General features: G+C 46.6%; 247 protein-coding genes, 1 tRNA gene, 1 pseudogene and 1 other annotated feature (1 of these 250 running past the window's edge). Of the genes and pseudogenes, 45 read left to right on the top strand and 204 right to left on the bottom strand.

The window, feature by feature from the left end:
* Together JOD02_RS01540 and JOD02_RS01535 are read left to right on the top strand one after the other, a co-directional pair.
* Positions 1–979 carry the 3' portion of a bifunctional heptose 7-phosphate kinase/heptose 1-phosphate adenyltransferase gene (locus JOD02_RS01540; RefSeq protein WP_204486311.1) on the top strand. 59 nt of this gene lie to the left of the window's left edge, so the window shows 979 of its 1038 coding nt (coding positions 60–1038); the start codon falls outside the window, past its left edge; it ends in the stop codon at positions 977–979.
* The gene (locus JOD02_RS01535) at positions 976–1788 is read left to right on the top strand and encodes an HAD hydrolase-like protein (RefSeq protein WP_204486309.1); all 813 of its coding nucleotides are present in this window, start codon (positions 976–978) and stop codon (positions 1786–1788) included. The genes JOD02_RS01540 and JOD02_RS01535 overlap by 4 nt, the downstream gene beginning before the upstream one ends.
* A 50-nt stretch (positions 1789–1838) precedes the next feature.
* Here JOD02_RS01535 and JOD02_RS01530 read toward each other — a convergent pair whose 3' ends face one another.
* The 3 genes from JOD02_RS01530 to JOD02_RS01520 all read right to left on the bottom strand — a co-directional run bounded on the left by JOD02_RS01530 (position 1839) and on the right by JOD02_RS01520 (position 3736).
* A complete protein-coding gene (locus tag JOD02_RS01530; protein ID WP_204486307.1) occupies positions 1839–2063 on the bottom strand; it encodes a peptidoglycan-binding domain-containing protein in 225 nt (74 codons plus the stop codon).
* Between the two features lie 139 nt (positions 2064–2202).
* Entirely contained in the window at positions 2203–3348 is a 1146-nt protein-coding gene (spoIIP, locus tag JOD02_RS01525) for a stage II sporulation protein P (protein WP_204486305.1), read from the bottom strand.
* 136 nt (positions 3349–3484) lie between these two features.
* Positions 3485–3736, bottom strand: coding sequence for a hypothetical protein (locus tag JOD02_RS01520; protein ID WP_204486303.1), 252 nt, complete (start codon positions 3734–3736; stop codon positions 3485–3487).
* Positions 3737–4065: 329 nt separating this feature from the next.
* On the opposite strand from JOD02_RS01520, the gene JOD02_RS01515 reads away from it, so the two are divergent.
* The 6 genes from JOD02_RS01515 to JOD02_RS01490 all read left to right on the top strand — a co-directional run bounded on the left by JOD02_RS01515 (position 4066) and on the right by JOD02_RS01490 (position 10591).
* Positions 4066–4410: a cupin domain-containing protein gene (locus JOD02_RS01515; protein WP_204486301.1), complete on the top strand. Its 345-nt coding sequence runs from the start codon at positions 4066–4068 to the stop codon at positions 4408–4410.
* Positions 4411–4516: 106 nt separating this feature from the next.
* A complete protein-coding gene (locus JOD02_RS01510) occupies positions 4517–5137 on the top strand; it encodes a hypothetical protein (RefSeq protein ID WP_204486299.1) in 621 nt (206 codons plus the stop codon).
* Between the two features lie 78 nt (positions 5138–5215).
* Positions 5216–6541: a DUF1015 domain-containing protein gene (locus JOD02_RS01505; RefSeq protein ID WP_204486297.1), complete on the top strand. Its 1326-nt coding sequence runs from the start codon at positions 5216–5218 to the stop codon at positions 6539–6541.
* Positions 6542–6730: 189 nt separating this feature from the next.
* Positions 6731–8332 carry a spore germination protein gene (locus JOD02_RS01500; RefSeq protein ID WP_243426257.1) on the top strand — a complete coding sequence of 534 codons (1602 nt, stop codon included), beginning with the start codon at positions 6731–6733 and terminating at the stop codon, positions 8330–8332.
* Entirely contained in the window at positions 8329–9435 is a 1107-nt protein-coding gene (locus tag JOD02_RS01495; protein ID WP_204486295.1) for a GerAB/ArcD/ProY family transporter, read from the top strand. Before JOD02_RS01500 ends, JOD02_RS01495 begins: the two co-directional genes overlap by 4 nt.
* Positions 9422–10591, top strand: a complete 1170-nt coding sequence (locus JOD02_RS01490) for a Ger(x)C family spore germination protein (RefSeq protein ID WP_204486293.1) — start codon at positions 9422–9424, stop codon at positions 10589–10591. The genes JOD02_RS01495 and JOD02_RS01490 overlap by 14 nt, the downstream gene beginning before the upstream one ends.
* Positions 10592–10597: 6 nt before the next feature.
* Here the strand turns inward: JOD02_RS01490 and JOD02_RS01485 are convergent, their stop codons facing one another.
* Both JOD02_RS01485 and JOD02_RS01480 read right to left on the bottom strand, forming a co-directional pair.
* Positions 10598–10801, bottom strand: coding sequence for a hypothetical protein (locus tag JOD02_RS01485; protein ID WP_204486291.1), 204 nt, complete (start codon positions 10799–10801; stop codon positions 10598–10600).
* Positions 10802–10940: 139 nt separating this feature from the next.
* Entirely contained in the window at positions 10941–12506 is a 1566-nt protein-coding gene (locus JOD02_RS01480) for a class I adenylate-forming enzyme family protein (protein WP_204486289.1), read from the bottom strand.
* 276 nt (positions 12507–12782) lie between these two features.
* Between JOD02_RS01480 and JOD02_RS01475 the strand changes: the two genes are divergently transcribed.
* The 23 genes and pseudogenes from JOD02_RS01475 to JOD02_RS11835 form a co-directional block, all read left to right on the top strand.
* On the top strand, positions 12783–13085 hold the full coding sequence (locus JOD02_RS01475; RefSeq protein ID WP_204486288.1) for a carboxymuconolactone decarboxylase family protein: 303 nt from the start codon (positions 12783–12785) through the stop codon (positions 13083–13085).
* 27 nt (positions 13086–13112) lie between these two features.
* The gene (locus tag JOD02_RS01470; RefSeq protein ID WP_204486286.1) at positions 13113–13478 is read left to right on the top strand and encodes a dUTPase; all 366 of its coding nucleotides are present in this window, start codon (positions 13113–13115) and stop codon (positions 13476–13478) included.
* A 134-nt stretch (positions 13479–13612) separates the two neighbouring features.
* Complete coding sequence (gene dpsA, locus JOD02_RS01465; protein ID WP_204486284.1) at positions 13613–14509, top strand: dipicolinate synthase subunit DpsA; 897 nt, start codon at positions 13613–13615, stop codon at positions 14507–14509.
* A gap of 2 nt (positions 14510–14511) precedes the next feature.
* Positions 14512–15102: a dipicolinate synthase subunit B gene (locus JOD02_RS01460; protein ID WP_204486283.1), complete on the top strand. Its 591-nt coding sequence runs from the start codon at positions 14512–14514 to the stop codon at positions 15100–15102.
* 33 nt (positions 15103–15135) lie between these two features.
* On the top strand, positions 15136–16356 hold the full coding sequence (gene dapG / locus JOD02_RS01455) for an aspartate kinase (protein ID WP_204486281.1): 1221 nt from the start codon (positions 15136–15138) through the stop codon (positions 16354–16356).
* Between the two features lie 103 nt (positions 16357–16459).
* Entirely contained in the window at positions 16460–17188 is a 729-nt protein-coding gene (locus tag JOD02_RS01450) for a ClpP family protease (protein ID WP_279380577.1), read from the top strand.
* On the top strand, positions 17185–17406 hold the full coding sequence (locus JOD02_RS01445) for a YlzJ-like family protein (protein ID WP_204486279.1): 222 nt from the start codon (positions 17185–17187) through the stop codon (positions 17404–17406). The genes JOD02_RS01450 and JOD02_RS01445 overlap by 4 nt, the downstream gene beginning before the upstream one ends.
* Before the next feature lie 129 nt (positions 17407–17535).
* Positions 17536–18375, top strand: a complete 840-nt coding sequence (locus JOD02_RS01440) for an undecaprenyl-diphosphate phosphatase (RefSeq protein WP_204486278.1) — start codon at positions 17536–17538, stop codon at positions 18373–18375.
* A 56-nt stretch (positions 18376–18431) separates the two neighbouring features.
* Positions 18432–20639 (top strand): FtsK/SpoIIIE family DNA translocase, encoded by a 2208-nt coding sequence (locus JOD02_RS01435; RefSeq protein WP_204486276.1) that lies wholly within the window; start codon positions 18432–18434, stop codon positions 20637–20639.
* Between the two features lie 20 nt (positions 20640–20659).
* Complete coding sequence (rimO, locus tag JOD02_RS01430) at positions 20660–21994, top strand: 30S ribosomal protein S12 methylthiotransferase RimO (RefSeq protein ID WP_204486274.1); 1335 nt, start codon at positions 20660–20662, stop codon at positions 21992–21994.
* Entirely contained in the window at positions 21978–22514 is a 537-nt protein-coding gene (gene pgsA / locus JOD02_RS01425; protein WP_204486273.1) for a CDP-diacylglycerol--glycerol-3-phosphate 3-phosphatidyltransferase, read from the top strand. The genes rimO and pgsA overlap by 17 nt, the downstream gene beginning before the upstream one ends.
* Before the next feature lie 16 nt (positions 22515–22530).
* Entirely contained in the window at positions 22531–23766 is a 1236-nt protein-coding gene (locus JOD02_RS01420) for a competence/damage-inducible protein A (protein ID WP_204486271.1), read from the top strand.
* A gap of 125 nt (positions 23767–23891) precedes the next feature.
* Positions 23892–24917: a recombinase RecA gene (gene recA, locus JOD02_RS01415; RefSeq protein WP_204486269.1), complete on the top strand. Its 1026-nt coding sequence runs from the start codon at positions 23892–23894 to the stop codon at positions 24915–24917.
* Between the two features lie 222 nt (positions 24918–25139).
* Positions 25140–26666 (top strand): ribonuclease Y, encoded by a 1527-nt coding sequence (gene rny / locus JOD02_RS01410; protein ID WP_204486611.1) that lies wholly within the window; start codon positions 25140–25142, stop codon positions 26664–26666.
* A gap of 127 nt (positions 26667–26793) precedes the next feature.
* Complete coding sequence (locus JOD02_RS01405; protein ID WP_204486267.1) at positions 26794–27054, top strand: stage V sporulation protein S; 261 nt, start codon at positions 26794–26796, stop codon at positions 27052–27054.
* Positions 27055–27180: 126 nt separating this feature from the next.
* A complete protein-coding gene (locus JOD02_RS01400) occupies positions 27181–28128 on the top strand; it encodes a dipeptidase (protein ID WP_204486265.1) in 948 nt (315 codons plus the stop codon).
* Between the two features lie 48 nt (positions 28129–28176).
* The gene (locus JOD02_RS01395; RefSeq protein WP_204486263.1) at positions 28177–29034 is read left to right on the top strand and encodes a PHP domain-containing protein; all 858 of its coding nucleotides are present in this window, start codon (positions 28177–28179) and stop codon (positions 29032–29034) included.
* A 135-nt stretch (positions 29035–29169) separates the two neighbouring features.
* Positions 29170–30366 (top strand): pyridoxal phosphate-dependent aminotransferase, encoded by a 1197-nt coding sequence (locus tag JOD02_RS01390; RefSeq protein ID WP_204486261.1) that lies wholly within the window; start codon positions 29170–29172, stop codon positions 30364–30366.
* 168 nt (positions 30367–30534) lie between these two features.
* A complete protein-coding gene (gene purB / locus JOD02_RS01385) occupies positions 30535–31971 on the top strand; it encodes an adenylosuccinate lyase (protein WP_204486260.1) in 1437 nt (478 codons plus the stop codon).
* 762 nt (positions 31972–32733) lie between these two features.
* Positions 32734–35805 (top strand): site-specific DNA-methyltransferase, encoded by a 3072-nt coding sequence (locus JOD02_RS01380; RefSeq protein WP_204486258.1) that lies wholly within the window; start codon positions 32734–32736, stop codon positions 35803–35805.
* Positions 35806–35807: 2 nt separating this feature from the next.
* Positions 35808–37571: a GmrSD restriction endonuclease domain-containing protein gene (locus tag JOD02_RS01375; RefSeq protein WP_204486250.1), complete on the top strand. Its 1764-nt coding sequence runs from the start codon at positions 35808–35810 to the stop codon at positions 37569–37571.
* A complete protein-coding gene (locus JOD02_RS01370; protein ID WP_204486248.1) occupies positions 37568–40759 on the top strand; it encodes a DEAD/DEAH box helicase family protein in 3192 nt (1063 codons plus the stop codon). Before JOD02_RS01375 ends, JOD02_RS01370 begins: the two co-directional genes overlap by 4 nt.
* Positions 40723–40848: pseudogene (locus tag JOD02_RS11835) on the top strand (YgjP-like metallopeptidase domain-containing protein); the annotation flags it as partial. The gene JOD02_RS01370 and the pseudogene JOD02_RS11835, both read left to right, overlap by 37 nt.
* Positions 40849–40907: 59 nt before the next feature.
* On the opposite strand, the gene JOD02_RS01360 reads toward JOD02_RS11835, so the two are convergent.
* Positions 40908–41873 carry a tyrosine-type recombinase/integrase gene (locus JOD02_RS01360; protein ID WP_204486238.1) on the bottom strand — a complete coding sequence of 322 codons (966 nt, stop codon included), beginning with the start codon at positions 41871–41873 and terminating at the stop codon, positions 40908–40910.
* A gap of 286 nt (positions 41874–42159) precedes the next feature.
* Positions 42160–42235 (bottom strand) — tRNA-Trp (locus JOD02_RS01355).
* Between the two features lie 178 nt (positions 42236–42413).
* On the opposite strand from JOD02_RS01355, the gene proC reads away from it, so the two are divergent.
* From proC to JOD02_RS01340, 3 genes are all read left to right on the top strand, one after another.
* On the top strand, positions 42414–43268 hold the full coding sequence (gene proC / locus JOD02_RS01350; protein WP_204486236.1) for a pyrroline-5-carboxylate reductase: 855 nt from the start codon (positions 42414–42416) through the stop codon (positions 43266–43268).
* A complete protein-coding gene (rnhA, locus tag JOD02_RS01345) occupies positions 43265–43759 on the top strand; it encodes a ribonuclease HI (RefSeq protein WP_204486234.1) in 495 nt (164 codons plus the stop codon). The genes proC and rnhA overlap by 4 nt, the downstream gene beginning before the upstream one ends.
* A gap of 69 nt (positions 43760–43828) precedes the next feature.
* On the top strand, positions 43829–44893 hold the full coding sequence (locus JOD02_RS01340) for a tyrosine-type recombinase/integrase (RefSeq protein ID WP_204486232.1): 1065 nt from the start codon (positions 43829–43831) through the stop codon (positions 44891–44893).
* A 38-nt stretch (positions 44894–44931) separates the two neighbouring features.
* Here the strand turns inward: JOD02_RS01340 and JOD02_RS01335 are convergent, their stop codons facing one another.
* From JOD02_RS01335 to JOD02_RS01315, 5 genes are all read right to left on the bottom strand, one after another.
* A complete protein-coding gene (locus tag JOD02_RS01335) occupies positions 44932–45225 on the bottom strand; it encodes a LysM peptidoglycan-binding domain-containing protein (protein ID WP_204486230.1) in 294 nt (97 codons plus the stop codon).
* Between the two features lie 122 nt (positions 45226–45347).
* The gene (locus JOD02_RS01330; protein WP_204486228.1) at positions 45348–45674 is read right to left on the bottom strand and encodes a YbjQ family protein; all 327 of its coding nucleotides are present in this window, start codon (positions 45672–45674) and stop codon (positions 45348–45350) included.
* Between the two features lie 87 nt (positions 45675–45761).
* Entirely contained in the window at positions 45762–46514 is a 753-nt protein-coding gene (locus tag JOD02_RS01325; protein WP_204486226.1) for an ABC transporter permease subunit, read from the bottom strand.
* A 1-nt stretch (position 46515) separates the two neighbouring features.
* Positions 46516–47322 carry an ABC transporter ATP-binding protein gene (locus JOD02_RS01320; protein ID WP_204486224.1) on the bottom strand — a complete coding sequence of 269 codons (807 nt, stop codon included), beginning with the start codon at positions 47320–47322 and terminating at the stop codon, positions 46516–46518.
* Between the two features lie 28 nt (positions 47323–47350).
* Entirely contained in the window at positions 47351–47704 is a 354-nt protein-coding gene (locus JOD02_RS01315) for a GntR family transcriptional regulator (RefSeq protein WP_204486222.1), read from the bottom strand.
* A 188-nt stretch (positions 47705–47892) separates the two neighbouring features.
* Between JOD02_RS01315 and lexA the strand changes: the two genes are divergently transcribed.
* Complete coding sequence (lexA, locus tag JOD02_RS01310) at positions 47893–48510, top strand: transcriptional repressor LexA (protein WP_204486220.1); 618 nt, start codon at positions 47893–47895, stop codon at positions 48508–48510.
* A 77-nt stretch (positions 48511–48587) separates the two neighbouring features.
* Here lexA and JOD02_RS01305 read toward each other — a convergent pair whose 3' ends face one another.
* The 79 genes from JOD02_RS01305 to yunB form a co-directional block, all read right to left on the bottom strand.
* A complete protein-coding gene (locus JOD02_RS01305; protein ID WP_341534504.1) occupies positions 48588–49889 on the bottom strand; it encodes a methionine gamma-lyase family protein in 1302 nt (433 codons plus the stop codon).
* A 100-nt stretch (positions 49890–49989) separates the two neighbouring features.
* Entirely contained in the window at positions 49990–50292 is a 303-nt protein-coding gene (hfq, locus tag JOD02_RS01300; RefSeq protein WP_204486218.1) for an RNA chaperone Hfq, read from the bottom strand.
* Positions 50293–50362: 70 nt separating this feature from the next.
* Positions 50363–51334: a tRNA (adenosine(37)-N6)-dimethylallyltransferase MiaA gene (miaA, locus tag JOD02_RS01295; protein WP_204486216.1), complete on the bottom strand. Its 972-nt coding sequence runs from the start codon at positions 51332–51334 to the stop codon at positions 50363–50365.
* A gap of 13 nt (positions 51335–51347) precedes the next feature.
* A complete protein-coding gene (gene mutL, locus JOD02_RS01290) occupies positions 51348–53204 on the bottom strand; it encodes a DNA mismatch repair endonuclease MutL (RefSeq protein WP_204486214.1) in 1857 nt (618 codons plus the stop codon).
* A gap of 11 nt (positions 53205–53215) precedes the next feature.
* Positions 53216–55840: a DNA mismatch repair protein MutS gene (mutS, locus tag JOD02_RS01285; RefSeq protein WP_204486212.1), complete on the bottom strand. Its 2625-nt coding sequence runs from the start codon at positions 55838–55840 to the stop codon at positions 53216–53218.
* 64 nt (positions 55841–55904) lie between these two features.
* Complete coding sequence (gene miaB, locus JOD02_RS01280) at positions 55905–57314, bottom strand: tRNA (N6-isopentenyl adenosine(37)-C2)-methylthiotransferase MiaB (RefSeq protein ID WP_204486210.1); 1410 nt, start codon at positions 57312–57314, stop codon at positions 55905–55907.
* A 61-nt stretch (positions 57315–57375) separates the two neighbouring features.
* On the bottom strand, positions 57376–58641 hold the full coding sequence (locus JOD02_RS01275) for a M16 family metallopeptidase (RefSeq protein ID WP_204486209.1): 1266 nt from the start codon (positions 58639–58641) through the stop codon (positions 57376–57378).
* A 126-nt stretch (positions 58642–58767) separates the two neighbouring features.
* The gene (locus JOD02_RS01270) at positions 58768–59478 is read right to left on the bottom strand and encodes a polysaccharide deacetylase family protein (RefSeq protein ID WP_204486207.1); all 711 of its coding nucleotides are present in this window, start codon (positions 59476–59478) and stop codon (positions 58768–58770) included.
* Positions 59479–59601: 123 nt separating this feature from the next.
* Entirely contained in the window at positions 59602–61773 is a 2172-nt protein-coding gene (locus tag JOD02_RS01265) for a polyribonucleotide nucleotidyltransferase (RefSeq protein ID WP_204486205.1), read from the bottom strand.
* Positions 61774–61961: 188 nt separating this feature from the next.
* Entirely contained in the window at positions 61962–62225 is a 264-nt protein-coding gene (rpsO, locus tag JOD02_RS01260) for a 30S ribosomal protein S15 (protein ID WP_204486203.1), read from the bottom strand.
* A gap of 104 nt (positions 62226–62329) precedes the next feature.
* Positions 62330–63274, bottom strand: coding sequence for a bifunctional riboflavin kinase/FAD synthetase (locus JOD02_RS01255; protein ID WP_204486202.1), 945 nt, complete (start codon positions 63272–63274; stop codon positions 62330–62332).
* 10 nt (positions 63275–63284) lie between these two features.
* Positions 63285–64190, bottom strand: a complete 906-nt coding sequence (gene truB / locus JOD02_RS01250; protein ID WP_204486607.1) for a tRNA pseudouridine(55) synthase TruB — start codon at positions 64188–64190, stop codon at positions 63285–63287.
* A 23-nt stretch (positions 64191–64213) separates the two neighbouring features.
* Complete coding sequence (locus JOD02_RS01245; protein WP_204486200.1) at positions 64214–65200, bottom strand: DHH family phosphoesterase; 987 nt, start codon at positions 65198–65200, stop codon at positions 64214–64216.
* Positions 65197–65562, bottom strand: a complete 366-nt coding sequence (gene rbfA / locus JOD02_RS01240) for a 30S ribosome-binding factor RbfA (protein WP_204486198.1) — start codon at positions 65560–65562, stop codon at positions 65197–65199. Before rbfA ends, JOD02_RS01245 begins: the two co-directional genes overlap by 4 nt.
* A gap of 21 nt (positions 65563–65583) precedes the next feature.
* Positions 65584–67992, bottom strand: a complete 2409-nt coding sequence (infB, locus tag JOD02_RS01235) for a translation initiation factor IF-2 (RefSeq protein ID WP_204486196.1) — start codon at positions 67990–67992, stop codon at positions 65584–65586.
* A 7-nt stretch (positions 67993–67999) separates the two neighbouring features.
* Entirely contained in the window at positions 68000–68332 is a 333-nt protein-coding gene (locus JOD02_RS01230) for a L7Ae/L30e/S12e/Gadd45 family ribosomal protein (RefSeq protein WP_204486194.1), read from the bottom strand.
* Entirely contained in the window at positions 68316–68597 is a 282-nt protein-coding gene (gene rnpM, locus JOD02_RS01225; RefSeq protein ID WP_204486192.1) for an RNase P modulator RnpM, read from the bottom strand. Before rnpM ends, JOD02_RS01230 begins: the two co-directional genes overlap by 17 nt.
* A gap of 14 nt (positions 68598–68611) precedes the next feature.
* Entirely contained in the window at positions 68612–69664 is a 1053-nt protein-coding gene (gene nusA, locus JOD02_RS01220) for a transcription termination factor NusA (protein ID WP_204486190.1), read from the bottom strand.
* Between the two features lie 16 nt (positions 69665–69680).
* Complete coding sequence (gene rimP, locus JOD02_RS01215; protein WP_204486188.1) at positions 69681–70142, bottom strand: ribosome maturation factor RimP; 462 nt, start codon at positions 70140–70142, stop codon at positions 69681–69683.
* Between the two features lie 156 nt (positions 70143–70298).
* Complete coding sequence (locus JOD02_RS01210) at positions 70299–74600, bottom strand: PolC-type DNA polymerase III (RefSeq protein ID WP_204486186.1); 4302 nt, start codon at positions 74598–74600, stop codon at positions 70299–70301.
* Positions 74590–74739: a hypothetical protein gene (locus tag JOD02_RS01205; RefSeq protein ID WP_204486184.1), complete on the bottom strand. Its 150-nt coding sequence runs from the start codon at positions 74737–74739 to the stop codon at positions 74590–74592. Before JOD02_RS01205 ends, JOD02_RS01210 begins: the two co-directional genes overlap by 11 nt.
* Positions 74739–75812: a flavodoxin-dependent (E)-4-hydroxy-3-methylbut-2-enyl-diphosphate synthase gene (gene ispG, locus JOD02_RS01200; RefSeq protein WP_204486182.1), complete on the bottom strand. Its 1074-nt coding sequence runs from the start codon at positions 75810–75812 to the stop codon at positions 74739–74741. Before ispG ends, JOD02_RS01205 begins: the two co-directional genes overlap by 1 nt.
* Before the next feature lie 33 nt (positions 75813–75845).
* Positions 75846–76871, bottom strand: coding sequence for an RIP metalloprotease RseP (rseP, locus tag JOD02_RS01195; RefSeq protein WP_204486181.1), 1026 nt, complete (start codon positions 76869–76871; stop codon positions 75846–75848).
* A gap of 16 nt (positions 76872–76887) precedes the next feature.
* Positions 76888–78027, bottom strand: coding sequence for a 1-deoxy-D-xylulose-5-phosphate reductoisomerase (locus JOD02_RS01190; protein WP_204486180.1), 1140 nt, complete (start codon positions 78025–78027; stop codon positions 76888–76890).
* 75 nt (positions 78028–78102) lie between these two features.
* A complete protein-coding gene (locus JOD02_RS01185; RefSeq protein ID WP_204486179.1) occupies positions 78103–78912 on the bottom strand; it encodes a phosphatidate cytidylyltransferase in 810 nt (269 codons plus the stop codon).
* Between the two features lie 15 nt (positions 78913–78927).
* A complete protein-coding gene (locus JOD02_RS01180; protein WP_204486178.1) occupies positions 78928–79704 on the bottom strand; it encodes an isoprenyl transferase in 777 nt (258 codons plus the stop codon).
* Between the two features lie 35 nt (positions 79705–79739).
* Positions 79740–79973: a PASTA domain-containing protein gene (locus JOD02_RS01175; protein ID WP_204486177.1), complete on the bottom strand. Its 234-nt coding sequence runs from the start codon at positions 79971–79973 to the stop codon at positions 79740–79742.
* Positions 79974–80540, bottom strand: a complete 567-nt coding sequence (gene frr, locus JOD02_RS01170; protein ID WP_204486176.1) for a ribosome recycling factor — start codon at positions 80538–80540, stop codon at positions 79974–79976.
* Between the two features lie 5 nt (positions 80541–80545).
* Positions 80546–81271: a UMP kinase gene (pyrH, locus tag JOD02_RS01165; RefSeq protein ID WP_204486175.1), complete on the bottom strand. Its 726-nt coding sequence runs from the start codon at positions 81269–81271 to the stop codon at positions 80546–80548.
* A 115-nt stretch (positions 81272–81386) separates the two neighbouring features.
* Positions 81387–82040, bottom strand: coding sequence for a translation elongation factor Ts (tsf, locus tag JOD02_RS01160; protein ID WP_204486173.1), 654 nt, complete (start codon positions 82038–82040; stop codon positions 81387–81389).
* A 150-nt stretch (positions 82041–82190) separates the two neighbouring features.
* A complete protein-coding gene (rpsB, locus tag JOD02_RS01155) occupies positions 82191–82898 on the bottom strand; it encodes a 30S ribosomal protein S2 (RefSeq protein WP_204486171.1) in 708 nt (235 codons plus the stop codon).
* Between the two features lie 147 nt (positions 82899–83045).
* A complete protein-coding gene (locus JOD02_RS01150; RefSeq protein ID WP_204486170.1) occupies positions 83046–83447 on the bottom strand; it encodes a DUF6115 domain-containing protein in 402 nt (133 codons plus the stop codon).
* 13 nt (positions 83448–83460) lie between these two features.
* Positions 83461–83793: a hypothetical protein gene (locus tag JOD02_RS01145; RefSeq protein WP_204486168.1), complete on the bottom strand. Its 333-nt coding sequence runs from the start codon at positions 83791–83793 to the stop codon at positions 83461–83463.
* 15 nt (positions 83794–83808) lie between these two features.
* A complete protein-coding gene (locus JOD02_RS01140; RefSeq protein WP_204486166.1) occupies positions 83809–85608 on the bottom strand; it encodes a FapA family protein in 1800 nt (599 codons plus the stop codon).
* The gene (locus JOD02_RS01135) at positions 85605–86384 is read right to left on the bottom strand and encodes a sigma-70 family RNA polymerase sigma factor (RefSeq protein ID WP_204486164.1); all 780 of its coding nucleotides are present in this window, start codon (positions 86382–86384) and stop codon (positions 85605–85607) included. Before JOD02_RS01135 ends, JOD02_RS01140 begins: the two co-directional genes overlap by 4 nt.
* Before the next feature lie 16 nt (positions 86385–86400).
* Positions 86401–86889, bottom strand: coding sequence for a chemotaxis protein CheD (locus tag JOD02_RS01130; RefSeq protein ID WP_204486162.1), 489 nt, complete (start codon positions 86887–86889; stop codon positions 86401–86403).
* A complete protein-coding gene (locus tag JOD02_RS01125) occupies positions 86890–87507 on the bottom strand; it encodes a chemotaxis protein CheC (protein WP_204486160.1) in 618 nt (205 codons plus the stop codon).
* A 20-nt stretch (positions 87508–87527) separates the two neighbouring features.
* Positions 87528–87971 carry a chemotaxis protein CheW gene (locus tag JOD02_RS01120; protein WP_204486158.1) on the bottom strand — a complete coding sequence of 148 codons (444 nt, stop codon included), beginning with the start codon at positions 87969–87971 and terminating at the stop codon, positions 87528–87530.
* Between the two features lie 16 nt (positions 87972–87987).
* Positions 87988–89967 carry a chemotaxis protein CheA gene (locus JOD02_RS01115; RefSeq protein ID WP_204486156.1) on the bottom strand — a complete coding sequence of 660 codons (1980 nt, stop codon included), beginning with the start codon at positions 89965–89967 and terminating at the stop codon, positions 87988–87990.
* An 88-nt stretch (positions 89968–90055) separates the two neighbouring features.
* Entirely contained in the window at positions 90056–90727 is a 672-nt protein-coding gene (locus tag JOD02_RS01110) for a flagellar brake protein (protein WP_204486154.1), read from the bottom strand.
* Between the two features lie 20 nt (positions 90728–90747).
* Positions 90748–91641, bottom strand: coding sequence for a MinD/ParA family protein (locus tag JOD02_RS01105; protein ID WP_243426254.1), 894 nt, complete (start codon positions 91639–91641; stop codon positions 90748–90750).
* The gene (flhF, locus tag JOD02_RS01100) at positions 91641–92780 is read right to left on the bottom strand and encodes a flagellar biosynthesis protein FlhF (RefSeq protein ID WP_204486151.1); all 1140 of its coding nucleotides are present in this window, start codon (positions 92778–92780) and stop codon (positions 91641–91643) included. Before flhF ends, JOD02_RS01105 begins: the two co-directional genes overlap by 1 nt.
* Positions 92781–92784: 4 nt before the next feature.
* A complete protein-coding gene (gene flhA / locus JOD02_RS01095; protein WP_204486150.1) occupies positions 92785–94818 on the bottom strand; it encodes a flagellar biosynthesis protein FlhA in 2034 nt (677 codons plus the stop codon).
* 15 nt (positions 94819–94833) lie between these two features.
* Positions 94834–95919: a flagellar biosynthesis protein FlhB gene (flhB, locus tag JOD02_RS01090; RefSeq protein ID WP_204486148.1), complete on the bottom strand. Its 1086-nt coding sequence runs from the start codon at positions 95917–95919 to the stop codon at positions 94834–94836.
* Positions 95916–96707: a flagellar biosynthetic protein FliR gene (gene fliR / locus JOD02_RS01085; protein ID WP_204486146.1), complete on the bottom strand. Its 792-nt coding sequence runs from the start codon at positions 96705–96707 to the stop codon at positions 95916–95918. Before fliR ends, flhB begins: the two co-directional genes overlap by 4 nt.
* A 7-nt stretch (positions 96708–96714) precedes the next feature.
* Positions 96715–96987, bottom strand: a complete 273-nt coding sequence (gene fliQ / locus JOD02_RS01080) for a flagellar biosynthesis protein FliQ (protein WP_204486144.1) — start codon at positions 96985–96987, stop codon at positions 96715–96717.
* A gap of 14 nt (positions 96988–97001) precedes the next feature.
* Positions 97002–97769, bottom strand: a complete 768-nt coding sequence (gene fliP, locus JOD02_RS01075) for a flagellar type III secretion system pore protein FliP (protein WP_204486142.1) — start codon at positions 97767–97769, stop codon at positions 97002–97004.
* Complete coding sequence (locus JOD02_RS01070; RefSeq protein ID WP_204486140.1) at positions 97762–98124, bottom strand: flagellar biosynthetic protein FliO; 363 nt, start codon at positions 98122–98124, stop codon at positions 97762–97764. The genes fliP and JOD02_RS01070 overlap by 8 nt, the downstream gene beginning before the upstream one ends.
* Positions 98121–98483 carry a response regulator gene (locus JOD02_RS01065; RefSeq protein ID WP_204486139.1) on the bottom strand — a complete coding sequence of 121 codons (363 nt, stop codon included), beginning with the start codon at positions 98481–98483 and terminating at the stop codon, positions 98121–98123. The genes JOD02_RS01070 and JOD02_RS01065 overlap by 4 nt, the downstream gene beginning before the upstream one ends.
* 46 nt (positions 98484–98529) lie before the next feature.
* Positions 98530–99630 carry a flagellar motor switch phosphatase FliY gene (gene fliY, locus JOD02_RS01060; protein ID WP_204486605.1) on the bottom strand — a complete coding sequence of 367 codons (1101 nt, stop codon included), beginning with the start codon at positions 99628–99630 and terminating at the stop codon, positions 98530–98532.
* A gap of 9 nt (positions 99631–99639) precedes the next feature.
* The gene (gene fliM / locus JOD02_RS01055; RefSeq protein WP_204486137.1) at positions 99640–100632 is read right to left on the bottom strand and encodes a flagellar motor switch protein FliM; all 993 of its coding nucleotides are present in this window, start codon (positions 100630–100632) and stop codon (positions 99640–99642) included.
* Positions 100633–100654: 22 nt separating this feature from the next.
* A complete protein-coding gene (locus tag JOD02_RS01050; protein WP_204486135.1) occupies positions 100655–101101 on the bottom strand; it encodes a flagellar basal body-associated FliL family protein in 447 nt (148 codons plus the stop codon).
* An 18-nt stretch (positions 101102–101119) separates the two neighbouring features.
* Positions 101120–101914 (bottom strand): OmpA/MotB family protein, encoded by a 795-nt coding sequence (locus JOD02_RS01045; protein WP_204486134.1) that lies wholly within the window; start codon positions 101912–101914, stop codon positions 101120–101122.
* Positions 101915–102700, bottom strand: coding sequence for a flagellar motor protein (locus JOD02_RS01040; protein WP_204486132.1), 786 nt, complete (start codon positions 102698–102700; stop codon positions 101915–101917). It lies immediately after the preceding gene.
* Positions 102701–102705: 5 nt separating this feature from the next.
* Complete coding sequence (locus JOD02_RS01035) at positions 102706–102921, bottom strand: flagellar FlbD family protein (protein WP_204486130.1); 216 nt, start codon at positions 102919–102921, stop codon at positions 102706–102708.
* A 76-nt stretch (positions 102922–102997) separates the two neighbouring features.
* Positions 102998–104668: a flagellar hook protein FlgE gene (locus tag JOD02_RS01030; RefSeq protein WP_204486129.1), complete on the bottom strand. Its 1671-nt coding sequence runs from the start codon at positions 104666–104668 to the stop codon at positions 102998–103000.
* A gap of 84 nt (positions 104669–104752) precedes the next feature.
* On the bottom strand, positions 104753–105163 hold the full coding sequence (locus JOD02_RS01025; protein ID WP_204486128.1) for a TIGR02530 family flagellar biosynthesis protein: 411 nt from the start codon (positions 105161–105163) through the stop codon (positions 104753–104755).
* Complete coding sequence (locus tag JOD02_RS01020; RefSeq protein WP_204486127.1) at positions 105156–105560, bottom strand: flagellar hook capping FlgD N-terminal domain-containing protein; 405 nt, start codon at positions 105558–105560, stop codon at positions 105156–105158. The genes JOD02_RS01025 and JOD02_RS01020 overlap by 8 nt, the downstream gene beginning before the upstream one ends.
* Before the next feature lie 15 nt (positions 105561–105575).
* Complete coding sequence (locus JOD02_RS11720) at positions 105576–107000, bottom strand: flagellar hook-length control protein FliK (protein ID WP_204486126.1); 1425 nt, start codon at positions 106998–107000, stop codon at positions 105576–105578.
* A 49-nt stretch (positions 107001–107049) separates the two neighbouring features.
* A complete protein-coding gene (locus JOD02_RS01010) occupies positions 107050–107637 on the bottom strand; it encodes a MotE family protein (RefSeq protein ID WP_204486125.1) in 588 nt (195 codons plus the stop codon).
* Entirely contained in the window at positions 107624–108088 is a 465-nt protein-coding gene (gene fliJ, locus JOD02_RS01005; RefSeq protein WP_204486123.1) for a flagellar export protein FliJ, read from the bottom strand. The genes JOD02_RS01010 and fliJ overlap by 14 nt, the downstream gene beginning before the upstream one ends.
* A gap of 20 nt (positions 108089–108108) precedes the next feature.
* Positions 108109–109422: a flagellar protein export ATPase FliI gene (gene fliI, locus JOD02_RS01000; protein ID WP_204486121.1), complete on the bottom strand. Its 1314-nt coding sequence runs from the start codon at positions 109420–109422 to the stop codon at positions 108109–108111.
* 1 nt (position 109423) lies between these two features.
* A complete protein-coding gene (locus tag JOD02_RS00995; RefSeq protein ID WP_204486119.1) occupies positions 109424–110155 on the bottom strand; it encodes a FliH/SctL family protein in 732 nt (243 codons plus the stop codon).
* Entirely contained in the window at positions 110148–111158 is a 1011-nt protein-coding gene (fliG, locus tag JOD02_RS00990) for a flagellar motor switch protein FliG (RefSeq protein ID WP_204486117.1), read from the bottom strand. The genes JOD02_RS00995 and fliG overlap by 8 nt, the downstream gene beginning before the upstream one ends.
* A gap of 10 nt (positions 111159–111168) precedes the next feature.
* Positions 111169–112695, bottom strand: a complete 1527-nt coding sequence (fliF, locus tag JOD02_RS00985) for a flagellar basal-body MS-ring/collar protein FliF (protein WP_204486115.1) — start codon at positions 112693–112695, stop codon at positions 111169–111171.
* A gap of 189 nt (positions 112696–112884) precedes the next feature.
* Positions 112885–113178: a flagellar hook-basal body complex protein FliE gene (gene fliE, locus JOD02_RS00980; protein ID WP_204486114.1), complete on the bottom strand. Its 294-nt coding sequence runs from the start codon at positions 113176–113178 to the stop codon at positions 112885–112887.
* A gap of 15 nt (positions 113179–113193) precedes the next feature.
* Positions 113194–113628 (bottom strand): flagellar basal body rod protein FlgC, encoded by a 435-nt coding sequence (flgC, locus tag JOD02_RS00975; RefSeq protein ID WP_204486112.1) that lies wholly within the window; start codon positions 113626–113628, stop codon positions 113194–113196.
* A gap of 3 nt (positions 113629–113631) precedes the next feature.
* A complete protein-coding gene (gene flgB / locus JOD02_RS00970; protein ID WP_243426253.1) occupies positions 113632–114039 on the bottom strand; it encodes a flagellar basal body rod protein FlgB in 408 nt (135 codons plus the stop codon).
* Between the two features lie 156 nt (positions 114040–114195).
* The gene (locus JOD02_RS00965; protein ID WP_204486108.1) at positions 114196–114498 is read right to left on the bottom strand and encodes a DUF1292 domain-containing protein; all 303 of its coding nucleotides are present in this window, start codon (positions 114496–114498) and stop codon (positions 114196–114198) included.
* 5 nt (positions 114499–114503) lie between these two features.
* Complete coding sequence (gene ruvX / locus JOD02_RS00960; RefSeq protein WP_204486603.1) at positions 114504–114932, bottom strand: Holliday junction resolvase RuvX; 429 nt, start codon at positions 114930–114932, stop codon at positions 114504–114506.
* 22 nt (positions 114933–114954) lie between these two features.
* Positions 114955–115902, bottom strand: coding sequence for an aldo/keto reductase (locus JOD02_RS00955; protein WP_204486106.1), 948 nt, complete (start codon positions 115900–115902; stop codon positions 114955–114957).
* A 12-nt stretch (positions 115903–115914) separates the two neighbouring features.
* Positions 115915–116181, bottom strand: coding sequence for an IreB family regulatory phosphoprotein (locus JOD02_RS00950; protein ID WP_204486104.1), 267 nt, complete (start codon positions 116179–116181; stop codon positions 115915–115917).
* A 92-nt stretch (positions 116182–116273) separates the two neighbouring features.
* Complete coding sequence (gene alaS, locus JOD02_RS00945; protein WP_204486102.1) at positions 116274–118919, bottom strand: alanine--tRNA ligase; 2646 nt, start codon at positions 118917–118919, stop codon at positions 116274–116276.
* Between the two features lie 152 nt (positions 118920–119071).
* Positions 119072–120118, bottom strand: coding sequence for an AI-2E family transporter (locus JOD02_RS00940; protein WP_204486100.1), 1047 nt, complete (start codon positions 120116–120118; stop codon positions 119072–119074).
* Positions 120119–120169: 51 nt separating this feature from the next.
* Positions 120170–120352, bottom strand: a complete 183-nt coding sequence (locus JOD02_RS00935) for a YtxH domain-containing protein (RefSeq protein WP_204486098.1) — start codon at positions 120350–120352, stop codon at positions 120170–120172.
* Between the two features lie 27 nt (positions 120353–120379).
* On the bottom strand, positions 120380–120925 hold the full coding sequence (locus JOD02_RS00930) for a PRC-barrel domain-containing protein (RefSeq protein ID WP_204486096.1): 546 nt from the start codon (positions 120923–120925) through the stop codon (positions 120380–120382).
* Between the two features lie 173 nt (positions 120926–121098).
* The gene (gene serA / locus JOD02_RS00925; protein WP_204486094.1) at positions 121099–122694 is read right to left on the bottom strand and encodes a phosphoglycerate dehydrogenase; all 1596 of its coding nucleotides are present in this window, start codon (positions 122692–122694) and stop codon (positions 121099–121101) included.
* Between the two features lie 13 nt (positions 122695–122707).
* Positions 122708–123856 carry a pyridoxal-phosphate-dependent aminotransferase family protein gene (locus JOD02_RS00920; RefSeq protein WP_204486092.1) on the bottom strand — a complete coding sequence of 383 codons (1149 nt, stop codon included), beginning with the start codon at positions 123854–123856 and terminating at the stop codon, positions 122708–122710.
* Between the two features lie 54 nt (positions 123857–123910).
* Positions 123911–124118, bottom strand: a binding site (T-box leader).
* 64 nt (positions 124119–124182) lie between these two features.
* Positions 124183–124848: a sporulation protein YunB gene (gene yunB / locus JOD02_RS00915; RefSeq protein ID WP_204486090.1), complete on the bottom strand. Its 666-nt coding sequence runs from the start codon at positions 124846–124848 to the stop codon at positions 124183–124185.
* A gap of 227 nt (positions 124849–125075) precedes the next feature.
* Here yunB and JOD02_RS00910 point away from each other — a divergent pair, with 227 nt between their 5' ends.
* Positions 125076–127949 carry a transglycosylase domain-containing protein gene (locus JOD02_RS00910; RefSeq protein WP_204486088.1) on the top strand — a complete coding sequence of 958 codons (2874 nt, stop codon included), beginning with the start codon at positions 125076–125078 and terminating at the stop codon, positions 127947–127949.
* A 23-nt stretch (positions 127950–127972) separates the two neighbouring features.
* Here the strand turns inward: JOD02_RS00910 and spoVAE are convergent, their stop codons facing one another.
* The 12 genes from spoVAE to ftsH all read right to left on the bottom strand — a co-directional run bounded on the left by spoVAE (position 127973) and on the right by ftsH (position 135233).
* Positions 127973–128329 (bottom strand): stage V sporulation protein AE, encoded by a 357-nt coding sequence (gene spoVAE, locus JOD02_RS00905; protein ID WP_204486086.1) that lies wholly within the window; start codon positions 128327–128329, stop codon positions 127973–127975.
* Positions 128330–128332: 3 nt separating this feature from the next.
* Positions 128333–129349 carry a stage V sporulation protein AD gene (gene spoVAD, locus JOD02_RS00900; protein ID WP_204486085.1) on the bottom strand — a complete coding sequence of 339 codons (1017 nt, stop codon included), beginning with the start codon at positions 129347–129349 and terminating at the stop codon, positions 128333–128335.
* Positions 129350–129359: 10 nt separating this feature from the next.
* Positions 129360–129812 carry a stage V sporulation protein AC gene (gene spoVAC / locus JOD02_RS00895; RefSeq protein WP_204486083.1) on the bottom strand — a complete coding sequence of 151 codons (453 nt, stop codon included), beginning with the start codon at positions 129810–129812 and terminating at the stop codon, positions 129360–129362.
* Between the two features lie 44 nt (positions 129813–129856).
* A complete protein-coding gene (locus tag JOD02_RS00890; RefSeq protein WP_204486081.1) occupies positions 129857–130003 on the bottom strand; it encodes a hypothetical protein in 147 nt (48 codons plus the stop codon).
* A gap of 25 nt (positions 130004–130028) precedes the next feature.
* The gene (locus tag JOD02_RS00885; RefSeq protein ID WP_204486079.1) at positions 130029–130454 is read right to left on the bottom strand and encodes a stage V sporulation protein AB; all 426 of its coding nucleotides are present in this window, start codon (positions 130452–130454) and stop codon (positions 130029–130031) included.
* On the bottom strand, positions 130451–131083 hold the full coding sequence (locus JOD02_RS00880; protein ID WP_204486077.1) for a stage V sporulation protein AA: 633 nt from the start codon (positions 131081–131083) through the stop codon (positions 130451–130453). The genes JOD02_RS00885 and JOD02_RS00880 overlap by 4 nt, the downstream gene beginning before the upstream one ends.
* Entirely contained in the window at positions 131080–131244 is a 165-nt protein-coding gene (locus JOD02_RS00875; protein WP_204486075.1) for a hypothetical protein, read from the bottom strand. The genes JOD02_RS00880 and JOD02_RS00875 overlap by 4 nt, the downstream gene beginning before the upstream one ends.
* Positions 131245–131350: 106 nt before the next feature.
* Positions 131351–132103 (bottom strand): RNA polymerase sporulation sigma factor SigF, encoded by a 753-nt coding sequence (sigF, locus tag JOD02_RS00870; protein ID WP_204486073.1) that lies wholly within the window; start codon positions 132101–132103, stop codon positions 131351–131353.
* The gene (gene spoIIAB, locus JOD02_RS00865; protein WP_394355726.1) at positions 132103–132552 is read right to left on the bottom strand and encodes an anti-sigma F factor; all 450 of its coding nucleotides are present in this window, start codon (positions 132550–132552) and stop codon (positions 132103–132105) included. Before spoIIAB ends, sigF begins: the two co-directional genes overlap by 1 nt.
* Positions 132552–132902: an anti-sigma F factor antagonist gene (gene spoIIAA, locus JOD02_RS00860; protein WP_243426252.1), complete on the bottom strand. Its 351-nt coding sequence runs from the start codon at positions 132900–132902 to the stop codon at positions 132552–132554. Before spoIIAA ends, spoIIAB begins: the two co-directional genes overlap by 1 nt.
* Positions 132903–133052: 150 nt before the next feature.
* Positions 133053–133277, bottom strand: a complete 225-nt coding sequence (locus JOD02_RS00855) for a hypothetical protein (protein WP_204486069.1) — start codon at positions 133275–133277, stop codon at positions 133053–133055.
* Between the two features lie 177 nt (positions 133278–133454).
* Positions 133455–135233 (bottom strand): ATP-dependent zinc metalloprotease FtsH, encoded by a 1779-nt coding sequence (gene ftsH / locus JOD02_RS00850; RefSeq protein WP_243426251.1) that lies wholly within the window; start codon positions 135231–135233, stop codon positions 133455–133457.
* A 342-nt stretch (positions 135234–135575) separates the two neighbouring features.
* On the opposite strand from ftsH, the gene speD reads away from it, so the two are divergent.
* Entirely contained in the window at positions 135576–135953 is a 378-nt protein-coding gene (speD, locus tag JOD02_RS00845) for an adenosylmethionine decarboxylase (RefSeq protein ID WP_204486065.1), read from the top strand.
* A 100-nt stretch (positions 135954–136053) separates the two neighbouring features.
* Positions 136054–138546, top strand: coding sequence for a transglycosylase domain-containing protein (locus JOD02_RS00840; protein ID WP_204486063.1), 2493 nt, complete (start codon positions 136054–136056; stop codon positions 138544–138546).
* On the opposite strand, the gene JOD02_RS00835 is transcribed toward JOD02_RS00840, so the two are convergent.
* The 13 genes from JOD02_RS00835 to surE form a co-directional block, all read right to left on the bottom strand.
* Entirely contained in the window at positions 138525–139238 is a 714-nt protein-coding gene (locus tag JOD02_RS00835) for a tetratricopeptide repeat protein (protein WP_204486061.1), read from the bottom strand. The genes JOD02_RS00840 and JOD02_RS00835 overlap by 22 nt on opposite strands.
* Positions 139239–139367: 129 nt before the next feature.
* Complete coding sequence (locus JOD02_RS00830; RefSeq protein WP_204486059.1) at positions 139368–140108, bottom strand: L,D-transpeptidase family protein; 741 nt, start codon at positions 140106–140108, stop codon at positions 139368–139370.
* A 113-nt stretch (positions 140109–140221) separates the two neighbouring features.
* Complete coding sequence (locus JOD02_RS00825; protein WP_204486057.1) at positions 140222–140458, bottom strand: hypothetical protein; 237 nt, start codon at positions 140456–140458, stop codon at positions 140222–140224.
* Between the two features lie 256 nt (positions 140459–140714).
* Entirely contained in the window at positions 140715–141488 is a 774-nt protein-coding gene (locus JOD02_RS00820; protein WP_204486055.1) for a CheR family methyltransferase, read from the bottom strand.
* A 212-nt stretch (positions 141489–141700) separates the two neighbouring features.
* Positions 141701–143824: a bifunctional 4-hydroxy-3-methylbut-2-enyl diphosphate reductase/30S ribosomal protein S1 gene (locus JOD02_RS00815; RefSeq protein ID WP_204486053.1), complete on the bottom strand. Its 2124-nt coding sequence runs from the start codon at positions 143822–143824 to the stop codon at positions 141701–141703.
* A gap of 20 nt (positions 143825–143844) precedes the next feature.
* Positions 143845–144429 carry a lysophospholipid acyltransferase family protein gene (locus tag JOD02_RS00810; protein ID WP_243426250.1) on the bottom strand — a complete coding sequence of 195 codons (585 nt, stop codon included), beginning with the start codon at positions 144427–144429 and terminating at the stop codon, positions 143845–143847.
* Positions 144430–144456: 27 nt separating this feature from the next.
* The gene (cmk, locus tag JOD02_RS00805; RefSeq protein WP_204486050.1) at positions 144457–145128 is read right to left on the bottom strand and encodes a (d)CMP kinase; all 672 of its coding nucleotides are present in this window, start codon (positions 145126–145128) and stop codon (positions 144457–144459) included.
* 19 nt (positions 145129–145147) lie between these two features.
* Positions 145148–145510, bottom strand: a complete 363-nt coding sequence (gene aroH, locus JOD02_RS00800; RefSeq protein WP_204486048.1) for a chorismate mutase — start codon at positions 145508–145510, stop codon at positions 145148–145150.
* A gap of 16 nt (positions 145511–145526) precedes the next feature.
* A complete protein-coding gene (locus JOD02_RS00795; protein WP_204486046.1) occupies positions 145527–145940 on the bottom strand; it encodes a HutP family protein in 414 nt (137 codons plus the stop codon).
* Positions 145941–146038: 98 nt separating this feature from the next.
* Positions 146039–146647, bottom strand: coding sequence for a histidine phosphatase family protein (locus tag JOD02_RS00790; protein WP_204486044.1), 609 nt, complete (start codon positions 146645–146647; stop codon positions 146039–146041).
* Positions 146648–146661: 14 nt separating this feature from the next.
* Positions 146662–147525, bottom strand: coding sequence for a MurR/RpiR family transcriptional regulator (locus JOD02_RS00785; RefSeq protein WP_204486042.1), 864 nt, complete (start codon positions 147523–147525; stop codon positions 146662–146664).
* Between the two features lie 85 nt (positions 147526–147610).
* On the bottom strand, positions 147611–147769 hold the full coding sequence (locus JOD02_RS00780; protein WP_243426282.1) for a DUF4264 family protein: 159 nt from the start codon (positions 147767–147769) through the stop codon (positions 147611–147613).
* Between the two features lie 52 nt (positions 147770–147821).
* Complete coding sequence (gene surE / locus JOD02_RS00775) at positions 147822–148604, bottom strand: 5'/3'-nucleotidase SurE (protein ID WP_204486038.1); 783 nt, start codon at positions 148602–148604, stop codon at positions 147822–147824.
* Positions 148605–148787: 183 nt separating this feature from the next.
* Between surE and JOD02_RS00770 the strand changes: the two genes are divergently transcribed.
* Entirely contained in the window at positions 148788–149426 is a 639-nt protein-coding gene (locus JOD02_RS00770) for a hypothetical protein (protein ID WP_204486036.1), read from the top strand.
* Positions 149427–149559: 133 nt separating this feature from the next.
* Here JOD02_RS00770 and JOD02_RS00765 read toward each other — a convergent pair whose 3' ends face one another.
* The 83 genes from JOD02_RS00765 to dprA all read right to left on the bottom strand — a co-directional run bounded on the left by JOD02_RS00765 (position 149560) and on the right by dprA (position 222599).
* The gene (locus JOD02_RS00765; protein WP_204486034.1) at positions 149560–150957 is read right to left on the bottom strand and encodes an oxaloacetate decarboxylase subunit alpha; all 1398 of its coding nucleotides are present in this window, start codon (positions 150955–150957) and stop codon (positions 149560–149562) included.
* A gap of 32 nt (positions 150958–150989) precedes the next feature.
* On the bottom strand, positions 150990–152159 hold the full coding sequence (locus JOD02_RS00760; RefSeq protein ID WP_204486032.1) for a sodium ion-translocating decarboxylase subunit beta: 1170 nt from the start codon (positions 152157–152159) through the stop codon (positions 150990–150992).
* A gap of 23 nt (positions 152160–152182) precedes the next feature.
* A complete protein-coding gene (locus tag JOD02_RS00755; protein WP_204486031.1) occupies positions 152183–152602 on the bottom strand; it encodes a biotin/lipoyl-containing protein in 420 nt (139 codons plus the stop codon).
* Positions 152603–152632: 30 nt separating this feature from the next.
* Complete coding sequence (locus JOD02_RS00750) at positions 152633–152992, bottom strand: OadG family protein (RefSeq protein WP_204486029.1); 360 nt, start codon at positions 152990–152992, stop codon at positions 152633–152635.
* A 25-nt stretch (positions 152993–153017) separates the two neighbouring features.
* Complete coding sequence (locus JOD02_RS00745) at positions 153018–154568, bottom strand: acyl-CoA carboxylase subunit beta (RefSeq protein WP_204486027.1); 1551 nt, start codon at positions 154566–154568, stop codon at positions 153018–153020.
* Positions 154569–154690: 122 nt separating this feature from the next.
* A complete protein-coding gene (speB, locus tag JOD02_RS00740) occupies positions 154691–155551 on the bottom strand; it encodes an agmatinase (protein ID WP_204486597.1) in 861 nt (286 codons plus the stop codon).
* A gap of 91 nt (positions 155552–155642) precedes the next feature.
* Complete coding sequence (gene speE / locus JOD02_RS00735) at positions 155643–156479, bottom strand: polyamine aminopropyltransferase (RefSeq protein WP_204486025.1); 837 nt, start codon at positions 156477–156479, stop codon at positions 155643–155645.
* A 99-nt stretch (positions 156480–156578) separates the two neighbouring features.
* The gene (locus JOD02_RS00730; protein WP_204486024.1) at positions 156579–156986 is read right to left on the bottom strand and encodes a GNAT family N-acetyltransferase; all 408 of its coding nucleotides are present in this window, start codon (positions 156984–156986) and stop codon (positions 156579–156581) included.
* The gene (locus tag JOD02_RS00725; protein WP_204486021.1) at positions 156983–157756 is read right to left on the bottom strand and encodes a pseudouridine synthase; all 774 of its coding nucleotides are present in this window, start codon (positions 157754–157756) and stop codon (positions 156983–156985) included. Before JOD02_RS00725 ends, JOD02_RS00730 begins: the two co-directional genes overlap by 4 nt.
* 36 nt (positions 157757–157792) lie before the next feature.
* Complete coding sequence (ytfJ, locus tag JOD02_RS00720; protein WP_204486020.1) at positions 157793–158245, bottom strand: GerW family sporulation protein; 453 nt, start codon at positions 158243–158245, stop codon at positions 157793–157795.
* Positions 158226–158849: a DUF2953 domain-containing protein gene (locus JOD02_RS00715; RefSeq protein WP_204486018.1), complete on the bottom strand. Its 624-nt coding sequence runs from the start codon at positions 158847–158849 to the stop codon at positions 158226–158228. The genes ytfJ and JOD02_RS00715 overlap by 20 nt, the downstream gene beginning before the upstream one ends.
* 86 nt (positions 158850–158935) lie before the next feature.
* The gene (scpB, locus tag JOD02_RS00710) at positions 158936–159445 is read right to left on the bottom strand and encodes an SMC-Scp complex subunit ScpB (protein WP_204486016.1); all 510 of its coding nucleotides are present in this window, start codon (positions 159443–159445) and stop codon (positions 158936–158938) included.
* Positions 159427–160170 carry a segregation and condensation protein A gene (locus JOD02_RS00705; protein ID WP_204486015.1) on the bottom strand — a complete coding sequence of 248 codons (744 nt, stop codon included), beginning with the start codon at positions 160168–160170 and terminating at the stop codon, positions 159427–159429. The genes scpB and JOD02_RS00705 overlap by 19 nt, the downstream gene beginning before the upstream one ends.
* Positions 160171–160197: 27 nt before the next feature.
* Complete coding sequence (locus JOD02_RS00700; RefSeq protein ID WP_204486013.1) at positions 160198–160833, bottom strand: site-2 protease family protein; 636 nt, start codon at positions 160831–160833, stop codon at positions 160198–160200.
* Between the two features lie 201 nt (positions 160834–161034).
* Positions 161035–162216, bottom strand: a complete 1182-nt coding sequence (locus tag JOD02_RS00695; protein ID WP_204486011.1) for a D-alanyl-D-alanine carboxypeptidase family protein — start codon at positions 162214–162216, stop codon at positions 161035–161037.
* An 88-nt stretch (positions 162217–162304) separates the two neighbouring features.
* Positions 162305–163117, bottom strand: coding sequence for a purine-nucleoside phosphorylase (locus JOD02_RS00690; protein WP_204486010.1), 813 nt, complete (start codon positions 163115–163117; stop codon positions 162305–162307).
* Positions 163118–163177: 60 nt separating this feature from the next.
* Positions 163178–163855: a stage II sporulation protein M gene (spoIIM, locus tag JOD02_RS00685; protein ID WP_204486008.1), complete on the bottom strand. Its 678-nt coding sequence runs from the start codon at positions 163853–163855 to the stop codon at positions 163178–163180.
* A 69-nt stretch (positions 163856–163924) separates the two neighbouring features.
* The gene (locus tag JOD02_RS00680) at positions 163925–165022 is read right to left on the bottom strand and encodes a DUF3866 family protein (RefSeq protein ID WP_204486006.1); all 1098 of its coding nucleotides are present in this window, start codon (positions 165020–165022) and stop codon (positions 163925–163927) included.
* Complete coding sequence (locus JOD02_RS00675; protein ID WP_204486004.1) at positions 164994–165839, bottom strand: hypothetical protein; 846 nt, start codon at positions 165837–165839, stop codon at positions 164994–164996. Before JOD02_RS00675 ends, JOD02_RS00680 begins: the two co-directional genes overlap by 29 nt.
* The gene (locus JOD02_RS00670; RefSeq protein ID WP_204486003.1) at positions 165826–166533 is read right to left on the bottom strand and encodes a glycosyltransferase family 2 protein; all 708 of its coding nucleotides are present in this window, start codon (positions 166531–166533) and stop codon (positions 165826–165828) included. Before JOD02_RS00670 ends, JOD02_RS00675 begins: the two co-directional genes overlap by 14 nt.
* A gap of 42 nt (positions 166534–166575) precedes the next feature.
* Entirely contained in the window at positions 166576–167406 is an 831-nt protein-coding gene (locus JOD02_RS00665) for a copper transporter (protein ID WP_204486001.1), read from the bottom strand.
* An 11-nt stretch (positions 167407–167417) separates the two neighbouring features.
* A complete protein-coding gene (steA, locus tag JOD02_RS00660) occupies positions 167418–168536 on the bottom strand; it encodes a putative cytokinetic ring protein SteA (RefSeq protein ID WP_204485999.1) in 1119 nt (372 codons plus the stop codon).
* A 166-nt stretch (positions 168537–168702) separates the two neighbouring features.
* Positions 168703–169542, bottom strand: coding sequence for a sporulation transcription factor Spo0A (gene spo0A, locus JOD02_RS00655; protein WP_204485998.1), 840 nt, complete (start codon positions 169540–169542; stop codon positions 168703–168705).
* Between the two features lie 155 nt (positions 169543–169697).
* Positions 169698–170996 carry a SpoIVB peptidase gene (spoIVB, locus tag JOD02_RS00650; RefSeq protein WP_204485996.1) on the bottom strand — a complete coding sequence of 433 codons (1299 nt, stop codon included), beginning with the start codon at positions 170994–170996 and terminating at the stop codon, positions 169698–169700.
* Positions 170997–171136: 140 nt separating this feature from the next.
* Positions 171137–172882, bottom strand: coding sequence for a DNA repair protein RecN (recN, locus tag JOD02_RS00645; RefSeq protein ID WP_204485995.1), 1746 nt, complete (start codon positions 172880–172882; stop codon positions 171137–171139).
* 112 nt (positions 172883–172994) lie between these two features.
* Complete coding sequence (locus JOD02_RS00640) at positions 172995–173453, bottom strand: arginine repressor (RefSeq protein WP_204485994.1); 459 nt, start codon at positions 173451–173453, stop codon at positions 172995–172997.
* On the bottom strand, positions 173450–174337 hold the full coding sequence (locus tag JOD02_RS00635) for an NAD(+)/NADH kinase (RefSeq protein WP_204485993.1): 888 nt from the start codon (positions 174335–174337) through the stop codon (positions 173450–173452). Before JOD02_RS00635 ends, JOD02_RS00640 begins: the two co-directional genes overlap by 4 nt.
* Positions 174334–175173 carry a TlyA family RNA methyltransferase gene (locus JOD02_RS00630; RefSeq protein WP_204485992.1) on the bottom strand — a complete coding sequence of 280 codons (840 nt, stop codon included), beginning with the start codon at positions 175171–175173 and terminating at the stop codon, positions 174334–174336. The genes JOD02_RS00635 and JOD02_RS00630 overlap by 4 nt, the downstream gene beginning before the upstream one ends.
* On the bottom strand, positions 175160–177058 hold the full coding sequence (gene dxs, locus JOD02_RS00625; RefSeq protein ID WP_204485991.1) for a 1-deoxy-D-xylulose-5-phosphate synthase: 1899 nt from the start codon (positions 177056–177058) through the stop codon (positions 175160–175162). The genes JOD02_RS00630 and dxs overlap by 14 nt, the downstream gene beginning before the upstream one ends.
* Positions 177059–177060: 2 nt before the next feature.
* Entirely contained in the window at positions 177061–177777 is a 717-nt protein-coding gene (locus JOD02_RS00620; protein WP_204485990.1) for a hypothetical protein, read from the bottom strand.
* A 141-nt stretch (positions 177778–177918) separates the two neighbouring features.
* Complete coding sequence (locus JOD02_RS00615) at positions 177919–178257, bottom strand: hypothetical protein (protein ID WP_204485989.1); 339 nt, start codon at positions 178255–178257, stop codon at positions 177919–177921.
* A 191-nt stretch (positions 178258–178448) separates the two neighbouring features.
* Positions 178449–178892, bottom strand: a complete 444-nt coding sequence (locus tag JOD02_RS00610) for a divergent PAP2 family protein (protein WP_204485987.1) — start codon at positions 178890–178892, stop codon at positions 178449–178451.
* Positions 178893–178902: 10 nt separating this feature from the next.
* Positions 178903–179793: a polyprenyl synthetase family protein gene (locus tag JOD02_RS00605; protein WP_204485985.1), complete on the bottom strand. Its 891-nt coding sequence runs from the start codon at positions 179791–179793 to the stop codon at positions 178903–178905.
* Entirely contained in the window at positions 179790–180050 is a 261-nt protein-coding gene (xseB, locus tag JOD02_RS00600; protein ID WP_243426249.1) for an exodeoxyribonuclease VII small subunit, read from the bottom strand. Before xseB ends, JOD02_RS00605 begins: the two co-directional genes overlap by 4 nt.
* Positions 180040–181269 carry an exodeoxyribonuclease VII large subunit gene (gene xseA / locus JOD02_RS00595; protein WP_204485983.1) on the bottom strand — a complete coding sequence of 410 codons (1230 nt, stop codon included), beginning with the start codon at positions 181267–181269 and terminating at the stop codon, positions 180040–180042. The genes xseB and xseA overlap by 11 nt, the downstream gene beginning before the upstream one ends.
* Complete coding sequence (gene folD, locus JOD02_RS00590) at positions 181257–182108, bottom strand: bifunctional methylenetetrahydrofolate dehydrogenase/methenyltetrahydrofolate cyclohydrolase FolD (protein ID WP_204485981.1); 852 nt, start codon at positions 182106–182108, stop codon at positions 181257–181259. Before folD ends, xseA begins: the two co-directional genes overlap by 13 nt.
* A 42-nt stretch (positions 182109–182150) precedes the next feature.
* Positions 182151–183125 (bottom strand): Kae1-like domain-containing protein, encoded by a 975-nt coding sequence (locus JOD02_RS00585; RefSeq protein WP_204485979.1) that lies wholly within the window; start codon positions 183123–183125, stop codon positions 182151–182153.
* Positions 183122–183685, bottom strand: coding sequence for a transcription antitermination factor NusB (nusB, locus tag JOD02_RS00580; RefSeq protein WP_204485978.1), 564 nt, complete (start codon positions 183683–183685; stop codon positions 183122–183124). The genes JOD02_RS00585 and nusB overlap by 4 nt, the downstream gene beginning before the upstream one ends.
* 41 nt (positions 183686–183726) lie before the next feature.
* A complete protein-coding gene (locus JOD02_RS00575; protein WP_204485977.1) occupies positions 183727–183951 on the bottom strand; it encodes a DUF2273 domain-containing protein in 225 nt (74 codons plus the stop codon).
* A 16-nt stretch (positions 183952–183967) separates the two neighbouring features.
* On the bottom strand, positions 183968–184519 hold the full coding sequence (amaP, locus tag JOD02_RS00570) for an alkaline shock response membrane anchor protein AmaP (protein ID WP_204485976.1): 552 nt from the start codon (positions 184517–184519) through the stop codon (positions 183968–183970).
* 128 nt (positions 184520–184647) lie between these two features.
* Entirely contained in the window at positions 184648–185046 is a 399-nt protein-coding gene (locus tag JOD02_RS00565) for an Asp23/Gls24 family envelope stress response protein (protein WP_204485975.1), read from the bottom strand.
* A 71-nt stretch (positions 185047–185117) separates the two neighbouring features.
* Complete coding sequence (locus tag JOD02_RS00560; protein WP_204485974.1) at positions 185118–185684, bottom strand: SpoIIIAH-like family protein; 567 nt, start codon at positions 185682–185684, stop codon at positions 185118–185120.
* Between the two features lie 5 nt (positions 185685–185689).
* Positions 185690–186292 carry a hypothetical protein gene (locus JOD02_RS00555; RefSeq protein WP_204485973.1) on the bottom strand — a complete coding sequence of 201 codons (603 nt, stop codon included), beginning with the start codon at positions 186290–186292 and terminating at the stop codon, positions 185690–185692.
* The gene (gene spoIIIAF, locus JOD02_RS00550; protein ID WP_204485971.1) at positions 186289–186957 is read right to left on the bottom strand and encodes a stage III sporulation protein AF; all 669 of its coding nucleotides are present in this window, start codon (positions 186955–186957) and stop codon (positions 186289–186291) included. The genes JOD02_RS00555 and spoIIIAF overlap by 4 nt, the downstream gene beginning before the upstream one ends.
* Positions 186958–187019: 62 nt before the next feature.
* Positions 187020–188207: a stage III sporulation protein AE gene (gene spoIIIAE / locus JOD02_RS00545; protein ID WP_204485969.1), complete on the bottom strand. Its 1188-nt coding sequence runs from the start codon at positions 188205–188207 to the stop codon at positions 187020–187022.
* Positions 188208–188220: 13 nt separating this feature from the next.
* The gene (spoIIIAD, locus tag JOD02_RS00540; RefSeq protein ID WP_204485967.1) at positions 188221–188613 is read right to left on the bottom strand and encodes a stage III sporulation protein AD; all 393 of its coding nucleotides are present in this window, start codon (positions 188611–188613) and stop codon (positions 188221–188223) included.
* A 12-nt stretch (positions 188614–188625) separates the two neighbouring features.
* Positions 188626–188823 carry a stage III sporulation protein AC gene (spoIIIAC, locus tag JOD02_RS00535; RefSeq protein ID WP_204485965.1) on the bottom strand — a complete coding sequence of 66 codons (198 nt, stop codon included), beginning with the start codon at positions 188821–188823 and terminating at the stop codon, positions 188626–188628.
* A gap of 20 nt (positions 188824–188843) precedes the next feature.
* On the bottom strand, positions 188844–189368 hold the full coding sequence (locus JOD02_RS00530) for a hypothetical protein (protein ID WP_204485963.1): 525 nt from the start codon (positions 189366–189368) through the stop codon (positions 188844–188846).
* A gap of 20 nt (positions 189369–189388) precedes the next feature.
* Positions 189389–190381: a stage III sporulation protein AA gene (gene spoIIIAA / locus JOD02_RS00525; protein ID WP_204485962.1), complete on the bottom strand. Its 993-nt coding sequence runs from the start codon at positions 190379–190381 to the stop codon at positions 189389–189391.
* Positions 190382–190488: 107 nt separating this feature from the next.
* A complete protein-coding gene (locus JOD02_RS00520) occupies positions 190489–190893 on the bottom strand; it encodes a CD1247 N-terminal domain-containing protein (RefSeq protein WP_204485960.1) in 405 nt (134 codons plus the stop codon).
* A gap of 73 nt (positions 190894–190966) precedes the next feature.
* Positions 190967–191524: an elongation factor P gene (gene efp, locus JOD02_RS00515; protein ID WP_204486594.1), complete on the bottom strand. Its 558-nt coding sequence runs from the start codon at positions 191522–191524 to the stop codon at positions 190967–190969.
* A gap of 24 nt (positions 191525–191548) precedes the next feature.
* On the bottom strand, positions 191549–191965 hold the full coding sequence (locus JOD02_RS00510) for an aminopeptidase P family N-terminal domain-containing protein (RefSeq protein WP_204485958.1): 417 nt from the start codon (positions 191963–191965) through the stop codon (positions 191549–191551).
* A 42-nt stretch (positions 191966–192007) separates the two neighbouring features.
* On the bottom strand, positions 192008–192448 hold the full coding sequence (gene aroQ / locus JOD02_RS00505; protein ID WP_204485956.1) for a type II 3-dehydroquinate dehydratase: 441 nt from the start codon (positions 192446–192448) through the stop codon (positions 192008–192010).
* 50 nt (positions 192449–192498) lie between these two features.
* Complete coding sequence (locus tag JOD02_RS00500; RefSeq protein ID WP_204485954.1) at positions 192499–193389, bottom strand: TIM barrel protein; 891 nt, start codon at positions 193387–193389, stop codon at positions 192499–192501.
* Positions 193373–193912 (bottom strand): shikimate kinase, encoded by a 540-nt coding sequence (locus JOD02_RS00495; RefSeq protein WP_204485953.1) that lies wholly within the window; start codon positions 193910–193912, stop codon positions 193373–193375. The genes JOD02_RS00500 and JOD02_RS00495 overlap by 17 nt, the downstream gene beginning before the upstream one ends.
* Complete coding sequence (locus tag JOD02_RS00490) at positions 193902–194222, bottom strand: late competence development ComFB family protein (RefSeq protein ID WP_243426248.1); 321 nt, start codon at positions 194220–194222, stop codon at positions 193902–193904. The genes JOD02_RS00495 and JOD02_RS00490 overlap by 11 nt, the downstream gene beginning before the upstream one ends.
* Positions 194223–194341: 119 nt before the next feature.
* Positions 194342–194956, bottom strand: a complete 615-nt coding sequence (locus JOD02_RS00485) for a hypothetical protein (protein WP_204485951.1) — start codon at positions 194954–194956, stop codon at positions 194342–194344.
* Positions 194957–194986: 30 nt separating this feature from the next.
* Complete coding sequence (locus tag JOD02_RS00480) at positions 194987–195511, bottom strand: PilN domain-containing protein (protein WP_204485950.1); 525 nt, start codon at positions 195509–195511, stop codon at positions 194987–194989.
* A 7-nt stretch (positions 195512–195518) separates the two neighbouring features.
* On the bottom strand, positions 195519–196442 hold the full coding sequence (pilM, locus tag JOD02_RS00475; RefSeq protein WP_204485948.1) for a type IV pilus biogenesis protein PilM: 924 nt from the start codon (positions 196440–196442) through the stop codon (positions 195519–195521).
* Between the two features lie 30 nt (positions 196443–196472).
* Complete coding sequence (locus JOD02_RS00470) at positions 196473–197624, bottom strand: pilus assembly PilX N-terminal domain-containing protein (protein ID WP_204485946.1); 1152 nt, start codon at positions 197622–197624, stop codon at positions 196473–196475.
* Positions 197625–197716: 92 nt separating this feature from the next.
* Positions 197717–198178: a PilW family protein gene (locus JOD02_RS00465; protein ID WP_204485944.1), complete on the bottom strand. Its 462-nt coding sequence runs from the start codon at positions 198176–198178 to the stop codon at positions 197717–197719.
* A gap of 41 nt (positions 198179–198219) precedes the next feature.
* On the bottom strand, positions 198220–198969 hold the full coding sequence (locus JOD02_RS00460; RefSeq protein ID WP_204485942.1) for a type IV pilus modification PilV family protein: 750 nt from the start codon (positions 198967–198969) through the stop codon (positions 198220–198222).
* On the bottom strand, positions 198966–199424 hold the full coding sequence (locus JOD02_RS00455) for a prepilin-type N-terminal cleavage/methylation domain-containing protein (RefSeq protein WP_204485940.1): 459 nt from the start codon (positions 199422–199424) through the stop codon (positions 198966–198968). Before JOD02_RS00455 ends, JOD02_RS00460 begins: the two co-directional genes overlap by 4 nt.
* A gap of 4 nt (positions 199425–199428) precedes the next feature.
* Positions 199429–200190, bottom strand: coding sequence for a prepilin peptidase (locus JOD02_RS00450; RefSeq protein ID WP_204485938.1), 762 nt, complete (start codon positions 200188–200190; stop codon positions 199429–199431).
* 270 nt (positions 200191–200460) lie between these two features.
* The gene (locus tag JOD02_RS00445; protein WP_204485937.1) at positions 200461–200808 is read right to left on the bottom strand and encodes a prepilin-type N-terminal cleavage/methylation domain-containing protein; all 348 of its coding nucleotides are present in this window, start codon (positions 200806–200808) and stop codon (positions 200461–200463) included.
* Positions 200809–200836: 28 nt separating this feature from the next.
* Positions 200837–202099 carry a type II secretion system F family protein gene (locus JOD02_RS00440; protein ID WP_204485935.1) on the bottom strand — a complete coding sequence of 421 codons (1263 nt, stop codon included), beginning with the start codon at positions 202097–202099 and terminating at the stop codon, positions 200837–200839.
* The gene (locus tag JOD02_RS00435; RefSeq protein WP_204485933.1) at positions 202089–203147 is read right to left on the bottom strand and encodes a type IV pilus twitching motility protein PilT; all 1059 of its coding nucleotides are present in this window, start codon (positions 203145–203147) and stop codon (positions 202089–202091) included. Before JOD02_RS00435 ends, JOD02_RS00440 begins: the two co-directional genes overlap by 11 nt.
* A gap of 50 nt (positions 203148–203197) precedes the next feature.
* Positions 203198–204895, bottom strand: a complete 1698-nt coding sequence (locus JOD02_RS00430) for a GspE/PulE family protein (protein ID WP_204485931.1) — start codon at positions 204893–204895, stop codon at positions 203198–203200.
* Positions 204896–204992: 97 nt separating this feature from the next.
* Positions 204993–205847, bottom strand: coding sequence for a shikimate dehydrogenase (aroE, locus tag JOD02_RS00425; protein ID WP_204485929.1), 855 nt, complete (start codon positions 205845–205847; stop codon positions 204993–204995).
* A gap of 200 nt (positions 205848–206047) precedes the next feature.
* Positions 206048–206743 (bottom strand): RNA polymerase sporulation sigma factor SigK, encoded by a 696-nt coding sequence (gene sigK, locus JOD02_RS00420; protein WP_207754201.1) that lies wholly within the window; start codon positions 206741–206743, stop codon positions 206048–206050.
* Positions 206744–206864: 121 nt separating this feature from the next.
* A complete protein-coding gene (locus JOD02_RS00415) occupies positions 206865–208091 on the bottom strand; it encodes a peptidase U32 family protein (protein WP_204485927.1) in 1227 nt (408 codons plus the stop codon).
* A gap of 117 nt (positions 208092–208208) precedes the next feature.
* On the bottom strand, positions 208209–209411 hold the full coding sequence (gene mltG, locus JOD02_RS00410; RefSeq protein ID WP_204485925.1) for an endolytic transglycosylase MltG: 1203 nt from the start codon (positions 209409–209411) through the stop codon (positions 208209–208211).
* A 95-nt stretch (positions 209412–209506) separates the two neighbouring features.
* Entirely contained in the window at positions 209507–209989 is a 483-nt protein-coding gene (locus tag JOD02_RS00405) for a QueT transporter family protein (RefSeq protein WP_204485923.1), read from the bottom strand.
* A complete protein-coding gene (locus JOD02_RS00400; RefSeq protein ID WP_204485921.1) occupies positions 209986–210360 on the bottom strand; it encodes a YlbF family regulator in 375 nt (124 codons plus the stop codon). The genes JOD02_RS00405 and JOD02_RS00400 overlap by 4 nt, the downstream gene beginning before the upstream one ends.
* Positions 210361–210396: 36 nt before the next feature.
* Positions 210397–212058 carry a ribonuclease J gene (locus JOD02_RS00395; protein WP_204486588.1) on the bottom strand — a complete coding sequence of 554 codons (1662 nt, stop codon included), beginning with the start codon at positions 212056–212058 and terminating at the stop codon, positions 210397–210399.
* Between the two features lie 157 nt (positions 212059–212215).
* The gene (locus tag JOD02_RS00390; RefSeq protein ID WP_204485920.1) at positions 212216–214630 is read right to left on the bottom strand and encodes a sugar phosphate nucleotidyltransferase; all 2415 of its coding nucleotides are present in this window, start codon (positions 214628–214630) and stop codon (positions 212216–212218) included.
* A 201-nt stretch (positions 214631–214831) separates the two neighbouring features.
* Positions 214832–215278 (bottom strand): Fur family transcriptional regulator, encoded by a 447-nt coding sequence (locus JOD02_RS00385; RefSeq protein WP_204485919.1) that lies wholly within the window; start codon positions 215276–215278, stop codon positions 214832–214834.
* 42 nt (positions 215279–215320) lie between these two features.
* Positions 215321–216034 (bottom strand): GTP-sensing pleiotropic transcriptional regulator CodY, encoded by a 714-nt coding sequence (gene codY / locus JOD02_RS00380; protein ID WP_204485918.1) that lies wholly within the window; start codon positions 216032–216034, stop codon positions 215321–215323.
* Between the two features lie 24 nt (positions 216035–216058).
* Positions 216059–217441 carry an ATP-dependent protease ATPase subunit HslU gene (gene hslU / locus JOD02_RS00375; protein WP_204485917.1) on the bottom strand — a complete coding sequence of 461 codons (1383 nt, stop codon included), beginning with the start codon at positions 217439–217441 and terminating at the stop codon, positions 216059–216061.
* 16 nt (positions 217442–217457) lie between these two features.
* Complete coding sequence (gene hslV, locus JOD02_RS00370) at positions 217458–217988, bottom strand: ATP-dependent protease subunit HslV (RefSeq protein WP_204485916.1); 531 nt, start codon at positions 217986–217988, stop codon at positions 217458–217460.
* Between the two features lie 64 nt (positions 217989–218052).
* Positions 218053–219378 (bottom strand): methylenetetrahydrofolate--tRNA-(uracil(54)-C(5))-methyltransferase (FADH(2)-oxidizing) TrmFO, encoded by a 1326-nt coding sequence (gene trmFO / locus JOD02_RS00365; protein ID WP_204485915.1) that lies wholly within the window; start codon positions 219376–219378, stop codon positions 218053–218055.
* The gene (topA, locus tag JOD02_RS00360) at positions 219371–221479 is read right to left on the bottom strand and encodes a type I DNA topoisomerase (RefSeq protein WP_204485914.1); all 2109 of its coding nucleotides are present in this window, start codon (positions 221477–221479) and stop codon (positions 219371–219373) included. Before topA ends, trmFO begins: the two co-directional genes overlap by 8 nt.
* Positions 221480–221492: 13 nt before the next feature.
* A complete protein-coding gene (gene dprA / locus JOD02_RS00355) occupies positions 221493–222599 on the bottom strand; it encodes a DNA-processing protein DprA (protein ID WP_204485912.1) in 1107 nt (368 codons plus the stop codon).
* A 126-nt stretch (positions 222600–222725) separates the two neighbouring features.
* On the opposite strand from dprA, the gene JOD02_RS00350 reads away from it, so the two are divergent.
* The 6 genes from JOD02_RS00350 (at position 222726) to ylqF (ending at position 226865) form a co-directional block, all read left to right on the top strand.
* Entirely contained in the window at positions 222726–223421 is a 696-nt protein-coding gene (locus JOD02_RS00350; RefSeq protein ID WP_341534498.1) for a ribonuclease HII, read from the top strand.
* 219 nt (positions 223422–223640) lie between these two features.
* On the top strand, positions 223641–223994 hold the full coding sequence (locus tag JOD02_RS00345) for a YraN family protein (protein WP_204485908.1): 354 nt from the start codon (positions 223641–223643) through the stop codon (positions 223992–223994).
* A gap of 198 nt (positions 223995–224192) precedes the next feature.
* On the top strand, positions 224193–224420 hold the full coding sequence (locus tag JOD02_RS00340; RefSeq protein WP_204485907.1) for a type II toxin-antitoxin system Phd/YefM family antitoxin: 228 nt from the start codon (positions 224193–224195) through the stop codon (positions 224418–224420).
* Positions 224404–224820, top strand: a complete 417-nt coding sequence (locus tag JOD02_RS00335; protein WP_204485906.1) for a type II toxin-antitoxin system VapC family toxin — start codon at positions 224404–224406, stop codon at positions 224818–224820. The genes JOD02_RS00340 and JOD02_RS00335 overlap by 17 nt, the downstream gene beginning before the upstream one ends.
* Before the next feature lie 656 nt (positions 224821–225476).
* Positions 225477–226001 (top strand): signal peptidase I, encoded by a 525-nt coding sequence (gene lepB, locus JOD02_RS00330; protein ID WP_204485905.1) that lies wholly within the window; start codon positions 225477–225479, stop codon positions 225999–226001.
* A gap of 12 nt (positions 226002–226013) precedes the next feature.
* On the top strand, positions 226014–226865 hold the full coding sequence (ylqF, locus tag JOD02_RS00325; RefSeq protein ID WP_204485904.1) for a ribosome biogenesis GTPase YlqF: 852 nt from the start codon (positions 226014–226016) through the stop codon (positions 226863–226865).
* Positions 226866–226868: 3 nt separating this feature from the next.
* Here the strand turns inward: ylqF and JOD02_RS00320 are convergent, their stop codons facing one another.
* From JOD02_RS00320 to JOD02_RS00300, 5 genes are all read right to left on the bottom strand, one after another.
* Positions 226869–228401 (bottom strand): YifB family Mg chelatase-like AAA ATPase, encoded by a 1533-nt coding sequence (locus JOD02_RS00320; protein ID WP_204485903.1) that lies wholly within the window; start codon positions 228399–228401, stop codon positions 226869–226871.
* 160 nt (positions 228402–228561) lie between these two features.
* Complete coding sequence (gene rplS / locus JOD02_RS00315; protein WP_204485901.1) at positions 228562–228906, bottom strand: 50S ribosomal protein L19; 345 nt, start codon at positions 228904–228906, stop codon at positions 228562–228564.
* A 175-nt stretch (positions 228907–229081) separates the two neighbouring features.
* The gene (gene trmD, locus JOD02_RS00310) at positions 229082–229840 is read right to left on the bottom strand and encodes a tRNA (guanosine(37)-N1)-methyltransferase TrmD (protein WP_204485900.1); all 759 of its coding nucleotides are present in this window, start codon (positions 229838–229840) and stop codon (positions 229082–229084) included.
* Positions 229830–230354, bottom strand: a complete 525-nt coding sequence (gene rimM, locus JOD02_RS00305) for a ribosome maturation factor RimM (RefSeq protein ID WP_207754186.1) — start codon at positions 230352–230354, stop codon at positions 229830–229832. Before rimM ends, trmD begins: the two co-directional genes overlap by 11 nt.
* A 33-nt stretch (positions 230355–230387) precedes the next feature.
* Positions 230388–230615: a KH domain-containing protein gene (locus JOD02_RS00300; RefSeq protein WP_025746448.1), complete on the bottom strand. Its 228-nt coding sequence runs from the start codon at positions 230613–230615 to the stop codon at positions 230388–230390.
* Between the last annotated feature and the right edge of the window lie 71 nt (positions 230616–230686).

Genomic DNA, 230686 nt, shown 5'->3' with positions numbered 1-230686 from the left:
TAGTAGTATAAAGGTGGCGGTTGTAGGGGATGCGTGTTTGGATGTTTACTGGGAAGCTGACATGACGCTGAGCGAGCTGTCGCGTGAGACGCCCCATTTTCCTCTGCCGGTTGTGGAAGAGCGGATGTCGGGTGGTGCGGGAGCCAATACTGCTCAAGATTTTGCGGCACTAGGTGTGAATTCAGTGATGTTGATTTCTGTTATAGGTAGAGATTGGCGTGCTGATCAGCTGTTGAAGGTCTTACATGAGGCGGGTGTGTCTACAGAGCATATTCTTTCATCCCCTGCTTGGATAACGCCTGCTTATTGTAAACCTAGGCGCCATGGCATATCTGAGGTGGTATATGAAGACCCGAGAATCGATTTTGAAAACAGGAAGCCATTGCCAGAAGATGTAGAGGCTGGTTTAATAGAAAGGCTGAGAGAGGTAGCGCCTTTGGTTGACGTTATAGCCGTGGTGGATCAGCTTAAATATGGTGTGATTACAGAAAAAGTGATTCATGAGGTAGAGCGTTTGGCTGCCCAAGGGAAAGTGGTAGTGGTGGATAGCAGGATGCGAATAGGGCGGTATAAAAGGGTGATAGTTAAGCCCAACGAAGTGGAAGCTATAAGGGCTGTAGAACCCCACCTGGATCCCCGCGGGTGCAACAAGGAGGATTGGTACAGGGTTGCTAGAAAGCTGTCCGAACGGGTTGGAGGGCCGGTGCTTATGACGGTGGGAGATAAAGGCGCTGTATGGGTGGATGAAGGAAGCATCACAGAGATTCCCACAAAGCCGGTTGAGCCGCCCATAGATATTGTAGGGGCAGGGGATGCGTTTATGTCGGCTTTTTGCGCAGCTTTGGCGGCGGGTGCTACCGGTCCCGAGGCTGCTTACCTTGGCAACTTGGCGGCTGCGATAACGGTGCGCAAGATAGGGATAACAGGTACTGCCAGCCCTGAGGAGATAAAACAGAGATATATGGAGGTGCACCTGTGAGCGCAATCGAAATATTGGAACCTCTGCCTGAGTCGAGGATGCACATTGAAGCTGCGTTGTTTGATTTTGATGGTACAATATCTACGCTTAGACAGGGCTGGGAGAGTGTAATGCGCCCGCTGATGATAGAGATGATAAGCGGTCCATATCCGCCGGACGATGACTTGGTGAGAGAGGTTGACGAATATATAGACGAATCTACCGGTATTCAGACCATATTTCAGATGCAGTGGTTGGCTGAGGCGGTCAAGCGCTACGGTAGAAATCCTGAAGTACATGACCCGTGGTGGTATAAGGCGGAATACAATCGCAGGCTTATGAATATGGTTGAGGGGCGTATAAAGGCCTTGGAAGAAGGTAAGCAAAAGCCGGAAGAGTATATGATATGTGGGGTTAAGGATTTCTTGGAGGCGCTTTGTGCAAGGGGCATAAAAATTTTTGTGGCCAGCGGGACTGACCATCCCGATGTGGTCCGAGAGATAAAAGCCCTCGGCCTGTTGGACTATTTTACAGAGATAGCAGGTGCACCGGTTGGGCAAGCCAGATGTTCAAAGGAAACGGTATTGCGGAGGTTGATCACCGAGCACGGGCTGAGGGGGCAGCAACTGCTGGTGGTAGGCGATGGCAAAGTGGAGATAGGTTTGGGCCGAGAGGTAGGTGCTGTGACGCTGGGTGCCGCTACCGACGAGATAAACCGCAGGGGGATCAATGAGATTAAGCGCAGACGTTTGATAAAGGCTGGCGCACACGCCATAGTGGGGGATTTTGTGAATTATATGGATATATTGGAAGAGTGGCTGAAGTTATGATAGATACTCATGGGAGAATTAGCTACCAACCTCAAGTGCTATAAGTTCTTTTAAGGTACTAATTGGTCAATAACGTTATAGGTCAGGGGACCCACTATTCCATCGGGCACCAGGCCATTATCGGCTTGAAGTCGCATGACCGCCTGGCGAGTAAGGGGGCCAAAAATTCCGTCGATTGGACCAGTGTAATAATCTAGGCTAGCAAGTATATTTTGCAAAACGGCGACATCGTCGCCCCAATTGCCTATGCGCAAGATTCTCCTTTTACATACCATAACTTGATTCTCCTCTCCAGTGTACTAGCAGAGAATTTGTATATTATTTATAATATGCCGCTGTTCTAGAAGGCGTTATATAGCCTTTAAATTTATTTAACTGGGAATGCTGACAGCTAGGGCCTTTAATGACGCAAAGTCATTTGCGCAAAAAGTTTGTAATGTTCTCCTTTATGGCTAAAACGAGGTTTTTGATATTTATAAGCTTTTGAAATGCCTCTTCTTTCCCCTGGCTTAAGAAGAAGAAAATACCTCCACCGATGAATACAAAAAGTAACAAAATGAATAATCCTCTTCCTGCTTCTGGATTCTCTTGTGTCTCAGCTCCTTGTTTTTCCTGTAACCTTTCCCTTTGTTGTTCCCAGCGCCTCTCTCCATACCTGGCGGTGGTACCAAAAAGAGCTATGTCTACCACCTCAGCAAATAGGGTGGCTGACTTTAAAGCCCGTTCCTTCATGTGGTCATACGTTCCAAACTCCAAAAGCAGTGAACGGGGATGGAGTTCCTGATTATAGCTTCCCTTACCTATGAATATGTCTTTTATAAGGCCTGGATAACGTCTATCTGCTACAGCCTTTATCCGATATGCGAACGTTTCATTGACCTGTCGGTTTTGGTTGCTTTTTCCCACCACAATGCGTACTTTGGTGATTTCCTGTCCGTTCAATCTGGTTATATATTCCTCTTTGGGAACTGCATCCCTGTGTACATCGAAAAGGGCAAGTGGCCTATGTTCCTTTATTATTCTAAAAGCCGTTTGTCTTGAACGCCTATATGCCCCCGCGTCATGAGGGTCATGAGGGGTTGTGTCAACTACTGCTTTTATTCCCCTGTCTTTGAGCGCTTCACCGAGTTTTCTGGCTACGTCCAGTATACCTCCATTTGCCCTTATGCTGGCTGCTCCATCCGAAGGCAAATACGATTCATCGGTGTGTGTACAATAAATCCCTATGGTTTTATTACCATATTGTGCTAAAACCGGCATGAATGACTCTGAAAACAGGTCCGAAACGTCAGGCAGCTTTATATCTTCTACAAATTCAGCTATGGCAATCTTTTTTGAAATATTCACCTGGGTAATTATGTATTTTTTATTGTTCTGGCTGATGTATTCGTCATCCACGTATATCCTGCTTCCAATTTTAAAAAGAGTGGTTCCATCTTGCAAATATACCGTAAAGTAGTCTGGAGTTTCATTATACCAGTCATCTGCGTGGGCAGAATTAGGATATATTGAAAGCAAAAAGAATACGAACATCATCAATAGAGAAATCTGTCTGAACATTGTTTCACCTCGTTAATTTTTTATTCCCTTCGCGTAAAGTAGAATTCAGCTTTATTTTGATTTGATGACAACAAATTTGACCATAAAAATAAAAAGGGCACGTAATGATCTACCTTGCACCACGACAGGTAACTTATTATCCAGCCATGATCCTACAATACGATCCAGCCGTATTTGGGACCATGACCAAACAGGTCATCACCTGCCGTGATGGTTCGTTCGACCATACAGGATACCTGTACGGCCCAGTGCAACCTCTCGGCTGCACAGAACCGTTAGTACTCTGACCTTCGGCACCCTGTATGGTCTTCGCTCGACCCCGTGTGATAGGTTGGAATCCTATTGCAATCAAAAGTCTCGACTGCAATAGAACTTTTCCCCACGACACGGGATCTTCCCTCCGACTGCATACAGGCCTGACGCGACCTGTATGCAATCTTTGGCCGACTCATATACGCCCCGTCTAGAGCGTATATGAGTCTGGGCTCAACCATTACGTGCCCTTTCGCTATTTATGTTAACCACTTTTAAATGATTTATGTGTTATTTTAAAAAAATTTAATTGTTTGACTGCAGCGATTACCTTATGTTTACAAAAGGAAAAAGGTTGTATTCAATTGTATGGGAAAAACGGTATAATATTATTATGTAGAATTGAATTTTATAAGAAGCAAAAACACTAAAATTTCAAAAAACAAGGAAAGGGGAGGATGAAATATGATCAAAAAAGCCCATGAGATGGAAGCGGAACTCAGAGAGAAGATGAGGGGAGGGAATGGCACAGTCAAGATTACACACATAGGGAAAGGAGAGTTGCCTTCAAAGGTCAGGCTGTTTGCGAGGATCACTTTGGAAAAAGGCTGCTCCATAGGTTTCCATAAACACGATCAAGAGACCGAGATGTTCTATTTCTTAAAAGGTAAGGGCAAAGTTGATGACGACGGCACAATCCACTACGTAGAAGCCGGGGATGCCATGTTTACAGGAGGCGGAAAAGGGCATTCGGTTGAAAATTGCGGCGACGAGCCGCTGGAAATGATAGCCGTCATTGTGCTGGATTGATGGTCCCGTCGTTTCCATAAATATACCGGTGTTTTTTCTTATACACCTTCACATAATAAATACAAACGCGATGAATACAAAAAAAGCAAAGGAGCACTGATCAGGGATGGAAAGCGGAACTTTCAATCCAGAGGAACATTTGACAAAACTTCCTATACGGCGCTGGAATCCTAAAACCAATAACTGGGAAATTGACTATGCTGACTACCTAGAGGTTAAATGGCGGATGGTGTGGTTTCGCAGCGAAAACAGACAAGGGACAAAGACTGTTATCCGGGATAAGGTCATAGACCCGCATAACAGGTTTGCCTATTACGAACTTGAAGTGACCGATAGCAGAGGCAATGTAGAGATAGGAGTAGGCTCTGAGACGGGGGACGATTTTGAGGATTATATAGAAAAAGCGTATACCAAAGCTTATGGCCGGGCATTGGCAGCCCTGGGATACGGTACTCAGTTTGCGCCCGAGCTGGAAGAAGGCGAAAATGTGGTGGACAGCCCGGTAGAGGCTAAAGTAAAAGAGGACAAAACACCTGTACGTGAGGAACCCATAACTGAGGCGCAGCGAAGGGCCATATACGCCATATATAATGCCCTGGGATATTCTGAAGGGCAGATGAAGGAAATGCTTCAACAGCGGTACCACAAAGGCGATAGCAAGGCCTTGACAAAACAGGAGGCTTCTGACCTCATTGATTACCTAAATAGTCTGAAGGACAAGAATTAAGATACTGACTCCTTGACGGCCCCTGTATGAATCATATAAAATGTGGTTATTAAAAAAATATACAGGGGTGTATGAAACATGGCACAGGTTATACCTTTTAAAGGTTTTCGTTACAATACTTCCAAGATAGATGACCTGTCGAAGGTGATGACTCCTCCTTATGATGTGATATCGCCAGCGGAGCAGGATCAGTTCTACCAAATGAGCCAGTACAACATAATTCGTCTGGAGCTGGGGAAGGAAGAGCCCGGGGATGATGAATGCCACAATAAATATACCAGGGCTGCCCGGTATTTAAAGGATTGGATCGAAAATAAAATACTGGTTCAGGATAAGCAGCCTTCTTTCTACATTTATCAGCAGCAGTTCAGCCTTACAAACGGTAAGGCGTACACGCGTACGGGTTTTATTGGGCTTGTAAGGCTGGAAGAGTTTTCAAAGGGTGTTATACTGCCACACGAGAACACCCTTTCTAAGCCAAAGGCCGATAGATTACAGCTCATGCGGGCCTGTGAAGCCAATTTTAGCCAGATATTTGCGCTTTACGATGACCCTACAAAAAAAATCCCGTCGTTACTCAAACAATATATTGAGTCCCATTCCCCAGACATAGAGGTGGAGGCCATACCGGGTATTATAGAGAAGCTGTGGGTAGTATCCGAGCATTCCGTGATACAGCAAATCCAAGATAATATGGCGGATAAAAAGCTTTACATCGCAGATGGCCATCATCGATACGAGACAGCCCTTACATACCGGAATGAACGTATGGCTCAAAATCCGCACCATACGGGGGATGACCTTTATAACTTTGTTATGATGATGATGGTGGAGATGGAAGACCCGGGACTTGTTATACTTCCTACCCACAGAGCCATAAGCGGTATCAAAGGCTTTTCAAAAGAAGAGTTCCTTAAAAGCGCAGCTAAAGACTTCATAGTGGAGGAGCATACATTTTCAGGCAAAACCCTAAAGCAGCGTGCAGATGAAATGGAAGGCCTGCTTGCTGAAAAAGGCAGCCATAGCTTTGTATTCTATGACGGCGATGCTAAGAGCTGTTATGTCCTCACCTTGAAGAGCATGCGAATTATGGATGAGCGTTTACCCCAGCATGACATATCATACCGGAGTTTGGATGTCACCATTCTCCATACGCTGCTGCTTGAACCGCTACTAGGGATAGGTAAGGAACAGATGGCAAACCAGGACTTTATCACTTATACTCATGATTTGATGGAAGGGGCACAGTGGGTGGAAGAGGGTAGATGTCAAATGGCCTTCTTCCTCAATCCCACCTCGGTAAAGCAGGTAAAAGAGGTTTCATTGGCTGGGGAGAAGATGCCGCAAAAGTCTACTTATTTTTATCCCAAGCTGCTTACAGGATTGGTGATAAACAAGTTTTAGCTGGAGTCGGTGTATACCAGAGCTCTGAGACGAAAAGGACCCTACGTGTAAAAGCAAAATAGGTTATATAAGTTGTTTGGAAACGGCAGGACTTAGTGCTGCCGTTTTTTATTATGCTGAATAAATAATGCCCATATGTGTATTCTATTACTTAGACAACAATCATGGAAAAATGAGAGGTAATTGAGGATGAAGTACATAGACGGTTCGCCCAATCCCAAAAACAGAAAGAAGATGGAAGAAAACAACCCTCCAAAGCTAAAGAGCGAAGAACAGGTTGACCTGACGCTGGACAAGGAAGTAAGCAAGAATCTGGAAAAGTTTAAGGCTTTTTTAAAAGACAGCAGCGATGTGGTGTTCCGTGAGTTCAACCTGGGGATGAGAAATATCCCCTGTGCGCTGGTATATATAGATGGTTTGGTTAACACAACCATTGTCAATGAGCAGATATTAAAACCCCTGATGTACCAAATTGCCCTTCTGGAATCCAGCCTAAACCAGACCATACAGCCCGATAAGATGTTTGAAATGGTCAAGCTTCATGCATTGGCAATAGGTGAAGTCAAGGAAGTAAAAACCCTGGATGACGCTTTCTTGCGCGTTTTATCTGGCGAAGTGGCGGTAATGATAGATGGCTTCGACAAAATCCTTATAGCTAACGCCAGGGGCTGGCCCCAGCGCAGCATAGAGGAACCACCCTCAGAAATTGTGATTCGCGGGCCCCGCGAAGGATTCACCGAAACTTTGAGGGTAAACACAGCTTTAATTAGAAGGAAGATCAAGGACCCGAACCTGGTAATAAAAGCTATTCAGGTTGGTCGCCGCGGCAAAACCGACGTGGCATATGCGTATATTAAAGGTATAGCCAACCAGGAACTGGTGGAAGAGGTGGAGCGAAGGCTTGCCCAAATAGACGTCGATATCTTTCTTGACAGCAGCCAGCTAGAGCATTACATTCAGGATAACTACCTTACCTCTTTCCCGCAAATTGAGGTTACCGAGCGCCCAGACAAGGCGGTGGCCAGCCTGGTTGAGGGCAGAGTGGTCATATTGATGGACAACAGCCCTTATGCCCTTATAGTGCCAGCCACATTTTATCAGTTTTTCCAGAGCGCTGAAGATTACTATGAACGCTGGGTACTCTCTTCTGTCATCAGGCTTTTGCGCTGGAGCGGAGCTATTTTGGCGTCACTTACTCCGGCTCTATATGTAGCTATTGTCTCTTTTCATCCGGGCTTCATTCCCACCAATCTGGCAATATCCATTGCCGCCACTCGTTCAACCGTACCTTTCCCGGCGTTTGTTGAAGCCCTGCTTATGGAAGTCACATTTGAGCTTCTAAGGGAAGCGGGAGCAAGGCTGCCGCGGGCCATCGGCCAGACCATAGGTATAGTAGGCGGTTTGATCATAGGAGATGCAGCCGTTAGAGCGGGGATTACCAGCCCTATTATGGTCATTGTAGTGGCTATTACGGCAATTGCCTCGTTTCTCATTCCATCCTATAGTGCTGCCATGGCCATAAGATTGCTTCGCTTCCCCTTTATCGTATTGGCTGCTTTATTGGGCATATATGGGGTCATGTTAGGTTTTATCATATTAAACGTACACCTGGTGACCATTAAGAGCTTTGGCGTAAGCTATATGAGCCCTCAAGCTCCTATCAGGTATCAGGATTGGAAAGATTTCCTTATACGTATGCCTAGCCAAATCATGATGCGAAGGCCCACCAGCACTTATGCCATAGACATCGATCGGCGAGACCAGGACCCTGTCAAGGAGGAAGTTCAATGAAGGAGAGAAGCGACAGGCTGAGCAACATACAGATTACCTTTGTAGTATCATCTACAACCATTGGGGTAACAGTATTGACTTTGCCTCGTACAGCCACCGAATTGGCTAAATCAGGAGGGTTCATTGCGACATTCATTACCGGGTTATTGATGGCTTGTGCGTTGATTATAACTGCGCTGCTGGCCAAAAGATTTCCCAACAGTACCGTTATGGAATACAGCAGAGAGATAATAGGCCTTGTCCCATCCAAAATATTGGGATTTGTGTTCTTTTTTTATTTCATAAGCGTCACAACGGCCGTGTTAAGATTGTTTTGTGATGCTATAAAGGTGCTTTTGCTTGAAAATACACCACTTGAAGTGCTAATAATAACTTTTTTATTGGCAGCAGTTTACTTATGCCTCAATGGTATTAGCTCTATAGCTAAGATCTGTGAAACATTTGAACCCCTTGTAATTGGCACAATGCTTCTTGTAATCGTATTATCGTTGAAAAATTTCAATTTTGAAGAGCTAATACCGGCCTTCAGGCAAGATGTACTGGAGTGGATTAAAGCCATTCCACCTCTGACAATATCCTATCTAGGATTCGAGGTGTTGCTCTTTATCACCCCTTATGTTCAGAATGCCAGCAAAGTTGTAAAATATGCTCTTGTCGGCATATTGCCTGCTGTCGTCTTATATACCCTGTTTGTAGCAATCACCGTAGGGATAGTAGGGGTAGAGCCCGTTGTACGTTCGCTGTATCCCACCCTTCAGCTGGCCAGATACATAAAGTTCCCTGGAGGTTTTGCCGAGAGATTTGACATATTCTTCATGATCTTCTGGATCCTGGGTGCATATACGACCGTCTCTTCGTATTTCTACCTTTCATCGGTTTCAATAACAAGGCTGTTGGGCTTTAGAAATTACAAACCTTTTATAATCTTGAATGTGCCGTTAATCTACATGCTAACCTTGTTTCCACAAAATATTAAAGAGATTATTGCATTTACTCAATATGTGAGCTATCTCGGGCTGGTACTAATAGCCGTAATAGTAATTATTTATATTCTGGCAGTGGGGCTTAAAAAGGGGGAACTGTTAAAAAATGAGGATAAATGATAAGCGCGCCAAGATTCTTCTTGTACTTATCATCGCACTCATACTGACGGGTTGCTGGGACATGGTTGAGATAGAGCGAAACGCTTTTATACTGGGTATAGGCATTGACCCTTCAGAAAGTGAAGGCGGAAAAGAAGAAAGGATTATGGTGACATACCAAATAGCATTGCCGGCTGCTATGCTGGGGCCAGGAGGCCAGGGAGAGGGAGGAGGGGGGCAGGGACAGAGCTCAACCCTGAATGTTAGCATTCAAGCAAAAAACTTGATAATGGCCGAACAGACGCTTATGGCCACCCTGAACCAGGTGCCAAACTACGACCACCTACAATTGGTGGTATTTGGCGAGGAGCTTGCCAAAAAGGGGATTGGCCACTACTTGGACTTCTTTTTTAGGGACCCCAGAATACGGCAGCGCACTAAAGTAGCGGTAAGCCATGACAAAGCCAGCGAAGTGTTTAAAATACAGCCTAAAACCGTCAAAAGTACATCCCAATATATCAATGACCTGCTTGACGAAAATGAGAAGCGCAGCCTGATCGTGCTTATGCCCATGGACTTCGGGATAATGCAGCGGCACTTTATCAGGCGGCTTGATATATGCTTGCCCGGCATAACCGTAAAAAAAGATACCTTGACCCTTCAGGGGGCTGGCATGTTTAGGGGCGATAAGCTTGTGGGATGGCTTACCGGTTCTGACGTCATGAGCCTAAAATGGCTTCACGGGGAGCCTGCAAAAGGTACCATCGACATATCCAGCGATAAAGTTGAAACAGGAAATTTCGCCTTTAAGATCACTGGCAACAAAGTATCCATAAGGCCGGTGCTCATCAACAACCGGTTTGTCTTGAAGGTCAAAATGGAGGTAGAGGGAGACATAGCCGAAATCCAAAATGAAAATTTCAACACCTATGACCTTGCCGTTATACGCCAAATTGAAAGCTTGGTGAAGCAGAAAATTACGCAATCTTGCAGGCAGGTGTTCAGCAAACTGGTGAATGAGTATAAAACCGATTGTATAGAATTCGGGCGGAGGGTACAAAACTACTACCCTGATTTTTGGGAAAAGTACAAAGATGATTGGAAGGAATATTTCGTGAATTCAGACCTTCAAATAGAAGTTGATGTAAAGCTGAGGAGAATAGGGGTAATAAAGTAAGGCCTGTTAACTGACCAATCTGGAAAATATGAATGAAGTCAATCCTAAAAGCAGATATGCAACGCTACCCCACTTGGCAATCTTCTTTTCTTGTGGAAAGCGCTCGGGTTGGTCTGACATGTAAAGCACAAAAAGAACCAGGCTACAAAACAGGGTCAAAAGCGAAAAATAGGGCGTGATGAAAACCTGTGATACCCGAAACATACTCATGTCATCTTCTCCCCACCGTGTAGTTTAAACAGCCTTTTTATAATATTGCCCAATTTTGCCCAAAATATCCTTAACCCTATAGTCAAAAATAAAATGGCTGCAACCTTGTAATTTGCAGCCATAGATGTCAATTGAGGTTTTACACAAATACGCTTGCGCTTTGGCCGCACCATTTTTCCCTCAGTTTTGGCTTTTCTATCTTGCCTGTGGGATTTCGGGGTATTTTATCGAAGAAGACCCTACGTGGGCGCTTGTAGCGGGGCAAGGCCTGACAAAATTCTATGACGTCCTCCTCAGTAAGTTCTCTCCCAGGCTTTAACTCTACTATGGCCACCGGGATTTCGCCCAACCGCCTGTCAGGCAGCCCTATCACTGCGGCATCCTTTATGTCTTGATGGGACCTCAAATAATCCTCTATCTCTACAGGAAATATGTTTTCTCCCCCGCATATGACGATGTCCTTCTTGCGATCCACAAGGTATATAAACCCATCTTCATCCTGACGTGCCATATCGCCGGTGTACAGCCACCCGTCTTTTAAGACCTTGCTTGTGGCTTCAGGGTTTTTATAATACCCTTTCATGACGCCTGGACCTTTAACTATGAGCTCGCCTATTTGTCCAGGTGGTACGGAATTCCCATTTTCGTCGACAATCATGACTTGCCAGCCATGACCCGGCAGTCCAATGGCCCCTACCTTGTCGATGTTGTCTAGGCCCAAGTGTACGCATCCAGGGCCAGTGGCTTCACTTAAGCCGTAATTGGTATCGTATTTGTGGTGGGGGAAGTATTTCTTCCATCTTTTGATGAGGCTGGGGGGAACGGGCTGAGCACCCATATGCATGAGCCACCACTGGTCCAGCTTATAATCGCTTAAATTTATCTCCCCTCGCTCGATGGCATCAAGAATATCCTGTGCCCAGGGCACCAGGAGCCATACTATGGTCACTTGCTCCTCGGATACCGCCTCGAGTATCCATTTGGGACTTACGCCTCTTAATATAACAGCCTTTGCTCCCACTATGAGGTTGCCAAACCAGTGCATCTTGGCCCCTGTGTGGTATAGAGGGGGTATGCATAGGAAATTATCCTCATGCGTCTGCATATGGTGGTGATTTTCGGTTATACACGCCGACACCAGATTACCGTGGGTTAAAACTATGGGTTTGGGAATGCCGGTAGTGCCAGAGGTAAAGTAAAGCGCTGCCTCTTCATCGTCAGACAGGTGCACATCCGGCGCATGGCTGGGAAAGCTATTTAATATGTCATAATAGTAATAATCTGCTGCTGTTAACTGCTTGTACCCTACAAATACCAGGTCCTGCAAACTTGTTTTACCGCGTATGACATCGACTCTTTCCTCAAATTCTGGTCCATAAACCAGTACTTTCACCTCGGCGGTTTCGAGGCATTTGAGTATCTCTTCAGCCGTAAACCTGAAGTTAAGCGGGACAGCCCAGGCACCTGCCTTCAAAATGCCAAAATACACGGGAAGCCACTCAAGGCAGTTCATGAGTAGTATAGCCACCTTATCCCCTTTTTTGATACCACGCCACAACAAAAAATTGGCAAACTTATTGGCGTTATCATCAAATTCTTTCCACGTGATTTGACGACGGGTACCTGCTGCCGGATCCCGTTCTATGAGGCTGACTTCATCAGGATAGATTTGAGCGTTCATGGAAAGCATATTGGTGATAGGCATAAAAATAAGACCCCCCATTCTTCCGTCCTACTAAATGTCATTAGCCTCTTTTACAGCAACACGGTCTACCGTTTTACCGTATTTGCCATATTTACATTTTAAGGAGTTATATAGCTCCTGTCAAGCTGTGATTCATTACCCTGCCATTAAAATCGAGGGCATTCTGAGGTATTTTTGTAAATTTTAAAAATGTGGTCCCAAAAAACTTATAGAATTGCAAACAAAAACCTTATATAATTAGAAACAAAAATCATTAGTTAAAAGGGAGGGGATACAATGCCACTGCCGCCTTTTTTAGCGCCGGTAGGTAAAAGCGACCCTGATTTTGGGAAGGTTATCGAAGAGGTATACGCTTTATCGATGGGAGAGGGAGCCCTGGATCAAAAGACCAAGCTCTTGATTGCATTGGCTGTAGACGCCGTCCATGGAGCTGCTCAGGGTGTTACCAACATAGCCAGGCTGCTTAAGAGCATGGGCGTAACCGATGAAGAGATAAGAGAAGCACTTAGAATAGCCTATTTTGCTTCGGGAAATGCGATTTTGGCTTCGTATGCAGCGGCTTTCCCAGAAAATAAGTGAAACTCAATTTTAAGGGAGTAACAAAAGATGGACAGGCTGGAACACATATTTGAACTTCAGGCGAAGTTTGACCAGGCTTTAATTGAGAAGCGCAATCTGGGTCATATCAAACCAGAAGAGTGGATACAAAAAGAGGTGCTTGCTATAGTTTCAGAGCTCGGCGAGCTTTTAAATGAGGTCAATTTCAAGTGGTGGAAAAACCCAAAGGAAATAGACTATAATGCTGTGAAGGAAGAGCTGGTGGATATACTTCACTTTTTTATCAGTATGTGTATAAAGGTAGGGATGACTGCTGATGACCTGTACCAGGCATACCTTATAAAAAACCAGGAGAACTTTGCTCGGCAAGAGGGTAGATCTAAAAAGACCGGTTACGAATGGGAGGCTGAATAGCCTCCATTTTTTTATTCCGTAGTACACTCAAAAAGTGTATATGGTGGTATATCCGTAAAAACTTTTCAATAGGCTATCTTGCACTATATTTCACGTTGTTTCATACAATGTATTACCGGAAAGGAGGCGGTTAAATGGCTGGCAATCAGATTGTACTTACATTTATAGGCGGCGACGCCAGGCAAATTGAAGCCATGAACATGGCAGTCAAGGAAGGTTTTATTGTAAAAGCAATGGGGTTTAAGGACATCCCCAGCGATAGCATAAAGGTATACAACAATTTAGAAGACGACTGCTTTATCTGTCACGCCCTTATACTCCCTATACCATATAAAAACAAGTACGGCTATATAAACATACCATCTGACCCGCAGTCCATAATTCTCGAACAGGTCATGAAAAAGGTGGAACCACCCACCATTATCATCTTGGGTAAAGCTGACCATGATATAAAAAAGCAGGCTGAAGAAAAGAACATACGCTTTTTTGACATCCTGGAGGAAGAATCCTTTGCCATACTCAATGCCATCCCAACTGCCGAAGGCGCTATCCAACGTGCCATGGAGAAAACCGATATAACCCTTCATGGAGCAAATGTGCTGGTATTGGGTTATGGAAGGATTGGAAGGTGTCTGGCCAGGATGCTAAAAGGCATAGGAGCGAGGGTAACGGTAGAGGCGCGAAAGCCAGAAGACCTGGCTTGGATATACGAAAACGGTTACAACGGCGTTCATCTCGATGATCTGGATTCCGTCTTGAGTTCACAACAGGTAATATTCAATACAATTCCACATCTCGTACTCACTCGTGAGAGGCTTAAAAAGGTGGATAAGGATGCTGTAATCATCGACCTCGCTTCAGCTCCGGGTGGTACTGACTTTGAAGCCGCAAAGGAATTTGGCATAAGGGCTTATCTTGAACTCAGCCTTCCAGGCATAGTTGCACCCAAAACTGCCGGAAGAATAGTGTATCAGGTGATAAAAGAATTGATAGAAAGGTCTCAAAAACTCGGTATAATAAGGGGGTTGTAGGCATGAAGCTTAAAGGCTTGAAAATAGGTTTTTGCGTTACAGGGTCTTTCTGCACATTTGACAAGGTGCTCATTGCGCTACAAAAAATAGTCGACGAAGGCGCTGAAGTGTATCCCATCTTCTCATATGCCGTCGCGTCGACAGATACGCGATTTACCGCAGCCGCCGATTTCAGGCAAAAGGTAGAAACCATTACCGGGCGTAAAGCCATTACAAATATAGTTGACGCCGAACCCATAGGTCCCAAAAAGCTGTTGGATGTGGTGGTTATAGCGCCCTGTACGGGTAATACCCTAGCTAAGCTGGTCAACGGTATTACCGATACGCCAGTGCTGATGGCTGCCAAGGCGCACCTTCGCAACCAAAGGCCGGTAGTTATAGCCATATCCACCAACGACGCTCTAGGTAACAATGCTAAAAACTTAGGTCAAATCATGAACATAAAGAACATATACTTGGTTCCTTTTTATCAGGACGACCCATACAACAAACCCAATTCTTTAATTGCCGATATGGATAAAATAATAGATACCATACTACTTGCGCTTGAAGGAAAGCAGATTCAACCGGTACTTCTTGAGAAGAAAGAATAGAAATACGATCAAAATATGGGGGGGAATAAAAAAATGAAGGTTATAGTACAAAAATTTGGAGGTACCTCTGTAGCTACCCCCGATGTGCGAGCCAAAGCCGTCCAAAAGGTGATAAATGCAAGGAAGAGCGGTTATCATCCTGTGGTGGTGGTATCGGCCATGGGACGCAATGGAGCGCCCTATGCCACCGATACACTCATAGCTCTTGCAAAAAATGAGCACGTAGATACTCATCCCAGGGAATTAGACCTGCTCATGTCCTGCGGCGAAATCATATCCAGCGTCATTATGGTAAACGCTTTAAGGGCAAAGGGATACGAGGCTGTGGCATTGACAGGAGGGCAGGCGGGCATTATTACCGATAATAACTTCGGTAGCGCCAACATATTGAGGATAAACCCCGACAGAATATACATGTACCTTGAGATGGGTAAAATACCCGTTGTAGCAGGATTTCAGGGTGTTACCGAGGGCGGTGACATAACTACCCTTGGAAGGGGTGGCAGCGACACCACAGCTGCCGCACTCGGTAAAGCTCTTTCCGCTTCCTTTGTGGAGATATACACTGACGTAGACGGAATCATGACAGCTGACCCCAGGCTGGTACCAAACGCTACTGTGCTAAAGCACCTGACCTATTCCGAGGTTTTCCAAATGGCCGACCAAGGCGCCAAAGTAATTCATCCTAAAGCCGTCGAAATAGCCATGAGCTGCAGCATACCGCTCATCATCAAAAACATCAACGGCAATGGACCGGGCACCATAGTTTCATCATATGATGAGGGCAACTACGCTCAAGATACGGAGTATGACCCCAATCAGGTAGTCACCAGCATATCTCATATGCTCAACAGGACACAGGTCTTAATAGAGAACGTAAATCCCGAGTTCCAAAATATCATCTTAAGTCGGCTGGCTGAGAATGGTATAAGCATTGACCTCATCAATGTATTCCCGGATAAGATGATATTCACTATAGACGGCAATGATGCAGACAAGGCCAAAAGCATCTTTGAACCACTCATGTGTCGGTATTCCATGATACACAACTGCAGCAAGATATCGGCCATAGGCAACAGAATGAGAGGCGTTCCAGGGGTGATGGCCAGGGTCCTAAAGGCCTTGGTCAAAAACCAGATACAAGTGCTTCAAACCGCCGATTCCCATACCACCATTTCCTGCCTTATAAAAGGAGAAGATACCGCAAAAGCATTGATGGCGTTACATGACGAATTTAAATTGCATGCTCGATGAGCCTTAATTAAAGGCTCATTTTTTATGCTTGTTTAGGAAATACTACCCTTATGAAAAAGGCAATTTCAATTGGTGGATTACTTATTTGCTTATGGAGGGTGCCATGTTTAACCAAAATGAAAAACCCACAACAGAATACGCTGATGAAAGAGAGCCTTTTATATATCCTCAGGCAGGCAATATAAAGGAATTTGGGACTGTATCGGGGCCGCTGGAATTGAACAGCGATATTCACTGCCTGACCATCATAGGCCAAATAGAGGGGCATATAGCGTTACCACCTCAAAACAAAACCACAAAGTATGAACACGTCATCCCCCAGCTGGTTGCAATAGAGGAAAGCAAAAACATCAAGGGGTTACTGCTCATTTTAAATACCGTAGGGGGAGACGTGGAAGCCGGCTTGGCAATAGCTGAAATGATAAGCACAATGTCCAAACCCACGGTATCCCTGGTCTTAGGGGGAGGACACAGCATAGGTGTGCCCTTGGCTGTCAGCGCCAACTGCTCTTTCATCGCCCCCAGCGCTACCATGACTATTCACCCCATACGCATGACCGGACTGGTGGTAGGGATACCTCAGACCTATGAATACTTAAACAGGATGCAAGACAGGGTAGTGGACTTCATTGTGCGCCACTCGAGGATCACGAAAGAAAAGCTGAATGAGTTGCTTGTAGGGACGGGTGGGCTATCGAGCGATGTGGGAACGGTGCTCATTGGTGAAGAAGCGGTGCGATGCGGAATAATAGACTATGTGGGGGGCGTTAAAGAAGCCATGTCAAAGCTCAGAGAGTTGATATCCCAAAGCCAAGGGGGAGATATGCATTGATACTGCACACCATCGTCCCTCTCCAATTCGTATTTGGCAACTTTACGGGCCAAATATCTGATGCCCGCATTATAGAATGGAATAACGTAAAGCTAGAGGTGTTGCCCGCCGGGGAACAAAAGTATCAAATCAACCGAATATTGAGCACCAATCCGTTTGATTATTTAAACCCCAAGCTGCAGCCAGGAACCCTAATACGGCTTGAACCTAAAATATAGCATTTCTACTCTTGTAAAGCCCAGGTAAACGAATGCCTGGGCTTGTTCATTATTAAATCCATATGGCATTCTTGTTTGAAGAGTGATATAATGATAACGTTCATTAATTGAGTAGGGGAGGCGAATTTGTTGAGCCTTTTGTACGCAATCTTTCTTGGAATACTGCAAGGGCTTACAGAGTTTTTGCCAATAAGCAGTTCAGGACACCTGGTTATAGCGCAGGAGGTTTTCAAGATTGAAGGTGCAAGCCTGGCTTTTGATGTAATACTCCATGTGGGCACCTTAGTGGCAGTACTTATATATTACTGGAGGGATGTTTTAAGTCTCATAAGCGAATTTTTTGTACTGATAGGAGATTACATAAGGGGCAAAAATCCCAAACTGCTCGATCATTCAAGGCCTTATAGGGTTCTTATGGTCATGATAATAATAGCCACCATACCCACCGCTCTCATCGGAATAATTTTCAATGACTTGTTTTCTAGGCTGTTTGAAACTGCTGATTTTGTTGGCTTTGAACTTATTGTTACCGGCATACTATTGTGGATAGCCAACGGTATAGTGGGCGGCAGAAAAGACTTAAAGAACATGACCCCTCTAGATGCGGTAACCGTTGGCCTCATGCAGGGGCTGGCCATCACCCCCGGTATATCGCGTTCGGGGGCCACCATCTTTGGAGGGCTTATCAGGGGCTTAAGCCGTGAGCTGGCCACGCGCTTCTCGTTTCTGCTGTCTATCCCCGCAATATTGGGAGCGGTAGTGTTGGAAGGCAAGGACGCTTTCGAGAGTGCATCAGCCATACATGAAGTTATGCCGGTACTGGCAGGCTTTTTGGCTGCGGCTGTGTCAGGGTATCTAGCCATTCATCTCTTGATCTCGGCATTGCAAAAAAAGAAGCTCAACTATTTTTCTTATTATTGCTGGGGACTGGGCATCCTGACCATTATATATACGTGGTTTGTGGCGTAAAAGGTAGCAGGAATTACAAGGGATGGTGTAGAATATTAATACAAGGGTGATTTCGAATGTCGAAGAAGAAAGAAAGGAGCTCAAAAAGCGATAGCCGAATATACCATGAAGTGATAGGAGTATTGCTGATTGGGGTAGGCCTTTTTGCGCTTATAAGCATATATACCAATCAGGCGGGCATTGTGGGTAAATACCTCAAGCAGATGGTCATGGGGTTATTTGGCCTTGTCGGGTACGCCATCCCGCTCCTGCTGGTTATATCCGGTATGCTAACCATACTGGCTTATCGCAAGAGGGTAAACAAGCTAAAGCTTTTGCTCATTGTCCTTACCGTGGTATTTGTAATGTCAATCACTCATATATCGTACTTTAGCCATTTTGATTGGACCAGTATAACAACTTTTGTACATTCGTCCTACATTAAAGGGCAAGAGGTTAAAGGTAGTGGGGCATTGCTGGCTCCCTTTGCGTTTGCTATATACAAGCTGTTTGGCCTGGCAGGCAGCTACGTGCTTTTAGGCGCTTTTGTGGTCATCAACCTGCTGCTGCTGACCAACTTGTCGCTTAGGGACATGGGGCATAACATATACAGCTCTATAAAACCGGTGCTTCATAAGCGGTGTAAGCCCTTTGTAGGGAAAACCATACCTGTTGAGGAATTTAAGAAAAAGAATGGTGAAGACCTGCGTCCGCTCAATGTAGCATTTGAACAAAAAAACGAGGCACTACCGCTTACAAGGCAGAGGGCGAAAAAGCGGGAAGGCAAGGATGGAAATCAGCAACAGGAAGCACAGCCCCAGAATGCTCGCCTAGAAGCGCTGCAGAAAGAGGGGTACATAATCCCTCCACTGGACTTGCTAAAGTTGCCCCCTGCCAGCTCCAATGATAGGGAACAGGACAAAATAGCCGAGAGCAATGCCAAATTGCTTGAGGAGACTTTAAGCAGCTTTGGTGTCAGTGCAAAGGTTACGCAGATAAGCCGAGGGCCAGTCATCACCAGGTATGAGCTTCAGCCCGCTCCGGGGGTAAAGGTGAGCAGGATCGTCAGCCTGGCCGATGACATAGCGCTCAACCTGGCGGCTCCATCGGTACGAATAGAAGCCCCCATCCCGGGTAAAGCAGCTGTTGGGATTGAGGTACCCAATCGGGATGTCTCACCCGTTTTATTGAGGGAAGTGCTGGGCTCAGAGGAGTTCATCTTTCACCCTTCCAAGTTGGCGGTGGCTTTGGGCAAGGACATAGCCGGTAAAAACATCATTGCCGATATTGCCAGGATGCCCCACCTGCTTATAGCCGGAGCCACAGGATCTGGTAAAAGCGTGTGTATAAACACCATTATAGTAAGCATACTCTACAAGGCTTCGCCTCGAGAGGTTAAATTCATCATGGTGGACCCGAAGGTTGTGGAGCTTAACCACTATAACGGCATTCCACACCTGCTAATACCGGTTGTGACCAATCCCAAAAAAGCGGCCGGAGCTCTCAATTGGGCGGTACAGGAGATGGTATCGCGCTACAACCTGTTTGCCGATGCCGGGGTAAAGGATATAGAAGGTTACAACAGCATTGTGGAAAGCGAGGATGAACGCCTGCCACAGATAGTGGTAATCATAGATGAGCTTGCTGACCTGATGATGGTTTCACCTTCTGAAGTGGAAGATGCCATATGCCGCCTGGCACAAATGGCGCGGGCTGCAGGAATCCATCTGGTGATTGCCACGCAAAGGCCATCAGTGGACGTTATTACCGGGCTTATAAAGGCGAACATCCCATCGCGTATCGCTTTTGCGGTTTCTTCACAGGTTGATTCAAGGACTATACTGGACATGAACGGGGCTGAGAAACTGTTGGGGCGTGGCGACATGCTGTTTTATCCGGTGGGCGTCAATAAACCCATAAGGGTTCAAGGATGTTTCATTTCAGAGAAAGAGGTAAAAGCGGTTGTTGAGTACATTAAGAGCCAAAATGGCGCTCCTCTCTATGATGCTGACGCCATGGAGAAGGTCGAGGAGGATGATGGGAAATCGCATAACTTAGGCGAGCATGACGAGTTGTTGCCTGAGGCCATAGAAATTGTCATAGAAGCCGGACAAGCATCTATTTCTATGTTGCAAAGGCGGCTGCGCATAGGCTATGCACGTGCAGCCCGGCTTATAGATGAAATGGAGGCACGGGGAATAGTGAGCGGTTTTGAAGGCAGTAAGCCCCGAAGCGTTCTCATAACCCGCGAAGAATTTGAAAGGCTGTACAAGGATGCAAAATAGGAGGTTGCGTATTCTACCCAATGAAGATAGGAATGGTCTCTCTTGGATGCGACAAAAACAGGGTTGATGCGGAGGTCATGCTGGGGTTGCTTTCTCAGGCTGGCCATACCATCGTCAATAAACCCGAAGAAGCAGATGTCATAATTGTTAATACTTGCGGCTTTATCGACCCGGCTAAAGAGGAGTCGGTAGAAACCATACTGGAGTATGTGGAGTACAAAAAGGCTGGGAAATGCAGGTTGCTGGTTGTGACGGGATGTCTGGCACAGCGCTATTCAAAGGAGCTGATGGATGAGATACCCGAAGTGGATGCAGTCATAGGCACCGGGCGTTTTAACGAGATTGTGGATGTAATAAATCAGTGCGAGTTAAAGCATGAACGCTTGATGGCTGTGAACAAGCCCAAATTTCCCAACGTTAAAGGCATAGTCAGGGTGCTTACCACCCCATCCTACACGGCTTACCTTAAAATATCTGAAGGGTGTAGCAACTGCTGTACCTATTGCGTCATACCACAGCTCAGAGGTCCTCATGTTAGCCGTCCTATGGATGAGGTGTTGGAGGAAGCCCAAGCCCTTGTGGACAGGGGTGTAAAGGAGATAATACTGGTTGGACAGGATTTGACTAGATACGGTCAAGACCTGGAAGGAGACGTGTCGCTGGCAAAACTGCTTAAAGAGCTGGTTAAAATCCCTGAGCTGGTGTGGATTAGGCTGCTTTATTGTTACCCTGACCGGGTGAGCGATGACCTCATCAATGCCATAGCTTCAGAGGAAAAGGTGTGCAATTACATCGATATCCCCCTACAGCACATCAATCCTAAAATACTCAAGAAAATGAATCGTCCAGCTGATCCACGGCAAATTCGGAGCCTTCTTATAAAGTTGAGGGAAAGAATACCCGACATAATCATTCGTACTTCCCTAATCGTGGGATTTCCTGGTGAGGGAGAACAGGAGTTCAAGGACTTGATCGAATTTGTAGAAGAATCGCAGTTTAGCAGGGTGGGGGTGTTCACATATTCAAGAGAAGAGGGAACGCCAGCTGCCAACTTCCCTGAACAGGTGGACGAAAAAACAAAAGAGGCTCGAAGGGATATTTTGATGAGCATACAGCAGAAAATATCCAAGAGGCTTAACCGCAAAAGAATCGGTCAGGAGTGCAAGGTGCTCATAGAAGGCACAAGCTCCGAAGGCATTTATTTTGGCAGGTCGTACGGCGAAGCACCAGAGATAGACGGCCAAGTATTTGTGATGAGCAACAGAAAACTTAAAGCCGGCGACTTTGTCGAGGTCAAGATAACCAAGGCTTACGAATATGATTTATTGGGGGAAGACTATGAATCTAGCAAATAAGATAACCGTTATTAGAATATTGTTAGTACCCATATTTATGGCTTTATTGCTTGCCGACTTTCCTTACAGCAACGTTGTAGCAGCGCTCATATTTATCGTGGCAGCCAGTACCGATACGGTGGACGGGTATATTGCCCGAAAAAGAAACGAGGTCACCAATTTTGGTAAGTTTATTGACCCTCTCGCAGATAAGATACTGGTAACAGCAGCTCTAGTCATACTTGTGGAGATGGGCAAGATATCCTCGGTAGTGGCCATCATAATAATAACCAGGGAGTTTATAATCACCGGTTTTAGGGTGTTGGCTGCTTCAGAGGGAATAGTCATAGCGGCAAGTTGGTGGGGCAAGGCCAAAACCATCACTCAAATAGTGGCAATAGTGGCCATCATGCTTGACAATATACCCTTTAAATGGATAGGTTTTCCATTTGATAGGGTAGCGCTGGCACTTGCTGTGGCCATCACCATCATATCGGGCATAGATTACATTTACAAGAATATTCATATACTCAACCAATAAAAGGAGATGGGGATGTATGGATGCTGAAATCATTGCGGTGGGCAGCGAGCTTTTGCTTGGCCAGATCGCAAACACCAATGCCCAATACATTTCACAGCGCCTCTCGTCGGTGGGCATAAACGTTTACTATCACACGGTAGTGGGGGATAACAGAAGTCGCCTGCTACAAGCACTGGAGATTGCCTGCAAGCGTGCCAACCTCATAATCACCACCGGTGGGCTAGGACCTACCATGGATGACCTGACAAAGGAGACCATTGCCGAATTTCTAGGGATAGAGCTGGTGCTACATCAGCCAAGTGCCCAAGCAATACGTGAGTTCTTTGCAAAACGAGGTAGAACCATGACCGAAAACAACCTAAAGCAGGCCATGTTTCCAAAGGAGGCCATCATTCTCCCCAATGATGTGGGGACAGCTCCAGGGGCCATTATCGAAAAGGATGGCAGGACGTTTATCATGTTGCCAGGTCCCCCTTATGAGATGCAGCCCATGTTTGAAAACCACGTACTGCCATATTTAGCTCAAAAGGAAGACCAAAAGATATTTTCAAGGGTCCTCAGGATATACGGCATTGGAGAATCAGCGGTAGAAGAGATGATAAAAGACCTGCTTGAAAGCCAGACCAATCCCACCATTGCGCCTTTAGCGGCATATGGTGAAGTGACGCTGAGGCTGACGGTCAAGTGCCACCGTTCCCAAGACCCGCTTGAATTTATTAAACCACTTGAAGATGAGATACGTAAGCGCCTGGGGCAGGCAGTATACGGCGTGGATGATGACCGCTTGGAAACGGTAGTGGCCAGGCTGCTCAAAGAAAAGGGGTTGACCTTAGCGGTGGCTGAATCCTGCACAGGTGGCCTGATAAGCAACCTGCTCACCGATGTACCGGGAATTTCGGAAAATCTAATTGAGACATGCGTCACTTATAGCAACCAGGCTAAGATGAACAGATTAGGAGTAAAACCCGAAACGTTAGAGGTTTATGGCGCTGTAAGCCCACAGACAGCGCAAGAAATGGCTGAAGGAATTGCCAAGACCAGTGGAGCTGATATAGGTCTTGCTGTAACAGGCATAGCAGGGCCCAGCGGTGGAAGCCCTGAAAAGCCTGTTGGGCTTGTGTATATTGCCATCGCCATGAATGGACAGGTGGAGGTAAAGCGCTTCCAAAATCAGGGCGACAGAAAACGCATCAAGCTCTCTACTGCCAATACAGCACTGGACCTGCTACGCCGAAAATTGCTGGAGCTTTAAGATGACGTGGGCTTTTAATGCTTGACCCTCTCTATAGATTGGATTATAATTGAATTAAGAACGTGTGTTCGAGAAAATAACAGAGAGGCAGGTGAATACCTGGCTCAAAAGCCGGGTTTGAAGAAATGGATAAAGCAAAAGCGCTTGAGCTGGCTATCAGCCAGATAGAAAGGCAGTTTGGCAAAGGGTCGATCATGAAGCTGGGTCAGTCCAGCCACATGAACGTGGAAGTAATATCGACAGGCGTGTTGGACCTGGATATTGCGCTAGGGGTTGGTGGATTGCCGAGGGGTAGGGTGGTGGAAATATTCGGCCCTGAATCCTCGGGTAAGACAACGGTGGCACTGCACGTTATTGCCGAGGCTCAAAAAGCCGGCGGCATAGCAGCGTTTGTAGATGCCGAAAATGCGCTGGACCCTCAATATGCCAAGAATCTTGGCGTCGATATAGATAATCTACTGGTTTCGCAGCCTGATACCGGAGAACAGGCCCTTGAGATCACCGAAGCCCTTGTACGCAGTGGGGCTGTTGACGTGATTGTCGTCGACTCGGTGGCGGCTCTGGTTCCGCGAGCCGAACTGGAGGGTGAAATGGGCGATTCATATGTTGGGCTGCAGGCCAGGTTGATGTCACAGGCGCTGCGCAAGCTGTCAGGTGCCATAAACAAATCCCGAACAGTGGCTATTTTTATAAACCAATTGAGAGAAAAGGTGGGCGTAACGTTTGGTAACCCTGAAACCACGCCGGGTGGGAGGGCACTCAAGTTTTACGCTTCAGTACGCCTGGATGTACGCCGCGTGGACACCATAAAGCAGGGATCTGAAACCATAGGCAGCCGTACCCGGGTAAAAGTGGTGAAGAACAAGGTAGCTCCTCCTTTTAAAGAGGCGGAGTTTGACATCATATATGGACAAGGCATATCCCGGGAGGGCAGCATCTTAGACTTGGCGTGTTCTATCAATATTGTTAACAAGAGCGGCGCCTGGTATTCGTACGGTGATATAAAACTTGGACAAGGAAAAGAAAATGCCAGACAGTTTCTTAAGGAGAATCCCCACATAGCTGCCGAGATTGAACAGAAGATACGCGAGGAGTTTAAACTGGGACGAGTTGCAGGAGCTTCTGCTTCCAGTGAAGACTTAATAGAATAAGGATGGCAATATAAGGATTTACGGAGCTTCAATGGTTGACATGCATCAGTAAAAGATATACAATTAAATAAGCGGTTTATAACCCATGATAGACCCTGTTGATATCCGTATATTTCCCCAATGCCCGCTGGGATGCACGGGATGAAGCAGTGGTTTGGTACCGACAGCGCTCCATTGAAGTAGTGAGGAGGTGTCCATTAATCCGTGCTAGAAGTACTACTAATGGGTCTTGCCCTGGTAGTAGTAGCCATTGGAGCGGGCGTCCTGGGATACAATTACCGAAAGCGGATTGTGGAGGAAAAGATAGGTGATGCCGAAGAGGCCGCCAGAAAGATCGTGGAGGAGGCTAAAAAGCAGGCCGAAGCCTTAAAAAAGGAAGCTTTGCTGGAAGCGAAAGAAGAGATTCACAGGCTGAGAAGTGAATTTGAAAGGGAGAGCCGTGAAAGGCGGAATGAAATCCAAAGAATAGAACGCAGGCTCCAGCAAAAGGAGGAGAGCCTTGACAGGAGAGCCGAGGTCCTGGAACAAAAAGAGCAAAACCTAAACAATATGCAGAAAGAAATTCAGAAGATGCGCGAAGAGGTAGAGGAGCTGTACAAGCGCCAGGTAAGCGAACTTGAGCGCATCGCACAGCTTACCCAGGACCAGGCTCGAGAAATCCTATTGGGAAATGTGGAGAAGGAGCTTACCCATGAGATAGCTGTGAAAATTCGAGAGTATGAGAACAGGCTGAAAGAGGAGGTTGATAAAAAGGCTCGCGATATAATATCTCTTGCCATCCAGAAGTTTGCCGCTGATCATGTAGCAGAATCCACCGTTTCAGTTGTGGAGCTTCCCAACGATGAGATGAAGGGCAGAATTATCGGGCGAGAAGGACGTAATATCCGTACTTTAGAGACATTGACGGGTATTGACCTGATAATCGATGATACTCCAGAGGCTGTCATTTTGTCAGGATTTGACCCCATAAGGAGGGAAGTAGCCCGAATCGCCCTTGAAAAGCTCATACTGGATGGGAGGATACATCCTGCACGTATAGAAGAGATGGTAGAAAAAGCTAAAAAAGAAGTAGAAAACCAGATACGTGAAGCGGGCGAGCAGGCTATATTCGAAGTGGGTGTGCACGGTATCCATCCGGAGCTGGTCAGATTGCTAGGCAAGTTAAAATACAGGACCAGTTACGGTCAAAACGTTTTAAAACACTCTATTGAAGTAGCTCACCTGGCGGGTGTAATGGCGGCCGAGTTAGGGGCCGACCAAAAGCTTGCCAAACGTGCTGGACTGCTGCATGATATAGGAAAAGCGGTGGACCACGAGGTGGAAGGTTCTCATACTCAAATCGGAGCCGAACTGGCTAAGAGGTACCGCGAAAGCGCCGATGTGGTGCATGCCATAATGGCTCACCACGGCGATATAGAACCCAATACTGTCGAAGCGATACTTGTACAGGCGGCCGATGCTATATCTGCGGCAAGGCCGGGAGCCAGGAGGGAAACTCTGGAGGCCTATATCAAGCGATTAGAAAAGCTTGAGGAGATTGCCAATTCTTTCGCAGGAGTAGAAAAATCCTTTGCAATCCAAGCAGGACGCGAAATCAGGATTATAGTAAAGCCTGATAAGGTAAGCGATGACCAGGCGCTCTTAATGGCTAGAGAAATAGTGAAGCGTATAGAAAAAGAGCTGGAATATCCAGGGCAGATAAAGGTTAACGTTATCAGAGAGACTAGAGCTGTTGAATACGCAAAATAAGGTGTGACGCACGTCACACCTTTTTAAATAAAATTTGATACCCAAAAGAAGGATTTTTCTAATAAATGTAGAATATACAAAATACGGAAATATTCAAAACAAAAAATAAGCAATAGGGGGTCAAGTCATGGAAGTATTAAAGGTGTCAGCTAAATCCAATCCTAACGCTGTTGCAGGGGCGTTAGCAGGCGTTTTACGTGAGAGGGGGTCAGCAGAACTTCAAGCAATAGGGGCAGGGGCCATCAACCAAGCTGTAAAAGCAGTAGCTATTGCAAGAGGTTTTGTAGCACCCAGCGGTATAGACCTGATATGCATCCCCGCCTTTACCGATGTCATAATCGACGGAGAAGAGAGAACAGCTATAAAACTAATTGTTGAACCTCGATAAAACCTACCGCAAGGTAGGTTTTATTTTTGCTGTAGACTTACAGCGGGCACCATATTCACATATACTAAAAAAGTGGAGGGCCCGTTTTTTGTATTATATTAATTATTTGGGGGTTTAGCAAGGGATATGCACAGACAATTCTTTGTGATAGACGGCCATTGTGATACATTAAGCAAGCTGGATGACATAAACAACCTGGAATACCGGAGCAATAATCATGTATCCTTATCAGGGCTTTATAAAGGTAAGGTGGCTATCCAGTTCTTTGCAGCGTGGATAGACCCCTCTTCTCCTGGCAGCTGCTTGCATAGGGAGTTACAGCTTATCAAGAGGTATAAACGAATGCTCGATAGATATGCTGCTCATTTCTGCCCTGTGCTGTGCCTGGCCGATGCAGAAGATGCGTTTAATGTAGGCAAGATTGGTACCTTGTTAACGGTGGAAGGTGGAGACGTGCTGGAAGGAAGACTTTCTAATCTGGAAACGCTTTATAACGCAGGGGTCCGGCTTTTAACCCTTACCTGGAATCGCAGTAACCAGATAGCAGGTGCTGCAATGGATGACCAGAAAAGGTATGGTCTCACCTCTTTTGGCATAGAAGTTGTAAAAAGGATGAACGCGTTAGGAATGATTATAGATATATCGCACGCATCCGAAGAGGCCTTCTGGGATGTAATAGAGGTTTCCGAGCAGCCGGTTATAGCCTCGCATTCAAATGCTAAAGCAATATGTCCACACCCTCGAAATCTGGATGATGGGCAGATTAGGGCTATTGCAGCTAAAGGAGGGGTTGTAGGCATAAACTTTTATCCGCTTTTTTTGAGCAAAACAGGGGATGCTGGGATCATTGACATAATAAAGCACATAGAACATATCGCTGGAGTGGCTGGAACAGATTGTGTAGCCTTTGGTTCGGACTTCGATGGCATTGAAGCCCTTCCTCAAGGGATAGAAGGTCCCCAGAGTTTTCCTGATATAATAGAAGAAATGCTTAAACTAAACTATAGTGAGGAAGATGTAAAAAAGATATGCCATAATAACTTTTTGCGCGTAATGGAGAAGGTATTGAAGTAGCATACTACATTATCATCGAGAAAAGAGAGGAACAAAGGAGTGCGTATGATGACTTTTAACTTTGATGCTCAGAGCAAAAAAGGATGCTTTGCAGACCTGCATACCCATACCACAGCCTCTGATGGACTTCTCACCCCTTCGCAGCTTGTGATGGAGGCACTAAGGGTGGGCCTTAAGGCAATAGGCATTACCGACCATGATTCTACCGACGGCTTAAACCAGGCTATGGAAGAGGGACAACGGCTGGGAATCCAAGTCATACCGGGGGTAGAGCTCAATACCCAGGTAGATGACGAAGAAATCCACATCCTGGGCTATTACATACATCATGACCTTCCCTGGTTTCAGGATATGCTCGAAACCATCCGCCATTCCAGGTGGACAAGGGCTAGAAAGATGGTTGAAAATTTAAGGAGGATGTACAATTTAAATATATCCTTTGAAGAGGTTGAGCAGGAAGTCACCGACGGTGCCCCTGGAAGGCCGCACATCGCCCGTGCACTGGTTAAAAAGGGCATAGTAAAGGATGTTGCCGAGGCCTTTGAAAAGTACATTGGAACTGATTGCCCTGCCTACGAACCCAGGTATCGCTTAACTCTTGAAGAGGGCATCAAGGCCATCAAGGATGCCGGTGGGGTGCCGGTGCTGGCACACCCTGGCTTGCTCAAAGACCAAAAGTACACCATGATGGCCATAGAACTTGGAATCCAGGGCATCGAAGCCATTCACAGCAAACACACCCCAGAACAGTGCGAGTATTACAGTATCCTGGCTACCAAACACGGCCTTGTCGTAACAGCTGGCAGTGATTACCACGGCGAAGAGGGTGAGGATATGCCTAAGCTGGGCGATGTAAAAATTTGCTGCAGCGTGATAGAACAGCTCAAAAACCTTGCAAAAAAGTGATATATGTATCACAATCTTGCTGGTTTTGAAACAAAATTATGAATAAAACCATAGACGATAATGCAAATTCATGATATAATACATTGCAAAATGATAGATCGATTATTTAATCTTTCATTTAGGGAGGAATACAAATTGAGGCTGTCTGTCAAAGGTTCTTCCATTTCTGAATCTCTTACGCTGGCTATAGATGCCAAGGCAAAAAAAATGAAATCTGAAGGGATGGATGTTGTAGGGTTTGGAGCAGGTGAGCCGGATTTTGATACTCCGTCCTTCATCAGAGAAGCAGCAAAAGAGGCGCTGGATCGTGGCATGACCCGGTATACACCCGTGGCAGGAATTGCCCAGCTTAAAGAAGCCATATGCCGCAAATTCAAAGAGGATAATGGTCTAGACTATAAGCCGAACCAAATAATAGTATCAAACGGCGCTAAACACTCGCTCTACAACGCTTTTCAGGCAATACTGAACCCAGGAGATGAGGTCATTATACCATCACCTTATTGGCTGAGTTATCCCGAACTTGTTAAGCTTTCTGACGGCGTGCCGGTTTTCGTGGAGACCAGAGAAGAAGACGACTTCAAGCTGAGGCCAGAGGATTTTAAAAAGGCCATTACGTCTAAAACCAAGGCTTTGGTTTTGAACAGCCCGAACAATCCTTGTGGCTGCGTATATGACCGCAATGAACTTGAAGCCATAGCTGAAATAGCGGTAGAGAATCAGATATTTGTGGTCTCAGATGAGGTATACGAAGCGATGGTGTACGATGGCGCACAGCATATAAGCATCGCTTCTCTGGGGCCCGAGATAAAAGATTTGACCATCGTGGTAAACGGCGTATCAAAAACTTATGCCATGACAGGATGGAGGATAGGGTACGCAGCCGCCCATGAGGATGTGGTAAAGATAATGTCTAACGTCCAGAGCCATACCACTTCCAATCCTAACTCCATAGCCCAGTATGCAAGCCTTGCTGCTTTAACCGGGCCTAAGGACGAGGTCAAGGCCATGGTAGCTGAGTTCGATAAAAGAAGAAGGTTTATGGTCGAGAGGATCAATTCCATACCTGGCTTGTCTTGCAGGACTCCAAAGGGTGCATTTTATGTGATGATGAACATAAGCGAGGTGATAGGTAAAACCTATAAGGGTAGGCGCATAGAGGGCTCCCTTTCCTTTGCCGATGCATTGCTGGATGCCCAGATGGTAGCGGTAGTACCCGGTATAGCCTTTGGAGCAGACAACTTCGTGAGGCTGTCATATGCCGTATCTTTGGATAATATAAAGAAGGGACTGGACAGAATAGAGGCTTTTATTAAGGAGCTGGAAAGATAAAGTGGAAGGAGGTTAGCCTCCTTCTTTTTTCATTATTCAAAGGTGTGAACTGCATACACCAGCGCTTCATCCTTACGTTGATATTTACTTTGTTATTTTTATATGGTATTATATTGAATAAAACATAAAAAAACCAAAAAAATAATTCGGAATGAAGGGGTATATTCTATGGAATCGCACCAAGTATATCAAAATCCGCTTATCACTAGATACGCTTCAAAAGAGATGCTTGAGAACTTCTCAGATGATAAGAAGTTCAGGACATGGCGCAGGCTGTGGATAGCATTGGCCGAAGCCCAGAAAGAATTGGGGCTCAACATCACGCAGGAACAGATAGACGAGATGAAGGCTTATCAGAACTGCATCAATTATGACGTGGCACAGCGCAAAGAGAAAGAAGTGCGTCACGACGTCATGGCCCATGTCCATGCCTACGGTGAGCAATGCCCCCAAGCAAAGCCCATAATACACCTTGGCGCTACCAGCTGTTATGTAACCGATAATACTGATATACTCATAATGATGGATGGGCTCAAAATCATAAAGAGCAAGCTTTTGACCTGTATGCACTACTTATCCGAGTTTGCCCTAAAGTACAAGGATATGCCAACGCTGGGTTACACGCATTTTCAACCGGCCCAGCTCACAACGGTAGGGAAGAGGGCATGCCTGTGGCTTCAGGACCTTATGCTTGACATGGAAGAATGGGAGCAGGTATGGAGCAGCATACGGCTTCGCGGCGTTAAAGGTACCACAGGTACACAGGCCAGCTTTCTTACGCTGTTTGAGGGCGACCATGAAAAAGTAAAGCTGCTGGAAAAGAAAGTCCTTGAAAAAATGGGGTTTGACCGTGCCTATCCGGTTACCGGCCAAACATATCCAAGGAAACTTGACAGCAGGATACTGAACTTGTTGAGCTCTATAGCCCAAAGCGCATACAAGTTTGGAAATGACCTGCGCTTGCTACAAAGCCTGAAAGAGCTGGAAGAGCCGTTTGGCGAAAAACAGATAGGGTCATCGGCCATGGCGTATAAACGGAACCCTATGAAGGCAGAAAGGATGTGCTCTCTGGCAAGATATGTCATGATAAATGCCTTAAACGCGCCTATGACCGCTTCTACACAGTGGCTTGAAAGAACGCTGGATGACTCGGCCAACAGGCGTATAGTCATAGCTGAATGCTTCCTAGCTGTGGACGCAATACTCAACATCTATATCAACATAGTTAGCGGCCTAGTGGTGTATCCAAAGGTCATCGAGAAGAGGATCATGGAGGAGCTGCCGTTTATGGCCACCGAATACATTCTAATGGAAGCTGTAAAGAGGGGTGGGGATCGCCAAGAGCTGCATGAGAAGATCAGGCAGTATTCCATGGAAGCGGCAAAGAGGGTGAAAGCCTTTGGTGAGGATAACAACCTCCTAGAGCTCATTGCCAATGACCCTGCCTTCAAATTGAGTAGGGAAGAGATACAGCATATAATGGACCCGCATAACTTCGTGGGAAGAGCACCTCAACAGGTGGAAGAGTTCATCTCGGAATATATAACTCCTATACTGGAGCGCAATAAGGAATTGATTAGAGGGAAGGTAGAAGTTGAGGTATGACCGCTGAAAATTTAAAAGCCATCAGAAACTGATAAAAAAGGAAAGGAGTGGTTTTTCTCACTCCTTTCCTTTTTGGCAGGGGAGGCAGGACTCGAACCCGCAACCAACGGTTTTGGAGACCCCCTCCCGCCCACGTCAGCTGCTCGCCCCCCGACCCCTTGCTTTAAGCGGCTTCCAGCCACTGGAAGGATTTACCTTCATGCTTTAGCCGTTACCTTTTCTTGTACCACAGTGCCTATCTGAATCGTTACCAATGATATCCAGCTTTAGGATGGCATTCCGTACAAAAACCGCTGTAAAGCCACGACCGCCTCTATACCCCTTCCTCCGTTGGTGATAATAATTATACATCAACAGAGAAAAGTATACAAGTCTATTTGACAAAGTTAGACAAGGGATTGCACAAGTTGCTGTTCTTCATTCTATTCTTTGGAAGGAAATTGGATATCGATGTAGAATATTATAACGAGCATATTGGTAACGACGATGTTACAGCTATAAATGGAAATGGTAATAGTTAAAGGCCTGATGTGGTTTCTTCCCCGAGAGAGTAAGGGGAAAAACATAGGGGGGTAAGTAAGACACGTATTGGTAATGCAGCCATCCTATTGGTCTTGATAATGACTATTGAGGGTAAGGCTACGGGCAGGATGCTTTGAAAATCGTCTAAATAGGTTTTCGTTGTGCCCATCATCCCGGGCCTGGTGGAGAAAGGCCGGGAGAAGTCAAGAAAAGGAAGAAGGAAAGGCAAGGTGAACAGCGATGAGCACTCCTCAGACAAAATTCCAACAACTTCTGCGTGAGCTATTTCAATTTGATTGCGCTGACCTGGATTTTGGCATCTATCGCATCATGAACTTCAAGCGGGCAATCATCGAGCGCTTTATCTCCGAGGACCTGCCGCGCTTGGTGAACGATGAGCTAAACAAGGGGGCACTGGCTGCGCAAAGTCAAGCTACACAAGAGCTGGATGCTGCCCGGAAAAAGGTGCTGGAAGCGCTGGGCGAAGATGCCCTCGATGCTGATGGCAACTTAGCCGAGAAATACCGTGAGACAAAGGCAGGAAGAGAATATCTTGTTGCGCAGGAACGGGCTAGATACGCAAAGGGCCGTCATGCTCTGGAGACGGCTATCTACAACCATCTTTATTCCTTTTTCAGCCGCTACTGGCAGGACGGCGACTTCATTTCCAAGCGTCGTTACTCCAAAAAGGAACGCTATGCCATTCCCTACAATGGTGAGGAAGTCTATCTCTACTGGGCCAACCATGACCAGTATTACGTCAAGACCGGTGAGTACTTCACCGATTATACCTGGAAGGCGCCCAATGGTGTAACTGTACACTTCAAACTTAAGGCTGCCGACGTGGAACAGAACAACATCAAGGGCGAGAGGCGCTTCTTTCTGCCAAGACTAGACGAAATCACCTGGGACGCCAACGCCAGCACCCTCACCATTCCCTTCGAGTTCCGCCCGCTCACCCAGGAAGAGCAGAGCACCTACGGTCAGAGGAACCAGCAGGAGGCTATTATTGCCGAAGCACTGGAGAAGATCCCAAAACGTCTGCCCAAGAACGCCCCTGAGGCTTTGGCAGCACTGATTGCCGAAAAGCGCCGCACCGACGGGACGGCAGTAACCCTGCTGGAACACCACCTGCGACAGTACACTCGGCGCAACACCAGCGACTTTTTCATCCACAAGGACCTGAAGGGCTTCTTATCGCGCGAACTGGACTTTTACCTGAAGAACGAGGTGCTCAACTTGGAGGAGATGGAAGCCGCGGGCGAGGGGCTGGCCGAGGGTTGGTTCCAACTCATGCGTCTGATCAAGCGCATCGGCCTAATCATCATTGAGTTCCTGGCACAGATTGAAAACTTCCAGAAGATGCTCTGGGAGAAGAAGAAATTCATCACCGAGACTTTTTACATCATCACTGTAGGCAACATTCCCGAGACGTTCTATCCTGAGATCGCCGAAAACGAGGCACAGTGGGAGGAGTGGGAGAAGATTTTGGCCATTGATACCCTGCCGGAAGATCTGTTTTCTGGCAACTGGCGAACTCCCGAAGGTCGTATCGCATTTCTCAAAGCACACCCTTCCCTACCGCTGGATACCCGCCACTTTTCGCCAGACTTCACCGACCGCCTGCTGGCGAGTTTTGACAATTTGGACGAAATGACTGACGGCCTCTTGGTACACTCCGAAAACTGGCAGGCGCTCAACCTGCTCCAAGAGAAGTACCGTAAGCGGGTGAAGTGTGTGTACATAGATCCGCCTTTCAATTCACCCTCAACGGAAATTCTGTACAAAAATGACTACCCACATTCTACTTGGTTGACACTAATGCACAACAGAATTGAAATTACCCAGCACTATCTCGATGACGGTGTTTACGTTATTGCGATTGATGAGAACGAACAAGAAAGATTAGGAATGTTACTTAGAAGCACTTGGTTATCAAGTTACAAGATAGTGTGTGTTTCAATACGTCACAATCCAAGGGGAATTCAGGGTAAAAACTTCTCTTACTGCCACGAGTATGCCTACTTTATTTATCCCTCAGATGAAAAAAAGTACATCGGAGAAGCGGAACGGGAAGAAACCGATGTCCGTAACTTGCGTGATAGTGGAACCGAATCCGATAGAGCAGATGCAAGAAATTGCTTTTATCCAATAATTGTTATGAATGGACAGATAGTTGGTTTTGGTGAAGTGGCTGAAGACACTTATCATCCTAAAGGAAGCAATGAGAGATTACCTGATGGACGAATATTAGTTTGGCCTATTGATACAAGGGGTCGGGAGAAGAAATGGAGATATGCTCGCCAATCAGTAGAACAGATTCTCGATAAACTTGAAGTGCGTAAGATACGAGGAAAATACGAGATTTATTTCGCAAAAGAGGCGGGGACAGTACGAACTATCTGGGAGAGTGCTAAGTTTGATGCAAGTGAATATGGCACCAAGATTCTCCAGCAAATATTCGGCACAAGGGAAATAGGTTTTTCTTTCCCTAAATCGCTGTATACACTCATTGAGACAATCCGCATTACTACTAACAAAAAAGATGATCTAGTCCTCGACTACTTCGCCGGCTCCGGCACCACCGGCCACGCCGTCATTAACCTCAATCGCGAGGACGGCGGGCGGCGCAAGTTCATCCTGGTGGAGATGGCGGATTACTTTGATACCGTTCTACTGCCGCGCTTAAAGAAAGTCACCTTCTCCCCGGAGTGGAAGGACGGCAAGCCTAAACGCATGGCTACGGCAGAAGAAGCCGAGCGGGGTCCGCGTATCATCAAGGTAATACGCCTGGAATCCTACGAAGACGCCCTCAACAATCTATTACCCTTCGACGAAAGCGGTGGGCAGGTAGCAATGCAGTTCGAGGACTACTTGCTCAAGTACATGCTTCGGTGGGAGACGCGCAAAAGCGAAACCATGCTGAATGTGGAAAAACTCAGCAAGCCCTTTGACTACTGCTTGCACATTTACTGCGATGGCGAGACTCGTGTTAAAAAAGTGGACCTTCCCGAGACCTTCAACTATCTCATCGGGCTGGACGTGGCAAAGCGGGAGGTGCTAGACGATAACGGTCGTTACTACCTGGTTTATCGCGGCATGACGCGCGAGGGCAAGCGCACCGTGGTCATCTGGCGCGAAACCGCAGGCTGGACAGAGGAAGATTACAAACGCGACCGCGACTTTGTGACCAAGCATAAACTCACTGAGGATGCAGACATCATCTATGTCAACGGCGATTCGCTCATCCCCGGCGCGCAGGCGCTGGAAGGTGTGTTCAAGGCAAAAATGTTTGCAGGCGTGGAGGGATAGGTATGGCAGAAGTACTCTTCAAGAAGGTTGATTATACCCTTAAGAAACTGGTTGAAGATATATCTATGGGAGAAATCGGGCTGCCTGATATTCAGCGTCCCTTTGTTTGGCCGATGACCAAGGTACGCGATTTGTTTGACTCGATGTATCGCGGCTTTCCCATTGGTTATCTTCTCTTCTGGGAAAATGGTTGTTCTGATACCCATCGAACGATTGGTACTGCTCCAAAACAAAAAGTGGCGCGTCTGCTCATCGTAGATGGCCAGCAACGGTTGACCTCATTATACGCAGTCATGAAAGCCGTGCCCGTGATTACAAAAGACTTCAAGTCCCAGCGGATAAAAATAGCTTTTCATCCGCTGAGTGAGAAATTTGAAGTCTCTAATGCAGCGATTGAGAAGGACGTAGAGTGGATTCCTGACATTAGCATTTTATGGCAACCCGATACGAAACCGCATGCTTTCAAGAGAAAATTCCTTGAGAAATTAGGAAAACGGCGCCCATTGACCGCCGAAGAAGAAGATATAATTCATGAGAGAATTGACCGACTGATCAAACTTGAAGAATATCCACTCACCGCGCTGGAGATCTCCTCTTCCGTTGATGAAGACAAGGTTTCAGAGATCTTTGTGCGTATCAATAGTAAAGGGACACCGCTCAATCAGGCCAATTTTATTCTTACCTTGATGTCCGTATTCTGGGACGAGGGTCGCAAAGAGCTGGAAGAATTTTGCCGGTGCAGCAAAGCACCCTCCCCGGATGGTAGTCCTTCGCCTTTTAATCATTATTTGCGCCCTAACCCCGACCAGTTGCTGCGTGTAAGCGTGGCGCTGGGGTTTCGCCGCGCACGCTTAGAGCATGTTTATTCCCTGCTTCGAGGGAAGGACCTGGAAACGCGGCAATTCTCCGATGAACAGCGCGTAAAGCAGTTTGCCTTATTGCAAGAGGCTCAGGCATACGTTTTGGACCTTCAAAACTGGCATGAGTTCTTCAAGGTGCTGAAAAGGGCAGGATACCCCTCCGATCAACTCATCTCCTCGCAAATGGCTGTTCTTTACACTTATGCATTGTGGCTTATAGGGAAGCGAGACTTCAAAGTAGATTTGTACCGCTTGCGTGAAGTGATGGCACGCTGGTTCTTTATGGCAACGCTCACGGGGCGTTATACAAGTTCGCCCGAAGCGCGGTTTGAACAGGATATGGCCTTACTGCGCAGCGCAAACACAGCCGACGACTTTGTCCGCATTCTAGATGAGCAGATTAGCGCCGTCTTGACAAAAGACTATTGGGAAGTAACCTTGCCCAACGAATTGGAAACCGCTGCTGCCAGGAATACTGCGCAATTTGCCTACTATGCCGCGCTTTGTCTGTTGGAAGCGCGGGTCTTGTATTCGAAGATGAAGGTGTCCGAGTTGCTAGATCCTACCACGAAGGCCAAAAAGACTGCTTTGGAACGTCATCATCTGTTCCCCCGCAAATACTTGCAACGAATAGGGGTTCGAGAAAAGCGTCTAATTAACCAGGTAGCAAACTATGCTTTGGTGGAATGGAGCGACAATATCAAGATTTCCGACAGAGCTCCCAGGGACTATGTGCCGGAACTAGAAAAACGCTTTGCTTCCGATGAACTTCAACAGATGTATGATTGGCATGGATTGCCTTCAAACTGGTACGAACTTGATTACGAGGATTTCCTTAAGGAACGAAGGAGACGAATTGCTCTTATTATAAAAGCCGGTTTTGAGAGGTTGGTGGTTGGCGCATGAGCAACGGGTCAACCCAATACCAAAAACTCGAAAACCGCCTGCTCCTGCTTTCCTGGCTCAACAGCTTGCTGGGTTACGAGAAAAACCGTGAACTGCTGGAGGACATGAAACAGGCTGAGGAAGGTTTTGATGCGCAGGGACGCAGCCATATTTACTACCGCCTTATCTCGCGCGGCAGCAAGCTCAAAATCTCTGCCGATGACCTTGCACGCTATGACGACAACATTCGCGCGCACCTGGCAGTCATTAATGCCCGCCGCACCCAGCCCATCACCCTCCGCTATTTTCAATACCTGGCAGCGCTCTACACGGAAATCGTCCTCGACCGCCTGTTCAACCACAAAGCGCAACTCCTGGCCGACCTGAACGCCTTTGTGTGCCAGCGCAACACAAAGAAATTGCCCGGCGAGCCGCAGGACGAGCCCTTCACTGAAGCCGACCTGACCAAGCTGGCTTACTGGATGGCTACGGGTAGCGGCAAGACGCTGATTCTGCATCTTAACTACTATCAATTCCTGCACTACAACAAGGAGCCGCTCGATAACATCCTTCTGGTCACGCCCAACGAGGGCCTGAGCGAGCAACACCTGGCCGAACTTGCCGCTTCCGGCATTCCCGCCCGCCGCTTTGACCTCAACTACAGGGGCTTGTGGAGCGACAGTAAACACACCGTGCAGGTTATTGAAATCACTAAACTGGTAGAAGAAAAGCGCGGTGGTGGGGTTAGCGTACCGGTAGAGGCTTTCGAGGGTCGCAATCTGATTTTTGTGGACGAAGGGCACAAAGGTTCCAGCGGTGAAGCCTGGCGCAAGTACCGCGATGCGCTTGGCAAAACAGGTTTCACCTTTGAATACAGTGCTACCTTTGGGCAGGCTCTCTCGGCGGCGCGCAACGATCCGCTTACTGCCGAATACGGCAAGGCCATCGTCTTTGACTACTCCTACCGCTACTTTTACGAGGATGGCTACGGCAAGGACTTTCGCATCCTCAACCTGCAGGATGAGATCGACGAGGCCAAAACCGATCTGCTCCTTCTGGGCAACCTGCTCTCCTTCTATGAGCAGCAGCGCCTGTTTGACGAACAAGCCGAGGTCCTGCGCCCATACAATTTGGAAAAGCCGCTCTGGGTGTTCGTCGGCAGCACGGTCAACGCTGTCTACAGCGAGAACAAACAGAAGCGCAGTGATGTGCTAACTGTGGTGCGTTTTCTCCATCGAGTGCTGGCAAACCGCGACTGGGTGGTCAAAGGCATCGAAGAACTGCTGGCGGGAAAAAGCGGTCTGATTACGCCAGACGGGATAGACCTGTTCGCCGGGCGCTTCCCGTACGTGCGCGAAACTGGCCTTACCGCCGAAGCCCTATACGATGACATCCTGTGGCGGGTCTTTCACTCCCCGGCCGGTGGCGGTCTGCACGTGTGCGACATTAAAAGTGCCGCTGGCGAGCTGGGGTTAAGGGCATCCGGCGCCGAGGAGTATTTCGGTCTCATCTACATTGGCGACACCGCGGAATTCAAAAAACTGGTGGAAGCCGATGGCGCCGGCATCACACTGGAGGAAGACGCTATCGCCTCCTCGCTCTTTACGGATATCAACCACCCCGACACGCCGATTAATATTCTTATTGGTGCCAAGAAATTCATGGAAGGCTGGAATTCCTGGCGCGTCTCCAACATGGGACTTCTCAACATTGGACGACGGGAAGGTTCACAAATCATCCAACTCTTCGGGCGCGGTGTACGCTTGCGCGGGAAAAACCATTCTCTAAAGCGTAGTGCTGCCCTTCCGGGCAATCATCCACCGTATATCAAACTGCTGGAGACACTCAACATCTTTGCTGTGCGCGCTAATTATATGGCTCAATTCCGTGATTATCTTGAACGAGAAGGGGTAGAGACCGAGCCGCTGGTTGAACTACCGCTCCCTATATGGACCAACGAACAGATGCTTCAGCGCGGGCTGGTGCTACCGCGTCCTGAGAGCGGCCGTGACTTTGCTACCGAGACGATACTCCTGCTCACCCCTGATGAAAACATCCGCCTGAGGGTGGATTTATCGGTCAAAGTGCAGGTACTGGAAAGCGGCGCGGTGGGCCTGCAGGACGCTCGCGCCCAAAGCGAATATAAGGCGACCACTATCCCGCCAGAAAGTCTGACATTGGTGGATTGGGAACAGGCCTACCTCGAGCTGCTAGACTACAAGGCGCGCAAGGGCTGGAGCAACCTGGTCATTCGTCCCGAAACCCTGCGCACTATCCTAGAAAAAGTTCCCTATACTCTGAAGGCAAGTGAAGCCGTGTTCCGTCCTCGTACCTTCACTGACCGCACCCGTTTGCAAGAAGCGGTCACAGCCATTCTGCGCAAGTACCTGGACATCTTCTACCGCCGAGCTCACGAGCGCTGGGACAGCCAAAACTTGGTCTATCGCCCCCTCGACCTTGATGATCCTAACCTGGCTTTCAACCGTCCGAGCGTGCAGGAAAAGAAAGCCGCCTACATCGTGCGCGTACCGCGTTCACACAGCGACCTAGTTACCGCCATCAAAAAACTGTGCGAAGATATGGATAAACTTATCAAAGAAGAAAACAGCGGCTTGCCGCGCCTCTACTTCGACCGGAGCATCTATCTGCCTCTGCTTCTCAAAAAAGGCAGTGTGCTCACTGCTGACCCACCGCTGCTGGAAGAGAGTGAAGAACGCTTCGTCCGTGACCTGAAGGACTACTGGGAGGCTGAAAAGGACAAGTCGCTGGCGGGAAAGGAAATATTCCTCCTGCGAAACTTGAGCAGAGGAAAGGGCGTGGGTTTCTTTGAAGAGAGCGGTTTTTACCCTGACTTTATCTTGTGGATTGTGGATGAGAAAAAACAGCGCATCGTCTTTATCGAGCCGCACGGCATGTTACACGCTAAGGCTTACGAGCACGATGAAAAAGCCAGTCTGTGGGAGCGCTTACGCGAGCTAGGAAAGGAGGTAGGGCGAAGAAGCGGTCGACAGGATATTACGCTAGATTCATTCATTATCTCAGCTACGCCCTACGATGACTTATACAAGCGCTACGATGATGGCAGTTGGGACCGAGACAAGTTTGCTAAACATCATATCTTGTTCCAGGAACGGAATCAGGACTATGACTATCTCTGTAAAATCTTCGATGGCTATTGCACCAACCGGCAGATTTCAGGGCTAAAGTAATTGTGCATGAACTGCTGCACCTTAAAGTGCCAAACCATAACCTGTTATTCAAAGCTCTTCTTAAAGCGTACTTAGACAGATATCGGTAGTATAAAAGGCCCTTGGGAAATACTCCCTGGGCCTTTTACTATTAAGTGGAGATTAATGCTTATGACTTTTTGGTTGAGCCTCTTTTGCCAGGCCTTATACTTCGTCTGACCAGTTTGATTACAGGTGAAGCAATCCTATGCTGATTTTCTATATCCATTTGTGCTAGTTTTACATAACGCGACGTCATAGCCATCGTACTATGTCCCATTTCGTACTTTAGGGCAAACTGGTTACCGCCGTTTCTAAGAAACATGATGGCAAATGTATGGCGTAGAGAATATGGTGTCACTTTAACGCCTATCTTTTTGCTGTACATGTATAACCGTTTAGTCCACATATGGGTTGTCATTGGAAGGCCGGTAGTGGAGTAGAATATCATATTGCCCCATTCTTCAGGAGTCATGTTAATCACTTCGCCTATGGCAGCAGCCGTAACAGGGGATATTGGAAGAATCCTCGCTTTCTTCACTTTAGAATACTCTTTGCGGACGTGCACAACCAACTTATCTAGATCTACATCATCAACTGTGAGGCTAAATGCTTCCTTGGGTCGTATACCCGTATCGAGAGTAAGAAGAATAAGGGCATAATCACGCAACCCTGTATAGGTCTTCTTGTCTATAGCTTTAAGCAGTTTTTCGAGGGTAGACTCATCCACATGGCGTACAGTTTCACCATCGTCTTTGCGTTTTTTGAGGCCAAGGTCTTTGAGTGGGTTGGACCTTAAATACGACTGTGCGACACAGAATTCAAAGAACGCATGGAGGTTAGAATAAGGTCGGTTGTAGGTAGCCGGCTGCTTATCCGCTTTAGACTTGAAGTATTCGATGAGAGCATCGTATAGCTTAGGATTCGTGATAACCAGGTTAACATCGAAGAACCTGGAAAAGTCCCTGAGTGTATCCCTGTAGTCTTTTATGGTGCGTTCCCTGCATCCTTCTGCTTGTTTTAGGCTAATGAATGTTTCATAGAGAGAAGCAAAGGTACGCCCGACATCTCTAGGCTTTCTTCCTTTTGTAGGCATAAAACAACCCCCTCTACCTCTTAGTTTCCAACGGAGAAAGAGGTAAGAGAGGGTTTTGATATTGTTACTTTGCGGCGGTTCTCAAACATCCCACCTTTTAATCCGATAGCCACAATTTTGTTGTTACCACTTACTTCATGAGTACCGGTCTACCTACGGTCTTAAAATTACCCATACTATAGACCGGTTCTCATTTAGCTCGATACATTAAGCATTAGACCGTTGGTCAAATTAGACATTGTCCTGTAACGTACAGTGGGATGAAAGCCGCATGGCGTCTAGCTTTTGGCAGGGGAGGCAGGACTCGAACCCGCAACCAACGGTTTTGGAGACCGCTACTCTACCACTTGAGCTACTCCCCTATATCATTTCCGTGACGGTTATTATTATATGACATTTGTATCCTCAAGTCAAGAACCCCCTTAATATTATTTTTACCCGTTTTGAAGCAAAAATTTCTTTTAGCCTAACACTTATGGCATTTTTTATGATATAATCTTCTAAAAAAGATAGCTTTTTAGAAGGAGGAACAAAGGATAAATGCCTGAAGAAAAAATAGACCTCCGTTTGGGATTTATAGGTGCCGGCAATATGGCAAGTGCCATCATGAGAGGAATTATAGCTCGCGGCATAATACGTACCAGTGATATATATGCTTTCGATATAGACAAAGATAAGTTGAAAAAGCTATCTGCAGAACTGGGGATATCTGCAGCGGAGGATAATTGTCAAGTGGTATCAAGTAGCGATATCGTTATTCTGGCTGTTAAACCCAATGCATACAGTAAAGTGTTGCAGGAGATAAAGGCTTGTCTTGATGAAAAACACATACTCGTCTCAATAGCTGCCGGTATTACCACCGATTTCATAAAACAGCTTATAGGTTACAAGTGCAAGGTGGTGCGCACCATGCCAAATACGCCGGCTCTTGTGGGGGAGGGTATGACGGCACTGGCCAGCAATCACAGCCTTTCACCAGAAGAATTGAAAGTGGTGAAGGATATACTGCTTTCCTTAGGAAAAGTTGAGGAGGTGCCAGAAAGCCTTATGGATGCCGTCACTGCCGTAAGCGGGAGCGGCCCGGCCTATGTGGCTTTATTTATAGAAGCTATGGCAGATGGAGGAGTGCTGGCTGGTTTGCCCAGAGACCTGGCATACAGGCTGGCCATTCAAACGGTCATAGGAACCGCCAAGCTGTTATCCGAGTGGGGGAAACACCCTGGTGAGGTTAAGGATATGGTGTCTTCACCCGGAGGCACTACCATCGAGGCTATACGCTATCTGGAAAAGCAGGGGTTTAGAAGCGCTGTCATCGAAGCGGTTAATGCATGTGCAATCAAGTCGCAAGCCCTTGGGAGAACTGCAAACCCAGGAAAGGATGAACAGCCTAGATGAAGGATGTTGTAATATACACTGACGGTGCATGCAGTGGGAATCCTGGCCCAGGCGGCTGGGCAGCTATACTGTCATACAAGGGTATTGAAAAGGAAATATATGGCTACGAAGAAAACACCACAAACAACCGGATGGAATTGATGGCTCCCATAAAAGCCCTTGAAATGTTAAAGGAGCCATGCAATGTGAAGATCTATACCGACAGTGCATACTTGTTCAATGCGTTTGATAAGGGTTGGATAAGCAAATGGCAGCAATGCAACTGGAAAACCTCAGACAAACAGCCGGTTGCTAATCAAGACCTGTGGAAACGGCTTATTGAGCTTGCTTCAATCCATAAAATCCAGTGGGTCAAGGTAAAGGGGCACAGCGATAACGAGAAGAACAATCGGTGTGATGAACTGGCAAGGCTGGCCATTAAACAGGCTACTTGCCAAAAGGCTCAAAATTGCTTGCAGGCTGAAGAAGAGAAAGGGCAATATAAGGGATAAACAACTATGCGCAAAATACAAGTTTTACGAAAAGTACAATTTACAGAACTGTAAAGGGGGCTTCTCGAGGTGTCTGAAAAAAAACAGTTTACTGCTCAACAGGATCAGCAAAATATACTTAAACTCCGAACTGTATTACAAGAACTCCCTGAATTTTGCAGAGACTTTTTCCGCGCCATCGAACCCAACACTTCAATACTCACGCGAATAAACTATGCCTATGACTTAAGATTGTTTTTTGAATTTTTAACAACGTATGTGGAGGAATTTGCACACATAACCCCTTTTTCAAGGTTTACGCTCGAAGACTTAAATAAAATTAAGGCTGTTCATATAGAAATGTTTCTTGAATACCTCTCCTATTACAGCAGGCCTTCTGTCCCCGATGTCGAGCACCAAAATCATGAACCTGGCAAGGCCCGCAAGCTGTCTGCTCTTAGATCCTTTTTTGCCTACTATTTTAAAAATGAAAAATTGGGCAAGAATGTGGCTGCCTTGGTTGACCTTCCCAAAATTCACGAAAAACCCATTATACGCCTTGAACCCGACGAAGTGGCAAAACTGCTGGATACCGTTGAATCAGGCGAAGGTTTAACTGAAAGGCAAAAGCGCTACCACCAGTACACACGATTAAGGGACTTGACCATATTAACTGTATTTCTGGGCACTGGTATACGTATAAGCGAGTGCGTGGGGCTTAATATATCTGACCTCGATTTTAACGTAAACGGTTTTAGAGTCACTCGCAAAGGCGGTAACCAGGTCATACTTTACTTTGGCGATGAGGTTAGGAAAACACTTCTTGAATATCTAGAGGAGCGTAAAAAAATAGAAGCCCTACCTGGACATGAAGATGCGCTGTTCTTATCCATGCAGAGGCGCAGAATAAGCAACCGGGCGGTGCAAAACCTGGTTAAAAAATACGCCAGGCTGGTATCCCCTCTTAAAAAAATCTCACCCCACAAGCTGAGAAGTACCTACGGTACCACCCTCTATCGTGAAACCGGCGATATATACCTGGTGGCCGACGTGCTGGGACACAAAGACGTCAACACCACACGCAAACATTACGCCGCCATCAGCGATGAAAAACGCCGTATGGCAGCACGGGTGGTAAAGTTAAGGGAGGATTGACCTCCCCCCTTTATTTCATTCCTTAAAAATTGAAAATCTTAATATACAGGTACAAATAACTTTTGTCCTACTCTTATATTGCAGGTTTTAAGTCCGTTTACTTCCCTTATCTGGCGTATGTATTCCCGAATATCGGTATGTGGCGGCAGGGTGCGCTTGGCAATGTGCCATAAGGTGTCTCCCTCCACTACCTCTACCTCTATCCAATCCACCTCGCTGGCGGCTTTTCCTCCGTTCCATACAGCTGCTAGAAGTAAAATAAAAAGAGCAGTGATTGCTGTCAGAAATAGGCAAAACCTGGTTTTAGATTTGATCCTGATCTGCCTTGACACGGCGTTTACCCCCTCATATTCCCTAAATCGGACAAAACCGAACATAAGTTCGTATTCTGTTTATATTCTACACGAACTCATGTTCGGTGTCAAGGAGGTGAAACGCACTTGTTTATAAAATTTCAACCTTCCTTTTTTGCTAATTTGACGGCTGTGCCAAAGGCCAATATTTCGGCAGCGCCTTGCATTATACTGGATGTGGAAAACCTTACTCCAATTACGGCATCTGCTCCTAGTCGTTCTGCTTCGTCTATCATCCTTTGTATGGCCATCTTTCTGCTTTGCTCAAGAAGGTCAGTATATGCTTTTATTTCGCCTCCTGCTATGTTCTTAAATAACGCTGCTATGTCCGAACCGATGTGCTTTGCCCTTACCGTGCTGCCGGTAACTATTCCCAGAGACTCAACCACCTCGTACCCCGGCACAAATTCGGTGGTAGTTATTATCATACATACCATCTCCTTCTTAAAATTATTTGTTATACCCTCTCAAAAATCGTAAAATTAAACACAACACAAAAATTTACAAGATACATGTTAAATATCGGTTTTGATAAATATACGGCATGATGCAAAGCAAAGTAATGCAGCTAAGGATATAAGCCCTAGAGAATAAACTGTATCGATCGTGCCTGATTCAAATATGCTGTAACCTAAAATATATCTAAATGTATTTATAAACTTTAAAGGTTTTAGCTGCCCAAGGACGGTAGTTAATGCAAGCATACCCAAGGATGTTAAAAGCGGTCTTACGTGATCGCTTGAGATGACTGAAAACATCAATGTCAGGCTGTACCAAAAGGCACCTCCCACTAAAGCGTGAAAAGTAAACTTTAATACCAGTGATACATCTATATGCTTATCTGCAAATATGGAGTATATGAGTGGAAGAAATCCTGCTGTTATGAGAATGAACATCAAAACTAGGAAGCCGGTGAAGCACTTGTTATAAAATACCTTAAGACGGCTGCTTCTGGTAAGCAAGAACTCCATGGTCTGATTTTCGCGTTCCCTCGCAAAAAGGGGAAACGCAATTACTATAGCAATAATGGGAATCACCTGACCAAAATTCTTGCCGTACCACTGTGTGGTTATAAAAAATTCCCATTCCTTAAGTTTTTCGATAAATACAGAATTAAGCCCAAATCTGGCCAGCATTTCATCGCCTTGCATGCTTTTTAGCATTGACACCGCCAAATTTTGAAAAGGCGCTACTATAAAGAACAGGACTAATACCAGTATCAATATAAATATGCTTCTAACTCTCATATCAAGTAGTTCCTTATACATGTCATTCACCTTCCTTTGAAAACATAGTGTCTTTCATGATTGCTTCAAAAATATTATCCAAAGATACCGGTTCTGGAGAAATACTTTGAGGTATTCTATCTCTTGTAGTTATACATACAAATCCGCCGGCTACACTTTTTAGTACATAGCCATTGCATTCTTCACGGGTGTTTGCTGTGTAAGCAACGTATTTCTGCTTTATATCGTCTATTTCTCCGTATTCTACAATTTTGCCACTTTTAAGGAAAATTACCGAGTCTGCTACTTTTTCAACGTCGCTTAATATATGAGAAGTGTATAGCACTGCCTTGTTGTCCAGTTGAAGGTTCCTTATCTCTTCAAGCACTGCATTTTGGACCAGCGGGTCAAGTCCCCATGTAGGCTCGTCTAGGATGTATAGTTCGGCATCTTGCGAAAACAAAATAGCCAGATAAAGCTGTGTATTCATCCCTTGAGATAGTTTGCCGATTTTCTGGTTCAAAGGGAGGTTGAATTTTCTTATATATTCAAATGCCCTCTTACTCGAGATATCCTTATTTATCGAGCAAGCCACCTTTATCATCTGTTCAACTGTCAACGAATCATACAGCGCCTTGGTTTCAGGCATATACGCAAACCTACCGTTTATTATAATCTTGCCGCTTGTTGGCTTTCTCAAGCCCGCTATACATTTTAAAATTGACGTCTTTCCTGCTCCGTTTGGTCCTACAATGGCCATTATTTGTCCAGGCTGTACCGTAAATGAAACATTTTCAACCGCTACTTTTTCACGGTATTTTTTTGTTAAATTATCAACTTGAAGGATCATTTATAAATCACCTGCCTTTTTAAGGTTACTAATCGTAAATTTTATTAACAAGCGATATTATTTCTGATTTTTTAACGTTCAGCATCTGAGCTTTTAATATGAGCTTTGACAGCTCGTCTAGCACCTCTCGTTGGGCTTTCTCGTCTGTCTTTACAACCATGTATCCTTCGCCCCTTTCGACCTTTACTATCCCCTCGCTTTCAAGCACTTTATATGCCTTTAACACGGTATGCATGTTTACTCCCAGGCTCTGGGCCAAAGCCCTTACTGAAGGCAGGTACTCTCCCGGTTTTATCTGCCCACTGTTTATAAGCGTTTTAAGCTTATCTACTATTTGAACGTATATGGGTACGGGTGATGAAAAGCTTATCGAAAACCACATTTTGAGCACCTCGTAGTATAGATTAAAACTTTATGTTTACTGTTATAGTATACTACAACAGTGCACACACGTCAAGATGCTTAATGGAATTTTAAGGAATGCGGTTCCGAACATGTGTTTGATTTTACAGTGTAGGCGTGATATAATAATCACATCCAGCAAATACAGAAAGGAGCTTAATAACAGCGATGTACCAAAACATCACCGATAAACAGCGAAAAGTACTGGAATTTATAAAAAAAGAATTGAAAAAGAAGGGCTATCCTCCATCTGTGCGCGAGATATGTGAAGGGCTGGGCATAAGGTCAACGTCAACTGTACACGGATATTTAGAGAGGCTAGAGAAAAACGGCCTTATACGAAGGGACCCCACCAAGCCAAGAGCTATAGAGATTCTTGAAGATACCACATTCTTATCAAATAAAGAAGTAGTCAATGTCCCCATAATAGGGCAGGTAACCGCCGGCAAACCCATACTGGCCGTTGAAAACATAGAGGATACCTTCCCCATCCCTGCGGAAATGCTGCCAAACAGCAATGTATTTATGCTAAGGGTCAAAGGCGAGAGCATGATTGAGGCAGGGATTCTGGACGGGGATTATGTGATAGTAAAACAGCAGCCACACGCTGACAATGGGGATATTGTGGTTGCCCTCATAGAGGACGAAGCCACCGTAAAGAGGTTTTATAAAGAAAAGGACCATGTAAGGCTTCAACCCGAAAACCGTTACATGGATCCCATAATAGCACGTGAAGTCAGCATATTGGGAAAAGTTATAGGCGTGATAAGGTTGTTTAATAGATAGCTATTTCGTCTTTCAATGAACATGATGGCAAGGTCGCTGCCTCCTGTAGTGCCAAAAATAGCGAAAATCAAGGTTGTTTAGAATTTAACAAATCCCCTCTCTGCCATCTCCGCCAGCACCTTTACCAGTGCAAATTTTACGTGCTCATAAGTCAAGCCACCCTGCAGGTATACCACATACGGTGGTACAAGAGGGGCATCTGCGCTGAGCTCTATCGAGGCTCCCTGCACAAAGGTGCCGGCTGCCATGATCACCTGGTGCTGGTAACCAGGCATGTCCCAGGGGTGAGGAACCACACGGCTGTCTACAGGCGAAGCCGACTGTATGGCTCGGCAGAAGGCGATGAGTTCTTCAGCGCCCTTCAACTGTATAGTTTGTATTATGTCATATCGCGGCTCATCCCACCTGGGCGATACCGTATATCCCAGCTGCTGAAACACCTTTGCCATAAGCATAGTGCCTTTTAGCGCCTCTCCTACTATATGAGGGGCGAGAAACAAGCCCTGATAAAACGGAGTATAAGGGGCAGCGTATGACCCCACTTCCCTCCCCACTCCTGGGCAGGTAAGGCGACAGGATAGCCTTTCGATGGCTTGGGTGGTACCCACTGCATAACCCCCTGTCGGTGCCAATCCTCCTCCAGAGTTTTTTATAAGCGAGCCCACGGTTAAGTCGGCACCCACATGGCTCGGCTCAAGTTCCTCGGTAAACTCACCATAGCAGTTGTCAACCACAACAAATACATCTCTTCTTTTGCTCTTTATGGCTTGTATAGCCTTTTCAATGTGGTATACCGACAACGAGGGCCTTGTGCTGTATCCCCTTGACCTCTGGATCAAAACGAGCTTTATCTTGTGGTCCTCTATCATTGATAACACAGCCGGTATATCAATACTCCCTCCGGGCGTTAAGTCAACCTGCTTGTAGCCCACCTTCCATTCAGCCAATGAACCGTGAGCTGGCTGCTTCCCTACTAGGCCAATGACCTGTTCCAGGGTATCATATGGCTTGCCGGTGATTGATAAGATGACATCGCCCGGCCTGGTCAATGCAAACAGGGAATCGCTTATTACATGAGTGCCGGAAGCCCACTGTGGGCGCACTAAAGCGTCCTGGCCCCCAAATACCGCTGCATACAGCTGATCTAGTGTATCCCGCCCTTCGTCTCCGTACCCGTATCCTGTGGATGGATAAAAGTGCCTCTGGCTGACTCCACATTCATTCATAAACTTTAAAATTCTGGCCTGATGATATTCTCGCAATGCCTCTATCCGTTCAAATGCTGTTTTTATTTCATCATGGGCATCCTGAACAAGCTTAACTACCTTTTGAGGTATGCCCATGTCTTTGTACAGCTGCTCCATCGATTTAAGCATCAAAGGCAAGGTCCCCCTTTAAAATGCGAAACCCTTTGGCCAAGCCCCAATACACTATGTTACGGCTTACAGAGCCAAAGGATTTCGACTCCTCGTTAGGCATTTAATTTTCAGATTCAGCAGCATTACTTTTTTCCTTGCTGGTATTCCCAGCGTTGTTAGCCGCGCTGTTGTTATTTCCGCTTGCAAAGTTAACCTGTCGGGCTGGGGTTACGGTCGAAACCGCATGCTTGTATATCATCATCTGTTTGCCTTCGCTCTCAAACAGGATGATGAAATTGTCAAAACCCTTAATCAGCCCTTTGAGCTGGAATCCGTTGATCAGGTGAATAGTGACAGGTATTCGTTCTTTGCGCAGCTGGTTTAAGTAAGCATCTTGCAAGAGAATAGTAGCCTTATTTGCCATTTCAATTAACCACCCTTCGAAAAATAATATGAATTTTATACCTTATTTTGTTAATATTATATACGATTTTTCAGCTGTTTAAAAGATGATTTTGGAAATTTATGTTCAACTTTTCTTTTATATAAGCCAGGCACTGTTCTACCAGAGCCTGGTAGGATTCCAACTCATCTACGTTTATCCATTCAATATCCTTTTGGGCTCTGAACCAAGTAAGCTGACGCTTTGCATACCGGCGCGTCTCTCGCTTTAATACATATATGGCTTCTTCAAGCGATATCTTCCCTTGGAAGTAGTCAATAAGCTCCTTGTAACCCAAACCCTGCATGGATATCATGTCTCGGGTATAGCCCTTGTCAAGCAGCCGCTTCACCTCACAGAGCAGTCCTTTTTGTATCATTTGGTCCACTCTCTGATTAATCCTCTCATACAGCTTTGCCCTGTCCATGGTAAGCCCTATCATAGCCACATTGTATCTATAACCCATTTTCTCTAGCTCTTGATTGTATTCCGACATGGGCTTGCCGGTAAGATGATATACTTCCAAAGCCCTGATAACCCTGCGCACATCATTAGGGTGAAGCCGTGCCGCCGTTTTGGGGTCTACAGCCTGAAGCTTTTTATGGAGGTATTCTTTACCCATGACCTCAGCTTCATGCTGGAGCTGTTTCCTGAGCTCTGGGTCATAGGATGCATCGGTAAAATTCATAGGATATAACAGGGATTTAATATACAAGCCCGTTCCTCCCACTACGATGGGCAACTTGTTTCTGCGGTGTATATCATCTATTGCCTTGGTAGCCAATCTTTGATACTCAGCCACGCTGAACTCCTGGTCGGGGTCTATGACATCTATCATGTGGTGAGGAATCCCCTGTCGCTCTTCAGGTGTAGGCTTGGCAGTACCTATATCCATATACCTGTATATTTGCATAGAATCGGCCGATACTATCTCGCCGTTCAAGGCCTTGGCAAGGTCAATTGACAATTTGGTCTTTCCTACAGCAGTTGGTCCTACTATTACTACCAAAGGCTTTTTATCCATCTTTCAAATCCCCCTACTGCACCCTCTTGAACTTCTTTTCTAACTCGTATCTTGTAATGGCTACAATGATTGGCCTTCCATGGGGACAAGTCAAAGGTATCTTTTTATCTTGGATGCCCTTAATGAGGGATACAATTTCACTATCAGATAGGGGATCTCGGGCTTTCACGGCGTGTTTGCATGCTATCTTCATTATGTCATGAGGTTTAAACGCAATCGAGAGGTGTGCATCCTTCTCCCCCTTCCATTGATCCAAAACATTATAAAATATCTCCTTGACATTCGCACCGCTCAGCACAGCAGGTACGCCTCTTACAGCCCATGTGTTTTTCCCAAAAGGCTCTAGCTCGAATCCCAGAGATTTAAAAACTTCCAGAGCTTCCTGAAGTAGTAGATGTTCATCATGGGAAAGCTGAAGTACTAAAGGCGGTAAAAGCTGCTGGCTGGCTACAGCGCGTTGAGCCATATTCTTTTTGAGCTTTTCATATATCAGCCGCTCGTGGGCAGCGTGCTGGTCTATAAAAAATACCGTATCCTGGCTTTCTACTATGGCGTAGGTTGAAAAAATCCTTCCCACAATCTTAAAATTTACCAGCTCACCTATATTATGCTCATAAGATTCCTGGCCTAAACCTTCGTTGTCAAATTTTTTCTCCAGTTGCTCGCCCGCCTTAAAACTCTCACTGCCTATATATACGTGCTTGGCTTGCTGCGATCCTGTCAAAAACGATACCTGCTCTTGTTTAAGCTTTAGCCCTTCAGAATTTGTATCACCGCCGTCATCATCCAATTCTTCTTGCCCAGATGGTGTTGGCTCTTCAATGTCGGCATGCATCAACCCGTGAAAAGCCTCTTGTTTTATGTTGGGTATATACGGATTGGCTTCAAGGGTTTCCTTGATCCACCGGAATATAAGCGAGTACACCTCTTCTTCCTGCCTGAACCTTATTTCGGTCTTTGCTGGGTGCACGTTTACATCGACCTGGCTGGCTGGTATGCTTATATGTAATACCGCCCAGGGAAAATGATGCAGCGGCAGGTATGACCGGTGGGCATCCTCCAAGCTTTTTGAAAGCAAAGGGCTTTTCACAAAGCGCCCGTTCACAAAAAAAGACTGGTAATTGCGGTTCATCCTAGCCAAAGACGGTTTACCCAGATACCCATATACTGATAGACCGCTTCTTTTATCGCTTTTTTCAATTTTGATGACCTGCCCCCTTACTTCCCTTCCGTACACCGATATTATGGCCGACATAAGGTCACCATTGCCCGGGGAATGATATACCGCCTTGCCGTTGTTTATATAACGGAAAGATATCTCGGGATGGGCCAGTATGAGCTTTGCCACAAGGTCACTTATATGCAGTGCCTCTGTTTTAGGAGCCTTGAGGAATTTGAGTCGCGCCGGTGCATTGTAAAACAAATTCCTGACGATAACAGTGGTGCCTTCGGGGCATCCTGTTTCCTGGATCGATAGGATATTGCCGCCATGGTTTATGACATGGGTGCCTGACAGGGAATTACGCTGCCGTGTATAAACTTCCACCTGCGAGACAGCCGCTATGCTGGCCAGTGCTTCACCCCTGAAGCCCAGGGAGCGTATCTCATAGAGGTCATCGCTAGACCTTATTTTACTGGTGGCGTGGCGCTCAAAGCACAGCTGAGCATCCTCTGAGTCCATGCCTTCCCCGTTGTCGGTCACCCTTATAAATGATATACCTCCGTCTTTTATCTCTATGGTGATGGCAGAGCTGCCAGCGTCTATGGAGTTCTCAACCAACTCCTTTACCACCGACGCCGGCCTTTCTACAACCTCGCCTGCCGCTATCTGATTTATGGTGAACTCATCCAGGATATTTATTTTAGGCAAAAAATCCCCTCCTATTGCTGTTTGGCTTTCTCAACCAAGCGGTACAGAATATTCATGGCCTCCATCGGGGTTATGTTCAGAACATCGATTTTTTTAAGCTCCTCTTCTATCTCGGATGGCCTTGGGATGAAAAACGAAAGCTGCTCACCCATGGGCTTTTTCTCAGCTACATGGGAAGTGGCAGCAGAGTTTTTCCTCGCAATGTCAGATTCCTCAAGCTGGGACAGTATGGCCTTGGCCCTTTCTATGACCGGTTCAGGCAGGCCGGCCAGCTTAGCCACCTGTATCCCAAAACTCTTATCCGAGCCACCCCTTACGATTTTCCTTAAAAATATGATGTTATCCCCCTGCTCCTTGACCGATATGCGGTAATTTTTTACTCCTGGCAGCTTGCCCTCCAGTTCAGTAAGCTCGTGGTAGTGGGTGGCAAACAGCGTCTTGCAACCCAGCGACTTTTGAGTGCAGATGTACTCTATCACAGCCCATGCGATGCTAAGCCCGTCAAATGTGCTGGTTCCACGGCCGATCTCGTCTAGGATGAGCAGGCTGTCGGGAGTGGCATTGTGGAGTATATTTGCCACCTCGTTCATCTCAACCATGAACGTGCTTTGGCCGGCAGACAGGTCATCCGAGGCGCCTATACGGGTAAATATTCTGTCCACTAAGCCTATTTTTGCCTCACGGGCGGGGACAAAGCTGCCTATCTGGGCCATAAGCACTATAAGCGCCACTTGTCTCATGTAAGTGCTCTTACCGGCCATGTTGGGGCCGGTGATTATCATCAACCGACGGTCCGACTTGTCAAGGTATGTGTCATTGGGAACAAACATGCCGCCAGGAATGGTCTTTTCCACTACCGGGTGTCGACCTTCTTTTATGGAAATAACGCCATCGGTGGTGATTTGAGGGCGTACATAGTCATTCTCTATGGCCACTTTTGCCAGGGAACATAAAACATCCAGCGTAGCTATTATTTGAGCCGTCGCCTGTATCCTGTCAACGTGTCGTGCGATCTCCTCCCTTATGTTTAAAAAAATCTGGTATTCCAGCTTAATGCTTTTTTCCTCTGCCCCTAGAATGGTATCTTCCATCTCTTTAAGCTCGGGGGTGATATACCGCTCGGCGTTGGCCAGGGTTTGCTTGCGTATATAGTATTCTGGCACCATGTCGTAATAAGACTTGGTGACTTCAATGTAATAACCAAATACCTTGTTAAACCCCACCCTCAAGTTCTTTATACCGGTCCTTTCCCTTTCCCTTTGTTCAAGGGAGGCGATCCATTCTTTACCCTCTCGCATGGCTCTTCGATACCGGTCAAGCTGGGCGTTATATCCATCTTTTATGATATTGCCTTCCTTGATGGTGGGAGGCGGGTCTTCAGCTATCGACTCCTCAATCAGGTTGTATATGTCCTCCAATGTATCCAGGTTTACATATGCATCTTTGAGTATAGCGGATTTACATGGTTCCAATAACTTTTTTATTTCGGGCAAATTTTTCACCGATTGTTTGAGGGCAAGCAGGTCACGAGCATTGGCGGTACCGTAAGATATTCTCGCCATTAGCCTTTCAAGGTCATACACACGCTTCAACATGGAGCACAGGTCGTCCAACAAAACGGCGTTGTTATAAAGCTCTTCCACGCCGTCTAACCGGTACTCTATCTCATCCTTTTTTATGAGAGGCTGTTGTATCCACTTCCTTATAAGCCGGCCACCCATAGCAGTACAAGTCTTGTCAAGAAGCCACAGAAGCGAGCCCTTCCTCTCCTTCCCTCGTATGGTCTCGGTCAGCTCCAAATTCCTCCTGGTGGCGGCATCGAGTATCATGTAAGATTCAAGGTAATAAGGCTTAATGCGGGTTATATGCCGCAGGGTGTTCTTTTGTGTCTCGGTCAAGTACTCCATCAGTGCACCCGCTGCACAGATGCCATAGCTTAAGTGCTGACAGCCAAACCCTTCGAGAGAGTGCACCGAAAAATGCTGTATAAGCTTCTGATATGCCGAATTATAGCCGTAGGCCCACTCGTGATAAAGGGTGATAAAGGGGGAACACCTCTCTTTCAACATGCTCAGCAGGGACTGATCAAGTTCAGCGCTTTGGTTTATCAATATTTCCCGCGGAGCCACCCTGGACAGCTCGTCCAATAATTTAGGCTGAGCATTCTCTCCTGTCACCTGGCTCAAGTAGAATTCGCCGGTCGATACGTCGACTATTGAAAACCCGAAATTTTGTCCGTCCTTGAATATGGACACCAAATAGTTGTTGTTTTTTTCCTCCAGCATGGAGTCTTCCAGCACTGTACCCGGCGTTATGACCCTTACCACCTGCCGTTCTACCAGGCCTTTGGCCTCTTCAGGGTCCTGCATCTGCTCGCATATGGCGATTTTGTACCCCTTTTCGATCAGCCTGGCAATGTACCCTTCAACCGAATGATAGGGAACGCCGCACATTGGCGCACGCTCTTCAAGGCCACAATCCCGGCCGGTCAGCGCTATCTCAAGCTCCCGCGAGGCTATTATGGCATCGTCAAAGAATAGCTCATAAAAGTCCCCCAGTCTAAAAAAAAGAAGAGCATCTTTGTATTGCTCTTTTATTTTCATGTATTGCTGCATCATGGGAGTTAAACCAGACATATAAGAGCTTTCCCCCTCATCAGCCACGTAATGATTCTTAAGACAACCGGGCCCTGGATATACGTCACACCAAAACTCCATCCAGTGTCCAGGCTTTGGGGAGCGTGACCTTCACCTTTACCAGCTGCCCTGTCAGCTTTTCATCTCCTTCAAAGTGCACCAACTTATTAGTACGGGTTCTACCCGACAGCTTTTCTGGATTGTTTTTGCTGACGCCTTCCACCAGTACCTCCACAACCCTGTCCAGGTACTCTTGATTCTTCGCTTTGCTTATCTCAGTCTGAAGCTCTATCAATCTGGTTAAGCGGTCCTTTTTAACCTCCTCATCCACCTGATCAGGCATACTGGCAGCCGGCGTACCCCGCCGTGGGGAGTACATAAATGTAAACGCCGAGTCATACTGTACCCTTTTTACCATGTCAAGGGTATCTTGGAAGTCTTCTTCAGTCTCCCCTGGAAAGCCTACTATTATATCGGTGGTAATGGCTATACCGGGAATCCTCTCACGCAGCCTGTCCACCAGTCTAAGATAGTCCTCTCTGGTATAATGCCGGTTCATTTTGCGGAGTATGCGGTCGCTTCCCGCCTGAAGCGGCAAGTGAATGTGCTCGCATACCTTCTCGCACTCTGCCATGGCATCTATTAGGTCCTGAGACAGGTCCTTAGGATGAGAGGTCACAAACCTGATCCTTTCAATGCCATCGATTTTATTCACATCCCTTAAAAGGTCGGGAAACAGGTACTGGCCGCCCAAATCTTTTCCATAAGAATTAACGTTTTGCCCCAACAGGGTAACCTCTTTATACCCCTGCTGTGCCAGCTCTCTGGCCTCATCTAATATGTCCTGGGGTTTTCGGCTCCTCTCGCGACCGCGGACATATGGCACGATGCAATAGGTACAGAAATTGTTGCAACCGTACATGATGGTGATATAGGCCGACACGCCTGTGGCCCTGCGAGGCCTTAACCCCTCTATGATTCCCCCTTCTTCGTCTAAAACCTCAACCACAGAATGATCCGTTGATAGCGCTTGGTACAGCAACTTGGGGAAGTGGTGCAGGTTGTGAGTACCGAAAACCAAGTCCACAAATGGGAATTTCTTTATGAGGTCTTGAGCTGCCCCTTTTTGCTGCATCATACATCCACAAACGCCAATCACCATGTTTGGCTTTTTACGCTTGTAGGGCTGTAATACACCCACGTTGCCGTACACCCTTTGTTCAGCATGCTCGCGCACGCAGCATGTATTGAAAAGTATAAGGTCGGCTTCTTCAATGTTGGGCGTTTCTTGATACCCCATTTCAATCAGCATGCCGGCAAGTTTTTCAGAATCGTGGACGTTCATCTGACAACCATACGTTACTATGTGGTATTTAAGGCTTTTGTCGCCTATAAGCTGCCTTACGGTCTCGATGTAATCCTGTTGTTCCTCTCTTATTGCCATTTTGGCCTCCTTCGTGTCTCCCTTTTGCATTTCATTGATTATTATATCCTCCTACACGGCTTTATGCAAGTTCAATAATCAAGGTGTGGTTTTAAGTGCCCTTAGGGATGATGCCTTCCAGCACGTTTTCACGCCCAACCACAGCTATGGCTATGGTATCGGGGGACAAAACCTGCTCTAACACCCTCATTACATCATCCATTGTAACATTTTCGATCTTTTCCAGTATCTCTTCGGGCGTTCTTACCACTCCTAAAAGCAGTTCAGACTTACCTATGGCGTTCATCCTGCTACTGCTGCTTTCAAGACCTAAAATGTAATTGCCTTTTAACTGCTGTTTTGCGGTATTGAACTCATCATAGGAAATGCCCTCTTTTTTGACCCTGTTTATCTCCTCCATGATTAGGTCAGCCACTTTCCTGGCCTGAGACGGTTTCATGCTGGCGTATATGGTGAACAGGCCTCCACAGGTATAAAACGAAGGATAGGACATAACCGAATACACAAGCCCTTTATCCTCCCTTATATTCTGGAAGAGCCGTGAGCTCATGCCACCACCAAAGAGATTGTTGAATATCATTAGAGGATATACATCGTCTTGCCCCAGCGGTATGCCGGGATATCCGATACACATGTGCACCTGTTCTATGTCCTTCCATTTAAAGAGGTTTCGGCACTGATAAATGGGTAGCGGGACGCCGCACTGCTTTACACCGCATCCTGAATCCCTTTTCCAGTCCCCGAAGAATTTCTCTAGCAGATCAACCAGCTGCTGTTCATCGAAATTCCCGGCTACCGATATTACCATATTTTGTGGCAAGTATTTTTCTTCCAAAAAAGAAACCAGCCGTTCCCGGGTAAGGTCTATTATAAACCTCTGGTCACCCAGAATGGAATTGGCCAAAGGGTGTGTCCCCACTAGCGCTTCAGCCAAAAGGTCATGTACTAAGTCCTCAGGTGAGTCTTCATACATCAGTATCTCTTCAAGCACCACTCCTTTTTCCTTATCCATCTCAACAGGGTCGAGCAGGGAATTGATCACCATATCCGACAAGACATCTACTGCCGTTGGGAGATGTTCGTCGATCACGTTACTGTAATAGCAGGTGCATTCCTTTGCGGTAAAGGCATTCAGCTGACCTCCAACGGCATCCATGGCCTGGGCAATCTGCTTAGCGGTACGGTTTTTGGTGCCTTTAAAGAGCATGTGCTCTATAAAATGCGGTATACCGCTCTTATCACGGTCTTCGTAAAGAGCCCCTGCCATAAACCATACCCCTATGGAGACGGAACGAAAATATGGAATCTTTTCTGTTACAACTCGTATCCCGTTTTGAAGTTGATACCTCTTATACATCACATTCTCCTTTCTCTTTGGTGTTTAAACGTCAGAGAGTATTTTACCAAAACATGCTGTATTGGTGTATATCGCGTTTTTAAAAATTTGCTGGTCAAAAACAGGATAACAAGCAAAGATGGGTTCTCATTCCTTCAGTAAGTCAGACACGCGTACAATCTCATAGCCTCTCTGTTGAAGGCCATTTATAATAACCGGCAGCGCCTTTATGGTATCCTCGGTTGGGTGCATCAGTATAAAGGCGCCGTTATGAGGATTTTTAAACACCCTGCGGATAATGCTGTCTACCCCGTCACCTCGCCAGTCTATGGTATCAATGCTCCACATTATGGTCTTATACCCCAAAGAGTGAGCGGCCTGCAGAGTGGTCTTGTTAAAGTCCCCGTAAGGGGGAGCAAAAAGGCGCGTCTTGACCCCTACGACTCTTTCTATGGCTTCCTCGGCTTTTATTATTTCGTCTTTATTCTGCTCCAGGTTAAGCCGGCTGTGATATTTGTGGCTATACCCGTGGTTACCCAACTCATGCCCTTCCTGTACCATCCTCTTTAGAAGCTCGGGATTTTGCTCGGCCCACTGTCCCCCTATAAAAAATGTGATTTTTACGTTGTGCTGTTTGAGTATATCAAGCATTGCAGGAATATACTCGGTACCCCACACCACGTTACACTCAAAGGCTATCCGTGGCTGAGAGTCATCCCCTTTGTATATTGGATTACCCGTTGACAGGTAATTGAACACATGGTGTGCCTCACCGTGCCCTGAATACAGGATGAAGCCTATCAGCGCAACCACCGCAAAACCCAGGACCAACGTCCTTTTCCTCAAGATGATAATCATAAAAACCTTTTCACCCCTGAATAAAATATTCCACTAAAATAAGTATTCAGCGGGTGAAAAGATATGTGATAAAAAACCCGGCAAAAATAAAATAAAACATAAACTGTGGAAACAGTTTATGTTTTATTTCTGGTTTCTCCTCAAAGGAGAACTTCCAGTTTTGCGCTGATGAGGTTGAGACTCCCGCCTGCTTACCTCGCTTTTGGGAGGAGGTGGCAAGACGTCTTTCCTCGACAGATTGATGCGGCCCAGTTCGTCTATATCCGTGACCTTTACGGTAATCTCATCGCCTACCTTTACCACGTCTTCAACCCGTCTGACCCTCTCATGTGCCAGCTTGGAGATGTGAACCAGACCTTCTTTCCCTGGCAGTATTTCCACAAATGCCCCAAAATCGGTAATTCGCAGCACTTTACCAGAGTAGATCTGGCCCACTTCTACATCACGGGTTATGTTCTCTATCATGGTCAAAGCCTTTCTGGCATCCTCTATATTGGGTGAATAAATGTAGATTCTACCGTCTTCCCGTATATCTATCTTCACGCCCGTTTCGCTTATTATGCGATTTATGGTCTTACCTCCGGGGCCGATCACCTCTCGAATCTTATCAGGGTTGATAGTGGTGGAAACAATCTTTGGTGCAAAGCGCGATACCTCTTTTCTCGGCTCTGATATGACCTCTAGCATCTTCTCAAGTATAAATAGACGCCCTTCCCTTGCCTGTTCCAGTGCCTTTTCAAGTATATCGCGGTCAATGCCCATTATCTTGATGTCCATCTGTATTGCGGTAATGCCCTTGGCAGTACCGGCCACTTTGAAGTCCATATCGCCCGTCGCATCCTCAAGCCCCTGAATGTCAGACAGTATCACCACCTGGCCGGTCTCCTCGTCTTTTATCAACCCCATGGCTATTCCAGCTACCGGTGCTTTTATGGGTACACCGGCATCCAGAAGGGCAAGCGTGCTCCCACATACGCTGGCCTGGGAGGTAGAGCCGTTAGAGCTCATAACTTCTGACACCAATCGGATGGTATATGGAAACTCTTCCTCGCTGGGGATCATGGGTTCCAACGCCCTCTCAGCCAAGGCGCCGTGGCCTATCTCGCGCCTTCCCGGTCCTCTCATTGGACGCGCCTCACCAACGCTATACGGCGGGAAATTATAGTGGTGCATATAGCGCTTGAAGTCCTCTTCCCACAGCCCATCAAGTACCTGGACATCACCCAGCGCTCCCAGAGTACAGGTGGTGAGCACTTGGGTTTGTCCACGTTGGAAAAGCGCCGAACCGTGGGTACGCGGGAGCAACCCTACTTCGCAGTGTATGGGGCGAATCTCCTTCGGTGTCCTTCCATCAGGCCTTATGCCCTCTTTGAGTATCATGTTGCGAACCACTTCTTTGGTTATTATGTTGAGTACCTCTTTGATGTCGGCCTCTTTCTCTGGGAAGGTTTCTGCGAAGTGCTCCAGCACTTCTTTTTGTATGGCGTTCATCCTTTGCTCGCGTTCCTTTTTATCGGGCGTTCTTACTGCTTCCCTTATCTTTTCGGTAGCGTATTCCCTTACCTGCGCTTCAACTTCGGCATCAGGCGCATACAGCTCGCCCACGCGTTTGGGCTTTCCAACTTCTTTAACAATCTTTTCTTGGAATTCCACCAGCTCTTTGATGTACTGGTGGGCAAACATTATGGCGTCCAGCATCTCGGCCTCCGTCACTTCATTTGCCCCAGCCTCTACCATCAGTATAGCGTCCTTGGTGCCAGACACTATGAGGTGCAGCTTGCTCTTCTCCCTCTGCTGGCTGGTGGGATTGATGATGAATTGTCCATCAATCATCCCTACAGCCACAGACCCCGTCGGCCCGAGGAAAGGGATATCCGAGATGCTCAATGCTATAGAGGAACCCAGCATAGCAAATACATCGGGCGGATAGTCGGGGTCTACCGACAAAGCCATAGCCACGACATGCACGTCATTGCGGTACCCTTTAGGAAACAGAGGCCTTAATGGCCTGTCAATCAACCTGGCGGTCAATATGGCTTTATCGGTGGGCTTACCTTCCCGCTTTATAAACCCGCCAGGGATGCGCCCCACAGCATACAGCTTTTCCTCAAAATCTACAGTAAGTGGGAAGAAGTCTACCCCTTCCCTGGGTTCGTCGGAAGCTGTGGCCGATACAAATACCACCGTGTCGCCGCATTGTACAGTACAAGCGCCATTGGCTTGCTCAGCCAGCTTCCCTACCTCCACCGTGATTTTGGCACCTGCAATCTCTGTGGCGTATATCCTGTGTTCCATCCCCAAGTATCCATCTCCTTTCGTACCTAATTTTGTATAATGTCAAACAGCTTGCTGCTTGGCGAAATATGCTTTACATGTTCTCTACAGGCTTGATTTGGGACGAATGCAATTTCCACCTAAAGAGTTTAATTCCTACAAACGCATAATAAGCAATGGAGCGGGCATCCCCGCTCCACCTTCTATCTCTATTTCCTCAAGTTAAGCTTTGAGACAATAGCACGATAACGCTCAATATCCTTTTTCATGAGGTAATTGAGCAAAGCACGTCTTCTACCTACCATCATAAGAAGCCCTCTACGAGAATGATGGTCCTTCTTGTGTACCTTAAGGTGTTCCGTCAAGTGGTTGATCCTCTCGGTAAGCAACGCAATCTGTACCTCAGGAGAACCGGTATCATTCTCATGGAGCTTGTAGGTATCGATGATCTGCCTTTTGAGTTCCTTATCCATTTTTTGTCACCTCCATTGCTATGTCATATAATCGCCACAACCTTAGTATTACGCCGGAGGCACGTAAAACCAAGGAAGTGGTTAGCTGCTCGAGTGTTATTTTATCATACCTTAAATATTTTGTAAATGAGATTTTTGGCTGTGGCTACGTCGCGATCAATTTGATGTATCAACTCCTGTTTTGACAAGAACCGCTTTTCTGCCCTCATATATCTTAGGAAGTAGAGCCTCATGGGTTTGTAGTAAAGCTCACCACCGGGATAATCCAGCAAAAAGGTCTCTATATGAAGTCCAGACTGACCAAAGGTCGGATTTTGGCCTACGTTGGTAACTCCCCAAAACCATTGCCCATCCAAACGGCAGCCCGTAAGATACACGCCAAATCTGGGGATAACGACGTTTTTAGCCCCAATATCCAGGTTGGCAGTAGGGTATCCTAGAGTCCTTCCCCGCCCTGCTCCGTGTACTATTTGGCCATTTATCGAATAAGGCCTTCCAAGATATCGCCAGGCTTTCGCTACATTTCCCTCTTGTATCATTTCACGGATTAGACTGCTGCTTACCACCTTCCCACCCACCTTAACAGGTGGCACCACTACAACCTTGAACCCCATTTCATTTCCCATTCGAATCAGCAGCTGCGTATCACCGCTTCCGTTATAGCCAAACCGGTAGTTGTATCCCACCACGATAAAGCGCACATCATATTTTTGGAGCAAAAACCGCTGTATGAAGTCGTGAGGGTCTGTATGCGCAAATTCTTCATCAAAATTGTTGAGGACAAGGATATCAACCCCTAGCCGATTAAATTCCAATATCTTCTTGTTGAGGTTCATGATTTGAGGCGGGGCTTTAGACGGTGCCAGACAGCTTAAAGGGTGCTGCTTAAATGTATATACCATGGAAGTATAACCATAGCGACACTTAATCTCCTTAAGGTGTCTAATAAGTGCTTGATGACCTTTGTGAATGCCGTCAAACATTCCCAGCGCTATGGCTACAGGACACTTCAGCGAATGGTCATTCTTCTCATTAAATATTACCTGCATGGTTGCCCCCTTACACCAGTACTTTATCCATTTTTATATGGATATAACCCTCCTCTAGTTTTGCCGTACCTACTCCTATAAACTCTCCTTTACAATATATCCTCATAGGGTTCTGGCAGTCCCATCTCTTAAGCTTTAAATTTACAATGCCTAATTTTACAGGATTCCCGTTTATGAGTCTTTTATAGTATACTGCTGGAACATCAAACCTTTCAAGCCTGTCAATCGCTTTGTCCATGGGGATTACAAGCTCATGTAGTTCCCCTTTTGAAAAACAATCTTCAATTTCGTGCAGAGTATATGAATCGCTAAGGGTATACCTCCCTGTACGGCACCTCAACAAAAAGCTTACATATGCACCACAACCCAGTCTCCGCCCTATATCCCGACATAAAGAACGTATATAAGTGCCTTTTGAGCACTCAACTTCAAATAAAACCCTATTGGGTGGCGAGTAATTCAGTATGGCACTTCGGTAGATGATAACTTCTCTCTCCAGCCCCGAGATATCCAGATGTTGGCCTTGACGCACATATTCATACAGCTTTTTACCCCTGTATTTTATGGCAGAGTGCATAGGGGGAACCTGCCTAATACGTCCTTGAAACTCTTCAAATACCCTATTTATATCCTCAAAACTGGGGTATTGATTTGAAGTCGAAACTATCCGTCCGTACGAATCCAGCGTATCGGTCTCAACCCCCAGGACCATCTCACAGCGATAGGCCTTGTCTTCTTCAACGATGAAATCGGCCAGCCTGGTGGCCTTGCCCACACAAACGGGCAATACCCCGGCAGCCCCAGGATCCAAAGTACCAGTATGCCCTACCTTCTCTTTTAGCAACCTTCGGAGATATACCACCACATCATTGGAAGTCATCCCAGGTGGCTTCAACACATTGATAACGCCGTCCAGACCGATGGTACATCAACCCCTTTTCATTCCAGCATGGCTTTTAACGCTTCCAACACCTGTTCTTTTGCTTTTTCTATACCTGCGCTGATCAGGCACCCAGCTGCACGCACATGTCCACCTCCACCAAACTTTGCAGCCAACACGCTGGCATCGACAGTGCCTTTTGTGCGGAGACTCACCTTGGTCTTGCCCTGTTCGGCCTCTTTAAACAGAGCAGCACACTCCACCCCTACAATGTCTATCCCGTAATTTACTATCCCGTCGGTATGATTTTCTTCAAGGCCTATCTCTTCCAACATCGCTTTACTTACCGTCAAAAAGGCCACTCGATCGTTGCAATGCATCTCAAGGGAAGCCAGCGCCTTTGCCAGCAACCTCACTCTGGGTAGCGTGGTGTTCCTGAACAACAGCCTGGTCAGCTTATCCACATTAAGGCCGTACTCGATGAGCTGGGCCGCTATTCGATGAGCCGCAGGAGTAGTATTGCTAAATCCAAAGCCGCCAGTATCGGTGGCAATACCGCTGTATATAGCCTCATATACGGGCATTGAAAAATAATCCTCATCCATCTCACGTATCAGCTCAAAAACCAGCTCAGCAGTGGAGGAGGCCCCTGGCTCCACGATATTTATGTCTGCATACATGGTGTTGGTGGCGTGATGGTCAATGTTTATGGTACACGATGCCCGTTTGAGAAGATAAGCTGCATCTCCTAACCTTCCCTCATCGCTGCAGTCCAGACACACCACTGCATCATAAGTGAAATTCTCTTTTGTTTCGATTTTCTCACCTGGCTTTATAAAATTCTGTATGCCTTGTAAAAATGCCAGGTTTTCGGGCGGTGCATCGTCACAGTAAAGGTCAACGGTTTTCCCTTGGTCCCACAAAAAGTTTGCCAGTGCCAGGCATGAACCTATGACGTCCCCATCAGGAGATACATGGGCTATGACGGCAAAATGCCTGCCCTGTTTTAAAACTTCAATAACCGGTGACATCTTAACGGCTCTCATTGACTCTCATCCTGTTCCTTTTTCTTCAGCTCCTCAATCTTTTGAGCAATGTGGATGCTGTACTCTATCGACTCATCCAGCACAAAGCGTATCTCAGGGACGTAACGCAACCCCAGCCTTTGCCCCAGCTCCTTGCGTATAAATCCTGTTGCGCGATCGAGCCCTTCCATAGCCTTCTGCTTTTCTTCCCTGTCCCCGAGCACGCTTACGTATATCTTCGCATGGCGTAAGTCCTTTGATACCTCCACCCTTGTAATAGATACCATCTCGGTAATGCGAGGGTCCCTCACATTGTTACGCAATATATCGCTAAGTTCCCTCTTGATCTCCTCTGCTATTCTGTCAGCTCTCTGATATGACATATTCTATCACCCGCTCATTTTTTATTCGGTTTGAATTTCTTCCTGAGTGAAGGCTTCGATTATATCGCCTTCCTTAATATCATTAAAATTGCTTATCCCTACACCGCATTCGTAACCGGCTGCCACTTCCCTCACATCATCTTTAAAACGCTTGAGCGAGGCTATTTGCCCTTCGTGGACCACTATACCGTCCCTGATAATGCGTACTTGTGCATTCCTGGTTATTTTCCCGTCTGTGACATAACAACCTGCAACCGTCCCTACGCCGGATATTCTGAAGGTGGTTCGTACCTCTGCATGGCCCAGCACCACTTCACGGTAAGTAGGTTCGAGCATGCCCTTAATGGCAGCCTTTACGTCTTCGATTGCATCATATATCACCCGGTACAGCCTTATATCTATCTTCTCCTTTTCTGCCAGCTCCATTACACTGCTTGGCGGACGCACGTTAAAGCCAATTATGACGGCATTGGATGCCGATGCCAGCATTACGTCTGATTCGGTGATGGCACCCACTCCGCTGTGTATGGTCCTTATGCGCACCTTATCGGTTGAGAGGCGTTCAAGAGCCAGTTTGAGTGCTTCAGCTGTACCCTGAACATCTGCTTTGATGATGAGTTTCAGCTCTTTCAGTTCACCCTGTTCAATCTGGTTAAGGAGGTCATCCAGCGATGCCTTGAGAGCAGAGCGGGCACTTGACTCTTTCATCTTTTCCTTGCGCTCCTCAGCTACCTGTCTTGCCAGCTTATCATCTTCGACCGCATAGAGTATATCTCCGGCTTCGGGCACCTCCGAAAAGCCTAATACTTCTACCGGCACTGAGGGGCCTGCGCTTTCAAGCCTTCTGCCATTGTGGTCCATCATAGCCCTCACGCGTCCATAAGCTGTTCCTGCTACTATTGCATCCCCCACTCGAAGGGTTCCGTTTTGAACCAATACTGTAGCAACCGGTCCACGGCCCTTATCCAGCTTTGCCTCGATTATGGTACCCTTAGCAAGCCTGTTGGGGTTGGCTTTAAGCTCCTGCATCTCAGCCACAAGCAGGATCATTTCAAGCAGGTTATCAATCCCCTGTTTCTTGAGGGCGGACACGGGCACTGCTATGGTATCGCCACCCCACTCTTCAACCAGCAGGCCTTGTTCGGCCAGCTCGCGCTTTACACGCTCAGGATTGGCAGTTGGCAGGTCAATTTTATTAATGGCCACTATGATGGGCACGTTGGCCTCTCGGGCATGGTTGATGGCCTCTATGGTCTGCGGCATAACGCCGTCATCGGCCGCTACCACCAACACGGCGATATCGGTAACCTTCGCACCCCGTGCCCTCATTGAAGTAAATGCTTCGTGTCCCGGCGTATCTATAAATGTGATGTATTTGCCGTTTACTTCTACCATATAAGCACCGATATGCTGGGTTATGCCGCCTGCCTCTTGCTCAGTCACTCGGGAATTGCGTATGGCATCCAGAAGCGACGTCTTACCATGGTCTACATGTCCCATGACCGTAACAACTGGCGGCCGTTCCTGCAGGCTTGCTGGGTCATCTTCCACGTCTTCCTGTATAAGCATTTCTTCAAAGGATACAGTGGGCTTTTTCTCCAGCTCGATACCAAACTCGCTGGCCACCAGCGCGGCCGTATCATAATCCAACTCCTGGTTTATTGTGGCCAATACGCCTAACTTCATGAGATGTTTTATAATTTCCGCTACCTGTATGCCTATGGTCTCTGAAAGCTCCTTTACCGTTATCCTATCTCCAATGGTAATGGCTTTCTTTCTCTCAGCGGTAACAGGTACTTTTTGCTGAGCTGCCTGTTGAGCGTTTTTGTTCTTCTTCTCTTTTTCCCTCAAAAGCTTGTTATAAACCGAGGGATGCTCTTCTTCCCAGTAATCCCTTTTGGTCTTTTGTGTCTTAGATTTTACCGCCTCAACGGATGCTTTAGCAAAACCTTCCTCTTTCCCTTTGGTGACTTCCCCTTTTTTGTCCTTGGCTTGGGCAACAGCCTGTTGAGAGAAGAACTCATCTATTACGTTCTTGGCTGGCTTATCTTTAGGTCTAGGACGCCGCCTCACTGACGTCCTGCCTTCTTCCCGGGCAACCAGGTTTTCTTCTTGCCTGCGGCTTTCCTCTTGTTTTGCAGTATCTTCTTGCCTGCGGCTGCCCTTTTGTTTACGCCTCTCTTCCTGCCTGCGCCCGGCTTTTTTGGCATTGTTGTCCTGCGAGCTGCGTTCTGACCTTTCAGGTTTTGCTGATTCCGCTTTCTTCTTTTCCGCCATCTCTTTTGCCTGCTGTTCAAAAGCGTTCTCCATTTCTTTTATCCTGCTTAAATAGGCATCAATATCCTTGTTGAGTGCTTTTATGTTATCAAGCAGTGACTCGGCATTTTTTTTAATCTTTTTGGTCGTAACGTACACATTTATATCTGACATTCATATATCACCCCCGCACTGGCATTTCTGAGTTTTGCAACTTCTTAAGCAACGACTCCTTCAACCCTTCGTCAGTAACCGCCAGAACCGTTCTACTCCCCTTACCCACAGCCATACCCAGCATTTCCTTGCTTCCTATTATTACATAATCGACATTGTAATACCTGCACTTGTCTGTAAATTTCTTTAAAGTGTTGGGCGAAGCCTCCTCGCTTATTACCACCAACTTGGCCTTTCGCGTCCTTATGGCTTTTAGGCACATCTCCTCACCTGTTATAAGCTTACCGGCTCGAGTTGCCAAGCCAAGCAACTGATAAAAATTTTTAAGATCGTGATTCATGGGCTTTAATGAGCTCACCTCTCAAAGCTTGATATACTTCTTCGCTGATTTTTTCATCGAGGGCGCGTTCCAACGACTTATGCTTTATGGCCTTTTCCAAGCACTCCATGTTGTAGCACAGGTAAGCACCCCTTCCTGGAGCCTTACCCTTAAGGTCTATATGGATTTCCCCTTCAGGGCTTCTTACAACCCGTATGAGTTCCTGTTTGGGCTTTGACTCCCTGCATCCCACGCACATCCTCATGGGTACCTTCCTCTTCTTCACTGGCAATCCCCCTTTCAGGATGGCAAGCTGAATCTATTTGCCTGTGACTCGCTTTTTATGTCGATTTTCCAACCAGTCAACTTGGCCGCAAGCCTTGCGTTCTGGCCTTCTTTGCCGATAGCCAAAGAAAGCTGGTGGTCAGGTACAATTACCCTGGCTGCCTTCTCCTTTTCATCTATGGTCACGCTCAAAACCTTGGCAGGGCTCAGGGCGTTTGCAATGAACTCGGCTGGGCTACTGCTCCACTTCACGATGTCTATCTTCTCGCCCTTGACTTCATCAAGCACGTGTTGTACCCGCATGCCCTTCTGCCCAACACAAGCCCCTACTGGATCGAGCCCCGGTACGGTGGAATGTACTGCAATCTTGGTTCTTGAACCTGCCTCCCTTGCTATGGCTTTTATGATAACCTCTCCACGTATGATTTCAGGTACTTCACGTTCAAACAGCCTTTTTATAAGGCCAGGATGTGTACGCGATACGATGATCTGCGGCCCTTTGGTGGTTTTCTTGACCTCGAGAATGTATACCCGTATTCTGTCGTTTACGTGGTATTCCTCATTGGGCATCTGTTCATTTGGAGGTAGTATGCCTTCAGCGCGGTCAAGGTCTACAAACACGGTCTTTTTTTCTATTCTCTGCACTATTCCTGCCACTATCTCATTTTCCTTCTCAAGAAACTTTTGATACAACACTGCTCTTTCGGCTTCGCGAATCCGCTGTATGACCACCTGCTTGGCGTTTTGTGCAGCAATCCTGCCGAAGTTTTTAGGAGTCACCTCTATTTCAACGATATCGTTGAGCTGGTAATTGGGATTGATCCTTTTGGCCTCATCCAAGTCAATCTCCAGGTTTTTGTTTGTGGCCTTCTCCACTACCTTTTTAAGGGCGAAGACCCTGACCTGCCCACTTGCCCTATCTATATCAATGCGCACATTCTGTGCTGTTCCAAAGTGTTTCTTATAGGCTGACAACAGAGCAGCATTGATAGCCTCAAACAACACATCGGCATCTATACCCTTTTCTTTGCCTATCTGTTCAATGGCCTCCAAAAATTCGGCATTCATAAATACTCCTCCTTCACTAGATATTTACATCCAGCCGCACCATAGCAACATTTTCACGCGGAAACGAATAGGTGCATCCCCCATCTTTAATGACTACGTTGCCGCCTTCAAGCCCTACCAGTTCACCGTAATAATTTTTTTCGCCATTGACAGACTTATAAAGCTTTACGTGGACCCTATGCCCCTTATAACGTTTAAAATCTTCTTCTTTTTTGAGCGGCCTGTCAAGCCCGGGCGAAGACACCTCCAGGTAATAGCGATGTGGAATGGGGTCAACTTGATCCAGAACCTCGCTGATCCGCTCACTGAATATCTGGCAGTCATCCAGCGTGATCCCACCGGGTTTATCGAGATAAAACCTCAAAAACCAGCTTCCGCCCTCCTTTTTATACTCTAAATCCACAAGCTCATATTTGAGCTCTTCCAATATGGGGCGTGCAAGGGCCTCCACCACTTGCTCAACTTTACTCTGCGCCATATCCTAACCTCCAGAATGAAATTTTCATATTATTAATCTTTCCTAATCGTGCATTTTAATCAATAACAACGAAAGAGTGGGTTTCCCCACTCTACTCAGGCAAACAAGCTATGGTAAATCAAATTCATTATATCACCACACCTCAGTAAATGCAAGTTAAAAAAACGAAATCTGACTGGTTTCAGGAAGGCCGTTAAGACAACCGTAGTTTTTAAGTATCTCAACCACGGCCTTTGAAACCTTGGCCCTTTCACGGAAATCCTCAATAGATACAAACTTACCGCATTTTCTGGCTTCAACGATACTTGTGGCAGCGCTTATTCCAACGCCGGGCAGAGCATTGAAGGGCATCCTTATCCCTTCAGGGGTTACTAAAAATTTAACTGCATCTGACTTGTACAGGTCCACCGGAAGCAGCCTTATCCCCCTTGCATACATCTCCAGTGCCACTTCAAGCACAGATAAGGAGTTTTTTTCCTTCATGCTCAGAGAATTGCCTCTTGAGTCCATTTCTTTGATCTTACGCGCAATGGCTTCTTTCCCTTTCAATATGGTATCGACATCGAAGTCATCAGCTCTGACCGTAAAGTAGGTAGCATAAAAGGCCTCTGGATAGTACACCTTAAAGTAAGCAATCCTAAATGCCATGATCACGTAAGCCACGGCGTGAGCCTTAGGGAACATGTACTTGATCTTCTTGCACGATTCAATATACCATTCCGGCACGTTGTTTTCCCTCATCTTCTGTTCCTGCTCTGGAGTCAAGCCTTTCCCCTTGCGCACGTTTTCCATTATCTTAAAGGAAAGTACAGGTTCAACGCCTTTATACATGAGATATATCATTATGTCGTCCCTGGCCGAGATCACCTCTGAAAGCTGGGCTATTCCGTTCCTTATCAGGTCCTGCGCATTGTTGAGCCATACATCAGTTCCATGGGAAAGGCCGCTTATGCGCACCAGCTCTGAAAAGGTCTTGGGCTTAGTCTCAGTAAGCATCTGCCTGACAAAACGTGTACCAAATTCAGGTATTCCGAAAGTCCCCACCTCGCAGTTTATATCCTCCGGCGAAAGGCCTAGCGGTTCGGTGCTGGAAAATATCCTCATGGTTCTTTCCTCGCCAATGGGGATGGACCTGGCATCGATGCCAGTTATATCCTCCAGCATGCGTATAACGGTCGGGTCATCGTGTCCCAGTATATCCAGCTTGACCAGCCTGCTGCTTATGGAGTGATAATCAAAGTGGGTGGTAATGACCCCTGACTCCCTGTCATCGGCCGGGTACTGCAGGGGCGTAAACTGGTGGATGTCATATTTGTGGGGTACCACCATCACACCACCGGGGTGTTGGCCGGTGGTACGCTTAATGCCGGTACATCCCCTAACCAACCGCTTTATTTCAGCGTTTCGAGCCACCTTATTATGCTCTTCAAGATATTTCTTGACAAATCCGAAGGCCGTCTTTTCAGCCACGGTGGCAATGGTGCCAGCCCTGAAAACGTTACCCCGCCCCAACAGCTCTTCTGCGTATTTATGGGCAGTGGACTGGTACTCGCCTGAAAAGTTAAGGTCAATATCTGGCACCTTATCCCCATTAAACCCCAGGAATACCTCAAAAGGAATATCAAACCCTTCTTTTCTATAGGGAGTACCGCACACAGGACAATTTTTATCAGGCAGGTCAACGCCACAACCATATTTAGAGGTATCCACTTCAAAATCCGAATGCTTGCAGGATGGACACACGTAGTGTGGCGGCAGTGGATTTACTTCTGTAATACCGGTCATGGTAGCCACAAATGAAGAACCTACGGAACCGCGAGACCCTACTAAGTAGCCATCCTCCAGCGATTTTTGGACCAGCTTGTGGGCAATCCAATACAGCACTGCATAGCCGTTGTTTATTATGGCATTTAGCTCTTTGTTCAGGCGTTCCTCCACAATGGGAGGCAGAGGATCTCCATATATAGCCTTAGCGTTGTTTATGGCCATATTCCGCACGTTTTCTTCAGCACCTGGAATTTCCGGAGTATACAGCTCATCGGGGATAGGTTTTATGTTCTCGATGCTGTCAGCAATAGCTCGCGGAGCGTATATCACTACCTCCTTTGCCTTTTCCTCACCAAGGTATCCAAACTCGTTCAGCATTTCGTCAGTGGTTTTAAAATATAAAGGCGCCTGTTGCTCGGCATCCTCGTAACCCTGGCAGCTCATCAGTATACGCCTGTAGTACTCATCGTGGGGGTCCAAAAAGTGTACATCGCCTGTTGCCACTACAGGCCTGCCCAGCTTTTCTCCCAGCTTTACTATCTTTCTATTAATCTCTTTCAAGGCGTCAACGTCCTTTACCCTTCCCTCTCTGATCAAGTGTTCGTTGTTGCCCAAAGGCTGTATCTCAAAGTAGTCATAGAAAAGGGCTATATCCATAAGTTCCTCGTCTGATACGCCCTTCAATATCGCCTGATAGAGCTCTCCCGCGTCACAGCCTGAACCCACTATTAGCCCTTCACGGTGGCTTACCAGCACGCTCTTTGGAATGCGCGGCTTACGATAAAAATAATCCAAATGGGATTTGGTAATAAGCCTGTAAAGGTTGATGAGCCCTTCCTGCGTCTGAGCCAGTATAACGGCGTGGTAACTTTCCAGGCTATTTAAATTGCTTATATGGCTGAACATGGTATTGATGTGGCACAACTTACTGGCTCCCTTTTCCTCAAGCATGTTCAGCATATGTATCAATATAAGAGCCGCTGTCTTTGCATCATCCAGCGCCCTGTGATGCCGTTCCTGTGGTATATTGATGTGTTGTGCAACGGCGTCAAGGCTGTGACGCTTAATATCCTTAAACAGCTCCCTAGACAGCAACAGGGTATCCAATATTGGATTGCTTATCCTCGCACCTATGCGCCTGCACTTCTCTTTTATAAACCCTAGGTCAAAAGAGGCGTTATGAGCAACCAGTACCGCATCGCCCAAAAACTCAAGCAGGCCTGGCAAAACCTCTTCAATAGCAGGGGCATCCCTTACCATTTCGTCAGTTATCCCCGTAAGCTTTACGATATCACGGGGAATGGGTATGCCGGGATTGACGAAGCAGCTGAAGGTGTCCACTACCTTCCTGCCTACTATTTTGACAGCCCCAATCTCTGTGACCTCATCCTTTCTGGGATTAAGGCCGGTGGTCTCTATGTCCAAAACCACAAATGGCTGGTTAAAATCCCTATCATTGGGATTTATGACTACAGGTTTGCAATCGTTAATCAGATAAGCCTCCACGCCGTATATGACCTTTATGCCATATTGCTGGCTGGCTTCATGAGCTTCTGGGAATGCCTGTACCACGCCATGATCGGTAATGGCAATAGCAGGATGTCCCCACTGGGCAGCGCGCTCAATCAGCGCCGTTACGGGAGACACGGCATCCATGGCACTCATCTGCGTATGTAGGTGGAGCTCCACCCTCTTTTCTGGATATGTATCCTGCCTTTTCTTAGGTGAAACCAGCATGATATCGCTGGCCTGCAATATCTCTTCCCTCTGAAATGGGTCAAAACGGCAACTACCTTTTACCCGTATCCAGCAACCGCTCTTTATGGCGGTTTCCATATTAGAAACTTTATCCTTAGGGCAAAAAGCTTTCGTGGTAATTGAATCGGTATAATCGGTGACATCTATGCAAAAGAGGACTTTTTCGCCTTTTAGTTCCCTCTTCTCAACCTCGAGAACCTCGCCCTCGATGACCACTGCCTCAATACCTTCTTGAATCTGCGATATGGGCATGGGGGAGTCCTTTATGGCTTTGCCCAATATAACAATTTCATTATCTTCTCCCTGTTCTACCTCACCCTGTTGCTCTGAGGACTTTGGAGGTGACTCATTTATCTGTACAGCCTCCTTTACTAAGAGTGAATCCTCCTTTTCTCTTTCAACGAAGTACTCCTCATCCAGCCATTCTTGTCCCCCATCTACCAACTCCATGCTCACCTTTATGTGCTGATTAAAGGTTTCAAACAGCCAATCCTTTATATATTGATCAACTTTTTTTATTTTGAACAGGTCCAATGCAGCGGGGTGGCTGAGCAAAAGCATAAGCCCATCGGATGATAGCTGAGGGGTACAATAGTCCAGCCACCCATTTAAAGAAGGGAGCTCATCCTTCATGGATTCCACAAGGCCTTTCCAAAAATGAGAAAAATACCGGCTTAATATTTCCCCACCGTTATTTTTATACACTACTTTTAACCTTACCTGTTTAAGCTCAGGAAACTTCTCCTTAATGTGCTGTTCGAGCAAGCGTATTCTCTGGGGTTCTACAAAAGACTCGGCATTTACATATATGTCCCATTTTCTCTGATTTTTGTAGACTATTGCCTTTATCAGGCTCAATTTATCTATCCATGCACCGAAACTTCCATCAACTATTTTGCCCAAAGGGAACGCTTTCGCGCTGTCACCGGCCATATGATTCACCCTCCCTTAAAGCGTTCCGAACTCTCCAAACCACTATGTCGTCAACCTCGTCCACCTTTTTGGCGGCAGTCAGCACCTGACTTACGTGCCTTTCTTCATTGTATGCTGGTATAATGACCGCCACGCTCATTATACGCCCTTCCCGCTCTTATCTGGTATCATCTTGCGGACCTCGGATAAAAGCACTTCCAAGGCCTTATCCTCAGGCACAGTTCCCACCACTTCGCCCTTTTTGAACAATGCCACCCTGCCTTGGCCGCCAGCAATGCCTATATCGGCTTCCCTTGCTTCGCCAGGACCATTGACTACGCATCCCATTACTGCCACCTTAAGCGGATAATCAACCCCTTTAAGCTCATCCTGCAATTTTTGAACCAGATTTATCAAATCTATATTACATCTCCCACAGGTAGGACACGATATTATCTCTATGCCATACGTTCTCAAACCCAGGGCTTTTAATATCTCCCGCCCCACCTTTACCTCCTCCACCGGCGAAGCTGTAAGCGATACCCTCAACGTGTCGCCTATGCCTTCAGCCAACAAGGTACCAATCCCAATAGCCGACTTTATGATTCCTGAAAAAGAGGTACCCGCTTCTGTAACTCCCAGATGCAGGGGATAATCCACTCGCTGGCTCATCAAACGATAAGCTTCTATTGTCTTCATGACGTTGGAAGCTTTAAGCGAAATCACGATATTCTCGTACCCTAGTTTTTCAAACATGGACACGTGTTCCAAAGCGCTTTCTACCATACCCTGCGGCGTATTGCCGTATTTGTACAGTATTTCCTTGCTCAAAGAGCCAGAGTTTACGCCAATCCGTATAGGTATGCCTCTTTCCTTGGCAGCAGCAACCACCTTCTGCACTGCGTTATAGCCACCTATATTTCCGGGATTGATCCTTAACTTGTCCACGCCTTTTTCTATGGCAGCAAGCGCCAAACGATAATCAAAGTGTATGTCAGCAACCAGTGGGATATCGGTCACTTTCTTGATCTCCTGGATGGTATTGGTACACGCCTCATCAAAAACGGCCAACCTGACTATGTCGCATCCACACGCCTCAAGCTCAAGCACCTGCTTTATTGTGGCATCCACATCCCTGGTATCAGTGCTGGTCATGGACTGTACCGTAATGGGTGCGTCTCCCCCTATTTCAACCTTTCCTACTTTTATCTTCCTGGTCTTTCGCCTTTCCATGCCTTTTCACCTGCCACACAGTTGCATTTGGGCTCATCTCATTATATCTTGATAGGTCACCAATACCATAAGGAGTATGAGCACTACAAATCCTATGAAATGGATAAACCCTTCCTTTTCAGGTTCGAGTGGTTTACCCCTTACGCCTTCAATCAACAACAGCACAAGGCGTCCACCGTCCAATGCCGGAAAAGGGATAAGGTTTATAACCCCCAAGTTTAAGGTTATGATTATGGCCAGACTTAAAAGCTGCTGCATCCCCGCTTGAACGGCCTTGCCTATCTCTCCTACAATGCCCACCGGTCCCATAACCTCATTTAATCCCTGGCCCCTGAATATCAGGGCTCTAAGCATATCCACCATCATGACCATTATCTTCCCCGCCTGACGAAAAGCCAGGCCTATAGCAGGCATCAAGCTATACCGCCTAATCCGTCCAAAGACTATTCCTATCACATATGAGTCGCTCTTTTGGCTATACTCCGGTACCAGCTTAACGCTTATATTCTTTCCATCCCGCTGCACCACTATTTCCAGTTCGTTGCCACCCTTTTGCTTTATGGTATTGCGTATGGCTTCAACCGCTTGCTGTGCCTCCATGCCCTCCACCGATACCCCATCCACCTGTAGGATCTTATCGCCCGGCATGAGCCCAGCTCTATCGGCCGGGCTGTTTTCTACCACCTGTAAAATCTCGGGTACAACCTCGTATATCCCATAGCCCATGTAAAACACAGCAAGGAGCACTATAGCCAGCAATATGTTCATGGCAGGCCCCGAGGCTATGACTGCCATACGCCTCCACAGGCTGGCATTGCCGAAGGCACGTGGGTCATCCGACTTTTCATCTTCGCCGAGGAATTTAACATAACCGCCTATTGGCAATGCCCTCACCGAAAACCGAGTACCTTTACTAGAAAAACCAAACAGCTTAGGCCCCATACCGATAGAAAATTCTTCCGCGTGCACACCGACCAACCGTCCAACCAAAAAATGGCCTAGCTCGTGAACCATTATGAGAACGCCAAAGAAAAGCAAGGCAACTAATAACGTCAGCATGCTTTCACCCACCTTTTCACATCAACTGCCTGCGTATGCCGTGGTCTACCCTCAGTATGGTATTGAGGTCAGGGTTCTGAACGGCCTTATGCGACTTCATGGCCTGTTCTATCATTACAGGAATTTCCATAAAGGAAATCTCGCCTCTCAAGAATTTTTCCACTGCTACCTCATCGGCGGCGTTCAATACCACGGGCATAGTCCCTCCTATTTCTAATGCCTTATACGCAAGCCCTAAACAGGGGAACCTGTCAAAATCAGGCATCTCAAAAGTAAGTGGTTCCATGGCGGCAAGCTCCAAACTCCCAACTGAAGACTCAAGGCGTTGGGGCCATGATAAAGCGTACAATATGGGCAGGCGCATATCGGTCTTGCCCATATGGGCTATTATGCTACCATCGATATATTCTACCATGGAATGTATGACGCTTTGAGGATGGATGACCACCTGTATCTGCTCTATGGAAAGCCCGAACAGCCAATGAGCCTCTATGACTTCAAGCCCCTTGTTCATCAGGGTAGCGCTATCTATAGTGACCTTCTTACCCATCCTCCAGTTTGGATGATTTAAAGCCTCCTCCACTGTGACGTGGCGTAATTGATCCTTTGAGTAATTTCTGAAGGGGCCTCCCGAAGCAGTAAGGTATATCCTCTTTATTTTATTTGGGTCATCACATCCGGCTAAGCACTGGAATATGGCGGAGTGCTCGCTGTCCACCGGTATGATTTTGCTTTCCGACTTTCTGGCAGCCTCTACAACCAGGTGCCCGCCGGCCACCAACGACTCCTTATTTGCCAGCGCAACGTCTTTACCAGCCTCTAAAGCCGCTATGGTGGGTTCAAGCCCAGAAATCCCCACCACCGCCACAAGTACTAGGTCCACCTCAGGCAGCGTGGCTATATTTTTAAGGCACTCTTTGCCCGATAAAACCTCCACGCCGGTAAGGCCGTAATTTTTAAACTCTTGAACGCTCTCAGAGTCCACTATCCCCACATAGGAGGGATGAAAGGCCTCTACTTGCTGAGCCAAAAGCTCAACATTTCGATTGGTGGTCAAGGCAACAACCTGGAATTTGTCGACGTGCTCATATATTACATCCAGGGCTTGCCGGCCTATAGAACCGGTAGAGCCCAGTATTGCTATCCTCTTTTTCATATTTGACCTCCACGCAATACCTTTCTGTACTCTTAAGATTTGCCGTAGATGCAAACATTATGTAAGCAGAGGCTTTTAGCTTAAAAACAGGAGGTAATAGGAGTATACAGCCGTCACAGTGAATAGAATGCTGTCAAACCGATCCAATATTCCACCGTGTCCGGGCATAATGCTCCCGAAATCCTTTATATTGCAAAACCTCTTGACGCTAGAAGCCGATAAATCTCCCATTTGAGACGTTATGCCGCACAACAGGCTCATGACAACATAATGGATATAACTTATCTCAAACTTATAAAACCGGTAAAAAAATAATCCTACCAACATGCCTGTCAACATGCTCCCTAAGATGCCGCCTATGCTTCCCTCGACGGTCTTCTTGGGACTGATCCTTGGACAAAGCTTGTTCCTTCCCCACTTAAGGCCGGTAAAATAGGCGAAAGTATCGGTGGACCATGTTGCAAATAACGTAAATATTAGGAGGTATTTGCCATATGCTTCAGCCTTGTATAAAAGCATTAAAGGCATAAAAGCCATACCCGGATATATACACCCAAAGACCGTTAAACCGGCATCCAATAAATTTAAACGTTGGGATATCACGCTGAAAGACAAACAAAAAAAAGCAACCAACAGGATAAAGAGCATAATGACATAATAACCATTTAAGGGTAGTGTGGTAAGCCAGAACAGCAAAAAAATAAATAAATAGCCTACCCACGAAAGGGGACTGTATCCACCACGGCGGATAGCGGCATAAAATTCGCGCATCCCCAGCAGTGATATAGCCAAAACAGATAGGTCAAAAAACCAACCTCCTATGTAAAAAACCACCACCAGATATATAATGCCTATTGCTGCGCTGACTACCCTTAATGCTAACATCGTTAATTCATCCTCTCATCCATTAAGGCCGCCATACCGCCTTTGGCGCTTCTGATACTCCACAATCGCTTCCAGGTAGGCTTTTTTATCAAAATCCGGCCATAAAACGTCGGGCGCAGTAAACACCAACTCGGTATATGCAACCTGATAAAGCAAGAAATTGCTTAACCTAAACTCTCCACTGGTACGGATCAAAAGGTCGGGGTCAGGGATATTGGCCGTATACAGGTAATTGCTAAAAAGCTGTTCGTCGATGTCGTCTATCGAGATCTTATTGTCCACCACATCCTTTGCTATGGCTTTAACTGCACGTATGATCTCAGCCCTTCCCCCATAGTTGAGGGCTATATTCACCCACAGCCCGGTATTATCTTTCGTAAGCTCTACTGCCTTAATAATTTCCTTTTGCGCAACTGGGGGAAAGGCATTGACCTCACCCAAAACCGAAATCTTGACGTTATTGGAATGGAGCGCCCTGACCTCCTTTCTTAAATACTCCACTAACAGGGACATTAGGGCATCGATTTCGGCTGCAGGCCTCTTCCAATTTTCTGTCGAAAAGGCATACAAAGTCAAATACTTTATCCCCAGCTCATCGCTGGTCCTTATAACCTCTCTGAGAGCCTCCACTCCCTGCCTATGACCAGCCACACGGGGAAGCCCCCTTCTTGTAGCCCATCTACCGTTCCCATCCATAATTATGGCCACATGCTGCGGGAGTGGCTTGCTCCTTACCTGTTCCATCAAGACAGACAAATCCGCATCACCGGTATTTTTCTTGCTGTTAAACATTTAATGCTCTATCCTTCCTCCCCATCCATAGGGTTTTATGATTGAAAATCAAGAGGGTAATACCTAAATATGGAAACAACCAGTTCCATCTGCCCATCTTCCACAATTCTCTGGCGAATCACTCTCTCCTCTATATTAGAGTTCTCCTTAAAGCCCTTTGATGCCGGCGGGAAATACTTCACTATTCTAGGAATAACGCCCACACCGCTCCTTTCCAGAACCTGAAGCGCATCCTCTAGCCTTAAACCCACCAAATCAGGTATGTTCATCTAAACCTCCATGATCTCCTGTTCCTTTTCTTTGACTATATCGTCGATCTTCTTTACGTATTGATCGGTCAGCTTTTGTATCATTTCCTCTCCGCTCTTTAAGTCGTCTTCGCTTATCTGGGCTTCCTTCTTCATCTTCTTGAGCTGTTCATTGGCTTCGCGCCTTATTGAGCGAACAGCCACTTTAGCCTCTTCTCCGTATTTTCTAACCAATTTGACCAGTTCTTTTCTGCGTTCTTCAGTGAGCTCAGGAAATACCAGACGTATAACCTTACCGTCATTGCTAGGCGTGACCCCTAAATCCGATTTCAATATCTCCTTTTCTACTGCAGGGATCATCTTAGTATCCCATAGAGATATGACCAGCATCCTTGGCTCTGGTGCTGTAATATTCCCCAACTGGTTAACCGGTGTGGGCACACCATAATAATCCACTACTATGCGCTCAAGAATTTTGGGATTGGCTCGTCCCGCCCGTATTCCCACAAGCTCTTTCTTGAGCACCTCTACCGATTTAGCCATCTTAGAGCTGGCCTGGTCATGTATTTCCTTTATACTCGGATTCATACCTACTACCTCCTTAACTCACCTATTATTGTACCTACCTTTTTGCCTAAAACCGCGGCTTTTATATTTTCCTGGTTATCCAGCCCAAATACTATAATAGGAATCCTGTTATCCATGCACAACGATATAGCGGTAGTATCCATTACGCCCAAGCCTTGATTTAGCACATCGATGTAACAGATCTCGTCTATCTTTTTTGCGTTAGGATTCTTTTTGGGATCATCATCATAGACTCCATCGACATTTTTAGCCAGGAGTATGACTTCAGCCTCTATCTCAGCTGCCCTTAACGCTGCTGTGGTATCAGTTGAAAAATAGGGGTTACCTGTACCACAGGCAAATATCACTATCCTGCCCTTCTCTAAATGCCTTATAGCCCTTCTGCGTATATAGGGTTCGGCAATCTGTCTCATCTCAATGGCGGTCTGAACCCGGGTCTGTACGTTTTTGCTCTCAAGCACGTCTTGAAGCGCCAGCGCGTTTATGACGGTTGCTAGCATCCCCATGTAGTCAGCCGTTGCCCTGTCCATCCCCATACTCATGCCTTCCCGGCCTCTCCATATGTTTCCTCCGCCGACTACTATGGCCACTTCCACCCCCATCCTTTGTATCTCTATCACCTGGTCAGCAATCAGGTTCAACACATCACGGTCAATGCCATATCCCTTTTTGCCAGCTAATGCCTCTCCGCTGAGCTTTAAAACTACTCTTCTGAATATCGGCTTTTCCATCAGAGTACCTCCATCTTTAATATATTTCTACACTCATGCGGCATATCCTCTTTTTTAGAACAACAAACTTCAAATTAATTTTTCCCAAAAAAAGAGAACACCTATGTGTTCTCTTTTAATTACCCTTCATCTGTTTTGCAACTTCTTCCGCAAAATTGTCCTCTCTCTTTTGAAGCCCTTCGCCCAACTCAAACCTTACAAAACGCCTGATCCTGATGTTCTCACCCAGCTTAGATATCATCTCCATGACCAGCTCCTGGACAGTCTTGTCAGGGTCTTTCACAAAAGGCTGCTCCAACAGGCACACCTCTTTATAGAACTTGCTAATCCTGCCTTCAACAATTTTGTCAACCACTTTCTCTGGCTTGCCCTCATTTAAGGCCTGAGCCTTTAGTATCTCCTTTTCTTTGTCTATGACTTCCTGGGGAACCTCTTCCCTCGAGAGGTACTGAGGATTAGAGGCCGCTATGTGCATCGCAATGTCGCGCACAAAAGTTTTAAACTCGTCAGTTTTTGCCACAAAGTCAGTCTCACAGTTTACCTCAACCAGCACGCCGATCCTCCCGCCAAAATGGATATACGCATCTACCAAGCCTTCAGCAGCGATTCGCCCTGCCTTTTTAGCGGCAGCTGCAAGACCTCTCTCCCTCAGAAGCTCAATCGCTTTCTCCATATCGCCATTGGCGTCCTGCAAAGCCTTTTTGCAATCCATCATTCCACATCCAGTTCGCTCTCTCAGTTCTTTCACCATCGAAGCAGTTATCTCCATGCTAACTCCTCCGTTTCTTATGTAGTGTAACTATGAAATGGCCTCCATCTATAGGGATGGAAGGTTTTCTTGCTTTCCAGAACATTTCATACCAAGTAGGTCATTGAAAAGAAAGGGGAAAAACAACGGAAGGCCATTCTTTTCCCCTTTTTATTCCTCTTGAGCAGTATATTGTTCGCCCTGACGCCCCTCCAGGACGGCATCGGCTATCTTGGAAGTTATTAGCTTGATGGCCCTGATGGCATCATCGTTGCCAGGAATCACATAGTCTATCTCGTCAGGGTCGCAGTTGGTATCCACTATGGCCACAACGGGAATACCAAGAATCCTGGCTTCTCTTACAGCGATGTGTTCCTTTTTAGGGTCAACAATGAATACAGCTCCCGGCAGCTCCCTCATTTCCTTTATGCCACCCAAGTTCTTCTCCAGCTTTTCCTTTTCGGCACGAAGCCTTATGACCTCTTTTTTGGGCAGCACATCAAACATGCCATTGGTCTCCATCTCTTCAAGCTCTTTAAGGCGCTTGATCCTCTGGCTGATAGTAGTGAAGTTGGTCAACATACCACCCAGCCATCTGTTGTTCACATAGAACATGCCACAACGCTTAGCTTCTGTCTCAATTGATTCCTGAGCCTGCTTTTTGGTACCTACAAACAGTATGCCTTTCCCTTCGGCCGCCACATCGCGTACAAAATTATAGGCCTGCTCCAGCAATTTAACGGTCTTTTGCAGGTCCAAGATGTATATGCCGTTTCTTTCAGTGAAGATATAGGGAGCCATCTTGGGATTCCAACGCCGGGTCTGATGCCCAAAGTGAACACCTGCTTCCAAGAGTTGCTTCATGTTTACTACTGCCATGGCTTTCACCTCCTAAAAGTTATGCCTCCCCATCCCTCATCTCAATTAGCAACCAGCTTTGCTGGCACCCGCCAATTGATCAGGAGGGTGTGTCTTTGCCACCTTTAGTAGTATAGCACAAGCCGTTTCCCAATTCAACAGCAAATTTCACACTACCCTATCCCTAAGTCCCAGGATCAGCTTTACCTCTCCCTTACCCATCCCCAGCGCTTTGGCTATCTCATCTTCACTGCTTCCACTCTTATGCATGAGTATGACGGCTTTGCGCTTATCACTATAAACCTTATTAATATTTTGCTTTAAATCTTTGCTTGAGTTCCGCAGCTCAGGCGCACTTTTTGTATAATCTCCCCTTAATGTGGTTGTTGCTTCAGGAAAAGCGCCATTTATTATGTCTTCCACCGCCTGATATAGTTCATATAGCCTTTTTTCTTTCTCTTCAAGCCGCTTTTCCAGCTCAAAAAGGTATAACCTGTCCCTTCTAGTTTGCCAGAATATTGCAAACAAAAACACTATGCCAAACAGGAGGAATATCAAAGTCTCACTCATACTCTTCCCCCTTCTAAATCCTGATATCGATGTTAAACCCCTTATCCCTTCCCTTAATTTCAACCTCGCCGTTTAAGATACCTTCTCCCTTTTTATTCTCCTTCACTTGCTCCTTTTTTACATATCTAGGATGACGCCGAGGCGTGTTATGTTCCCTGTTAACCTTTTTGTGATGCACATTCCCACTAGGAACCACCTGGCGTTGGGCTTGATCGATGGCCCGCTGAAATTCATTGGCATTGGCAAACTGATTTATGTTGACCTTTTGGTTTTGTATGTCAACTTCTTTTGCGTATTCGTTTGTCCTTTGCACGCTAATTTGGATATCTATCGGCCGCACCGACATATTATATCTCCCCTTTCACCCCTCATACGCCACAAAGCGTACCTCTCCCTCATCCCGCAAAAAGGTGGCATAATTGATGGGGTCCTTTACGTTAAAGGTCGACTGGCCAATGGTTATGGACACGCCAGGGTAAACCACCTTTTTCACATGGACCTTGCCCTGTGCACCCCTTAAAAACACCTCTTCCAGTTCAAACAGCCGTGCCTTGATTGTTGGAATCTTCACGCTATACTCATCCCTTGCCCGCAGCGCCTTTTGTTTAGTAATCAGCTTATCCGGCGGCAGTTTCCCACTAGACTCCATTTTGGCAATGACCGCTAACACCTGCTCAATCTTGCGCTGCTCCTTTTCCAGCCTGTCAAGCTCCTCCTTAAGCTGTTCATATTCTCGCCTGACTTCTGGACTTACTCCAACCTCCAAGATTGTAGCTGTGGCCATGGGCGAACCTATAGTAGAAGCCGATATACCCAAAGCCGCATGGACCTTGCCTCCCACTATCAAGGCCCGCTTCCCTATTAGCCTCACATGCTGTTCGCTCACCACATTGCTGTGCATTATGGCTTCCGCCGTGACATCCCCTTTGGCGTATACGGTGCCGTTTTCTATAAATCGCGCTGTCACGCTGCCTCCTGCTTGAATTATCCCCTTTTTCATCCCCTGTAAGCCTTTTCTCAGTATTATATCTCCTTCAGCAATCAGCGTTGCACCTTCTACAACGCCCCTTACCTCTATGCTTCCACCAGCCCTCACCTCAAAACCCGACAGGACGTTGCCATGTATGATGACGCTGCCCACGAAATTTATATTCCCCGTGGAGTTATCCACGTTATTTTTTACCTCATGGATGCTGTATACATGCACTCTACCGCCTATCATCTCGACCTTTCCATCTATACCTGCTATCAGCTTTAAGCCATCTTCTGAAACCACGACATTCTTGCCAACGGGCAAAGCCAAAGGCTTGCCGGGTTTTGCAGGCACCGAAGCTCCCCGTACCGTCCTCCCATCAATGCCTGGTGTGGGAGGTGTCAGCGTCACCAGCACCTGGCCCTTGGTTACGTTCTCTATATTATCCAGCGAATGATAGTTAACCGTCCCATCCTCTCGGATCTCAGGCTTGGCTTTTTTATCGGGTCTAAAATGGTAAGTAAGCTTGGCGTCTTGCCCATCCTGTGGCATCCGGCCGCGGGCCACAACCGTCTCCTGACCGTATGTGCGGCTATTTAACGCTTGACGTATGGCACCCTCGTCAATGCCATATACCACACCCTTGTCTTTTAAAGCATGTATTATATCTTCATACGTGAGCAACTTCCCTCCCTCAGCCGGCAACAATACAATAGAAGCCTGCATGCCATCCTGCGAGACATACACCAGCACCTCTTCATCTACCGGCCGCTCGGGTTGTGGCTCCGCAATTTTAACGGGACGGCCAGAAGACGCATACATGGCTTGGGCGACAGCCTCTACCTTCACTCCCTCAATCTTTTTTCGCTTCAAATAATGCATAATGGTCTCTTCGTCAGACTTTGTAAACCTTGATGAGGGAATAAACACCGTGAGGTATACCCCGTCTTCTTTGTACTCAAGAGCAAAGTTTTGTTGAGAAGGTTTGAGCTGGCTTTCCCCTTGTTTCGGGTCTTCTTCATCCACATAAAGCAAAAGCCGATATGGCCTAACCACTATGCCCATCATAGTCCGGCCTTCCTGAACGATTTCAATCTTTGCCTTTCCCGGTTCTACCCCGAGAACCTTCAACCCTTTTTCCAGAGCGGCGTTATAGGTGTTGCCTTCCACTATGACCTCTCGCCTCACCCTAACTCTCCCCCCATTAAATCTATACCCCATTTGCTTAGCTTATTTCTTAGCCTGACTAGCGCCCTGGTATGAAGCTGTGAAACCCTCGATTCAGAAACGCCAAGAGCCATACCGATCTCCTTCAACGTTAGCTCTTCAAAGTAATACAAGCTTATAACCAGCTTTTCCCGCTCAGGCAGTTCATCGATAGCCTGTGCCAGATGGCGTTTTAACTCGTTAGCTTGTGCCACCCTTTCAGGGTCATCTTCCAAACCGAAAACTCCTACAGACCCAGCCAGCGCGAAAAGCTGATCCTCAAGAGAGACTACAGCAAGAGAATGAACGTCTAGCATGGTCTTTCTAACCTCTTCTACGGTAACGCCCAGAGCCTGAGCTATCTCCTTATCATTTGCAGACCTTCCAAGCTTCTTTTCAATGGCATCCACCGCTTCAGCAAGTTGCTTGTACTTTATGCGCAAAGAGCGAGGGACCCAATCCTGTTTGCGCAACTGGTCCATGATGGCACCTTTTATCCTAAACGTCGCGTATGTCTCGAATTTGACATTTTTTGATGGGTCATACCTTTCAATGGCATCGATCAATCCCAGTATCCCATAGCTTATAAGGTCTTCCACATCCAGAGAAGAAGTGCTGGCAAAAGCCAGCCTGGAGACCACTCGTTTTACCAGGTAGCTGTATCTAAGTATGAGCTCATTCCTGAACTCTATATTGTTATGCTTTTTATACTCAATCCATAAGTTGCGCGGATCGATGACAGCCACTTTTTTTGACATTTCCCTCTCCTCGTCTTCACAATATCTTTACGCCGTGCCCAATAGTTTTGACCACTAAAACGCCGCTGTCAGCATGAAGCTCGATGGTCCTACCGTAATTTCCACCGGTATCTTGGGCCACAATAGGTATATTGTAATGCCTTAACACTTCAACGGTGGCCTGTACATTCCTTTCACCGATATTCAAGACATCGCTGGCGCTTCCTTTAAATGAAAACATCTGGGCTCCTCCCGCTATTTTGGCGGTTATAAACTCCCTCTTTGCTTTCATCCTCAACATCAGTTCAAGGAGGTACTCAACGGCTGTATCGGCAAATTTAGCCTTGTTCTGATTATTCCTTATCAGCTTGCTGGAAGGTAGCATTATGTGCGCCAGCCCGGCTGTTTTGGTGGTCCTGTCATACAACGCAATTCCCACGCAAGAGCCCAAACCCAGAGTGACCAAAATCCCGTCCCCCGCAGTAACCTTTAAATCAGCCATGCCAACCTTAATCACTTTGTCCATTTACACAACCCCTAAAGCCTTTAGGATGACAGGAAAGGACTCTATATCGGGTATTACTATAAAATGGCTTCTAAACCGCTCCGTGCCATTTATCAGGTCGGTTTCAATAAACATCGCTTTATCGCTGCTTTGGCCGAATTGAATCATGGGGACGCTGAGTATGGCACCCAGCATATCGTAAGCAAAGGAGGGAACAGATGGTTTCATGGTAAGGCCGGTAAACGATGATATAGCCCCAAGATAGGCAGCCGTGAGTATGTTGCCTATCTCCTCCAGAGCAGATATTTCAATTTCTGAAAATTCCTTTTGAGCAACTGGCGCATCCCCCAGCAATAATGACGTTATATGCTTGGCGGAAACACAATCCAATATAACCAATACGGTACCGCTTATATCTCCGTTGAATTCCAGGTATATGCCCACCACTGGGGTTTCCGCCCCGCCCATCATCTCCTCTACATCTCTAAATTCGGCTATTTTAACCTCGGGAACGTTCATATCAATCCGCCTATTGAGCAGCTTAGAAAAAGATGTGGCGGCATTACCTGCACCTATAGTGCCTATTTCCTTTAATATATCCAGATATAGAGAACTCAAGTTATCTAATGGAAACGACATATTGCATCACTGCTTTCGTTTTAATCTAACAGCCATTCTAAAGTACGAGATATATCCATCACCATAACAGGTTTATCGCCAAGATTTATGAGTCCGGAGATAACTGCCTTCCTTTTGCTGTCAAGGGCTTCAATGCCCCATTGGATCTTCTCCGGAGATACATTTAATATCTCGATTACCCTGTCAACTATCATCCCCAGTCGGTAATCGTCGTACTTCACTATCGCCACACGCGTTGCGTCAGTAGGAGGGATTTCCTCATAGCCCAACAGGCGCCTTGCACTCATCACTGGTATTACATCTCCCCTCAAGTTGATAACCCCCACTATTTCATAGGGGCTGTGTGGAACCCTGGTTATGTGCGCCATTCTCTCTATGGATTCCACAAAAAGCACATCCACAGCATAAACTTCAGCCTCTATCTCAAAGGCTATATATTGCTTAAGCTCACTGCCTTTGAACACCTTATTGCCCCCCTCTTCAAATCAAATGGTTTACATCCAGGATAAGAGCCACTCGTCCGTCGCCTAAGATGGTAGCCCCGGACACTATCTTTATTTTAGCCAGCGCTTTGCCGAGGGGCTTAATCACTATCTCCTGGTGGCCCATCAGCTGACTTACAGATAACGCCGCCAGCTTTTCGCCCTTCTTTACTATTACCACGGTAACAGGGCCTTCCGATTCAATCTGCTCATCGGGACATTCAAGGACCTTTGCCAGTCGAACAAAAGGTATCAGCAAACCACGATAGTCAATGAACTCTTTTTGCCGAACCAATTTGATGGACCCCACTGGTACTTCCATTATCTCTTTTATTGAGCTTATGGGTATGGCATAAACCTCTTGTCCCATGGTGACCAACAGAACCTGGATTATGGACAGGGTAAGCGGCAAGCGGATTATAAACCTTGTCCCCTGATTGGGACGGCTGTCCACATCAACCGTCCCACCCATGGACTCAATTTTTGTCTTGACCACGTCCATTCCAACACCGCGCCCTGAGATATCAGTTACCCTTTCGGCCGTGCTAAAACCGGGTTCAAATATAAACTGCAATATCTCCTGCTGGCTTAAGCTTTCGGCTTCTTCACTGGATACCAGATTTTGCTGCACAGCACGCTTTAAAACCTTATCTATGTCTATACCCCTGCCATCGTCGCTGACTTCTATCACCACGTTATCACCGTCATAGTAGGCTTTAAGCTCCACCGTACCCTCAAGGGGTTTGCCAAGGGCTGCGCGTTCCTGAGGAGACTCTATACCATGGTCAACGGCATTTCTGATAAGGTGTACAAGCGGCTCACCGATTTCATCTATTATTGTCCGGTCAACCTCGGTTTCGGCTCCCACTATGTTAAGCCTGACATCTTTGCCCGTATTCCTTGAAAGGTCTCGGACCGTTCTTGGAAATCTCTCAAACACGGTTTGTATAGGAATCATCCTTGCCTTCATTACAGCATCATGAAGGTCGCTGGTCACCCGGCCCAGGTACTCAACCGATTCAGCCATGGCCGCTTTATCTTCATATCGTTGGAGGTCCTGAAAGCGGTTCTTTATGATGATAAGCTCGCTGACTAAATTCATGAGCCTGTCCAGCCTCTCGATGTCAACTCTTATACTCCTACCAGCCGCCTTTGAGGGCCTTTCCTTTACCTCCTGTGCAGTTATTTTATCTATGCCCTGCGATTTAAACTTTGCTCTCTCCACCCGGTTTCGACTTTGTATATCGTCAAGGCTAATTTCTTTTATGCTTATGCTTTCTATTTCAGAAATGCTGTCCAGCTCTCTCTTTATTGTCTCAATCTCAGCTCTGCATAATGCCACTACAGAAAATGACAGCTCAAACTTTTCTTCCTCGATGTCCTGTACTGAAGGTTGAGAATGGATTATATGCCCAAAGTTTTCGATGGCTCTGAACACTATATACGCACGAGCCGCTTTCATAAGGCACGATTCCTTCAGCTTGACCTCTATGTAGTAAGGAATAAAACCGTCCTTTACCGCCTCGCTTATTACGCGGACATGATGTTCATCCAGCGACAATCCCTCTTTATGGGGCTTATAATCTTTGGCGACTGTGCTATTGATAAATCCTTCCAACTTTGCTCTAATGCCGCTTATATCCCTCGGACTTTCAACGCCTGCCTGGCCAATATCCTGAAGCAGCCCCTCTAACATATCCAGAGCCTCAAACAGCGCATCCATAACCTCCACGCTAACATTCATATTCCCTTTCCTAATTGTATCCAACACATTTTCCATAGCGTGAGCCAGGTCCGCCATTGTCTTAAAACCCATGCTGCCGGCCATGCCTTTTAAAGTATGGGCTGACCTAAAGATCTCGTTTATCACTTCCGTATTATCCGGTTGCTTCTCTAGCACAAGAAGGTTGTTGTTCAAGCTTTGAAGGTGCTCCCTGCTCTCCTCCATAAACAGTTCCCTGTACTGTGAGCTATCCATCAACTGACACCCCCATCCTTATTGCTTTGTCCAAGAACTAGCCATATGAAAGCGTATCTTTTTAAGATACAACCTCATCATCAAAAAACTATATTAATCCCTTAGCCTTCAATCTGCGCTGCTGCTGGAATATAAAACCTATCAGCCTGTCTTGCTCGACCTCCAAAATATCTACAAATTTGACCCCTACTTCAAACTTGTAGTTTCTCTCTACGCAAGGGACGACCCTAACGACCAGCCCTTTCAATTCTAGGAAATCCTTCTCTCCTAGAGGAATTCTGCACTTCAGCTGCTGACCTGGCTCAAGCTTCTCGTCGGTCAATAGCCTCATCCCACCACCGCTTATATCTGCAGTATAAGCCTTAAGGTAATTAACCTCACCTTGATCAGAGCCCTCTTTTATGACTTGAAAGCCTACAGGGAGATTTATCTTCAATCTGTAGAAGTTGCGCCTCTGAAGCCTGTGTATCGGCGAGACTTGTTTAAGGCGTATAAGGTGCACCGTATCTGTACGTTCACGATCAATGACCTCGGCATCAAAATAAAACTTGCCGCGCTCGCGAAAGAAGTTTATCCTAACCCTTTGCCCAATGCTCAACACAACAGGTTCCCCTTTCAGCATGGGCATAGTGATCCACAGCTCATCATCCTGCGGAACATCCTGTATCATGCTGAAACAGGCTTTTTCGTCAGCATTCAAACGTTCCTGCACCACCACCTCGATTTTTTCGCCTATATTGACGACCCCCTTTACAACCATGACCTCCCTACACCATCCTCCTACAGCACCTTGTGTTTGGAATTAAACAGCTTGAGAAGCTGATTTACGTAACCTTTAAACCCCTGTACCCTATCGTCTTGGCGCTGCCTTCCCGCCACTATGGCTTGAGCCATGCTGTGCATCTGCCTGGCTGCGTGGCTTCTTGGATATTCCAGCACAAACGGCTTCTGCTGCTTGGTGGACCTTATCACCGCCTCGTCATAAAGCATATATCCCAATGGTTCCAGATTCACATCAAGAAATCTTTGTGCTACCCTTATGAACTTGCCCATCACGTCATTTGCTTCCTGAACGCTGTCGGCTCTGTTGACCACCAGTTTAAAATTCACATCCTTTTTTAAGTTTACTACCGACTTTACCAGGGCATATGCATCAGTTACAGATGTGGGCTCTGGCGTGGTAATTACAATAGCCTCGTTGGCTGCTAAAATCATCTGGATGACCTTTTCAGAAACCCCCGCCCCGGTATCTATCATTATTATGTCTGCCAAGTCATCCAGCCGCTCCAGCTGTTCCATCAAAATCTCCATATCCTGTCTGGAAAGGTTGATGAGCTCCCATATACCTGACCCACCTGCTATAAATTTAATACCACACGGCCCTTCAGTTATAACCTCCTCAATCCTCTTTTTATGGGTGATCACGTGAAACAAGTTATACTTTGGGATCATCCCCAGCATCACGTCAATGTTCGACAACCCGAAATCAGCATCTATAATAAGCGTCCTGTACCCCATGGCATTTAAAGCGATGGCACAGTTAAGGGTAAAATTGGTCTTCCCTACGCCTCCCTTGCCGCTGGTCACAGTGATGATGCGGGCCTTTTGAGTATAGGCATAACGCTTTTCCCTTAAGTCCTTTACAATCTGCCTTAACCTTTCGGCCTGGTCCATCAAACTTCCACCCTTTTCATAATACAGGATACCAGCTTGCCGGGGTCTGCCACTTCTATATCATCAGGCACGCTTTGGCCGGTAGCAATATACGACAGCGGTTTACCACTTAGATGCCGGCAGTTCAATATGACCCCATAGTTGGAGGCCTCATCCATCTTTGTAAAGAGCAGTTTGTAATCCGGCAAGAAGCTGTAACTCTTAATTATATTTAAACATCCAGAATAGCTGGTGTTACAGCTCAGCACCAGATACACCTCATCGGCTCCGCTTAAGGAAATGAGTTCTAGTATCTCCCTTTCCTGCGCCCTGTCCCTGATGCTCTTGCCGGCAGTATCTACAAACACCACGTCTTTATCCCTGTGCTCTTCAAGCGCCTCCACCATCTCCCGGGGAGAATATAAGATGCTCAAAGGAAGCTCCATTATTTCGGCGTATATCTTTAGCTGGTCCACTGCTGCAATCCTGTAGGTATCGGCGGTGATAAGCCCCACCCTCATCTGTTTTTGTATGGAAAATATGGCTGCCAGCTTTGCCAATGAAGTGGTTTTGCCTACCCCCGTAGGACCAACAAATACCACTACCTTGCGTTGGCCGGCAGACACCTCCAGAGGCCGTGGGGTACCAATGTGCTCCATGAGCACCTGCCTTATACACCTTTCAAAATCGGCATAACCCCTCTCGTAAATCAAGCCGGCCTTTTCAATGATACCCTTTGCTATGTCCTCATTTACCTCGTTTTTGATAAGCATTTCATAGTAGGGGAGATACTCCTGTTTTATGCCCGGCTTTTCCCGGACTTCTATTGTCCTAAAGTTGCTGGCCAGCTTGTTTAAAAGCTCGCCCATATTTGAGATCTGGGCTTCTAGCTTCTCCAATACCTTGGCTGTATCATCGCGCTTTATGGATGAGATATAGTTTGTCGTGTTATAAACAGGCGTTGTCCTTTTTGAAGGAAAATTTACATCACCTTCCTCTGAGGCCGCCACCACCTCAATAAGAGGTCTTTTAAACAACCCTGCCAGCCCTTTTTGCCGTATCTTGCGGGTACTGAGTATTAGGGCATCCTTGCCCATTTCGTCCTTGACTTTTTGCATAGCTTCCTGAGCGGTATAACCAATGTACCTTTTTACCTTCATAGCTTTAAGCCCTCACCACCCCCACTGACTGTATCTCCACCGAACCGTCAAGCTCGTTATATGATAAAACCACTAGATCCGGTGCTACCTGCTCGGTCAGCCTTTTGAAGTACATCCTCACAACCGGTGCCGTCAACACTATGGGCTGTAACCCTATAGAAGTAAGCTTCTCCAATTCTTTAGTGAGGTTTTTAAATATGGCATGCGTTTTAGTAGGTTCCATGGCTAAATAGGACCCGTGCTCAGTTTGCTGAACGCTGTCCATTATGGCCTTTTCAAGCTCGGGAGCAAGCGTTAAAACCTTGACCTTCTTCTCGGGCACAAACCTCGAAGTGATTGTGCGTGCCAGAGCCTGGCGCACGTATTCCGTGAGCATATCAGGGTCTTTAGTTATATTGCCATAATCAGCAAGCGTCTCGAGTATGGTGACCATGTCGCGTATCGGCACATTCTCCTTGATCAGGTTTGCCAGAACTTTTTGAACCTCACCAAGGGTCAAAGTCTTAGGTACTACATCCTCTACCAAAGCGGGATACTTCCCTTTTAAGTTATCAAGCAAGGTTTGTACGTCCTGACGATTAATAAGCTCATGCCCATGTTTTCTTATAACCTCGGTGAGGTGAGTGGATATAACCGAAGGTGGATCCACCACAGTATAGCCCAGCATCTCGGCCCTCTCCCGCTGATGCTCCTTTATCCACTTGGCGGGCAGGCCAAATGCCGGCTCTACGGTGTCAATGCCCTCTATGGGTTGCTCTACAGTGCCAGGGTCCATGGCCAGCAAATGGTCAGGCAATACCTGCCCTCTGGCCACCTCCACCCCTCTCACCTTTATGACGTATTCATTTGGTTCAAGCTGTATGTTGTCCCTCAGCCTTACCACCGGAACGATGAGCCCCAAGTCAAGCGCCATCTGCCTTCGTATCATTACTATCCTGTCCAATAAATCTCCGCCTTGGTTCACATCGGCCAAGGGTATAAGTCCATACCCGAACTCCACTTCCAAGGGGTCAACCTCTAAAAGCTGCATCACATTTTCCGGTTTTCGCATCTCCTCCAGTATATTCTCGGGAGCAGCCTCCTGCCCAGCAGCTGCCAATGAGGCTTTGGAAGCCTGGATCAGGGTATAACCCATATAGGCCATGCAGGCTCCCATGGCAAACAATACCCAGCGTGGAAAGCCCGGGAAAAAGCCCATTATAAACAGGAGAACCGATGCCAATACAAGCACCAAGGGCTGACCGGTTATCTGCTTTAAGAGGTCCCGCCCCAGGTTGGATTCAGAAGCCGCTCTGGTGACGATGATGCCGGTGGCGGTAGAAATGAGCAAAGCGGGAATCTGGCTCACCAGCCCATCTCCTATGGTCAGTATGGTATAGCGCTCAAGCACCTGTTCAATTGGCATCCCCCTCTGCGTTGAACCGATTATGATGCCGCCTACTATATTGATGATGGTTATAAGAATCCCTACTATGGCATCTCCTTTGACAAATTTGCTGGCACCGTCCATAGCACCGTAAAAATCAGCTTCTTGCTGTATCCTCTGCCTACGCCTTTTAGCCTCGTTTTCATCGATAAGCCCTGAATTGAGGTCAGCGTCTATGGCCATTTGCTTGCCGGGCATGGCATCGAGAGTAAAGCGAGCAGCTACCTCTGCCACCCTCTCGGCTCCTTTTGTGATGACGATGAATTGTACGATTACGATGATCAAAAATACAATAGCCCCTACCACCAGGTTGCCCTGCACCACAAAATGGCCAAAGGTTTCGATCACCTTTCCAGCAGAACCCTTGCCCAGAATGAGCTTGGTGGACGATATGTTGAGAGCCAAGCGAAAAAGGGTGGTAATAAGGAGCACCGAAGGGAAAACTGCAAAATCTAGTGGCTCCTTTACATAAAGGGTTGCAAACAATATCACTAGCGACAAGGAAAGGTTTAAGGTAAGGAGTATATCCATCATGCCTTCGTTGAGCGGAAGGATGATGAGAAGAACTACAGCCACGACTACAAAAGCTATGAAGATATCTGCAAACTTCAAGCCCAAACCTCCCCTTCAAATACGTTTCCCCTTCATGGTATACACAAAAGCCAGGACTTCTGCTACTGCACGAAACAGCTCGGGTGGGATTGCCTGCCCTATTTCAGTGGACTTGTATAACATCTGCGCCAAAGGCTTATTCTCCACTATATACACCCCGTGCTTTTTGGCAATCTCCTTAATCTTCAATGCGACATAATCCTGACCCTTGGCCACCACCACAGGGGCGTCGTGCTCCTTTGGGTCATAGCGCAAAGCCACTGCAAAATGGACAGGGTTGGTTATCACCACATCGGCCTTAGGAATCTCCTGCATCATCCTGCGCAGCCCAATTTGCCTCTGTCGCTCCCTTATCCGAGAACGGATAAGTGGATGCCCTTCCACCTCTTTGTATTCATCTTTCAGCTCCTGCTTGGTCATCCTGAGGCTCTTTTCATACTCCCACCACTGGTAGAAATAATCAAACACAGCCAGTATAATAAACATAACCGCTATCTTTATCCCTATATTAAAGGCCATATTGGCTACAGCAAAGAAACTTTTCTTTATATCCCATTCTGCCAGCTGTGCTAAGGAGCCTATATCTGTCATAAACTCACGGTAAGAGATAAAGACCACTATCATAAGTTTCAGCAGCGATTTTAGAAGTTCAACCAAGGTCCTCTTTGAGAATATTCTCTTCAAACCTTCTAACGGATTTATGCGGTTCAAGCTAGGCATCAATGGCCTGCTGGTAAATATGAAGCCCACCTGCCAGTAATTGACGGCCAGCCCTGCCAACATGACAAGTCCACACACCGGCAACACGGTTAGGGCTGTGGTGTACAATATATCTTTAGCCATAGCCACAACGCCACTATATGTATAAAGCTGATTGTAAACGACTTCAGGCTGAAGATAGAGATCGTATGCATGACACAGCCTTTTCATCATATAAGACGATGCAAACTTTAAAGCCAACAGTCCTATTATAAGAGCTGCAGCTGAGTTTAGCTCAACGCTTCTGAATATCTGCCCCCTTTGCCTGGCTTCCCTCCTCTTTTTAGGGGTGGCTTTCTCGGTCCTTTCCTCGGCAAAAAGCTGAAGGTCTATGCACATCATTGCAGACCCACCCATTGAATCACGTTCCTTATTCCCTTGAACATGGACACAAAAGCGCCATCCATTATGCTTATTAGAACAGGTACGGTCAAGAGCAGTACAAGTAACCCTATTAGTATTTTAAAAGGGAGTCCAATTACAAATATGTTCATCTGCGGTATTATCCTTACCAGTATGCCAAATACCACCTCAGCCAGCAAGGCTGCCGCCATAACCGGCACAGCCATCTTAAGCCCCAGCACAAAAAACTCTTCAAACATCTTAAACATGGCAACAGCTATATCTCCCGTCAGCTTAGCCTTACCCGGGGGCACAACTTCAAAGCTGTACAACAGCAGCCTGATAAGGGTATGGTGTCCATCCATTGCAAAGAACAACACCATGGCAATGACGTTGTTAAAATTACCTACCAGGGGAACTTGGATATTGGTATGCGGGTCCAGCACATGCACGACGCCAAACCCTATCTGGGTATCCATCAACTGCCCTGCCAGCAAAAAGGCCGAAAAGGCCAATGATACCAAGTAACCCATGATTATGCCAACCAAGAGTTCTTTGACAACATAAAAGGCCATCTCCACATATGAGCTCATGTCTATCGAATGACCAAAAACAGGGAAATAAACAGCTACAATACCCGTCATCGCTAATATAAGTCCTATCGTAAAGATGGCAGGGACACTTTTCCTCCCAAAAACTGGTGACATAAAGAACATGCCGGATATCCTGGCCAGCACCAAAAACACGGTATCAAGGTTCAAAAATAGCCTTACAAGCGCCTCCATCATTTTATTTTCACAATCCCACTATAGTATTTATGCTGTTGTACAGCCTCAGCGTAAAATTAACGATAGTCTCTAAAAGCCATGGCCCAAATACAATAAGCGCAACAGCCACCGCCAAAATCTTAGGAATAAAAACCAGGGTGTGCTCGTTTATTTGAGTAATAGCCTGGAATATGGCCACAATAAGCCCCACTATAAGGCCCAGCCCTAGCATGGGTGCCGATAACAGTATACCTGTATATATAGCCTGCTGTGCCAACGTTATTATCTCCCTCTGGCTCACCGCTTCCCCCTCCTTTACTTGAACCCTGCCAGCAGGTTTTTAATCACCAGATCCCACCCATCCACCATTACAAACAGGAGTATCTTGAGAGGCAGGGAAATCATGACGGGAGGCAACATCATCATACCCATAGACATAAGGGTGCTGGCCACCACCATGTCCACTATGATAAAGGGTATGTATATCAAAAAACCTATTTGAAATGCCGTCTTAAGCTCGCTGGTTATAAAGGCGGGTATGAGCACATGGGTAGGTATATCATCATAAGTTTCGGGTTGCTCTCGCCCGGCAAGCTCCAGGAACAAAGCCAAATCCTTTTCCCTGGTCTGCTTCATCATGAACTCACGAATGGGCTTCAAGGCCTCGTGGGCAGCAGTTTGCTGGTCTATCTTCCCATGGAGGTAAGGTTGAACGGCCTTTTCGTTGACTTGGGTAGCAATGGGAGCCATTACAAAAAAAGTTAAGAAAAGAGCCAATCCAATCAAAACCTGGTTGGGCGGCATCTGCTGCGTACCCAGAGCATTCCTGACAAATGCCAGCACAATTATTATCCGGGTAAAAGCCGTCATCATTATAAGGATAGAGGGTGCCAATGCCAGTACAGTCAAAATGCCCAGTATTTCTAGGCTGCCCACCACATCCTCGGGAGACTGGGCGGTGCTTACTTCCAGGCGGGGAATGGGAATTGTGGGCTGTGCTAAAACCTTCTGAACAAATACAAATGATGAAAGAGATATCAGTGCAACACCTACAGCCACCATGGTGAACAGCCTTTTACTCATCCCTATTCGCCTCGCCCTTGAACTTTCTCAAACAGTTCTCCAACAACCCAGCAAATGAACCGCTTTCCCTTTGGGGCTGAACAGGTATTAGTCCTTCCTGTGGTATCTGCCCCAAAAGCTTCATATTTTGCCCCGTAATCCCCACTATGTAATATTGACTACCTACCTGTATGATGCACACCCACTTATCCCTTCCCAAAAAGATTCGATCTATTACCCTTATGTACCTCCCAGTGGTATAGCCAGCAAACTTGGCCCCCATCAACCGGGTAACCAGATATGCCAAAGCCAATACTGCTATAAATGATATTAAAATTCCTATAGCATGAAATACCTCTTGCATCGCATCGCTCATCCTATTACCTTTTTAACGGCTTCGATTACCCTATCAGCTTGAAAGGGCTTGACCACAAAATCCCGCGCCCCTGCCTGTATGGATTCGATCACCATGGCCTGTTGCCCCATGGCAGAACACATTACAATTTTAGCATCAGGATTTATCTTTTTGATCTCCCTCACTGCCTGTATGCCATCCATCTCAGGCATGGTAATATCCATTATAACCAGGTCGGGCTGAAGCTCCTTATACTTTTCCACAGCCTTCAAACCGTTTTCGGCTTCACCGGCTATCTCGTAGCCGTTTTTGGTCAATATGTCCTTGAGCATCATGCGCATGAATGCGGCATCATCCACCAACAAAATTCTTTTTCCCATGGCCATCCTCCTTTTCTTGGTATGAATGCTATCATAATTTTAAAGTCTATTTAAGGCTTGATATCCTTTTTGAAGGGCTTATTATATCGGTGATTCTTACGCCAAAGCTGTCGTCGATCACCACCACCTCGCCCTTGGCAATCACCTTACCATTTACCAAGACATCTACCGGTTCACCGGCCATTCTGTCCAGCTCTATCACAGAACCGGTGGTAAGCTCAAGGATCTCCTTTATGAGCTTGCGTGTCCTGCCTAGTTCCACCGATACCTGCAAAGGCACGTCCAGTATAAGGTCAAGGTTGCCCTTACCATCGCTTATCGGTTTTTCTTCCAGAGGTTGAAACATAACAGGCTGCACATTTATAGGCTTGGCCTTGGCGGCCTCATGAGAATCGTCTTGCTTCTGCACACTGCTAGGACCTTGCGGGGATTGTGATAGCTCATTATGCAGAGGAGCAGCACTTGATTGCTGCTGGGCTGTCTGCTGGTCGTATCCTCCAAGCAGGTTGCTCAACAGTTCCTTTGCAAAATCAATGGGTAGCAGCTGCATTATGTAGCTGTCAATAAGCCCCTCCACCACCATTTTAAAGTTGATTCGAACTATGGGCTCATCGGATTTAAAAAGGGTATAAGGAAAATCTGTCGAAAGGTCCATGACGAATGTGTTGGGGGGCGATATCAAAATGCTTTTGTTGAACATGGTAGACAGCGATGTACATGCAGAGCCCATCATCTGATTCATCACTTCACCCATGGCGCTCAAGTGTAGCTCTGAGATTTCACCGCCAATATTAGTACCGTCTCCACCCATCATAAGGTCAGTGATGATTTTAACATCCCTCTCCTGCATGATCAGGATATTGGTTCCCTCAAGCCCTTCAGTGTACTGCACCTCCGCAGCTATAAAGGGAATGGGATACTGCTTTGCCAGCTCCTTGATGGTAGTTATAGTCACTTCAGGGGTGGTGATCACCACCTTCTTGCCAATCAAGGTTGAGAGGGTGGTTGCGGCTGTACCCATGCTTATGTTGCCTATTTCCCCCAAGGCATCGATCTCCTCCGGAGTAAGTTGCTGTGAAGGCTGCATCATGATAGCTTGATCTCTCAGCAGGGCATCTATTTCTTCCTGAGACAGCATGTCGTTCATATCCATGGTTCAATCCTTTCCTCCTTCTTCACATATACTGGTGACCTGGACAGCAAGGTAGTTCTTCCTCAAGCCTACAACCCCGCAAAATTTTTTGACACCGCCAATATAGACATCGACATCCTCATCAACTTTTTTGTCCAGCTTGATCACATCCCCTTTCTGAAGGTCTAGGAGGTCTCTTATGGTAATGCTGGCCTCTCCCAGCACCGCCTTTACCTCAACTGGAGTATTCTCTATCTGCGAAGCCAACAGTTGATGGTATTTATGCTCGCTTTCTCCTGTGAGCTTTGTGGAAAGCCAGTGCTTGGAGCTTAACTGCTGTATAATGGGTTCAATCACCAGATAAGGGATGCATATGTTCATCATCCCTTCTACCTCTCCAATATGGGCATCAAGGGTGACTATGGCTATGGGTTCGTTGGGCGAAATCAGCTGTGCGAACTGTGCATTGGTCTCTATATGCTCCAGCACAAATTCAGCATTGACAATATTAGACCATGAGTTATTCATTATGGGCAAAAGCTGCCTCATTGTCCTTTCGATGAGTACAATCTCAATCTCTGTAAAATCCCTCACCTTTTCAGGAGCTACCCCAAGTCCACCTAGCATGCGATCAATTATAGCATACACAACATTGGGTGAAAATTCCAGTATTATAGAGCCCTTCAGCGGCCTGAAATCGATGATTCCCAGGACAACAGGGTCAGGGAGTGAATTGATAAACTCGCCGTATGTCTGCGGCTCCACTGATACTAAATCTATCTGGCAGTACGTGCGCAAGATTGCTGAGAAATAAGACCCCATAAGCCGCGCAAAATTCTCGTGGATGATCTGCAAAGTACGAAGCTGGTCTTTAGCAAACTTTTTGGGACGCCTAAAGTCGTACACGCTTACCTTTTTTGTGGGCGCTTCCTCTTTTATTTCGTTTATGTTCACCTCTCCTGCCATAAAGGCTGCCAGGAGCTCGTCTATCTCGCGCTGTGACAGTACTTCAGCCACCAAACCGTACCTCCCTTACCCTTTACTGCATGACAAACTCGTTAAAATATACGCCAATGATTGTGTCAATCTTGAGGCTTTCTTGTAAATCCTGCTTTATTCGATTTTTTAAAACTTCCTGGATATCGCTGCGCTTCATGTCGTCTTCTGAAACATCACGCAGTATCGCGATGATCCTGTCTCTCACCCTGTGTAAATTTTTGTTTAACACTTCCACATCTTTTTGGGTTCCCACCTCTATGGATATATCCGCCTTTAAATAAGAATCGCTGTCTTTCAAATTGGTGATAAACGGGTCTTTATCATGAAACACAAAGACTTCCTTCTTTACCTCATCTCTATTGTCATTTTTTTGAGGACCTTCAACTTGGCCTGCTGGACGTAATTGCAAATACAGTATAACGCCCATTCCTATAAAGACGATCACGAAAAGCGGCACGATGATTGCTAGCAATTTCCTCGTATTCATAAGCACCACTTAACCCCTTCACTCTATAGTTTGTACCTTTTCTGCGTTGATGGCTTTTACAATTTGTACATCCACCCGCCTGTTTTTTGCCCGCCCTTCTTCGGTTGCATTGGAGGCTATGGGATAATACTCTCCATAGCCCTCGCCCGAAAGCTTGTTGCCGGGAAAACCATGCTTTTCCTGAAAATACCTTACCACTTTTATGGCCCTGTCGGCCGAAAGCTCCCAGTTTGTAGGATAAAATATGGTGTTTATTGGCTGAGTGTCTGTGTGGCCTTCAACGCGTACCCTGTCTATTTGGTCAATGTAATTGAGCAATATCTTTGCGATCCTGTCCAGTATCTCCTTGGCCTCGGGCTTAAGTTCAGCCTTGCCCACGTCAAACAGCACATAATCCTTGAAGCGAATGAGAATCTCGGTTTGCGTTGGCGAAAGCTCAAGCTGTGCTGGAATTTCATTTTGCACTATGTACTGGCTCATCTGCTCGTAAAGCTTTAAAAAGGGATCGACCTGCCCAGTACTTTTCTCGCCTTGCTTGTCCTGCTTCGCCTTATTCCCGATCAGCTCATTTAAATTAACAGAGGAAGGGCCTTCCTTGCGCATCCTAGGTGTATCGCCAATGCTGGTACCGCCTTGCAGAATGCCTATACTTCCCCTCAGCGATTCCACCAATGCTTCCCACTTTTGTGCGTCTATCACCGAAAAGGAGTACAACATCACAAAAAAGGTGAGAAGAAGCGTCACCATGTCCGAATATGTTACAAACCACTCAGCGATGCCACCCGATTTTTCTCTTTTCCGTCGTCTCTTCATTCATTCCTCACCTGCGGTTGAATTGTGGTGTAAAGCCTCTCTTTCCTGTGGCGATAAAAACGCTTTAAGCTTCTCTTCGATAATCCTGGGATTTTCACCAGCTTGTATTGAAAGTATGCCTTCCAGCATGATCTCCTTGTAAAGCATTTCCTGGGCGCTCCTGTGCTTAAGCTTATTGGCCATGGGAGTAAAAAACAAATTTGCCAGTATGGAACCATAAAACGTGGTAACCAGCGCCACTGCCATATTGGGTCCCACCGAAGAGGGGTCATCCAACTTCTTAAGCATGTTTATAAGGCCGATAAGCGTTCCAATCATTCCAAACGCCGGTGCCAGGGAAGCCATGGTTTCAAATACGGCCTGCCCCTGGCTGTGCCGCTCCTCCATAAAGGTAAGCTCAGTCTCCATTATGTTCCTCACAAGCTCAGGGTCGGTACCATCCACGATGAGCAAAATACCCTTCTGCATAAAAGGGTCCTCCAGCTTATAAGCAGCCTCCTCAAGGGCCAACAACCCTTCTTTTCTAGCGATATTGGCTAATTCTATAATTTGGCGTATAATTCCGTTTGGATCCTTTGCCTTGGTAAAAAATAAATTTTTGGTAACCCTGAAGATCCCAATGATGTTCTTTATAGGATACGATATGAGCGTAGCAGCAAGGGTCCCACCCAGAGTAATCATTATGGATGGCGCATCGTAAAAATTGCCCAGGTCTCCTGACATCATTATTCCTGCCACGATAAACGATATACCGGCTATAATTCCTGCCAGAGTAGCTATGTCCATATCAATCATTCACCTGCCAATCCATCATTCCTTTGAAAAGAACAGAAGATTTGCCTCTTAAATGCCACAATCCGTTCAATTACCTCTTCCACTTCTTCCTTTACCACAACCTTTTTGTCGTTTGTCAGGGTTATCACCGTATTAGGCGTCTTTTCGATGTACTGTATCAAATCGGGGTTTATATAGAACTCCTCACCATTCAGGCGCGTTACCTTGATCAAGAAATATACCTCCTATTCAAATCTAAAGTCCAAGTTCACAGCCGGAAGCCCATGCCCGGCTGTGAACTTGAAAATTTCATCTCTTCAAATTAACCAGCTCTTGTAACATTTCATCAGCCACCGTAATGATCCTTGAATTGGCCTGGAACCCTCTCTGTGCAACGATCATGTCGGTAAATTCTTTGGCAAGGTCCACGTTGGACATCTCCAGAGCGCCTGCAATAATGGTACCCCTCCCGCCAATGCCTGCCCTTCCGTATACCGGATAGCCTGAATTGGTAGATTGCTGGTATAGGTTATTGCCCACCTTGTTAAGGCCACCGGGATTGGTAAAGCTGGCTATAGCCAGTACGGCATCCTCCCTGGACTGGCCATTGGTATAATAACCTATCACACGTCCCTCTGAATCGATGCTTATGGAACTCAGTATACCAGCAGCATATCCATTGCCGGTAGCCCTTACAGTAGTGGCACCGGCAAACTGGGTAAACTTGGACGGGTCAAACTGCATGTTCTCCCTTCTCAAGAATATGTCGGCGGCACCGGATACGCCTGGGTTCATAACTATAGTTATATCTGAATTGATCAATGACTGAAGGAGCCTTCCATCCTGCCCGAATATCAACACGCCATGGGCTTGTCCGGCAGGTATATCTGCGATTCCGTCACCATCGATGTCATAACCCGGTGCGGTGCCTGACTGGCTACTGGGTACATCCACCATTGGAACCACATGGCTTACGGCAAAATCATTGTATTCAATGCGAACAGTGCTATTGGCGGGCAAGGCATCGCCGAACGCTACCTGCACGGTCTGCGTGCCATTCACCAAAATAACAGCCTGTCCAGACCCCAAAGCACTTGTACGATCATTGAACTCGTCCTGATCATTTACCACTGTAAATTGATATTGATTTACTCCTGAACCAGTAACAACAGACAAAGATTTAATGTCTTGGCCATACATGATTGGCCTGTTGGCACCATCAATGCTTACAGGAGTTTTTGCTGCCGTTGCGCCTACGCTTTTTTCAACCGCATACACTCCAGCTCCCGCCTGAGGTGCAGGCACTATCTTCCAGGACCACACGTTAGGGGCCTGTTTGGTAAAAATGTAGTTTAGTTTGTGCTCGTTGCCGAGGGAATCAAACACGCTAAAGCTGTACTGTACTTGTTCTCCAACGTCGACGTTAGCATCCAAGTTGCCCTCAAATTTGATCATATCAGTGGCTTTTGCCGACATTGAAAGGTTTGACAGATTTATCGGCCCAGGCGTGCCAGTGACATCCACATACTGGGCTCCCGTTATTGGATCAGTAACCAGGGTGGTCCACCCCAGCACCCTCAAGCCTCCAGGATAAACCAGATTCCCTAAAACGTCGATGTCAAAGTTCCCTGCACGGGTATAATACACGTTGGTCCCATCCGAAACCATAAAGAAGCCTTCCCCGTCTATAGCCAGGTCAGTAGCCCTATCGGTCCTCTGCACACCGGTACTGGTATGAAGTACATCTATTGAACCCACAGATACGCCAAGGCCAATCTGTTGCGGATTTGTACCTCCCCGTCCACCCACCTGCGAAGGTGCAGAGGCGATCCTTAATGTCTGATTCAAAATCTCCTGGAAAGTGACCCGGCTGGACTTAAAAGCCACGGTATTGACGTTGGCGATATTGTTACCAATGACATCCATTTGAACCTGATGGACCCTTAAGCCCGAAATTCCTGAATACAATGACCTCATCATACCACAACAACCTCCTTTGGTTTTTTGGCGCAGCTCATTCCCTCTGTCGTTCAGGAATGATGCAGCCTCCCCAAAGGGGTCCAGCTACAGCACTACTGCGCCATCAATATTTGTAAAGACACTCTCCTTTATGCTTTCACCATCGACCGCCGTAACAATGGTTTTTGTAGGAACGTTGACTATAAACGCCAAATTGCCCATAAGCACCAATGAATCCCGCACGCCTTTCGCCTTGGCTTTTTCGATGGCTTGGCCAATTAGGTCTATCTCTTGCTGCGATAACGATATGTTCCTCTGCCTCATCCTAATTTGAGCGTGCTTGCTGAACTTTACAGCTTGTTCTTTCTGTACAGCCTCTCTCAGTATTTCATTAAAAGCGGTACTGCTAGCCTTATTGCTGCTTTCTCTTGCAACATTCCCCTGCGAAGTCCTTGATACCCTTACAGAATAAAGGAGAGGGTTATACTCGATTTTGCCGCCATCCACCCTACTCATCTCCCTGTGTAATCTCCTTTACATCCTCCAAGGCGAGGTCGTATCCATTGACATGCAAGGTAACTTTTCCGTTAAACAATGAAACGCTTTCCACTCTGCCGCGTACAGGAAAAACTCCAGCCGAGTTTTCTGCCCTCTTTTCGGCATACACCACCTTGTCGATCAAACTCATTGCTTTCATCAAAGCAAAATCGCTGCTCATGTTCTGCATGAGCTCCAAGGTGCTGAACTGCGCAAGCTGGGCAATAAACTCCCTGTCCTCCATGGGACGTAAAGGGTCTTGATACCTCAGCTGCGTTATTAGGAGCTTTAAAAAGGCGTCCTTCCCCAGCTGATTAACAGGCTGTTTCTGTCTTTCCACTGTACCAACTTGACCGCTGACGCTGCTCACATACATTCACATACCCCCTCTTTATGCAAGGCAATCAAAACTATGATATCCATGGTAATAAGCACTGGGCCTGACGGCGCTTTGCTGCATTCCTGAAACGCTGACCTTTGTTTTACGGGAAACAGGGTTTCCAAAATCCCAACCATTCCCCACACCGCCGTGCTGCGGTTGCTGATAACCCTGGTCCATGTTTACATCAATGTCTACCAGGGCGTAACCCTCTTGTGCAAGCAGCATTTTAAGTTCCTGTACATGCGCTTGTATAAAATCTTTGACAGCGTGGGATTCCACAGTGATTCTAACCGCCAACGTCCCATTTGTCATGGCCACATTTACCACCATCTTGCCCAGTTCAGGTGGCTTTAGACGCACCTCCACCTCCGAGCGTCTCTCTGAAAGCAAAACCCTCACCCTATCAGCAATCTCCTCTAGCGCTCGATGAAGGTTTATAAGCTTCTCGTCAAATACGGGGTTCATCTCATCGCTGTATATCGCCTGGAGATGCCCCACAGCATATAGGCCTTCCCCTGCATGCCCTTCATGGCCAATGCTAAAGTTCAAATGCAAATCTCCTTTGGCATCACCCAAATCGCCTGTGCTATTATTGCTATTATTCATGGTTTCACCCCTACCATCTACGCCTATAACGGACCACTCCAGCTCCACGTTTTCAATGTGCTGCTTTGAGCCTGTAAAGACGCTTTTGTCTTTTAGGCTTTGATCCTTTAAAACCGCCCTCCCTAATGCATCTAATAATTGGCTATAGCTACCTATAGCATCGCCATCTTTCTTCAAAACCATCGCCAACTGAGCATCTGTCGCCTCTTCTACAATGTACCTTAAGCCGTAATACGCCCGTACCCCTGAAGCCAGCGTTCCCTTCACTTCTAGCTCTCCTTCATGAGCAAAAACATCAGAGGCAGCATGCATGCCCCAGTCAGCACTTGGCCCATCATCAAATACCTTATCGCCTGCTGAGTACAAAGGGCTTGTTCCCTGGTCAGGTATACCACCGTGATCATCAATCCTTTCAAACGCAGAGTGCACCTGATGTGAAGGGAGAGCATTTTGGTAGCCCGGCAAAATGCTCTTTTGAAGGGCTTCAGAAAATTCCTCGAAAGCCTCATTGTTCGGGATTTGGGGTCCTACTAAGCTCCTCTGCTCCTTCAATACTGCTAAAATCGATTCCCATGATGCATAACGTGATAAAGCCTGAAGGGCCGACGGCATGTTGTCCAATAAAGGCATTTCACTTCCCTGGCTCTCCTGACGGCCGCTGGTCTCACAGCTATACGCAGCTTGAAACGGCATAAAGCTTTGCAGTATCAAAGCAAACTGGCTCCCCCAACCTTCCTCATGTACGGCACATGAACGCCTCTCCTTTAATTTGTCGTTGCCTTCGATGACATCGCTTTGGGCGATACCGCACACCGCACTCACATCCACAACCATTTCACCCCCTTTCGGCTTTTTACTATATGCAAAAGCTGGAAAATTACTCTCCAGCCATTTGCCGCGTCAATTCGGCTGCCTTTTTTGAATCCATTGCTCCCAAAATTTCACCGCTCTTCTCCTTGGACAAGTTCCTGAGTATCTGGATGACAAGAGAACTATCCTCCATCTGTGATAGAATAGAAGCGGCTTGCTCTGGTTCCATATTTTCATAGACCTTGGCAATGTCCCTTATGTTTTCAAACTGGCTAGAAAGCCTCTGCTGGAGTTCCTCAATCTCTTTTTCTTTCTGCTGCAGTTTAATCTCCCTCTGCTCAAGTTCCTGTTGCTTACCTTCAAGCTCGCTCTTTAAAGCATTGAGCTGATTTTCAAAATCCTTTAACCTGCTTTTTTCTTCTTCAATGGCTTTTAACTGCTGCTGTAACTTAAGGTTTCCCTCTGATTGCTGGTTGCTTACAGCTTTAGAATGAAAGGCTAACCTCACCACCACATCTCTTATACCACCCACGTTGAAAAAGAAAAGTAACCCTATAGCGGTAATGACAAATAGCACCAGTCCTAATATAAAAGGCCATACGGCTCCCCTTTTGCTGTAAAATACCTCTCTTATAACCTCCTCATGTCCTGCCATTTATCAATCCACCCTGCTTGTATATTTTATAGCTGGCGTATTCATCTATCGCATTTTGGTACCTCTTTTCCTCTTCCAGTCGGTACTGATAATACTGCCTTTCCTTCACCTCGTTCAATACATTGACCTCTCTTATCAAACCAATCAACCTGGATTTTGCAGCATCCACATCATTGGTCACTTTGTCAACCACCTGTTGTTGTAACTCTACCTGCCTTCGAAGCGCAAGAGAATAATCAGAATATCTCTTCATATGATATACGGTCGTACCATTGGCAGCAATGCGGTCCATTTCCGAGACAACGCCGTGGTATTCATCAGTCAGCTTAGACAGCATCGCCAGTTGCCTGTCAAGCTTCCTTTGCACTTCGGCGTATTCCGTCTCAGCCTGCCTTTTCTTCAGCTCTTTTACTTTAAGCAAAACCTCCAAAGAAAACTTAAACTTTGCCATACCTTGTTTCTCCTCCGGCTTCACTGACTAGCTATCCTTTCCATCCATTGGCAGGTGTCTTCAAAATCGGCTTTCTCATCCACGGCTTGCTGTAAAAACTCGGCTATATACGGCATCTTTTCGATGGCTTCATCCAATTCGGGATTGCTGCCGCGGCGGTAGGCACCTATATTCACAAGGTCCCTGGCCTCTTCATAAGTCGCCATCATTGCCTTTATCTTGCCTGCCAGCATCATATGGTTTTTATCGACGATATCGGGCATAACCCTGCTTACGCTGCCCAGGACGTCAATGGCGGGATAGTGATTACGGTTGGCCAACCTTCTCGACAGGATTATATGCCCATCCAGTATTCCGCGAACCGCATCGCTGATGGGTTCGTTGAAGTCATCGCCATCCACCAGCACGGTATAAAGGCCGGTTATGGAGCCTGTTTCTGCGTTTCCCACCCTCTCTAGCAATTTAGGCAATATCGAAAACACCGATGGGGTGTAACCCCTGGAAACCGGAGGTTCCCCTATGGCCAGGCCCACCTCTCGCTGCGCCATGGCAAAGCGCGTCAGTGAATCCATCATGAGCAGCACCTTTTTCCCTTGATCCCTGAAAAATTCGGCTATGGTGGTTGCAACAAAAGCTGCTTTCAGGCGCACCAGCGGCGGTTGATCCGCTGTGGCTACCACTATGACAGAGCGCTCCAAACCCTCTTTAAGGTCTTTTTCTATAAATTCCCTCACTTCCCTGCCCCGTTCGCCTATGAGAGCGATGACGTTGACATCGGCAAGGGTGTTGCGCGCTATCATTCCGAGAAGAGTACTCTTCCCCACCCCACTGCCTGCAAAGATCCCCAGCCTTTGCCCCTGCCCGCAGGTCAATAACCCATCTATAGCCCTTACTCCCAGCGCTATCGGCTTTGAAATCCTTTGACGATTCAGAGGATGGGGCGGCGTATTCTGGATACCGAGCCACGCCTCTGGTTCCACAGCGGGCCCTCCATCCATGGGATTGCCCAGCCCGTCCAGTACCCGCCCGACAAGCCGATTGCTTACGGCAATTGTGAACGGCCTGCCGGTAAATACCACCTTGCTGCCAGGTCCTATGCCATTGAGGTCCCCATAGGGCATGAGCAATATCCTGTCTTTACGAAATCCGACTATCTCTGCAGAGATATGCTCGGTCTCCTTTGCATTGTATACATAGCATATCTCACCTACTTCCCCGGCAGGGGCCTCAGCTTCTATTGTAAGCCCAATAACCTGAACTACTTGTCCGGTACGCTTTATAACCTCAACCTTACTTATCATATCCCTGTATTTTTTAAGCGAGACACAACCCATGTCAATGCCTCACCAAAACCGCTTCAATTTCTCTTATTCGAGTATCGACGCTGCCATCAACAATGCCTCTGCCCGTATCCACCACGCAGCTTCCAGAGCTCAAAAAGTCATCTGCTACAATATCCATATCTTCGATGTGAGGTAGCTTGGCCAAAAAACGCTCTTTCAGCTGGCCTATTCTGTCGTAATCCTGCTTGCTCACCTTAAGCTGTACCTTCACCCTCCCTTGGATTTTCCTCAGCGTTGATTCGATTAACTGGGCTAAAGCCTCATCGTCTGTTTCTAAGCGGTCATATATAGCGCGTTTTGCAATATCCAAAGCCAGAGCCACAATGTCTTGCTCAAACTGCTTATAAAGCATCTCTCTTTCCCTTATAACCTCTTCTTTCATACGCTGAACCTCATCGATTTCGGATAAAAACTGTTTCTGGGCATCCTCCAGCCCTTTTTGGAAGCCAGCCTGAAATCCTGCCTCCCTTGCCTGCTCCTTTATCCTTTGAGCCTCCTTGGTAGCTTCAGCTATTATTGTCTTTGCTTCCTCTTGAGCCTTGTGTCTAATAGCTTCAGCATCCCGCTTTACCATTTCAATTTCCGCAATGCGTTCAACGGGGTTCACCGTTTGACCAGGAATATTAGAAGTGTCCATGCTTACCGCAAAGTGCATCCTCTTTTGAAGGGTAAAACGGCTTTCTGGGTTCACACAAATCCTATGGGACTTCAATACGTTAGACAATTACCTCATCACCGCCTCCCCGTGATATTATGATCTCGCCGGCCTCTTCAAGCTGCCTTATTATGTTTACTATTTTCTGCTGCGCATTTTCCACGTCCCTGAGCCTTACCGGGCCCATGTATTCCATGTCTTCCTTTATCATCTCCTGCAGGCGTTTGGACATATTTGCAAATATGACCTTTTTAACCTCTTCGCTGGCTCCTTTGAGCGCCAATGCCAGGTCGCTGTTGTCCACTTCTCGGAGGAACCTCTGTATAGAACGGTTATCCAGCGTGACAATATCCTCAAACACAAACATTCTCTTTCTTATCTCTTCAGCCAACTCCTTATCCCTGAGCTCTAGATTTTCAATTATATACTTCTCTGTACCTCGATCAACCGATAGCAATATATCTACTAAAGCTTGAATTCCGCCGGCGTTTGTAAAATCAGCTGTCAACATAGAAGAAAGCTTTTTCTCTAGCACCCTCTCCACTTCTTTTATGACGTCCGGAGAGGTTCGATCCATCAGCGCTATCCTGGTGGCCACCTCCACCTGCTTTTCCTGGGGCAGTGCAGAGATTATGGCGGCTGCTTGCTGCGGGCGCAAGTAAGCCAACACCAGAGCTATGGTCTGGGGATGTTCATTCTGTATAAAATTGAGAATTTGCGAAGGCTCAGCCTTCCTTATGAAATCAAAAGGCCTGACCTGCAAAGACGAGGTAAGCTTGTTTATAATTTCCAATGCCTTCTGACTGCCCATAGCCCGCTCTAAGATCTCCCTTGCATACTCGATACCGCCTTCGGATATGTAGTTCCGCGCCAGACACAATTGGTAAAACTCTTCCATTACTTTATTCTTAACATCTGCATCAACTTTGGATAGATTAGCTATCTCTAGCGTTAACTGCTCGATTTCATCCTCATTCAAATGCTTGTATATTTCAGATGCCTTCTCTTTGCCAAGGGCTACGAGCAATATTGCTGCCTTTTTACGGCCTGTCAGCACTTCCCTCTCCGGCATACAACTCCTCCTACTCCTCGCTCAGCCAGTTGCGTAAAAGTTGGGCCACAGCTTCTGGCTGTTCGGCCACCAGCCTTTCAAGCCGCTTTTTGATCTCTTCGTGCTGATCTGTCAGCTCCAATTGTGGCAGAGTTGGCTGCGGAGCCGTTTCTTCCAACACCTCTCGGGCAGTGGCGACTTCTAAATGGACACGTCGCAAGCGCATGCGCATGACCGCTACGGCGATTGCTACAGCCACCAGCCCAACTGTAATTGGCAGTACCCAATACTGCCAGCCTATGCTTTGGGCTTCACGCTGTTTAAACCCCTCAAGCAGTTGTTCCTGTAGCGAGGTGTCAAACTTCATGTTTTGCACCACCACCCTTGAGACATCAGTCCCCACAGCAGCTGCCACCAGTTCTTTAACCTGCCCAAGGATTTGTGGATCTAGAGATTCATTGTCTATGACCACCGAAATAGAAAGGTCTTCCACTTTTCCCTGCTGCTCTTCCAAAATTTCTTTTATTTCATTAACTTCATAATTAACTATTTCATGTGTCTTATCGTATGAACCGTTCTCTGCGCTTTGAAGTTCTGGATACTGGGTAGTATTAGAAGCCTCCCCCACCACCCCTTCAGGCACTGCATTCTTTACCTTTTCCTTTAAAATCTCACGGCTGGCAATTATTCCATTTTCATCTATTACCGGTTCAAACCTCACCGATTCAGTAGTTTTCTTATCGAAATTCAGCTTGACATTGACTGTGGCAACAACCTTTTTATAGCCAAAAACCGGCTCCAACAGGCTTATAACTTGATCCCTTATGCGGTCTTCTAATTGGTGTTCCAGGTCAAACTGAGAACCTACCATCTCTTGCTTATCTCCATGATTGCCCGTCAAAACGTTCATGTTTGTATCTATAACAGTGACGTTTTCCTCTTTTAAACCAGGCACGCTTTTGGCGACTAAACGCACTATGTTATTTGCCTGAGATGTGGTTATGGTATATCCCGGCTTTGTTTTGATTATCACCGAAGCCGTCACAGGCACTTGTTGGCTTTTTAGCACAAAAGCATCATTTTCAGGCATCGCGATGGTAACGACGGCATCTTCCACACCATCCAAAAACCTTATGGCCTGGCTTAAGCGCTCCTGCAACTGCATGATGAGCAAAGCCCTTTTCTCTTCGTCGGTTTGGCCAAAATTGCTGTTTTTAAGGAATATATCGTAATTAAAGCCGGTTTTTGGATATCCCTCACTTGTAAGCTGCATCCTCACCTCTACTTCCTTATCCTTAGGAACCAATATGGTGGACGTCCCTTCCACTTTTGCTTCAACGTTTAGCTCCTTTAACTTGGAGTATATCTCTGCTGTTTCCTTGCTGTCCAAACCGCTGTAAAGCACAACATACTCCTGCCGGGACAAAAGCAGAGCGGCAATGGCCATTACCAGTAGCAGCGCACCTGCTCCGATGATAAATGCCTTTTTCTGTGTACCATTCAGCTTCTCCCAATACTGATTGAGTTGTCGTTTTATGGTGTCCAGTGCCAACGCCATTTGATCCCCGCTTTCCTAGTGCCCATTATAATTTCAGCAGGTAACACCTAATCGTTCCCTGCTGACCAACTACTCTTTCCAATATTTATCTCCATATTACATAAAATTACCAGACAAATAAATCAGCCTTTCGACCTATTTTTCACCATACCCTCAAATTTTGTCGCATAACAAACATATAAAAACAGGTCATATCTGCATGCGCATGATTTCCTGATATGCCTCCAGCAGCTTGTTCCTGACCTGGAGGGTAAACTGAAGTGCTATTTCAGCTTTTTCGGCGTCTATCATGACTTTGTGGAGGCTTTCTGCCTGGCCAGTGGCCAAAAGATAATTGTCGTATGTACTGATTTTCTGCAGCTGCTGTAAATCCGATATGGCTTGCTTCAGCATATCGCCAAAAGATATGCCCCTCTCCTGCTTCCTCAAACTACTGGCTACCCCTGCAATGTCTTTAGAAGCCGTAATAGAGCCCACCTGCACAAAAATTCACCCCTTCTATCTACCGATTTCCAAAGCCTTCATGGCCATATTTTTGGATGCGTTAAAAGCAGTGACATTGGCTTCATAAGAACGTGTAGCCGAAATCATATCAACCATTTCTCTTAAAATTTCCACGTTGGGCATCAATACATACCCATCCTCATCAGCATCGGGATGACCCGGGTCGTAGACCCTTTTGAAAGGCGTGGGATCACCTTGAATCCTCACAGCTTTAACGCCGCCCCCCGAAAATCCGCCCATGCTCTCCCTCAAATACTGACCAAATGGCTTGATATTCTGCTCTTCCCTTACCACCACCACTTTTCGGCGATAGGGCTCCCCTGTTTCCGTCCTGGTAGTCTGAGCATTTGCAATATTTTGAGCGATGACGTCCATACGCAGCTTATTCAACGTAAGAGCCGAAGCGCTTATGTCAAAGGATCTAAACATTTTTTACCTCCTTCCCTCATTTATGACCGCCTTTAATTTACGAAACTCACCCGCTATCTTTTGCACCAATGCATTGTACATAATGGAATTTTTTGCTAGGTTGGTCATCTCCTCATCCATATCAACGTTATTTCCATCTTCCCTCATCTGAGTGCCACCTGTGCGCACAATCCGCGGGCTTACCTGGTCAATAGAGGTTGCACCTATATCAAGGTGTTTGGGCCTCGTCTTTTTACCCTTTAAGGCGCTTGCCTCAATGGCGGACTTTAGCTCCTCTTCAAAAACCACCTTATATTTCTTGTAACCAGGGGTATCGGCGTTGGCGATATTATGGGCTATGACCTCGTTTCGCAACCATGCGGCGTCCAAAGCCTTTTCCAAAATGCCCATATTGGAAAAAAGCCTGTTCAACAATTTTATCACCTTCCAGCCACAATTATCCAATAACACCTATCAACTATAATTCGATAAAAAATTGCAAAATCCTTGTTAATAAAACAAAATTTTTTGCAAAAATAAAAAAGCGCATTGTACAAAATGCGCTTTTTGGAAACTTAATAGTCGTTTTTATCTGTCTTCTTCATCATCGTCAAAGGCCTCTTCCTGAGCCATCACCTGAAGGAAGGCTTGAAACACCTCTTCCAGCTCCTCTTCATCTTCAATAGACACATAGATGTCGTTACCTTCATCATCCTGTTCTACCCTGAGGATAACCACTTCACCCTCTTCAGTATCAATGTCATCTTCCTCTTCCATTGGCAGCAACACCATGTACTCCCTATCACCGAAATCCAAGGTGAGTAGGTGTTCAAACTGCACAACCTCGTTGTTCTCATCGATGAGCTCAATTACGTGAGATTCCATTTCCATGCAAATCAACCTTCTTTCTTTTTATTATTTAAGTAATCCAAGTAGCTTTGAAGAATGAGTACGGCTGCTATCTTGTCAGCCTTTTGCTTCCTCCTGTTACGTCGAACCCCTGCATCGATCATCAACCGATGGGCTGAAAGGGTAGTGAGCCTTTCATCCCAGTAGACAATCTCTCCCGAGTATATGCCCTTGAGCTCTTGGACGAATTGCTTCACCTTTTCAGCCTGTGGGCCCAACGTACCATTCATGTTTACAGGCAGGCCAACCACGACCTTCTCAGGGCGGTACTGTTCCAATATGCTACGCAGGCTCGAAAACAGCTTACCCTTATCAGACTTTTCTAAAGTATGGAGTCCCTGTGCTGTCCACCCCATGGTATCGCTGACAGCTACCCCTATTCGCTTATCGCCTACGTCCAAGGCCAGTATCCTCACCACGTAATCCCTTCCTGAAAAATCATATTACTTTTATTGCCAGATCAGGGCAAACGCTCCCACAATAGCCACATAGTATACACTTTCTATGTTCAACCTGTGCTTTGCCTTCCTCACCTATGGTCAAAGCGCCTTGCAGACAGCGATCTACGCATCTACCGCATCCAGTACACCAGTCTTGTATCAACAGCATCCTCTTATAGGATTTCAAAACCGTCTCCAGATTATGCGGTATCTCCCTCGTTTCAAAAAAGCTGACGTTAGCCCATACCTCTTCTATCCTCTGCATGCCTATAGCAATCGAATGGACGTACGGGAAATCCAAAACATACTTCAAAGCCTGCTTCATTTCAGAAATAAGGTGTCCTCCTCCCAAAGGCTTCATGGCATATATGCCTTTACCGTTTTTATATGCCAACTCTATGGCGGCCGTCATGTCCTCAAGGGTGCCATCCACAATGCCCACCCCACGGAAGTTGAGTATAGGGTGTATGACATCGATCTCTTCCATGCCAGCCGCTGCTTTCACTGCAGCCACATAGTGGGTAGATATCCCGACTGCCCGTATAACCCCTTCCTTTTTTTTGGCTATAAAATATTCCAATGCCTGCCTATGGCCTTTTAGAGTAAGAGGACCTTCCTGTTCATGAAGCAAAAATATGTCTATATAGTCACGCCCTATACCCTTAAGGGCCCTTTCCAACGTCTCACGGGCGGTATAGGCATCATAAGCGTACGACTTGGATGCTACCACAAGGTCCTTGTGCGACTTCAAAACCTCTCGTATATAAGGGTATGTGCCGTACAGGTCTGCCGTGTCGATGAAATTAACCCCCAATTCCACAGCCTTTCGTATGACCTCTACTCCTTCGCCGAGAGGGAGATTCCTCTGCAGAGGCCCTATGGTCAGGCTTCCAAAGCACAGCTTCGACACCACAATGGGCGTCTTGCCCAGCCTGTTGTACTGCATGGCCATCGCCTTCTATTGAGTGCGGTTGTGCTCTATATAGAATCGGAGCAGCTCCTCAAGCAGCTCATCCCTCTCAAGCTTCCTTATGATAGCACGAGCATTTTTATGGCTGGTTATATACGTTGGATCGCCCGATATAAAATATCCTACCAATTGATTTATGGGGTTATAGCCTTTTTCCTCCAGCGCTTGATAAACGCTGAGAAGGATATCCTTTGGGGTCTCGGATACCTCTTTTTTGAGCCTAAACATCATGGTCTCCTGAGAATCGCGGTTCATAAAAATATACCTGCCTTCAAAATGAACTCTTCAGAGTCTATCATACTCTATTTTGTAACTTTTTTCAAACATAAAAATGAGGGTTTTATTATTCATTTTATACCCAGCTGCTTAGCAAGCAAAACACACACCTGGCTCAAAGCCTCTTGAAGCTTGCTGGCATCCTTACCCCCGGCCTGGGCCATGTCAGGGCGCCCACCACCTCCCCCACCTGTTATTTTAGCCACTTCGCGCAGCAAATTGCCTACATGTACCCCTTTGGCCACAGCATCCTTGGTCGCACCAGCAACAAAGTGCACTTTTCCGTCGCTTGCGGTAGCCAGCACCACAACTCCCACTCTCATTTTATCCTTCATAACATCCATCATGTGGCGTAAACCTTCAATGTCCTGGCCTTCTACGTTGGCGGCAATGCATTTTATTCCGCCTATCTCCTGACCGGCTTCAATCAGCGAATCCACAAGGCTTGATGCCAGTTTTGCACGTAAATTCGCAATCTCCCTCTCCTGCTCTTTTATTTGTGCAATCAATCCCTGGACTCTTCCTTCAAGGTCAAAGGGATTGGTCTTAAGTTCCCTACAAACATATCCTATAAGCCGATCTTGGTTCAAAATATGGTTGTACACCTCAAATCCAGTTATGGCTTCAACCCTTCTTACACCTGCTGCAACCCCAGATTCGCTGACTATCTTGAACATTCCCGCCTGCCCGGTATTGGTAAGGTGTGTGCCCCCGCACAGCTCTATGCTGAAATCCCCAATTTTGACCACACGCACCCTATCGCCGTATTTTTCTCCAAACAACGCTATGGCCCTCATCTCTTTAGCCTCATCAAATGTGGTTTCAAAAACCTCTACAGGAATTGCCTCCATAATCTTCTGGTTGACCAGCCTTTCCACCTTAAGTATTTCCTCACTGGACAGGGCAGAAAAATGCGAAAAGTCAAAGCGCAATCTCTGAGGCGTCACCAGAGACCCGGCCTGCTCTACATGTGGGCCCAAAACTTCTCTGAGGGCACTATGCAGCAGATGGGTGGCTGTGTGGTTCCGGGCAGCGGCCAATCTGGCCTCCCTATCCACCACGGCATGTACCACATCGCCCTGCTCTAAGGTACCCTCAATCATCCTGCCGTAATGTATTATCTTGTTCCCAAAGAGCTTTTTTACATCGCGTATTTCCATCCTGCCATTATCCCACAGCAACAAGCCTTGATCGGCAACCTGGCCACCGCTTTCGGCATAAAAGGGGCTTTGGTCCAGCACTACCGCTATTTCATCGCCTTGTGCAGCGCTTTGAACCCTGGTATCATCCTTTATGATGGCCAGTACACGGCTATGACTTTCAAGGGCATGATAACCCACAAAACGGGTTGAAACCTCTGCATCGATCAGCTTGTATACGTTGCTGTCCATACCCATGTAGTCGGTTATACGGTGTGCGGCCCTGGCCCTTTCGCGCTGGACCTCCATTTCCCGCCTAAAGCCCTCCTCATCCACTTCGAGGCCTTCTTCCTGCAAAATCTCCTTGGTGAGGTCTAATGGGAATCCATAGGTGTCATACAGCTTAAATGCCTTCACTCCGTCCAGCACCTTTTGACCCTGTTCCTTTAATTCATCCATGTACTCCCTCAAGTATGCCAGCCCCTGGTCAATGGTCTCCCTGAAGCGCTCCTCCTCTATCTCTATTACCTTCAGTATATATTCCTCTCTCTCTTTAAGTTCGGGATAGGCATTACAGGATTGACTGATGACCGTTTTTGCAAGTCGGCTCAAAAAAGGCCCTTCTATTCCCAACAGCCTCCCATGGCGTGCCGCCCTCCTCAAAATCCTGCGCAGCACATATCCACGCCCCTCATTGGAAGGCAGTATCCCATCTCCCACCATAAAAGTGGTGCTGCGTATGTGGTCAGTAATAACCCTCAAAGACACATCGGTTTTGTATGATTCACCATACTCAATACCGGCAATCTGGCTTATGTGGTCAAGTATGCTCCTTATGGTATCGACCTCAAAGATGGAGTCCACCCCTTGCATGATGGCGGCAATCCTTTCAAGCCCCATGCCGGTGTCTATGTTGGGATGCGGAAGAGGATGATAATTTCCCTCTTCGTCTTTGTTGAACTGGGTAAACACCAGATTCCAAAACTCCACAAACCGGTCACAATCACATCCAGGCCTGCAATCAGGCTTGCCACACCCTTTATCGGGTCCTCTGTCAAAGTATATCTCAGAGCAGGGACCACACGGCCCTGTACCTATCTCCCAGAAGTTGTCTTCCTTACCCATCCTAACGATTTTATGCTCGGGAAGCCCAACGACCCTGTGCCAGATTTCAAATGCCTCGTCGTCCTGCTCATATATGCTGGCCCAAAGCCTATCCTCCGGCAGTTTGAGGTCCTGTGTGACAAATTCCCATGCCCACTCAATGGCCTCTTTTTTGAAATAATCGCCAAATGAGAAATTGCCCAGCATCTCAAAAAAAGTGGCGTGCCTGGCAGTCTTGCCAACCCTTTCTATATCGGGGGTGCGTATGCACTTCTGGCATGTCGCAATCCTCTTTTTAGGAGGCTTCTCCTGCCCGGTAAAATATGGCTTAAGAGGAGCCATACCTGCATTTATGAGCAAAAGGCTTTTATCCTTCTGGGGAATCAACGAAAAACTCGGCAATATGAGGTGGTCTTTCCCCCTGAAAAACTCCAAAAATCTCGTCCTGATCTCGTTAAGGCCCAACTTCTCCATATATGTATTCCTCCTCATAAAACAATTAAATAGAGTCGGACGTGTGCACATGTTCTCTGCTTAATAAAAAAAGCTTAAAAAGGCAAATTCTGCCCCCTCCTGCTATTTACTCATGATTATATAGAACCCTAGATGTTTTGTCAAATCCTGTTTTAATGGGATATGGTCACTATGCTCAGATATACGTTTTTTATTATAACCCGTATTATGAGCACCACTGGTACAGCAAGAAGCATGCCCATTATTCCATAGAATATTCCGCCAATCCATAAAGATAGTATTATATAAACTGGGTGGAGGCCTACATGGTCCCCCATGATTTTGGGCGTGATAAAGCTGCCTTCCAGTTGCTGTACCGCTATCATCACCGCTATAGCCCACACAATTTTTGAAGGGGCGTTAAGCGCAGTAATGACGACAGCCGGCACCGCACCCAACCAAGGCCCAAAATACGGTATTATCTCAAATATACCGGCCACGATTCCCAGGGTTAAAGCATACGGGATTCTTAGGACCAAAAAACCCAGCGTGGTAAATACCCCTATTACCAGCGATATGATGACCTGGCTTCTTATAAAACGGTTGAGTATGTAGTGGACCTCTGAAAAGGTACGCGTCACACCTTTTCTGTATCTGCTAGGGATGACGTTGACCATGAGCTTTTTGAAGTATTTCCTGTCCTTTAGGAAATAAAAGCTCAGCACCGGTATCATCAACAGCTCGGATATGCCCGATGCGCCATTCATAAAACCTTCTATGGTATCCCTCGTGACCCCGATAAGCCGCCTCTGTATATCTTCTATGGTCTCTTCTAAGGCCTGTTGTACGCTATAGGGAAGTCCCATCCTTTTGAGGCGTAATTGGATTTCAGCCACCAGCTGCTTTAACCGATGAGCATATTCTGGAATATATTCACTAAGAGAAACAACTTGTCTTACAAAAGGCGGTATTATCAGGAATGCAATGGCACCCAACATCAGCAGCAAGCTGCTAAACAGCACTATTATTGCAACATGCCGCGGCATAAATCTTTCCAGCCACTCGCTTGCCGGCAACAAAATATATGAAATCATCATTGCAAAAAATACCACGCGGAATACGCTGAGCAATTTACCCCAATGTCGGACCACAATAACCATCAAAATGAAAAGGACCAGCAATACCAGGCCAACCACGATATGCCTTCTGTGTGTCTTCACATGCCCGCCTCCATTTTCATATTAAAATAGGCCCGTTTCCGGGCCTATGGCTTATTTCCTTTCCTTCATTTCTGACAACATGTTGGCCATGATCTGAGAAGCATTGTCCATAATATTCTTGCTGCTGCCCCAAAATTTCCGTTTCATCTCATTATCTTTGCCTGGCATAAAGAGCATGCTTGCAGCAATGCCTACCATGCTCCCAGCTATAAAACCCCTTAAATACTTGTTCACTGCTGTTCCACTCCCTTCCTTAAAGTTTTATTGGATGTCCAGCAAACTCTTAATACCCTTATTATAAGCCTTTATGTGCTGGATCTGTTCCATAGAAACAATCACCGCATTTTCCATCACGCTGTTGGATGCGTCATACGGAAGGATATATCGCCCTTCCAAGAGGTCATCGATAAAACCCCTAGAAATTTCAAATCCCTCTATTTTGCCATCGTTGGGATCAAGAATTATATCGCTTATAGTTCCCAACTCCTGCCCATTTCCTGTTAAAAGCTGGCGCCCCAGAATCTTTCTCCCATATTCTTCATTTCCTTCAATAATCAAAGAGGAGGATTGCTTGCTATCCCACAACGGTTCCTCCGCAATAACTGCGTGCCTGCCTATGGCCCTTATCTTTTCCAGAGGGATGTGCTTCCTTTTTTCAAAAAGTCCCTCAGTTGACACAACCAACCCCCTTATTTTTTGATGGCCGTGCTTAAATATTATATCTACTACCACACCCATCCTTTTACCTGACCTTGCCGATATGACAGGCAATCCCAAAATCCATCCCCTTTTCATTCCCTGCAGCATTCCCCAAGCATCCCCAATGGCATCAACCCCACTTTTTCATCTGTTTACGTTCTTATTATCCCTCAATGTTCAAAAAAAGATGACATGGACAATAATTGTAATTTTTGACAAAAAACAAAGCCGGCGTTAAGCCAGCTATCATAGCTATTCTTTAGTTTTTCCATTCGGTTAAATCACAGCTTTATAAAGCTTACCCTCAAAACATTATCCAGCATCTCAATTTGCTTCAAAGCTTGAGGAGAGACTTCTTGGTCAACGTTGAGCACCATCAAAGCCTTACCTTCTTTGCGGTTTTGACTGACCCTCATGGTCTCAATGTTGACGTTTTCATTCCCAAGGATGGTACCGATCTTGCCTATGACACCAGGCCTGTCATAGTTCTGTATGATCAACATATACGGGGTGGGTTCAAAGTCCACTTCGTATCCTCCAAAATTGACTATCCTTATTTCATCCTTACCAAACACGGTTCCCGCAAAAGTTACTTCTTTCTTGTTGTTGGTGACCTTGACTGTGATCAAGTTGGTATAATGCTCCACCTCACTACTGATGCTCTCGATCACTTCGATGCCCCTGTCCTTTATGAGCATTTCCACATTTACAAAGTTGACTCGCTCCTCTATAATGGGCTCAAGCAGGCCCGATAGATACGAAAGGGTGATTATCTTAGTCTCCTGTTTGGCTATATCGCCGCTGTATATGACCTCAACCTTTTGTACAGGGAGCTTTTCCGCCCGATAGTACAGCCTGCCCATAATTTCAGCAAGCTTGAGGAAAGGCGACAGGGCATGTATATTTCGCACATGGAGCCCCTGCAAGTTCACGGCATTGACTATATTCCCTTTTAGGGCTTCGGATACCTGTTTAGCGATCTCCAGCCCAACGTTTTCCTGAGCTTCTTCGGTGGAAGCTCCCAAGTGGGGCGTATATATCACGTTTTCAAGCTCCAGCAGCTTATGAGAAAACTCGACGCCGCCTGGCATCTCTTTGGGCTCCTTTTCAAACACGTCAATGGCTGCGCCGGCAATCCTGCCGCTCTTCAATGCGTTATATAGGGCCTCCTCGTCCACCAGCCCTCCGCGGGCACAGTTTATGATTCTCAAGTTAGGCTTTGCCATCGCGAGCTCCTTCTCGCCGATTATGCCCACCGTCTCATCGGTCTTGGGAAGGTGTATGGTTATAAAATCGGCCACTTTCATGACCTCTTCGATGGAGCTCAACCGCTTAACGCCTAACTTTTCAAACCTTTCATCAGTTATATAGGGGTCATACCCCATGACGTTCATGCCCAGGGCTTTGAGCCTTGTTGCCACATTGGAACCTATTCTACCAAGCCCCAGGATCACCACCGTCTTGTTATAAAGCTCAACGCCTTTAAACTTGCTGCGAATCCACTTGCCGCTCTTTAAAGCGGTATACGCTTGCGGTATATTCCGTGCCAAAGCCAGCATCAAAGCGATGGTGTGTTCAGCAGTGGATATGTTGTTGCTCTCGGGAGTGTTTACCACTATAATTCCCTTTCTGGTAGCCGTTTCAACATCGATGTTGTCCACCCCGGTACCAGCACGGCCTATTACCTTTAGGTTAACCCCCCTTTCTATGACTTCAGCGTTCACCTTTGTAGCGCTCCTGACAATAAGGGCATCATACTCCCCTATGCATTCAAGCAGTGCCTGCGGGGTAAGGTCTGTGCGCTCGTCAACCTCAAAATCCTTGCGCAGCAGCTCTATGCCGCACTTGGCTATCTTCTCTGTAACCAATATCTTCATCGCACTCATCACCTCACATCTTTAGCGTCTTAAGAGCGGCTGTCACACCCGCTCCAAGCTCCATCTTGTAACCCGCCTTGACTAAGGATAATTCCAGAGCCGTAATTGTTTTCAAAAGGTCAAATCCATCCACATAGCCCATATGGCCAATACGCATGATCTTCCCTTTAAGGTGTTGCTGCCCACCCGTTACCATTATGTCATACTGCAGGTTCATGGTCTTGCGCACCTGGTCTATGTCTATTCCCTCGGGGGCTTTAATGGATGTGATAAGGTCGGAGGCATACCTCTCATCCGCAAAGAGCTCCAAACCCAAAGCCTTAACCGCAGCCCTGCATGCTTGAGCCAAGTTTTTGTGCCGTGCAAAGATGTTCTCCAGCCCTTCTTCAAGGATCATATCCAGCGATTCGCTGGCCGCTATCACAAGAGTGACGGCTGTGGTATAAGGCGTGGTATTATCGTTCAGCGATTTTCTGTAAGCAAGGAAGTCAAAATAAAACTTAGGCAGCTTTGATTTTTCAATGGCACTCCAGGCTTTTTCGCTCACGCTCACAAACGCCAATCCAGGAGGCAACATCAGCGCTTTTTGTGAACCAGCAACCACTATGTCAATACCCCACTCGTCGGTCTTGACCTCCATCCCACCCAGGGAGCTTATGGCGTCCACGATATACAGGCAATCGCGGCCCTTGAGCACTTCTCCAATGCCCTTTATATCATTTGCCACGCCAGTAGAAGTCTCGTTATGTGTTACAAAGACTCCTTTTACCCCATCGCCTTCCGGACTATCCAAAAATCTCTTTACCTCTTCCGGGTCAATGCCATGTCCCCATGGAACGCTTATGACTTTTACGTCTAACCCAAAGCGAGTGGTTATCTTGACAAACCGATCCCCAAACACCCCTGTGCTGACCACCAACACCTTATCCCCAGGAGAAAACGCATTGGCTACCGCTGCTTCCATGCCACCGGTTCCAGACGATACCAACGTCAGTACCAGGTTGTGAGTCTGAAAGACCTTCTTGAGGTTTTCGTTCATCTTGACAAAGTAGTGTTCAAACTCCTTGGTTCGGTGGTGGATGATCTGCCTTGCCATGGTCTCTCTGACCCTATGGGGAATCATGGTAGGCCCTGGAGTCATAAGCAACTTGTCCCTTCTCATTTAAATTACCTCCTCGCTTAAAACTCTACAAAAATTTAAAACCCGTCCTTGGAAGCCAAGGACGGGAATGCCTTCACGTGGTGCCACCTTGTTTCGTCCGGGAATATCCGGACCTCATTTGGGATAACGGCTTTCACCGGCATTGGTTATTTCCCAACCAACTCCGAGGTGGATTCAATAGGGCCGCCTTGGCAGCTCGCACCAACCGCTACCTCTCTGAACAGGCTCCTCCCTATTTACTATTCCTCTTCATCGCCTTTGCTTTGTTTTATTTTATCGTTAATTTTACAACAAACCTTACGATATGTCAATCGCTTTTTGGTATTTTACGGCCCTGGTACCAGGTTTAAAATATCATCTTTTCCTCCTTCTCCTACATTGATGTAATAATCGGGTACATCGCCGACAATTATGGTTTCTGTAATGGGAATCCTCGCCTTCACGCTGGCAGTATCGCTACCCAAAGGAACAACTATGCGTACATTGGCCTCCATGACCATGTAAATTTTGTGGCGCGTCTGGTTTATGCCAGCGTTTTCAAATTCGGTGGCAAAATCTATAGATACCGACCCTATAGGTATAATGGTGACCTTCAGCCTCGGACCTAATCCAGCCAATATTTTGCTGTTGAATATTGAACCAAGGGGTATGTATATACCTTCTGCGCCCATTGAACGTATTTCTTCCTGGGCCACGCTGGAGGTTTCGCTGGCTAAAGCATTCATCTTTATGGTATTGGCCTGAATTAGCGATATCTTACCCTCTCTATCGGTCATCACATTTATGAGGTCGGTATATTTTATGTCGCTGTTCAATACCTTTTTAACGGCATTGTTCATAGCCTTGATAGCTATATACCTCACTTGGGCTTCCGACATGGCTATGACGGTAGGCTTTATACCTCTATCTATGACCAAGAATACAAAAGATGCCATTGTAAATAAAATAAATATAATGAAGAAAGATTTATATAGCTTTCTTTTGCGTTTCATGAAGACACACCCCCTCTACAGTTTATGAAATGTATTCACAAATTGTTACTTAAATTATTCTGTATCTTTTGCAGTCCCTCAAAACATGAATTCTTCAATGCTCTATATTCTGTAATACAACGTTAGTAAAGCACACGCGGAATTTTAATGGGATTTTCATAAAGATTATGGTATAATAAAAAAAACGAATTGTATCCGATACTCACTTTTGGGACTGGAGGGTAACGATGAAGAGAGATAATAAATCTTTTGACAGTAAAAACGAGAGCCTCAAAAAAAGCAGGCACGGAATAAAAAATTATTTTAAGAAAAAGGCTGGTCCACCCAATTTCATATTGTCTGTGTTCGTCACCACGTTGAAGATGTTCTTGGTTCTGTTTATACTCCTAGGCTTTGCAGCATTCGGGGCGTTCCTGGGCATAGCAAAAGGATACCTTGATGCCACCCCTACCCTTGACCTGGAGCGCATTGAAAACCAGAGTGAGGCTTCTTTTATATATGACAGATATGGCAACCTAATTACTCCATATTACGGGCTTGAAAATCGTGTGTGGGCTTCATTGGATGAAATTCCCAAGATGCTTCAAGACGCCGTCATCGCCGTTGAAGACGTGCGCTTTTATTCCCATTCGGGAATTGATTTCAAGCGTCTGGTAGGTGCCATTATAAACAACCTTCGCAATGAATCCATACAGGGTGCCAGCACCATTACCCAACAGCTCATAAAAAACACCTTGTTGACACCCGAACGCTCCTATAAGCGCAAGATACAGGAAGCCTATCTCGCTATTCAGCTCGAACAAAAATACACAAAAGAGCAGATACTCGAGGCATACCTCAACACCAGCTACTTTGGAAGCGGAAATTATGGAGTCAAGGCAGCAGCCCAGGATTATTTTGGCAAGGAACTTAAAGACTTAACGCTGAGGGAATGTGCTGTCCTGGCAGGGATACTTAGGAACCCCTATTACTATGACCCTAGAAAAAATCTGTACGACCCCACCAGAAAACCGGAGATAACTTACAATCGTACCAATCTAGTATTGCGCCTCATGTATGAAAACGGCTTTATCACAAAAGAGCAATACGAGGAAGCAAAGCTTGACCCCACCAAGTCTCCCGAAGAACAGGGTTTTTATGTAATAGAAACGTCCAACCGTAACTCCCTCTATCCTATGCCCTATTTTGTAGAGTATGTCATACTGGACGTCCGTGACAGGCTAATGGAACACTTTGGCTGGACTGGCGACGAAGGCCGCCAAAAAGCCATGAAGCTGATTCAGGAAGGTGGCCTCAAGATATATACCACGGTAGACCCTGAAATACAAAAAGCGGTTGAAGAAGCTGTATACAATTACAAAAATCTTCCGCCGCTAGCCAACGCTAAAGATAAGGTCATAAAGGACAATCAGGGAAATGAGATACAGCAACCCCAGGCAGCAGCTGTAGTAATAGACCATACCACTGGCGAGATCCGAGCCATTGTAGGCGGTAGAACTCCTCCACAGGGCCGCTTCTGGACCAACAGGGTCATGCAGCCTTTAGCTGTGGGTTCGGCGATAAAACCCCTATCGGTATACGGGCCTTTTATTGAAGCTGGATATCCTGGTGGCATAATACTTGAAGACGTACCCGTCCCTATCAAGGGTTTGGAAAAGCAATGGGACGGAAGGGGCTATCCCCTCAATTATGACCGCAAATTCAGTGGACTTGTCGATGTGCGCAAAGCCATACAAAATTCCATAAACGTAGCAGCAGCCAGAATAGTTCAGGAACGCGTAGGTCCCGATTATTCGGCTGAAAAGCTGCTTGAACTTGGTATAACCAGCCCTCATTATGTAAATGAAAAATTGGTCACCAACCTCGCTCTTGGCCAAAACGGCATAAACATGGTCGAAATGGCAGCTGCGTATGCCGCCATAGCCAATAAAGGCATTTATCAAACTCCTGTATCGTTTACAAAAGTACTCGACAAAAACGGAAATGAGATTCTAAACAAAGACAACTTCCAGATAAAGAGGGTGGTGTTCAAAGAAAGCACCGCTTTTATCCTGACCGACTGGATGGAAACGGTGGTAAACAGCGGCACCGGCAGCAGAGCCAGGTTTTCCAAGCCCATGCATATTGCCGGAAAGACGGGTACTCTCAATGATTGGAAAGGCGTTTACTTTGCCGGATTTACCCCTTACTACACCGCAACAGTATGGATCGGCCATGACTTATGGAAACCTTTAAAGAACGGTGTACAGGGTGGACATTACGCCGCTCCCTTGTGGAAGGCGGTAATGGAACCTATTCACAAGAATCTACAAAACCGGCCGTTTTATGACAAGCCACCTGAAGGGGTGGTACGCCTCACTGTGTGTGGAATATCGGGTAAGCTGCCTAACGGCACGCTGTGCGATGACCATTTGGTAAACGAGTGGTTTCCAGTAGAAGCGGTTCCAAAGGAAAAATGCGATGTTCATAAGGAAGTTGAGATATGTCAATATTCCGGGAAACTCGCTTCGCCTTACTGTCCGAGAGAAAACGTAGTTAAAAAATCGGTGGTCGTATTGCCGGAAAATTCACTGCTCAGACAGTTAAGCGAGGAGGAGTTGCAAAAATATCTGCCAGGGGCATTCAAAGATGCGGTTGACTTTGCAATGCTGGATTACAACAAGCCGGAAGACAGACAGTATTTCTGTCCATTGCATACCCAAGAATGGTATAATTCACAACAATTGCAGGAAAGCCTGTACAAACAAGCTCAGGAACTCATAAACTCGGTACGAGCCAAGATGTCTGATCCCAAGTACAAAGACAGGTTGAGCAATGAGGCGCGTACTTCTCTGGAAAAGGCCATTGAAGCACTGCTCCACAGCTTTAATCAGGCAACCATCAAACCTCCAAAAGAAGGTGAACCGCCGTTAACGCAGCTACCACCATTTGATCCAAAACCAATACAGCAGAATATGGACTATTTAACCGAGCTTTCAAGAATAATTTTTGAGTCCATAGACAAGGAGATTGAGAATGAAACCCCCACTCTAAATCAATCGTCTTCTTTCTTTGACAACAACAGAAACAGGCATAACAATAAAAGAGGGGCATCGGATTGACGTGCCCCTCTTTTTTATCTCTTTTATCTCTTCATTCGAGGATTGAACAGTACAGCCGCTAGATAGCCAAATACCACCGCAGCGGTAATCCCACCTGCAGCCGCTCTTACACCTCCCACAAAGGCGCCCAGGGCCCCCAATTCATCTACTCCTTTCATGGCGCCCTTGGCCAGGGTATAGCCAAATCCTGGCAAGGGAACTGTGGCTCCCGCACCGCCAAACTTCACGATAGGTTCGTATACGCCTACAGCCGTCAATATGACACCTGCCGTTACAAAACACACCAGAATTCTGGCCGGCGTCAATCTGGTCTTATCGATGAGTATCTGTCCAATGACGCATATCAATCCACCAACTATAAAAGCCCTCAAATACTCCATATCTCATCCCCTATTCATATCAATAGTTACGGCATGTGCGATGCCGGGTATGGACTCGCCTTGCTGGCTGCTGGTGGTGCTGAGAAGGGCACCAGTTGAGAGAAGCAAAATCCGTCTGTATACGCCCTCTTCCATTTTCCTCAATATATAAGCGCCAAACACCACCGCAGAGCATCCGCATCCACTACCTCCCGCGTGCACATCCTGCTCCTTGCTGTATATCTCGCAACCGCAATCAATAAATCGGTCGCTTATGTCATAACCTTCTTTTTTCAAAAGGTCAATGGTAAGCTCCCTTCCAAACCAGCCCAAGTCACCTGTTACAATGAGGTCGTATGCCTCAGGCCCCTGCCCTGTATCTTCAAAATGGGCTTTTATGGTGGCTGCCGCTGCCGGAGCCATAGCAGCCCCCATGTTGTTGGCATCCGTTATTCCATAATCTATAACCTTACCAGTGGTTACATGAGTAATATAGGGGGGTTTTGTATCGTTAGAGAGCAAAAATGCGCCTGCACCCGTCACGGTCCACTGTGCGGTAGGTGGACGTTGAGTTCCCATCTCCAGCGGAAACCTGTACTGCCTCTCTGCGGTACAAAAATGGCTGGAAGTCACACACAGTACAAGGTCAGCATATCCTGCACTGACAAGCATTGCTCCCAAAGACAAGGATTCAGTAAGGGTTGAGCAAGCGCCATAAAGCCCAAAAAACGGTATTCCTAATGTCCTGGCTGCAAAGTTTGCAGTTATGATCTGGTTGAGCAGGTCGCCGCCGAATAGATAGTTTATATCCTGTGGCTGTTTTCCGGCTCTACTAATAGCCATTTGTGCAGCTTCTAGGTACATGCGGCGTTCTGCCTTTTCCCAGGTCTTCTCCCCCCACATATTATCCTCCAAAACCACATCGAAGTATTCGCCCAAAGGGCCCTCCCCCTCTTTTTTCCCTACTATTGTAGCCCTAGAAAGAATGCAGGGAGGATTTTCAAGCTCTATGGTTTGTCCACCCAATCGATGCTTAGCCATGATGATTCCCTCACTTCACAAAAAAGTATATTAGCCCTATCAGCACTGATGCACTTATGCCGTATACAAGGACAGGGCCAGCTATAGAAAACAGCTTAGAACCCACTCCAAATACATAACCTTCCTTTTTAAATTCCATGGCAGGGGACACTATAGAGTTGGCAAATCCGGTGATGGGTACTACTGATCCGGCTCCACCGTATTTTCCTATATCGTCATACACACCCAAACCAGTAAGCAGAGCTCCTAGAAAGATCATAACAATTGCCGTAAAAGCCGACGCTTCTTCTGTATTCAAGTTAAAATAACCCTTTCCCAAATTATTTACAGCCTGTCCGATGGTACATATGATGCCCCCCACTATAAATGCCAATATACAGTCCCTCAATAGATTCGATTTGGGCATCTTGCGCTCAACATATATCTGATATTCCTTGTTTAGCTTCTGCTGTTTGACGTCCACCTTTTAAACCCCTTTCCATCAGTTTTTAACCTGCTTAATTTAATTTATTTCCCCATCCAAAACGAATTATTCTTTTTGTTCTTTGAGTCCCTATCACTTGAAAGCCTTCTCACAATATCCTGCCTTTCCTCTTTTTCCTCAATGTTTTTCATTTCCGGCCCCACATTTTTTATTTGATGATACCATCTCATAGCCCCACACCTTCTGCTAGAGCTATTAATAAAAACCCGGTATTAGCCAGTAAATAAGAGAGCCTACTATTTTGCCTATTATTATGGCAAAAATCAGTATATATACATACTTTATTATGCCGGCATAACTCGCGACTATATATACAACATCCAATACCTCAGCCAACGCTGAGGCCAGCATCCCAACAAATATGCCCATAAATACAGCTATAAAGGGAAGCACAAATCTACCTACAGGCAATTTTAGGTTTAGCATATCCACAATCGAGGACAAAAAAGCCCCCGCCAAAATTGGCAATTTAACGAGAAACGTGCGTTTTTTCTGACCGCTTAAAAAGACAAGCCTGGGTGCAATACCCAAAACTATAAAGAGCATTGATATGCCTCCGCCTACCACCAACCCACCAACCAGTCCTACCAATACCTCGAACAATATCGTTTCCCACTTCAACCTTCCTCTTTCTCCTCCTCGTCCTTTCTATAGGAGTAAAACTCCTTTTCATAGGTGTACACCTCTAATTCTAGAGGGCCCGGCCTGTGCCTCTTTCGCCTTATAGAAAAAACATCAAAGAATACAGCTATCCCTATGCCTATACCTATAGAATAAGGAATACTTATTAAAAGCGGTCGAGCACTCTTCTCGCCAGTAATGATGTAATGCAAAGTACTGTGCACCTGATGCATGTTAACGTCGGCATGAAAGTACATTATGGCAAGAGCCGAGCCAATCATAAGCAACAAAGCCGTCAGCACAGCTTTGAGCAATCCAACTATAACTTTTGAGGATTGTGGTTCTTTGTACTCTATAAGCGCTTTTCCATCACCTATTACGCGTATATCAGAAATCCCTGCCTTCTCGCTTATAAGCCTTATCACTTCAATGGCGGTTATAACATGGTCTTTATTTTGGTCTGCCGGTACCACAATCATATCGTCTATGCTCTCCTTTACACCTTGAGGGCAAAAGATTTCTATCACGTCGGTAAGGTATACAGGCTCTCCCGTTTTTTTCACGATATTTGGCTTAAATTGAAAAAAAACAGAGCTGTTTCCATTCACCGGTTCCATAAACGCTCTCACAATAGGTCATTCTCCGCTTTCTCCTGATATATAAACCTAGCCCCTGAATAGGTCTTATCCTGCTGTACGCCTTTGTTGAGCAGCCATATTGAGAAGGCTACAGCCGCTAAAAGCAAGATGGAAATTACGGCTACAGTCACACCCTTGACTTTAGCCCACATTGTTTACGCCTCCTAACAATTATCTTAAATTCCACTTTACTTTTAGTATGTGCTCCATCTCCCTTTTTATCCAAAAAAAATAAATGTCCGGTTAACCGGACATTCATCATAACATCTCCCTCATCTTCAGAAGCACCTTTTTTTCTATCCTTGAAACCTGTACCTGCGATATGCCCAGTTCGTTGGCAATGTCGCTTTGGGTTCTATCCTGGAAATAACGCATTACTATGATGGCTCTTTCCCTTCTGTCCAGCTTTGCTAGCATTTCCTTCAACATGATACGATCTATAAGCTTACCCATTTGATTGGTATCTTGATGAATCTTATCTATGAGGAGTATAGGATTGTCATCATCTTCATATATGATATCGTATATGGATGAAGGCATACGATTTGCTTCCATGGCGTGGACTAACTCTTCCGGCGAAATGCCCATTTCCCTTGCAACTTCATGGATGGTGGGCTCTCGGCACATCCTGCTCTCCAGTTGCTCCTTGACCGCCTGAACTTTGCTAGCCAGCTCTTTTAATGACCTGCTCACCTTTATGGGGCCATCGTCCCTTAAAAAGCGCTTAATCTCTCCCATTATCATGGGAACAGCATAAGTTGAAAACTGTACGTTGAACTTTGGGTCATAGTTGTTTATTGCCTTTATAAGCCCGATGACCCCTATCTGAAACAGGTCCTCGTATTCATAGCCCCTATTTAAAAACCGCTTTACGATGCTTTTCACCAGAGCTATATTCCTCTTTACAAGCTCCTCTTTTGCCTGTTCATCCCCGCCTTGAGCCTTAACTATCAGATCCAGTATTTCGTTTTCATTTCCCTTTTCCCGGTCAAAGGACTCAAAGGTATCCATCATTCTCGCCCCAGTTCTCTACCAGTACTCTTCAAGTACTTTACCAGTTTTACCCGCGTACCCTGGCCTGGGCTAGAGGTCACCTCTACCTCGTCCATAAAAGTCTCCATAACAGTAAACCCCATCCCCGAGCGTTCTAGCTCAGGCTTTGACGTATAAAGGGGTTGCCTAGCCTTTTCAATGTCCTCTATTCCTTTGCCCTTGTCTATGACTTCAATCTCGATTTTCCCTTCATAGAGCCTTGCTATAACAGTCACAATCCCTATGGTATTCTCGTAGCCATGAATGATGGCATTGGTAACAGCTTCAGATACGGCAGTTTTTATGTCGGCAATCTCCTCTAAGGTGGGATCAAGCTGAGCGGCAAAGGCAGCTACTGTAACTCTGGCAAAGGATTCATTCTGCGACTTGCTTGGAAACTCCAACCGCATCTCGTTTATGGCCTCCACTATTCATCACACCCCCCTATACTGGCCAGCGCCTCTTCGATGCTATTGTACCTCTTTATTATCCTGTAAAGGCCAGATACCTCCAATACTTTATTGATCTGGGGTGTAACATGAGCCACAGAAACCGTACCGCCTCGCTGTGAAACCACCTTGTATCTTCCTATAAACACCCCAATGCCTGAACTATCCATGAACTTTAGCTGGCTCAAATCAAATACCACATGCCTTATACTTGGGTCCTCAAGCATATTGTCCAGCCGTTCACGCACCGTATCGGCAGTATGATGGTCCAGTTCCCCCTCCATTTTAATTATAAGCGTGTGTTTGTGCTTGCGGCTTAGAATCTGCAAGAAAAATCCCTCCCCCAGCTCAACAGGCATGAATACACTTATATATTCTTCATTTGCCTCAATTCTCCTTCAGCGAATATTGGCTATTTTTGTATCTTAATCTGAAATCATACAAAAATCCCTTCGATATTTGTCGAAGGGATTTTTGCATTAAGGAACCTCTACCTCCTGTATCTCCACCCTGATAGACTGCGTCTTGTTCATGTCCTCAATGACCTTTCTTGCATCAGTCCAATCCTTGTACTTCTTCTTCTCTTCTTCTGTTAGGACCACTTCATCCAAAATTTGCCTGCCGGTCATAGGCTTATCGCTTACATACATCTGCATTATGGGATTATTTTCAACAACCGTTAGAATAGCGTATACATACTTCATAGCTCCCTCAAATCCCTCTCCCTTATTTAATTTTCCTTACCAGTTTACAACAAAAAGATATAAATTTCAATAACCCTGCAAGGCCATTCTCATACCGCACTTTTTTATATTTTATCCAATTGATCCCTGTTTTAAACATCGCACCTAAAAGAGCAGCAGGAATTTCTGCCGCTCTTTTTATGCCGTCTCTCGCTTTTTATTAAACTCCATTATAATCTGATCCAGCTCGCTTTCGTCCAGGGTTTCTTTTTCCAACAGGGCCGTTGCTATAGCACTGAGGATGTCCTTGTGCCTAATCAACAGCCCCTTTACCTCCTCATAGAAGAGGTCCATGGTCTCCCTGCACTGTGAAAGCACCTCCTCCGAGACCTGCCTTATTCCGTTGTTGTAAAGGACATCATAATTGACAAGCCCTGTGTTTTTGCCCATACCAAAACGCCTTATCATATCGAGGAGCACCTCAGTAGCCCTTTCAAGGTCATTGGAAGCGCCGGTCGTGACATTATCCTTGCCAAATATTATCTCTTCAGCAGCCCGACCCGCGAGAGCTATTTTGATGCTGTTTTCCATATCCCTCTTTCTGTAATACATCCTGTCTGGGGGAATGTTCATGCTAAAGCCACCCATACCTTTAGTGCTGGGGATTATGGTAACCCTCGAAACGCTATGTTCTGGGGCTATCAACTTGGTCATCAGGGCATGTCCGGCTTCATGGAACGCAGTAACCTCGCGGTCAAACTCGTTTATCACGCTTCTGTCCTTTTTCTCCAGGCCAGCCATAACTATATAAAACGCCTTATCTATATCCGATTGTTCAATGTATCCCTTGTCTCGCTTTGCTGCCAGTATCGCCGCCTCATTCATCAGGCTCTCCAGTTTTGCTCCGCTGAAATACACCGTTTGCTGCGCCACCTTGTACAGGTCAACGTCGCTCGAAAGCGGCTTGTTTCTGCTGTGAATCTTCAATATCTCATACCTGCCTTTTACATCAGGCAATCCAACCTCAATGTGCCTGTCAAACCTTCCTGGGCGGAGCAATGCCGGGTCCAATACATCCAAGCGATTGGTGGCGCCTATGACTACAATACCCTCATTATCTTTAAAGCCCGACATCTCGGCCAAAAGAGCATTTAAAGTCTGATCCCGTTCGTCATTTCCTCCTCCATCGACGCCTCTATCCCTCTTTTTGCCCAAAGCGTCGATCTCGTCGATGAATATCACGCATTTACCGCTTTCCCTGGCTTTCTTAAATAGGTCGCGGATCCTCCCCGCACCTACACCTACATACACCTGTACAAAATCAGACCCCGACACGGCATAAAAAGGTACCCCGGCTTCCCCGGCTACCGCTTTTGCAAGCAAGGTTTTGCCGGTTCCGGGAGGGCCATAAAGTATAATACCCCTTGGTAGCCTTGCCCCATACCTTGCATACTTTTCAGGATTCTTTATAAAGTCTATAACATCCCTCATGCTCTCCTTAGCCTCATCGATGCCGGCCACATCATCAAAAGTAACCTTCTTCCCCTCTTCAGGACACACCGAAATCGACGATATCTTCCCCATACCGCCCTGTGCTTGCCTTACCGTCTTGGTAGACAGAAAATACAAAAAACCTCCAAAGATTCCCATGGTGATGAGAAAGCTTCCCATATCCCTTATTTGAGTCTGACGGGCCATCTCATCCACGGCAATGCCCTTTTTAAGCAGCTCCTCTTTAAACCCTTCCTTCCGTGGATTATCAGTTATGAACTGGTTGCCATCCTTAAATTCGCCCCTGAACAAGTCTCTATCATCAAGGTATACCTTGGCTACCTTTCCCTCATCCACCGCCCTCATGAATTCGTTATATGAAATTCGCTGGGGATCTGGCTCAAAATAAAGGTATACATAATACCCAATTACTGCCAGAAACAATGCTGCAGCCAATATCCACATCCTCTTTTTAGCGTTATGCATCTTCATCACCCCCCATCCAAATACTCTCTCGTATACAGATGTTACACATCTTATTTATCCATCGGACTCTTATATATAAGAGTATATATTATTATATATGCCATTGCAAGTTTAAAAACTGTAAATTCGCTTTAAAAATTTGGAGAATAATAATTGATTTTTGGCTCAATTTATGTTAAAGTATAGTGCAGCATGCAAAGTTTTTGCATAGAGAGGTATCCACTTATCAAAGGGTTGGGACATCTGCTGAGCCTGTCCTTCAGATGGGGACTAGGACATCAGTTGTACTAACCTACCCCCGTAAGTGGATACTTAAAAATTTTAATAAAGGGGGTATTGCTGATGGATACCTATTCGAGACATTGTATTTTGGAACTTTGGGAGTGTAATCGGGAACTATTAAACGACATCAAATTCGTTGAGAAGATGATGACTGACGCTGCGCTGCAAGCGGGTGCTGAAGTGAGGGAAGTAACATTTCACCAGTTTGCACCTCAAGGCGTGTCAGGGGTGGTAATAGTTTCCGAATCCCACTTGGCCATCCACACCTTCCCCGAACACGGCTATGCCAGCATCGACGTCTTTACCTGCGGCAAACGCATTGACCCAAAAAAAGCCGCCTCCATCATCGCCCAAAAACTGCAAGCCAACCGAATTTACGAGATGAACGTAGAGCGTGGACTTGGTGAAATGCATATCGTAAAAGACTTTAACAGTTAATAAAGGCTCCTATCAAGGAGCCTTTTAAATTTAGTTTAATTTTATGGTTTATAGGGAATAATCAAGATGAAACCGACGCTATTGCAGGAGGTTATTCCCTATGAACCATCACGAACCGATACCTTCACGGATGAGCAGAAAAAGAAAAAAGAACTCCCGTTCACGGCATAGATCCGTAATCCTAGCTTTGCTGAGCCTTGCTATAACTGTACTCATATCAGCAGCCATATACCTCAGCATCATCATCAATCAAGTGAAGGACATCGATCTGAGCAAAATAGAAAACCTCAAGCAATCATCCTTTATATATGATATGGACGGCAACCTCATTACCAGCGTATACGGTGTAGAAAACAGGATAAAAGTATCTTTGTCTGAAATCCCCGCTCACGTCAAAAACGCATTTATCGCCGTAGAAGACATACGGTTTTACCGCCATCACGGCTTTGATATAAAACGCTTACTGGGAGCCCTAATTCAAAACCTAAAGCAGGGCAGATACGCAGAAGGAGGAAGCACCATAACTCAGCAAGTGGTACGCAATGCCTTTCTCACTCAAAAAAAGACCATTCACAGAAAATTACAGGAGATATATCTTGCTTACAAGCTGGAAAATCTGTATTCCAAAGACCAAATACTTCAGATGTATCTCAATTTGATATATTTCGGCAAGGGGACTTACGGGATAGAAGCGGCTTCACGGCTGTATTTCGGCAAATCAGCAAAGGACTTAACGATAGCCGAAGCGGCTTTGCTAGCAGGCATTCCCAAAAGCCCATCAATATATTCCCCTTTTAACAACCTAGAAGAGTCCCTAAAACGAAAAAACCTGGTAATAGATCTAATGGTCAAATACGGATATCTTTCACCCCAACAAGGGGAAAAAGCCAAATCAGAGAAGCTGGTGTTTGCCCAACCATCCCCTCGCCACTATCCACACCGCTTTTTTATGGACATGGTTTTAGAGGAAGCAGCTAATATACTCGGCGTATCCGAAGAAGCTTTGCTGACCCAAGGATACAGGATATACACCTCCCTTGACAGAGAGCTGCAAAAATACATAGAAGAGCTGTATTCGAAAGAAGATTTGTTCCCAAAGTGTCCAACAAGCGGCATTCCTTGCGAAAGCGCCATGGTAGTCCTGGATGTACCATCGGGGGAAGTTCGAGCCATCATCGGTGGCAGGGAATACCTTGACGGCAGCACCGTAATACAAAAAGGTCTAAACAGGGCAATTCAAATGCCAAAACAGCCAGGTTCAGCCATAAAACCCCTAGTGGTGTACGGCCCTGCCATTGAATATTTCGGCTATACCCCCGTCACCTTCGTTTTGGATGCTGAAGTGCGGTTTGGCGATTACAAACCATCCAATTTCGACGGGAGATATCGCGGATGGATCACGGTCAGGGAAGCACTGGCCGATTCAGTAAATATCCCGGCAGTGCGCATACTCAAAGATATAGGCATTCAAAACGGAATCTCTTTTGCTGAAAAATTTGGGATATCCTTTACCCAAGAGGATAGGTACAGCCTCACAATTGCCTTGGGTGGGTTCTACAAAGGTGTAACGCCTATACAGCTTGCCCGGGCATACGCTGCCTTGGCCGACAGTGGAAGATACAAGGATTACACCACCATACGCCGTATAGAAAACTCATACGGCATAACCATCTACCAATCTAAATCCCTAAAAAAACAGGTGATGAGCCAAGAAGGCGCTTTTATTTTAAACGATATACTGCGCTCAGCCGTTAAAAATGGGACAGCCTCAAGGCTTAAAGACCTGAACATACCTCTGGCAGCCAAGACAGGAACGGTAGAGCTCCCCGACACTGAAGAATTCACAGGGATAGAAGGTGTAAAAGACGCCTGGGTTGTGGCGTATAACCCACAGTACGTCATCACCGTGTGGATGGGATATGACAACGTAGACAGGCAGCACTATCTGCCCCCCGACGCAGTAGGGGGGAAATATCCTGCCGAACTTGCAAAAGCCGTTTTTAAGTATATATACCGTGATGAAAAAGCCCCTGACTTTAAAAAGCCTCCTGGCATCATAGAGGTCAAGCTAGACGCTAAAGCGCTAAAAGAAAAGAGAGAAGCGTTGCTTGCTTCCCCTCTCACGCCACCTGATTATACTATAACCGAATACTTTATACCCGGCACCGCCCCCACACAACAGTCTGACTACTGGACACCGCTGCAGCCACCTTCTGACTTTAAAATAACTTTAAATGAGGCTGGCCTGCCGGTCATATCATTTAAGCCGCAGGATACCTTCGCCGTTTATAACATCTACAGGCTGGAAGAGGGCAGAAGTAACCCCTTGCTCATACATCAAATAAAAACCGGAACTCTTGATCCCGTAGGGTGGATAGATGCTTTTGTTGACCGTGGCAAAAAATACACCTACTTTGTAGTGCCGACACACCCCGAATTAGAGATAGAAGGCCAACTTCTGCAGGGCACACCAACTCCTCTTCTTTCGATTGTAGTGCCGTCTTCAAATGAACAATCCGAAAATACCGACACAACAGGTATCGCTCCGCGGCAGAGCAGGAAGAGGGCCGTTTACCTCAAGCTGCCAGATTGAAGGGCTTTGTTTATCTCCTCCAGTTTTTGCTGTATTGCCTCCCTGCTTACAGTGCTCAAAGGATTTATATTGCACTCCAGCGCCTTTTCAAGCTTTTCTTTGGCAGCCTGAAGGTTGCCTTCTTGATAATAGATACAACCTAAATAATAAAGCGTAGATACCTGATCCTCTTTAAGCGACTCCGCTTTTTCGAAATACTTTTTGGCCTCCTTCAGCTTACCCATCAGGTAGTAGGTCTGAGCAAGGTTGTCCAGTATGACAGGGTCTTCATCGTCGTACTTCACAGCTTCCAAATTATACTTGAAAGCCTCATCCAGATTCCCCTTTTCGATGAGCAAATAGCCCAATGCCCCATATATCCTAGCGGTTCTCTGCTTCCTATGGAGTTCCTTAAGCATCTCAATAGCGGTATCTATGTCCCCCAGTTTCCAGTATGCCAGGCTCAGGTTAAGCTTGGCCATGTTTTTCACCGAGTCCTTATAGCGGGGGTCAATGAGCACGCTGCTGAATATGTCCCTGGCTTTTTGAAACTGGCCCCTCTTCAAAAGCAATACCCCGTACGCCAGCCTGTAAGACGGTTTTGTCATGTCATGGGCCATACCTTTTTCATAAAAGCGGATGGCCTTATCCGGCTTGTCCTTTACATGAAAATAATAACCCAAAAGGCCGTATATATTTCCTATCAGTCCCATAAAAACCACCTGCCTAAAAACCTTTGTTTAGTAGCCACTGAATTATATCTTCCAGCATTCGCTTTCTTTGGGTTTCCTCTGCACTTATCCTTGACAGCGCCTGAGCCATGGCTTCAGAATTAAATTTGCTCACTCAAATGGAATAATCCCCAGGGCTTTGTATGTAACCCAGTCAACATAGTGGTTCATGGGCAAGCCGTGTTCCTTTTTAAACTTTATAAGGGCGTTTTTCATTCCCTCACCGTATATGCCATCCAAACTTCCTTGATAGTACCCCAAGCGTTTTAGCCTTTTCTGCACCTCTAACACGTGGGAGTTGCGGTCTCCTGGTTCTAACCTTACAAGTTGGCTGCCAAGGTTGCCAAACGGCCCGCCGTAGACCACCACCTTGGTGCGATAGGGCACCAGGTCATACAGCTCCTCCACATCCCTATTCCTCATGCGGAAACATCCTGCCGATGCCCTACGACCTATAGACTCGGGCCTGTTGGTCCCATGAATGCCATAAGTGCCCCACGGCACGTTCAAGCCCATCCACCGCGTGCCAAAGCCCGAGCCCCAGTTTCTGGCCTTGCTGACGATCTCCCACACCCCTATGGGTGAAGGTGTAGAAGGTTTGCCCTGGGCTATGGGATACTTCTTTACCAGCTCATTTCCTTTAAACAAATACAGCATGGATTCGGTCAAATCAATGAAAATGTTGTATTCACCTTGCTCGCTGTCGGCATGCTCACCGGGCTGGCTGGCCACTTGAGCATTAGGTTCAAAGCCAAACTTCAGGTCATACTCCCCCATCGCCATATATAAAAGGAAAAAAAATAATACGTATAAAAGCGCTATTACATCTTTACCCAGCTTACTCGATACCATCCTAACCCCTCCTGCTAAGCTTATTATATTCACGTAACATGCGGTTTTAGACTACTTTGTATTGAGGAAAGGATGGTTTATATAACAAGGACGTGATACATCATCACGCCCTTTTAGTGCAGCCTACGCCTCACAATGACGTAAAAGTCATTACCCTTGCCACCATAGGATCGGTAATCCATTCCCAGCCTTTCAAGCTCGTTTATGATCATATCCTCCTCATAGCTATAAGCAGATTCCAATCTTATGGTAATTTCATCGTTGGGTGACATTTTTTGGAGGCTTTCCCTCAGCCTCCTAAGGTCCTTTTCCTGGATGGCCAACCCCAAGTTGATCATGATATTAGCCATAAGAGCCCTCCTTCATCCCTCTCTCAAATCAAAGAGCAACAGGTGTTTGTATAAACATTATACCCCGAATGGGGAGCCAGGTCAATCCAAAAGGAAATAGCATATTTTCTGTGGCAGCTACGTCCTGGTGCGGTCGCCTTCCACCTGCACCATATTCGGTATATCCAAGACCATAATTGAGCGTGAGCCTCACGACGAAATAGTCAACCTCAACAACATGGCATCAAGCATAAAGGCTTTGTGCTCAACCTGAACCTTACATCTTCTTGTAGAAAAAAGGCTTGAGCGGTTGAAATCCGTATCTTTGAGGGATTATGATTTGTTCGGTGCTGCCCACAAACAACACCCCATCCGGATGAAGGGCATCATAAAGCTTCTTATAGACCTTTACTTTGGCCTCCTCTGTAAAATATATCATCACGTTCCTGCACAGTATAAGATGGCAATTATCCGGGAAAGGGTCTTTAAGCAGGTCATGGCGTTCAAAGTGGACACAGGCTTTAATCATAGGGTCGATTGCAAAAAGGCCATTTATGGGTTTAAAATACCTGGCTATGAGTTCATGCGGCACCGATTGCAGGCTCCTCGCATCGTATATTCCCTCCCTGGCCCTGTTTAATACTTCCTGGTCTATGTCGGTGGCCAGAATGCGTATGCGCTGCAGGGGAAGAAACTTAGCAAGGAGCATTGCCACAGAATATGGTTCCTCACCTGTAGAACAGGCCGCACTCCATATTTTGATGTGGCTGTGCTTCTTCAAGAGGTCCGGGAGTATCTCCTTCTCCAGGACAGCCCATTGGCCAGGATTTCGAAAAAATTCCGAAACGTTTATGGTTATATAGCTCAAAAAGCGAGCCAGTTGTTCTTTGTCTTCAACAAGTGCCTGATAGTACGCCTTATACCCATCATATCCACTACGGCTAATCCATGAATCGATACGCCTTTTCATCTGTTTTTCCTTGTAGCCAGACAAGTCAACGCCAGTAAGCTCCAAAACCGCTTTTTTGAAATCATCGTATGCCCAATCCATGCTCCATCTCCCTACCCCATTCGGTTGCTTGACCAAATTAGAGTTTATCATATAATCTTGCAAAAAAAAAGCCGCGAAACACATTTTTTCGCGGCTTAAAAATTGTAAAGGGGGGGTCTCAATGTGTTTGTGAGGTTCAGTGTATAGTTTTCCCGCACTCAAAAAATTTTATACCCAGAAACTGATAAAGGGCAGCTCGAGCCGCCCTTATCTTAATCTCTTAGATTAAATTTCTCAGGAAAAAGCTCTTCCAGGCTGACCGATAAGCCTCCTTCATCAGCTTGATATTCTTTTTCTGTTTGGGCTGCCTCCTTTTCTTGCTGCTCTCGAAGGGCTTCCTTTATGCTGAGGCTTATCCTCCTCTGCTCCGGCTTTATATCCAGTATTTTGACGTTTACCATTTGTCCCACCTGCAGCACGTCGGCCGGCTTATTGACATGACCTTCAGCTATCTCTGAGACGTGCACCAGTCCATCCACACCTGGTTCAAGCTCCACAAAAGCCCCGAAATGAGTGAGCCTTACCACTCGGCCGGTTACAACATCCCCAACGTGGTACCTTTCAGCCACGTTATCCCAGGGCTGCGGCAGCGTCTGCTTATACCCCAAAGCAATCCTTCCCCTTTCCTTGTCTACCGAAAGGACCTTTACAGTTATGGCCTGGTTTTCCTGCACCACCTCACTGGGATGGCCTACATGCCCCCATGATAGGTCAGATACGTGTATCAAACCATCCACTCCTCCAATATCCACAAAAGCGCCAAAATCTGTCACCTTCTTAACCACCCCTGTAATTACCTGTCCTTCTCTGATGGAATCCCACAGTGCCTTTTTTCTAGCTTCTTCTTCCTCCTGAAGTATAACCCTCTGAGACGCTACCACCCTGTTGTTGCGCCGGTCAAACTCCAAAATCCTAAGCCTTAGGGGTTTACCTACCAAGGAATTCAAATCCTCAACATACCGCGTTGACAAGTGGGAAGCGGGCACAAAAACTCGAACGCCGTTCACATCGGCTAACACGCCGCCCTTTACCACCGCGGTGCATATGCCCTTAAACTCTTTACCGTTTTTGAAACCATCTTCAAGCTCTTCCCATGCCAACCTCTTTTCAAGGGACTTGCGCGCAAGAAGGACATTCCCCTCCCCATCGTCGATCTTTACTACCTGAACGTCTATAGAGTCCCCCTCGTGCCATTTTACTTCGCCCGTATGCGGGTCAATCAGTGTCAATTCGCTAACGGGCAGTATCCCATCTGATTTGTAGGGCAGACTTATTATGACCTCTTCAGGGGTTATCTTGAGTATCGTGCCTCGCACAACCTGACCAGGCCTTAAATCCGTAATCGCATTTTCAAAAGCCTCCATAGATGAAATGTCTTCTGACATTTCCGGCTGTGATTGTTCAAGCGCAGCCCTTTTCTCTCCTTCCTTTAAATCGGCCGATTGACCATTGACCTCAAAGTTGTCGCCTTTCGTGACACCATCTTGTATCATCTGCTGTCCATTTAACAATTGACTCACCATATCAATTACCTCCTTGATAATCCAGTCAGGAGTCGAGGCACCGGCAGTAATGCCTACGGTATCTCCTGGACCTATTACGCTGACATCTATATCCTTTGCCGTTTCAACAGCAAAGGTCTTAGGACAATGAGCCTTACATATGGAATACAGCTTTTGAGTATTGGAGCTATTTTTGCCTCCAATCACCAGCATCACATCCACCATTTTAGCGATGGACTCAGCCTCAGACTGCCTTACGGCCGTTGTATTGCATATGGTATTGAAAACCTCAAGCTGCTCTACTTTATCGCGCAATCGCTCAATTATGGCTTCCCACCTTTGATATGAAGTTGTGGTCTGCGCTACCACGCAACCTTTGGTAATATGAGGTAGAGAATCCACCTGTTCGGGATCGTTGACAATATACGCCGAATTATCACACCAACCGTTTATGCCTATTACTTCAGGATGGTCTCTTTCACCCACTATGATAATTTGATACCCTCTGCTGTAATATCTGCTCACCAAATTGTGAACCCTCTTTACGTAAGGGCATGTAGCGTCAACCACGTGCAGCCCCTTATCCTTCATAAGGCTGTAAACCTGAGGCGGCACACCATGGGAACGAATTACAATAGTACCCCCTTCTATATGATCTAAATCGTCTACAATCACCACACCTTTAGATGCAAGAGCCTCCACTACCTGAGGATTATGAATAATTGGACCGTAAGTATAAACCCTACTTCCCCTGCCAAGCTGCTCATAAACTGCCTCCACGGCGCGCCTGACGCCAAAGCAAAAACCAGCATTTTTGGCTACTATAACCTTCAACCCTAAAGCCTCCCCACTCTTTAAGCGCTCAGCAAATCCCTAAGCGCCTTCTCCATTTCATCGGCCATCCTTTCAAGAAGCTCGGTATTGGATTTCTGCTCAAAATAATCCTCAAAATTCAATGGCCTGCCAATTCTGACTGTTATCGGCCTAAACAATCTATACTGACCCACTATGGCAATGGGTAAAACCTTGGCCCTGGACTTATGTGCAATGGAAGCGATACCGTGAGAAAAGCTCTGTAGAAACCCGGTCTTACTCCTCGTGCCTTCAGGAAAGATCCCAAACACCTTACCGTCATTTAGCACCTGAAGAGAGTGCTTGATAGCTGAAAGGTCTGCCGAACCCCGCTTTACAGGGAAAGCCCCCAACTGCCTGATTATGGTCCTCAACACCGGGATTTTAAACAGCTCCATCTTGGCCATGAAAAATACCTGCCTAGGCAATACACACCCAATCAGTACAGGATCCAGCAGCGAAATGTGATTGGAATATACAATGGTCTTGCCTTCCATGGGAAAGTTCTCAAGCCCTTCAACACGAGGCCTAAACAGCAAGAACATTAAGGGACGCACTATGGCCCGTGCAAATTTATAGAACAACATACCACCCCGCCTTCTATTTGCCAACCATCAACCAAGGTACTCCCTCAAATAACCACACACCTCATCGGCCACCTGTTCAATTGTTTTGCCAGTAGTATCTATCAGTATGGCATCCTCGGCTTTCCGCAAAGGTGCAAAAGCCCTGTTCATGTCATTTTTATCCCGGGCTTCAAGCTCTCTTTTCACATCCTCCAGAGTTTGGTCGTAACCCTTTTCGCGCATCTCCAACCATCGGCGCCTTGCTCTTTCCTCCAACGTAGCAGTCAAATAAAACTTCCTGTCAGCATTAGGAAACACAAAGGTCCCTATATCCCTTCCATCTACTACCACTGAATAATTCCGCGCTATATTTCGTTGCAATTCCACCAACTTTATGCGCACCTCAGGGATGGTCGCCACTTCCGAAGCAGCCTTTGTAACCTCCGGTTGCCTAAGCAGATGGGTAACATCCCGTCCATCAAGATATACGCGTTGAAGCCTATGCTGATATGTAACTCCAATGTGGGTTGAGGGAAGAATCGATATGACTTTTTCGTGGTCTGACGGGTCTAAACCCTGCTGCAGTACTTTCAAGGCCACTGCTCTGTACATAGCCCCTGTGTCTAAATAATGTATATTAAGCTTTTGCGCCACAATTTTGGCTATGGTACTTTTGCCGGCCCCTGCAGGACCGTCTATAGCGATGGTAATCGTCTTCATCAAGACACTCCTCTGAAGCTCAAGTTTGTGCAATATCCGGCCTTAAATTTACCGCTTTTTCAAGATACACGTGCTGTGGTACCCTGTCATCAGCCCATTGCACGTGGATGAGCACTCGTATACATTTTCCTAAGCTGCCCTCCACGTACATCTCCTGACAGCACAGAAGCGGCACCTGCGTCAAGCCCATCTCCCTGGCAGCAACTGCAGGATACACCGCATCAATGTCCCTTGTGGCAGTAAATATGATGCTTATTATATCTTCATAACACAAATCGTTTTTCTCTATTATAGTGCTAAGCAGCTTTTTTGTCTTGTTCAAAATCTCAAGGCGTGTATTCTCTTCAACTGTTATGGCTCCCCTTATAGCTCTAACGCGCATATAAAAAACTCCCCACTTAAACCACTCTATGCCCCAAGCCTATGGCCACCTCGTTTAAATGTATCATCCCTATTCCGAAGAACAGGGCTACACTTATGTGGTCACCACTCCTGGCAATGCCTATTTTGCCGCCCACATTAAGGCCAATGGCTTTGCTCATGATCTGCGAAATGGCCTCCCTGGTAGCTCCCGCTACAGCCCCTTCTTCTGGATGGGTCTCGTTTATCACCTTTTCCCTTTTGGCAGCTACAACGGCCCTCTCCACGATCTTGTTGACCGAACTTATGAACTCTCCACCGTAATCAACAGCAGCAGCGCTTATGCCCTCACGTTGCAACTGCTCTTTCAATGCCTTTTCTTCTTCCCTGGTTCGGGTGAGCGCCATCTCAATGGCAGCCCGCGCAACTTCTTTGCTTCCCACCTGGTTCATTACATGCCCTCCATCAATCAGCTTTGCATTTTACCTTTCCATTACAAACTCTTCACCTATTAATTATAGCCCGGCAAACCATACAGTACAAGTGATATTTAATCCTCGACATGGCACGCATCATTGAGCGAAAACAGGACACTACCTTCTTCCAGTACTTTTATAACAGTCAACCCCGCATTGTCCTGCCTGATTCTCCTTATATAGGTCAACGGTAGGCCCATAAGCTCCACAATCAACACTTTGCAAGTCAAGGCGTGAGACACCACTAAAATACCCTCATCTTGTCCCATCTCCAAGGCCTTGATTTGACCTATAAACTTCACAATTCTTTCTCTGACGCAGTTTACACTTTCCCCGCCCGGAGCACGAAAATCATGGTCTTGATACCACCGAGATAGCTGACCTGGAAAGAGGTCTTCGATTTCCCGTATAGTGTGCCCTTCCCATTCCCCAAAACAGGCCTCTCTGAGGAGTGGAGTAGTTATCCATTGCATATTTAGCTCTCGTCCTATTATCGAAGCGGTCTCCACAGCCCTTTTCAAGTCGCTACAGTATATAGCAGTTATAGGCATATTTCTAAGGCGCCTGGCCAACCTCAATGCCTGAATACGCCCTTTATCGGTCAAGCTAATATCAGAGGTTCCCTGCGTCCTACCCTCAACGTTCCAGTCAGTCTCCCCATGCCTTACAATGTAAACAAACACGATTATACGTCCCCTTAAGCACGATCTTTCCCCACATATACTTGATATTCATCCCATATCCTCTCGAGTTCCTGAAAATCGGATGATATATCCGCTTTTTTACGAAGGCCTACCGCCACAATCAAAGCGTTTATTAAACTCAAAGGCGCTACTAAAGAGTCTACAAAGGAAGCCATGTCACTCCTTGCCAGCAGTATATAGTCAGCATAAGCCGTCAGAGGTGACAGGTGCGAATCTGTTATGGCAACGGTTTCAGCGCCTTTACTCTTTGCGAAAGCCATAGCCTCCACTGTACGCCTCGCATATCTGGGAAAGCTTATGCCAATCAGCAGGTCCTGCGGCTGAATGTGTATGAGCTGCTCCAAAATATCGTTGACCCCGGAGGTCACCACCCTTACCTTCTCAAATATAAAGCTCAAATAGTAACCCATAAACTGAGCCAAGGGCGCAGCGCTCCTTAATCCCAACACGTATATGCTTCTAGCTGAAAATATCTTGTCCACTACCCGGTTGAAGACTTCCTTGTCTATCTCCTCAACAGTGATGCGTATATTGTTTATGTCCATCTTTGACACCGTCTTCAAAAGGGTAGATTCGTCAAGCTCAGAGGTCATCTCTATTCGCTGTACCGTTGTCAGCTTATTGCGAATCACTTCCTGCAACGCTTTTTGAAGCTGAGGATACCCTTCATATCCCAGCATGTTTGCAAACCTTACCACCGTGGATTCACTTACTCCCACCTTCTGGCCTATTTTTGAGGCCGTCATAAAGGCGGCTTTATCATAATTGTTTAGGATGTAATCCGCAATAAGCTTTTGGCCCTTGCTCATCTTCTTATACCGCTCGGCAATCCGCTGAAGCAAATCCTCATTATTCATCAAACTATCCTCCTCAAACATAGTTCCCTCATAGGTCTTACAAGAATATTTTAACACCTAATGCTAAATTTGCAAGTTTAAGGTTTCATTTATTCATTTTGCCGACTTCATATATGGATATGCGCATTGTCTCATCATCCTTCTTTGTAAGCCCAAATATTAAGCCCCTGTCCTTCAGATTTTTGTTCAAAAAATCCACTATCTTATAGAGGTCAGGGAAATTCTTTATGTCCAAGACCGCCATTACCGCATGGGAATTTATACTCTCCTTCTCCATATAAAAACTCCCCTTTCCTTTAGCCTTTAAACTTTCGCTCTTCAAACCAACTAGCTACACTATCCATAAAAGGATAAAACGTCAAGTCCAGGTGAATCGGCGTAATTGCGACATAGTTTTGCCTCACAGCAGTTATATCGGTATCAGCCTGCCCTTCCTCTTGAGAAGTCTCTATGGCTTCCCCTGTAAGCCAATAATATGGCTTACCCCGCGGGTCCAAACGCTTAATATACGTCTCGGCATACCGCCGTATACCCAATGGCACAACTTTTATCCCCTTTATGTCCTCCTTGGGCACAGCAGGCACATTTACATTGAGCAAAACCCCTTTGGGTAACCCATGTTCAAGCAACTTTTTAGCAACCTCAAATGCCACCTCGCCTGCATACGAAAAGTCATTGGACTTATACGATACCAGCGATATGGCAACTGAAGGTATATCCAGGATGCAACCTTCAATGGCTGCCGACACCGTACCCGAATATATTACATCGGTGCCTAAATTTGGTCCCCTGTTGATGCCAGATATGACCAGGTCGACTTTTCGCTGCATTATTACATCTACACCTATCTTTACGCAGTCAGCCGGGGTACCGTTGATAGAATAGGCTTCAACATCCACACCTGGAAGCTCTACCTGCTCTATTCTGAGGGGCTTGTGTAGGGTAATGGCGTGGCCTATTGCACTTCTCTCCCCATTAGGAGCAGCTACCACCACCTCGCCAAGCCTTTTCATGCTTTGTGCCAGCTGAATGATCCCTTTGGAAAAAATACCGTCATCGTTGCACACCAAAAGCCTCATACCTCATCTCCTTTTGCATTCTCTTTTGTCTACACCATTATATACCAAACACGAGGACATCTCAACACGCCTTACATTTAAATATTTTACCTATCGTTTTCACATATTTTACATAAAAATAGTAGAATACCTGCCTGTGTAAAATATAAACTATGATAAGGTCTAACTGAGGAGTGAGCGTGTTTGATACAGATAGATGACGCGGGGAGCGGAAGCTTAATAGGCGGAACATGCATCGGCGTCATGCGCGTAGAGACGGGTGAATTCGCTTTCGACTTCATTCCAGTCGAATTTTATTACCAAGGCGCCTTTGAAAAAAAGGCATACATACTTAAATGCGAAGAAATAGTGTATTCACTTTTAACCAAACTGCACGTGGATAAAAAGGAAGAAATACAAATATGCCAAGGCTACATGTTTGAGACAGTGAGAGACAAGTTAAGGCATGAAGGATACCATATAATAAGCGTCAAAATCAAAGAGCCCCTTCAGACGGCAATAGAAAACGCTTTTCAACAATATGCTTTAAATCTTGGCCTACCCGCCCAGTACGTAAAATACACCCGGTATCCCCTGCACTTTCACAGGATATTGAGGTGGGTATACGCAGATTACGATAAGCGCCACATTCTATGTAAGACCGGCTGGAAAAGCTGGAAAAAATACGGCCATCTCAATATTGAGGTCACTGAAGACATCCTTTACAAACAAAATTATATGTGTCTCAAATGCGGAAAGAAGATAAATCCAGGCAGCCATGTCAAGGTGTTGAGATACACCAGCAACTGCCCCAACGTCATATACCTTCATCACAAATGTTAGCTCTGTGAGGTTGCCACCCTCAATCAAAACAAAAAGAAGAAGGTGGCCAGCAAGCCATATACTCCACTTTTTGACTTGTTTTTGGCTTGCCTACATACCACCCCTTCAACCCATTTTCCATCTTCACTTTCCCTTAAACGGGATGCACCTTGTTTTCCTCATCCAGCAGAGTGCTATCAATCTTATATTTCTGCGCCTGGCGGTACTTGAAAAAGTTCAGCGCCACCTGTGGGAACAAGGCATAAGAGAGGACATCTTCTTCCTGCTCCATATAAGCCTTTATCTCCTCACGATACTTGTCAAGCGCTGGCTCCAGAGCATCAGCTGGGCGATAAGTGATGGGCTGCTCATCGCCTATGATCTTCTTGCGAACCTCTTCTTTGATTTCCCCTGGAGGTCTGCCGTATTCGCCCCTCACATAGGCTTTTACTTCAGCAGGCACCATCTTATAGCGCTCCCCAAGGATGACGTTGAACACCGCCTGCGTACCCACCATCTGACTGGTAGGAGTAACCAATGGTGGATAGCCCAGGTCCTCCCGCACTCTGGGTATCTCCTTGAGCACCTCTTCATATTTATCCAGCTTGTTCTGCTGCTTAAGCTGGGATACCAGGTTGGACAACATACCGCCTGGCACTTGATAAAGAAGGGTGTTTACATCCACCGACAAAACCTTCGGGTCGAGCAAACCCTTGCTCATATATTTCTCACGCAAAGGCCTAAAGTAATCCGCAATCTTGCTGAGCAAGTCAAGGTCAAGCCCTGTATCGTAAGGCGTATCCTTGAGGGCAGCCACCAACGGTTCAGTGGCCGGCTGTGATGTGCCAAGGGCCATGGGCGAGATAGCACAATCCACCACATCAGCCCCAGCTTCTATGGCCTTGAGATAGGTCATGGATGCCAAACCGCTGGTGTAATGGGAGTGTACCTGGATAGGTATACTCACGGCTTTTTTCAGCTCAGTGACCAGCTCATATGCCCTGTAAGGCGTCAAAAGCCCGGCCATATCCTTTATGCACAGGGAATGAGCTCCCATCTGCTCCAGCGTCTTGGCGGTATCGATGTAGTGCTGTATATCGTGTATGGGACTGATGGTGTACACAACAGTAGCCTGTGCATGGGCACCTTCATCAATGGTAGCCCGAATTGCCGTTTCAAGGTTCCTAACGTCATTTAAGGCGTCAAATATACGTATGATGTCTATGCCGTTGCCCACTGCCCTCTTTACGAACTCCCTGACCACATCATCGGGATAATGCTTGTATCCCAGCAGGTTCTGCCCCCTCAGCAGCATCTGCAACTTGGTCTTCTTCATCTTTTTGCGTATCTTGCGAAGCCTCTCCCATGGGTCCTCATTCAAAAACCTCAAACAGGCATCAAAGGTGGCTCCTCCCCACATCTCTATGGAATAATATCCCACTTCGTCCATCATCTCTGCTACCGGCAGCATCTCTTCGGTGGTCATCCTGGTAGCAATCAATGACTGATGCGCATCCCTAAAAGCGGTCTCGGTTATTCTTACCTTCGCCATATGAATATCCTCCCATTCAAAAGTTTAAGCTATCAACCGAACAGGTTGAGAAGCACTCCTGCCGCAATGGCCGAACCGATAACGCCAGCTACATTAGGCCCCATGGCATGCATCAGAAGGAAATTGGATGGATTCTCCTGTTGGCCCACCACTTGAGACACGCGGGCAGCCATGGGCACAGCCGATACCCCTGCCGAACCTATCAGAGGATTGATCTTGCCTTTTGTTGCCCAGTACATGACCTTGCCAAACAATACGCCCCCTGCAGTGCTAAATGCAAACGCCAAAAGCCCCAAAGCGATAATCTTGAGGGTGTCCGGAGACAAAAACCTCTCAGCGGTAGCCGTTGCCCCTACAGTGACGCCCAGGAATATGGTGATTATATTGATGAGCTCGTTCTGCGCCGTCTTGCTGAGCCGGTCCACCACAAAGCTCTCCCGGAAGAGGTTACCCAGCATGAGCATGCCAAGCAGAGGAGCCGCTGAAGGTACAATGAGCGAACCTACCACAGTTACCACAATGGGGAATAAAACCTTCTCAAGCTTGGACACTGGCCTGAGCTGCTTCATCACCACCTGGCGCTCCTTTTTGGTGGTGAGCACCCGCATTATGGGCGGCTGAATCATAGGTATCAAAGCCATATACGAATAGGCAGCAATTGCAATAGGGCCTAAAAGCTCTGGCTTTAATTTGGAGGTTAAAAATATGGCAGTGGGGCCATCGGCTCCACCGATTATGCCTATTGAAGCAGCGGCGTTGTTATCAAACCCCAGCAACCTTGCCAGGAAAAATGCAGCGAATATCCCCAGCTGTGCGGCCGCACCCAGCAATAAACTACTGGGGTTGGCAATCAGCGGTCCAAAATCAGTCATAGCCCCAATACCCAGGAATATGAGCGGAGGATACACGCCCAGCTTTACGCCCTGATACAGGTAATACAAAAGCCCTCCTATCTGTTTTAGCTTCATCTGGCCGTCTACCATCTCATACTGTGGCTCGGCAGTCAACCCAGCCAATGGCAAATTGGCAAGCATCATGCCAAACGCTATGGGCAAAAGCAATAAAGGTTCGTATTTCTTCTTTATGGCCAGATAAATTAGAAACCAGGATATAAGCAACATCAAGGCCTGCTGCCATGTTATGACAGCAAAGCCCGAATCTTGAATAAAATCGAATATTACTTCAATGAATGGTTTGTTCATTGCTCTACCTCCAGCTTTGTATTTTACTGTAATGCCACCAACACGTCATCAACGTTTACTGACGCTCCCTTGCTCACCTGTATTGAAACAACTTTACCATCTCTTGGGGCCATGATTTCGTTCTCCATCTTCATGGCCTCAAGTATCAACAATACCTGTCCCCTCTTTACCTCGTCCCCCACATTCACCTTTACATCCAGTATGGTACCCGGCATAGGCGCCTTTACCAGCTCGGCTCCGCTGGGTATGGGCTGGGCACTGGGCTTTTGGTCTGCAGCTGTTTCCTGCTTAGGTGTCGCAACGGCTTGAGCTGCCGGCTGAGGCGCTGGCGCCGCCGGAGTTACAGGAACAGCCTGTACAGAAGCACCTCCGGTTTGAGCAGTCAACTCTTCCACTTCAACCTCATATGACTTTCCGTTAACGGTTATGATGAACTTCCTCATGTTTACTTCCTCCTTAACAATAGATTATTTTTAAAGCCTTGTTACAATTTGTTCCTGACGCCCAACCCTGTTCCATATGGGCGTTATGGCAGGAACGCGCTTTATGGACCTTACAACGATGTCATGAGTGGAGCGATGAAGAGAAGCTGCAACAGCAGCGGCTATAACCGCTACCAGCTCCTCATCCTCTTCAACCCGCTCTTGAAGTTGAACAGCGTTATTAACCGCATCGCTTTTCTGTGCAGGTTCAAAAACCTGCTCAGCCTTACTTGCGCTTTTATCGGTAAGCCTGTGTAAGGCTTTGATTATGAACACCAAGCCAATTAAAACGACGAATACGGTTCCCATACCAAGAACCATGACTTTTACACTATCCAAAACAATATCCAATTTTACCCACCTCATTTCAATCTGATCACACAGGTATATTACCATGCTTTTTGGGTGGCCTGTTTTCGCGCTTGCCTTCCAGCATCTGAAGAGCGCTTATAAGCCTTGGCCTTGTAGCCTCAGGTTCGATTATATCGTCGACATAGCCCCGTGCAGCCGCCACATAAGGATTGGCAAAGCGCTGGCGATACTCCTCTATCTTCTGCTGCCTGGCTTGAATTGGGTCAGCTGCGCTCTCTATATCCTTCTTAAATATGATGTTGGCAGCGCCCTCAGGCCCCATCACGGCAATCTCGGCTGTAGGCCACGCCATTACCATGTCAGCCCCCAGATGCTTGCTGCTCATGGCTATATACGCACCGCCATATGCCTTGCGCAAAATGACGTTGATTTTTGGGACTGTTGCCTCGGAATACGCATAAAGCAGCTTTGCACCGTGCCGTATGATGCCGCCGTGTTCTTGATCCACACCCGGCAGATATCCCGGCACATCGGTGAAGGTTATAATTGGGATGTTGAAGGCATCACAGAAGCGCACAAAGCGCGCCGCCTTATCGGAAGCATTGACATCCAGGCACCCTGCCAACTGGCTGGGCTGATTGGCCACAATGCCTACCGACCTGCCATTGAGGCGCGCAAACCCCACCACGATGTTAGGAGCATACAGCGCTTGAACCTCAAAAAACTCGCCATTATCCACTACCCGCCTGATCACATCCTTTACATCATAAGCCTTGTTGGGATTGTCAGGAATGATGTCATTAAGCTCAGGCGCCAACCTGTTGGGGTCGTCCTGGCACTCATAAAGCGGCGGGTCCTCCATGTTATTGAGCGGTAGATAGCTCAACAGCTTCCTTACTGCGGCAAAGCACTCGTCCTCGGTAGCGCTCATGAAGTGGGCAACGCCGCTTATCTTGTTGTGGGTCAAAGCGCCGCCCAAATCCTCGGCCGATACCTTTTCGCCCGTTGCCGCCTCAACCACCTGCGGGCCGGTTATAAACATCTTGCTTATCTTATCCACCATGAACACGAAGTCGGTAAGGGCTGGAGAATAGACCGCCCCACCAGCACACGGCCCTACTATTATGGAAATTTGCGGCACAACCCCTGAAGCCATGGTATTGCGGAAAAAGATCTCGCCATACCCGCTCAAAGCGTCTATCCCTTCCTGTATTCTTGCGCCACCAGAGTCGTTTATGCATATTATCGGACAGCCTGTCTTCATAGCCATGTCCATTATCTTGGTGATCTTCTTGGCGTGCATCTCACCCAGTGAACCACCCATGACGGTAAAGTCCTGGGAATACAGATATACCGGCCTCCCATCGATGGTGGCATAGCCGGTCACCACGCCGTCGGCAGGCATCTTCATCTTGTCCAGGCCGAACTCCACCGACCGATGCTTCACAAAGGCATCGATCTCAACAAAGCTGCCTGGATCCACCAAACGCTCAATCCTCTCGCGAGCAGTCAGTTTGCCGCTCTCGTGCTGCTTCTGAATCTTATCTGGGCCACCGCCTTCACGAATGGCCAGCTTTTGGTCCTGCATAGCCCTTATTTTGTCGTACGTACTCATCCAACACCCTCCAGATCCTCTTAAAATTTTATAAAAAACAAAACTTCTGTCCCTATTTCTTTTTATTCTACATAAATACCTTTTTTCCTTCTTTATTCGAAAAATTTTTTGATAAAAATTTATCAAGCCATTATAAGGACAGCTTCCCTAATTATCTTGGCAGCCAGTATGGAGGTTACCTCGGCCGTATCGTATACCGGGTTTACCTCCACCAGGTCCAGTCCTACGATGTTCAACCCCCTCATCGCCTTTAAAGCCTGAAATATTTCGTGAGGCGTACATCCTCCAGGTTCAGGAGTACCCGTTCCCCAAGCATAAGCAGGGTCCACCACGTCTATGTCGATTGTAATATATACCGGATAAGGCCTTAACACATCTATAACCTCTTCTAAGGGCCGCAAAACCTCAAATGGATAAAAATTGAGATTTTCCCTTGCCCACATAAACTCTTCGCGAGTGCCAGAACGAATGCCGAATTGAAATATGTTCTTTAACGAAACGAACTGGCTACACCGCTTGATCACCGAAGCATGAGAATTTTTCTCACCCAGGTATTCTTCCCTTAGGTCAGCATGGGCATCAAAATGAACAAGCCTAAGACCGTCGCCGTATTTGCCATAAACCGCTTTTACCGCAGGGTATGTAATGAGGTGGTCGCCACCAATGAATAGCGGCTTTTTATCATCTTCCAGTATCTCATGGGCAGCCTGCTGGATAATCTTCAGGCTGGACTCTATATTACCCATTGGAAGTTCTAAATCCCCCACATCAAAAAATCTTATTTCCGAGAGGTCCCTGTCCAAATATGGGCTGTACTCCTCAATGGCGTATGATACCTCCCTAATCTTCTGGGGGGCGAAACGGGCACCCGGCCTATAGCTTACGCTATAGTCCATGGGCGCCCCTACCATTACCACGTCGCCTTCATCATAGGTTTCCCTGCTGCCCATAAAACGACTGCTCCACCTGTACTCCTTCAGCATCTGCATCATTTCCTTTCCATGATAGCTACATAAAACCCCACACTTTTTAAAATGATAATGACAATAAATGATTTTGTCAATACCGCTCAAATCATCCATTGCTTTCTAATAGTTCCTTCACAAATCGTGGCAATTTGAAAACCGATTTATGTATTTCAGGGGAATAATACTTGGTATCAATTGGTAAGATTTGATTCTCGTCTACCTCTAAGGGGTCATACCGCTTTGAGCCTAGGGTAAAACTCCACAGCCCGCTGGGATAAGTGGGAATAGACGCTAGATAAAGTCGTACTATAGGAAATACCTGCTTTATGCTGGTATATGTGTTGCAAATGAGGTCAGCATTAAAGAAAGGGGATTCGGTCTGGGCCACAAAAAGCCCGTCTTCCTTTAAGGCTCTATATATAGACGCATAAAAATCTTTAGCAAACAATCCAGCAGCCGGACCAATGGGTTCAGTAGAATCCACCAACACAACGTCAAAGGCATTTTCATGGCGCGCTATAAACTCTATTCCGTCTTGGAACAGCACCTCGCACCGCGGATCAGAAAGACCACAGCTGACCTCCGGGAGGTATCTTTTGCTGTTTTCAACCACTCTTTCATCGATCTCAACCAGGTATACTTTTTCGACTGAAGGGTGCTTAAGCGTTTCCCTCACTGCTCCACCGTCTCCGCCTCCGATAATTACCACAGTCTTTGGATTGGGATGAGTAAATAGAGGTATGTGGGTGATCATCTCATGGTACACAAACTCGTCTTTGATGGTGGTCTGAACCATGCCATCCAGCACCAGCATCCGTCCAAATTGTTCTGTGTCTATTATGGCCAATTCTTGATACTTGGTCTTTTCCACTACCAGAGTGCATTTGGTTTTACATGTAATTCCAACATTGGGTGTTTGCTTTTCGGTGTACCACAATTCCATCCTTTTCCGCCTCCCAGGTTTTAAAAAATTAATGAAATTTGATATAGAATTATATCAAAAACTTATCCTGTTGTATAGAAAAAATTGCTACGACACACCTTAGCCACAAGCCTTTTGCCCAAAGAAAGATTGAATATCGAGGGCAAGGCACCACTCCCCACCCTGGCTATCAAAGCATTTAAACCCTATCTTCTCGTAAATGTGCTGGTTTTCATCTTTTACTGCAAAAAGCTTTCTAACGCCATCCCCATCAAGTATGTAAGCCAGTGAACGGACAAGGCCATCCATCAAAGCATCTTTATCTAGACTAGGCAACACCACGACATGCTGTATAAATGCGCTTTCACCCTCCCTATAGCCGCTTATGCCCCCCTTTATGACGCCATCTTCTTCAACGACAACCGCAAACCTCTCTCCCTGGGCTGATACAGCAATCAATGGTCGCAACGCCTCATTGCCGTATATCCTATCAATATCTTGCATCTCAATCTTCCTAAAAGTGATCATTTGCTCACCTCCGTCAAGCGCTTAAGTTGCATTACCTCATCATCCTTAAGGTATCTCCACTGTCCGGGCTTTAAATCGCCCAAAGTGAGATTTCCCATGCGCTCCCTCCTTAAAAATTTCACACGGCAGCCGATGGCTTCAAACATCCGCCTTATCTGCCTGTTCCTTCCCTCCCTCAATACTATCTTAAAGGCTGAATTGTCACCCTTTTGCCACAATAGCCTCACTTTATGAGCATGGGCAATGGCATCGCCTATGTCAATCCCCTCTATAAACGCCTGAATCTGTGACTTACTAGGACGCCCTTCTACCACCGCGTAATACTCCTTTTCCACTTCATAACGGGGGTGCATAAGCCTATTTGCCAATTCCCCATCATTGGTGAGAAGCAATAGCCCCTCTGTATCAAAATCCAACCTTCCCACTGGATACACCCTGACAGGCTGATTCCCAACCAGCGATAAAACCGTGGGCCTCCCATGGGTGTCTTTTACCGTAGTCACATACCCCCGTGGCTTATAGAGAAGGATGTATAGCCGTTTTTGTTCGAGGGAAATAGGCCTGCCGTCCACCTTTACCTCGTCCTTTTGTGGGTCAATTTTTAGCCCCAGCTGAGTCACCACTTGGCCATTAACAGTAACTCGACCCTGCTTGATCATCTCCTCACACTTTCTGCGCGAAGCCACTCCACAGTGGGCCATGTATTTTTGCAGGCGCACAGCACATCTCCTTTCAATTCCCTCACTAAAAATACAAATTATAGTATACATCAAGGGGAACATAAAATAAAGGCGGCTTTTGGCCGCCTATTGCACATTTTGTTGAGAAGAGGGATTCTGCCCGCTTTCCTTTTTAGGCCCAATCAGGCGTTGTATCTCTTCCAGCAGCTGGGGGATCATTTCTATGACGCGGTCAGTAGAAGTGCGAAAACGGGCCGGCAAGAGCTTGACCTTGCCACCCCCCACCACCAAAAACGCTACTGGATTGACCGATACGCCTGCTCCACTACCGCCCGCAAAGGGCATGGACGATAAGGCCTCGCCTTCTCCGCCACCTCTACCCTGTTGCTTTTGATCCTTCCCTCCATCCCTGTACTCTCCACCGCCTGCCACAAAGCCGAAGGAAACCTTGGATATCGGTATTATGACGTTCCCGTCTGCCGTCTCTACAGCATCACCCACGATGGTGTTTACATCTATCATCTCTTTGATGTTTTCCATAGTGGTCTTCATGATGTTTTCAATTGGATGCCCTGACAATTTTTTCACCGCCCTTTAATTTTTCAGCTGTTTTTTGCATTCCAGCAATTATAATATCCCTCAATTTAACGGCTATTATGCAGCTCAAATGAAGCTCAAAATCCTCTCTGTCAAACACCGGTACCACATCCACCCTCTTCCCCTTGAGGGAATATCTGTTTTGCAGGTAAGCAACCACCATATACAAAAGCGAAATGAGGCTGCCGCACAGCAGCGCCGTATGTGCGGCATCTGCGGTCCCCAGCCTGAGCGTCACCTCAAAATCTTCCACATTCACTTTATTCTTAATGCGTTTGAAGTACCCGGCGTTTTGCTGAAGTGCCTTCAATCCTTCTTTTAGTAGGTTCACAATTTCCTGTAAAGATATAGCCGCTTCCTCCTGCGCAAATGGCTCCCTCATATTCAAAAAAAACGGATGGGCTGCCTTGGGCTTCATGGCAAAGGCCACTTTCTTGCGTACAAGTCCCCCTAAAGCCCGTATGACTACAAATGACCTGCTCCGCCCGTTCTCTATTTCGATGCTTATCTCTATATATAGAGTAACCATGCTGACCAAAATAAACAGTCCCATCACAGCCAAAGCTATACAAAAATATAAAGCCACCAATGCCTGCACCCCATGCATTTTTTTCTAGTTTCTCACACCTGCAAAAAAAAATGCACAGAATGCAGATAATGCTATAGGGCCTGCTATGGCTCAAGAGGCGGCAAATCTTCTATACTTGACAGCCCAAAGCTTTTTAAAAACACCTCCGTAGTCCCGTACAGCTTGGGTTTGCCTGGCACCTCAAGCCTCCCCACTTCCCGAATCAAGTTCTTCTCCAGCAGCATCGCAAGGGCATGGTCGCACTTTACTCCTCTCAGCTGCTCAATGTCCGACTTGGTCACCGGCTGGTTATAGGCAATGATGGCCAGCGTTTCAAGGCAGGCCCTGGAAAGAGGTTGCTCTTTTGATGCGCCGGTAAACCTGCGAATATACTCTCCGTACTCGGGACGGGTCACCAATTGATACGCATCGTTTAACCTTATAACCTGCAGTCCACGGCATTGGGAAGCATACTCTTCCATCAGCTTATCCATCATGTGCCTCGCAGTATCCATATCCACTTCCAGCACTTCGGCAATATTCCGTACAGATACAGGCTCACCCGCGATAAACAGGATTGCCTCTATTATGGCCATCATCTGTTGTTTTTCCATTTTATCCCCTTCCTTTGAATGAGTATATCAGAAAACGGCCTGGATTGCTGTACCATAATCCAACCCCTGTTTACCATTTCCAACAATGCCAAAAAAGTCACTACGATATACAGCCTGGAAAACCTCTTACTGACCAATTGCGAAAACATCACTTTACCTTTTTTAACCAGTATGGACGTAATCTGCCTTATCCTATCTTGAAGCGATATGGCCTCTGACTTAATGCTACGGACAACAGGTTGCACTTGCTGATGGGCTTTTTTCCTCTCAAGCACGTCTATCATAGCCTTTACGAGGTCCTGCTTGGTCACATTTGAGAATTTTACATCTTCACCTGAATCTATTATCTCTTCCGGCAGCTTACTATACATGTTGGAATACACCATATATCTTTCATTCAGCCAGGCACCTGCATCCTTATACCTTTTGTACTCCTTTAGCCTCTGAATTAACTGCTGCTGGGGATCAAGGTCCTGCTCTTCTGGCTGCGGTGCAGGCTTGGGAAGCAGCTTACATGACTTTATATGAAGCAGTGTGGCCGCCATCACCAAAAACTCGCTGGCGATGTCGATGTCCAGCGCCTGCATTTGATTTAAGTATTCCATGTACTGCGCAGTTATCTCAGATATCGATATATCCTCTATGTTGATTTTAGCCTTGGATATAAGGTGTAGTAAAAGGTCCAGTGGCCCTTCAAAAACATCAAGCTTTACTTGATAACCCAAACCCTTAATTACCCCTTTCCATATGTTTTATCGCAACTGAGAAAGCAAAAGGCTTTGAAGATACATCATCTGCTGGTAAACATATTGAGCGGGAGTTCGCACAATTAAATTGAATCCCCCTAGCAATATAAAAGCAAACAGTATGAACATGCCATAGTACTCATAATTCCAGAAAAATTTAACATTCCTGCGGTAAAACAGCCCTTTTATAATGTGATATCCGTCAAAAGGTGGTATGGGAAGCAAGTTCAAAATTGCAAACACTATGTTAAGCTGCACTACGCGATCAATGATGCCCATCAATACAGCATGAGGGTAAGGAAAGGCCACAACAATAGCCACAGAAATGGCCAATGCTGCAAAAGACAAAAGCATATTGGCAATAGGGCCCGACAGGGACACCAAGATGCTGCCCCACTTCCGGTTTTTGAAGTTTGAGGAGTTGACCTGTACCGGCCTTGCCCACCCAAATTTAAACAGCGCAAACAGTATGAGCCCCAACCAGTCCACATGGGCCAAAGGGTCAAGGGTGAGCCTGCCCTGGTTTTTTGGGGTGGGGTCCCCCAGCCTATAAGCTGTAAAGGCGTGGGCAAACTCGTGGAAGGACATGGCCAAAAACACCGCCGGCAGGCTTAAAAGCACGTCAATCCAGTTTATGTACAATTTAAACAAACCTCCATTCCGTGTATAATAACAGCCTTTTAAAGTTGCAAAAACATCCTATTTGTCTTACAACTTTATTGTACATTATTAGGCCGGTTTATGAAACCCTTTTATTGTTTACAAAGAAAATAAAAATGGGCCAGCCAAACATCGCCGACCCACTTTTATTATCATAAACTCGTTACAACTCAGGTAAATTGCCTATTTTTCTCCATCTGCCTGCCTTTTAAGCCAATTGTTAAATATCTTTCTAAAGTAATCAAACACGCCAGCAACCTCTACCGAGTCACTTGCCACTACATCAACTCTGCCTATCTCCTGGCCGTCCTGCTTTACCACCAATACCCCTACTTTCTGGCCTTGCTTTATAGGAGCCCTCAAGGGAGACGAAATCTGCACCTCTTTAGTGAACTCCTTAGAAGCGCCCTTGCTAACCAACATTGACAGGTTATCGGCTGCCAGTCCCATTATCCTGCTGACCCTCCCCCCAGTGACAGGTATTTCGTTGTGGACGATCTGGCCTTTCTTTATCACCAGCACCGACTCGTAATTTGCAAAGCCGAAATCCAAAAGCTTGCTGGCTTCGCTGAACCTGATTTGAGATGTGGGTGCCCCCAGTATGACGGCTATAAGCCTCAAGTTCCCACGCTTAGCAGTAGCCGAGATACAGTGCCCTGCCTGTTCGGTGTAACCCGTTTTTATGCCGTCACACCCTTGGTAAAACCTAACTAATTTGTTGGTGTTGACCAGCATGGTCTTACCATCCCTCATGTAATCCAGCCATATGGTGCTCCACTTGAAAAAGAGGGGATGTTTCAACAGTTCTCTGCTCATCAATGCAACGTCATACGCTGTGGTGTAATGGTTCTGCGCAGGCAGACCAGTACAGTTGACAAAATGGGTATTCTTCATACCCAACTGCTGCGCCCGTTCGTTCATCTTTTGTACAAACAGCTCATGGCTGCCGTATATCTTTTCAGCCAGGGCAACGCTGCCGTCATTGGCCGATGCCACAATCACGCTCTCAAGAATGGTGGATACCGGGAAAGTCTCACCTGGCGCCAAAAATACAGTAGAACCACCCATGCTGGCCGCATATTCGCTTACATGCACAGGGTCATCCAGCTTTAGCCTGCCGTCCTCTATGGCTTCCATAGCCAGCAAAAGGGTCATTATTTTAGTTATGCTGGCCATTGGAAGCGTCTCATGAGCATTCTTCTCATACAATACAGTACCCGTCTCATAATCCATAAGTAATGCCGCTTTGGACTGTATGGCAAAGGGAAGCTCAGCTACCGGCTGTGCCGCTGCCACCCCAAAAGGCATAAAGGCAAAGACCGCAGTCAGCAGCCAGCAAAGAACAACGCTTCTTGATGTGCTCAATGTAATCCCTCCTATTATTTCATCATCTAGCATTAGGTTTTCCATTGTATAGAAGGTTATGCACATCAAAAAGCGCATAATAAACCCATCAAAGTTTTTCAATAAACCCTAGCAACAGCTTGGCAAAATTATGGGCTGCCCTTCCAGCCGTTTCAATGACCTCTTCATGAGTCAATGGCTTGTCCAGTATCCCCGCCGCCATGTTGGTGATACACGAGACGCCCACCACCTTTAAGCCAGCGTGTACAGCAGCTATAACCTCTGGCACCGTAGACATGCCCACCGCATCGGCCCCCAGCTTTTGCAGCATGCGTATCTCGGCCGGAGTCTCATAGCTGGGACCTGGCATCATGGCATAGACCCCTTCTCTGACCTTAAGGCCCATTTCCTCAGCGGTATTCATGATCAAGCATCTTAGATGTGGGTCATACGCATAGGTCATGTCCGGAAATCGCGGCCCCAAATCATCCATATTTTTCCCCCTCAACGGATTAATGCCCGTCACGTTTATGTGGTCCTTTATGACCATCAAATCGCCTGGCGAAAAATCGGGGTTTACCCCTCCCGCTGAGTTGGTAATTATAAGCAGCTCAACCCCCAAAACCTTCATGGTACGGACAGGCAAAACCACCTGCTCCATATCATAGCCTTCATAATAGTGAAATCGACCTTGAGCCGCTATTACCTTTTTTCCCTTACAAAACCCAACAACAAACCGACCTTTATGTCCTTGCACCGTCGTCTTGGGAAAACCAGGTATTTCCTTATAATCGATAAAGACCGGGTCATCTATATTTTCTACCACATCCCCTAGCCCCGACCCAAGTATCAACCCCACTTGTGGCCGTATATCAATCCTCTTCTTAATAAACTCAGCAGCGTTTTTGTACACACATCTCACTCCTTAGCATCTTATTTTTCTTAGTCCAACGTTACCGTCAACCATCTTGACAACTTTTTGTTATTTATTCGACAAAAACGCTATAAAATCCTTCACGTTGAGGCCGCCGGCAAATAAAAACTTGAATACCACTGGCACAACAAAAGCTTCAAACAAGCTGCTGACAAAAAAGGCTGGTATTATGGCTGCAAACTTCAAAGTGTAAGCCCCTACTTTTCGAAACCTTAAATGCTTTACATGGGGCAGCTTTCTCATTTTGAACCTCTCTATCCCGAATTGTAAAGCCAATACTCCCATAAGCGCAATGCAGGGGATATGGACAAAAGACTGAGGCAAGACGCAGGTCAAGGCCATAAACAGGCCATTGAAAGCGTAAGAGTCGATCAAAAAACCCACAGTAAACCCCAGAAAAAACCCTCTGACCCCTACAACTATCAGTATCAAGGGGATACTAAAGTAAGTCAGTCCGAACAGCCAGATGAAAAAAGCAGTTTGTACATTCTGCAGCACAGCCTTTATGAATATCACGGGCCTATCTACTCGGGATTGGCTGCCAAGGATAGAAGAATATTCCCGCAGGTAATCAGCCAAGTACACCTGCTGTTCAGCGCTTATGGAACTCACCGTAAAACCCCCAGCAGCCACCCCAATGATAAATACAAACACCACCAACAAATAAAGTACTATGTTCCTCCTTATGTGGAGCATTACGCTCGTTTTTATCTTTAAAGCATACAATGGAGGTATTCCCCCTAAAGCTCTTTAAAATATTTGTCCTATTTGATAACTATGAGCCTTAAGGGTGATTTATGACCTCCAGTTGGTCAACCCATACCGCGCCGCTGCCCCTATAGCATAAAAAAAGTAGGGTTCCTCATCTATGCTTTTTCCCATAGTGGTGGAGTCCAGTTGGTAATATTCCATGGCCTTTCTCATATCCCTACCGCTTAAAAAAGCCGTTGTATACTTGGCTAGCAGGCCATTGGCCTTGAGCTGTTTTATCACTGCTCTTTGCCTTGGCTTATCCATTAAGGGCAACACAAGAGTAAGCGGATATTGGATAATATCTCTGAGCACCGTGATGGAATGGTGGCTTATACCCCTATGGCGTTCCCTTACATCGTTAAACCCTATACGCGGTATGTACACCACACGCCCTCCTAAAGCAGCTATCAAGTTGACATACAATCCTAACTCCAGGCCACTAAACCCAAAGGTGGTACCGGTACCCAGTATGCCGGGACCCATGGTCACAACAGCTACATCGCAACCAGCGACATTGAGGGCAGCCTTCAGAGCAGTGTATATATTTACGCACTCAAAGTCCCCACCAAAGGCGTTGCCAGATGTGACAGTCACATCCAGCAACTTTTTATTCTTGAGTAAGGTTACATTCCGACTAAAGGTGATTGGCAATGCCCCATGGTCAGTCATCACATATGCGATGGAAATGCTTCTGCCGGAAAAATATTTAAGGTAGGCACATAAGGGAGGCAACATGCTGTGAAGCTCACCAACATACACCAGTTTGCCCTGAAAATCGATAGGCTGGTTGTAATAATTATGGTATGGGCTCTCCTCCTCTTCGGATAAGAGGAGCTGCATCTGAAGTGGAGTATATTTAAGCTTCATGCCATGCCCCTTGCTGACAAAAAGACTATCCTTCATATTGAAGTTACACACCACAAAGTGATAGCCTCCCGTCCCCAGTCCAAGGCTGCAGGCGGTGGTATTGACCAACACCTCATCCCCTACATCGACACCTCCAGTCAAAGGCAGGTACACCACTGCCAGTTTACAAGGGTGGTCGATTTCCAGCCTGACAACCGCCATGCCTTTTTCACCGTATTCCAGCCGCTCCTTCACCACTCCCCTTTTAAGCTCTATCCACGTTGGTATCTCCATCCACCTTCAACCTCCCCAGTTGATCAATAAACCTCAAAGCAGGAATGGATTCTATGAACTTCGATAAAGAGTGGTACTCGGCTATCACATGAATGGATATCAACGCTGTCAGCATGACGGCCGCCGGCACAAACGGCACTTCTTTGATCGCATAAAGTCCAATTATTCCTCCTAAAAGGTTGGCTCCGGTATCACCTAGCATGTACCTCTCTTCCATCTCGCCTTTTATATAAAAGGGCAGAGAAGCTAAAAGGGGAATAAACATCCAAATATTCGAAAATCCACCTAAAGTTACAATGACAATAACCGACAGCATAAATACCTTTATGGCTCGTCCCGGCCTTAAGTCCATAAGGTTTATAAAATTGACAAACAGGGAAAACAGCAGCGCGTAGACTACCCAGGCCATGAGCTCTCTGTGATAACACCAGGACACGTACATCCCTGTTAAAGCCGTTATTATGAGCTTAATTCCCCCCGTGGATATATTACCCTTAAACAACGTGCCCACATGCCCTTTTATGCCTTTTACGGCTGTATCCCCCAGTACGTCGTCTATAAAGCCTATCAACGCCAGTGCGGTCACCACTAGTAAAAAAGCCATATAGCTTGTATCAGGTTTTGAAACTATGAAAGAAATGATGCCCGCAAAGCATGGAAAAAGGAAGGCCAAACCCATAGATATGACAACTGGCTTTCCCCTGTAGTTCATCACCACCATACCTCTAGATTTTAGCATTTTAAATAGGCGTGGCACAAAAAAGCGGGTGGCCAAAATAGACAGCGCTAGCCAAACAATTTGCTCAATCAAACCCATATGCCTTTTTCGCCCCCAATTTTTCCAGCAGCTTGGCCACCAAAACACAAAATATATCCTTAAACTGTCTGGCCCGGTGCAGTATCCCTCTAAAATTGAGCCCTGTTACCCTATGTGTCATCTCGACGTCCACCTCGCATACCCTCAAACCGTGGGTTAGCAAATCCACCGTCATGCCAAATTCTATGCCAAACCTCTTATACTTGAAAAACTCCGGGGTTATGGCTTCTCTTTTGAAAGCGCGCTGACCTGAAAGCACTGCCGTCAAATCCTTCCCTGTCAAAAGCCGCACCCCAATTCTGGATAAGCCCTTTACCAACCCAAAGCCATGCCTGCCTGGCGGGCAAGGGAATCGGGCAATTGCCACATCAGCCCATCCCTCCGCTATCGGCTGTATCAACTTTACCGCTTCTACGGCGCTCTCCCCCAGGTCTGCGTCCAATACCAACACGATGGGGCTGGACACAGCCTTCAACCCCTGACGCAGGGCATATCCTTTGCCGTGGTTTCGCTCAAGCTTTATGAGCCTTGCACCCTCTTTCAGCACCACTTGGGCAGTATTATCTATAGAGCCATCATCCACCACCACGACCTCTCGAATGCATGAAATGCTCTTCAATGCCCTTAAAGTGCTGCCGATATTTTCTCCTTCATTATATGCCGGGATGACAACCCCCACATCAGGGTAGTCCATCTTGATATGCCCTCCTTCAAACCCTCATACGGCGTTGATGCCTTAGTGGGATTTGTTGGCTTCAAGTATAGAAATTAATGCCAGCTTACCATAAATCGTATCGATATCCCTTATGGCCGGAATCCCCAGTTCTTGGTACTCTGAAACGACGCTACTCTTCACTGAAGAGGATTCCACAGCTACAATAGGCAGTCCCATATCCAGTGCGGCCTGTATGAGTACAATATCAAAACCGTCTCCTTGCACGGGCTGTTCATTTTTTCCCTTGCTGCTCAATATCACCACATCGCTGCCCTGCTTGAGGTCACTGGAAGTATGGATTAGGCGCATCTCCCTCAACCTAACCGATAAGGGGGTAAATGCTCCTTTCACGATGCTTGAAACCAGCTCCATAGCCACCATTTGTCGAAAATTGCGTGTATCTATACCACCCTGGGTGTTTGGGAAAAACGCTTCTAAAGCTGCGCTCACATCCTGCCCTGCATAAAAGTCCGTACCAACAGTTATGGTTGATTCAACTGACGCACCTGCCAGCTTCAAAAACTTCATCAAATCGCTGGCCCCATCGTCATCATGCAGGCTTATAATTGAAACTTTAAGTCCCTGCAATCTGTTGTCTATAAGCTGAGAGAACAAGTATTCGCAGGTAGAATCCAACTGGGCTTTTTGCCGTTCTACCTCTGCTAGAGCTTTTTTGAGCATTTCCGTTTCGCCCCTTAAAGCCTCAAATTCTTTTTCTATTTCCTTGATTATAAGCTCCTGTTGATTTTCCAACACATTATTGCTTTCCAGCGTTACCCCAATTAAAATTCCAAGTCCCAGGGCGAGAAATATACCTATCAGCAGTATTACATAATACTTAAGATGTAACATACGCTCTCCACCTAAAGGCCGAGTAATAGCTTTAAGCGAAGCGCTATTAACTGATACAGGTCATGAATTTGTGGCGACATGCGCGCTATGAGCAAAATTGGAAACATGGCCGCCGCAAATATAGCAGCTATATATCCAGGCTGAACCCGGTTTTTGTACAGTTCACTTACCCCTTTGGCATCAACCACCTTGTATCCCACCTTCATCCTCACCAGCAAGGTACTGGCCATACCCTTTCTGCCCTTTTCCAGAAAGTCGATCATGCTATTGTGGCTTCCCACCATGACTATGAGTTCAGCTTTATTTTCATAAGCCAGTATCATGGCCACGTCTTCGCTAGTGCCTGGAAAGGGAAATTTTACCGCTTCCAGACCTAATGCCCGAATTCTTTCCATGCCAGGGCAACGCCCATCGGGATAGGCATGCACCACTATTTCACCACAGGTTTTTAGACAGCGGTCGCTGACGCTGTCCATATCGCCTATTATTATGTCTGGCCTGTAGCCAAATTCCAGCAATGCATCCCCACCACCATCCACTCCGATCATAACTGGACGTACCTCCTCGATATATGAGCGTATAGCCTTTAAATCCTCAATATAGTTTCTACCCCTTGCCACTATCAAGACGTGCCTCTTTTCTATACGGGTCTTAATGGGCGGCAATTTTACAGGACCAATCACCATGTCCTTTTCCCTTTCAGCGTAATCCAAAGTGTTGTCTATGAACTCGCGAAGCACTTCCCATATGTTTTCACTAGCTTCACACATCTTCCTTTCTACTTCATTCTTATCAAGGAATTTTGCTCGACACAAGTATTTATGGTTTACCCACAAGCCTGCCTCATCTATTTCCAGATAATCCCCTTCCTGTATATGGTCAAAAGCCTCCTGACCGATGTTGTCGATGATGGGAATACCTGCATCAGAAAGGATTTTGGGCCCCTGGTTGGGATACTTCCCGCTTATGGACAAAGCCCCGTTTATCACCGCCTTTACCCTTTTCTCAGCGAGATGCAAGGCCGCGACCTCGTCCAAGTCTTGATGGTATATAACCGCTATGTCTCCAGGCATAAGCCGCCCAATGAGGTTTTTGGTGCGCCTGTCCTTCTTTGCCCACCCTTTTATCATAACCACAACACCCTCGACCTGTATCAATCAAAAATCGGCATCCACACATATATGGTTTGCATTTCCACATTAAATATGCATAAAAAATAAGGCAGCGGTTTGTCCGCTGCCTTTAAACCCCTATAAATAAATTCCGGAGACACCAGTGCTCTTATATCATCCAATATCAGTGAGCCGTGGACTTCATCTGAAGCCTTAAACGATCAGCTATCATGGCGATAAACTCGCCATTGGTGGGCTTACCCTTCTCATCATGGACAGTATATCCAAATATCTTGTTTATGGTCTCTATGCGTCCTCTATTCCACGCCACCTCTATAGCATGGCGTATAGCCCTTTCCACTCTGCTGGGGGTAGTGTTAAATTTCTCGGCAATCATGGGATAAAGCTCCTTGGTAATCCCTCCTAAAAGGTCCATGTTGTTTATCACCAGCAATATGGCTTCCCTCAAATAATGATACCCCTTAATATGAGCCGGCACCCCTATCTCGTGAATGATGTTGGTAACATCTGCCTCAATCGAAGACTCCCTGTCGTAAGTATGCCTGTTCAACGGGAAGATAGAAGCCTGGAATCTCTGCGCCGACTGGCTGACAGAAAACACCGGCGCCCCCACATCAGGCAACAGGCCCAGCACCACCTCTCGGATCCTCTTCACAAACACTTCCATATCAAAAGGTTTTATCATGTAGTAATCCGCTCCCAACGCGATAGCACGTTGCGTAATCTTATCATGTCCCACTGCAGATAACACGATGACCTTAGGCGGTTGTTCACAATCATGCGCACTTAACCTTTCCAGGACCCCCAATCCATCGAGATGAGGCATTATGATATCCAAAACTACCACGTCCGGCTTTATTTTGGCAACCATGTCTAGAACCTCTATGCCATCATTCGCTATTCCCACAACCTCCATATCGTCCTGTTTCTCTAAATACTTGCTGATGATATCGCAAAATTCTCTGTTATCATCAGCCAATAGGACCTTTATACTATTTTTCATTTCAAAATACCCCCCATATACAAACTCCGACGCTCTCACACTCAATTTTTATTCGACGCATGCAAAAAAATTCCTGCTCGGGCCTTCAAAAAACAATTGTCGGTTTCACACTTTTTTTGCCAATAGGTTTTTTCGTTTTCTTGCCTTATGTTACATCAATCAACAATTTTTCGACACTCTTCCAGCATCCATTCTATGAATATGCCATATCCCTTTCTAGGGTCGTTCACAAATACATGGGTAATGGCCCCTACAATCTTCCCATCCTGGATTATTGGGCTGCCACTCATCCCTTGAACTATACCTCCTGTTCGGGAAAGCAGCTTGGGGTCTGTAATCTCGATGACCATCCCCTTGGAACTGGGATGCTGCTGCACATTTACCCTGACTATTTGAACCTCAAATTCCTTCACGCCCTCCTCATCAACTGTAGTCAATATACTGGCCTTCCCTACCTTTACATCATACTGTGAACACACCGGAAGCGGTTTATCATAATAAAACTTTGGCAAGGGGTGGTACATTTTCCCGTATATCCCGTATTGGGTATTACGCACTATACTGCCTATAGCCTTTTGCCTGCTTGAAAAAACTCCTTTGAGTTCCCCGGGTTCGCCGCGCCTGCCTTGCTTCACATCTATTATAGTGGACTGCATTATTTCGCCGTTTTTCACCGACAGCAAAACGCCGGTGTCGATATCCGTAATGGCGTGACCCAAAGCGCCAAAGCATCCGGTATCAGGGTCGTAAAATGTAAGAGTACCTACCCCGGCAGTGCTGTCGCGCACCCAAATTCCCAGCCGGTATTTGGAGTCATGCATATCCTTTACCGGCACTATATGGGTTTTAAATATGGTATTACCTCTTCTCACTTCTAGTTCCAGGCCTTCTTCCTTTACCTGATTTACCAGCTTTGAAAGATGATCCGCATTTTCCACCTCAATGCCATTGACCTTTTCGATTACGTCACCCGGCCTCAGGCCGGCCTCGCTGGCCGGATAGTGGGTAAAACCCTCGGGGTCCATGACCTCAGATATGCCAACCACCAATGCCCCCTGGGTATACATGGAAACCCCGATGGAGTTGCCCCCGGGAAACACCTTTTTTACCGGCGCCACTTTTACCCTCATCTGCTTGATGGGGATGATGCCAAAAAGCTTAAATATGAGTTCTGCGTCACCTTTGCTTACCGTTTGTATGGTCAAAGGCTGCGCCATGTTGTAATTGGGCTGGTCTTTAAGGGAATTGCCGTTAAACTTCAAAACATTGACGTTATCCGCCTCAATCTTGACAGTAAGCGGCAACCCAATTTTTAGTATATGAGCGTCACCCTCAAAAATTTTAAGCTCCGAAGGTATGTTTTTTAGGTTTTGAACCCATGGAGAATAGTTTATAAACAAAAATACCAATGCCAGAAATATTCCTACCGATTTTTTTATCCTGTATCTCTCCATAGCTGTCACATTCTCCTGTCCTGTCTGTCAAATTAAAATTCATAAACTTAAGTTAACCTCAAAGAAAACAAATTATTCGAGGCCTTGCAAGGCAAAAAATGCAAAAAAATAAAGGGCAATTTAGCCCTTTCATCGTCATATCAATTTATCGCTTTTACCTTGCGTGCCGCATCAATTAACTCCTGTGCATGTTCCAGCCCTATATTGCTGACTTCAGCTCCCCCGATCAGCTTGGCGATCTCCATCTGACGGCCCTTGTCGTCCAACAGGTTCACCTGCGTTACAGTCCGTCCATCGCAAACCCTCTTTTCAATCTTATAATGCCTGTCGGCCATGACGGCGATTTGAGGTAGATGGGTGATGCATATCACCTGATGAGAACGCGACAGGGCATTCATCTTTTCAGCCACTGCACTGGCTATTCGGCCGCTTATCCCTGTATCTATCTCGTCAAAGATGAGGGTGGGTATATCATCTTTCTCTGCCAAGACGGTCTTGAAAGCCAGCATCACCCTGGACATCTCACCGCCTGAGATGATTTTGGCAAGCGGTTTGAGCGGTTCTCCCGGATTTGGCGATATCAAAAATTCAACCCTGTCAAACCCCTGTGGTGTAATATAGCTTAAACGATAGTCTTCCTGTTGCTTCCCCTCAAGGCTGTCATCATCCGGACTTAATATTTCTACTTTAAACCTAGTCTTCTCCATTCCCAGCTCTTTAAGTTGGGATACCAACTGCTGTTCCAAGCTCTCTGCCAGCTCCCTCCTTTTTTTGGAAAGCTCAGCACAAACCCCTATCAGTTGCCCGTAAATTTCCCTCTCCTTCATCCTCAACTGGTCCAACTTTTCCTGGCTACACTCAATGCTAGAAAGCTGTTCTTTAAGTTCTTCCTTAAGAGACAGTATATCCTCAATAGTAGCACCATATTTTCTCTTCAAGGAGTGTATCAGGGACAGGCGGGCTTCGATCTCATTAAGCCTTTCAGGGTCATACTCAAAGCTGTCCCTCAAATTCCTTATCCTATCTATGACATCCTCTAAATGGTAATATATGTTTTCAATGTCATGCGCTATACGCTCAAACTCGTAGTTGAGTTTGGCTATCTGACCAAATCCATCCATCACCTTTGCCAGCTGATCAACTACCGCCGCTGCTCTATCTCCACCGGCATAGAGAATCTCATAAGCTTCTTGAATGGTACCGATAACCTTTTCGGCATTTTGAAGCAATGAGCGTTCATTTAAAAGCTCGACATCCTCGCCCACCTTTAGATTTGCCGCCTCTATCTCGTTTATCTGGTAGGCCAACAGGTCCTTCATGCGTTCCCCGTCTCTTTCGAGGTTGATGAGGTCATCTATCTCCTGCTTTACAGCCTTCCACTGAGAATACAGCTTTTGTACCTCCTGCTTTAAAGGGGCTATGGCCTGCCCTCCCAGGCGATCCAGGATATCGATATGGGTTTCAGGGTTTAACAGCGACTGATGTTGATGCTGGCCATGTATATCCACCAAGTGCTGCCCTATCTCCTTCAGCACCGAAAGGGTCACCATGTGCCCGTTTATGCGGCATATATTCCTCCCGCTGCGCGAAAGTTGGCGCATAATCAACAATGTACCGTCATCTTCCATGGGTATGCCGTATTTCTGGAGAACGGACATCACCTGCTCAGGGGCCTTCAAATAAAACACGCCTTCCACCTGTGCATAATCTTTTCCCGTCTGGATGAGCTCCTTGTCGGCCCTTTCGCCCAGTATCAACCCTATGGAGTCCACTATGATGGATTTCCCGGCCCCCGTCTCCCCCGTCATGACGTTAAAGCCTTCACAAAACTCAATTGTAAGGCTATCGATCAAAGCCACGTTTTGTATGGACAAGTGGCTAAGCATGAAGGCACCCCCCCACCTATACCTGAAACAACAGGTGGTTACACCGATACAAATGGAGCAAACCTGAATTGGTCAGCTGCAATCAATCCCAAACGGTCGATAACTAATCTCCTTAGCTGGTGTAGCGGCTCAATTTTTTGAAGCGTCCCACCACATCGTTTGCCTTTTCGGCATCCCTTACCACCACCAGTATGGTGTCATCACCTGCCACGCATCCCAAAATCTCGGGCCAGTTAAGCGCATCAATAGCAGCCGCCGCAGCCTGTGCATTGCCTGAAAGAGTTTTAACCACAATTAGATTATTGGCACAGTCTATGGAGGTGACCGATTCAGCAAAAACCCGTATCAACTTTTCCCAGTTCTGTGAATCGGTCTTGCTCATGGTGGCATACTTGTAAGTGCCTGCGGGCGTTAAGACTTTTATGAGCCGCAATTCCTTTATATCCCTGGATACTGTAGCCTGAGTGACGTCAAAGCCGTGGTTTCTCAGCTCTTCTGCCAGCTCCTCTTGAGTTTCAATGTCCTTTTGCTGTATGAGTTCGAGTATCTTTGCGTGGCGCTGCAGCTTCATTCTTCTATCCCTCCTCCTGCCTCTGGCAGATCAGAAAGCCGCTCTGTCATCTTATCCCTGAGCAGGCCAAAAAAACTTGGCCGTTTTATGCGCACAAGTCTGGTCTCTACCTCAGCCTTGGTTACCACTATCCTGTCCCCTTTGTATACCGGCACCCCCTCCTGCCCATCCACTGTCAGCAGGACATCACGGCTTTTGTCAGCCACCACAATGCATATCTCGTCCTTGCTGTCGGTGACTATGGCCCTTGCATTCAAAGCATGAGGGCATATAGGAGTGAGCAGGAGGCACTCCATTGCCGGATTTATTATCGGCCCACCGGCGGATAGCGAATAAGCCGTTGAACCGGTAGGGCTGGACACCAAAACCCCATCCGCGGGATAATACCCAACAAACTCGCCATTGATGAATACCTTCAGGTGAATGATCCGAGCAAAAGAGGCTTTGGCAATGGCTATATCGTTTAAGGCCATCAACTCACACATCTCCATCCCCTGGCGTAACAGTTTAGCCTTGAGCATCATGCGCTGCTCAACGTAATAGTTTCCCGCCAATATGGAATCAAGAGCCTGGTCTATATCAGAGACCTCCACCTCCGTCAGAAACCCCAGCCGTCCCATATTTATACCCAAAACAGGCAGGCCATACTTGCAAGCCTGCCTGGCTGCTCTCAGCAGTGTACCATCTCCCCCCAGCACAAATACGAAATCACAGCTTCTATAAAACTCTTCTTTTGCTACAACCTTTCCAGCATTTATGACCTCATAAACCTCAGGTAAGACAAGGGGATACATACCCCTTTGCTGTATCTTTGATACAATGGCACTGGTCTTAACCCCGCCGGGGTCCTTTGAAAAATTGGGTATAACGCCGATATTTATCACAGGGCACCCCCTCGCTGACCATGTAAAAGCTCCCTATGCGCTTCTTCAACTACCTGCTTAAGCTTGTAGGAAGTCACATTTATGATAGGAGAGGCGACTTCCTTGCGCACGTAAGCCAAAAACTCAATGTTCCCCTCAGGGCCGGTAACGGGGGAATAAGTAATGTCATAAAGTGAAAGGCCGAGTTGTTGGCATAATCCTAAAAATCCTAAAAGCACCTCCCTGTGGACCTGTGGGTCCTTCACCACTCCATTTTTGCCCACCTTTTCTCTGCCCGCCTCAAACTGCGGCTTTATCAGGGCTATGATGTCGCTGCCGTCCATAACTATATCTTTGACTACAGGTACTACCAGCCGTAAGGATATAAACGACACATCTATAGTAGCGCCTTGTACCGGCTCATCGAACATATCGGGGGTTACATATCGAATATTGGTGCGTTCCATAACCACCACGCGCCGGTCCTGCCTCAATTGCCAGGCCAACTGTCCATATCCCACATCTATGGCATATACCTTTTTGGCGCCGTTTAGAAGGAGGCAGTGGGTAAAACCACCCGTTGAGGCTCCCACGTCCATAAACGTCTTCCCCTCAACCGACACGTTAAAAGCCCTTAGGGCTTTTTCCAGCTTAAGCCCACCCCGGCTAACATAAGGAATTGGCTCCCCTTTAACGACTATTTCCTGGTCAACCTTTACTAGACTACCAGGCTTATCCACCTTTTTGCCGTCAACGTACACCAGGCCTGCCATTATAGCAGCTCTTGCCTTTTCTCGGCTCCCCACCAGATTTTTTTTGACAAGCAATACATCCAACCGCTCTTTAGAAGTTGACATACGCCCTCTTTCTATATCCACTCAAAAATTTTTTCACTTTAAAGGCCACACTATTGGAGTCAAGCCCCAGTTCGCCAAGCAAACGCTCCACCGACCCATGTGGAACAAAGCAATCATCGATACCCAGGTTGACTACAGATACAGGAAGCTGATGAGCCATGACAAACTCGTTTACGCTGCTTCCAAATCCCCCCTGGATAATACTATCCTCCAGCGTAACCCACTTATTTATTCGATTCGAGATATCCATAAGCAGCTGCTTATCCAGCGGTTTGATAACCCTTGCATTCACCACACGAACGCTTATGCCATCCTTCTTGAGGATGGAAGCCACTTCTAAAGCCACTTTAAGCATCCTGCCAAAACTAAATATGCAACAATCGTTTCCATTTACCAATGTTTCCCATTTTAGCCCCTCAAGCGAGTTTGCAGGGAATATGCCATCTATTCCCGTATTGCCTTTTGGGTATCGTATGGCCACAGGCCCGTCCACCGTCAAAGAATAATCCAACATATGTTTGAGTTCTTCTACATTCTTGGGAGCCATCACAGTGATATTGGGTATATGCCTCAAGTAGCTTATATCAAATATCCCCTGATGGGTTTCACCGTCCTCACCCACTATGCCAGCCCTGTCAATTGCCAGCACCACGGGAAGCCCTTGCAGACATACATCGTGGAGTATCTGGTCGTAAGCCCGCTGCAAAAAAGTAGAGTAAATGGCCACATATGGTCTAAAACCGCTGGCAGCCAACCCTGCAGCCATTGTGACGGCATGTTCCTCAGCAATACCTACATCAAAAAAGCGATTGGGAAATCGCTTCTTAAACTCAACAAGCCCGGTACCTTCGGGCATAGCCGCCGTAATAGCGACAACCCTTGGGTCCCGTTCTGCCATCTCAACCAAATGCTGCCCAAAGGCCTGAGAAAAAGTGACCTCTTTCCTTGGCATTACTTCGCCGCTCTGTATATTAAAAGGAGGAACCCCATGGAACAGTTCAGGATTTCGCTCTGCAAAATCATAGCCCTTGCCTTTCTTGGTTACCACATGAATCAACACAGGCCCCTCCACCATAATAGCCCTTTTCATCACGTCAATGAGCGCCGGCAGATTGTGTCCATCTATGGGGCCCATATAGGTAAACCCCATTTGTTCAAACAACATACCAGAGATCACGAGATATTTAAAGCTGTTTTTAAATCTTTCGATCATATCGGCAAAATATTGCCCCATAAATGGGATTCTGCGTACCAGCGAATCCACTCCTTTTTTAACCCTGGTATACCTGGGATTTGACCTCAGCTTTGAAAGATAAGCGGCCAAAGCGCCCACGTTTTCAGATATGGACATCTCATTATCGTTCAATATGACAATGAGGTTTGTCCTGGAATGGCCGGCGTCGTTTAAAGCTTCAAAGGCCATTCCACCCGTCAATGCACCATCGCCAATCACCGCCACTACGCTATACTTTTCATTCCTCAAGTCCCTGGCCCTGGCCATCCCTAGTGCCACCGAAATAGACGTGCTGCTGTGGCCAGTATCAAAGATATCATGTACGCTTTCGCTGCGCTTTGGGAAACCGCTCAAACCGCCAAACTGTCGGAGCGTATCGAACTGCTCCCTCCTTCCAGTAAGTATCTTGTGTACATACGCCTGATGCCCCACATCCCAAATGACCTTATCAAAAGGACTGTTGAATACGTAGTGGAGGGCTATGGTCAGCTCCACTACGCCCAGATTTGAAGCCAAGTGCCCCCCTGTCCTGGACACCTTCTCCAGCAGGAATTGCCTTATCTCTTCAGCCAGCTGCTTTAACTCATCCATCTTCAAGCGTTTTAAATCTTTTGGCGAATCAACGCGCTTAAGAAGAGAAAACTTATCCATATCTATTTCTCTCTCGCTTTCATAAACACATTCCATTGCGAGCTTTTCTTGCTGTTGGACATTTCGTTCCTGTCGAATAACGACAGCAAATAGGCCGTATAATATACCACCTTTTGGGAATTGTTGATGGCAAAGCTTTTACCTACAGCCTTACCTGCTACTGTAATTGCAGCAATCAAACTACTTATTATTATGCTCAACAGGCTTTCTTGCAATGAGACAGAGTTCATAAAGTTCATCCATGTAATCTTCATCAACAAAACGCTGCCTGCAGCACCGCTGATGATCCCGCATATATCTCCTACCACATCATTACAAAAACTGCTAACCTGGTCAGCCCTCCTTATAAGGTATATGGCCTCCTTCGCACCGCGTACCTTTTTAGAGGCCATCGAGATAAACGGCACCTCGGACGCCGACGCCACCGCAATACCTATTATATCAAAGACCACGCCTATGGATATGATGAACAACAATATAAGCACGGCCACCAACAGATTGTTTAACCGCCTTATCGTAACCTCGGAAAAAAAGCTGAATGTACACGCAATGACAAAGGTTAAGACCAATGCCTTAAGCGGCCATCCCTTATAGCCATTGGGCTTTTTACCATTTTGGCCATTCTTATTGTTAATTTTTCCGTTCTTACCGTTCCTCCTCTTGTCCATTCCTTTTTTATTGCCGTTGCTTTTATAAGGACTACCATCATCCTTTGACAAAAGCCACACACTCTCCCGTTTATACATGTTATGCACCGTGGTGGTGATGCGCTGGGTAGACTTTGCGGCTTAAGGTCCAGTAGGATTTCCCGGCGGGGTACTTCCCGTCGCCGAAGAAGCGGTTTCCCTTTAAACCCCACCTTACCGTGTCGCCATCGGTAAAACTGGATCACCACTTAGACCACACTGTAATCCCCAGCGCACCCTATAGCAGTCTAGGGGCTTTCCCCGACAGCCACAGCCAATTTCTAGCCTCTTTTGCAGCATGGGTTTCATACAGCAATAGCCCCCGCACAATGGGCCCCTTTGTGCAGAAACCTGACCTGTAATCCACCCATGCCACTCAAGGCGGGCTACGCTGCACACAGCTCTTCGCCGCGATGCAGGTTCAAGCCCAAGTAGTAGCATGTAACGGCTGCCACCAGCTTGGGTCTCCGCGGAAGATGGGTCAACGCCCGCATGCCTTTGCGGGTCGCCCATCTTCCTTAACTCCCAGCACCAACCCACGACTGGGCGTCGCGAGCCAGCACCAGGAACTTCATCGATGTGCCCTTGACGGATTTTTAGGCCCGTCTTCAAAATTGGCCGGGCTGACTAGAATACTGCACCACCACGCATGAGTTTGTTTTCTGGAACAGTATTATACCACAATACCCGCATAAATTCAAATTCTACACCAGAAGCTTGGCTATTATAAAGCCTAAAACTGCACCCACTATGACCTCTATAGGCGTATGGCCTATAAGCTCCTTCAGCTTTTCCTGCGGAACATCCCTGCCTTCCTGCAGCCTCTCTACTATCTCGTTGAGTACCGCAGCTTGTTTGCCAGCCGCCCTCCTCACTCCAGCGGCATCATACATCACCACAAAGGCAAACACCAGAGATAAAGCAAATATATGCGAATTGTAACCATTTGTCTCTCCAATTGCGGTAGCCAGGGAAACCACCAAAGCAGTATGGGAACTGGGCATGCCTCCTGACCCTACAAACCTACGCAGGTCCAGCTTTTTATGAGTAAGTATTGTCAAGACCACTTTGGATGCCTGGGCGATGAACCACGCCAGAAAGCTTACCCATAACACCGAATTGGCTACAAGCTGTCGAAGCTGTTCCATCAGTTCCCTCCTATTTCTGGCGTTTCAGCACATAACGAGCCAATTCTTTCAGAAAACCGGCATCTTTGCCGAAGCAGTCAAGATGGCTTACCGCCTGGTCAATCAGCTCTTGTGCCATGCGCTGCGATTCCTTAAGGCCATACAGAGCTGGGAAAGTGGCTTTTTGGTGTGCTTGGTCCCGATTGGGGTTTTTCCCCATACTGGCTGCATCTCCCGTCACGTCCAATATATCGTCTACTATTTGAAATGCCAGCCCCAGCTTTTGGCCATACTTTGCTATGGCATCCTCAACGTCTTCCCCTATGGGCTCAAGTATGGCTCCGGCCCTAACAGCTGCTTCAATCAACGCCCCGGTCTTGTGGGTGTGGATATAAAAAAGCACATCGGGCTTGACTTCCTTGCCTTCCTGTTCAAGGTCAGCCACCTGTCCACCTATCATGCCGTGAATTCCAGCCGCTCTTGCTATCGCAAAAGCCGCCCTCACATGCCGTTCCAGCTTGTGAGGATACTTCATGGCGTTTTCCAGAAAAACCTCATAAGCTAGATTTAGCAGGCCGTCACCTGCCAGTATGGCCATCCCTTCGCCAAAAACTTTATGGTTGGTTGGCATGCCCCTGCGCAGGTCATCGTCGTCCATGGCAGGGAGGTCGTCATGTATCAAGGAATAGGTATGGATCATCTCCAGGCCGCAGGCCAATGCCATGGACTCCTCGATGTTTCCTCCCACCAGTTCATGGGCCGCGAGCAAAAGCACGGGACGGATGCGCTTCCCCCCTGCAAACAGGCTGTAGTTCATGGCTTTAAGCAAGGTTGGCGGACAATCTCCATGCTGCTCCATCAATCTCTTTAAAGCGTCCTCTACTAATGCCAATTTATTGTTGTACAGCTCATTGAAATTCATACCTCATCTCCCTCTGTAGGCATAAAAGGAACTTCTTCAATTTTCCCCTGATTTTGTATAAGCAGTTTTACCATTCCTTCAGCCTTTTCCAGCTTTGCGTTGCAATAGGCAGACAGGCTAACCCCTCGCTTGAACAGTTCCATAGCCTCTTCCAGCGATAAATCATTTGACTCGAGGCGTGATACTATGGCCTCCAGCTCCTTCAATGCCTCTTCAAATGTAAGTTCTGACATAGCCCTGTCACCCTTATGGCTCATTTATCCCCCACACCCCATTCTCTATTTTCTCTACCTTACAATGGGCACGCCCATCCTTAAAATGTACTGTAATATCGTCGCCCGGATTTAATGCCTCTGCTGAATGTACCACCCGATGAGAGGGCTTCAAAGTGACTACGGCATAGCCACGTCCCAGCACGGCCAAAGGGCTCAAAGCATCAAGGGCAACTGCCCAGCGTGAGAGCCTTTCCCGCTTTTTCGACAGCATATCATTAAAAGCCACACAAAGCTTTGTATAAGCTTGATCCAGCCGCTGTTTGCGCTGCTGCAATATCCTGTCGGGATACTTGAGCACATAACTGGACTGCAAATACTCCAAGCTGCTCCTCTTTCGCAGCAGCATATTGCGCATACCTTCCAACAGCCTAATATTTAACCCGACCAACGTCTCCTGGAGGTGTTGAAGCATAGGCACCGCCATCTCGGCAGCAGCCGAAGGAGTGGGTGCCCTCAGGTCGGCCACAAAATCAGCTATGGTAAAATCGGTCTCGTGCCCCACGGCCGATATCACCGGAATTCTTGAACGCCAGATGGCCCGGGCCACAACCTCTTCATTAAAAGCCCACAGCTCTTCCAGGGAACCTCCTCCTCTGCCCAAGATGATGGTATCGATGTCGTCCCTCGTATTGATGTAGTCCAGAGCAGCCTCTATCTGAGCGGGAGCTGCAGAACCCTGTACCAACACGGGAACTACCAGTATGTCCACACACGGACATCTGCGCCTTACAATCTTTATGATATCCCTAACCGCTGCTCCCGTAGGCGAAGTGATAACAGCGATTTTTTTAGGAAAAGCAGGGATGGGCTTTTTATGCTGCGCATCGAACAGCCCTTCAGCCTTAAGCCGCTGCTTTAAAGCCTCAAAAGCCAGGTAAAGCTCGCCTATCCCATCCTTTTCAATGTGCATTACGTAAATCTGATACTGCCCGTCTCTGCAGTAAAGCGATACCTGGCCCCTTACCAGCACCCTCATGCCATCGCACGGTATAAAGTCCATATCCCTTTGATTTTGTCTAAACAGCACGCAGCGTATCCTGTCCTGTTCGTCCTTGAGAGTAAAGTATATATGTCCCGAGGAGTGAACCTTAAAATTGGAAACCTCCCCGCGCACCCATACATCCTGCAGTATAGGGTCCCGCCCAAGCAAACCGCGGACATACTCATTTACTTGATGAACCGTAAAGATTATCCTGCCCATTTTTTCTCAGCTGCCAGAATGGTGTTTTCCAAAAGCATTGTCCGGGTCATTGGCCCAACTCCCCCCGGTACAGGGGTAATCCATCCCGCCACGCGGCAGGCATCCTGGAAATTCACGTCCCCTACCAGTTGATCCTCTACCCTGTTTATACCCACGTCTATGACTATGGCTCCTGGTTTTATAAAACTGCCATCAATTAGGTTAGGCTTTCCCACGGCAACCACCAGTATATCGGCTTGCCGGGTTATTTCCTTTAAATTGACGGTTTTGGAGTGGCAAATGGTTACTGTGGCGTTGTGCCTCAGCAACATCAATGCCACTGGCTTCCCAACTATATTGCTCCTGCCTATCACTACAGCGTGCTTGCCGGCTATAGGTTGACCGGTCTCCTGTATAAGCCGGATGATGCCCTTGGGGGTACAGGGCTCAAAACACTCCTCCCCTATCACGAGACGCCCCATATTAACGGGATGAAAGCCATCGACGTCTTTAGAAGGATCAATGGCATTTATGACCGCATTTGGATCCATATGCGGCGGCAACGGCAGCTGCACAAGTATGCCGTGTATCGTGGGGTCAGCATTCAGCTTGTATATGTATTCCAGCAATTCTCTCTGCGGCGTGTCCTCATCCAACTTGACCACTCGCGATTGTATCCCCACCTGATTGCAATCTCTCTCTTTGTTACGCACATACACCGCAGAAGCCGGGTCATTCCCCACCAGTATAACAGCCAATCCCGGAATTACACCCTTCTGCTTCAACCCCTCTACCCTGGCCTTTATATCCTCCTTCAAACGCTCTGATAATTTTTTCCCGTCTATTATCCTTGCTTCCAACGTAATCCTCCTCTCCGGTAAGCAATTTCCAAAAGCTTTTCATCAGAGCAGATGTTGTGCTCTGTAAAGCTTCAAGCCCAAAAGCGCCGTACCCACGGCATTATCCCTCGAAAGCAATGGGTCGGCAAAGTAAAGGCGTATGGAGTTTGCCCGCTTCTCAAACCTATCAATCAGCTTTTTACGGAGTATGGCGCTGGACGCCACACCCCCCACCAAAAGCACATCGCTTATTCCGGCGCCAATGGTATCGACGGCATTCAATATCCACCTTTCAAGGGTATTTACAAGGCAGTTATATACCGCTATGGCCAAATCTTCTCTCTTAACCCCCTGGCCTAGCAGTCTAAGGGCATGCGCCTCTGGCCCTGAAAAGCTTATCGCCAACCCTTTAACAGAAAAAGGGATGGTGATATGCCCATCCTTTCCCCTCAATGCCAGCTCTTCTAGATACATTCCTGCCGGAAACCGAAGCCCCATGGCTACCCCTACCCGGTCGACAAACTGACCAGCATGCAGGTCCTGCGTTGCACCCAGTATTTCAATTTTAAAGCCCGTCCCCGTATCGATCACTTTTAGCAGCTCTGACGTACCTCCAGAGAGGTGTATGACCAAGAAACAGGGGCTATCTGGCCCTCCCGCCGAAAAGATCCCCGCCTGTATGTGGCTCTCCTGATGGCTGACAGCATAATAAGGAATGCCAAGCATGTTTGCCCAGGCTTGTCCTGCAAGATGGGATACCATAAAAACCGGCATATACGAACCCTCTACTGGCCGCGGCCTACTGGTGGCACATATGGCTACCAGGTCATTTTTGGGGTCGATGGCCTTTGCGACCTCACTGGCCACCTGGGGCAAACGGTGAAGGTGCTGAAAAAGCGCCTTTGACTGCTGTAAGCCCCTCTGCCCCTCCTCAACCTCCAGGGGGATCTGTTTGTTAAGAAAAACATTACCATCCAAATCCACCAGAGCCACAGAGGTGGTATAGCAGCTGGTATCCACACCGAGGATATATCTCACCGTGCGCTCTCCTCCGCTCCCGATTTATCCCCTTTATCGCCCGATACGTCCTGTGCCTCAGCTGCCGCTTGCTCCCCTGATGGGTTTTGTACCTGTTGTTTGTCCTCACCCTCAAATGAGGCTTGACCCTCTACCGCTGAGCTCTGCCCTTCTTTTTCAATCTGCCTGCTGCGGATAAAGCCGCCCAGCACGCCATTGACAAACTTCCCTGACTTATCCCCGCTGAACTTTTTGGCAAGCTCTACCGCTTCATTTATCGAAACGCTCACAGGAATATCGGAACGGTACAGCATTTCACACAGCGCCAACCTCAGTATGGCAAGGTCCACTTTGGCAATCCTGCTAAATTCCCAGCCTATCGAAAAGTCCTTTATATACCCATCTATTTCCTGAGCATGGCTTTCAAACAAATTCAGCATATCAAGTATATACTCTCTATCCTTCTCATTTATAGAATAATGTGGGTCCATTATAAGCAGGTAATCCAGGTCCGTTTCTCCTGAAAAGTCTTTTTGGTATAAAAGCTTCATGGCCACTTCCCTTGCATCTTTTCTAGCCATGTTTTTCCTCCCAATCGCTGCTATATTTTAAACTCGATGTCCTACATTAAATCATTGGAAAACATCTTTTTCAAAAACATGCGCAGCTTACTGCCCCCATCGTATACGCTCCCTATTAAGTATCCGATACCTATACATATGGCCAGAAAGAGAGAGCGCCAGAAACCCACCACCAACACCAGCACACCAAACAACAACCCCACCGCTACACCTATTATTTTCCCTTTATTGGATTTGAAAAAAACGCTCATTTCTTCTCGTTGCATTTTGGAAGCTCCTCCCTTATTCTACCCTTGAACGCTGAAGGGCAGCAAGGTTGTCTATATAAACATATACCTCTTTCACTACAATTCCTGCAGTAGCCTCAACATACTCCTTGACCTTTTTCTGTACGGCCTGGCTTATCTCGGGGATGTTGACATCGGGCATGAGCTGCATGTTAAGGCGCACCCTTACTCCATCGGGTTCGGCAACCACCAAGCTCTTTACATCCTTTACCTCACTAAACCCCCTTACGGCTTTTTGTACCAACATATCCAGCGTATTTATCGATACTCTTATCATGCCCAGCTCCGTGTTCTTAATGAGCGTGCCGGCAAGAACGATGCGCTTTTGCCTCAAAAACAAAAGCTTGAGGCTTGCCGCCAAAAAGGCAAGAGATATGAGGAAAAGGACTAGGGCAAAGTCCCAATCATATTGAATATCGTTTATGTATTCAACTACCCCTTTAAACGGTACTATTCCCACTGCTATGGCCATCATGATCAACGAAGCCACTGCTATTGCCAAAGTATAAACCACCAACAAGGCCCTTTCGCCCCAACTTATCTTCATGTTTTTTCCTCCTCAATCTGTTTTCTTTTATTCCCCTTTGATAAAGTACCTTCTCCACAGAAACAAACTCATTTGTACTTGGCAAAATTAACCCTCTGACAGGCTCAGAGGGTCAAAAGATGTGTATTCTATTGTTTCTTGGAAACCACATCCTCTTCCTTGATTTCCCTATCAAAATTGACGCCCTGAACATGCACATTAACCTCCACCACCGACAACCCTGTCATGGTCTCCACCGCTTTTTTTACATTTTCCTGAATATTCCACGCCACCTCAGGTATCCTTACCCCATAGTCTACGATGATGTACAGGTCAATGGCTGCTTCCTTCTCTCCTACCTCCACTTTTACCCCTTTAGTGAGGTTCTTGCGCCCCAGCTTTTCGGCTATACCTCCTGCCACGCCGCCGCTCATGGCGGCAACCCCTTTCACTTCAGTAGCAGCAAGTCCCGCGATGATGGCCACCACTTCATCTGCAAAGGTTACCTTTCCATATTCTTCTGTTTTATTCTGCATGACCTCGGACATTTATCCCACCTCCAAACATTGTGTACAATGTCTATTATAGCAGAAGAGGCAGTGTTTTACAAACTTCTTCCTCATATTTTAGGTATAATTTTTACATTTTCGGGTTTATGGCCTGATTCGCGGCGCACTATATCCAGGATCTGCGCCACTTCCTCCTGCTTCAACTCAGGCTTATCCACAATGACGTTCACTGAATCCTTGTGGAGAATTACCACCACATCCCTAAACCCTTTGGCCTTGATCAAGGCTTCTATGGCCATTTCTTTCTCCATGTTTCTTGTGATCTCAAGCAATTGCGCCTGAGCTTCCTTTTTCATATCGGGGTCCGATGCAGGATTATCCAGTATCTCGCGTATATACTCTATCTCCTCCTTGCGGGTATTTTCCCTTTCTGCTCTATAACTGGCAAAGAAATTGGCTGAACTGATGGCCGCCACCTCAGTGGCATCCTCTTCCCCGGATGAATCCTCTTGCCCTTTGACCGCTATCCCGTCCTCTTTCTCCTGTTGGCTTGAAGCTTCCTGTACATCCTGCCCATTGAGCACGCTTTGATTGTAGACAAGGTTTAAATAGCCTGTTATGATCAACAACGCTACCAGGATCCCCATCACCACGCTCTTTTTTCTTAAAACCAGCATTTTCATCACTCCTTCATTTTATTTGTTTCCATTTCAAATACTTCAACCTGCTGGGGGCTAATCCCCAGGGCTGTCTGTACAGCTCTTATTAAGTCAAGCTTCACCCTTACATCCCTTGCACCCTCGGCTATGACTATTACCCCTTTGATCTCGGGTTCCATCTCTTTGATGACCAGCGGTTTGGCATTCCCGGCCTCACCGATCGTAACGGTCTGGCTATTCACATCCCGCTGGGACACCTTTCTCGTTCCCCCGCTGCTGTCCTGCTCCTCGGTCACCGTCTCCGACTGGGTGGTATTCATGGCGGTAACGATCTCCCGACTTGATTTATACGTAATCATCACCTCCACCCTTCCCACTCCTTTTATAGCTGAAAGCTTTTTCTGCAGCTTAAGCTCCTGCTGATCCTCGTATGTATCCTGCCCCACCCACTGTACTCCTTTGCTGGTTCCCTTGTCAGTATCCGGCACAGGAGGAGATGCCTTATCCATGCTTGATGCGTATACGCTCACCACAACCGCCACAAACAGCAAAACAATTATTATCTCTGCGTTTTTTAAATTTTTGAACCTTTCTAGCACGTTTTTCAGAAAAACTGGTTGTTTCATGGTTCCTCTCCTCCCTGAGCCTTTTGTTCATTGCCGCCTGGAATGCTAAAGCGCACCTCTATCCTGTTCTGGTCAATGCCATATACGCTGGATAAAAACGCCTTTATCTCTTGCTCATCTTTTGAAGGCTTACTGGTTTTATCAGAAGATGAAGCCCTCGCGTCTACCTTGATGCGTACAGGCTGAATACGGCTGCTTGCAGGAGTACCTATATCTACATACACCTTTAGAATATTGGGCAATTGGGTTCCATCGCGAACTATTTCACCCATTTCAACATCGACTCTCACGTCTTCATAGCCCTTAAACTGTTTGATCTGCTGTTCCATGTGCGACTTTATGTTTTCCGCAAAATACTTTCTTATCTCACTATCCTGCTTGCCTTTCAGCCATTGTACCTGATAGCTCATATTGGCAAAATCCACGGTTGCAAAGGCCTGTGTGGTATACCTCTCTAAATTAGGTAACTGCCCGAACAGCTGGAAAATGGGCTTTAACATGGCGCTCAATAACACTATGCTAATCAAAAATCTGACATACCTCTTCATGTTTCCACTTGGAAGCATTAAATCTATCAGCACGCCCATTATGCTAATCACAGCTAAATTGACCAGCCACCTGCCAATTGAAGGGTTCACACCGCGCCTCACCTCCTTGATAATCATGCCTCCCTACTTTAGGCGTGGTATCAAATTGCTATTATAAAAGCGAGCCCTATATAATACGGTTACCTCATCATGGTAGCAGCATTTCCAATCCCTATGACCAAGGTTATTACCAGAAAAAAGACGATGGCCATGCCGGTTACCGTCACTGCAATTATAACCATGATGTTACCAATATCGTTGAGACAATCCGCAATGCGCTTGTCCGTGACCGGCTCCAGAATCGCGCTGGCAAACTTATATATAGCCATAATGCACAGTATCTTAAGCACCGGATACAGGCATATGAAGGCCACCACCAGCAAACCCAAAATCCCCACAGCGTTTTTTATAAGCAGCGAACACCCGACCACCATATCCACAGCCTGGGCAAACATCTTGCCTACCACTGGTACAAAGGCGTCTACAGCAAATTTGGCCGTCCTTATGGATACTCCATCGATGGAGGCTGCCATTGCTCCTTGAACGGTGAGAACGGCTACAAATACGGTGAATAATATTCCCAATGTCCATTCGCATACATTTTTAAGCAGCGAGCTCAAGCGATTGAGCTGGACCTTATCGCTTATGTGGTTTATCATGATTACAACCGATGAAGCCAGTATCAAAGGAAACACCACATGCTCAAGAGCTGTACCCATGAACCCTGCCAATAAACCGATGGTGGGATTTAGAATGGTAGAAGAAGTTATACCCCCTACCGAGACCAGCAGTATCAACAGGACGGGGAAAAAGCTCTGAGTGAAGGATGTCATGGCGTCCACTGCTTTTCTGCCGGCTTCTAAAGCCAACATGACGCTGTGTATAACTATTAACGTCACCACCATATAACACGCAAAATAGGCTACTTCGGCTGCCGAAACGCTCTCAAACGAGTCCTGCATGTTTCTCAATACCCCGCATATTATGGCCAAAGCCATTATTCTGGCCATTAAACCCAAGTTTGCCACCATTTCTCTTGAAAAGATGCTTATTATATGAACCCATAAGTCCTTGAAATCCAAGGTTAACTTACCTGTCAATATTTTCTTTATGACATCCCGTGCATTCCCCTCTTGAAAGGCCGGGTTCCCCTGCTGCCTAATGCCTTCTATGAACTCATCCCAGCTCTCCACATTTATTCCTTCCAGTTGCTGATCTATAGCAAGCCTCATCTGTTCCCTTATATTTTCTTCGGTATAATCGGGTTGAGCAAATGCCGTCACTGGCAAGAACAATGAAAATAGCAAAATAACGCTTAAGGCTTTCATTTCTTAAATCTCCTCAAATAAGAACTTGCAGTATAACTTCGATCAACCCTACCAGGATAGGAATGGTCAGACTGAGTATCACGATCTTGCCACCCAGCTCTATTTTGGAGGCTATGGAATTCTCTCCTGCATCCTTGCACACCTGAGCACCAAATTCGGTGATATAAGCAATGCCCACGGCCTTCAGCACTACAGACAGATGTATCCAATCAAGATCGGCTCGCCGGGCCATGTCATTCAGCACCTCGATGATGGAGGCAATCCTCCCCATCACCATGAGCAGTATAATGACCCCTGCGGCGATTGCTACAAACAAACCGGCTTCGGGCCTGTGTTGCTTTAAGACCAAGGCCAAAATAGCTGCGATTACCCCTAACCCCACAAGCTGCAAAACATCTGCGTCCATATCCTGCACTCCTCAGTAAAGCTGGAATATGCTCTTGACGTTGTTGAACAGCCTGTTGATCATGTCTATCACCATTAAGAGAACCACCACTATGCCTGCCAATGTAACCATCATGGATATCTCTTCCCGGCCTGCCCTGTTAAGCACATGGTTGAGCACCGAGATCAAAATGCCTATAGCCGCTATTTTGAAAATTATATCCACGCTCATCGCAGCACACGCCCCTTCCGTTATAGCAGTATAATTGCCAGAGCCAATCCACCCAGCACTCCCAAATTCCTGTACATAGTCTGGTATTTAGAGCAGGCCTCTTCCGCCTTTTGTTCTTGGTTCTTAAGCTGGCCTTGGATTATTTGAAAATATCTTTGCTGGCTTTCCCTATCGCTTATCCCCACTACCTTACCAAATGTCAAAAGAATTTGCGTATCCTCAGCCGTGATATGTAGGTGTTTTTTCCAGCCTTTCAAAGCCTTTTCCCACGCCTCGGCGGCCGTGTCGCCACTCCTGCTCTGTAACCTATGCCCGAACTCTTGTAAAAATTCCTTTACCCCTCCACTTGTAAGATGAACTACTTTTTCGATTGCTTCGGGCAAAAAAGTAGCATAGCTTATGACCTCGCTCTCTAGATGAGCAAAGGCCATCCTAAGCATTCTGAGCTCCTTTACCCTCAACGCATATGCATTTGCGGCCTGCAACCCCAAAAGCGAACAGCACGCCACTATGGCCACACTGGATAATATCTTGACAAATGCCATAGACCAGTTACCTCCCACCCTTACCGGATTGGCCTTTCCAGCAAGTTATCTAAAGTATAGCCATCATATATCTTTTCGACCGTACCCACTCCCAGAGAATTCCCCAACACAACGATCCTCTGGAATATCTTTTTGTCCAAAATTTTAGAGAGGATGGGTCGGCATCGTGCATCCCCTATATCTCTGCTGTGAGCGGTCGTGATTATCTTCACGCCAGCATTGAGCGCCTCCTCGATCGCCTCCACATCCTCAGCTTTGCCAATCTCATCGGTTATGACCACAGCAGGAGACATGGAGCGGATGAGCATCATGATCCCCTCGGCTTTGGGGCATGCATCCAGGATATCGGTCTGCATACCTACATCATTCTGAGGTACGCCCTGGAAGCATCCGGCTATTTCAGAGCGCTCGTCCACAATCCCCACTTTTGTACCTCTAAAACCAGGGAAACCATTGCTGAGCTGCCTGGCGATATCCCGGATTAAAGTGGTTTTCCCCATTTGAGGCGGAGACAACACTATGGTATGGTAAACCTCTGCTCCCGAAACCAGGTAGGGCATGACCTTATCAGCAACCCCAACAATTTCTCTGGATATGCGAAAGTTGAAACAATTGATATATTTTAGCGTCTTAACCTTTCCTCCTTCCAGTACGGCTTTGCCTGCCAGGCCCACACGATATCCACCCCTTAAAGTTATGTATCCATTGCGCAATTCGTCCTCTACTGCATATATAGAATAGTTGGATATGCGCTCAAGTATGTTCTGAACATCCTTACGGGTAGGACAATAGGCCCTTTCAGGCGAAGGCAACAGCTTACCATCGGCATCTAAATAATAGCTTTTGCCGCGGCCATGTATGACAACAGGACGCTCCTGGCGTATCCGAATCTCCTCCAATCCATCAGCTACATCTTGAGGGATACCGTCAATCATCCTTTGAAGGTTCTCTGGCAAAACGTCCAGTATTACCCTTTTCCACAAAGCTCCAGAACACCCCGATGAGCACTGCATAAACAACTCGTCCTCCCTTTTCAATAAATATCTATGTCAGGCGGGCAAAGAATATCACCAAAAATAAAAAAAGCCGGTGCCAAATACACCGGCTTGCGCCTGGCAGTTCATTCTCCGCCTTCTTCTTCGGAGTCCTCCTCCCCTTCCTCATATATCGGCTGCTTACAGTTGGGACAGATGATGTCATCCTCTTCCTCAAACATCTGCTCGTCGAAATACACGGTTTCGTGACAGTGAGGACAGGTCACTTCTACATAGTTGGTCTCATCATCATCCTCATCTTCTCCGTATATCTCGTTTTGCAGCTCTGACAAATCTTCATCGAGCGCATCGAGGTAATCGTCCTGCTCTGCCTGAGAATTCTCTAGCACCTCTAAGGCATCTACCACATCATCAAGCAATTCAATGATGTTTGTAAGTATCTTGGCTTCTTTTGTGTCTTCCTTTTGCAGCCCTAACCCTTCTGCCAACCCTTTGATGTATGACATCTTTTCTCTTAGATTATTGTTCATTCGATTTCCTCCTTTTTAATTGGATATGACTATCCCGGCCTCAAACGCATGATTTCATTTTATACTATACCCCTCAAACCCTCTCTATATACTCGTCGTTTCTGGTATCGATTCGGATCACGTCTCCCACGTTGACAAACAGCGGAACTTGAATGACGGCCCCTGTTTCCAAAGTTGCCGGTTTGCTGCCGCCAGTCACCGTATCTCCCCTGACGCCCGGCTCGGTATCGATGACCTTAAGCTCCACAAAGTTTGGCGGCTCCACTGTAAAAGGCACTCCTTTGTAGAACTTGATGGTCACATTCATGTTTTCCTTTATATACTTCATGGCATCTTCTACCTGGTCCTTGTTCAAAGGAATCTGCTCATATGTTTCAGTGTCCATAAAATAATATAGGTTGCCATCGTTGTACAAATACTGCATCTCTTTGGTCTCTATGTGAGCCCTGGGCACTCTTTCAGTAGGGTTGAAAGTGCGCTCAAGCACGTTGCCCGTCACTATGTTTTTAATCTTTGTGCGCACAAACGCCGCACCCTTACCCGGCTTTACATGCTGGAAATCCACAATGGTATAAACCTGACCATCAAGCTCGATGGTCACGCCTTTTCTAAAATCGCCTGCTGCAATCATTTCCATAATCACCACATCCCTTCCTTAAAGAATATTTTTTCGAGCGATAAAATCATCACCCGGTATGAGCTCCACTCCATTTAATGACTCCTTCAACAATCTGTATTCTTCTTTATTAATATGCTTTTCTTCGAACCATATACTATGAACTCCCAATTTGCTGCACAATTCTGAAAGAAACCCGACAGCTTCATTCCACGACGCATTGATGACTTTAAACCCTGAACATTTTTCGGTACACTGTTGGACACCATCAGAATCGGTGACGATGAGATAACGCACCAACGGATGGACGAAAAGCACCGCACCCTTTCCCCTAAAGCCGGAATAGTACTCCACATCCTCAGGGTTGGTGATCAGGGCTGCATTGATACCTCCGTCATGGTTCTCCATTCGGTCCAGCAACCTGCCCACCGGCGTCTTCATCATATGCGAGCGCAAAAAACTCTTTCAGAGGGAGAGAAACGCGCTCTTCCCCCCTTTCTAGCTTTTTTTCTCAAAATACCTCGCGAAATAATCCAGAGCCAACAGATAGCCTTCAATGCCCAAACCGCTGATCTGCCCTATACATACCGGCGCTATAACCGAGTGCCGGCGAAACTCTTCCCTGGCATATATGTTGGAGATATGTACCTCTATGACGGGCAGCTTTACGGCAGCCACAGCATCGCGTATGGCATAGCTGTAATGGGTATACGCACCCGCGTTGAGGATGACACCATCATATCTGCCCATGGCATTATGGAGGGCATCTATGATGTCCCCTTCGCTGTTGGATTGCAGGTGGTCCACCAAAATCCCCATTTCACTGCCGTGGTCCTTTAGCATGTCAACCAGGCGGCCTAGGCCAGTATTGCCATATACCGAGGGCTCCCGTTGGCCTAAAAGGTTCAAATTTGGGCCGTTTATCACCAAAACCTTCATATTCTTGTGCGCACACCTGCCCACACCAAAAATTCCACTTCAATATATTATCACAAAATACCAGCATTGAATAGATGGATTTTTTGAAGTGTAATCTCTTTAAGCCGCACAGCATCTTCCGCCATTGTGCCCCTGGACTCACATATTATTATAGGTTTTAAATCAAGCGACGCCAACACCTCGGCCAGCGGCTCAAATTCAGGACCATACTGGGTATCCTTCAAAGTCCAGTGCCTTTTCTCTCCGCCAGCCGAATACTCTATTCTGCTGAAATGGCAGTGGAAGTACCTGGCCCTGTCCTCGCCCAAAACCTCTTTTACCCTGTTTATGATGCACAGGTAGTCTTCTTGCGACTTAATGCTTCCCCCTCCCATGGCATTTATGTGGCCAAAATCCAGAGTGGGTATAAGGGACTCATGGAGCAGACACATCTCAAGCACCTCATCGACAGTCCCCAGCTGGTTTACCTTACCCATGGTCTCGGGACAAAGGTGTATCCCTTCCTCTATAAAGTCTCTGGCCTCTTCAAGGATCTCCTTCAAAAAATCAAGGGCTATCTCTAAAGCTGTACGCCTGTCCATTTGGGAACACGAACCGGGGTGGAACACCACCCGCTTTGCGCCCATCCACCTGGCTACTTTAAGGGAATCCATTATGTGCCGCTTAGTTTTAGCTCTTTTATCCTCATCTTTGGTCACCAAATTTATGTAATAAGGCGCATGTACGCTTAGGACTATATCCCACTTGCGCGCCTCTTCTCCGATAGCCCTGGCAGTATCTTCACCGATGTTCACGCCATGGGTACAGGTGTATTCATAGGCGGTAAGCCCCATGCCATGAAGCCACCTGGGCATGTCCACGCTGGATTTGTAACCCTGCTGGTAAAACGAATCGGAATTCCCAGCCGGGCCAAACCTTATAACGTCATTTTTTATCGCCATCTCCTCCCTCCACCTCTAGCATAGCGATAATCTCATCTGCCACCTCTTTTGGCGATTTGCCGTCCACACGCACCACAAAATGTGCTTTGTAATATACAGGGCGTCTCATCTCAAGCAAAGCCCTCATCTTCTCCCTTGGATTCTCAGAGTAAAGCATGGGTCGGTCCTTGCAAGATTTAAGCCTTTCCCACAGGGTCTCCTCGCTTGCATCCAGGGCAACTACGCACCCATTTTCCATCAAAAATGAAAAATTGGCGGGATCCATCACAGCCCCACCACCGGTTGCAAGGACAATGCCGGAATGGATAAAAATCCGTCGGATAGCCTGCCTTTCCAGCTGACGGAAATATCCTTCTCCATATCTTGAGAAGATCTCAGGTATCGAAAGCCCCGTCTCCTCCTCAATAACCTGGTCAGCGTCAACAAAACGATACCCCAGGCGCTGCGCCAGCAGCTTGCCCACCGTGGTCTTGCCTACCCCCATAAATCCGATCAATATGATGTTATTGTATTTATTCCTCATCTTTTGCCCCTTGCAACTGCATCCCATCATGGCGAGGATTTTTCTTTACCACCTCAATGGCCTTAAGGATAGCAATGATGACGTCGGTCTCAAACTGCCGCTGCAGCTCAAGCAGCTTGGAATACACTTCCCCTTCATGAGTAACCACATACTTGCAGGGAAGCTGATTCAGCGCATAAGCGGCAATATCCATACGGCAACGCTGGCACCTGCAACAGTCCGTGCTAGCAAGTATATCATCCAAACGATGAAACACCACGTCTTCCATGTAATTTTTAGGCCTCATGTTCTCTTTCAAATTCATCGCCATAGCCTCAATCTCCTTCAAAACAGTTTGGCTGGAACAATTATACTACAAATTTGTTTTAATTGACCATATGTAATATAAATAAAAGCCCTTATTAGATTTACCTCCCCAGAAAAGCCTCATCATTGACCGGGAAATTGAAAGGGATTGCCTCTGCCGTACTTACCCTCATCAACAAATGGATATTTCAACTTTTCACGAGCAGGCTCAGGTTTAAAATAGAATCTAAGGGACATGTTTACGCTAACAGCGCTTCCTCCCTCAAGCACTTGTACATTCAAAGCCTGAATATGGTTTTTATAAGGAGACTTTTCAAGCTGCACCAGTATATCTTTAAAGTCATCATAGCTGGCAGTAAATGTTACGTTTACGGGCATCACACAAAAATCGGTATGCTGCTCCATATCTCCAAACTCTATTTGCTCCCTTTTTGAACGGGTTGAAAAAATTCCATATAAATGTACTACCAGACCTGGGTGGTCATCAAGCCATTGTAAGCTTTCCAGCGTTTCTGATACTTTTGTTGAAAGCTCTTGGTACTCGTGCTGTAGATTTGTTAGCTGCTCCTTCTTTGATTTGATGAGCATAGGAAGGTCCTCAGCCTCCTTCACCTGCACCGACATTGCCTCTATGTCCTTCACCACTGGTTGGTAAAAATATACATAATAAACTGATATAATCAATATTGCCACAAAAATTATGATGAATATCTTTTCGCGATTGGTAAGCTGTGTCAATCAAACCACCCTTCTGCCACTTCTTTCTATTTAATCTAACGAATTGAGCTTACAGGTTATTAGAAACACCTGCCCGCCTTGATCGCCATAAATTCTCTTCAGGCTTATATTTGAAAACAGACCCGTTCCTCCAAGTAAAACCATAAATCGCGCAATTTCAATATCGTCCGATGCGATGCCTTCCAGCACCACAGCGTCTCCGTTGTATGAAAGGCTGCGCAAGGCTATCCCTTGAGGTATTACCTGTTCAATCAGCGCAAATGTCCGGCTCCACCTCTGTCCGGATATCAAGGGGGTAATACCACTGGCCTTTTGCTTCAGCTCTTCCACTCGCTTTGAAAGTTCCTCGTATTTCTTTTCCAGTGACTCATATTCGCCGTTTACCTGCGAAAAATTGGACACCATGAGCGCCAATTCACGTTTTTCCTTTAAGGGTACAAAAATACCAATATATGAAAATAGAACGACAGCCAAAGCTACTGCCAACAGAGATGATGCTACTTTTGCGGTTTTTTGGGGACGATAAAAATCCTTAAGCAAATTTATATCGTTCATGATAACATCAGTCCTCTCTTATAGCAGCACCTAGACACTTAAAATAAATTCCCACCGGGAAAGCTTGGTCATCATCATGTTCTATCCTTAGTATCGAAGGCGTCACCTTCTTCACTTCCGTACCCGTCTGCAACTCCAAGTACTGACACAAATCCGTGGCAAGGCTGCCACCTCCGACTACCCACACCTTCTCTATGCGCCAGGTGTAGCTTCGACTGTAATAATAATCCATCACCTGGGTCAAGATGGCGGCCACAGCATCAAAATTATCGTCTTCCCAGCTTTTGTCTACCGTCCTTATGACAAAAGGCGTACCGTTCTCAAACACGCATATGGTCAATGTGCTGTATCCGTAATCCATGATGCACACTCCGCGACTTTTCGATATATCCTCTATCTCACTTAAAAGCTTTGCCGCCTTCAAATAGGCATTTACGTTGATATCGACATATTCTGGCCTTAATCCGGCTTTCTTGATAATCCGCAGGTGCTTTGCTATGAGCTCAAGTGGAGCCGCTACACCCAGCACGCGCAGCACCGTCCTGCCCTCGTCCTCTTCCCTTCCTAATATCCTGTAAGTTATGGAGTATTTATCGGGGTCTATCGAAAAATACTCTGCCATCTCGAACTTTACGTTCTCCCTTATCTCTTCATCCTTCATCTCAGGAAGCCGTATATCCCTGAAAATGATGGATAGGTCAGAAAGGCACACAGCTACCCTTTTGGTAGTAAAACCGTTATGCCTATAGCATTCCCTTATTGCCCTGGCCACTTCTCCTTCATCTACCGTGACCATCTCTTGCCCTATTTTGGGAGTCTCAATCAAACCCCATCTGGATATTTTGATCCCATCTTCATATGATAGCTGCAACATTTTTATAAAACCTGAACCGATATCTATACCCATGAGGCTGTTAGCAATTTTTTTCATGATATATTCTCCTTTTTTTTAATCGAAATTTCATAATTCGTTGTACGAGATGATATCAAATCCGTATCCTATTGACCCAGTGCCAACACCACCTATGGTGATGGGGTTTGCTTCATCGTATACCTTGTTAAAAACGATATTACCATTTCCCGTAATTTCAATCTCCTTAACTACAACACTTCCTCTTATGTCGACCTGCCCAGACACGTTAAAAGTCAATTTTGGAGCATACAAGCCCCCGTAAAAATCAAACTTGCTTTTAGCACCGCCAATAGTCTCTCCATCATAGAATACAATCAACTCATTAGGGTCACCGCCTTTGTTAAGGCCTCCATCCATTACAAAAGTGTTCTTGATGTATAAAATCAATCTTCCTTCACCCTGCAGTTTTATGTTTGCTCCATTTTCTATTTCAAGTGTATCAGTATAAACAATTGTATCTCCGTCAAGTTGAATGGTCAATGTTTTACCCTTATCTACTATTATTCTTGAGTATCTTATATTGCCAGGAACAGCGATAGTTAGGTTTTGATTTACAATCAGTGATTCATCTGGTTTTTCAAAAGAAGGAAATATAATGTTCGGCAAAACCAGGCCGCAATTCGTTTCAACATTACCACTATGATTTGAAACTCTTACATCTCCACTGGTACCATTCGTCCCTATATTGCCCTCTATACGAGATGCGTTTGATTTTTGGTTAATTTTACCATCAACAAATATCACATAACTAAAAAGTTCAGCAAGCGACGCTGTATCCCCCATCGTTGATGTATATCTTATACTTACCTTGCTCTCCACCGTACGCTTTATGTTACCCACGCTTCCCACCGACACTATTTTGTACTCCTGAAAGTCATTGCCAAGAGTCACTCTGCTAGTAGTTATCACAGCCTTGACAGGCTTATTATTAATCATATCTAAATTTAACGTGATGTTTTTTTGGATTCGCCCCCAGAAGTCATTGAAAAAAGCAGATGCATTTGTATAGCTTCCTGCCTGGCAAAGCCTGTCCATTTCGGCCTTCATGGCCTCCATCTGGTGACGAAGTCCAGCCTCGGCAGCATAAAAAGCCGCTTGATAGTCGTGCTCCGCCTGGTCCATTATATAATTGGAAGTTGTTACCGCTAAAAGCCCCGTCCCCAGCGTAAACACAATCATCAATATCAATACCGACAGCAAAAGGGCAGACCCCTTACTGTGAACATTGATAAGGTTACGAAGATATGATGAGACATTTTTTAGACTCAAGGTCAATCTCATACACCCCATTTCTAGCGCCTTAAGAGCACCTCAAACTCCACCTTGAAGTAATCATCCTCTCCCTCCTGCCCTCCAGCCAGCTCTACCTTAATTTGTTTTCCGTCTATAACGAAATCAAAATACGTTATGCCCTCTGCCAGCGGATTGGGAGTTGAAGTGGGATTAGCGCAGTCCAAATTGACCCGCAAAGTGCTCTCCTTTAAGTTAAAACATTCATTCCCTATCTTAAGCGTCTTAAGTCCGTTTACATACCTTTCCTCCACATCACCGGCACCAGCCGTAAGGAGCCTCTTCTGTATGTAAGAGGCGGCTGACCGCACGTTTTGCTGTACCTCCATCCTCCTGGTGGCCATGATATATGCCCTGAATCCCATAACATATATGGCATAGCCCACCCCCACCACTACCGCCAATAAAGCCACAGCTATCATGACCTCGACCAGGGTATATCCTCTTTTACCGATCTTACTCATAAATCCTTCCCTCTCAATTGTACAGCCACTTAACTCGCAGTTTAATTCTTGAGCTGGAGTATACCACTAAATGTGGCAGAAGGCTGCAGCTCGTCTTCTCTCTCGTAAACTCTAACCTGCACCTTTACGATGGAATAGTCCCGGTATGTATACCCACTGAAACGCTTTATCTCCACATTTGATCCGTTTACTAATATACGTGCAGCATTGTTGCCGGCGTCATACACCCATGCCCTGACAATACGGCCTGCTGCCGAGACGTTTATGGTGATATTTGCCGGGGATGAGTACTTCACACCGTTTATCAACACCATCACTTCTTTTTGATCCTGAGGCAGACTCCCTTCCAGCGCTTGATAACCAGGTGAGCTTATGGAATATCCGCTGCTATATATGGATATGCTCATACTGCGGCTTCCTGTAACGGCTGGTATTTGCAACGCACCACTGTTGTCCGGCGGTACAGCGTATATATTAGCAAATGCACCTTCCAGTATTATATAAAAGGTATGGCAGTCATCCTTGAAATATGGCTTTACTATCGTCTCCACGTATTTACCCATAAACTGCCGCCTTTCACCCCTACCTTCCTCAAAGGCCGTTGCAGCATCCATGCCCTGCAGTTCCTCCATCTTGCTCTGGGCCACAAAGGTTGAGGACAACACATTCTCTGCTTTTCTCGTATGCACCAATGAAAAGCCAAAGGCGGTGAGCAGAATCCCTGCCACCATGGCCACCAGGGCAGCGGCTATAAGGACCTCTATAAACGTCATGCCTTTATTTGAATTCAATTGATACTCACCCTTCCCGTACCCACCATAATAGTTATCTGCCTGGTTAGACCACCCTTTTTAAGAGTAATAGTACCAGTGGTGGATGGAGTGCCTGCAGGAGTGTATCTTAATACTCTCAAGTCACTGTACGAGCCTGTATAAGGGCTTTCAAGGCCGATTATTGAAATTGATATACCATCATTTAAATATTCCATCTTGTACGTCCCAGCTAAATTGGATCTTATCCGATAGTAATTCTCCTTTACGTTTATTTCAAAGAAATACGTCTCTCCTCTACATATGGCAAGCTGCTGAGTTAAACGTATATCCTGTGCTATCATATTAACGGCAGATTCCAATATGCTCTTGTCTGTAGGGGTTGCTGTACTGACAGAGATAAGAGAAATTAGTACACCCATTATGGCAATGACTACCAGAAGCTCTATAAGGGTGATGCCCCGGCTATTACTCATACCCTCATCCCCAGAACGTGTTTACATACCAGTACAACATACTTTCTCCCCAAATCATGGATATAACAGTTGAAAGAGCTATGAAGGGACCATAGGGGATGTAGTCCTCCCTGCTCTTTACTTTGAGCCCCAACAGCATGAGGGATACCATGCCGCCTATGTATACCGACAGAACAAGCGCCACGGCCGTTAAGCGCCAGCCCAAGCACCAGCCAATGGCCACCATCAGCTTTATATCTCCCCCGCCCATTCCTTCTCTGCGTAGGGCCAAAACTGAAATAACGGCAATAAGAGCAAGTGGCGCTCCTCCGACCAACATACCATACAGGCCGTCAACAAACCCTATCCCAATACCTGCCGCTTTGGCCGCAAGCCCAGCAGCCATAAGCGCCAGCACCAGGCCATTGGGAATTTCTTGATAGGAAAGGTCAATGAATGACACCACGATGAGGATGCAGACCATAAGGGCATAATACGCCCAGGTGAACGTTATACCGTAATACCTGTACAACAGCCAAATAAGGCAAGCGGAAAGCATCTCGACAACCGGGTATCGCCATGATATTGGCTGACCGCAGTACCTGCACCTGCCTTTAAGAAGGAAAAAGCTAATGAGAGGTATAAGGTCAACACCCTTAAGCCGGGCTCCACAGTAAGGGCACCGGGAGCCCGGAAAGGCCACCGACTCACCCCTAGGTATCCTGTATATGCACACATTGAGGAAACTGCCTATTACAAGGCCAAACATTATAACCACAAAATCCATGTTAACCTCTCAGTAAACTACCATCCACCTATAGAGTAGAGACTTAGCGAGAAGTTTGGTAGCACTTTATACTACCCTTATTCCCACAGAATAGAGTCTTCTTGCTGTAACTTGATAATTAAGAACATGGGTAACTGCTTTGGTGGGATACCGTTATCAATAGCTTTAAATTGATGGCAAACTAACTTCTATCATCCAAATATACATACTTTTGCAAGATAAGCTTTTGAAACAAACCCAAACTCAACAAGTACCGTGTATTATAAATTATTATTTTTTTTGAACCTTTACTTCTCCAGTGTTCTGATCAACAACAACCGTTATTTGTTCTTTGGCTTTCGCGTCAATTTCATTAGCATCAAGATACTTGGGACTTAAATCGTTTAGCAAGTTGTCTAAGCTGGTACTATCGGGATACTTTCCTTCTATAGTATAGTACAGTTTGATCGCATTGTTTATTACCTTTATATTTGCATTCACTACAGCTTCTTTGGCTTCATTTACACGACCTACCACATTGGGCACAATGAGCAATGTAAGTATTCCCAATATCGCCACTACCACCACAAGCTCAATTAGCGTAAACCCCTTCTTGTTTTTAACCAATTTTCTCACCACGTTTCTCCTCTCCTTTCATTTTAATTTTTTAGCCTACAAAGCTGGTCATCTCAAACATGGGCAGGGCTATGGAAAGAACGATAAATGCCACAATCCCCCCCAGCAGCACTATGACCATGGGCTCCAGCAGGGTGGTAAGCCTGGTGAGATTGGTCTCCAGCTCTCCTTCATAAAACTCTGCCGTTTTAAGCAGCATTTCATCCAGTGTACCCGATTCCTCCCCTATCCTGACCATCTGAATTAGCATGGGAGGAAACAGGTTAAGTTGCTCAAGCGGGGCCGATATGCCACCGCCTTTTCTTGCCGTCTCTTGCACGTATTGTAGACCTCTCTGGGCCACTTCATTACCAACCACTTTTTTGACTATCTCCAGAGCTGTAACAAGCGGTATCCCCGTCCTTAGCAGTATACCCAACGTTCCCGAAAAACGAGTTGATATGGACTGAACAACCACGGTTTTTACCATGGGTAACCTAAGCAAGAGCTTGTGCCACTTGTAGCGCCCCTCCCCCCTGGAGGTAGCTAAATAAAATCCAAAAGCCAGCATTATCAAAAACAGCAGTACAAAGATGCCGTACTTGAGCATGAAATCGCTTAAGTAGAGAAGCATGCGTGTAGGCAAGGGAAGCATTGCACCGCTGCGGCTGAATATGCTCACAAATGTGGGAACCACCACAGTCAAGAGGAAGTACACAACCGCAACTGCCACTACAAGCACTATAACAGGGTATGTCATTGAGTTCTTTACTTTTTGTATTAACTTGTGCTCCTTTTCATAGTGCTGTGCCAGGTTGCCTAGCACCTCATCCAGGGTACCGCTGGCTTCTCCAGCTTCCACCATACTTGTAAAGAGTTGGGGAAAATACTTGCCCCGTCCCGCCAGGCTCTCGCTCAAACTCCTCCCCGAACGCACTTCCGTGTACATCTCGGCAAATACACTTCGCAGTAGCCTGTTTGAAAGCTGTTTGGACAGTATATCAAGGCACTTTACTATCGGGATCCCCGCCTTCAGCATGGTGGAAAACTGCTTGCAAAGCACCGCCAAATCCCTTGAATTTATTTTACTTGAAATCTTGAGGTCTTTGATATCTCTGACCTGAATTACCTTTTCTACCTTGATAGGGTAATAATCCCTTTCCTTAAGAAGGCGGTAAACCTCCCTTCTGTTAGAAGCCTCCAGCGTCCCACTGGCTGTGGTACCCTGCATATTTTTGGCTAAATACCTGTACCTGGCAATATTGCATCCCCCCTTTCCTCTAACAACTGTTGACCTAGTGAAGTCATTGACCATTCATCAAAGCCTTCATGTGCTCTGTATCCACGGCATAAAGTAGAGCATCCTCCTTTGTTATGAGCCCCTTATTATAAAGCTCAAGCAGCGCCTGATCCATTGTCCTCATCCCTAGCCTGGCACCTGTCTGAATGACGTTGGTTATCTGATAGGTTTTTCCTTCACGGATCAGATTGCGTATTGCAGGCGTCACCACCATTACCTCGACGGCTGCCACCCTGCCAGGAATATCCCTTCGCGGGATGAGCTGCTGGCTGATCACCCCCTCAAGCACGGTAGATAGCTGAAACCTCACCTGCTGCTGCTGGTGAGGCGGAAAGACGTCTATGATCCTGTCGATGGTCTTGGCTGCCCCAATGGTGTGCAGTGTAGAAAGAACCAGATGCCCAGTTTCAGCAGCCGTAAGGGCTATGGAGATGGTCTCCAAATCCCGCATCTCGCCTATAAGGATGACGTCAGGGTCCTGACGTAAGGCCGCCCTCAAACCCGTCGCAAATGTCCTGGTGTCGCTTCCCACCTCTCGCTGGTTTACTATGCTCCTGTGGTGCCGGTGAAGATACTCTATAGGCTCCTCCAAGGTAATGACATGGGCTGCCCTTTCCATATTGATCTTGTTGACTATGGCGGCTAAAGTAGTGGATTTCCCGCTGCCGGTAGGCCCCGTCACCAGCACCAGTCCGCTCTTTTTATATGCAAACTCCTGCACCACCGGCGGCAACCCCAGCTCCTCAAACCCAGGAATCCTCAAATTCAACAACCTTATAGCCAGGCTGCAGCTACCCCTTTGTTTATACGCATTCACGCGAAACCTGTGAACCCCCGCTAGGGAGAGCGAGAAATCAATCTCTCCCCTTTCCTGAAAGGCCTTCCATTGCTCGTCGTCCAAAAGCGCCCTTGCAAATTGCTGAGTCTGGTCAGGGGTTAACGTCTCATCTGATATCGGCATGAGATTCCCATCTTTACGCACAGTAGGCGGCATGCCGGCAGATATATGAACGTCAGAACATTTGAGCTCAACCGCTTTTTTTAGTATCTCGTATATATCCATAGGTTCTGCAAGTTCCCCCTCATGCATTTCCTGGGCAATAGATATTCTCTTTATACATCCTGGCTGTAAGATACGCGTATGACCTCGTCAATGGTTGTCAAGCCCTTCATCACCAGCTTTATACACTCGTCCTTCAAAGTGCTCATACCCATCTTTATGGATAAATCCCTTATTTCATCAATGGAAGCCCTTTGGGCTATCATCTGGCGATGTTGCTTTGAAATTACCAGGATTTCGTGAACCGGCACACGACCTTTGTAACCGGTATAGTTGCAGGCGCTGCACCCCTTTCCCCTGTACAGCGTCACCCCTGCCAAAACCTCGAACCCCGGCGTAGCCAAGTGATGCGGCTCAATCTCATAAGGCACACGGCAATTGCTGCACACCTTCCTCAAAAGCCTCTGGGATATCACTCCCACCAGCGCTGCAGATATGAGATAGGGCTCTATCCCCATATCCATCAGTCGGGAGATAGCACTGACAGCGTCATTAGTATGTAGCGTGCTCAGCACCAGATGCCCTGTAATGGCCGAACGAATGGCGATCTCGGCGGTCTCGCCATCCCTGATCTCCCCCACCATGATTATGTCAGGGTCCTGGCGCACTATTGACCTCAAACCTGCAGCAAAGGTCAGCCCTGCTTTGGGATTCACCTGAATCTGGCTTATCCCCTCCATGCGGTATTCCACCGGGTCTTCTATGGTTATGATGTTGACCGACTCCCTGTTAAGCTCATTGAGCATAGCATAAAGGGTGGTCGATTTGCCGCTACCGGTAGGCCCTGTCACCAGTATGATTCCATGGGGATTTTTTAGCAGCTCATCAAATTTTTCAAGATTTTCCTGCGTAAACCCCAGCTTTTCTTTAGGAAGAAGAAAATTTGACTGGTCCAAAACCCTTATAACGACTTTTTCACCGTAGATGGTGGGTATGGTAGAAATGCGCAAATCTATATCCTTTCCAGAAACCTGCATGCCCACACGTCCGTCCTGTGGAAGCCTCTTTTCAGCAATGTCCATATTGCCCATGATCTTTATGCGTGTAACCAGAGCAGGGTGTACATACTTGGGTATATTGAGGGCTTTCTGCAACATCCCGTCAATCCTTAATCTGACCCGCGTCTCACCCTCCATAGGTTCAATGTGGATATCGCTAGCCCCCATGTTAATCGCCTGCTGGATTATGGAATTGACCAGCCTTACCACCGGAGCATTGCTGACGTCCTCGTCAAACGAACCGTTTTGTATATCCTGTGCCAGTTGCTCAAGCTTCGCTTCCTTTGTGTAATCCTGAACGGCTCTCTCGGCATACTCCATGCCGTACAGCCTGTGGATGGCATTCCTTATGGCCTCTCCAAACGATATGAGCGGTACCACATCCATTTTGGATACGCGCTTTACATCATCGATAGCCGCAAAATCCAGTGGGTCCTCCATTGCGATATAGAGCTTGCCATTTTCCAGCTTTATGGGGATAAGGGAATGCCTCTTCGCAAGCATGAAAGGAACGTATTCAGTGAGCTTGGGGTCCAGCGTGACCTTATTTAAATCCACAAATGGAATCCCTAGCTGTTCCTGAAGCACTTCGGCCATCTGGGATTCGGATATCAAGTTTTGGGAGATCAGTATCTCACCCAGCTTTTTACCTGTAGACTTTTGCAGTGCAAGCGCATCTTTGAGCTGCTCTTTAGTTATTATGCCTTTTTCAACCAGCAGCTCCCCCAGCCTTTTTTTCCTGTATACCCCCATAAACAGCTCCACCTGAATATAAAATATATAGTCTATCGGCCCTAAAAAATAGTAAAACTTTACTATTTTTATTCATTATATACTACCAAACGTCACTTTACAACAACGATTTATCTTTTTCGCTCAAGGTACGGATAGCCTCATCATAATCCACCTTCACGCCAGTCCAAATCTCAATTGCCTTTATTGCTTGACCTACAAGCATATCAAGACCGTTTATGGTAATACAGCCAGTTTGACGGGCCTTCTTTAAAAAAAGGGTTTCAAGGGGATTATAAATGATATCCACAACCGTCATATGGGGTAAAAACTCAAAATTCTCTATCGGCATAACATCAATATGAGGCCACATGCCTACTGGTGTAGTGTTAATTACCAAGTCTGGGTGTACGCAGTTTATATCTTCCCCAGCAACATATCCGAGAGAGGTACACGGAAAAAATCTTTCCAGATGTTCAATTAAGTCTAAGGCTTTCTCCTTGGTTCGGTTATATATATGCAGCTTCCTTATACCTTCTTTGAGAAGATAGACGCATATCGCCCTTGCCGAACCACCTGCACCCAGTACAAGCGCTGATTTGTCTTTGAGCTCTACTCCACGGCGTTTGATGGAATCCACAAAGCCCATTCCGTCTGTGTTGTAGCCTATTAGTTTTCCACCTTCTTGCTTTACGGTGTTCACCGCTCCAATAATTGCGGCCTCGGTATCCAGCGAATCCAAAAACCAAATAATCTTTTCCTTATGAGGAATGGTCACATTAAATCCCTTAAACCCCAGAATCTTCAGCGCCTCTACTGCCTTTCCAACATCGTCCGGGACAATATCAAATGCCAGATACACATAATCAAGCTTGTACTTTTCGTAAAGGCTGTTGTGCAGTTTGGGCGATAGCGAATGCTCTACCGGATGGCCTATAAGCCCTACTAGTTTCGTACGAGGAGATATGTTCATAAATTCCTCCTTTTGACAAAAATTTTTTCAAGAATTTTTAGAAACTTGGTACCTATAAACCTCTTTTTCGAGATAGATTCAACTATTTCAGCTTTAATCCGCAAACAATGGTTGTATCATTTTATGAGATATAAGTTTTTAAACATTTCAAACTTTTTCGAAATTTACATTTAATATTTAATAAAAAAATTAAATGGCTGTCAACTCGAATGACAGCCTTGAGCGCCAAATTCCTTGCTAAGCTTTGAGAGGGCCCTTTTTTCAATCCTTGAGACATACGACCTTGAAATGCCAAGCAGCTGAGCTATTTCTCTCTGTGTCCTGTGCTTTCCATTTAAAAGGCCATACCTCATTTCAATAACCATTCTCTCCCTCTTTTTGAGCACCGCACTCATCTTTTTATACAGATTGCGAACCTGAATTTTTAGCTCCACCTCATCCATCACTGAATCGGGGTCGGTCCCTAGGATATCCATAAGCGATATTTCATTGCCCTCTTTATCCATGCCTATGGGCTCCTGAAGCGAGACCTCTCCTTTGTTCTTTTTATCAGCCCGTATAGCCATAAGAATTTCGTTTTCTATGCACCGGGCTGCATAAGTAGCAAGCCGAGTATTTTTGCTCGAATCGAAAGAGGATATGGCTTTTATGAGCCCGATGGTACCTATCGAAATCAGGTCATCCACATCCTTACCCGTATTGCTGTACTTCTTTACAATATGGGCCACCAACCTGAGATTGTGCTCTATTAGAATATTTCTAGCATTTTCGTCTTTTTCTTCTATAAACTTTTTCAGATAATACTCCTCTTCTTCTGGGTTTAAAGGCCGAGGAAAGGAACCGCCGCCTGATATGTGGGATACCAGCAAATAAACATAGCGCAAAAGATAAAGCAGGCCGCCGATGAGGGATAGCACCACTCAACACCCCCTAAAGTGCAGTTAAAAGCCGTCACCTTATATAATATGTAACCGCAAAGGGGATTGTGCTTGTACCCCTACAGACGGCTTGGCCTTTTTACTCCTTCTTCCTCCTCAGCATGGAATACTTCTCCAACCTGTATGGCACAGGGATATACACCTTTTGCTGGGGGTGAGGCGCGCTATCCACAGGTTGCCCATCAACATCAAATATCTGCTCTATGGTAAAGCTTAACGGCTCTCCCTGCGGTCGGAGTATCTCGGCTTTATCTCCTCTTTTAAAGGGATTGCGCTGTTCAACCAGGGCCAATCCCCTTTGCTCATCATAATCCAAAATGAGCCCGATGAAATCGTATTCTCTGATATACTGGCTGCTTGAATACTCCTGGGCATCGGTAGACGGCTTGCTGAAATAAAAGCCGGTGGTAAAAGGGCGATGGCTGGCCTTTTTCACCTCTTCGAGGGCCCGTAAGTCAAACCGATAACCTTCCGGGTCGTTTTTGTACCTGTCCAGTTCATGGCGGTAAGCCTTCACGGTAACAGCCACATAATAGCTGCTCTTCATTCTACCCTCTATCTTAAAACCGTCAACCCCTGCTTCTACCAGCTGGCGAATATGGCCCAGCATGCACAGGTCCTTGGAGTTGAGTATATAGGCCCCTCTCTCATCCTCCATGATCGGTAAATACTCTCCTGGCCTTTTTTCTTCCATAAGATAATATTTCCAGCGACACGGATGGGCACACTCTCCCCTGTTGGAGTCCCTGCCGGCAAGATAATTGCTCAGCAGGCACCTGCCAGAGTAAGAGATGCACATGGCGCCGTGGACAAAAACTTCCAGCTCCAGGGTATCTGGGGTTTTATCCCTTATTGCTTTTATTTCATCCAGGCTGAGCTCCCTTGCCAGTATTATCCTCTTTACCCCCTGGTTATGCCAAAAAACAGCGCTTCTCCAGTTGGTGGTATTGGCCTGAGTACTCAAATGTATCTCCATTTCTGGCGCCGTATCCTTTATCAACGACAAGATCCCTGGGTCTGAGACTATTACCGCATCCACCCCTATATCAGAAAGAAAACGGACATAGTCCTCCAGCCCCTCCAGGTCCTCATTGTGGGCAAATATATTCAACGTCACATACACCCTACGCCCATGCCTATGGGCATATTCCACGCCTTCCCGCATTTCATCCCACTCAAAATTATCAGCAAGGGCCCTCAGGCTATACCTTTTGCCTCCTATGTATATTGCATCGGCACCATAGGCCACCGCGATTTTCAACCTTTCCAAATCGCCTGCCGGTGCCAAAAGTTCGGGTATTCTCATCCCAGCTTCATCCTTCCCTTTAAATTAGTATATCATTCAGCCTCAAACAACCGATACCTTAATTTAACTTTCAAATTAATAGAGCCCACCCATTAGAGTGAGCTCACCATCTTTGCACTATTCCTTCTTCTGGTTCTGACTTTCTTTCCACAGCTTTTCATATTTCTGCTTGGCCTTAGCATGCTCCTCAGCAGTGTAGCTAAACACATGTCGGTTATCTCCGGCATAGACGAAGAACAATACGGGCTTTTTGGGGTTCATGAACTCTTCATCCGGATAAAGCACCGCCTCCACCGCCAGTTGCCCTGGCGATGCAATGGGCCCTATCGGCAACCCCTTATTTTTGTACGTGTTGTAAGGCGAATCCACCGCTATCTCCTCATTGGTAAGGAAGGGCTTCCTTTCAGAGCTCCCCAAGGCATACTGCACCGTCGCGCAGGACTGCAAGGGCATATCGATCTTCAATCTATTGTAGAAAACCGCAGAGATCTTATAAAACTCATCCTTTACGGCCGCCTCCTCCTGAACGATTGAAGCCAAGGTAATGACCTGATCCAACTTCATCCCCAGCTCATCTATCCTGGTAAGCAGGGGAACACCCCGAAATTGAGCAAAATACACCTTCCTTTCAAATGTCGAGAGCATCTTCCTTATGATGTCCTCGGGTGTAGAATCGACATAGACAATGTAGGTATCGGGGAACAGGTATCCTTCTAAAGGATATTCCCCGTTCCTTCTGGCCTCGGGTATCTCGTACAGGAAGGTATAATCTTTCGCAAACTTGTCAAACTGCTTGGCAGCCTGTATAAACTCCTGAGCAGTAAATTTAAATACTTTTTGCCCATCCTTCTCAAAATTCTGCAGGTAATTGGCTATATCCCTTATGCTAAACCCTTCGGGAATGGTAATTTTCACTGTATCCACTGCTGTCTCGCCGCTTGTAAGAACATCCACAATCTGCTGAGGGGTCATGTTTTTGGATAACACATAACGCCCTGCTTTGAGCTTGGAACCCTGATCTGTCAGCTCAACGAATAGCCTGAAAACCCCCGCACTGCGAATCAAGCCTTTCTCGTAGAGTATCTTGGCAATCCCCCTGACAGAAGTCCCCATGGGTATATCCACAGTTATGCCCGTCTCGTCATTGGCATCCACCGGTTCAAACAAAAAAAGCTGAATCTGGCGCACTGCCCACAAAACAGTACCCGCCACTATCCCCAAGCTGACAAGATATATTACTAAAGTCCTCAAAAGATATTTTACAAAAGGATGCATATCCTTTTTATTCTTCTGGTCTTGTGTAACCGCAACTTGTGACATTCTCTAACCTCCACCACCCATTTCGTCATCTTAATTATATAAGCTTATATATCTTTTGGCAAGGTGAAGGAGGTCAATAAAATATTAAAATTATGTTAATCTTTGATAAAAAACCTGTTCATCATTCTCTCATACAGCGACAATACAGGGAGGCCCAGCACGCCGATCACAACAAGCTGCCCCAATCCCACCTGTAAAGCAACCAGCCAGTAAGGCATACCTACCGCCGGAGCAAGGTAGATGGGTACTCCCAGCGCATTCAAAACTATAGGCGGAAGCAAGGCCACATAACGGTTAGGCGCCTTATGCGTCAAGTACGCCGATATCAACGTGATAAAACTGCCACCCACTATGTCTACCCATCCCAGCGGACTACCCAAGTTTGCAAACATGCACCCCAAAGCGACGCCCGGGATGGCCGCCGGATCCACAAACGGCAACACCGTTAACGCTTCAGCTACCCTAAACTGGACAGGCCCATAGGATATCCCCTGAAGAGCCAAAGTCAGCACGGTATAAACCGCTGCAATGATACCTGCCCTTGCCACAAAACGTGGAGAAATTTTAAAACCCTTCACTTCTCTCTATCCCCTTCTTTCTCGTCTTCCTGCATAAAATCCAGATCCATATCTACTGCTTCACTTAAGATCCTGTATATATCCGACATAAGCGTATTCAGGCGATACTCCGCCTGCAAAAAATTGCTTATATCGGGCGAATGCTGGATAAGCTCTGAAAGCTTCTTGAACGTGTCAAGTTCCTTCTCGTCAGGCTGCCTACCGCTTAAATAAGCAGCTTGCAGCTGCAACTGCCGCTTTTTGAAGTCCTTTAGCATCCTTTTAGTGGTTTCATCCTGTTCAATCCTTTCTTTTGCTGCCTTGTAGTCCCTGTATTCCTTGCTTGCCGAAAGCGCCCTGGCCAATTCATGAGCCTTATCGTATACGTTCATATGGATGCCCTCCCATCTCCATGGAGTGAAAGTATCTCATATTTCCATGATGATAGGCAGTATCATTGGGTTTCTTTTCGTCCTCTCATAAAGGAAATTCCGCAATTCATCCCTGATATTGGTCTTCAGCGTGGCCCAATCGGTGATGTTCTGCTGCACGCACTTGTCAAGAGTCTCTTTTACCACCTGCCGTGCCTGCTCTATAAGGCCTTCAGATTCTCGCACATACACAAAACCCCTGGATATGATATCAGGCCCTGCAATCACGCAGCCCGTTTCCCTCGATATGGTGACCACCACAACTATAAGGCCGTCCTGTGAGAGGTGTTTCCTGTCACGCAATACGATATTGCCCACATCTCCTACGCCAAGCCCATCCACCAATACCCGCCCTGCAGTGACACTCCCTGCAACCCTGCAGGAGTTGTGGGTAAGCTCAAGCACGGTACCTATATCCACCAAAAAGATATTTTCTTTCGGCATGCCAAGGGACTCCGCCAGCAACGCATGCTGCTTTAAATGGCGGAATTCGCCGTGTACCGGAATAAAAAACTTGGGCTTTACAAGGGTATGTATGAGCTTGAGCTCTTCCTGACAGGCATGGCCCGAAACATGTACATCTGCCAGCGACTCATATATGACATTAGCCCCTCTTTGAAACAGTTGATTTATCACCTTATACACCAGCTTTTCATTGCCTGGTATGGGCGTTGCCGATATAATAACCAGGTCCCCGGCTATTATCTCCAGCTTCTTATGCTCTGCAGCGGCCATTCGCGTCAAAGCCGACATGGGTTCACCCTGCGTGCCGGTGGTAATTATCACCACCTTATCAGCGGGGTAACTGTCCACCTTGTCCACTTCTATAAGCGTCTTTTTGGGTATATCGAGATAACCCAGTTCCACGGCAACCGAAACCACATTGGCCAGGCTGCGGCCCGATATACACACTTTTCGCTCACATTTAATGGCCGCATTGACGATCTGTTGAATCCTGTGTATGTTTGATGCAAAGGTGGCCACTATGATCCTGCCGGGAGCATCGGCAAATATGGCCTCGAATGTCTGCCCCACCGTCTTTTCCGACATGGTATAGCCCGGCCTTTCCACATTGGTGCTGTCAGCCAGCAGGGCAAGCACACCTTTTTTGCCCAGCAATGCAAACTTGGCCAAATCTATGACCTGACCATCTATAGGGGTATAATCCACCTTAAAATCGCTGGTATGTACCACCACCCCCACAGGGGTATGTATAGCCAGAGCTACAGAATCAGCTATGCTGTGGCTGGTCTTGATGAATTCCACGGTGAATGCGCCCAGCTTTAAGGTATCATTGGCTTTGACCGTTTGAAAGACAGCCTTATCAATGCCGTGTTCCTTTAGTTTGATATCGACCAATCCAAGAGTCAGCCGAGTACCATAAATGGGAACGTCCATCTCCCTCAACACGTACGGCAATGCGCCAATGTGGTCTTCATGCCCGTGCGTGAGAATAAACCCCCTCACTTTATCCTTATTTTTCAACAAATAGGATATATCGGGTATCACAAGGTCGACGCCCAGCATATCATCTTCAGGGAAACTCACGCCACAGTCAACCACTATGATGTCATTGCCGTACTCAAAAACCGTCATGTTTTTGCCGATCTCGTTTACTCCACCCAGTGGTATAATTTTCAGTACATTCTTTGACGCCACAAATACCTCTTTTCCTCCTTTATCTATAATCTTCACCGGCCATTTCTACCATATTTTTAATTATACAGTATTTGAACTGGCTGCGCAACTCAAAAAAGGGGGGAAGCCAACTCCCGTGGATGAGCCAGCTTCCCCTTAATTTGCCTTGTAATATCCCTCACTGCTTTTTAGCCCAGTTGATCTTGTCCTCGTAAAACCTCGTCAGCTCTTCGGCATATTCCTCTGATACGCCTTCGCTGTAGATCCTGCACACCGCTTCCTCTGAGTCGGGCAGCACCAGGGCCCAGCCATCCTTGTGATGGACCTTCACCCCCTCAAACAGCTCTACCACGTTGTTCCCTTTTGTTTCCTCCTGTATGAGCCAGCGCATCACCTTCCCCTTCTCTCCCCACGGGCATTCTATGACCTTTTCTTTCATATAAAATCTCGGTATAGCGCTTACAAGCTCAGAGAGCGTCTTGTGTTCTCCAGCCAAAACTTCCAGAAGCTTGAGCAGCACAGCAAGGGCATCAGCGTATAGCAAAAAAACCCCGCCATTTCCCTCCCGCTTTATCACCTCGTTCATGAGCGCATACCTGCTGGTCCTGGTGCGTATCACCTTTCCTTGAAATGCCTGTGCCATTGTTTCAACAGCGGTAGGAGCCGTATAAGGTACCACTACCTCTTTTTTTTCATTGGCCTTCAAGCACAAAAAGCTCTTCAAAGCCTGGCACATCTCTCGAGAAAGTCGCTTTCCCTTCTCATCGTACAGTTCCAGCTCTTCGCCGTTGCCATCCACGTAGCATGCCAGGCTATACTGTTCCTTTTCAAGTCCAAAAGGCACGCCACTTTCGGCTGTATGAAGTTCACAACCCACATCGCTGAATACGGTCTCGGCAATCGAAGCCACCAATCTGCTGGGAGTGGAAAGCAACACCTTAAAGCCGTATTCCCTTATCACATCGGCATTCACCGATTTTGTGAGGGCCTTGGCGTAAAACAGTGGAACATTGAAAAGGCTTTGGACTTGGAGTATTTTATCCGCCGCAACCCTCTGGAAGTCTTCCCTCACAAATGCGTTTTCGACCTGGCGCTCAAAGGCCGGTGAAAAGTTGCCTCCATTCTTATCGATGAAATGGATACCCGCATTGCCATCCACATTTTTGTCCTCAAAAACGTGTATTCCTCCATCCAGACCGAGATAGGGCACCATATACCTTAAAACAGACGTGGTAAGAGACCCCAAGTCCAGTACTTCTACGCCCGAGGACAGCAATCCCGATATTATGCCGTGTTTCAACATGGCACTGCCGTTATTTTCATCGCAGCTTACCGCAACCCGCTTATTAGGCTTAAGTTCGGCACCCACGGCCGCTCCCAACCGTACAGCAAAGCGCGGGTCAAGGTCTACATTGAGCTTTCCCGTTATACCGTTCTTCCCAAACAGGGTCTTGGTAAATCGCGTCCCCCATATCACATTGGATTGCACGGTGGTTCCGTGCTCTATCACCTTCTCCGGCCATATTTTGACATCCGGCTTAACATTAACCCTCGGCTTCAACGTACAGCCGTTGCCAATTACCGCTCCTTCGTATATCGACACCCTTTCCCTTATATCCACCTTATTACACACGGCAGCACCGCGTACTTCAACGCACCTGCTCAAGGTATTGTAATCCCACAGCACGCTCCTCTTTATGCTGGCATGGAGCCCAATGTCATTGTAACGCCCTATTACGCTAAACGGCCCGATATACGCCCCTTCTCTGATACGGGTATAATCCCCTATATAGCAAGGACCTTCCACTTTAGCTTCAGGGTGTATATCGACGTTTTCGCCTACCCATATATTCTCGCCTATCTTGTGTCCGGGAACAGGAAACCTCACCTTGCCGGATAGCATATCATAATGGGCCTGAAGGTAAGTTTGGAGGTTACCTATATCACACCAGTACTCCTCGGTTATATATCCATACATCGGCCTGCCTTTCTCAAGGAGCAATGGAAACAAGTCTTGGCTGAAGTCAAATTTTTGTCCACTCTTAAAATAAGAAAGCACCTCTGGTTCTAAAATGTATATACCGGTATTTACAGTATCGCTGAAGACCTCACTCCAGTTGGGTTTCTCTAAAAAGCGGGTCACAGCACCGTTCTCATCGGTAATCACCACGCCGTATTCCAAAGGCACCTCAACCCTTTTGAGCACAAGAGTGGCCAATGCTCTTTTTTCCTTATGAAAGTTTATGGCATTGGTTATGTTGATATCGGTCAGAGCATCTCCGCTGATCACTATAAAGGTTTCATCCAAAAAGTTTTCGGCATTTTTTACGCTACCCGCCGTCCCCAACGGCGTTTCTTCTACAAAATAATGGAGCTTAACGCCAAACGCAGAACCATCTTGGAAATAATCCTCTATTACCTGGGGAAGGTATTGAAGGGTAATGCCTATATCTTCAATGCCATACTTTTTCAGCAGTTCTATGCTATACGTCATGACGGGCCTGGCCATCACGGGCACCATCGGTTTAGGTAAATCACAGGTGAGAGGTCGCAGGCGAGATCCAGAGCCTCCAGCCATAATAATCCCTTTCACCGTATCATCCTTTCTAGCTATTGTTAAACAATGCTGTATAGAAACGTATTTTTAGTATGTGTATTGCTCAAATCACTTATTCAAACCCTTAAACTGTAAAATCCATTTTTTGCCACATATAGCCGGCTGTAACTACAACCCAAAAAATAGTAAAGGCTCCCTTCAAGGGAGCCTTTACCTTTATGCCTGCAGCCTGTAGCCTTAATCATTTTGTCTGCATTTTGAACAATAGCCAAAAAATTTAACGTTGTGATTGACAATCTTAAACCTGTGTTTCTCCTCAATCTTTTCCTCCAGCGAATCCAACAGGTCTTCTTCTACTTCTATCACCTTGCCACAGCTTAAACATACTAGATGATGGTGATGGTGGTCGTCGTTTAAGGTGCTCAGCTCGTAGCGGTTCCTACCGTCATCAAAGTTGTGCTTATAGAGTATTCCCAACTCTTCAAACAAGAGCATGGTACGGTATACGGTAGCCAGCCCTATTTCAGGGCATATCTTCTTTACGTGAAAGTATATCTCCTCCGTGCTCATATGCTTACCCTTGTTATTCATGATCACCTCAAGAGTAGCCCTGCGCTGTGGCGTCAACTTATACCCTTTTCCCTTAAGTATTTCCTTAATCTTGTCCATCTCTCCGTTGAACATAAATCCACTTCTTTCTTCCTCAACAAGTTACTCAAGAATTATTCATGTCTTGTTTAGTTGAGATAAGAATTTGTCGTTGAGCACCTTAATATAAGTGCCCTTCATCCCCAGCGAGCGCGACTCGATTATTCCCGCGCTTTCGAGCTTTCTTAAAGCATTTACTATCACCGAGCGCGTAATTCCCGCCCGGTCAGCTATCCTGCTAGCCACCAATAGGCCTTCTGTACCATTCAGTTCCTTGAATACCTGTTCTACTGCTTCTCTTTCGGAATAAGAAAGCGTCTCCATGGCCATTTCGGCCGTCGACCTCTTCCTTACCTCCTCGGCCATATGTTCCATCTTCAATCGCATTATCTCCAGCCCCACGACAGTAGCGCTGTACTCAGCCAGCACCAGGTCATCGGGCACAAACTCCCTAAGGTCAGGGCGCTGAAATATAAGCGTCCCCAGCCTCTTGCCCCTGCAGTATATGGGAACGATGGTGGTCTTCTGCTTGCCCTCCTGCGTATCTTCCACCACATTCGCAACGGTGCTGCGGATCTTCATCAAGCTGGCGTTATTCCGCTGTGCAGCATTTTCTGCCTCATTGGCAGGTGCACAGGCTATAACGCGGCCACCCTCATCCAGCAGCAGTACTCTGCTGTCAATGAGCTGGCTTAAAATCTCGCATAAATACGCCAAATCTATACCGCTTGCCTCATTGCTCTGAAATATTTGATTGAACCGCCTTATACGTTCAAGTAAACTCTCTAACATATCAAGCCCCACTTTCCACAGCAGCTATAGAATGAACTTGTGAAGGTCATTCTGTTTCACCATGTCCTGCAAGGTGTTCCTCACGTATTCCCTGTCTATCACGACCTTTTGCCCTGCCAAGCTGTCTGCATTAAAGGATATATCCTCCATTAGCTTCTCAACCACGGTATACAAACGCCGTGCACCTATGTTTTCACTTGTTTGATTCATTATATAGGCGATATCGGCTATCTCATCAATGGCATCCTCGGTGAATTCCAGCTCCACGCCCTCCACTTTAAGCAGCGCAATCTGTTGCTTTATGATGGCATTCTCGGTCTGAGTAAGTATGCGCTTGAAGTCCTCTTTTGTGAGGGCTTCAAGCTCCACCCTTATGGGGAACCTGCCCTGCAGTTCGGGGATAAGGTCGGATACCTTAGACACATGGAAGGCGCCAGCCGCAATAAACAGTATATGATCGGTCTTCACCGGACCGTACTTTGTCATCACAGTCGTTCCCTCTACTATGGGCAGTATATCCCTTTGTACGCCCTCACGGGAAACATCGGGCCCTACTCCGCTTTCACGGCCGGCTATCTTATCTATCTCATCTATGAATATTATGCCATGCTGTTCTACAGCCTGAATGGCTTCTTCTATCACCTCGTCCATGTCAATGAGCTTTTGAGCCTCTTCCTGCTCAAATATACGGCGAGCCTCCCGGACAGTGGTCTTTTTTTTCTTGCGCCTCTTGGGGAATAGGTTGCCGAATACATCCTGTATCTGTATCAGCACTTCTTCATTGCCCATACCGGGAATAAACCCGAAACTGGCAAATGCCGAGTCCTCCACCTCAATCTCTATAGGGCTATCCTCCAGAGCACCACTGCGCAGCTTTTCCCTGAGCCTCTCCCTGGTATGCGCCATGGAATCATCAGCATCATGCTCTTCAACCTCTGGCTGATCCACCGGGAACAGCATGCCCAACGGGCTTTGGGCCCTTTTCCTCTTGGAGGGGAGGAGTATATCCAGTATGCGATTCTCTGCAGCTTGAGCTGCCTTTTCCCTCACCAGCTCCATCTTCTTGCTTTTTATCATGCGAATGGCTTCTTCCACAAGGTCCCTGACCATGGATTCCACATCTCGACCCACATAGCCCACTTCGGTATACTTAGTGGCCTCAACCTTTATAAAAGGCGCATTGACCAGCTTGGCCAAACGCCGCGCAATCTCGGTCTTACCAACGCCGGTAGGTCCTATAAGTATTATGTTCTTTGGCGTTATCTCATCCCTCAACTTGGGGTCGAGTTTGCTTCGGCGATACCGGTTCCTCAAAGCTATGGCCACAGCTCTCTTGGCCTTGTCCTGCCCGATTATGTACTTATTAAGCTGCTCTACTATTTCCTTGGGAGTGTAATATTCTGCCAACGCCTTTCCCCTCCTTTTATACCTCTTCCACGTATATATTGCTGTTGGTGTAAACACAAATGGAAGAGGCTATCTCCAGCGATTTTCTGACTATCTCTACCGGCTCAAGCTGAGTATGGGCCACAAGCGCCCTGGCGGCCGCCAGAGCATAATTGCCACCCGAACCAATAGCAGCAATTTGATCATCTGGCTCGATGACCTCGCCGGTGCCAGAAATGATAAGCAAATCCTTTGAATCTATAGCAATGAGCATTGCATCCAGCCTTCTTAATACTTTATCGGCACGCCACTCTTTGGCAAGCTCCACGGCTGCCCGTTGAAGATTACCCGAATACTCCTCCAACTTGGTCTCAAACTTGTCGCTCAATGTAAAAGCATCTGCTACTGAACCGGCAAACCCCACTACTACCCTGTTGTGATACAATCTGCGTATCTTGCGGGCATTCTGTTTCATGATGGTGTTTTGCCCTAAAGTCACCTGGCCATCACCACCGATGGCTCCTTTGTCACCCCTTCGCACCGCGATAATGGTAGTCCCCTTAAGCATATCCGCGACTTCCCCTTCCCTTCTTAATTAAACATACCCATATTATCACAATTTTTCAAAAATTTCAATGTTTTCTGACAGAATCCAGCCCACTGCTCTCTATGAGCTGTTTGATGGTATTGAGCGCCCGCTCAGAAATCATCAGGTTTCTATCGCGCCTTGAGCGCACCCTTTTATCAAGCGGGGCAATGATGCCAAAATTGCTGTTCATGGGCTGGAAGTTCTCTATGCGTGGATCCGATATGTAATGTGCCAGCGCTCCAATGGCAGTGGTATCCGGAAAATCTATGGGCTGTCTGCCGTGAAGCATAAGCGCCAGATTAATCCCTACCACCAGGCCGCTGGATGCCGACTCCACATACCCTTCCACCCCAGTTATTTGACCAGCAAAATATATATACGGGTTAGTCCTTAAACCGTAATACGAGTTGAGCAGCTTGGGAGAATTGATGTAAGTGTTGCGGTGCATCACCCCAAAGCGGACAAACTCGGCATTTTCAAGGCCCGGAATCATTGAAAAAACCCGCTTCTGTTCACCAAACAGCAAATTGGTCTGAAAACCCACCATGTTATATAGTGTAGCCATGCGGTTGTCCTGTCTGAGCTGTACGACTGCATACGGCTCCTGCCCCGTTCGTGGGTCACGAAGCCCCACTGGCTTCAAAGGCCCAAACCGCAGTGTGTCTATGCCCCGTTTGGCCATCACTTCAATGGGCATACACCCTTCAAACACCTTTTCATCCTCGAATTCTTTAAGCTCTATCGTCTTTGCATTCACCAGTTCATGCCAGAACCTCTCGTATTCCTCCTTGGTCATTGGACAGTTGAGGTAGTCTTCTCCGCGGCCATACCTTGATGCCTTAAATATCTTGCTAAAGTCCAGAGAGTCTCGAACCACTATGGGAGCGGCGGCATCAAAAAAATAAAGGTATTCTTCCTTTACCAGTCGCTTTATGGCTTCAGAAATGGCTGGCGATGAAAGTGGTCCGGTGGCTATAACCACATAGCAATCCTGTGGTATTGATTTTGCTTCCTCACGTATCAATGAAATATTCGGATGGCTTTGTATCTTATCCGTGATGTATTGGGCAAACAGTTGCCTGTCAACCGCCAGCGCTCCCCCGGCTGGCACTTTGGTAGCGTCGGCCGCTTCAATGACCAGCGAGCCAAGCAGTCGCATTTCCTCTTTCAAAAGGCCAGAGGCGTTCTCCAGCCTAAAGGACCCCAGCGAATTGCTGCACACCAGCTCCCCCAGATATTCTGTATGATGGGCCGGCGTCATATTGCAAGGACGCATCTCATACAGTTCAACTGAAATGCCTGCCCTTGCCAGCTGCCATGCCGCCTCGCACCCAGCTAGCCCGCCGCCTATCACGACAACCTTATTCATAGTTTACCTCACTTCTTTCCTGGCGGTATCCGCACTCCTTGTTGGTACATAAAAGGTACTCTTCTCCATTCTTCCTTTGTTTTACCACCATTAAAGCACCGCATTCCGGGCATCTCTGGTCAGCCGGCATATCCCATGATATGAAATCGCACTCGGGATAGTTTTCACAGCCATAAAACTTTTTCCCCTTTTTGGTGTACTTCACAACTATGGCGCTGTTGCACTTGGGGCAGCGCGCTGCAATCTCCTCCACATACGGTTTTGTATTGCGGCACTTCGGGAAATTGGGGCAGGCCAAAAATTTGCCATATCGGCCAGCCTTTATCACCATATTTGCACCGCATTTCTCACACTTGACATCCGATACCTCTTCCTTGATTTCTATCTTGGATATGGCTTCATCGGCCTTTTTAAGCAATTCCTTAAAGGGTATATAAAACTCCCTTACTATTTCCCGCCAGTCCTTCTTCCCCTCTTCCACCTCGTCCAATTGCTTTTCCATCTCCGCTGTAAACTTGTAATCCACTATATCTGGAAAATAAGTCATCATGAGGTCGTTTACTATAAACCCCAATTCGGTGGGCACCAGGCTTTTCTTTTCCCTTACCACATATCCCCTCTCTATAATAGTTGAAATGGTGGGAGCGTAAGTGCTGGGCCTGCCGATGCCCATCTCCTCCAGGGCACGGACCAGCGACGCCTCGGTATACCTTGGTGGCGGCTGAGTAAAATGCTGCTCGGGCAATACCTCTTCCAAACTTAGCTTCTCGCCCTCGCTCACCTCCGGAAGCTCCACATCTTCGTTTTCCTTTTCAGGCTTTTCGTTATCGCTGCCTTCCATATATATAATGGTGTAACCGGCAAAGGTCTTGCGTGAACCGGTTGCCCTAAACAGATAACCATTATCCCCGACGATTTCTATCGTCATGGTATCATACAATGCAGGTGCCATCTGGCTGGCCAAAAACCTGTCGTATATCAAACGGTAAAGCCTGTACTGGTCATAAGTCAACGAGTCCTTTATGGCCTCCGGTTCCCTCAGCACAGAGGTGGGACGAATGGCCTCATGGGCATCCTGAGCGCCTTTCTTGCTCTTATATTGATTGGGCTTTTCGGGAACATACTGCTGCCCATATTTTTTCCTTATATACTCCAGCGCTTCCTTTTGAGCCTGCTCGGCAATCCGCGTCGAATCGGTACGGATGTATGTCACCAACCCTACTGCGCCCTCGCCTCTAATTTCCACCCCTTCATAGAGCTGTTGAGCAATCATCATGGTCTTTTGAGTGGTGAACCCCAGCTTTCGGTAAGCCTCCTGTTGAAGTGTACTGGTGGTAAAAGGCGGTGGAGCGCTCCGCTTTTTTACCCCCCTTTTAACCCCATGAACTGCGTATTTCGCTGTCCGGAGCTTTTCAACGAGGCCTTTTACCTCTTCCTCGCTTTTAGGTGTAACCTTATTATCAACCGTACCGTAAAAATCAGCTTCAAATGTTCTGCCATCCTCTTTCACAAATCGCCCGGTTATTATCCAATATTCCTCGGGGACGAACTCCTGGATCTCCCGTTCCCTCTCGCATATCATCCTGGTGGCCACTGACTGCACCCTGCCTGCACTCAACCCACCCTTTATTTTTCGCCAGAGCAAAGGGCTTATCATGTATCCTACAACCCTGTCCAAAACCCTCCGTGCCTGCTGGGCATCCACCAGACACATGTTGATGGCCCTTGGATGCTTTATGGCATTTCTTATGGCCTGCTGCGTAATCTCATGAAACTCTATCCTGCAAGTACTGTTTGGGTCTATATCCAGAAGGTGGGCAAGATGCCATGATATGGCCTCACCTTCCCTGTCAGGGTCGGTAGCCAGATACACCCTCTCCGCATTCTGCGCCTCTTTCTTAAGCCTGTTTATTATATCCCCTTTTCCCCGTATGGTTATATACTTGGGTTCAAAATCGTTTTCGATGTCCACTCCCAGCTGGCTTTTGGGCAGGTCTCTGACGTGCCCCATTGAAGCCTCAACCTTATACTTATTACCCAAAAACTTCTTTATGGTCCGAGCTTTAGCAGGAGATTCCACAATAACCAAATCCTGTGCCACTTTATCCCTCCATTCAAATTATGAGCTGCCTAACAAACTTCCCACCAGGCAGTTGCTTTACTATACCCTTCATCTCCAGAAGGGTCAAAATAGCGTTCAGTTTACCTATCTCAAAGCCCGTGATGGCTGCCAGCTCTTCAAGCTGTTTTTCGCCATCCTCAAGAGCATTATATACTTCTGCCTCAAAAATATCCAGCTGATAGGAAGTAACCGAAGGGCGCTTGACCTCCTTATTCACGGTTATGCCGAGGTCTTCCAGGATATCATCGGCACACGTGATGGGCCTGGCTCCCTCCTTTATCAGCTGGTTTGTACCACTGCTGTAAGGGCTGGTAACATTGCCAGGCAGTGCATACACCTCCCTGCCCTGCTCCAAAGCAAAATCGACTGTGATAAGCGCTCCGCTGGTATTACCCGCTTCAACCACCAACACCGCCTGGGATAGACCGCTTATGATCCTGTTCCTTGCCGGGAAATTGCCGGCAGCAGGCTGTGTACCCGGGGGATACTCGCTTATCAAGGTGCCTTGTTGCTGCACCTGCATAAACAACTTCTTATTTTCCCTAGGATACACCACATCCACTCCACACCCCAGGACCCCGATGGTATAACCACCGGCTCGCAAAGCGCCTCTATGCGCCATGGCATCTATGCCACGGGCAAGGCCGCTCACAACAGTAACGCCAGCACACGAAAGGTCATAAGCCAATCTTTCAGCCATTTGCCTGCCGTATTCCGAAGTCCTCCTTGAACCCACGATAGAAACCATATACGGTGTCTCCCTAAGAGGTTGTCCCTTGCAATAAAGCACTGGTGGAGGGTCATATATTGTCTTCAGAAGTTTAGGATATTCATCCTCAATTAAAGTTATTACCTCAATCTCAGGGTCCTCAGCAATTTTTTGGGCCTTTTCAAGGTATGCCATGCTTTTGTGGGTTATGAGGTTTTGTGCCACCCTGTCCCCTATCAATCCGCACGCATCCAAAATGTCCTCATCACCGCACTCCCACACCGCCCTAGGGCTGCCAAACCTCTTTACGAGGTAGTAAAACCGCTTAGCGCCTATGCCAGGTATACTGGACAACCATATCCAGTAGACCTTGTCCTCAATATCCTCCACCACAATTCTCCTCCATACAAACCGACTTTTTCATCTCTTATGATACATTCGATACATTGGTCCGTCAAGCAATAGTTACCAACCCCCATTTTCCAGCTCGAATTTCTTGTCAAACTCTGGCAAACTGTGATAAAATTTTCCCTAAGAAACAGAGATAAAACGGTGGTAGAATTGAGCGCAACAACGGATACATGGTTTGAAGATATCAAATTTTGGAATATGGGATATGAACTGGTAGGGGGCGTTGATGAGGTGGGCCGTGGGCCGCTGGCCGGTCCCGTAGTGGCCGCCTGCGTCATTCTGCCAAAATGGGCCCTTATCGAAGGCATAGTAGGGTCCGGCACCGTCAGGGATTCCAAGCGGCTTTCACCCTTAAGGCGCCAACAGCTGTATGACACAATAATGTCTACAGCGGTTGCTGTGGGCATAGGCCGTGTAGAACCAGAAGAAATAGACAGGATCAACATACTCAACGCCGTGCGCAAGGCCATGGAGCAGGCAGTATTGACCTGCAATCCCCGTCCCGACTGTCTGCTTATAGACGCCCTTGTTCTCAAAAACTGCTCAATCCCGCAGTTCTCTCTGGTAAAAGGTGATGTACGCTCGCAGGCCATTGCCGCCGCATCCATAATCGCTAAGGTCACCAGAGACCGGGAAATGATGAGATGGGCTGAAGTTTATCCGCAATACGGCTTTGAAAAACACAAGGGATACGGCACCGAAGAGCATATAGAGAACATAAAGAGGTTTGGGCTATCTCCCATACACCGCAGAACCTTCTGCGAAAAATTTCTGAGCAGCCCACCTTTACAAAATTTATAACGCTATTGTGCGGACCAGTTTCACAGCCCCATAAATCGACGTGTGCCGCAGCTTCAAAGGGGGCATTGCAGAGATACCCTTATTTTCCCCCCAAACTTGAGAGACATGGTGTATCGCACCTTTTCAAATTTATAAACATACCCGCATAGCTCTTGGGGAAATGCCAAAATGAGCAGCCAGAAAGCGTGTAAGCAGCAATGGGAAAGGAGGCCTTTGAAGTTGAACAGAAAAGCACTCGGCAGGTGGGGTGAGGAAAGGACAGCAGAATACCTGCGCGATAAAGGCTTAAATGTCCTAGAGCACAACTACCGTTGCCCTGTAGGAGAGATAGACCTCATAGCACAGCAAGATGGCACTTTGGTATTTGTAGAGGTAAAAACCAGGCGCAGCTTGGGCTTTGGCTTACCAGCCGAATCGGTGACCTTTAAAAAGCAAAAGAAATACTTTAAAATAGCACAGTATTACATGAAAGAGAAGGGGATAAAAAACTCTAGCTGCCGATTTGACGTGGTAGAAGTGATGATAAGCCGTGATGGCTCATACCACTTTAACCACATCACCAATGCCTTTTGAACAAAGAGGGCTGTATTTGACTAGATTTTACCATTTCTCTTTAACTTCAATTCCCTTATCCGGCCTCGCCTTTTACTAAGCATTACCTCGCTTTGTTCATTCCGGAGTTTTTGTGTTGATGTAATCGCACAATTTTTGTATAATAATATTAGCCAATGCGAATAATATTTTTTGTACAAATCGAAAGGGGGTTGGCGTATGATAATAACAGCCACAGAGTTTAAAAACAATATCGGTAAATATTTAGCCCTTGCTGCTAAAGAGGATATATATATCACTAAAAACGGCAAAAAAATTGCAAAGCTTATAAGTATCAAGCAAGATAAAATTGAGATGGCAAAGTCGCTGTTTGGTATATTACCCGCTGACATAACGCTGGAACAAGCCAGAAGGGAGCGGCTGAGACGTCATGAACGTATTGATTGACACCAATGTGATACTTGACGCCATGCTTTCCCGCTCCCCTTTTAACGAAGCCGCACAAAAACTGTTTATTATGGCTGCTGAAGAAAAGATCAACGCATACATTACAGCCAATTGCATTACGGATATATATTATATTCTGCAAAAATACTTACATGACGCCACAAGATGCAAAGAAGAGCTGCGGAAACTCTTTACGCTTTTCAATATTATGGATATCACCGTCTCTGACTGTAGAAGAGCTCTCGAGCTACCTATTAACGATTATGAAGATGCACTGCTTGCCGCATGTGCCAAACGTAGGAAAATCGAATACATCATCACCCGGAACGTTAAGGACTTCAATAATTCCCCCGTCAAAGCAGTTTCTCCTGACGATTTTCTGCGGCTTTTACTGGCGTAACCTTCTCTTTCCCAGTTTATAAGCGTTTTCCGACCAATCGAGTATATTTCTTTTACCATTTTGCATTACTATCTTCAACGATATAACCTCCTTGCCCATGCCGAGATTTGTTAGGTATCTTCTTAGAGAATCTTAGAGAACCCTTTTTTAAAAAAGATGGTGCAAAATTTCAGAATCAATGGTAATATATTGTATTGGGCCATTCCTCATCCCTCCTGTTGGTTATTTTTTAGGCCATAAGGCGCTATTGGCAGAAGATGCGGGCAAGTCTCCAGTAGAACTCCCGCAGGTGGAAAGAGATATCGCATATGGAAAGAAAACAGGTAGAGCAGTTACTGCACATAGCCACCTCCCATTTTATTTCGGAATGCATACAGCGGGACCTGTATGTATGTTCCTGCGGGTGGAGTGCACAGTCGGACGTAAACGGTGCGCTGAACATTTACGAGAAGGCATATAAGGTATCTCCCGTGAAGGGGAGTAGTGGCCGTGTGGCGCGGCCCGCGGTTGTGTCATACCACCTGGGATGGCATGGCGTCGCCGAGCCGAAGCACGAGGGTAACCTTATATGTGCATCCGCTTGAGGATGCCCCTCAATGAATTGAGGGGAGGACGTCACGTAATTGATATAATAATAGCAAAGACGGGTGAATCGAATGGAAGAAGCGAAAAAGAGCGAATGGGCGGAGTGGCTTCAGTCCATTGTTACAGCACTGCTACTCGCATTTTTATTGCGCATGTTCGTGTTTGACGTTGTGCTGGTAGAAGGGTCATCCATGCACCCTACCCTGGAATCAGGCGATCGGCTCATTGTGCTCAAGCTGAGTTACAAGTTCGGGCACCCTGAACGAGGGGACATTGTGGTGTTTAAAAATCCCGACAACCCTCGTGTAAACTATATAAAGAGGGTAATAGGGATTGAGGGTGATACTGTAGAGATAAAAGACGGCAAAGTGTATGTAAATGGTAAGGCATTGGTAGAGCCATACATCGCCGAGCCGACCATAGGGGAGTATCCCAAGACTGTGGTACCTGAGGGTACCATATTTGTAATGGGGGATAACCGGAACTTCAGCCGCGACAGCAGGAATTCCCACGTAGGTTTTATACCTATGCAAAATGTCATAGGTAAAGCAAAAATAAGGATATGGCCTGTATGGGCTGTAACAATATTTAAATGAAGGGGAGACAACATGAGTCGGCACATTCACTGGTATCCGGGCCATATGAGCAAAGCCAAACGGGTCATCCAGGAGAATATTAAGCTTGTAGACCTGATCATCGAGGTGCGCGATGCCCGTGTTCCAAGAAGCAGCACTAATCCCGAGTTTGTGGCCCTTTGCAAGAATAAACAGCGGTTGATACTTCTCAACAAGAAAGATCTGGCTGACCCTATTATGACCCAGCGCTGGGTCGATTTTTTTAAGAGCCAGGATTTGTGGGTAGAAGCTGTCAACTGCCTTGATATGAACGATGTAAACCAGCTGAGAAAAAGCATAATACAGTTTGCTGAAGAAAAGCGAAAGCTTATTTACCAGCAGAAGGGAATCCACAAAACGACAAGGGCGATGGTGGTGGGAATACCCAATGTGGGTAAATCCACCGTGATTAACGGTTTAGCCAAAAGTGCCAAGGCTAAGGTGGGTGACAAACCTGGCATAACACGTGGAAAACAATGGATAAGAGTCCATCCTTATGTGGAGTTTCTCGACACCCCTGGGCTTTTATGGCCCAGAGCAGAAGACCAAACAGCTATGCTGCACCTGGCATACATAGGCTCCATCAGCGATGACGTAATAGATATGGTAGAAGTGGCTGTAAAATTTATCGATACATTGAGAGACCTGTATCCTCAAGCAATTCAAAACAGGTATGGTATTGAGAACATAGAGGGCATGGACGGCTATAGCGTGCTGGAAGCCATATGCTTGAGCCAGAAGTGGATTCGTACCGGCGGCAATCCGGATGTGGACAGAGGAGCCAGACAGCTGCTTGGGGATTACCGCGCCGGCAGGCTGGGGGCATTAACGCTGGAGGCACCGTAAATTTCACTGCAGCCAAAATCTACGGTCTAGTTTCCTGTACTGTATGGCTTCAGCCAGGTGATGGTCCTCTATATTACGGCACCCTTCCAGGTCTGCTATGGTTCTAGCGACTTTCAGTATCCTGTCATATGCCCGCGCACTTAGGTTAAGCGATGTAAAAGCCTGGCGCAACATCTTTTTTTGAGCGCTGTTTAAAGCGCAGTATTTTTCCACCAACCTGGAATTCAGCTGGGCATTATAAAATATGCCTTCGCCTTTGTAGCGTTCAAGTTGGATTTGTCGTGCCTTGTTTACCCTCTCCCTTATCGTCTTGGAGGTTTCGGGTGTCCGATGGCCGACAAGCTCTTCAAATGGTATGGGCGGAACTTCTATTTGAATGTCAAATCTATCCATAAGCGGTCCTGATATCCTGCTTAAGTACCTGTTTATTTGCATTGGTGTGCAAGTGCATTCCTTGGAGCTGTCACCGAAGAATCCACAGGGGCAGGGATTGGCTGCGCCAATAAGGGTGAAAGAAGCTGGAAACACGGCTGTGCCGTTGGATCGCGATATGGTTACCTTGCCGTCTTCCAGCGGCTGTCGTAGCGCCTCAAGTACATCCCTTTTAAACTCTGGCAATTCATCCAAAAACAATACGCCATGGTGGGCCAAACTGATTTCGCCCGGCTTGGGAAGCTTGCCACCGCCTATCAACGCAGCCGCCGAGATTGTGTGGTGGGGCGCACGGAAAGGCCGCACTCTTATGATACCGTCAGATGCTTCAAGTAGCCCAGCAGCGCTGTATATCTTTGTGATTTCCAGAGACTCCTCGTAGGTGAGCTCTGGTAGTATCGACGGCATCCTTCGAGCCAGCATGGTCTTGCCTGAGCCGGGTGGCCCAATCATGATCACGTTATGGCCCCCGGCCGCCGCAATCTCCAGCGCACGCTTTGCACCTTCTTGGCCCTTTACATCGGCAAAGTCCTCCATTGCTTTATGAACATCATAACTGCCCAAGTAGTGCGATTTTTTATAAGGCGTTATGGTGGTTTCACCCCTGAAAACAGATACAAGCTCATTTAAAGAGCTCACCGCGTAGACATCTATTTCCTCTACATGGCTTGCTTCTGGAGCGTTGTGGGGTGACAGAACCACGCTTGGAATTTGGTCCTTCACTGATAAAAGTGCAGGGAGCACACCGTGTATGGGCCTTATGCTTCCATCAAGCGAAAGTTCGCCCAGGAAGATACTGTGCGCAAGTGGATGATATGGAATCTGACCTGTCGCCAGCAGTATTGATACGGCAATGGCCAAATCATAGGCCGGCCCTTCTTTTTTGGTATCTGCAGGTGCAAGGTTAACGGTGATGCGCTTTACAGGAAATTCAAGACCGCTGTTTTTTATTGCCGCCCTAACGCGTTCTTTGGATTCTTTTACAGCGGTGTCAGGCAACCCCACGATGTCAAATGTCGGAAGCCCGTTGGATATATCTACCTCTACCTCTATGATGTAGCCATCTATTCCAAACAGGCCTGCGCTTTTTACTTTGGCAAGCAAGGAGATCCTCCTTTGCTAATACCTCAAATAACTATATCGATCAATATTTTACCATATTAATACAAATGGAGTCAAAAAATTTATGTGACGCTGCCAAATCCTCTTCAACACCCATACAAAGCAATATGGGACTGTTGACAGTCCCATATTTGCCCAAAGATTAGAAACCTTTTTCCTTGATTTTAGTAGCCTTACCTACCTTTTTCCTCAAATAGAACAGCTTAGCTCTGCGCACTTTACCTTTTCTGATGACTTCGATGTGGTCAATCATGGGAGAGTGCAGTGGGAATGTTCGCTCAACGCCCACGCCGTAGGAAACCCTCCGCACAGTAAAGGTCTCCCTTATCCCGCCGTTCTTCTTTTGTATGACAACCCCTTCAAATGCCTGTAGTCTCTGGCGATTGCCCTCAACCACTTTGACATATACTCTAACGGTATCCCCAACGTTAAACTCGGGAATATCCTTCCTCATCTGTTCACTCTCTATAGCCCTTATGATGTCCATCTCCTTCCTACCTCCTTTCCGCTACGCGTAACTTCATTGTGCACAACAAGTCATACGAATTCACAAGCCTGCCAAACCGTGGATCACTTATATCTCCCACGTAACAGGACGTGGGTACACTGGTTATTTTTCCACAACGTCCATTATATAGCACACAGGCTTTAATTAGCAATACTCATTTCGTATGCTGGGAGCGTCCCATCTCCTCTTTTATCTCTTCAAGAAGCTCCAGCTCGTACGACGACAATTCAGCTTTTTCCAAAAGGTCAGGCCTTTTCTTTAGCGTGTTTCTAAGGCTTTCCTTCAGCCGCCAACGGCGTATTTCCTGGTGGTTACCCGACAGCAGAACATCCGGCACAGTGTAGCCTTCATACTCGTAAGGCCTGGTATACTGTGGGTATTCCAGCAGACCCCTGGAAAAAGATTCGTCCTGGGTAGATTCCGGGTTGCCAAGTACGCCGGGTATCAATCGCGCCACGCAGTCGATGAGCACCATGGCAGGGAGTTCCCCGCCGGTAAGGACGTAATCCCCTATGGAGATTTCCATGTCTACAAACTTATCAATGACCCTTTGGTCTATTCCTTCATAATGACCACATATGACCACCAGGCGATGCTCTCTTGACAGCTGCTTTGCCAGGTCCTGATTGAGTACCTTTCCCTGTGGGGACATCAGTATTACCTTGGGCTTGCTGTCCTGACAAGTTCCCAACACATGATACAGAGCATCAAACAAAGGCTGAGGAGCAAGTATCATCCCCTGACCCCCACCATATGGGTAATCGTCCACCTGCCTGTGTTTGTTTTTTGCAAAGTCCCTTATGTTGTATAAATTTACCTCAAGCAGGCCTTTTGCGATAGCCCTCCCTATAATGCTGCTGGACAGCATGGGAGCAAACATCTCAGGAAAAAGGGTGAGGACATCAATCTTCATCCGGCAACAGCCCTTCCAGCTCCTCATCGTTTACCACTATCTTACCGTTTTCAACATCCACATCCACCACAACCCTCTTCAGTGCAGGTATCAACACCTCTTCTCTGTCCCTCACCACGTAAACATCGTTGCTGCCGGTATGCAACACGCTGGTGACATATCCCAGAAAGCGCCCAGCACAGGTCTCCACGCGGCAGCCTATAATGTCAGCGATATAATAAGTATCCTCCGGCAAAGGCCGTGCCTGTTCCCTGGAAATCCACAGGTACTCACCGCGAAGGGTTTCGGCCTGGTTTCTGTCCTCAAACCCTTCAAGTTTGAGTATCACAAAATTCTTTATATACTTCCTACCCTGGACTTTGACAGGTATATACCTGTTTCCCCGTTTTAAAAACACCTCATCAAGGTCCTCAAACCTGTACATATCATCGGTGAGCGGCTCCACCTTTACCTCGCCTTTGATGCCCTGAGGTTTTGTCACATACCCCACCGAAAGGTACTTGCGCACAGGCATTACTTAGAAACCTCCTGACTACGCTTTAAGCCATCATATAATCTCAACTATGACTTTCTTTCCTTCTTTCACAGCCGCCGCTTTCACAATGGTGCGAATAGCTTTGGCAATGCGCCCCTGTTTACCAATCACCTTGCCCATATCCTCGGGGGCAACCTTGAGCTCAATGATTATCGACTGCTCGCCGCGCACCTCGTTTACGCTCACCTGATCAGGATTATCTACAAGAGATTGGGCAATGAACTTTACCAGCTCTCCCATCTTGCAAGCACCTCCATAGCATTATGTTGTTGTGTCCAATAAATTAGTAACCCAGCCTGTTTAAGTACCTT

This window comes from Caldicoprobacter guelmensis (assembly GCF_016908415.1).
GTDB classification, from domain to species: Bacteria; Bacillota; Clostridia; order Caldicoprobacterales; family Caldicoprobacteraceae; genus Caldicoprobacter; species Caldicoprobacter guelmensis.
Note: the sequence above shows the minus strand (reverse complement) of the source record. Positions and strands in the feature narration are given on the sequence as shown.

Excerpts from the sequence above, each read along its gene's own strand:
- speD (WP_204486065.1), top strand. The coding sequence starts at position 135,576 with ATGGATACCTATTCGAGACATTGTATTTTGGAACTTTGGGAGTGTAAT.
- JOD02_RS00415 (WP_204485927.1), bottom strand. The coding sequence starts at position 208,091 with ATGAGAATACCCGAACTTTTGGCACCGGCAGGCGATTTGGAAAGGTTG.
- xseB (WP_243426249.1), bottom strand. The coding sequence starts at position 180,050 with ATGAGCCATAAGGGTGACAGGGCTATGTCAGAACTTACATTTGAAGAG.
- JOD02_RS00755 (WP_204486031.1), bottom strand. The coding sequence starts at position 152,602 with ATGAGGAAGTTCATCATAACCGTTAACGGAAAGTCATATGAGGTTGAA.
- JOD02_RS01185 (WP_204486179.1), bottom strand. The coding sequence starts at position 78,912 with ATGTTAGCATTAAGGGTAGTCAGCGCAGCAATAGGCATTATATATCTG.
- JOD02_RS00400 (WP_204485921.1), bottom strand. The coding sequence starts at position 210,360 with ATGAACGTATACGATAAGGCTCATGAATTGGCCAGGGCGCTTTCGGCA.
- JOD02_RS01475 (WP_204486288.1), top strand. The coding sequence starts at position 12,783 with ATGCCACTGCCGCCTTTTTTAGCGCCGGTAGGTAAAAGCGACCCTGAT.
- fliG (WP_204486117.1), bottom strand. The coding sequence starts at position 111,158 with ATGCCGGAGAGGGAAGTGCTGACAGGCCGTAAAAAGGCAGCAATATTG.
- JOD02_RS00340 (WP_204485907.1), top strand. The coding sequence starts at position 224,193 with ATGATAATAACAGCCACAGAGTTTAAAAACAATATCGGTAAATATTTA.
- miaB (WP_204486210.1), bottom strand. The coding sequence starts at position 57,314 with ATGCAAAAGGGAGACACGAAGGAGGCCAAAATGGCAATAAGAGAGGAA.
- JOD02_RS01460 (WP_204486283.1), top strand. The coding sequence starts at position 14,512 with ATGAAGCTTAAAGGCTTGAAAATAGGTTTTTGCGTTACAGGGTCTTTC.
- scpB (WP_204486016.1), bottom strand. The coding sequence starts at position 159,445 with ATGGAAAAACAACAGATGATGGCCATAATAGAGGCAATCCTGTTTATC.
- hslV (WP_204485916.1), bottom strand. The coding sequence starts at position 217,988 with ATGCTTAAGGGGACTACCATTATCGCGGTGCGAAGGGGTGACAAAGGA.
- JOD02_RS01530 (WP_204486307.1), bottom strand. The coding sequence starts at position 2,063 with ATGGTATGTAAAAGGAGAATCTTGCGCATAGGCAATTGGGGCGACGAT.
- JOD02_RS00840 (WP_204486063.1), top strand. The coding sequence starts at position 136,054 with ATGAACCATCACGAACCGATACCTTCACGGATGAGCAGAAAAAGAAAA.
- ispG (WP_204486182.1), bottom strand. The coding sequence starts at position 75,812 with ATGGAAAGGCGAAAGACCAGGAAGATAAAAGTAGGAAAGGTTGAAATA.
- fliR (WP_204486146.1), bottom strand. The coding sequence starts at position 96,707 with ATGATGGAGGCGCTTGTAAGGCTATTTTTGAACCTTGATACCGTGTTT.
- JOD02_RS00565 (WP_204485975.1), bottom strand. The coding sequence starts at position 185,046 with ATGTCCGAGGTCATGCAGAATAAAACAGAAGAATATGGAAAGGTAACC.
- JOD02_RS01275 (WP_204486209.1), bottom strand. The coding sequence starts at position 58,641 with ATGTATAAGAGGTATCAACTTCAAAACGGGATACGAGTTGTAACAGAA.
- JOD02_RS01025 (WP_204486128.1), bottom strand. The coding sequence starts at position 105,163 with ATGAGTAGGGTGGATGGCGGCAAAATCGAGTATAACCCTCTCCTTTAT.
- mutS (WP_204486212.1), bottom strand. The coding sequence starts at position 55,840 with ATGTCTGGTTTAACTCCCATGATGCAGCAATACATGAAAATAAAAGAG.
- JOD02_RS01480 (WP_204486289.1), bottom strand. The coding sequence starts at position 12,506 with ATGCCTATCACCAATATGCTTTCCATGAACGCTCAAATCTATCCTGAT.
- amaP (WP_204485976.1), bottom strand. The coding sequence starts at position 184,519 with ATGAAGATAAGTTGGGGCGAAAGGGCCTTGTTGGTGGTTTATACTTTG.
- JOD02_RS00465 (WP_204485944.1), bottom strand. The coding sequence starts at position 198,178 with ATGAGTAAGATCGGTAAAAGAGGATATACCCTGGTCGAGGTCATGATA.
- miaA (WP_204486216.1), bottom strand. The coding sequence starts at position 51,334 with ATGGATAAAAAGCCTTTGGTAGTAATAGTAGGACCAACTGCTGTAGGA.
- recN (WP_204485995.1), bottom strand. The coding sequence starts at position 172,882 with ATGCTTAGCCACTTGTCCATACAAAACGTGGCTTTGATCGATAGCCTT.
- JOD02_RS01505 (WP_204486297.1), top strand. The coding sequence starts at position 5,216 with ATGGCACAGGTTATACCTTTTAAAGGTTTTCGTTACAATACTTCCAAG.
- JOD02_RS01020 (WP_204486127.1), bottom strand. The coding sequence starts at position 105,560 with ATGTATGTGAGCAGCGTCAGCGGTCAAGTTGGTACAGTGGAAAGACAG.
- rpsB (WP_204486171.1), bottom strand. The coding sequence starts at position 82,898 with ATGGCAGTAGTAAACATGAAGCAACTCTTGGAAGCAGGTGTTCACTTT.
- JOD02_RS01380 (WP_204486258.1), top strand. The coding sequence starts at position 32,734 with ATGAGCACTCCTCAGACAAAATTCCAACAACTTCTGCGTGAGCTATTT.
- JOD02_RS01325 (WP_204486226.1), bottom strand. The coding sequence starts at position 46,514 with ATGTATAAGGAACTACTTGATATGAGAGTTAGAAGCATATTTATATTG.
- JOD02_RS01470 (WP_204486286.1), top strand. The coding sequence starts at position 13,113 with ATGGACAGGCTGGAACACATATTTGAACTTCAGGCGAAGTTTGACCAG.
- JOD02_RS00835 (WP_204486061.1), bottom strand. The coding sequence starts at position 139,238 with ATGGGACTGATAGGAAATATATACGGCCTTTTGGGTTATTATTTTCAT.
- efp (WP_204486594.1), bottom strand. The coding sequence starts at position 191,524 with ATGATTGCAGCAGGCGATTTTAGAAAAGGCGTGACCATCGAGCTTGAT.
- pgsA (WP_204486273.1), top strand. The coding sequence starts at position 21,978 with ATGAATCTAGCAAATAAGATAACCGTTATTAGAATATTGTTAGTACCC.
- JOD02_RS01395 (WP_204486263.1), top strand. The coding sequence starts at position 28,177 with ATGACTTTTAACTTTGATGCTCAGAGCAAAAAAGGATGCTTTGCAGAC.
- JOD02_RS00810 (WP_243426250.1), bottom strand. The coding sequence starts at position 144,429 with ATGTTGTTCTATAAATTTGCACGGGCCATAGTGCGTCCCTTAATGTTC.
- JOD02_RS00530 (WP_204485963.1), bottom strand. The coding sequence starts at position 189,368 with ATGGCATTTGTCAAGATATTATCCAGTGTGGCCATAGTGGCGTGCTGT.
- JOD02_RS00575 (WP_204485977.1), bottom strand. The coding sequence starts at position 183,951 with ATGCAACGAGAAGAAATGAGCGTTTTTTTCAAATCCAATAAAGGGAAA.
- surE (WP_204486038.1), bottom strand. The coding sequence starts at position 148,604 with ATGAGGCTTTTGGTGTGCAACGATGACGGTATTTTTTCCAAAGGGATC.
- frr (WP_204486176.1), bottom strand. The coding sequence starts at position 80,540 with ATGAATCCGAGTATAAAGGAAATACATGACCAGGCCAGCTCTAAGATG.
- nusA (WP_204486190.1), bottom strand. The coding sequence starts at position 69,664 with ATGAATGCCGAATTTTTGGAGGCCATTGAACAGATAGGCAAAGAAAAG.
- JOD02_RS00920 (WP_204486092.1), bottom strand. The coding sequence starts at position 123,856 with ATGAGAAGGGACAAGTTGCTTATGACTCCAGGGCCTACCATGATTCCC.
- JOD02_RS01050 (WP_204486135.1), bottom strand. The coding sequence starts at position 101,101 with ATGAATACGAGGAAATTGCTAGCAATCATCGTGCCGCTTTTCGTGATC.
- JOD02_RS00615 (WP_204485989.1), bottom strand. The coding sequence starts at position 178,257 with ATGGGCGACCCGCAAAGGCATGCGGGCGTTGACCCATCTTCCGCGGAG.
- JOD02_RS00675 (WP_204486004.1), bottom strand. The coding sequence starts at position 165,839 with ATGGGTTTGATTGAGCAAATTGTTTGGCTAGCGCTGTCTATTTTGGCC.
- rimO (WP_204486274.1), top strand. The coding sequence starts at position 20,660 with ATGAAGATAGGAATGGTCTCTCTTGGATGCGACAAAAACAGGGTTGAT.
- JOD02_RS01360 (WP_204486238.1), bottom strand. The coding sequence starts at position 41,873 with ATGCCTACAAAAGGAAGAAAGCCTAGAGATGTCGGGCGTACCTTTGCT.
- trmD (WP_204485900.1), bottom strand. The coding sequence starts at position 229,840 with ATGAAGATTGATGTCCTCACCCTTTTTCCTGAGATGTTTGCTCCCATG.
- flhF (WP_204486151.1), bottom strand. The coding sequence starts at position 92,780 with ATGAAGGTAAAAAGGTACATTGGTTATACCGCTCAGGAAGCTATGCAA.
- JOD02_RS00680 (WP_204486006.1), bottom strand. The coding sequence starts at position 165,022 with ATGGAGATACCAACGTGGATAGAGCTTAAAAGGGGAGTGGTGAAGGAG.
- aroH (WP_204486048.1), bottom strand. The coding sequence starts at position 145,510 with ATGCGCGTTAGAGCTATAAGGGGAGCCATAACAGTTGAAGAGAATACA.
- flhB (WP_204486148.1), bottom strand. The coding sequence starts at position 95,919 with ATGATGTGCATAGACCTTCAGCTTTTTGCCGAGGAAAGGACCGAGAAA.
- ftsH (WP_243426251.1), bottom strand. The coding sequence starts at position 135,233 with ATGCATAACGCTAAAAAGAGGATGTGGATATTGGCTGCAGCATTGTTT.
- JOD02_RS00965 (WP_204486108.1), bottom strand. The coding sequence starts at position 114,498 with ATGGAAATGGAATCTCACGTAATTGAGCTCATCGATGAGAACAACGAG.
- JOD02_RS00630 (WP_204485992.1), bottom strand. The coding sequence starts at position 175,173 with ATGTCAACTTCTAAAGAGCGGTTGGATGTATTGCTTGTCAAAAAAAAT.
- spoIIP (WP_204486305.1), bottom strand. The coding sequence starts at position 3,348 with ATGTTCAGACAGATTTCTCTATTGATGATGTTCGTATTCTTTTTGCTT.
- JOD02_RS00725 (WP_204486021.1), bottom strand. The coding sequence starts at position 157,756 with ATGTATACTATAATTTGTATTTTTAGTGAGGGAATTGAAAGGAGATGT.
- JOD02_RS01110 (WP_204486154.1), bottom strand. The coding sequence starts at position 90,727 with ATGGTTGTAAAGGGGGTCGTCAATATAGGCGAAAAAATCGAGGTGGTG.
- JOD02_RS00450 (WP_204485938.1), bottom strand. The coding sequence starts at position 200,190 with ATGGATTTTGTGGTTATAATGTTTGGCCTTGTAATAGGCAGTTTCCTC.
- JOD02_RS01400 (WP_204486265.1), top strand. The coding sequence starts at position 27,181 with ATGCACAGACAATTCTTTGTGATAGACGGCCATTGTGATACATTAAGC.
- speE (WP_204486025.1), bottom strand. The coding sequence starts at position 156,479 with ATGGAATTGTGGTACACCGAAAAGCAAACACCCAATGTTGGAATTACA.
- pyrH (WP_204486175.1), bottom strand. The coding sequence starts at position 81,271 with ATGGAAAAGCCGATATTCAGAAGAGTAGTTTTAAAGCTCAGCGGAGAG.
- JOD02_RS00435 (WP_204485933.1), bottom strand. The coding sequence starts at position 203,147 with ATGGATATATACGAGATACTAAAAAAAGCGGTTGAGCTCAAATGTTCT.
- rimM (WP_207754186.1), bottom strand. The coding sequence starts at position 230,354 with ATGCCTGTGCGCAAGTACCTTTCGGTGGGGTATGTGACAAAACCTCAG.
- rbfA (WP_204486198.1), bottom strand. The coding sequence starts at position 65,562 with ATGTCATATCAGAGAGCTGACAGAATAGCAGAGGAGATCAAGAGGGAA.
- speB (WP_204486597.1), bottom strand. The coding sequence starts at position 155,551 with ATGCTGAAGGAGTACAGGTGGAGCAGTCGTTTTATGGGCAGCAGGGAA.
- infB (WP_204486196.1), bottom strand. The coding sequence starts at position 67,992 with ATGTCAGATATAAATGTGTACGTTACGACCAAAAAGATTAAAAAAAAT.
- tsf (WP_204486173.1), bottom strand. The coding sequence starts at position 82,040 with ATGGAGATAACTGCTTCGATGGTGAAAGAACTGAGAGAGCGAACTGGA.
- cmk (WP_204486050.1), bottom strand. The coding sequence starts at position 145,128 with ATGAAGACGATTACCATCGCTATAGACGGTCCTGCAGGGGCCGGCAAA.
- JOD02_RS00490 (WP_243426248.1), bottom strand. The coding sequence starts at position 194,222 with ATGGCGATGAATTTGAAAGAGAACATGAGGCCTAAAAATTACATGGAA.
- JOD02_RS00745 (WP_204486027.1), bottom strand. The coding sequence starts at position 154,568 with ATGAGTACGTACGACAAAATAAGGGCTATGCAGGACCAAAAGCTGGCC.
- fliI (WP_204486121.1), bottom strand. The coding sequence starts at position 109,422 with ATGGGTTGTGTCTCGCTTAAAAAATACAGGGATATGATAAGTAAGGTT.
- JOD02_RS01435 (WP_204486276.1), top strand. The coding sequence starts at position 18,432 with ATGTCGAAGAAGAAAGAAAGGAGCTCAAAAAGCGATAGCCGAATATAC.
- JOD02_RS00760 (WP_204486032.1), bottom strand. The coding sequence starts at position 152,159 with ATGAACAAACCATTCATTGAAGTAATATTCGATTTTATTCAAGATTCG.
- JOD02_RS00385 (WP_204485919.1), bottom strand. The coding sequence starts at position 215,278 with ATGTTCAACGGAGAGATGGACAAGATTAAGGAAATACTTAAGGGAAAA.
- steA (WP_204485999.1), bottom strand. The coding sequence starts at position 168,536 with ATGATAAAAGGGTGGGCAAAGAAGGACAGGCGCACCAAAAACCTCATT.
- JOD02_RS01045 (WP_204486134.1), bottom strand. The coding sequence starts at position 101,914 with ATGAAGAGACGACGGAAAAGAGAAAAATCGGGTGGCATCGCTGAGTGG.
- spoVAE (WP_204486086.1), bottom strand. The coding sequence starts at position 128,329 with ATGGAGTATTTGAGGGCTTTTATAGTTGGTGGATTGATATGCGTCATT.
- JOD02_RS00930 (WP_204486096.1), bottom strand. The coding sequence starts at position 120,925 with ATGCTGCAGGGAATGAAAAGGGGATGGATTTTGGGATTGCCTGTCATA.
- alaS (WP_204486102.1), bottom strand. The coding sequence starts at position 118,919 with ATGGAGAAGTTGGGCCTTAACGAGATCAGGACGAGATTTTTGGAGTTT.
- fliP (WP_204486142.1), bottom strand. The coding sequence starts at position 97,769 with ATGAGTAAAAGGCTGTTCACCATGGTGGCTGTAGGTGTTGCACTGATA.
- JOD02_RS01370 (WP_204486248.1), top strand. The coding sequence starts at position 37,568 with ATGAGCAACGGGTCAACCCAATACCAAAAACTCGAAAACCGCCTGCTC.
- JOD02_RS01405 (WP_204486267.1), top strand. The coding sequence starts at position 26,794 with ATGGAAGTATTAAAGGTGTCAGCTAAATCCAATCCTAACGCTGTTGCA.
- pilM (WP_204485948.1), bottom strand. The coding sequence starts at position 196,442 with ATGAAAAAAATTGCTAACAGCCTCATGGGTATAGATATCGGTTCAGGT.
- JOD02_RS01145 (WP_204486168.1), bottom strand. The coding sequence starts at position 83,793 with ATGTCGGTGCGGCCGATAGATATCCAAATTAGCGTGCAAAGGACAAAC.
- rnhA (WP_204486234.1), top strand. The coding sequence starts at position 43,265 with ATGAAGGATGTTGTAATATACACTGACGGTGCATGCAGTGGGAATCCT.
- JOD02_RS00560 (WP_204485974.1), bottom strand. The coding sequence starts at position 185,684 with ATGCTGGTTTTAAGAAAAAAGAGCGTGGTGATGGGGATCCTGGTAGCG.
- JOD02_RS00455 (WP_204485940.1), bottom strand. The coding sequence starts at position 199,424 with ATGAGTAATAGCCGGGGCATCACCCTTATAGAGCTTCTGGTAGTCATT.
- lepB (WP_204485905.1), top strand. The coding sequence starts at position 225,477 with ATGGAAGAAGCGAAAAAGAGCGAATGGGCGGAGTGGCTTCAGTCCATT.
- JOD02_RS01010 (WP_204486125.1), bottom strand. The coding sequence starts at position 107,637 with ATGGCAGGACATGAGGAGGTTATAAGAGAGGTATTTTACAGCAAAAGG.
- dapG (WP_204486281.1), top strand. The coding sequence starts at position 15,136 with ATGAAGGTTATAGTACAAAAATTTGGAGGTACCTCTGTAGCTACCCCC.
- fliY (WP_204486605.1), bottom strand. The coding sequence starts at position 99,630 with ATGAACGACATGCTGTCTCAGGAAGAAATAGATGCCCTGCTGAGAGAT.
- spoIIIAD (WP_204485967.1), bottom strand. The coding sequence starts at position 188,613 with ATGGACGCAGATGTTTTGCAGCTTGTGGGGTTAGGGGTAATCGCAGCT.
- spo0A (WP_204485998.1), bottom strand. The coding sequence starts at position 169,542 with ATGAAAAATAGTATAAAGGTCCTATTGGCTGATGATAACAGAGAATTT.
- spoIIIAC (WP_204485965.1), bottom strand. The coding sequence starts at position 188,823 with ATGAGCGTGGATATAATTTTCAAAATAGCGGCTATAGGCATTTTGATC.
- ylqF (WP_204485904.1), top strand. The coding sequence starts at position 226,014 with ATGAGTCGGCACATTCACTGGTATCCGGGCCATATGAGCAAAGCCAAA.
- spoIIIAE (WP_204485969.1), bottom strand. The coding sequence starts at position 188,207 with ATGAAAGCCTTAAGCGTTATTTTGCTATTTTCATTGTTCTTGCCAGTG.
- yunB (WP_204486090.1), bottom strand. The coding sequence starts at position 124,848 with ATGAAACGCAAAAGAAAGCTATATAAATCTTTCTTCATTATATTTATT.
- purB (WP_204486260.1), top strand. The coding sequence starts at position 30,535 with ATGGAATCGCACCAAGTATATCAAAATCCGCTTATCACTAGATACGCT.
- fliF (WP_204486115.1), bottom strand. The coding sequence starts at position 112,695 with ATGGCGTTGGCACTGGACACCATAAAACGACAACTCAATCAGTATTGG.
- JOD02_RS00520 (WP_204485960.1), bottom strand. The coding sequence starts at position 190,893 with ATGAACAATAATCTAAGAGAAAAGATGTCATACATCAAAGGGTTGGCA.
- JOD02_RS01500 (WP_243426257.1), top strand. The coding sequence starts at position 6,731 with ATGAAGTACATAGACGGTTCGCCCAATCCCAAAAACAGAAAGAAGATG.
- JOD02_RS00440 (WP_204485935.1), bottom strand. The coding sequence starts at position 202,099 with ATGGTCAATGACTTCACTAGGTCAACAGTTGTTAGAGGAAAGGGGGGA.
- dpsA (WP_204486284.1), top strand. The coding sequence starts at position 13,613 with ATGGCTGGCAATCAGATTGTACTTACATTTATAGGCGGCGACGCCAGG.
- lexA (WP_204486220.1), top strand. The coding sequence starts at position 47,893 with ATGTACCAAAACATCACCGATAAACAGCGAAAAGTACTGGAATTTATA.
- JOD02_RS00795 (WP_204486046.1), bottom strand. The coding sequence starts at position 145,940 with ATGAACCAGGTGGGAAGCAAAGAAGTTGCGCGGGCTGCCATTGAGATG.
- JOD02_RS01040 (WP_204486132.1), bottom strand. The coding sequence starts at position 102,700 with ATGGACATAGCTACTCTGGCAGGAATTATAGCCGGTATATCGTTTATC.
- JOD02_RS00910 (WP_204486088.1), top strand. The coding sequence starts at position 125,076 with ATGAAGAGAGATAATAAATCTTTTGACAGTAAAAACGAGAGCCTCAAA.
- JOD02_RS01190 (WP_204486180.1), bottom strand. The coding sequence starts at position 78,027 with ATGAAAAAGAGGATAGCAATACTGGGCTCTACCGGTTCTATAGGCCGG.
- aroE (WP_204485929.1), bottom strand. The coding sequence starts at position 205,847 with ATGAACATATCTCCTCGTACGAAACTAGTAGGGCTTATAGGCCATCCG.
- JOD02_RS01510 (WP_204486299.1), top strand. The coding sequence starts at position 4,517 with ATGGAAAGCGGAACTTTCAATCCAGAGGAACATTTGACAAAACTTCCT.
- JOD02_RS00820 (WP_204486055.1), bottom strand. The coding sequence starts at position 141,488 with ATGGATTGGGCATACGATGATTTCAAAAAAGCGGTTTTGGAGCTTACT.
- JOD02_RS01115 (WP_204486156.1), bottom strand. The coding sequence starts at position 89,967 with ATGGATAGCTCACAGTACAGGGAACTGTTTATGGAGGAGAGCAGGGAG.
- JOD02_RS01030 (WP_204486129.1), bottom strand. The coding sequence starts at position 104,668 with ATGATGAGGTCATTGTATTCAGGAATTTCGGGCTTAAGGGTCCATCAG.
- JOD02_RS01105 (WP_243426254.1), bottom strand. The coding sequence starts at position 91,641 with ATGGACCAGGCCGAAAGGTTAAGGCAGATTGTAAAGGACTTAAGGGAA.
- codY (WP_204485918.1), bottom strand. The coding sequence starts at position 216,034 with ATGTTAGAGAGTTTACTTGAACGTATAAGGCGGTTCAATCAAATATTT.
- JOD02_RS00780 (WP_243426282.1), bottom strand. The coding sequence starts at position 147,769 with ATGGCGGTCTTGGACATAAAGAATTTCCCTGACCTCTATAAGATAGTG.
- JOD02_RS01330 (WP_204486228.1), bottom strand. The coding sequence starts at position 45,674 with ATGATAATAACTACCACCGAATTTGTGCCGGGGTACGAGGTGGTTGAG.
- JOD02_RS00480 (WP_204485950.1), bottom strand. The coding sequence starts at position 195,511 with ATGAACGATATAAATTTGCTTAAGGATTTTTATCGTCCCCAAAAAACC.
- JOD02_RS00765 (WP_204486034.1), bottom strand. The coding sequence starts at position 150,957 with ATGGCGAAGGTAAGAATAACCGAGACCGCTTTTAGGGATGCGCATCAG.
- sigF (WP_204486073.1), bottom strand. The coding sequence starts at position 132,103 with ATGGATACCTTTGAGTCCTTTGACCGGGAAAAGGGAAATGAAAACGAA.
- trmFO (WP_204485915.1), bottom strand. The coding sequence starts at position 219,378 with ATGAATAAGGTTGTCGTGATAGGCGGCGGGCTAGCTGGGTGCGAGGCG.
- JOD02_RS01320 (WP_204486224.1), bottom strand. The coding sequence starts at position 47,322 with ATGATCCTTCAAGTTGATAATTTAACAAAAAAATACCGTGAAAAAGTA.
- JOD02_RS01270 (WP_204486207.1), bottom strand. The coding sequence starts at position 59,478 with ATGATTATCATCTTGAGGAAAAGGACGTTGGTCCTGGGTTTTGCGGTG.
- flgC (WP_204486112.1), bottom strand. The coding sequence starts at position 113,628 with ATGTTTAGATCCTTTGACATAAGCGCTTCGGCTCTTACGTTGAATAAG.
- JOD02_RS00495 (WP_204485953.1), bottom strand. The coding sequence starts at position 193,912 with ATGAGGAATAAATACAATAACATCATATTGATCGGATTTATGGGGGTA.
- rpsO (WP_204486203.1), bottom strand. The coding sequence starts at position 62,225 with ATGGATAAGGAACTCAAAAGGCAGATCATCGATACCTACAAGCTCCAT.
- JOD02_RS00830 (WP_204486059.1), bottom strand. The coding sequence starts at position 140,108 with ATGGTATCGAGTAAGCTGGGTAAAGATGTAATAGCGCTTTTATACGTA.
- JOD02_RS01420 (WP_204486271.1), top strand. The coding sequence starts at position 22,531 with ATGGATGCTGAAATCATTGCGGTGGGCAGCGAGCTTTTGCTTGGCCAG.
- JOD02_RS01495 (WP_204486295.1), top strand. The coding sequence starts at position 8,329 with ATGAAGGAGAGAAGCGACAGGCTGAGCAACATACAGATTACCTTTGTA.
- hfq (WP_204486218.1), bottom strand. The coding sequence starts at position 50,292 with ATGGCAAATAAGGCTACTATTCTCTTGCAAGATGCTTACTTAAACCAG.
- JOD02_RS01205 (WP_204486184.1), bottom strand. The coding sequence starts at position 74,739 with ATGAGCGTGGCGGTCATTATACCAGCATACAATGAAGAAAGGCACGTA.
- JOD02_RS01375 (WP_204486250.1), top strand. The coding sequence starts at position 35,808 with ATGGCAGAAGTACTCTTCAAGAAGGTTGATTATACCCTTAAGAAACTG.
- JOD02_RS00825 (WP_204486057.1), bottom strand. The coding sequence starts at position 140,458 with ATGGCTAATATCATGATCAACTTGGGGTTGGCCATCCAGGAAAAGGAC.
- nusB (WP_204485978.1), bottom strand. The coding sequence starts at position 183,685 with ATGGCTAGAAAAGATGCAAGGGAAGTGGCCATGAAGCTTTTATACCAA.
- mltG (WP_204485925.1), bottom strand. The coding sequence starts at position 209,411 with ATGTCACAAGTTGCGGTTACACAAGACCAGAAGAATAAAAAGGATATG.
- JOD02_RS00955 (WP_204486106.1), bottom strand. The coding sequence starts at position 115,902 with ATGCAGTACAACAGGCTGGGCAAGACGCCCATTGTGGTGTCGAAGCTG.
- JOD02_RS00335 (WP_204485906.1), top strand. The coding sequence starts at position 224,404 with ATGAACGTATTGATTGACACCAATGTGATACTTGACGCCATGCTTTCC.
- spoVAD (WP_204486085.1), bottom strand. The coding sequence starts at position 129,349 with ATGGCTAAGCATCGATTGGGTGGACAAACCATAGAGCTTGAAAATCCT.
- rimP (WP_204486188.1), bottom strand. The coding sequence starts at position 70,142 with ATGGCGCAGAGTAAAGTTGAGCAAGTGGTGGAGGCCCTTGCACGCCCC.
- JOD02_RS00500 (WP_204485954.1), bottom strand. The coding sequence starts at position 193,389 with ATGGCGATAAAAAATGACGTTATAAGGTTTGGCCCGGCTGGGAATTCC.
- JOD02_RS01255 (WP_204486202.1), bottom strand. The coding sequence starts at position 63,274 with ATGCAGGTAATATTTAATGAGAAGAATGACCATTCGCTGAAGTGTCCT.
- JOD02_RS00730 (WP_204486024.1), bottom strand. The coding sequence starts at position 156,986 with ATGATCACTTTTAGGAAGATTGAGATGCAAGATATTGATAGGATATAC.
- JOD02_RS01150 (WP_204486170.1), bottom strand. The coding sequence starts at position 83,447 with ATGAGTGAGACTTTGATATTCCTCCTGTTTGGCATAGTGTTTTTGTTT.
- JOD02_RS01125 (WP_204486160.1), bottom strand. The coding sequence starts at position 87,507 with ATGTCGTTTCCATTAGATAACTTGAGTTCTCTATATCTGGATATATTA.
- spoIVB (WP_204485996.1), bottom strand. The coding sequence starts at position 170,996 with ATGGAGAGATACAGGATAAAAAAATCGGTAGGAATATTTCTGGCATTG.
- spoIIIAF (WP_204485971.1), bottom strand. The coding sequence starts at position 186,957 with ATGATTATCAAGGAGGTGAGGCGCGGTGTGAACCCTTCAATTGGCAGG.
- spoIIIAA (WP_204485962.1), bottom strand. The coding sequence starts at position 190,381 with ATGCAGTGCTCATCGGGGTGTTCTGGAGCTTTGTGGAAAAGGGTAATA.
- aroQ (WP_204485956.1), bottom strand. The coding sequence starts at position 192,448 with ATGAAGGTTTTGGTGATAAACGGCCCAAATTTGAACCTTTTAGGCCAA.
- JOD02_RS01265 (WP_204486205.1), bottom strand. The coding sequence starts at position 61,773 with ATGGAACACAGGATATACGCCACAGAGATTGCAGGTGCCAAAATCACG.
- proC (WP_204486236.1), top strand. The coding sequence starts at position 42,414 with ATGCCTGAAGAAAAAATAGACCTCCGTTTGGGATTTATAGGTGCCGGC.
- JOD02_RS00950 (WP_204486104.1), bottom strand. The coding sequence starts at position 116,181 with ATGAACCGCGATTCTCAGGAGACCATGATGTTTAGGCTCAAAAAAGAG.
- rny (WP_204486611.1), top strand. The coding sequence starts at position 25,140 with ATGGGTCTTGCCCTGGTAGTAGTAGCCATTGGAGCGGGCGTCCTGGGA.
- JOD02_RS00300 (WP_025746448.1), bottom strand. The coding sequence starts at position 230,615 with ATGGGAGAGCTGGTAAAGTTCATTGCCCAATCTCTTGTAGATAATCCT.
- recA (WP_204486269.1), top strand. The coding sequence starts at position 23,892 with ATGGATAAAGCAAAAGCGCTTGAGCTGGCTATCAGCCAGATAGAAAGG.
- JOD02_RS01315 (WP_204486222.1), bottom strand. The coding sequence starts at position 47,704 with ATGTGGTTTTCGATAAGCTTTTCATCACCCGTACCCATATACGTTCAA.
- JOD02_RS01490 (WP_204486293.1), top strand. The coding sequence starts at position 9,422 with ATGAGGATAAATGATAAGCGCGCCAAGATTCTTCTTGTACTTATCATC.
- JOD02_RS00855 (WP_204486069.1), bottom strand. The coding sequence starts at position 133,277 with ATGAAGTATGTATACGCTATTCTAACGGTTGTTGAAAATAATCCCATA.
- JOD02_RS00875 (WP_204486075.1), bottom strand. The coding sequence starts at position 131,244 with ATGTGGGCTAAAGTCAAGGGTGTGACTGTAGCCGTAATTTCCATCTTG.
- xseA (WP_204485983.1), bottom strand. The coding sequence starts at position 181,269 with ATGGGCAGGATAATCTTTACGGTTCATCAAGTAAATGAGTATGTCCGC.
- JOD02_RS01175 (WP_204486177.1), bottom strand. The coding sequence starts at position 79,973 with ATGAACATACCTGATTTGGTGGGTTTAAGGCTAGAGGATGCGCTTCAG.
- JOD02_RS01450 (WP_279380577.1), top strand. The coding sequence starts at position 16,460 with ATGTTTAACCAAAATGAAAAACCCACAACAGAATACGCTGATGAAAGA.
- JOD02_RS00555 (WP_204485973.1), bottom strand. The coding sequence starts at position 186,292 with ATGAAACAACCAGTTTTTCTGAAAAACGTGCTAGAAAGGTTCAAAAAT.
- dxs (WP_204485991.1), bottom strand. The coding sequence starts at position 177,058 with ATGGATAAGTTTTCTCTTCTTAAGCGCGTTGATTCGCCAAAAGATTTA.
- JOD02_RS00640 (WP_204485994.1), bottom strand. The coding sequence starts at position 173,453 with ATGAAGCTGCAGCGCCACGCAAAGATACTCGAACTCATACAGCAAAAG.
- JOD02_RS00670 (WP_204486003.1), bottom strand. The coding sequence starts at position 166,533 with ATGGACTACCCTGATGTGGGGGTTGTCATCCCGGCATATAATGAAGGA.
- JOD02_RS01210 (WP_204486186.1), bottom strand. The coding sequence starts at position 74,600 with ATGGCCGGTGACAGCGCGAAAGCGTTCCCTTTGGGCAAAATAGTTGAT.
- serA (WP_204486094.1), bottom strand. The coding sequence starts at position 122,694 with ATGAAGATATTGGTTACAGAGAAGATAGCCAAGTGCGGCATAGAGCTG.
- JOD02_RS01245 (WP_204486200.1), bottom strand. The coding sequence starts at position 65,200 with ATGAGAGCCGTTAAGATGTCACCGGTTATTGAAGTTTTAAAACAGGGC.
- rseP (WP_204486181.1), bottom strand. The coding sequence starts at position 76,871 with ATGCTGACGTTATTAGTTGCCTTGCTTTTCTTTGGCGTTCTCATAATG.
- JOD02_RS01180 (WP_204486178.1), bottom strand. The coding sequence starts at position 79,704 with ATGTTTAACAGCAAGAAAAATACCGGTGATGCGGATTTGTCTGTCTTG.
- JOD02_RS00605 (WP_204485985.1), bottom strand. The coding sequence starts at position 179,793 with ATGAATTTCAATGAGCTGTACAACAATAAATTGGCATTAGTAGAGGAC.
- fliJ (WP_204486123.1), bottom strand. The coding sequence starts at position 108,088 with ATGGCAAAGTTTAAGTTTTCTTTGGAGGTTTTGCTTAAAGTAAAAGAG.
- JOD02_RS00785 (WP_204486042.1), bottom strand. The coding sequence starts at position 147,525 with ATGAATAATGAGGATTTGCTTCAGCGGATTGCCGAGCGGTATAAGAAG.
- rplS (WP_204485901.1), bottom strand. The coding sequence starts at position 228,906 with ATGGACATCATAAGGGCTATAGAGAGTGAACAGATGAGGAAGGATATT.
- JOD02_RS01485 (WP_204486291.1), bottom strand. The coding sequence starts at position 10,801 with ATGAGTATGTTTCGGGTATCACAGGTTTTCATCACGCCCTATTTTTCG.
- JOD02_RS01065 (WP_204486139.1), bottom strand. The coding sequence starts at position 98,483 with ATGGGAAAAAGAATTTTGTTGGTGGATGATGCCGCATTCATGCGCATG.
- JOD02_RS01230 (WP_204486194.1), bottom strand. The coding sequence starts at position 68,332 with ATGAATCACGATCTTAAAAATTTTTATCAGTTGCTTGGCTTGGCAACT.
- JOD02_RS01130 (WP_204486162.1), bottom strand. The coding sequence starts at position 86,889 with ATGGACAAAGTGATTAAGGTTGGCATGGCTGATTTAAAGGTTACTGCG.
- JOD02_RS00430 (WP_204485931.1), bottom strand. The coding sequence starts at position 204,895 with ATGGGGGTATACAGGAAAAAAAGGCTGGGGGAGCTGCTGGTTGAAAAA.
- JOD02_RS01135 (WP_204486164.1), bottom strand. The coding sequence starts at position 86,384 with ATGTCAAAAAAAGTGGCTGTCATCGATCCGCGCAACTTATGGATTGAG.
- JOD02_RS01515 (WP_204486301.1), top strand. The coding sequence starts at position 4,066 with ATGATCAAAAAAGCCCATGAGATGGAAGCGGAACTCAGAGAGAAGATG.
- JOD02_RS00665 (WP_204486001.1), bottom strand. The coding sequence starts at position 167,406 with ATGTTACATCTTAAGTATTATGTAATACTGCTGATAGGTATATTTCTC.
- JOD02_RS00610 (WP_204485987.1), bottom strand. The coding sequence starts at position 178,892 with ATGGAACAGCTTCGACAGCTTGTAGCCAATTCGGTGTTATGGGTAAGC.
- JOD02_RS00890 (WP_204486081.1), bottom strand. The coding sequence starts at position 130,003 with ATGAGATGGTATCATCAAATAAAAAATGTGGGGCCGGAAATGAAAAAC.
- JOD02_RS01070 (WP_204486140.1), bottom strand. The coding sequence starts at position 98,124 with ATGAGCGATGCGATGCAAGAGGTATTTCATGCTATAGGAATTTTAATA.